This is a genomic window from Shewanella sp. SM23, assembly GCF_025654295.1.
In the GTDB taxonomy this organism is placed as follows: Bacteria; Pseudomonadota; Gammaproteobacteria; order Enterobacterales; family Shewanellaceae; genus Shewanella; species Shewanella oncorhynchi.
The window spans coordinates 57,672-288,357 of sequence record NZ_JAKKRM010000001.1 but is presented as its reverse complement, the minus strand read 5'-3'; the positions used below and the strand labels follow the sequence as shown (position 1 = coordinate 288,357).

Annotated in this window: 195 protein-coding genes, 3 tRNA genes, 1 other RNA gene and 2 pseudogenes (1 of these 201 running past the window's edge); 85 read left to right on the top strand and 116 right to left on the bottom strand. The window is 45.6% G+C overall.

Going from position 1 to position 230,686, the window contains the following annotated elements:
- A protein-coding gene (locus L5L98_RS01195; RefSeq protein WP_263138190.1) for a DNA polymerase II crosses the window boundary here: on the bottom strand, positions 1 to 831 show its beginning. It extends 1,599 nt beyond the left edge of the window; 831 of the gene's 2,430 nt are visible here — the first part of the coding sequence; it begins with the start codon at positions 829 to 831; the stop codon falls past the left edge of the window.
- 137 nt (positions 832 to 968) lie between these two features.
- On the opposite strand from L5L98_RS01195, the gene dinG reads away from it, so the two are divergent.
- Genes dinG through L5L98_RS01165 form a run of 6 tightly spaced genes read left to right on the top strand, consistent with a single transcriptional unit; the run spans position 969 to position 6,444 of the window.
- Positions 969 to 3,041 carry an ATP-dependent DNA helicase DinG gene (gene dinG, locus L5L98_RS01190; RefSeq protein WP_263138189.1) on the top strand — a complete coding sequence of 691 codons (2,073 nt, stop codon included), beginning with the start codon at positions 969 to 971 and terminating at the stop codon, positions 3,039 to 3,041.
- A gap of 9 nt (positions 3,042 to 3,050) precedes the next feature.
- Positions 3,051 to 3,824 (top strand): sulfite exporter TauE/SafE family protein, encoded by a 774-nt coding sequence (locus L5L98_RS01185; protein WP_028760448.1) that lies wholly within the window; start codon positions 3,051 to 3,053, stop codon positions 3,822 to 3,824.
- Complete coding sequence (locus tag L5L98_RS01180; protein ID WP_206765984.1) at positions 3,815 to 4,483, top strand: primosomal replication protein; 669 nt, start codon at positions 3,815 to 3,817, stop codon at positions 4,481 to 4,483. Before L5L98_RS01185 ends, L5L98_RS01180 begins: the two co-directional genes overlap by 10 nt.
- 9 nt (positions 4,484 to 4,492) lie before the next feature.
- Positions 4,493 to 5,182 (top strand): DUF2057 domain-containing protein, encoded by a 690-nt coding sequence (locus L5L98_RS01175; protein WP_263138188.1) that lies wholly within the window; start codon positions 4,493 to 4,495, stop codon positions 5,180 to 5,182.
- Between the two features lie 29 nt (positions 5,183 to 5,211).
- The gene (locus tag L5L98_RS01170; RefSeq protein ID WP_263138187.1) at positions 5,212 to 6,120 is read left to right on the top strand and encodes a histone deacetylase; all 909 of its coding nucleotides are present in this window, start codon (positions 5,212 to 5,214) and stop codon (positions 6,118 to 6,120) included.
- 33 nt (positions 6,121 to 6,153) lie between these two features.
- A complete protein-coding gene (locus L5L98_RS01165) occupies positions 6,154 to 6,444 on the top strand; it encodes a late competence development ComFB family protein (protein WP_028760452.1) in 291 nt (96 codons plus the stop codon).
- 218 nt (positions 6,445 to 6,662) lie between these two features.
- Here the strand turns inward: L5L98_RS01165 and ffs are convergent.
- The 8 genes from ffs to pspA form a co-directional block, all read right to left on the bottom strand.
- Positions 6,663 to 6,760: signal recognition particle sRNA small type (gene ffs, locus L5L98_RS01160), an RNA gene on the bottom strand.
- 259 nt (positions 6,761 to 7,019) lie between these two features.
- On the bottom strand, positions 7,020 to 7,382 hold the full coding sequence (locus tag L5L98_RS01155) for a ComEA family DNA-binding protein (protein WP_263138186.1): 363 nt from the start codon (positions 7,380 to 7,382) through the stop codon (positions 7,020 to 7,022).
- A 226-nt stretch (positions 7,383 to 7,608) separates the two neighbouring features.
- A complete protein-coding gene (gene megL / locus L5L98_RS01150) occupies positions 7,609 to 8,802 on the bottom strand; it encodes a methionine gamma-lyase (RefSeq protein ID WP_263138185.1) in 1,194 nt (397 codons plus the stop codon).
- Between the two features lie 341 nt (positions 8,803 to 9,143).
- Positions 9,144 to 10,352, bottom strand: coding sequence for a YcjF family protein (locus tag L5L98_RS01145; protein ID WP_263138184.1), 1,209 nt, complete (start codon positions 10,350 to 10,352; stop codon positions 9,144 to 9,146).
- A complete protein-coding gene (locus tag L5L98_RS01140) occupies positions 10,349 to 11,809 on the bottom strand; it encodes a YcjX family protein (RefSeq protein ID WP_173245612.1) in 1,461 nt (486 codons plus the stop codon). Before L5L98_RS01140 ends, L5L98_RS01145 begins: the two co-directional genes overlap by 4 nt.
- 113 nt (positions 11,810 to 11,922) lie before the next feature.
- The gene (gene pspC / locus L5L98_RS01135; protein WP_028760457.1) at positions 11,923 to 12,309 is read right to left on the bottom strand and encodes an envelope stress response membrane protein PspC; all 387 of its coding nucleotides are present in this window, start codon (positions 12,307 to 12,309) and stop codon (positions 11,923 to 11,925) included.
- Complete coding sequence (gene pspB, locus L5L98_RS01130; RefSeq protein WP_006081138.1) at positions 12,296 to 12,535, bottom strand: envelope stress response membrane protein PspB; 240 nt, start codon at positions 12,533 to 12,535, stop codon at positions 12,296 to 12,298. Before pspB ends, pspC begins: the two co-directional genes overlap by 14 nt.
- Before the next feature lie 17 nt (positions 12,536 to 12,552).
- Positions 12,553 to 13,236, bottom strand: a complete 684-nt coding sequence (gene pspA, locus L5L98_RS01125) for a phage shock protein PspA (protein WP_006081137.1) — start codon at positions 13,234 to 13,236, stop codon at positions 12,553 to 12,555.
- Between the two features lie 177 nt (positions 13,237 to 13,413).
- Between pspA and pspF the strand changes: the two genes are divergently transcribed.
- The 8 genes from pspF (at position 13,414) to L5L98_RS01085 (ending at position 21,544) form a co-directional block, all read left to right on the top strand.
- A complete protein-coding gene (pspF, locus tag L5L98_RS01120) occupies positions 13,414 to 14,505 on the top strand; it encodes a phage shock protein operon transcriptional activator (protein WP_263138183.1) in 1,092 nt (363 codons plus the stop codon).
- Positions 14,506 to 14,574: 69 nt separating this feature from the next.
- The gene (locus L5L98_RS01115) at positions 14,575 to 16,200 is read left to right on the top strand and encodes an ABC transporter substrate-binding protein (protein WP_028760460.1); all 1,626 of its coding nucleotides are present in this window, start codon (positions 14,575 to 14,577) and stop codon (positions 16,198 to 16,200) included.
- Positions 16,200 to 17,231, top strand: a complete 1,032-nt coding sequence (locus tag L5L98_RS01110) for an ABC transporter permease (RefSeq protein ID WP_028760461.1) — start codon at positions 16,200 to 16,202, stop codon at positions 17,229 to 17,231. The genes L5L98_RS01115 and L5L98_RS01110 overlap by 1 nt, the downstream gene beginning before the upstream one ends.
- Positions 17,218 to 18,108: an ABC transporter permease subunit gene (locus L5L98_RS01105; protein ID WP_105252931.1), complete on the top strand. Its 891-nt coding sequence runs from the start codon at positions 17,218 to 17,220 to the stop codon at positions 18,106 to 18,108. The genes L5L98_RS01110 and L5L98_RS01105 overlap by 14 nt, the downstream gene beginning before the upstream one ends.
- A gap of 3 nt (positions 18,109 to 18,111) precedes the next feature.
- Positions 18,112 to 19,119 carry an oligopeptide/dipeptide ABC transporter ATP-binding protein gene (locus L5L98_RS01100; protein WP_113938851.1) on the top strand — a complete coding sequence of 336 codons (1,008 nt, stop codon included), beginning with the start codon at positions 18,112 to 18,114 and terminating at the stop codon, positions 19,117 to 19,119.
- The gene (locus L5L98_RS01095) at positions 19,100 to 19,885 is read left to right on the top strand and encodes an ATP-binding cassette domain-containing protein (RefSeq protein WP_263138182.1); all 786 of its coding nucleotides are present in this window, start codon (positions 19,100 to 19,102) and stop codon (positions 19,883 to 19,885) included. Before L5L98_RS01100 ends, L5L98_RS01095 begins: the two co-directional genes overlap by 20 nt.
- Positions 19,886 to 19,990: 105 nt before the next feature.
- Positions 19,991 to 21,193: an enoyl-ACP reductase FabV gene (fabV, locus tag L5L98_RS01090; protein WP_105252933.1), complete on the top strand. Its 1,203-nt coding sequence runs from the start codon at positions 19,991 to 19,993 to the stop codon at positions 21,191 to 21,193.
- Between the two features lie 138 nt (positions 21,194 to 21,331).
- Positions 21,332 to 21,544 (top strand): molybdopterin-binding protein, encoded by a 213-nt coding sequence (locus L5L98_RS01085; RefSeq protein ID WP_006085368.1) that lies wholly within the window; start codon positions 21,332 to 21,334, stop codon positions 21,542 to 21,544.
- Between the two features lie 192 nt (positions 21,545 to 21,736).
- Here the strand turns inward: L5L98_RS01085 and L5L98_RS01080 are convergent, their stop codons facing one another.
- From L5L98_RS01080 to L5L98_RS01040, 9 genes are all read right to left on the bottom strand, one after another.
- Positions 21,737 to 23,602 carry a SurA N-terminal domain-containing protein gene (locus tag L5L98_RS01080; RefSeq protein ID WP_028760465.1) on the bottom strand — a complete coding sequence of 622 codons (1,866 nt, stop codon included), beginning with the start codon at positions 23,600 to 23,602 and terminating at the stop codon, positions 21,737 to 21,739.
- Positions 23,603 to 23,827: 225 nt separating this feature from the next.
- On the bottom strand, positions 23,828 to 24,100 hold the full coding sequence (gene hupB / locus L5L98_RS01075) for a nucleoid-associated protein HU-beta (protein WP_006081127.1): 273 nt from the start codon (positions 24,098 to 24,100) through the stop codon (positions 23,828 to 23,830).
- 259 nt (positions 24,101 to 24,359) lie between these two features.
- Positions 24,360 to 26,717, bottom strand: a complete 2,358-nt coding sequence (lon, locus tag L5L98_RS01070; RefSeq protein ID WP_105252934.1) for an endopeptidase La — start codon at positions 26,715 to 26,717, stop codon at positions 24,360 to 24,362.
- Positions 26,718 to 26,849: 132 nt separating this feature from the next.
- Positions 26,850 to 28,130: an ATP-dependent protease ATP-binding subunit ClpX gene (gene clpX, locus L5L98_RS01065; protein ID WP_028760467.1), complete on the bottom strand. Its 1,281-nt coding sequence runs from the start codon at positions 28,128 to 28,130 to the stop codon at positions 26,850 to 26,852.
- An 84-nt stretch (positions 28,131 to 28,214) separates the two neighbouring features.
- Entirely contained in the window at positions 28,215 to 28,823 is a 609-nt protein-coding gene (gene clpP, locus L5L98_RS01060; protein WP_063883148.1) for an ATP-dependent Clp endopeptidase proteolytic subunit ClpP, read from the bottom strand.
- Positions 28,824 to 28,912: 89 nt separating this feature from the next.
- On the bottom strand, positions 28,913 to 30,217 hold the full coding sequence (gene tig / locus L5L98_RS01055) for a trigger factor (RefSeq protein ID WP_028760469.1): 1,305 nt from the start codon (positions 30,215 to 30,217) through the stop codon (positions 28,913 to 28,915).
- Positions 30,218 to 30,478: 261 nt separating this feature from the next.
- Positions 30,479 to 30,554, bottom strand: a tRNA-His gene (locus tag L5L98_RS01050).
- A gap of 9 nt (positions 30,555 to 30,563) precedes the next feature.
- Positions 30,564 to 30,640: transfer RNA gene (locus tag L5L98_RS01045), tRNA-Arg, on the bottom strand.
- Between the two features lie 117 nt (positions 30,641 to 30,757).
- Positions 30,758 to 30,834, bottom strand: a tRNA-Pro gene (locus tag L5L98_RS01040).
- 364 nt (positions 30,835 to 31,198) lie between these two features.
- On the opposite strand from L5L98_RS01040, the gene folD reads away from it, so the two are divergent.
- Positions 31,199 to 32,053, top strand: coding sequence for a bifunctional methylenetetrahydrofolate dehydrogenase/methenyltetrahydrofolate cyclohydrolase FolD (gene folD / locus L5L98_RS01035; RefSeq protein WP_263138181.1), 855 nt, complete (start codon positions 31,199 to 31,201; stop codon positions 32,051 to 32,053).
- A gap of 141 nt (positions 32,054 to 32,194) precedes the next feature.
- Here the strand turns inward: folD and cysS are convergent, their stop codons facing one another.
- On the bottom strand, positions 32,195 to 33,574 hold the full coding sequence (gene cysS / locus L5L98_RS01030) for a cysteine--tRNA ligase (RefSeq protein WP_263138180.1): 1,380 nt from the start codon (positions 33,572 to 33,574) through the stop codon (positions 32,195 to 32,197).
- Between the two features lie 140 nt (positions 33,575 to 33,714).
- Here cysS and L5L98_RS01025 point away from each other — a divergent pair, with 140 nt between their 5' ends.
- Both L5L98_RS01025 and L5L98_RS01020 read left to right on the top strand, forming a co-directional pair.
- Positions 33,715 to 34,209 carry a peptidylprolyl isomerase gene (locus L5L98_RS01025; protein ID WP_198572192.1) on the top strand — a complete coding sequence of 165 codons (495 nt, stop codon included), beginning with the start codon at positions 33,715 to 33,717 and terminating at the stop codon, positions 34,207 to 34,209.
- Between the two features lie 8 nt (positions 34,210 to 34,217).
- Positions 34,218 to 34,943 (top strand): UDP-2,3-diacylglucosamine diphosphatase, encoded by a 726-nt coding sequence (locus tag L5L98_RS01020; RefSeq protein ID WP_263138179.1) that lies wholly within the window; start codon positions 34,218 to 34,220, stop codon positions 34,941 to 34,943.
- A gap of 167 nt (positions 34,944 to 35,110) precedes the next feature.
- Here the strand turns inward: L5L98_RS01020 and miaE are convergent, their stop codons facing one another.
- Positions 35,111 to 35,881 carry a tRNA isopentenyl-2-thiomethyl-A-37 hydroxylase MiaE gene (gene miaE, locus L5L98_RS01015; protein ID WP_028760473.1) on the bottom strand — a complete coding sequence of 257 codons (771 nt, stop codon included), beginning with the start codon at positions 35,879 to 35,881 and terminating at the stop codon, positions 35,111 to 35,113.
- 283 nt (positions 35,882 to 36,164) lie between these two features.
- Here miaE and L5L98_RS01010 point away from each other — a divergent pair, with 283 nt between their 5' ends.
- Positions 36,165 to 36,761 (top strand): Yip1 family protein, encoded by a 597-nt coding sequence (locus L5L98_RS01010; RefSeq protein ID WP_263138178.1) that lies wholly within the window; start codon positions 36,165 to 36,167, stop codon positions 36,759 to 36,761.
- A gap of 180 nt (positions 36,762 to 36,941) precedes the next feature.
- Here the strand turns inward: L5L98_RS01010 and glnS are convergent, their stop codons facing one another.
- The 3 genes from glnS to L5L98_RS00995 all read right to left on the bottom strand — a co-directional run bounded on the left by glnS (position 36,942) and on the right by L5L98_RS00995 (position 41,355).
- On the bottom strand, positions 36,942 to 38,612 hold the full coding sequence (glnS, locus tag L5L98_RS01005) for a glutamine--tRNA ligase (protein ID WP_173245638.1): 1,671 nt from the start codon (positions 38,610 to 38,612) through the stop codon (positions 36,942 to 36,944).
- A 216-nt stretch (positions 38,613 to 38,828) separates the two neighbouring features.
- Positions 38,829 to 41,123 carry a Fe(2+) transporter permease subunit FeoB gene (gene feoB / locus L5L98_RS01000; RefSeq protein ID WP_105252942.1) on the bottom strand — a complete coding sequence of 765 codons (2,295 nt, stop codon included), beginning with the start codon at positions 41,121 to 41,123 and terminating at the stop codon, positions 38,829 to 38,831.
- Positions 41,116 to 41,355, bottom strand: a complete 240-nt coding sequence (locus L5L98_RS00995) for a ferrous iron transport protein A (RefSeq protein WP_028760477.1) — start codon at positions 41,353 to 41,355, stop codon at positions 41,116 to 41,118. The genes feoB and L5L98_RS00995 overlap by 8 nt, the downstream gene beginning before the upstream one ends.
- Before the next feature lie 440 nt (positions 41,356 to 41,795).
- Here L5L98_RS00995 and L5L98_RS00990 point away from each other — a divergent pair, with 440 nt between their 5' ends.
- The 14 genes from L5L98_RS00990 to panP all read left to right on the top strand — a co-directional run bounded on the left by L5L98_RS00990 (position 41,796) and on the right by panP (position 64,356).
- Positions 41,796 to 42,755, top strand: a complete 960-nt coding sequence (locus L5L98_RS00990) for a DmsE family decaheme c-type cytochrome (protein WP_173913212.1) — start codon at positions 41,796 to 41,798, stop codon at positions 42,753 to 42,755.
- Between the two features lie 13 nt (positions 42,756 to 42,768).
- Entirely contained in the window at positions 42,769 to 44,919 is a 2,151-nt protein-coding gene (locus L5L98_RS00985; RefSeq protein ID WP_263138177.1) for an MtrB/PioB family decaheme-associated outer membrane protein, read from the top strand.
- Between the two features lie 35 nt (positions 44,920 to 44,954).
- A complete protein-coding gene (locus tag L5L98_RS00980; RefSeq protein ID WP_263138176.1) occupies positions 44,955 to 46,871 on the top strand; it encodes an OmcA/MtrC family decaheme c-type cytochrome in 1,917 nt (638 codons plus the stop codon).
- Between the two features lie 248 nt (positions 46,872 to 47,119).
- On the top strand, positions 47,120 to 49,651 hold the full coding sequence (locus tag L5L98_RS00975) for an OmcA/MtrC family decaheme c-type cytochrome (protein WP_263138175.1): 2,532 nt from the start codon (positions 47,120 to 47,122) through the stop codon (positions 49,649 to 49,651).
- A 402-nt stretch (positions 49,652 to 50,053) separates the two neighbouring features.
- Positions 50,054 to 52,006 carry an OmcA/MtrC family decaheme c-type cytochrome gene (locus tag L5L98_RS00970; RefSeq protein ID WP_173245653.1) on the top strand — a complete coding sequence of 651 codons (1,953 nt, stop codon included), beginning with the start codon at positions 50,054 to 50,056 and terminating at the stop codon, positions 52,004 to 52,006.
- Between the two features lie 68 nt (positions 52,007 to 52,074).
- Entirely contained in the window at positions 52,075 to 53,076 is a 1,002-nt protein-coding gene (gene mtrA / locus L5L98_RS00965; RefSeq protein ID WP_028760483.1) for a decaheme c-type cytochrome MtrA, read from the top strand.
- A 12-nt stretch (positions 53,077 to 53,088) separates the two neighbouring features.
- A complete protein-coding gene (locus L5L98_RS00960; RefSeq protein WP_263138174.1) occupies positions 53,089 to 55,194 on the top strand; it encodes an MtrB/PioB family decaheme-associated outer membrane protein in 2,106 nt (701 codons plus the stop codon).
- 216 nt (positions 55,195 to 55,410) lie between these two features.
- The gene (locus tag L5L98_RS00955) at positions 55,411 to 56,016 is read left to right on the top strand and encodes a hypothetical protein (RefSeq protein WP_263138173.1); all 606 of its coding nucleotides are present in this window, start codon (positions 55,411 to 55,413) and stop codon (positions 56,014 to 56,016) included.
- A gap of 110 nt (positions 56,017 to 56,126) precedes the next feature.
- Complete coding sequence (locus L5L98_RS00950) at positions 56,127 to 56,825, top strand: uracil-DNA glycosylase family protein (RefSeq protein WP_263138439.1); 699 nt, start codon at positions 56,127 to 56,129, stop codon at positions 56,823 to 56,825.
- An 8-nt stretch (positions 56,826 to 56,833) separates the two neighbouring features.
- Positions 56,834 to 58,072, top strand: coding sequence for a sugar diacid recognition domain-containing protein (locus L5L98_RS00945; RefSeq protein ID WP_173245665.1), 1,239 nt, complete (start codon positions 56,834 to 56,836; stop codon positions 58,070 to 58,072).
- A gap of 208 nt (positions 58,073 to 58,280) precedes the next feature.
- Positions 58,281 to 59,288, top strand: a complete 1,008-nt coding sequence (locus tag L5L98_RS00940) for a catalase family peroxidase (protein ID WP_263138172.1) — start codon at positions 58,281 to 58,283, stop codon at positions 59,286 to 59,288.
- Between the two features lie 325 nt (positions 59,289 to 59,613).
- Positions 59,614 to 60,972 (top strand): GntP family permease, encoded by a 1,359-nt coding sequence (locus L5L98_RS00935; RefSeq protein WP_263138171.1) that lies wholly within the window; start codon positions 59,614 to 59,616, stop codon positions 60,970 to 60,972.
- Positions 60,973 to 61,204: 232 nt separating this feature from the next.
- Positions 61,205 to 62,425, top strand: a complete 1,221-nt coding sequence (locus L5L98_RS00930) for a glycerate kinase (RefSeq protein WP_263138170.1) — start codon at positions 61,205 to 61,207, stop codon at positions 62,423 to 62,425.
- Positions 62,426 to 62,706: 281 nt separating this feature from the next.
- Complete coding sequence (gene panP / locus L5L98_RS00925) at positions 62,707 to 64,356, top strand: pyridoxal-dependent aspartate 1-decarboxylase PanP (RefSeq protein WP_263138169.1); 1,650 nt, start codon at positions 62,707 to 62,709, stop codon at positions 64,354 to 64,356.
- Between the two features lie 122 nt (positions 64,357 to 64,478).
- Here panP and L5L98_RS00920 read toward each other — a convergent pair whose 3' ends face one another.
- Positions 64,479 to 64,649, bottom strand: a complete 171-nt coding sequence (locus tag L5L98_RS00920) for a hypothetical protein (protein ID WP_263138168.1) — start codon at positions 64,647 to 64,649, stop codon at positions 64,479 to 64,481.
- 349 nt (positions 64,650 to 64,998) lie between these two features.
- Between L5L98_RS00920 and L5L98_RS00915 the strand changes: the two genes are divergently transcribed.
- On the top strand, positions 64,999 to 65,202 hold the full coding sequence (locus L5L98_RS00915; RefSeq protein ID WP_198572177.1) for a hypothetical protein: 204 nt from the start codon (positions 64,999 to 65,001) through the stop codon (positions 65,200 to 65,202).
- A gap of 582 nt (positions 65,203 to 65,784) precedes the next feature.
- Here the strand turns inward: L5L98_RS00915 and L5L98_RS00910 are convergent.
- Positions 65,785 to 65,958: a MerR family DNA-binding transcriptional regulator gene (locus L5L98_RS00910; RefSeq protein ID WP_263138167.1), complete on the bottom strand. Its 174-nt coding sequence runs from the start codon at positions 65,956 to 65,958 to the stop codon at positions 65,785 to 65,787.
- Positions 65,959 to 66,062: 104 nt separating this feature from the next.
- Between L5L98_RS00910 and L5L98_RS00905 the strand changes: the two genes are divergently transcribed.
- From L5L98_RS00905 to L5L98_RS00865, 9 genes are all read left to right on the top strand, one after another.
- Positions 66,063 to 66,539: a DUF2938 domain-containing protein gene (locus L5L98_RS00905; protein ID WP_263138166.1), complete on the top strand. Its 477-nt coding sequence runs from the start codon at positions 66,063 to 66,065 to the stop codon at positions 66,537 to 66,539.
- A 137-nt stretch (positions 66,540 to 66,676) separates the two neighbouring features.
- A complete protein-coding gene (locus L5L98_RS00900; protein ID WP_263138165.1) occupies positions 66,677 to 67,129 on the top strand; it encodes a hypothetical protein in 453 nt (150 codons plus the stop codon).
- Between the two features lie 354 nt (positions 67,130 to 67,483).
- Positions 67,484 to 67,792, top strand: a complete 309-nt coding sequence (locus tag L5L98_RS00895; RefSeq protein WP_263138164.1) for a hypothetical protein — start codon at positions 67,484 to 67,486, stop codon at positions 67,790 to 67,792.
- Positions 67,793 to 67,849: 57 nt separating this feature from the next.
- A complete protein-coding gene (locus L5L98_RS00890; protein ID WP_263138163.1) occupies positions 67,850 to 68,365 on the top strand; it encodes a ClbS/DfsB family four-helix bundle protein in 516 nt (171 codons plus the stop codon).
- Positions 68,366 to 68,395: 30 nt separating this feature from the next.
- Positions 68,396 to 69,052 (top strand): Vat family streptogramin A O-acetyltransferase, encoded by a 657-nt coding sequence (locus L5L98_RS00885; RefSeq protein WP_168823624.1) that lies wholly within the window; start codon positions 68,396 to 68,398, stop codon positions 69,050 to 69,052.
- 188 nt (positions 69,053 to 69,240) lie between these two features.
- Positions 69,241 to 70,077: an AraC family transcriptional regulator gene (locus L5L98_RS00880; RefSeq protein ID WP_263138162.1), complete on the top strand. Its 837-nt coding sequence runs from the start codon at positions 69,241 to 69,243 to the stop codon at positions 70,075 to 70,077.
- Between the two features lie 125 nt (positions 70,078 to 70,202).
- The gene (locus tag L5L98_RS00875; RefSeq protein WP_263138161.1) at positions 70,203 to 71,042 is read left to right on the top strand and encodes an AzlC family ABC transporter permease; all 840 of its coding nucleotides are present in this window, start codon (positions 70,203 to 70,205) and stop codon (positions 71,040 to 71,042) included.
- The gene (locus L5L98_RS00870) at positions 71,039 to 71,341 is read left to right on the top strand and encodes an AzlD domain-containing protein (protein WP_131525746.1); all 303 of its coding nucleotides are present in this window, start codon (positions 71,039 to 71,041) and stop codon (positions 71,339 to 71,341) included. Before L5L98_RS00875 ends, L5L98_RS00870 begins: the two co-directional genes overlap by 4 nt.
- Positions 71,342 to 72,079: 738 nt before the next feature.
- Positions 72,080 to 73,372, top strand: a complete 1,293-nt coding sequence (locus L5L98_RS00865; RefSeq protein WP_263138160.1) for an aerolysin family beta-barrel pore-forming toxin — start codon at positions 72,080 to 72,082, stop codon at positions 73,370 to 73,372.
- 116 nt (positions 73,373 to 73,488) lie between these two features.
- Here the strand turns inward: L5L98_RS00865 and L5L98_RS00860 are convergent, their stop codons facing one another.
- The 8 genes from L5L98_RS00860 to L5L98_RS00825 all read right to left on the bottom strand — a co-directional run bounded on the left by L5L98_RS00860 (position 73,489) and on the right by L5L98_RS00825 (position 84,732).
- On the bottom strand, positions 73,489 to 74,202 hold the full coding sequence (locus L5L98_RS00860; RefSeq protein WP_131525744.1) for a helix-turn-helix transcriptional regulator: 714 nt from the start codon (positions 74,200 to 74,202) through the stop codon (positions 73,489 to 73,491).
- Positions 74,203 to 74,311: 109 nt separating this feature from the next.
- Positions 74,312 to 74,761, bottom strand: a complete 450-nt coding sequence (locus tag L5L98_RS00855) for a GyrI-like domain-containing protein (RefSeq protein ID WP_168824100.1) — start codon at positions 74,759 to 74,761, stop codon at positions 74,312 to 74,314.
- Positions 74,762 to 74,862: 101 nt separating this feature from the next.
- Positions 74,863 to 75,246 (bottom strand): VOC family protein, encoded by a 384-nt coding sequence (locus L5L98_RS00850; protein ID WP_006081088.1) that lies wholly within the window; start codon positions 75,244 to 75,246, stop codon positions 74,863 to 74,865.
- 169 nt (positions 75,247 to 75,415) lie between these two features.
- Complete coding sequence (locus L5L98_RS00845; RefSeq protein WP_263138159.1) at positions 75,416 to 77,137, bottom strand: phospho-sugar mutase; 1,722 nt, start codon at positions 77,135 to 77,137, stop codon at positions 75,416 to 75,418.
- A gap of 172 nt (positions 77,138 to 77,309) precedes the next feature.
- Positions 77,310 to 80,867 carry an ABC transporter permease/M1 family aminopeptidase gene (locus tag L5L98_RS00840; RefSeq protein ID WP_263138158.1) on the bottom strand — a complete coding sequence of 1,186 codons (3,558 nt, stop codon included), beginning with the start codon at positions 80,865 to 80,867 and terminating at the stop codon, positions 77,310 to 77,312.
- A gap of 12 nt (positions 80,868 to 80,879) precedes the next feature.
- The gene (locus L5L98_RS00835) at positions 80,880 to 81,758 is read right to left on the bottom strand and encodes an ABC transporter ATP-binding protein (protein WP_263138157.1); all 879 of its coding nucleotides are present in this window, start codon (positions 81,756 to 81,758) and stop codon (positions 80,880 to 80,882) included.
- Between the two features lie 253 nt (positions 81,759 to 82,011).
- Positions 82,012 to 83,550, bottom strand: coding sequence for a hypothetical protein (locus L5L98_RS00830; protein WP_198572166.1), 1,539 nt, complete (start codon positions 83,548 to 83,550; stop codon positions 82,012 to 82,014).
- Positions 83,551 to 83,745: 195 nt separating this feature from the next.
- Positions 83,746 to 84,732, bottom strand: coding sequence for a TerC family protein (locus tag L5L98_RS00825; RefSeq protein ID WP_263138156.1), 987 nt, complete (start codon positions 84,730 to 84,732; stop codon positions 83,746 to 83,748).
- A gap of 690 nt (positions 84,733 to 85,422) precedes the next feature.
- Between L5L98_RS00825 and L5L98_RS00820 the strand changes: the two genes are divergently transcribed.
- Positions 85,423 to 87,048, top strand: a complete 1,626-nt coding sequence (locus tag L5L98_RS00820; protein WP_263138155.1) for a peptide MFS transporter — start codon at positions 85,423 to 85,425, stop codon at positions 87,046 to 87,048.
- Between the two features lie 25 nt (positions 87,049 to 87,073).
- Here the strand turns inward: L5L98_RS00820 and L5L98_RS00815 are convergent, their stop codons facing one another.
- Entirely contained in the window at positions 87,074 to 87,328 is a 255-nt protein-coding gene (locus L5L98_RS00815) for a DUF3624 domain-containing protein (RefSeq protein WP_263138154.1), read from the bottom strand.
- A gap of 330 nt (positions 87,329 to 87,658) precedes the next feature.
- On the opposite strand from L5L98_RS00815, the gene L5L98_RS00810 reads away from it, so the two are divergent.
- On the top strand, positions 87,659 to 89,410 hold the full coding sequence (locus L5L98_RS00810) for a GSCFA domain-containing protein (protein ID WP_263138153.1): 1,752 nt from the start codon (positions 87,659 to 87,661) through the stop codon (positions 89,408 to 89,410).
- A gap of 39 nt (positions 89,411 to 89,449) precedes the next feature.
- Here L5L98_RS00810 and oleD read toward each other — a convergent pair whose 3' ends face one another.
- The 5 genes from oleD to L5L98_RS00785 all read right to left on the bottom strand — a co-directional run bounded on the left by oleD (position 89,450) and on the right by L5L98_RS00785 (position 96,334).
- Positions 89,450 to 90,595, bottom strand: coding sequence for a 2-alkyl-3-oxoalkanoate reductase (gene oleD / locus L5L98_RS00805; protein WP_263138152.1), 1,146 nt, complete (start codon positions 90,593 to 90,595; stop codon positions 89,450 to 89,452).
- A 150-nt stretch (positions 90,596 to 90,745) separates the two neighbouring features.
- Positions 90,746 to 92,602 (bottom strand): olefin beta-lactone synthetase, encoded by a 1,857-nt coding sequence (gene oleC, locus L5L98_RS00800; protein ID WP_263138151.1) that lies wholly within the window; start codon positions 92,600 to 92,602, stop codon positions 90,746 to 90,748.
- On the bottom strand, positions 92,602 to 93,513 hold the full coding sequence (locus L5L98_RS00795) for an alpha/beta fold hydrolase (RefSeq protein WP_263138150.1): 912 nt from the start codon (positions 93,511 to 93,513) through the stop codon (positions 92,602 to 92,604). The genes oleC and L5L98_RS00795 overlap by 1 nt, the downstream gene beginning before the upstream one ends.
- Positions 93,514 to 93,681: 168 nt before the next feature.
- Positions 93,682 to 94,731 carry a 3-oxoacyl-ACP synthase III gene (locus L5L98_RS00790; protein ID WP_028760522.1) on the bottom strand — a complete coding sequence of 350 codons (1,050 nt, stop codon included), beginning with the start codon at positions 94,729 to 94,731 and terminating at the stop codon, positions 93,682 to 93,684.
- A gap of 253 nt (positions 94,732 to 94,984) precedes the next feature.
- A complete protein-coding gene (locus L5L98_RS00785) occupies positions 94,985 to 96,334 on the bottom strand; it encodes an SAM-dependent methyltransferase (protein ID WP_263138149.1) in 1,350 nt (449 codons plus the stop codon).
- Between the two features lie 177 nt (positions 96,335 to 96,511).
- On the opposite strand from L5L98_RS00785, the gene L5L98_RS00780 reads away from it, so the two are divergent.
- A complete protein-coding gene (locus tag L5L98_RS00780; RefSeq protein WP_263138148.1) occupies positions 96,512 to 96,745 on the top strand; it encodes a DUF1289 domain-containing protein in 234 nt (77 codons plus the stop codon).
- 44 nt (positions 96,746 to 96,789) lie between these two features.
- Here the strand turns inward: L5L98_RS00780 and L5L98_RS00775 are convergent, their stop codons facing one another.
- From L5L98_RS00775 to L5L98_RS00765, 3 genes are all read right to left on the bottom strand, one after another.
- The gene (locus L5L98_RS00775; protein ID WP_028760525.1) at positions 96,790 to 97,152 is read right to left on the bottom strand and encodes a YajD family HNH nuclease; all 363 of its coding nucleotides are present in this window, start codon (positions 97,150 to 97,152) and stop codon (positions 96,790 to 96,792) included.
- Positions 97,153 to 97,312: 160 nt separating this feature from the next.
- Entirely contained in the window at positions 97,313 to 99,289 is a 1,977-nt protein-coding gene (locus tag L5L98_RS00770) for a BCCT family transporter (RefSeq protein WP_105249669.1), read from the bottom strand.
- Between the two features lie 398 nt (positions 99,290 to 99,687).
- The gene (locus L5L98_RS00765; protein WP_028760527.1) at positions 99,688 to 100,269 is read right to left on the bottom strand and encodes a DUF502 domain-containing protein; all 582 of its coding nucleotides are present in this window, start codon (positions 100,267 to 100,269) and stop codon (positions 99,688 to 99,690) included.
- 185 nt (positions 100,270 to 100,454) lie between these two features.
- Between L5L98_RS00765 and L5L98_RS00760 the strand changes: the two genes are divergently transcribed.
- From L5L98_RS00760 to L5L98_RS00745, 4 genes are all read left to right on the top strand, one after another.
- The gene (locus L5L98_RS00760) at positions 100,455 to 100,850 is read left to right on the top strand and encodes a VOC family protein (RefSeq protein ID WP_219250221.1); all 396 of its coding nucleotides are present in this window, start codon (positions 100,455 to 100,457) and stop codon (positions 100,848 to 100,850) included.
- A gap of 496 nt (positions 100,851 to 101,346) precedes the next feature.
- Positions 101,347 to 103,077: an ATP-binding protein gene (locus L5L98_RS00755; RefSeq protein ID WP_263138147.1), complete on the top strand. Its 1,731-nt coding sequence runs from the start codon at positions 101,347 to 101,349 to the stop codon at positions 103,075 to 103,077.
- Positions 103,067 to 103,993, top strand: coding sequence for an HNH endonuclease (locus L5L98_RS00750; protein ID WP_263138146.1), 927 nt, complete (start codon positions 103,067 to 103,069; stop codon positions 103,991 to 103,993). The genes L5L98_RS00755 and L5L98_RS00750 overlap by 11 nt, the downstream gene beginning before the upstream one ends.
- Before the next feature lie 159 nt (positions 103,994 to 104,152).
- Positions 104,153 to 105,181 (top strand): IS110-like element ISSba8 family transposase, encoded by a 1,029-nt coding sequence (locus tag L5L98_RS00745; RefSeq protein WP_263138145.1) that lies wholly within the window; start codon positions 104,153 to 104,155, stop codon positions 105,179 to 105,181.
- 818 nt (positions 105,182 to 105,999) lie between these two features.
- Here L5L98_RS00745 and phoU read toward each other — a convergent pair.
- From phoU to L5L98_RS00725, 4 genes are all read right to left on the bottom strand, one after another.
- Positions 106,000 to 106,710 (bottom strand): phosphate signaling complex protein PhoU, encoded by a 711-nt coding sequence (gene phoU, locus L5L98_RS00740; protein ID WP_028760530.1) that lies wholly within the window; start codon positions 106,708 to 106,710, stop codon positions 106,000 to 106,002.
- A gap of 70 nt (positions 106,711 to 106,780) precedes the next feature.
- Positions 106,781 to 107,599 carry a phosphate ABC transporter ATP-binding protein PstB gene (gene pstB, locus L5L98_RS00735; protein WP_028760531.1) on the bottom strand — a complete coding sequence of 273 codons (819 nt, stop codon included), beginning with the start codon at positions 107,597 to 107,599 and terminating at the stop codon, positions 106,781 to 106,783.
- 33 nt (positions 107,600 to 107,632) lie between these two features.
- On the bottom strand, positions 107,633 to 109,291 hold the full coding sequence (gene pstA / locus L5L98_RS00730) for a phosphate ABC transporter permease PstA (RefSeq protein WP_028760532.1): 1,659 nt from the start codon (positions 109,289 to 109,291) through the stop codon (positions 107,633 to 107,635).
- Positions 109,292 to 109,350: 59 nt separating this feature from the next.
- A complete protein-coding gene (locus L5L98_RS00725) occupies positions 109,351 to 111,609 on the bottom strand; it encodes an ABC transporter permease subunit (protein ID WP_263138144.1) in 2,259 nt (752 codons plus the stop codon).
- Positions 111,610 to 111,809: 200 nt separating this feature from the next.
- Between L5L98_RS00725 and L5L98_RS00720 the strand changes: the two genes are divergently transcribed.
- The 3 genes and pseudogenes from L5L98_RS00720 to L5L98_RS00710 all read left to right on the top strand — a co-directional run.
- Entirely contained in the window at positions 111,810 to 112,310 is a 501-nt protein-coding gene (locus L5L98_RS00720) for a glycine cleavage system protein R (protein WP_028760534.1), read from the top strand.
- A gap of 459 nt (positions 112,311 to 112,769) precedes the next feature.
- Positions 112,770 to 113,423 (top strand): DedA family protein, encoded by a 654-nt coding sequence (locus L5L98_RS00715; RefSeq protein ID WP_168823092.1) that lies wholly within the window; start codon positions 112,770 to 112,772, stop codon positions 113,421 to 113,423.
- A gap of 100 nt (positions 113,424 to 113,523) precedes the next feature.
- Positions 113,524 to 113,691, top strand: a pseudogene (locus tag L5L98_RS00710) (DUF2797 domain-containing protein); the annotation flags it as partial.
- A 44-nt stretch (positions 113,692 to 113,735) separates the two neighbouring features.
- Here L5L98_RS00710 and L5L98_RS00705 read toward each other — a convergent pair.
- Positions 113,736 to 114,890 (bottom strand): alpha/beta hydrolase, encoded by a 1,155-nt coding sequence (locus tag L5L98_RS00705; protein ID WP_263138143.1) that lies wholly within the window; start codon positions 114,888 to 114,890, stop codon positions 113,736 to 113,738.
- Between the two features lie 257 nt (positions 114,891 to 115,147).
- Between L5L98_RS00705 and L5L98_RS00700 the strand changes: the two genes are divergently transcribed.
- Entirely contained in the window at positions 115,148 to 115,969 is an 822-nt protein-coding gene (locus L5L98_RS00700) for a DUF2797 domain-containing protein (RefSeq protein WP_105249677.1), read from the top strand.
- 249 nt (positions 115,970 to 116,218) lie between these two features.
- On the opposite strand, the gene L5L98_RS00695 is transcribed toward L5L98_RS00700, so the two are convergent.
- Positions 116,219 to 116,902: a DUF4136 domain-containing protein gene (locus L5L98_RS00695; RefSeq protein ID WP_317633944.1), complete on the bottom strand. Its 684-nt coding sequence runs from the start codon at positions 116,900 to 116,902 to the stop codon at positions 116,219 to 116,221.
- A 399-nt stretch (positions 116,903 to 117,301) separates the two neighbouring features.
- Between L5L98_RS00695 and L5L98_RS00690 the strand changes: the two genes are divergently transcribed.
- From L5L98_RS00690 to L5L98_RS00680, 3 genes are all read left to right on the top strand, one after another.
- Positions 117,302 to 117,895: a LysE family translocator gene (locus tag L5L98_RS00690; protein WP_113938904.1), complete on the top strand. Its 594-nt coding sequence runs from the start codon at positions 117,302 to 117,304 to the stop codon at positions 117,893 to 117,895.
- A 26-nt stretch (positions 117,896 to 117,921) separates the two neighbouring features.
- Complete coding sequence (locus L5L98_RS00685) at positions 117,922 to 118,476, top strand: DUF1415 domain-containing protein (protein WP_263138141.1); 555 nt, start codon at positions 117,922 to 117,924, stop codon at positions 118,474 to 118,476.
- Between the two features lie 76 nt (positions 118,477 to 118,552).
- Entirely contained in the window at positions 118,553 to 119,041 is a 489-nt protein-coding gene (locus L5L98_RS00680) for a hypothetical protein (protein WP_131525693.1), read from the top strand.
- Between the two features lie 121 nt (positions 119,042 to 119,162).
- Here the strand turns inward: L5L98_RS00680 and L5L98_RS00675 are convergent, their stop codons facing one another.
- The 11 genes from L5L98_RS00675 to L5L98_RS00625 form a co-directional block, all read right to left on the bottom strand.
- Positions 119,163 to 121,067, bottom strand: a complete 1,905-nt coding sequence (locus tag L5L98_RS00675; protein WP_131525692.1) for a methyl-accepting chemotaxis protein — start codon at positions 121,065 to 121,067, stop codon at positions 119,163 to 119,165.
- 322 nt (positions 121,068 to 121,389) lie between these two features.
- Positions 121,390 to 121,920 (bottom strand): DUF4303 domain-containing protein, encoded by a 531-nt coding sequence (locus L5L98_RS00670; RefSeq protein ID WP_263138140.1) that lies wholly within the window; start codon positions 121,918 to 121,920, stop codon positions 121,390 to 121,392.
- Between the two features lie 122 nt (positions 121,921 to 122,042).
- Entirely contained in the window at positions 122,043 to 122,516 is a 474-nt protein-coding gene (locus tag L5L98_RS00665) for an NTF2 fold immunity protein (RefSeq protein WP_105249681.1), read from the bottom strand.
- Between the two features lie 184 nt (positions 122,517 to 122,700).
- Positions 122,701 to 123,987, bottom strand: coding sequence for an acetyl-CoA hydrolase/transferase family protein (locus L5L98_RS00660; protein ID WP_263138139.1), 1,287 nt, complete (start codon positions 123,985 to 123,987; stop codon positions 122,701 to 122,703).
- A gap of 278 nt (positions 123,988 to 124,265) precedes the next feature.
- On the bottom strand, positions 124,266 to 125,225 hold the full coding sequence (gene lepB / locus L5L98_RS00655) for a signal peptidase I (protein WP_263138138.1): 960 nt from the start codon (positions 125,223 to 125,225) through the stop codon (positions 124,266 to 124,268).
- A 121-nt stretch (positions 125,226 to 125,346) separates the two neighbouring features.
- Positions 125,347 to 126,483, bottom strand: a complete 1,137-nt coding sequence (locus L5L98_RS00650; RefSeq protein WP_263138137.1) for an ABC transporter permease — start codon at positions 126,481 to 126,483, stop codon at positions 125,347 to 125,349.
- A complete protein-coding gene (locus tag L5L98_RS00645) occupies positions 126,473 to 127,429 on the bottom strand; it encodes an ATP-binding cassette domain-containing protein (RefSeq protein ID WP_168823108.1) in 957 nt (318 codons plus the stop codon). Before L5L98_RS00645 ends, L5L98_RS00650 begins: the two co-directional genes overlap by 11 nt.
- On the bottom strand, positions 127,426 to 128,412 hold the full coding sequence (locus tag L5L98_RS00640; RefSeq protein WP_411569198.1) for an HlyD family secretion protein: 987 nt from the start codon (positions 128,410 to 128,412) through the stop codon (positions 127,426 to 127,428). The genes L5L98_RS00645 and L5L98_RS00640 overlap by 4 nt, the downstream gene beginning before the upstream one ends.
- A gap of 23 nt (positions 128,413 to 128,435) precedes the next feature.
- Entirely contained in the window at positions 128,436 to 129,137 is a 702-nt protein-coding gene (locus L5L98_RS00635; protein WP_263138135.1) for a TetR/AcrR family transcriptional regulator, read from the bottom strand.
- Between the two features lie 185 nt (positions 129,138 to 129,322).
- Positions 129,323 to 129,670, bottom strand: a complete 348-nt coding sequence (locus L5L98_RS00630) for a hypothetical protein (protein ID WP_113938914.1) — start codon at positions 129,668 to 129,670, stop codon at positions 129,323 to 129,325.
- 594 nt (positions 129,671 to 130,264) lie between these two features.
- Complete coding sequence (locus tag L5L98_RS00625; protein WP_168823115.1) at positions 130,265 to 130,465, bottom strand: hypothetical protein; 201 nt, start codon at positions 130,463 to 130,465, stop codon at positions 130,265 to 130,267.
- On the opposite strand from L5L98_RS00625, the gene L5L98_RS00620 reads away from it, so the two are divergent.
- The 9 genes from L5L98_RS00620 (at position 130,464) to L5L98_RS00580 (ending at position 142,837) form a co-directional block, all read left to right on the top strand.
- A complete protein-coding gene (locus L5L98_RS00620; protein ID WP_028760548.1) occupies positions 130,464 to 131,321 on the top strand; it encodes a hypothetical protein in 858 nt (285 codons plus the stop codon). The two genes, L5L98_RS00625 and L5L98_RS00620, sit on opposite strands and share 2 nt — an antisense overlap.
- An 11-nt stretch (positions 131,322 to 131,332) precedes the next feature.
- Positions 131,333 to 132,661 carry a DUF4785 domain-containing protein gene (locus L5L98_RS00615; RefSeq protein ID WP_263138134.1) on the top strand — a complete coding sequence of 443 codons (1,329 nt, stop codon included), beginning with the start codon at positions 131,333 to 131,335 and terminating at the stop codon, positions 132,659 to 132,661.
- A gap of 434 nt (positions 132,662 to 133,095) precedes the next feature.
- On the top strand, positions 133,096 to 136,305 hold the full coding sequence (locus tag L5L98_RS00610) for a winged helix-turn-helix domain-containing protein (protein WP_263138133.1): 3,210 nt from the start codon (positions 133,096 to 133,098) through the stop codon (positions 136,303 to 136,305).
- A gap of 36 nt (positions 136,306 to 136,341) precedes the next feature.
- The gene (locus L5L98_RS00605; RefSeq protein ID WP_168823123.1) at positions 136,342 to 136,716 is read left to right on the top strand and encodes a DP-EP family protein; all 375 of its coding nucleotides are present in this window, start codon (positions 136,342 to 136,344) and stop codon (positions 136,714 to 136,716) included.
- 244 nt (positions 136,717 to 136,960) lie between these two features.
- Positions 136,961 to 137,146 (top strand): hypothetical protein, encoded by a 186-nt coding sequence (locus L5L98_RS00600; RefSeq protein WP_411569200.1) that lies wholly within the window; start codon positions 136,961 to 136,963, stop codon positions 137,144 to 137,146.
- Positions 137,147 to 137,401: 255 nt separating this feature from the next.
- Positions 137,402 to 138,430 carry a diguanylate cyclase gene (locus L5L98_RS00595; protein ID WP_263138132.1) on the top strand — a complete coding sequence of 343 codons (1,029 nt, stop codon included), beginning with the start codon at positions 137,402 to 137,404 and terminating at the stop codon, positions 138,428 to 138,430.
- Between the two features lie 191 nt (positions 138,431 to 138,621).
- Entirely contained in the window at positions 138,622 to 141,216 is a 2,595-nt protein-coding gene (locus L5L98_RS00590) for an FAD-binding protein (protein ID WP_263138131.1), read from the top strand.
- 98 nt (positions 141,217 to 141,314) lie between these two features.
- On the top strand, positions 141,315 to 142,193 hold the full coding sequence (locus L5L98_RS00585; protein ID WP_263138130.1) for a DMT family transporter: 879 nt from the start codon (positions 141,315 to 141,317) through the stop codon (positions 142,191 to 142,193).
- 119 nt (positions 142,194 to 142,312) lie between these two features.
- Complete coding sequence (locus tag L5L98_RS00580) at positions 142,313 to 142,837, top strand: lipocalin family protein (RefSeq protein WP_263138129.1); 525 nt, start codon at positions 142,313 to 142,315, stop codon at positions 142,835 to 142,837.
- 215 nt (positions 142,838 to 143,052) lie between these two features.
- Here the strand turns inward: L5L98_RS00580 and L5L98_RS00575 are convergent, their stop codons facing one another.
- Together L5L98_RS00575 and L5L98_RS00570 are read right to left on the bottom strand one after the other, a co-directional pair.
- Entirely contained in the window at positions 143,053 to 144,645 is a 1,593-nt protein-coding gene (locus tag L5L98_RS00575; protein WP_081729050.1) for an ABC-F family ATPase, read from the bottom strand.
- 382 nt (positions 144,646 to 145,027) lie between these two features.
- Entirely contained in the window at positions 145,028 to 147,262 is a 2,235-nt protein-coding gene (locus L5L98_RS00570) for a heavy metal translocating P-type ATPase (protein ID WP_263138128.1), read from the bottom strand.
- A gap of 155 nt (positions 147,263 to 147,417) precedes the next feature.
- On the opposite strand from L5L98_RS00570, the gene L5L98_RS00565 reads away from it, so the two are divergent.
- Positions 147,418 to 147,879, top strand: a complete 462-nt coding sequence (locus L5L98_RS00565; RefSeq protein WP_263138127.1) for a MerR family DNA-binding protein — start codon at positions 147,418 to 147,420, stop codon at positions 147,877 to 147,879.
- 33 nt (positions 147,880 to 147,912) lie between these two features.
- On the opposite strand, the gene L5L98_RS00560 is transcribed toward L5L98_RS00565, so the two are convergent.
- The 11 genes from L5L98_RS00560 to L5L98_RS00510 all read right to left on the bottom strand — a co-directional run bounded on the left by L5L98_RS00560 (position 147,913) and on the right by L5L98_RS00510 (position 160,133).
- Positions 147,913 to 149,961, bottom strand: coding sequence for an alpha/beta hydrolase family protein (locus L5L98_RS00560; RefSeq protein ID WP_263138126.1), 2,049 nt, complete (start codon positions 149,959 to 149,961; stop codon positions 147,913 to 147,915).
- Between the two features lie 78 nt (positions 149,962 to 150,039).
- Positions 150,040 to 150,282, bottom strand: a complete 243-nt coding sequence (locus tag L5L98_RS00555; protein ID WP_028760560.1) for a hypothetical protein — start codon at positions 150,280 to 150,282, stop codon at positions 150,040 to 150,042.
- A 215-nt stretch (positions 150,283 to 150,497) separates the two neighbouring features.
- The gene (locus L5L98_RS00550; protein WP_263138125.1) at positions 150,498 to 151,256 is read right to left on the bottom strand and encodes an SDR family oxidoreductase; all 759 of its coding nucleotides are present in this window, start codon (positions 151,254 to 151,256) and stop codon (positions 150,498 to 150,500) included.
- A 24-nt stretch (positions 151,257 to 151,280) separates the two neighbouring features.
- On the bottom strand, positions 151,281 to 152,183 hold the full coding sequence (gene mmsB, locus L5L98_RS00545; protein ID WP_263138124.1) for a 3-hydroxyisobutyrate dehydrogenase: 903 nt from the start codon (positions 152,181 to 152,183) through the stop codon (positions 151,281 to 151,283).
- Between the two features lie 134 nt (positions 152,184 to 152,317).
- Complete coding sequence (locus tag L5L98_RS00540) at positions 152,318 to 153,487, bottom strand: enoyl-CoA hydratase/isomerase family protein (protein WP_263138123.1); 1,170 nt, start codon at positions 153,485 to 153,487, stop codon at positions 152,318 to 152,320.
- Positions 153,487 to 154,260 carry an enoyl-CoA hydratase gene (locus L5L98_RS00535; protein WP_011789976.1) on the bottom strand — a complete coding sequence of 258 codons (774 nt, stop codon included), beginning with the start codon at positions 154,258 to 154,260 and terminating at the stop codon, positions 153,487 to 153,489. The genes L5L98_RS00540 and L5L98_RS00535 overlap by 1 nt, the downstream gene beginning before the upstream one ends.
- A gap of 59 nt (positions 154,261 to 154,319) precedes the next feature.
- Positions 154,320 to 155,477 (bottom strand): acyl-CoA dehydrogenase family protein, encoded by a 1,158-nt coding sequence (locus L5L98_RS00530; protein ID WP_113938930.1) that lies wholly within the window; start codon positions 155,475 to 155,477, stop codon positions 154,320 to 154,322.
- A 79-nt stretch (positions 155,478 to 155,556) separates the two neighbouring features.
- A complete protein-coding gene (locus tag L5L98_RS00525; RefSeq protein ID WP_263138122.1) occupies positions 155,557 to 157,056 on the bottom strand; it encodes a CoA-acylating methylmalonate-semialdehyde dehydrogenase in 1,500 nt (499 codons plus the stop codon).
- A 162-nt stretch (positions 157,057 to 157,218) separates the two neighbouring features.
- On the bottom strand, positions 157,219 to 158,409 hold the full coding sequence (locus L5L98_RS00520; protein WP_263138121.1) for a thiolase family protein: 1,191 nt from the start codon (positions 158,407 to 158,409) through the stop codon (positions 157,219 to 157,221).
- Between the two features lie 292 nt (positions 158,410 to 158,701).
- A complete protein-coding gene (gene metA / locus L5L98_RS00515; RefSeq protein ID WP_173245787.1) occupies positions 158,702 to 159,643 on the bottom strand; it encodes a homoserine O-acetyltransferase MetA in 942 nt (313 codons plus the stop codon).
- A gap of 70 nt (positions 159,644 to 159,713) precedes the next feature.
- Positions 159,714 to 160,133 (bottom strand): YbaY family lipoprotein, encoded by a 420-nt coding sequence (locus L5L98_RS00510; protein ID WP_173245790.1) that lies wholly within the window; start codon positions 160,131 to 160,133, stop codon positions 159,714 to 159,716.
- Positions 160,134 to 160,250: 117 nt separating this feature from the next.
- On the opposite strand from L5L98_RS00510, the gene L5L98_RS00505 reads away from it, so the two are divergent.
- Positions 160,251 to 160,994 (top strand): SDR family NAD(P)-dependent oxidoreductase, encoded by a 744-nt coding sequence (locus L5L98_RS00505; RefSeq protein ID WP_131523783.1) that lies wholly within the window; start codon positions 160,251 to 160,253, stop codon positions 160,992 to 160,994.
- Between the two features lie 94 nt (positions 160,995 to 161,088).
- Here the strand turns inward: L5L98_RS00505 and ompW are convergent, their stop codons facing one another.
- From ompW to phhA, 8 genes are all read right to left on the bottom strand, one after another.
- Positions 161,089 to 161,751 carry an outer membrane protein OmpW gene (gene ompW / locus L5L98_RS00500; protein WP_168823143.1) on the bottom strand — a complete coding sequence of 221 codons (663 nt, stop codon included), beginning with the start codon at positions 161,749 to 161,751 and terminating at the stop codon, positions 161,089 to 161,091.
- Positions 161,752 to 162,227: 476 nt separating this feature from the next.
- Complete coding sequence (locus tag L5L98_RS00495) at positions 162,228 to 162,884, bottom strand: nucleotidyltransferase family protein (RefSeq protein ID WP_263138436.1); 657 nt, start codon at positions 162,882 to 162,884, stop codon at positions 162,228 to 162,230.
- Between the two features lie 52 nt (positions 162,885 to 162,936).
- Complete coding sequence (locus L5L98_RS00490; RefSeq protein WP_263138120.1) at positions 162,937 to 163,227, bottom strand: hypothetical protein; 291 nt, start codon at positions 163,225 to 163,227, stop codon at positions 162,937 to 162,939.
- Positions 163,228 to 163,313: 86 nt separating this feature from the next.
- Positions 163,314 to 163,964, bottom strand: coding sequence for a maleylacetoacetate isomerase (maiA, locus tag L5L98_RS00485; protein WP_263138119.1), 651 nt, complete (start codon positions 163,962 to 163,964; stop codon positions 163,314 to 163,316).
- A gap of 87 nt (positions 163,965 to 164,051) precedes the next feature.
- Complete coding sequence (locus L5L98_RS00480; protein ID WP_028760574.1) at positions 164,052 to 165,038, bottom strand: fumarylacetoacetate hydrolase family protein; 987 nt, start codon at positions 165,036 to 165,038, stop codon at positions 164,052 to 164,054.
- Between the two features lie 384 nt (positions 165,039 to 165,422).
- Positions 165,423 to 166,961, bottom strand: a complete 1,539-nt coding sequence (tyrR, locus tag L5L98_RS00475; RefSeq protein WP_263138118.1) for a transcriptional regulator TyrR — start codon at positions 166,959 to 166,961, stop codon at positions 165,423 to 165,425.
- A 268-nt stretch (positions 166,962 to 167,229) separates the two neighbouring features.
- Positions 167,230 to 167,568, bottom strand: coding sequence for a 4a-hydroxytetrahydrobiopterin dehydratase (locus L5L98_RS00470; protein WP_028760576.1), 339 nt, complete (start codon positions 167,566 to 167,568; stop codon positions 167,230 to 167,232).
- Positions 167,569 to 167,737: 169 nt separating this feature from the next.
- Positions 167,738 to 168,538, bottom strand: coding sequence for a phenylalanine 4-monooxygenase (gene phhA, locus L5L98_RS00465; protein ID WP_168823149.1), 801 nt, complete (start codon positions 168,536 to 168,538; stop codon positions 167,738 to 167,740).
- 321 nt (positions 168,539 to 168,859) lie between these two features.
- Here phhA and galU point away from each other — a divergent pair, with 321 nt between their 5' ends.
- The 6 genes from galU to L5L98_RS00435 all read left to right on the top strand — a co-directional run bounded on the left by galU (position 168,860) and on the right by L5L98_RS00435 (position 175,986).
- Positions 168,860 to 169,768, top strand: coding sequence for a UTP--glucose-1-phosphate uridylyltransferase GalU (gene galU, locus L5L98_RS00460; protein WP_168823151.1), 909 nt, complete (start codon positions 168,860 to 168,862; stop codon positions 169,766 to 169,768).
- On the top strand, positions 169,768 to 170,781 hold the full coding sequence (galE, locus tag L5L98_RS00455; RefSeq protein WP_263138117.1) for a UDP-glucose 4-epimerase GalE: 1,014 nt from the start codon (positions 169,768 to 169,770) through the stop codon (positions 170,779 to 170,781). The genes galU and galE overlap by 1 nt, the downstream gene beginning before the upstream one ends.
- A 92-nt stretch (positions 170,782 to 170,873) precedes the next feature.
- On the top strand, positions 170,874 to 171,356 hold the full coding sequence (gene napF, locus L5L98_RS00450) for a ferredoxin-type protein NapF (RefSeq protein WP_263138116.1): 483 nt from the start codon (positions 170,874 to 170,876) through the stop codon (positions 171,354 to 171,356).
- Positions 171,357 to 171,468: 112 nt separating this feature from the next.
- Positions 171,469 to 171,918, top strand: a complete 450-nt coding sequence (locus L5L98_RS00445) for a polymer-forming cytoskeletal protein (protein ID WP_263138115.1) — start codon at positions 171,469 to 171,471, stop codon at positions 171,916 to 171,918.
- 318 nt (positions 171,919 to 172,236) lie between these two features.
- Entirely contained in the window at positions 172,237 to 173,211 is a 975-nt protein-coding gene (locus tag L5L98_RS00440) for a LysR family transcriptional regulator (RefSeq protein WP_113938944.1), read from the top strand.
- A gap of 477 nt (positions 173,212 to 173,688) precedes the next feature.
- Entirely contained in the window at positions 173,689 to 175,986 is a 2,298-nt protein-coding gene (locus L5L98_RS00435) for an OmcA/MtrC family decaheme c-type cytochrome (RefSeq protein WP_263138114.1), read from the top strand.
- A 107-nt stretch (positions 175,987 to 176,093) separates the two neighbouring features.
- Here the strand turns inward: L5L98_RS00435 and L5L98_RS00430 are convergent, their stop codons facing one another.
- From L5L98_RS00430 to L5L98_RS00395, 8 genes are all read right to left on the bottom strand, one after another.
- Positions 176,094 to 176,777, bottom strand: a complete 684-nt coding sequence (locus L5L98_RS00430) for a DUF2982 domain-containing protein (protein WP_212600041.1) — start codon at positions 176,775 to 176,777, stop codon at positions 176,094 to 176,096.
- Positions 176,778 to 176,848: 71 nt separating this feature from the next.
- Positions 176,849 to 177,550: a YdcF family protein gene (locus L5L98_RS00425; RefSeq protein WP_263138434.1), complete on the bottom strand. Its 702-nt coding sequence runs from the start codon at positions 177,548 to 177,550 to the stop codon at positions 176,849 to 176,851.
- 218 nt (positions 177,551 to 177,768) lie between these two features.
- Complete coding sequence (gene mak, locus L5L98_RS00420) at positions 177,769 to 178,686, bottom strand: fructokinase (RefSeq protein WP_219253527.1); 918 nt, start codon at positions 178,684 to 178,686, stop codon at positions 177,769 to 177,771.
- Between the two features lie 61 nt (positions 178,687 to 178,747).
- Positions 178,748 to 179,554 (bottom strand): 3'(2'),5'-bisphosphate nucleotidase CysQ, encoded by an 807-nt coding sequence (gene cysQ, locus L5L98_RS00415; protein WP_263138113.1) that lies wholly within the window; start codon positions 179,552 to 179,554, stop codon positions 178,748 to 178,750.
- Between the two features lie 352 nt (positions 179,555 to 179,906).
- Positions 179,907 to 181,076: an SDR family oxidoreductase gene (locus L5L98_RS00410; RefSeq protein WP_263138112.1), complete on the bottom strand. Its 1,170-nt coding sequence runs from the start codon at positions 181,074 to 181,076 to the stop codon at positions 179,907 to 179,909.
- 6 nt (positions 181,077 to 181,082) lie between these two features.
- Entirely contained in the window at positions 181,083 to 181,847 is a 765-nt protein-coding gene (locus L5L98_RS00405; RefSeq protein WP_028760589.1) for a phosphatase, read from the bottom strand.
- Positions 181,848 to 181,897: 50 nt separating this feature from the next.
- On the bottom strand, positions 181,898 to 185,119 hold the full coding sequence (locus tag L5L98_RS00400; RefSeq protein WP_263138111.1) for a DEAD/DEAH box helicase: 3,222 nt from the start codon (positions 185,117 to 185,119) through the stop codon (positions 181,898 to 181,900).
- Positions 185,120 to 185,382: 263 nt separating this feature from the next.
- On the bottom strand, positions 185,383 to 187,242 hold the full coding sequence (locus L5L98_RS00395; protein WP_263138110.1) for a DUF885 domain-containing protein: 1,860 nt from the start codon (positions 187,240 to 187,242) through the stop codon (positions 185,383 to 185,385).
- 567 nt (positions 187,243 to 187,809) lie between these two features.
- Here L5L98_RS00395 and L5L98_RS00390 point away from each other — a divergent pair.
- Positions 187,810 to 188,019, top strand: coding sequence for a cold-shock protein (locus L5L98_RS00390; protein ID WP_006080998.1), 210 nt, complete (start codon positions 187,810 to 187,812; stop codon positions 188,017 to 188,019).
- 110 nt (positions 188,020 to 188,129) lie between these two features.
- Here L5L98_RS00390 and L5L98_RS00385 read toward each other — a convergent pair.
- A pseudogene (locus L5L98_RS00385) lies at positions 188,130 to 190,066 on the bottom strand (monovalent cation:proton antiporter-2 (CPA2) family protein).
- A 170-nt stretch (positions 190,067 to 190,236) separates the two neighbouring features.
- Here L5L98_RS00385 and L5L98_RS00380 point away from each other — a divergent pair.
- Positions 190,237 to 191,127, top strand: coding sequence for a GGDEF domain-containing protein (locus tag L5L98_RS00380; protein WP_105249714.1), 891 nt, complete (start codon positions 190,237 to 190,239; stop codon positions 191,125 to 191,127).
- 140 nt (positions 191,128 to 191,267) lie between these two features.
- Here L5L98_RS00380 and tilS read toward each other — a convergent pair whose 3' ends face one another.
- From tilS to rpsB, 17 genes are all read right to left on the bottom strand, one after another.
- Entirely contained in the window at positions 191,268 to 192,707 is a 1,440-nt protein-coding gene (gene tilS / locus L5L98_RS00375; protein WP_263138109.1) for a tRNA lysidine(34) synthetase TilS, read from the bottom strand.
- Positions 192,708 to 192,748: 41 nt separating this feature from the next.
- Positions 192,749 to 196,222: a DNA polymerase III subunit alpha gene (gene dnaE, locus L5L98_RS00370; protein WP_028760595.1), complete on the bottom strand. Its 3,474-nt coding sequence runs from the start codon at positions 196,220 to 196,222 to the stop codon at positions 192,749 to 192,751.
- Positions 196,223 to 196,372: 150 nt separating this feature from the next.
- Positions 196,373 to 197,005 (bottom strand): ribonuclease HII, encoded by a 633-nt coding sequence (gene rnhB / locus L5L98_RS00365; RefSeq protein ID WP_263138108.1) that lies wholly within the window; start codon positions 197,003 to 197,005, stop codon positions 196,373 to 196,375.
- A complete protein-coding gene (gene lpxB / locus L5L98_RS00360) occupies positions 197,005 to 198,183 on the bottom strand; it encodes a lipid-A-disaccharide synthase (RefSeq protein WP_263138107.1) in 1,179 nt (392 codons plus the stop codon). The genes rnhB and lpxB overlap by 1 nt, the downstream gene beginning before the upstream one ends.
- Positions 198,184 to 198,424: 241 nt before the next feature.
- A complete protein-coding gene (lpxA, locus tag L5L98_RS00355; RefSeq protein ID WP_028760598.1) occupies positions 198,425 to 199,195 on the bottom strand; it encodes an acyl-ACP--UDP-N-acetylglucosamine O-acyltransferase in 771 nt (256 codons plus the stop codon).
- A complete protein-coding gene (fabZ, locus tag L5L98_RS00350) occupies positions 199,192 to 199,656 on the bottom strand; it encodes a 3-hydroxyacyl-ACP dehydratase FabZ (RefSeq protein WP_006080990.1) in 465 nt (154 codons plus the stop codon). The genes lpxA and fabZ overlap by 4 nt, the downstream gene beginning before the upstream one ends.
- Positions 199,657 to 199,687: 31 nt before the next feature.
- On the bottom strand, positions 199,688 to 200,713 hold the full coding sequence (gene lpxD, locus L5L98_RS00345; RefSeq protein WP_263138106.1) for a UDP-3-O-(3-hydroxymyristoyl)glucosamine N-acyltransferase: 1,026 nt from the start codon (positions 200,711 to 200,713) through the stop codon (positions 199,688 to 199,690).
- A gap of 3 nt (positions 200,714 to 200,716) precedes the next feature.
- Positions 200,717 to 201,214 carry an OmpH family outer membrane protein gene (locus L5L98_RS00340; protein WP_028760600.1) on the bottom strand — a complete coding sequence of 166 codons (498 nt, stop codon included), beginning with the start codon at positions 201,212 to 201,214 and terminating at the stop codon, positions 200,717 to 200,719.
- A gap of 64 nt (positions 201,215 to 201,278) precedes the next feature.
- On the bottom strand, positions 201,279 to 203,762 hold the full coding sequence (bamA, locus tag L5L98_RS00335) for an outer membrane protein assembly factor BamA (RefSeq protein ID WP_263138105.1): 2,484 nt from the start codon (positions 203,760 to 203,762) through the stop codon (positions 201,279 to 201,281).
- A gap of 31 nt (positions 203,763 to 203,793) precedes the next feature.
- On the bottom strand, positions 203,794 to 205,164 hold the full coding sequence (gene rseP / locus L5L98_RS00330; protein WP_263138104.1) for a sigma E protease regulator RseP: 1,371 nt from the start codon (positions 205,162 to 205,164) through the stop codon (positions 203,794 to 203,796).
- A gap of 39 nt (positions 205,165 to 205,203) precedes the next feature.
- Positions 205,204 to 206,394 (bottom strand): 1-deoxy-D-xylulose-5-phosphate reductoisomerase, encoded by a 1,191-nt coding sequence (gene ispC, locus L5L98_RS00325; RefSeq protein WP_263138103.1) that lies wholly within the window; start codon positions 206,392 to 206,394, stop codon positions 205,204 to 205,206.
- Between the two features lie 4 nt (positions 206,395 to 206,398).
- Positions 206,399 to 207,256: a phosphatidate cytidylyltransferase gene (locus L5L98_RS00320; protein ID WP_131523803.1), complete on the bottom strand. Its 858-nt coding sequence runs from the start codon at positions 207,254 to 207,256 to the stop codon at positions 206,399 to 206,401.
- 20 nt (positions 207,257 to 207,276) lie between these two features.
- Positions 207,277 to 208,104, bottom strand: coding sequence for an isoprenyl transferase (locus tag L5L98_RS00315; RefSeq protein ID WP_212600030.1), 828 nt, complete (start codon positions 208,102 to 208,104; stop codon positions 207,277 to 207,279).
- 81 nt (positions 208,105 to 208,185) lie between these two features.
- Positions 208,186 to 208,743 (bottom strand): ribosome recycling factor, encoded by a 558-nt coding sequence (gene frr, locus L5L98_RS00310; protein WP_012088724.1) that lies wholly within the window; start codon positions 208,741 to 208,743, stop codon positions 208,186 to 208,188.
- A 21-nt stretch (positions 208,744 to 208,764) separates the two neighbouring features.
- Complete coding sequence (gene pyrH / locus L5L98_RS00305) at positions 208,765 to 209,502, bottom strand: UMP kinase (protein ID WP_006080981.1); 738 nt, start codon at positions 209,500 to 209,502, stop codon at positions 208,765 to 208,767.
- Between the two features lie 68 nt (positions 209,503 to 209,570).
- Positions 209,571 to 210,422: a translation elongation factor Ts gene (gene tsf / locus L5L98_RS00300; protein WP_028760606.1), complete on the bottom strand. Its 852-nt coding sequence runs from the start codon at positions 210,420 to 210,422 to the stop codon at positions 209,571 to 209,573.
- Positions 210,423 to 210,542: 120 nt separating this feature from the next.
- Positions 210,543 to 211,271: a 30S ribosomal protein S2 gene (rpsB, locus tag L5L98_RS00295; protein ID WP_028760607.1), complete on the bottom strand. Its 729-nt coding sequence runs from the start codon at positions 211,269 to 211,271 to the stop codon at positions 210,543 to 210,545.
- 283 nt (positions 211,272 to 211,554) lie between these two features.
- Between rpsB and map the strand changes: the two genes are divergently transcribed.
- Genes map through dapD form a run of 3 tightly spaced genes read left to right on the top strand, consistent with a single transcriptional unit; the run spans position 211,555 to position 215,850 of the window.
- The gene (gene map, locus L5L98_RS00290; RefSeq protein ID WP_226058787.1) at positions 211,555 to 212,385 is read left to right on the top strand and encodes a type I methionyl aminopeptidase; all 831 of its coding nucleotides are present in this window, start codon (positions 211,555 to 211,557) and stop codon (positions 212,383 to 212,385) included.
- A gap of 33 nt (positions 212,386 to 212,418) precedes the next feature.
- Complete coding sequence (gene glnD, locus L5L98_RS00285) at positions 212,419 to 215,004, top strand: bifunctional uridylyltransferase/uridylyl-removing protein GlnD (RefSeq protein WP_263138102.1); 2,586 nt, start codon at positions 212,419 to 212,421, stop codon at positions 215,002 to 215,004.
- Positions 215,005 to 215,025: 21 nt separating this feature from the next.
- Positions 215,026 to 215,850, top strand: coding sequence for a 2,3,4,5-tetrahydropyridine-2,6-dicarboxylate N-succinyltransferase (dapD, locus tag L5L98_RS00280; protein ID WP_028760609.1), 825 nt, complete (start codon positions 215,026 to 215,028; stop codon positions 215,848 to 215,850).
- Between the two features lie 128 nt (positions 215,851 to 215,978).
- Here dapD and L5L98_RS00275 read toward each other — a convergent pair whose 3' ends face one another.
- From L5L98_RS00275 to L5L98_RS00260, 4 genes are all read right to left on the bottom strand, one after another.
- Entirely contained in the window at positions 215,979 to 217,910 is a 1,932-nt protein-coding gene (locus tag L5L98_RS00275; protein WP_168823188.1) for an HD domain-containing phosphohydrolase, read from the bottom strand.
- A gap of 172 nt (positions 217,911 to 218,082) precedes the next feature.
- A complete protein-coding gene (purU, locus tag L5L98_RS00270; protein ID WP_263138433.1) occupies positions 218,083 to 218,949 on the bottom strand; it encodes a formyltetrahydrofolate deformylase in 867 nt (288 codons plus the stop codon).
- Positions 218,950 to 219,114: 165 nt separating this feature from the next.
- A complete protein-coding gene (locus L5L98_RS00265; protein WP_113938960.1) occupies positions 219,115 to 220,596 on the bottom strand; it encodes a PTS transporter subunit EIIC in 1,482 nt (493 codons plus the stop codon).
- Positions 220,548 to 221,012: a flavodoxin gene (locus L5L98_RS00260; RefSeq protein WP_113938961.1), complete on the bottom strand. Its 465-nt coding sequence runs from the start codon at positions 221,010 to 221,012 to the stop codon at positions 220,548 to 220,550. The genes L5L98_RS00265 and L5L98_RS00260 overlap by 49 nt, the downstream gene beginning before the upstream one ends.
- Before the next feature lie 121 nt (positions 221,013 to 221,133).
- Between L5L98_RS00260 and L5L98_RS00255 the strand changes: the two genes are divergently transcribed.
- Positions 221,134 to 221,328 (top strand): hypothetical protein, encoded by a 195-nt coding sequence (locus L5L98_RS00255; RefSeq protein ID WP_105249725.1) that lies wholly within the window; start codon positions 221,134 to 221,136, stop codon positions 221,326 to 221,328.
- A 121-nt stretch (positions 221,329 to 221,449) separates the two neighbouring features.
- Here L5L98_RS00255 and truC read toward each other — a convergent pair whose 3' ends face one another.
- Together truC and L5L98_RS00245 are read right to left on the bottom strand one after the other, a co-directional pair.
- Positions 221,450 to 222,295, bottom strand: a complete 846-nt coding sequence (gene truC / locus L5L98_RS00250; protein ID WP_263138101.1) for a tRNA pseudouridine(65) synthase TruC — start codon at positions 222,293 to 222,295, stop codon at positions 221,450 to 221,452.
- Positions 222,282 to 222,602: a YqcC family protein gene (locus L5L98_RS00245; protein WP_028760615.1), complete on the bottom strand. Its 321-nt coding sequence runs from the start codon at positions 222,600 to 222,602 to the stop codon at positions 222,282 to 222,284. The genes truC and L5L98_RS00245 overlap by 14 nt, the downstream gene beginning before the upstream one ends.
- 162 nt (positions 222,603 to 222,764) lie before the next feature.
- On the opposite strand from L5L98_RS00245, the gene L5L98_RS00240 reads away from it, so the two are divergent.
- Positions 222,765 to 223,778, top strand: coding sequence for a DUF3549 family protein (locus tag L5L98_RS00240; RefSeq protein ID WP_263138100.1), 1,014 nt, complete (start codon positions 222,765 to 222,767; stop codon positions 223,776 to 223,778).
- On the top strand, positions 223,775 to 224,161 hold the full coding sequence (locus tag L5L98_RS00235; protein ID WP_105249728.1) for a DUF3301 domain-containing protein: 387 nt from the start codon (positions 223,775 to 223,777) through the stop codon (positions 224,159 to 224,161). The genes L5L98_RS00240 and L5L98_RS00235 overlap by 4 nt, the downstream gene beginning before the upstream one ends.
- A 1,751-nt stretch (positions 224,162 to 225,912) precedes the next feature.
- On the opposite strand, the gene L5L98_RS00230 is transcribed toward L5L98_RS00235, so the two are convergent.
- Together L5L98_RS00230 and L5L98_RS00225 are read right to left on the bottom strand one after the other, a co-directional pair.
- Positions 225,913 to 226,218, bottom strand: a complete 306-nt coding sequence (locus tag L5L98_RS00230; RefSeq protein WP_263138099.1) for a DUF962 domain-containing protein — start codon at positions 226,216 to 226,218, stop codon at positions 225,913 to 225,915.
- A complete protein-coding gene (locus tag L5L98_RS00225) occupies positions 226,211 to 226,849 on the bottom strand; it encodes a GNAT family N-acetyltransferase (protein ID WP_131523813.1) in 639 nt (212 codons plus the stop codon). The genes L5L98_RS00230 and L5L98_RS00225 overlap by 8 nt, the downstream gene beginning before the upstream one ends.
- A 150-nt stretch (positions 226,850 to 226,999) precedes the next feature.
- Between L5L98_RS00225 and L5L98_RS00220 the strand changes: the two genes are divergently transcribed.
- Positions 227,000 to 227,233, top strand: a complete 234-nt coding sequence (locus tag L5L98_RS00220; RefSeq protein ID WP_028760620.1) for a DUF2789 domain-containing protein — start codon at positions 227,000 to 227,002, stop codon at positions 227,231 to 227,233.
- 11 nt (positions 227,234 to 227,244) lie between these two features.
- Here L5L98_RS00220 and L5L98_RS00215 read toward each other — a convergent pair whose 3' ends face one another.
- A complete protein-coding gene (locus L5L98_RS00215; RefSeq protein WP_028760621.1) occupies positions 227,245 to 227,652 on the bottom strand; it encodes a DUF3192 domain-containing protein in 408 nt (135 codons plus the stop codon).
- Positions 227,653 to 227,816: 164 nt separating this feature from the next.
- On the opposite strand from L5L98_RS00215, the gene L5L98_RS00210 reads away from it, so the two are divergent.
- A complete protein-coding gene (locus tag L5L98_RS00210; RefSeq protein ID WP_131523814.1) occupies positions 227,817 to 228,200 on the top strand; it encodes a hypothetical protein in 384 nt (127 codons plus the stop codon).
- Positions 228,200 to 228,973, top strand: a complete 774-nt coding sequence (locus L5L98_RS00205) for a Zn-ribbon-containing protein (RefSeq protein ID WP_173497098.1) — start codon at positions 228,200 to 228,202, stop codon at positions 228,971 to 228,973. The genes L5L98_RS00210 and L5L98_RS00205 overlap by 1 nt, the downstream gene beginning before the upstream one ends.
- A 94-nt stretch (positions 228,974 to 229,067) precedes the next feature.
- Here L5L98_RS00205 and syd read toward each other — a convergent pair whose 3' ends face one another.
- A complete protein-coding gene (gene syd, locus L5L98_RS00200) occupies positions 229,068 to 229,718 on the bottom strand; it encodes a SecY-interacting protein (RefSeq protein WP_028760624.1) in 651 nt (216 codons plus the stop codon).
- Between the two features lie 59 nt (positions 229,719 to 229,777).
- Between syd and queF the strand changes: the two genes are divergently transcribed.
- Positions 229,778 to 230,635 carry an NADPH-dependent 7-cyano-7-deazaguanine reductase QueF gene (gene queF / locus L5L98_RS00195; protein ID WP_105249734.1) on the top strand — a complete coding sequence of 286 codons (858 nt, stop codon included), beginning with the start codon at positions 229,778 to 229,780 and terminating at the stop codon, positions 230,633 to 230,635.
- The last annotated feature ends 51 nt before the right edge of the window (positions 230,636 to 230,686 follow it).

Here is a 230,686-nt window from a genome sequence, read left to right as displayed (position 1 = left end):
GCGGCCAATGGTGAGCGGAATACGGTGTAATAATGCCCGGCGTGACAAGAGTGCGAGGTCAAAACTCACCACTGACCAACCTATGACAAAGTCAGGATCAAACTCATGGAACCACGCGATTAATCGATGAATGAGTGCAGCCTCATCGGCCACCCATTCAATATATTCGGGAGAGTTTGATTCAGCCTCACCCACCATAATCACTTTTTCATAAGTCTGCTTGAGACTGTCTTGCTCTTCGTCTCGGCCACTGTATTGACCATATAGTGCAACTGAATAGAGTAAACCTTCAAAACTACATTCAAAATCCAGTGAAATACAGCGCAAATGTACAGCCGTTAAAGGGGCAATACTCTTAGCCCGCTCGGCGATAAACACGGGCAGCGAGTTAGCCTCAAGACTGTCGCTAGTCGGCGCAGAGAAATGCCCTAAAAACGCCACATCCAGCGCCACAAACCGCTCGATTAAATAACGCTGTTCAGGGCGAATGTCGGCTTCAAATAAGGGGATGTCGGCATCTTTAGCGATGCGCTGTAAGGTACGTAAGCTGTTGCTCGATTTAGCATAAACACCACTGACTGCGCCGCCTTTAAAGCTTTTGAGCGCTAACGGTACAAACCGCAATGCTTGACCCGGCGTTTGCAACTGCAAAGCCGTGACATCAGTTTGATGACAAAAACAAATGTGTTCAGTGCCTTGCACTTCCACCAGCACAGGGCCTTGGGCGGTAGCCAGATAATACTGCAACACTAAACTCCCATGACGATGAATCGCATGGCGTGTTAAGACTCGACCTTGTACACTAACGGCCGCGGTAGCCTCTGACTTCATCGCATGGGTTCCCAAATCGCATAGCTAGTCAATTTAGATGGTTTCTCAATTAAAATGCCGCCAAATGGCAGAAAAGTTTCTTAGGCTATGCAATCACTGTTATTATGTACAGCATTAATTCGATAAAGTAGTGACGCATGTTACCTGACAATGTAAAAACCCAGATCCGCGCCATCTATAAGGATATTGCTACCGCCTTGCCTAATTTTAGGCCGCGCCGCGAACAAAACTATATGGTGGCGGAAATCTCCAAGACCCTCGCCGGCGACTACGATAAAGATAGGCGCATCATTGTGGTCGAAGCAGGCACTGGGATCGGTAAATCATTGTCTTACATCCTCGGTACCATTCCACTGGCATTAGCGAGCAAGAAAAAGGTCTGCATCGCTACCGCAACTGTCGCTTTGCAGGAGCAATTACTGCATAAAGATTTACCCTTTTTTCTTGAGCAATCTGGCTTAAATTTCCGCTTTGGCTTAGTTAAAGGTCGACAACGTTATGTATGTCTATCGAAACTGGCGATGCTCATCGGTGACGACAACAGTACACAAATGGCCATGTGGCAAACTAAACCTGACAATAGCCAAGTGGCTATGATGCATGGCCTGTTAAAAGACTATAACGAAGGTTGCTGGAACGGCGAAATCGACACCTTAGCCGTGCCGCTGCCCGATCACCTGTGGCAACAAATCGCCTGCGACAAACACAGCTGTCATCGCCAAGTCGCCAGCCACAGAAATTGCCCGTTCCATAAAGCCCGTGAAGATGTTGATACTTGGGATGTACTCATCGCCAACCACAGCTTGTTATTCGCCGATTTAGAGCTAGGTGGCGGCGTGATTTTGCCCGATCCCGAAGACGTATTTTATGTTATCGATGAGGCACATCACTTACCGATTGTGGCGCGGGATTTCTCCAGTGCACAGGCCACGCTGAGGGGCGCATGCGACTGGCTCGAAAAAATTGGTAAAACCTGCGCCAAGTTACAAAACCAAATAAAGAGCAACAATATCATTGCCCCCGCGCAGACGATGCAAGATCATTTAGGCGATCTTATCGCCCAGCTCAATCAAGTGGCCCACTATTGCGATACCCAGACCAAACACTTTGCCAATCCTGAAAACCGTCTGCGTTTTGAGCACGGCAAACTGCCGGACTCATTACTCATTCTGGCTGAAAACCTTGCAGTGACCTCTAATCTTGCCCTCAAGCAGTTTAATAAAATGCTGTCACTGCTGGCAGAGGCGATTAAAGATGGCGACATTCCTAAACATCAATCCGAAGCACTATTAGCCGAAACCGGATTTATGCTGCAAAGGCTCGAAAACCTGCAGAAATTGTGGAGGATGATGGCCAAGGAAGATAAGCACAAAGGCGCACCTATGGCGCGCTGGGTCGAACTCATCACAGGTAAACAAGTGGATTATCTGTTTAGCGCTTCACCTATCGAAGTCGGCTTTATGCTGGAATCCATGCTGTGGCAAAAGGCCGCGGGCGTGGTCTTATGTAGCGCCACGCTACGCGCACTCAATAACTTTGACCATTTCGTGCATCAAGTAGGTTTGTCACTAAACGATGGCAGTCGTTATTTAGCCTTACAATCGCCCTTCGATTACCCCAATAATGCGACACTTTATTTACCCAAAATGCGCACTGAGCCGACGGACGATGCCTATACGGCTGAACTTGCCGAACAAATCATCACCCTTATTGAAGGCGAAATGGCAACCTTAGTGCTATTCGCCTCCTACTGGCAGATGGAAAAAGTGGTTGAATTACTTGAAGGCAAACTCACCACTGAGCTACTTATCCAAGGCAATGCGCCACGGCAACAATTGTTAGAAAATCATAAAGCTAAATGCGATAAGGGCGAACCAAGCATCTTGTTTGGCACCGGCAGTTTCTCTGAAGGTCTCGACTTGCCCGGCGATTATCTGACGAACTTGATCGTCACTAAACTGCCCTTTGCCGTGCCAACCTCGCCCGTTGAGCAAGCGCACGCAGAATATGTCAAAGTCAAAGGCGGTAATCCCTTCTTACAACTGACGATCCCAGATGCTTCACGTAAGCTTATTCAAAGTTGTGGTAGATTACTGCGTAAAGAGCAAGATTATGGCCGAGTGACCATTTTAGATAGGCGGTTAGTCACTAAACGCTATGGCAAGTCCTTACTGGATGCCTTACCGCCCTTTAGACGTGTTATAGAGTAGGATTAAAATTTGGAGTTGTTACTCGAGCCCAGTCATTGGGCCCTGTTGGCAGTCATAGGTCTTATCGCTGGATTCATTGATGCCGTCGTGGGTGGCGGTGGCCTATTGTCGATCCCCGCACTGTTAACCTTAGGCATTGCGCCGCATACCGTATTAGGCACCAATAAGTTAGCCGCAAGCTTTGGCTCTTTTATGGCGGCTTGGACCTATTATCGCAAGCACCTCTTTAAACCCTCGTTTTGGTACATGGCTTTTATCGCCACCTTTATCGGCGCGGTATTGGGCAGTTTTTTAGTCTATTTAGTCGATACCCAATGGCTCGAAAAAGTCCTGCCGCTGCTGATCATTGGCATCGCCATTTACAGTTTAGTCAGCCCCAATGCGATGTCAGACGTTAACTGCCAAGCACCAACCAGCAAGCCGCCAGCCAAGCAACAATGGCTACAGGGACTGGCTTTAGGCACTTATGACGGTTTTGCTGGCCCAGGCATTGGTGCATTTTGGACTGTCACATCCGGCTCTTTGTATAAACTGCCTTTACTGCACAGTTGCGGCCTCGCCCGTGCGATGACCTTCACCAGCAACTTGACCGCATTGACTATCTTTGGCTGGCTTGGGCAGGTAGAGTGGCAAATAGGTTTGTGGATGGGATTGTGCATGATGTTAGGCTCATTTATCGGCGCCCGCTGTGCGATTAAATTTGGCATGCCCTTTATCCGTCCACTGTTTATTTTGATCGTGCTAATGATTGCAGCGAATTTGGCATGGAGCGCATGGTTGTGAACACCCAACAATTAATGGTGATGCTGAAGAATCAGCTTAAAGCCTTAGAACAAGAAGTGCTGCAACACGATAATCGACTCGCCCCGCCGCAGCGTAAACTTCTGCAAGAAACGGAGCGTTTTAATCACTCGCTGTTTGTCCAACACGGCGCCCAACTCGGCCCCTGTATTGAACAAATTCGTAGCAGTATTATGCAGCTCGAAAAACAAATTAAGCTTAAACTCGCCCCCCAGACCATTGCCCTGAGCTGTGAGCGGATCCAAGATAGATTTACCGCAGTCAAACGAGCCTTGCTGACCACTTCTATCGACATTAAGTCTAAAACTCAGCAGCGTGCCAGTAGCCGTGCCCGTTTTGCACAACGCCAGAATCAGTCTCACCAAGCCAGTGGTTTCGATTGGATCGCCAATAACGTGATGCAAAATAGTCATGAGATCTACGAAGAATTGAACAAACATCTGAATTGGGCGAAAAAATTTGAACAAAAAATTGAAGAAATGGAATCAAAACTTGAAAACTGTCATAGTGCTGACAAAATAAAATTGCAAAATGACATCCTTTTGATGCATCGTCGTCTAGGAAAATGCAGGCAAGCTATTAGTTATATAGAAGATCGCATTCAAATATTCGAACGCCCGTATCAGAGTAATAACCGTTAAGGAGTAACAATGAAATCACTTTTGCCAATTAGCAGCCTGCTAGTATTACTCGGATCTGCCTCAGCCTTCGCTGCAGATCTGAACATTCCTATGTCATTTGAGTACCTTGCTCTTGATGGTAAAAAAGTCGAGTCGAGCGTATTCAACCATAAAAGCAGCTTAGAATTGGCCCCCGGCACTCACAAAATCGCCATTCGTTATCATGAAATGGTAGAGGATGATTTTAGTGACAGCCAAACCTTTGTTAAGTCAGCACCTTTCATCGTTACTTTAGATGTTGATGGCGACCATCAATATTACCTGCAAGCGGCCGAAGGTGAAGTCGTTAAAAAGCCTAAAGTTTACGCGCAAAACCCACAAGTCAAATTAACCCGTAGTGACAAAGGCAGCGTCAATTACCAAGTGGTGAATACCAATTTAGAAGAAGAAAGCTTCGTCTCTCGCCTTTTCAGTGGTAATCAAGCCGTTGACGTATCCGGTACTGCCGCAGCAGCAACCGGTGCCGCTGGAGCAGTAGTAGCCGTTGCACCAGCACCCGTGACAACATCGGCGACCGTTAACGCAACATCACTCACAACCCCCGTAGACACCTCTAAAGCAGCAGGAGCCAACCCACAACAAATGTTGCAATACTGGTGGCTACAAGCGGATGAAAAAACCCGTAAAGAATTTATGAGCTGGGCAATTTCACAGCTATAACAACTTGCGATAACGAGGTTTAGTCAATATTGACTCTGATCCCACTGGTTTATCACGCCAGCTATTCCAAGCTGGCGCTTCCTCCCCATCACAGATTTCCCACCACTAAATACGCACATTTACGGCAGTACTTACTCGATAACCACATTGCCACGACTGCACAGTTCCACACGCCAACGGCCATGACTGCAGAAGATGTAATACAAGTGCATCAACGCGAATATGTAGAGCAATTTATCGCGGGTACCTTGCCAACAGCGGCGCTTAGACGGATTGGTTTCCCGTGGAGTGAAGCCTTAGTTGAGCGTACCTTGCATTCTGTGGCTGGCACCACACTCACAGCTTCATTAGCCATAAATCAAGGTATTGCCCTGCATCTCACGGGTGGCTACCATCACGCTCATTACGATTTTGGCAGCGGCTATTGTATTTTCAACGACCTTATCCTCGCGGCCAGAAATGCCATCGCGAGCCAGCAAGTACACAAGGTACTGATTTTTGATTGCGATGTGCATCAAGGTGATGGCAGTGCAACCCTTAGCCACCAATATCAAGGGATCATCAGTTACTCGATTCACTGCAAAGAGAATTTCCCGAGTCGTAAGCAGCATTCCCACCATGATATTGAGCTAACCAAAGACAGCGATGACAATCTGTATCTCGAAACCGTGGAGCAGACACTCGCCCTCCTTATCCGAATCCATCAACCAGATCTGATTCTTTATGATGCTGGGGTCGATATTCATCAAAATGACGATCTTGGCTTGCTCAATATCAGCCAAGAAGGACTGTTCAGACGGGATTTAACTGTGTTATCAATGGCAAAATCGGAAAATATTCCAATTGCAGCCGTGATAGGCGGCGGCTACAGCAGAGACGCACTACAATTAAGCCAAAGACACAGCCAACTTTTTATTGCGGCAAATCATTTGTGGTAGCAAACTCAATGAAAACCGTCATGGAGCATAACAATGCAACTCGAAATCCGTAATTACTACGAAGTTCTTTTAATGGAAATATTGTCAGATGAAGGACTTATGGACGAACTTCCTGAGGACTATCTCGCCGACTTATGTTGCGTGACCTTAAATCAACTGCCTGTGCGCTACATACGCCACCTCGTCGATACTTACTTCTTTGAAGACTATAACGAGCTACAGGAATTAAAACGTGAGATCCAAACCGCACTCGAAAAGTCCCGCGCTTTTCTTAAACAAAATCTGCAAAAAAGATTACAGGAAGAAGCCGAAGCCAATCGTTGATTTAGTTAAAGGTTACTGTTGAGAGCATTTTTAGCCGTTGTAGTGGCAAGAACAGAGGCAGGTAATGGATTATCTCATTGTGCAGAAATATTAACGCTATAAATGATTAACGGCAGAAAACGGAAATAGCCTGTAAGCTAAAATATTGAATAATATAAATTGAGTAGATATAGAGAAGTACAACGGAAATAAGCAGAGGGACTGTTGAATTGGAGGTTCCCCTAGAGCCGACACCCCGGCACACGAGTCGCTTGCTGCGGTTGCTCCCTTCCGGGCCTGGCCGAGTTCACAAGTTATCATTGCGGGGGGACCCTAGGGTCACCATAACTTCGAACATTACTTTGAATGACATAAACCAAAGCATTGCTTGAACGCGAAGGATTATCCCCCATGGCCCCTATGGGATCAAGCGCTAATCGATAAGATCTCTTAATATCCCACCTAACTGCACAATCTATAAGCAAATGGAGTGATTGAAATGATAAAAGCCTGCAAATGCAGACTTTTATATATGTTTTACTGAATCTCTTATCATAAAAATCAGTAGGCTACAGCGCAATCATCGCCAAAGGTGGTTACAACTTGATCAAATGGCGATTTTGCTCAATTATCTTAGCCCCAACACCAGAGACATTCGCTAAGTCATCTATGGCATTGAACTTACCATTTTTAGTGCGATAGTCGACAATCGCTTGAGCCTTTGCGGCACCAATCCCTTTGAGTACGAGTAACTGCTCGGCTGAAGCGGTATTGATGTTGACTTGAGCGGCATCTGGCATAGCTTTCTTCACATCCGATGCCATTTCACCCGCTTCAGTTTTAGCCTCTACTTTCACGGCGGCCTTGGTTGGGGTTTCTGTTGCGATTGCTGGGCTTGCCAAAAAAGCCGTTAATGCTATGGCACTCATAAAAGCAGGTATACGATTTGTGGTTTTCATAACAATTCCTCTATTCCATGATTTGCGGCCTTTCGTCCTACTTCCGTGGCCTCAAATCAAAAATAGTCTAAGCTGTCCCGAAATACCAAATCGGCGTCATAAATATTCACTATCGCTAAACTTCTGTCTTCGGCTCAATGAGCCAGTGCTTGACTATGATAAAAAGATGCAAAAAGCATCCTTTTATCATTCAAATAGCTAACGGTCTTTAAAATAACAACATTCATTAAGCTAATCGAGCTAGCGCTTGGTTCAAGTCGGCGATGATGTCGTCACAATCCTCTAAACCAATAGAGATCCGCAGCAGGTTATCACCAATGCCAGCCGCCGCTCTTGCCTCTGGCGTATAAGGTGAATGCGTCATCGATGCAGGATGTTGGATCAGGGATTCAGCGTCACCTAGACTCACCGCAATTGAGAACAACTTTAGATATCCGACAAAGGCCATGGCTTCTTCTAAATTTGCCGCCAGTTCAAACGCGATAACACCACCAGCACGTTTCATCTGCTGGCCAATGAATTTATGCCCTTGATGAGATTTAAGCCCGGGATAATACACATGTGTAATGCTTGGATGTTCCGCCAAAAACTCTGCAACGCGCTGGGCACTATCGCAATGGCGCTGCAAACGCACATCTAAGGTTTTAAGGCCGCGTAAGATCAGCCAAGCATCATGTGGCGATATCACAGCGCCAATATCCTTTAAAATTTCATACTTCACTTTATGGAGCTGTTCTTCACTGCCACACACTATCCCCGCAATCACATCACCATGACCATTGAGATATTTAGTCGCACTGTGGATCACCAAATCAATACCAAAATCCAGCGGTCTCTGCAGTAATGGGGTCATAAAGGTATTATCGACAATACTGACCAACTGATGACGTTTGGCAATATTCGCAATTGACGCTAAATCAAATACCTGCAAATGCGGATTGACAGGGGTTTCACAGAAAATGACCTTAGTATTGGATTTGATCGCCGCTTCTATTTCTGTTAACGATGAAAAGTCCACTAGGGACACTTCAATACCAAAGCGAGCAAACTGAGTCGTCATTAGCGCATAAGTACAACCGTATACGGCATTCGACGCCACTAAGTGATCGCCCATCTGCAAATTAGCCAGCAATGCGGCGGATACTGCGCCCATACCAGAAGCGGTTGCTGCTGCGGCCTCTGCCCCTTCTAAAATCGCCATTTTACGTTCAAGCTCGGCAGTTGTCGGATTACCTAAACGCGTGTAAATATACCCCAGCTCATTGCCCGCAAATCGCTCACCACCTTGCTGTGCAGACTCAAACACAAAAGTCGCACTTTGGTAAAGCGGCGTCACTAAGGCACCAAAAGCCTCTCGCTCATGGCCGCCATGAATAACCTGTGTTGCCGCCTTCCACATCTTGCCTGACTCATCTTGCATACCTAGCTCCTTGTCATTGGCATTGAGCAGTTCCCGTTCTTGATTGATTGTTGGTGTGGAGCGCTCAATGCCCGCATTATGGATAATCTAATAGATAAGTTAATGAAACATTAGCCCTATCGAATAAGCCCTACCATAACGCGGCCAAGCACTTAAGCCAGTAGCATGACGAAAATAGCAGAGATCAAAGGTGTAATTAACTTGTTACATAGCACTTTTACGTCACACTTAGTCATTCTCTTTATCTGCAAGAATCATAAAAAATGCGCTAAGGAACAAGTCCATTAGCGCATCTACTTTCGGCTATTTGAATCGTTTAATCATATGATATTCAATAGCATCTACTCTTTAGACTTATCTTTAGATGACCGCGATACCCTATCATCAACATCGGCGAACTGGCCTTTTAATGCGTCGCGACCTTCTTTGGTAAACAGCTTGCCTGAAAACTGCTTAAGTTCGATCAACAATTCCTGATGCACTTTAGACAATTTAGGCCTTTGATCTTCTCTAAACACAATCGGCCGACACAGCGCCATGGCTTGATATCCAAGGCGCGCCGTTAGCATACCGCCGCCTAAACCTTGGGCCAAGCGAGCAGATAATTTACCTGTCATTTCAACCGATAACAGCTGTGTCCCTAAATCAGTGACTAACTCACTAGTGCCCGCATAAATAATATTAATGATGATACTGCGGATAAGTTTAATCCGGCTCCAATAACCTAACTCAATGCCATAACAACGGGCCACATCGCGCAGCATACGTTGATTACGCCAGAGGATAATCGCCATATCGAGCACTGCTAACGGACTGGCCGCCAGTAGCACTGCCGACTCGGCAGCATATCTTCGCACCACTTTCTTTGCCAGTTCATCCCGCTCAGTCAGCACTAAGTCCTCGAATAACAATACTTTCTCGGCATCATTATGCTCATCTTTTAATGAACGGCGAAGTTGCTGCAACCCTTTGCTGTCGCCATAGTGGCAAACGATATTATCGATAAAGCTGTCTGCTTCACCCATTTGCATGCTCTGCGCTAGTCTTGCACCTGTTTCTTGAGTATCGGCAACCTGTTTGAGTCGCTTGAGCTTACGGTATTCACTGACTGCGCCCGCCAATGCCCACGCACTGACCACCCCAAGCACCGCACCATAAAAACTGAACAACCAAGGGCTCTCAAGCCAAGCATCCCTCAGTCCTAATCCTGTTTGAACGACTACAAGCAGCAATAAACTCACAGCTGCTAGACGGGCGAGCCAAGACCAACGCCGTGATTTTACAAGTTGAGGCGATACCGATTTAGCATCAATCATTTTGGGATGAGCTGACAGCGTTTCATCCATCAATTCCTCAATATCGGCAGCCACTTCTTGCACTGGCGTATGGGGATCAAAGGCCTTCGCCCCTTTAAGATCCTCTTTGCTGGGTTTGAGCTCCACGACTTGTGGGTCAAACAGCTGCTGCTTTTTCAGCGCCTTATGCTCAAATGAGTGTACAGAGGAATTAGAGGCCTGCTCATTAGCGTTATCCGATAGCTTTAGCGTCATTCCAACTTATCTCCCAGTAAGTACTGCAGCAGATGATCGAGACGAATATGGTCAAAATGCACTTGAGAAGGGTCAACATTGGCATTGCTCGGCGGTGCAAAGCCGACAAAGTTAAACCCTTGTTCACGCCAAAAATCGGGCTCAGGTAAGCGAGTGGGCACTTCGCCAGGAAACAAGGTCAGGGCTTTACCGTTGAGTCCCATCCCCTGCACGACTTCCACCTCGCCCTCTTGGGTCGTTACCATGCCATGGCGAGTCGCTTTAATGGCGCTAATCGCCATAGTCTCCACTTTACAACCATCGAAACTGGCAAAATGCTGACTGTGTTTCAGCATATCGGTCAGCAGGGACAAAACATGGCTCTGCTGATCGCGGGTCACATGGTCAACCTTGCTCGCGGCAAACAATAAACGGTCGATGCGGGGGGCAAATAACCGCCGTAAATAACTCGATTGGCCAAACTGAAAGCTTTCCATAATGGCATTGAGCGCCGTGCCCATATCCTCAAATTGCTTTTTACCGCGATTCAACGCACTAAAACAGTCAACAAGTACTAACTGCCGATCAAAACCGGCAAAGTGGTTTTTATAGAAAGGCTTAACCACTTTAGCCACATATTCTTGATAACGTTTTTCAAGTACATGGAATCCACTGTGTTTATCGCTTTGCGAAAGCTCAGCAAACTTTTCATCATTAACCAATAACAGGGGGAAAAAAGCCAATAAGGGAGCGCCCTGCCATTCACCCGGCAATAACATGCGTCCAGGTTGCGCTTGGTAATAACCTTGCACGTGCACTAAATCATTGAGTAATAGCTGATATTGATCGGCAATCTGCTTTAATTGCTGTTCATCGGTGCTCGCGGCTAAATCCAATGATGTCAAAGATTGCTCAAACTCGGCATACAAGGGAGAGCTTTTAAGATTCTCGATGCGAACTTGTTGAGCACGGCACCAAGTAACGAAGTCTTGGCGCAGCATAGGTAAATCGAGTAACCATTCGCCAGGATAATCGACTATATCCAAATACAAGGTGGCGGTATCAGAAAACTTGGCCAGTAAGCCCTTCTTAGGTTGGTATTTAATAGCCAATCGTAATTCAGAAATAGTACGGGTAGAGGCTGGCCAAGTCGCAGGTTCGGAAGTGAGCGCTAACATGGCGCCTTGATAATCAAAACTAGCGATTTCAAGATCCGGCTGCATGGCACGCTTAACACCGAGTAAACGCTGATCGCGGCTCACCTGCCACAGTGGCAAAGCGCTGTTGTTACGTGCGTGAGGTAACGTTGAGACAGGTCCAGAATTGAGTAACTGATTGACTAACCCCGTGATAAACGCCGTTTTTCCCGCACCAGAAAGCCCCGTCACGGCCAAACGTAAATGCCGGTCCGCGGTGCGATGTAACAGGGATTGGCCCTTTTGGGTTAATTTATGGAGCGAGGCATCAAGCATTCCCATAGAGACTTCCCTTATGTCGAATGATGTTAACTTATGTCAAGTGATGTTGACTATACACTGGAATGGAGCAGAGATTAAGCAACAAGGGCGGACATGGCCGCCCTTTAGAAGGGTTACAAACTATTGATTTGTCTTTTTAAATCAAAGTTGTCAGAGGTGACATGGCGTTCTAAATTTTGTAGCCTAACTTCTAGACTTCGAAATTGACGACTCACGTCGCTTAGCGCTTGCTTTGCGGGTTCTCCCGACTGCCACGGCTTCTTCTTCACCTCGATATCGTCTCTATCGTAATGCTTTTGCGGCTTGATGTCTAAAATCACCCACAAAGCGACATAGATGATAAATACCACACCTGAGCCGCCGAGTAAGAAGATAGACACAGTCAGCACTCGCACTAACCAAGTTTCAATCGCAAAGTACTCGGCAATCCCTGCACATACACCCGCTATTTTGCCTGACTGGGGAATGCGGTACAAAGTACGGCCATTAGATCCTCTCATGTTTCCCCCTCCATTCGGGCGATTCTGTATCCAGAATGGCCTCTAAGGTCTCGATACGCGCCGCCATTTTATCGGCCTTGGATATCAAATCATTGAGTTGTGAAAACTCTTCCTCAGTGAGTCCCTGGCTCACTTGTCGCTTACTGCGATAATGAAGAACTAACCATATTGGCGCGACTATCACCATGAAAATAATAATCGGCGCCATTAGCACGTCCATATCCATAACTCACCTCTGAATTGTTATTCTTTTGACTTAGTTGGCGCTTTACCTTTTACCTTGGCTTTGAGCGCTGCCAGTTCTGCATTCACAGAATCTTCCGCTTCTAGCGCAGCAAACTCATCGGCTAAGGTCTTCTTGCTGCCAAGATCGTAAGATTCAACTTGGGCTTCTAAGCCTTCGACACGGCGCTCATATTGCTCAAACTTAAGCATAGCATTGTCGATCTTGCTTGAATCTAGCTGCTTTTTCACTTCTAAGCGTGATGACGCTGTTTGAGTGCGCAAAATAATGGTCTTTTGACGCGCTTTTGCATCGAGCAGCTTTTCTTGCAACATGCCCACTTCATCTTTCAAGCGTGCGATATGTTCATCGATGACGGCTAACTCTTGGTTCAGCGTATCTGCTAAACCGGTCGCTTTTTGTTTTTCAACTAAAGCGGCTTTCGCTAAGTCTTCACGGTCTTTGGACAGTGCCAGTTCAGCCTTATCTTGCCAATCTTGCACTTGCTCTAACACGCGGTTGATACGACGTTGCAGCTCTTTCTTTTCAGCTAACACTTTAGCTGAGGTAGAACGCACTTCAACGAGTGTGTCTTCCATTTCTTGGATAATCAGTCGAACCATTTTTTCTGGGTCTTCGGCTTTATCCAGCAATGCGCTGATATTAGAGTTAATGATATCGGCGAAACGAGAGAAAATTCCCATAATCCTATCCTCAAATTGATGTTGGTCTCGTACAAGGTAATACACTAACCGTGCCAACTTTTACTTCTTATTTAAATACAGTAGCTTAAACAAAATATTAACTTTTACTTCCTTTTACGCTTCAAGCCACTTATTATCATTTTCACCAAATTTTAGCGCGAAAGACTAAAAAATATCGTGGATAATAAATTTCAGCAAGACAACCTCATCGGTCAATCCAACGCCCTACTCGAAGTGTTAGAACATGTGTCGCAAATAGCGCCTCTGTCTAAACCCGTACTGATTATTGGTGAACGTGGTACAGGTAAAGAGCTTATTGCCGAACGCTTACATTATCTGTCTAAGCGCTGGGATCAAAGTTTTATTAAGCTAAACTGTTCATCTTTGAGTGAAAATTTACTCGAGAGTGAATTATTTGGCCATGAGTCAGGAGCCTTTACTGGCGCCAAAGGCAAACACGAAGGCCGCTTTGAGCGCGCCGACGGCGGTACCTTATTCCTCGACGAATTAGCCAACACCTCAGGACTTATCCAAGAAAAGCTCCTGCGTGTCATTGAATATGGCGAATTTGAGCGGGTCGGCGGTAGCAAAACCGTGCAGGCTGATGTTCGTTTAATCTGCGCCGCCAACGAAGATTTACCATCACTTGCTGACGCAGGCGAATTTCGTGCCGATTTGCTCGATAGACTCGCCTTCGATGTAATTACTCTGCCACCGCTGCGTTGCCGCCCAGAAGACATCATGACGCTGGCGGAGTATTTCGCCGTTGGCATGGCACGCCAATTAAAGCTGCAGCTGTTCAGCGGTTTCAGCGCACATGCGGTCGAGCAATTAATGACCCACGACTGGCCGGGTAATATCCGTGAACTTAAAAACGTTGTAGAGCGCAGCGTTTACCGTAATGGCGGTGAAAATAGGCCCATCGATCATATTACCCTCGATCCCTTTGCTTCACCGTATCGGCCTAAAACGCGGATCAAGACCCGCGAACGTCAAATCACCTCAGTCGCGCCAACAACTATTGCCAGTACGCCACAATCTGCGCCGACATTTGAGGCTGAAGTGCAAGTCAATACTGAGTATTCAACGAATTGCTTTAATTTTCCGCTGGATTTTAAAGAGCAAACGGAGCAGTACGAAATGGATCTGATCCAGCAGGCACTTTCAAACAGCCAATATAACCAAAAGAAAACCGCCGACATGCTCGGATTAAGTTACCACCAACTGCGTGGCATCCTTAAAAAGTACAATTTACTTGATAAAGCATAAGCAGATTGCCCACGGGGGAGATGCACTGCTAAAATAGCCGTTCATAGTCGATAAAATAATGATTTATAAATGAGTGTGCTAATTAGACGCCTGTGCCTAACAACTGCAGTTTCTTGCATGAGTTGGTTGTTGGTCGCGTGTGGGCCCCAACGACTCCCTTCTGGTTTGGTGTATTGCTCCGAAGGGAACCCTGAGTCTTTTAATCCACAATTGGTGACATCTGGCACGACAATCGATGCCACCTCACATCAAATTTATAGTCGCCTAGTGGATTATGACACCCAATCAGGCAAGCTTGTCCCTGCCTTGGCGACGAGTTGGGCCATGTCTGATGATGGCTTAAGCTATCGTTTCACTCTCAGGGAAAACGTGCAGTTCCAGCATTCGAAGCGTTTTTACCCAACTCGCCCCTTTAATGCCGACGATGTGTTGTTCTCCTTTAATCGTATTATCGATACCCAGCATCCTTATCATTTTGTCTCCCGCACGGGTTATCCCTTCTTCCAAAGTATTGGCTTTTCTCAGCAAGTTAAAGGGATAGAGAAGATAAACGACCATGAAGTGGTCTTTTACTTAACCCGCAAAGACGCTTCTTTTTTGTCAAATTTAGCCACCGACTTTGCGGTGATCTTATCCAATGAATACGCGCAGCAGCAGTTAGCTTTAGGTCATCCTGAAAACGTCGACCACTTTGCCATTGGTACAGGACCGTTCACCTTAGTGCAATACGCTAAAAACGAATATATCCGCTATCGCCGTAATCCCGATTTTTGGGGAGAGCCAGCAAAAATCGATATGTTGGTATTTGATATCACGCCCAAAAGTACAGTTAGGCTCGCTAAGCTTATCGCGGGGGATTGCAGCGTTTCTGCGCTGCCCAAAGCAGGTGAACTGCCTGTTATCAAACAGCATCAAGAATTAAACATCGAATCACAACCAGGTCTTAACGTAGCATTTTGGGCCTTTAATACACAAAAGCCACCGTTAGATGATGTTCGCGTACGTCGTGCACTTGCCTATGCTGTTGATAAACAAAATATCCTGCGAGCGGTTTATCAAAATACTGCCATTGAAGCCACCGGCGTTCTGCCGCCAGCATCATGGGCCTACGAAAATAACAAAGGACTTGTCGATTACAATCCGCAAAAAGCACGCGACCTATTAAAAGAAGCGGGTATAAAAAATCTCAGCATCAATATTTGGGCCATACCGGTTGCCCGTGCTTATAACCCCAATTCGTTGAAAACGGCCGAATTAATTCAATCCGATTTAGCAAACATCGGCGTAAAAGTGAATATCGTCAGTTACGATTGGAGCGTATTTAATCAGAGACTGAGCCGCGACGACTATGATTCTGTGCTGATTGGCTGGAATGCTGATAACAGCGATCCCGATAACTTTTTTAATCCGCTGCTGAGCTGCGCAGCAATGCAATCAAACAACAATCGTTCTCGCTGGTGTAACCCTGAGTTTGATGCCATCTTAAACAGCGCAAGGGAAGTATCAGATCAAGCGGAACGTAAAGTGATTTATCAACAAGCAGAAGCCTTTTTAGCTGAACAAGTACCTATGCTTAGTCTGGCCCATGCCAAACGTGTAGCGTTAACTCGCAGTGATATCAAGGATATGCAGCTTACGCCTTTTGGTGGGATTTCCTTCACCCATACTAGCCAAGCACCACAGGAGGCGAATTAATGTTTACATACCTACTGCGTCGCCTCAATTTATTTCTTGCTACTTCGTTAGTCATGGTGGGTGTCTTATTTTACGCTACAGGCTTGTTTCCAGTTGAGCGCACCTATGCACTCACTGGCATACATACACCGACGGCGACCCAACTGGTTCAAATAGAACAAGACTACAAATTAGATAAAAACCAAGCGTGGCAATTTATCGCTTACCTACAACAAAGGCTTAGCGGTAATTTAGGGATTTCAGTCACGTCACATCAAGAAGTCGCCGAAGAACTCAGTGCCGTCCTGCCCGCCTCCTTCGAACTTGCTGTGATGGCGGGCATTATCGCAATTTGCTTGGGCGTGCCCTTAGGCGTGCTCGCCTCCCAGAGTCAACATAAGCTCACCCAAAATACCATTATGGCGATTACCCTAACGGGCTACTCTGTACCCGTATTCTGGTTAGGCCTTTATCTTTCGCTTTGGTTTGGAGTCGATCTTGGTTGGTTACCAATTTCGGGACAAATCAATTTGCTCTATGAAATCAAGCCCGTCACTGGCTTTATGCTAGTGGATACCTTGTTGTCAGAGTCAGAATACGGCATGTCGGCATTTAAAGATGCCCTGCTGCATATCATTTTGCCTGCCACAACACTGGCCGTATTACCTTTTACTGTAGTGGTTCGTAGCACCCGTTCGGCAATGGTGAATGTGATGAATCAAACCTTTATCCGCGCCGCCGAAGCCAGAGGCATGCATACTGGCACGATTATACTGCGCCACGCCCTGCCCAATGCGTTAATCCCCGTACTTAAACATTTAGGGCTAATGCTTGGCTCATTTGCCAGTTATGCCATAGTGGTTGAAATGATTTTCTCTTGGCCTGGTGTAGGATCTTGGCTAGTTTCAGGGATTTACCAACGGGACTATACTGTTATCCAAGGTGGGATTTTGGCCGTGGCCCTATTGATTATCTTCCTAAGTATCTTGATTGAAGTGCTGCACACAGCCTTTAATCCACTGAGCAGAAAAGACCTTTATGCCACCAGTTAAAATTTATCAAGAAGATCAAATTGCCTCTCCGACTATGCGGGTTTGGATTAACTTTTCGGCTAATCCTTTCGCCTTAGCGGGTCTATGGACGATTGCATTTCTGCTCTTGCTAACCCTGTTTGGCCCTATGATTGCGCCCTTTCCGCCAGAAGCACAAGATCCAAGAGCCTTGCTATTGCCACCCTCTTGGGACCCTTCAGGGACAGTGGCGCACTTTTTAGGGACTGACGATCTCGGCCGCGATATTTTCAGCCGATTATTACACGGCGCGCACTTGACCTTTGGCATGGCGCTGCTGATCGTCGTTACTGCATTATTCACAGGCTTTATCATAGGGTCGTTGTCGGGCATGATGCGGGGCTTAAAATCCAGTATTCTTGGTCATTTGCTCGATGCGCTGTTATCAATTCCTTCATTATTAATGGCCATTTTAGTAGTTGCTGTAATGGGACCAGGGCTTGAAAATGTGTTCTGGGCAGTCGGGATAGCGTTAACCCCGCAATTTGTGCGCTCCATACACCAGTCGGTACATGAAGAATTGCAAAAAGAATATGTCACAGCCGCGCGTTTAGACGGCGCGAACTCGATGCAAATTTTTTGGTATGTCATTATGCCAAACGTGTGGGAAGTGGTGATAATTCAAACCACACTTGCCATTTCAGCTGCTATTTTAGATATCGCTGCCCTGGGTTTTTTAAGCTTGGGCGCACAGGCGCCGAGTCCAGAATGGGGCGCAATGGTCGCCCAAGGGATGGATAATTTACTAACTGCACCTTGGGCCGTAACTATCCCAGGCTTAGCGATTCTTTTCAGTGTGCTTTCCATTAACTTGGTTGGCGATGGCCTACGGTCGGCGCTTGCGCCCATCAGAAACTAACTTATGCCCTTACTCGACGTACGAAATCTAACGATTGAACTCGATACGCCCCACGGTAGAGTGCGGGCGCTAGAAAAAGTCAGCTTAACACTCAATGCGGGCGAAATTCATGGGCTAGTGGGTGAATCTGGCTCAGGACGAAGTTTGTTAGCCAGAGCGATTTTAGGCATCCCCGGCCCCAACTGGACTATTACTGCAGACCGCATGATGTGGGATGGCAATAACTTGATGGCCATGAGCTCAAAAGAGCGCCGTAATCTGATGGGTTCAGACATGGCAATGATCTTCCAAGATCCGTCTGGCAGCTTAGATCCAGCACAAACCGTTGGCAGTCAGTTAATGCAAGCTATGCCTAAAAATCCCAACGCCTATTTTTGGCAACGGCGCAGGCATGCAAGACTTACAGCACAGAAATGGCTGCATAAAGTCGGGATCAAGAATCCGCGGCAGGTGATGTCTAGCTACGCATGGGAATTATCCGAAGGCGAATGCCAAAAGGTGATGATTGCGATGGCGGTTGCTAACCAGCCTCGCCTCTTGATTGCAGACGAACCCACAAGCTCGATGGAGCTCAGCACTCAGGCGCAAATTTTCAGATTATTATCCCAATTAAATCAATTACAAAACGTATCGATTCTATTGATCAGCCACGAGCTGGAAACCTTAGCCCAATGGTGCGATCACTTATCCGTGCTCTATTGCGGTCAAGTCATGGAATCTGGACCGACGGACGAAGTGATTAAGCAGCCTTATCATCCTTACACTAAGGCGTTACTCGAAAATATGCCCGACTATTCAGGCTCAGGTGGTCACAAGGCGATTATGCCTACCCTACCGGGTTCTGCGCCCGCCTTACAGCATTTGCCTATTGGTTGTCGTTTAGGGCCACGCTGCCCTGAAGCACAAAAAAAATGCGTTAATCAGCCAAATTTGAGTCATATCAAAGACCGCTATTTTGCCTGTCATTTCCCTTATCACGGCGAAACCCATAATGACGACCCCACTGCTTAAAGTTAATGACCTTTATAAAAGATATGATACTGGTTATAAGGGCTTTTCCCGCCAATATAACGATGCATTAGCGCCCGTATCCTTTGAACTCGAACGCGGTGAAACCTTAGCGATAGTGGGTGAGGCGGGTTCAGGTAAAAGTACCCTCGCCCGCATTTTAGTCGGCGCAGAGCCCCGCAGTGGCGGCGAGATTTTTTTCGAAGGTGAAGCCTTAGACAGTCGCGATATAAAACAAAGATGCCGCTTAATTCGGATGATTTTCCAAGATCCGAATACTTCACTGAACCCGCGCCTAACGATTGGTCAATTGCTCGATGAGCCGCTGCGTTTCAACACCCAAATGTCTGCGCAATCGCGGCACACCCAAGTGGTCGATACCTTACGAAAAGTAGGTTTATTACCCGAGCATGCGGAGTTTTATCCGCACATGATTTCCGAAGGGCAAAAACAACGAGTCGCAGTAGCACGAGCCTTAATGCTCAATCCTAAAATTATCATTGCCGATGAAGCCTTAACCGCTCTGGACCTTTCGGTGCGTTCGCAAATTCTTAATTTGCTGCTAAAACTGCAAAAAGATCTCGGCTTGTCTTATATCTTCGTGTCCCATAATCTCAATATTATTCGCCATGTCAGCGATAAAATTATGGTACTGCACAAAGGTGTAATGGTTGAAAAAGCTGATACAGAACAAATATTTAACTCACCAAAACATGAATACACCCAGAGGTTGGTCCAAGAGCAGAGTCTGTTTGTTCATAAACGCTAAACTGCTCCAACCACTTAAATAATCAGGTGAATTGGCTAAAAATAGGTGCCATTTACCCGCCGAAATATTTATCCTATTGGTCATTTTGATAGAAGAAGCTTAAATATGATTATCAAACCAAAAATTCGTGGATTCATTTGTACCACTACACATCCTGTCGGTTGTGAAGTAAACGTTCAAGAACAAATCACCTTAACTAAAGCAAAAGGCAAGATCGCTAACGGCCCGAAAAAGGTATTAGTAGTCGGTTCATCAAGTGGTTATGGTCTGTCTTCACGTATCGCAGCCGCTTTTGGTAGCGATGCCGCAACGATTGGCGTGTTCTTCGAAAAGCCTGGTACTGAAGCGAAACCAGGTACTGCAGGTTGGTACAACTCTGCCGCTTTCGACAAATTTGCTAAAGCGGAAGGTTTATATTCTAAAAGCATTAACGGCGATGCCTTTAGCCATGAAGCTAAACAAAAAGTCATCGAGCTTATCAAGCAAGATCTCGGTGAAATTGACATGGTTGTTTACTCACTGGCATCACCAGTGCGCAAACTCCCAGATTCAGGTGAGCTTATCCGATCAGCTTTAAAACCCATTGGCGAAACTTACACAGCAACTGCCGTTGATACCAATAAAGACTGCATCATTGAAGCCACCGTTGAGCCAGCAACTGAGCAAGAAATTGCCGATACTGTCACTGTTATGGGCGGCGAAGATTGGGAACTGTGGATCAAAGCCTTATCTGAAGCCGGTGTATTAGCCGATAACTGCAAAACCGTAGCCTATAGCTATATAGGTACAGAACTGACATGGCCAATTTACTGGCACGGCGCCCTTGGCAAGGCCAAGATGGATCTGGACCGCGCTGCAAAAGCGTTAAATGAACAACTGTCAGCCACTGGCGGCAGCGCAAATGTTGCAGTGCTAAAGAGCGTTGTGACTCAAGCGAGTTCGGCCATTCCTGTCATGCCTTTATATATCGCTATGGTATTCAAGAAAATGCGTCAGGAAGGTCTCCATGAAGGTTGTATGGAGCAAATCTATCGCTTATTCAGTGAGCGCCTATTCCGTGCCGATGGTGCAAAACCTGAGACCGACAGTGATAATCGCTTACGTTTAGATGACTGGGAACTGCGTGAAGATATTCAGCAACACTGCCGTAATTTGTGGCCACAAGTGACCACAGAAAACTTATCAGAATTGACTGATTACCGTGAATATAAAGCTGAATTTATTAAGTTATTTGGTTTTGGTATCGAAGGCATTGATTACGATGCCGACGTTAATCCATACGTTGAGTTTGACGTTATCGAACTCTAATCAACTCGATAGCGAATCACTGCTTATCACAAACGTTAAACGCCACTTTTTAGTGGCGTTTTTATTTATAACTCCCAGATTAAGATGCGCTACACTAGCTGCAGTTGACCCCTAATAATCCCTCAATAAGGAAAATCAATGAAAATTAGCGCAAGAAACACCCTCAGCGGTACAATCAAATCCATAGAAATGGGCGCTGTAAACAATGAAGTGACAATCGAACTTGCACCCGGTGTCGTACTGACCTCTGTGGTGACTAAAGCTTCCTGTGAGCGCCTAGGGCTCAAAGTGGGTGATTCGGCTTATGCCCTCATCAAAGCCAGCAGCGTAATGATTGGCGTTGATGATTAACCATTCAATTCAGTAACGTGGCGATTGAAGTAATGGAATATGGAGTCTGACAGTGTTGCTATAGCGGATATCCTTCGAACTTCATTGGTAAACTTTATCGAATTAAAAACAAAAAGGCCAAGTGAACTCACTTGGCCTTTTCTATTTAATCAGTCGGATAGTAAATTTAATAACTCGCTATCCTCACTGAAATTATTCTTCTACAGGGTAAAGCACCTTGGCATTAGCTTTAAGCGAATCGATCAAGCCACGGTAGTCTGCTTCACTGTATTGTGCGTTCAGACGTTGTTTAAGTGCATTAACTAGCTCATCACTCACGCCTTCTGCAGCATTGACTTTATCCAGTGCAACCACAGCATAACCGTTTGCTAAACCGACGGTATCGACAACAGGAGTTGTACTTGGTGTTGGCATTTGGAACGCTTTGCCTACAATCGCAGCATCAACGTCTTGCGCGCCACGGCCTAGTTTCGCTTTAGACACTAAACCAAGATCAGTTGCACCCGCTTTAACTTGTGCCATCAATTCCTGTGCTTTTGCACGGGCGGCTTCGTTTGCTTGATCTTGCTTCAAGCGCTCAGTGATGTTGGCTTTCACTTCAGCTAAGGCCAAAGTACCCGCATCGTGATGTTCTTTCACTCGGATAACAACCACATGGTTAGGTTCAAGCTCAATCACTTCACTGTTTAAACCTTTCAGCATTACAGTTTCAGAGAAGGCTGCTTTAACTAAGTCAGGCTTGTTTAGCTCAGCAGGTGCGTTATCGCGAGAAAACAGTGCTGTAGTCTTAACATCAACGCCAACAGCTTTTGCGGTTTCAGATAGTGTATCTGGCACTTCATAGCTGGTATCCGCTAATTTACTTTGTAAGCTATAGAACTGGTCAACCGCTTTCTTATCTTGCAATTGAGCCACTATCTTAGCTTTCACATCAGCAAACGGTACAGTCGCGCCAGATTGCACATCTAATAGCTTGATAATGTGGAAACCAAAGTCTGTTTTAACCACCGCAGAATGTTGGCCTTTATTTAATGCAAATAAAGCGGCATCAAATGCGGGGTCCATTACACCAGGTTCAAACCAATCCAGTTTACCGCCCTGCTCTGCACTCAAAGTATCATCAGAGTTAGCTTTAGCCAGATCAGCAAAATCGGCACCGCTATCTAATTGCTTAGCGAGATCTTCAGCCTTGGCTTTTGCTGCCGCTTCATCGTTACCTGGCATAACCAAAATATGCGCGGCAAGACGCTTCTCGTTAGAAACATATTGTGCTTTATGTTCTTCGTAATACGTTTGTGCTTCTTCATCAGAAACTGGATTATTTTTAGCAAAATCAGCAGCATTCAGTTCAACATATTCTAGGCTCACCATCTCAGGGCTCATAAACTGCCCTTGGTTTGCGTCGTAATAGTTTTTCACTTGCTCGTCAGTCACAACCGCTGTCGCTAAGAACGGTGCAGAATCGACAATAACATAGCGCACATCACGGGTTTGGCCTTGTAACTCAGCCAATTGCTTAGCTTCGCCAGGTAACACGAATTCAGTACCCACAAGGGCCGCAGTTAACTGACGACGGGTCATATCGACACGCATCATGTCTCTGAAAGTCTGTGGCTGATAACCTAACTGACGCAGAATCGCCTGATAACGATCGTTATCAAATTTACCATCAGTTTGAAATGCCGGTTCAGCTCTCATTGCAGCAACAATTTGCTCGTCAGATACACGTAGACCCATAGCCTTAGCAGCTTGATCTATCAACTTGTCAGCCACTAAGCGTTCTAATACGCTCTGCTTAATGCTTTGTAAGTATTTTTCGTCAGCAGATAACGCAGCAAACATTTCACCTAGCTGTTGCTCCATGCGAGAGCGCTCGCTCTGGTACGCCTGCTCTAGCTCGGCTTTAGTGATCTTGTCACCGTTCACTTCTGCCGCAGGCACATCAGTTGTTGAACCTAAGTAACTACTGACTCCTGCAAATGCAAAAGATAAAATCACAAGTACGAGAATGCCTTTAGCAATCACGCCTTGCGAACCATCGCGGATCTTTTCTAACATCAGATTTCTCGCTTGTTGCGATTAACAAAATAAAAAGGCGCATCAGGTTGAGATGCGCCTTTCTGTAATTTATGGGGAATATTCAGACGCTACCACTGGTAAATTCTAAAACCCCGAGTAATGGTAGAAATTAAGCTTCATATTCCATTACTTTCAATTCGTAAAAAGCACTGATAAACAGTGCTTGTCATTACGAACGCCTTACAAAGGCTACGATATTAATGATTAATTAACAGCGTCTTTCAGTGCTTTACCAGCTTTGAATGCAGGAATTTTAGCTGCTGCGATTTTGATTTCTTCACCCGTTTGTGGGTTGCGACCAGTACGCTCAGCGCGTTCACGCACTTCAAAAGTACCAAAACCAACAAGAGAAATTTTATCACCTTCTTTCAGACCTTCGGTCACAGCAGCGATAAAAGAATCCAGTGCTCGGCCAGCAGCGGCTTTAGAAATGTCAGCACCAGATGCGATTTTCTCGATTAGTTCAGATTTGTTCATGTCATCCCCTTGAATGTAATTTTTTTGCGCCGCAACCAAATCCGTCTCTAGAGCGGTCTGCGGAGGCTTTTATAACAAGCTTGAATTCAAAGTTCAAGCTGAGTTCGAAAACCAAAGAATTAAAACTGGATACAGCTCAAAGCCAGTTGCGCCAAGGGCTTGGAGCAGCTGGCTCTCCACAGACCTAGGCTACCACAGGTCTGCGCTTTGTTAAGCCCCTTTTTTCATTTTTTTTAACGTGATAGCGCAATTTCTTGCGTTATGCCAAGTTTTTAACCACTTCGAAGCCTTCCACCGGCCTTTCTAGTGCCAGTTTTAACACTTCATCGACCCAACGCACGGGACGAATTTCTAAATCGGCAATCACATTGGCAGGAATTTCTTCCAAATCACGCTCGTTTTCTTTTGGAATAAGCACCAATTTTATGCCGCCGCGGTGTGCTGCTAGCAGTTTTTCTTTCAAACCACCGATAGGTAACACTTCACCACGTAAGGTTATTTCACCTGTCATGGCCACATCAGCACGCACGGGGTTACCCGTTAAGCTTGATACTAACGCGGTACACATAGCCGCACCGGCAGATGGACCATCTTTGGGTGTCGCACCTTCTGGCACATGCACGTGGATATCACGCTTCTCGTAGAAATCCGCATTGATACCTAATTGTTCCGCACGGGCGCGAACAACTGTCATCGCTGCTTGAATCGACTCTTGCATCACGTCGCCAAGGGAACCGGTATAGGTTAACTTCCCTTTACCTGGCACTGAGGTTGCTTCAATCGTCAGTAAGTCACCGCCCACCTGAGTCCAAGCTAAGCCAGTCACTTGACCGATTTGGTTCTTAGACTCGGCTTTGCCGTAATCAAAGCGCTGCACGCCAAGGAAAGACTTAAGATTCTCTTGGTTGACAGTCACAGACTTTACCGACTTGTCGAGCAAAATCATTTTCACGACTTTACGGCAAATCTTAGACAATTCACGCTCGAGTGAACGCACACCCGCTTCACGGGTGTAATAACGGATAATGCCAACGATAGCACTATCATCTACTTTAATTTCAGTGGCTTTTAAACCATTGCGCTCGATTTGCTTATTCAGCAAATGTTGCTTAGCAATATTCAGCTTCTCGTCTTCGGTGTAACCCGATAAACGAATGACTTCCATACGGTCAAGTAGTGGCCCAGGAATATCCATAGAGTTTGACGTTGCAACAAACATCACATCGGATAGGTCGTAATCGACTTCGAGGTAATGATCGTTAAAGGTCGCATTTTGCTCAGGATCTAACACTTCTAATAAAGCAGAAGCCGGATCGCCGCGCATATCAGAACTCATCTTGTCGATTTCATCAAGCAAGAATAACGGGTTTTTCACGCCGACTTTAGCCATCTTTTGAATGACTTTACCTGGCATAGACCCAATGTAAGTACGGCGATGACCACGGATTTCCGCTTCATCACGCACGCCACCGAGGGCAACACGCACATACTTACGACCGGTCGCCTTAGCGATCGATTGACCTAGCGAGGTTTTACCCACACCTGGTGGCCCCACTAAACACAGGATTGGCCCTTTAAGCTGACGCACTCGGCTTTGGACTGCCAAATATTCCAAGATACGTTCTTTGACTTTTTCAAGGCCAAAATGATCGGTGTCGAGTACTTCTTGGGCTTTGGCTAAATCACGTTTGATTTTAGAGCGTTGGCTCCAAGGCACCGCTGTCATCCAATCGACATAACTGCGAACAACCGTCGCTTCAGCCGACATTGGTGACATCATGCGTAACTTGTTAAGCTCGGCGAGGGCTTTCTCTTTCGCCTCAGCGGGCATGTTAGCCTCTTCAATCTTACGATTTAAGGCTTCAAATTCGTCATGGCCTTCATCTAAGTCACCCAGTTCTTTCTGGATGGCTTTCATCTGTTCGTTCAGATAGTACTCACGCTGACTCTTTTCCATCTGTTTTTTAACGCGAGTCCGGATACGTTTCTCAACCTGTAATAGGTCGATCTCCGATTCCATCATCGCCATTAGATATTCCAGACGTTCGCCGACGTTGACCATCTCAAGCACAGATTGCTTATCTTCAAGCTTAAGTGGCATGTGTGCGGCCATAGTATCGGCCAGACGCGCCGCTTCATCGATACCCGATAAAGAGGTCAAGACTTCTGGCGGGATCTTTTTGTTCAGCTTGATATAACCTTCAAACTGACCAATAGCACTGCGCACTAACACTTCTTCTTCTTTGTCTTCCAGCGGTTCTGATTCCAGATACTCAGCCTTAGCCACAAAAAATTCTGTTTCTTGGGTATAACGGGTAATACGGGCGCGACGACCGCCTTCAACCAGCACTTTGACTGTACCGTCTGGCAGCTTAAGTAACTGTAAAATAGAGGCAACCGTACCCACTTCGAAGATGTCATCTTTTGATGGTTCATCGAGCTCGGCATCACGCTGCGCCACTAAAATAATTTGCTTATCCTGCGCCATTGCCGTTTCGAGACATCGAATAGATTTTTCTCGTCCGACAAATAACGGAATTACCATATGGGGATAGACCACCACATCTCGCAGTGGCAGCACGGGGAGTTCGATATGCGCTTCACGCTCTTGGGTCATAGTTCGATTCCGTTTTGGTGAAATGGATTAATACTGGAGTATATTGGGACGCTTTATGGAGTTTCAATGGTTAATACGAAAAAAGGAGTCCATTGGACTCCTTGTTTTTCAGTTTATTAGCGATCAGTACAATTATTGTTCGCCTGATGCCACTTGGGCCTCATTGTGCTCGTAAATCAAGATTGGGGCAGATTCCCCTTTCACTACTGATTCATCCACAACGGCCTTCACCACACCGTCAACGGATGGGATATCGTACATAGTATCCAGCAGAATACTTTCAACGATGGAGCGTAGGCCACGGGCACCTGTCTTGCGAGACATGGCTTTGTGAGCAATCGCTTTAAGCGCATCTTCGCGGAACTCAAGCTCAACCCCTTCCATCTCAAATAACGCACTGTATTGCTTAGTTAGGGCATTTTTAGGTTGAGATAGAATTTGTACTAAAGCTTCTTCATCCAGCTCAGTCAGAGTCGCAACCACTGGCAGACGACCAATAAACTCAGGGATTAAACCGTATTTGACTAAATCGCCAGGTTCTACTTGTGATAACGTTTCAGAGATCGTCGCTTTCTCTTTCTCGCCTTTCACCTGTGCACCAAAACCAATACCCGAGCCAACGTGCGCACGTTGCTCAATCACTTTCTCAAGCCCTGCAAACGCACCACCACAGATAAACAGGATCTTAGAAGTATCGACTTGTAAGAATTCTTGCTGTGGATGCTTACGGCCACCTTGTGGTGGAACCGCGGCAACAGTACCTTCAATCAGCTTAAGCAGTGCTTGCTGTACACCCTCACCCGATACGTCACGGGTGATTGATGGATTGTCTGACTTACGGCTAATTTTATCGATTTCATCGATATAAACGATACCACGCTGCGCCTTCTCAACATCGTAGTCGCACTTTTGCAGCAACTTTTGAATGATGTTTTCAACGTCTTCACCCACATAACCCGCTTCAGTCAGCGTAGTAGCATCTGCCATAGTGAAAGGCACATTGAGTGAGCGCGCAAGGGTTTCAGCCAGTAGGGTTTTACCGCTACCCGTTGGACCGATAAGCAAAATATTACTCTTGCCCAGCTCGATACCATCTTTAGGCGATGCATTTTTTAAACGCTTATAGTGGTTATACACTGCCACAGAAAGCACTTTTTTCGCTCTGTCTTGGCCAATAACATAATCGTCTAAATGTGCACGCAACTCATGTGGTGTCGGTAATTTATCGCTATCACGCTTTGGAGAGATTTCTTTAATCTCTTCACGAATGATGTCGTTACATAACTCAACACATTCGTCGCATACATACACTGATGGGCCAGCAATGAGTTTTCTGACTTCATGCTGGCTCTTTCCGCAAAAAGAGCAGTACAGCAATTTACCGCTGTCACCATTATTTTTGTTGTCGCCCATTAATTACCTCATTTGCAGTCTGCTCTACTGCCTGTCTTAAATTTGCTTAACTTTTACAAAGCATAGCTCAGTCAAAAGCAAAAATCAGCCGCGTTTCGTCATCACAGAGTCAACTAAGCCATATTCGACGGCTTGAGTTGCACTCATAAAGTTGTCACGATCAGTATCGCGTTCAATCACTTCGAGCGGTTGACCTGTGTGTTCAGCGAGCATTAGGTTAAGCTTATTTTTAATGCCTAAGATTTCTTTGGCATGAATAGCAATATCTGATGCTTGACCTTGGAAACCACCCAGCGGTTGATGGATCATCACGCGAGAGTTTGGTAAACAGTGACGCTTACCCTTCTCACCACCAGCTAACAAGAAAGCGCCCATACTAGCGGCTTGGCCGATACAGACAGTGCTAACATTCGGTTTGATAAACTGCATGGTATCATAAATCGCCATGCCTGCGGTGACAGAGCCACCAGGAGAGTTAATGTATAAAAAGATATCTTTATCTGGGCTTTCTGATTCTAAGAATAATAATTGCGCCACGATAAGGTTTGCCATGTGTTCTTCAACTTGACCTACCAAAAAGATAATCCGCTCTTTCAACAAACGAGAATAAATATCGTATGAGCGTTCACCCTTAGCAGTCTGTTCGATCACCATAGGCACTAAAGCACTTTGTATGTCTGACGCATTATGCATTATTCACTTCCCTAAATAAAAATGGCTCGCATGAGGAGCCTCATACGAGCCATTATAAATGGCGAACAGCTAATCAAGTCAAGCTTAGCTTATGCGCGACCGGTAGCCTTGTTCATAAATTCTTCAAAAGCGACTTGTTTTTCGGTCACTTTGGCAGATTTCAACAGTGCTTCAACCGCTTGCTCTTCTAAAGCAACGTTGCGCATGTTTTGCATCAGCTCTTTGTTGCTGTTGTAATAAGCAACTACTTCACTTGGATCTTCGTAGGCTGAAGCCATAGAAGCGATCAAGCCTTGTACGCGTTCATCTTCCGCTTTCAGTTCGTTAGTCTTGATGACTTCGCCTAATAGCAGACCGATTTTAACACGACGTGCAGCTTGTTCAGTGAACAATTCAGCTGGCAGTTCTGGCATGTTAGCCGATTGGCCGCCAAAACGTTGCATGGCTTGTTGACGCAAAACGTTAACTTCGCCATCGATCAATGCTTTTGGCAAAGTGATATCGTTGTTAGCTAACAGACCATTGATCACTTGCTCTTTCACGTTAGCTTTTAACGCTTGCTCAAGTTCACGGTTCATGTTTTTACGGATTTCAGTTTTAAGGGCTTCTAAGCCACCTTCGCTGATACCAAACAGAGCAGCAAACTCATCGTTTACTTCTGGCAGGTTAGCCGCTTGCACTTCTGTCAGCGTAATCGCAAACTTAGCCGCTTTACCTTTCAGGTTTTCAGCGTGATATTCTTCAGGGAAGTTCACGTCGATAACAAATTCTTCGCCCGCTTTGTGACCTAAGATACCTGCTTCAAAACCAGGGATCATACGGCCGCTACCTAATTGCAGTTCGAAATCATCAGCTTTGCCGCCTTCAAATTCTTCACCGTCAACTGAGCCAACAAAGTTCATTTTCACTTTGTCGCCATCGGCAGCTTCACGTTCAACAGCAGCGAAAGTTGCGTGTTGTTTACGTAAGGTTTCAATCATAGTGTCAACGTCAGCGTCAGTCACTTCAGCTTTTGGTTGTTCTACTTCGATTGCATCTAAGCCTTTCAGCTCAACTTCTGGATAGATTTCAAAGGTAGCGATAAATTCGAACTTTTCGCCATCAGTTGAACCAGGAACAAAAGTCGGTGCACCGGCTGGGTTTAACTTCTCAGCAATAATTGCTTCGATGAAGTTACGTTGCATCACTTCACCCATGATGTCTTGACGAATCGCTGCGCCGTAACGTTTGTTAATCACAGTAACAGGCACTTTACCAGGACGGAAACCTGGGATACGAGCACGCTTAGCTTCACGTTGTAAACTGTCTTTAACCAGCTTTTCAATTTGTTCAGCAGGAACAGAAATGGTCAGGCGACGCTCTAGGCCTTGGGTTGCTTCAACAGAAACTTGCATTGTTTTACCTCGAAATTTGTCTAACGTCCTTTGTAATAGCCGATTCATCAACTATTCAGGTATTCGTTTCTTGATCATTAAATTTGACTACAATGCCCACCACTACTGGCTTTAGGCACAGGTCGCTCATAGTTGATATCTATCAAGACGCGACATTATAGCCACCGTTTTCTGCAGAGTCGAGCCTCAACAGCCGAATCTGGGGTATAAAAAAAGCGACACAAGGTCGCTTTTTTTAATTTGTACTCAAAGTACTAAAAATGGGGTGACTGATGGGGCTCGAACCCACGACAACCGGAATCACAATCCGGGACTCTACCAACTGAGCTACAATCACCACTGAAACTGGTACGCCCGGCAGGATTCGAACCTGCGACCACCCGCTTAGAAGGCGGGTGCTCTATCCAACTGAGCTACGGGCGCATGGTTTACAGAATTTTCTGTATCCTAACCGATTTGGAAAGCATTTATGCTAACCCTATCACTCGCCTATTTGAGTCCAAATTATCTTTGAATTCATCGAAGCAAACGATAATAAAGTGGTCGGTGATAGAGGATTCGAACCTCTGACCCTCTGGTCCCAAACCAGATGCGCTACCGGACTGCGCTAATCACCGAAGGTCTTACATTTTACTTGGTATCAACTCAGAGGGTTCCCTCTGGTCGACTCTCATCCAAAATCTGGATGCACTATCGGACTGCGCTAATCACCTAAGCTCTTACATGACAGTTTCAGCGCAAGATGAACACATCTGCCTGAGAACGGAGCGCATCTTATCCCCTCACTTTACACCCGTCAACGATTTTTTTATCGTTCGACTCTAGGTGCTGAATTATCAGGCTAATCTGGTTTTTTTTATCCACTTGGCAACGGCTTTAACCATGACACAGTAGCTGTGCCCTGTTAAAATAGCCACGATTGCCAATCTCTGTGTTAACTACTGTTTTCACCATCGCCCATATAAAGGATATCCTACACCCATGACAGCCCAAATAATCGACGGCAAGGCGATTGCTCAATCCATCCGCACTAAGCTCAGCGAAAAAGTCACCGCCCGCAAAGAGGCTGGACAACGCGTACCGGGTTTAGCCGTAATATTAGTGGGAGCCGATCCGGCATCACAAGTTTATGTTGGCAGTAAACGTAAGGCTTGTGAAGAAGTTGGATTTATTTCTCGTTCATACGATTTAGAAACAAACTGCACTGAAGATGAATTACTCAACCTGATTGATAGTCTGAATGATGATCCGACCATCGATGGCATCTTAGTGCAACTGCCATTACCCACGCATATCGAAGACTCAAAAGTCATCGAGCGTATCCGCCCAGATAAAGATGTCGATGGATTTCACCCGTACAACGTCGGTCGTTTAGCCCAGCGTATTCCGGTGCTGCGCTCTTGTACCCCAATGGGAATAATGACACTCATCAAATCCACCGGCGTTGATACCTATGGTTTAGATGCTGTTGTGGTTGGCGCATCGAATATTGTCGGCCGCCCAATGACCTTAGAGTTGCTGCTGGCTGGCTGTACCACCACTACTTGCCACCGCTTCACTAAGAATCTCGAGCAAAAAATCCGTCAGGCAGATCTCGTGGTCGTTGCTGTGGGTAAACCTGGCTTTATTCCTGGCGAGTGGATCAAGCCCGGCGCTATCGTCATTGACGTAGGCATTAACCGTTTAGATAACGGCACCTTAGTCGGCGATGTGCAATATAACATTGCAGCGCAAAATGCCAGCTTTATCACTCCAGTCCCCGGCGGTGTTGGCCCGATGACGATTGCAAGCCTATTAGAAAACACCTTATATGCTGCCGAGCAGTATCATGACTAGGTTCTAGGTTCTAGGTTCTAGGTTCTAGGTTCTAGGTTCTAGGTTCTAGGTTCTAGGTTCTAGCAAGCATAAAAAAACCTGCATGATGCAGGTTTTTTATTTACTGAAGATTTTCTTGAATTAAAAATATAGCGAATAAGCTTATTTCTTACGCCAAGTGGTGCCACTTGGACCATCTTCAAGCACAACGCCCAAAATATCTAAACGATTACGCGCCACATCCGCAGCAGCCCAATCCTTTTCGGTACGAGCACGGTTACGCTCAACGATTAAGGCTTCGATTTCGGCCACTTCATCGTCACTACCGCCGCCTTGAAAGAAGGCCTCTGGCTCTTGGCTTAATAGACCTAACACATCCGCTAATTGCTTCAAGGTGACCGCTAACGCAGATGCCTGTGCCATATCGGTCAGTTTTAAACGATTGATCTCACGCACCATGTCAAAAAGGACTGAATAGGCTTCAGGTGTATTAAAGTCATCATCCATCGCCGCTTTAAACTTAGCGACAAACTCTTCTGCAGGCGCCGCAACGACAGTTAAGTCGACATCTTTAATCGCCGTATACAAACGCTCTAAGGCTGAACGCGCTTGTTTCAAGTTATCTTCTGAATAGTTCAGTTGGCTACGATAATGGCCCGATAATAAGAAATAACGCACAGTTTCAGCATCATAGTGACCAAGCACATCTCGAATGGTGAAGAAGTTGCCTAAGGACTTAGACATCTTTTCACGGTCAACCATCACCATGCCAGTGTGCATCCAATAGTTGACGTATGGTGTGTCATGGGCACAGCAAGACTGGGCGATTTCATTCTCATGATGTGGGAACTGTAAGTCAGAGCCGCCGCCATGGATATCAAAATGCAGACCTAAATGTTTGCTGTTCATGGCCGAACATTCGATATGCCAGCCAGGACGACCCGGTCCCCATGGGGATTCCCACGTTGGCTCGCCAGGTTTAGACATTTTCCACAACACAAAATCCATTGGATTTTGCTTGGTTTCGTCCACTTCAACCCGAGCACCAGCTTGCAGTTGATCTAAATTCTGGCCCGATAAACGGCCATAATCAGGATATGAGGCCACACTGAAAAGCACATCACCATCGCTCGCCACATAGGCATGGCCACGGGCGAGTAATAACTCAACCATGTCGATGATTTCAGCAATGTGAAGGGTCGCGCGCGGTTCAAAATCGGGGCGCAACATATTTAAGGCATCGAAGTCTTGGTGCATTTCACCAATAAGACGTTCGGTTAAGGCTTCACAGCTTTCGTTATTCTCGTTAGCGCGCTTGATGATTTTGTCATCAACATCAGTAATATTGCGCTGAAAATTCACTTCATAACCCGCGTAACGCAGGTAGCGCACTATCATGTCGAAGGAAACAAAAGTACGGCCATGACCAATATGACAGAGATCGTATATGGTCACACCACACACGTACATCCCAATTTTCCCGGGATTAATTGGCTTAAATTCCTGTTTTTGGCGGGTAATACTGTTGTAAATCTTCAACATCGATATTCTCTTCAATGATACATTCAGGTGTAAAATCAAGGAGTCAGTCTATCACGGCCTGACAGGTTTTGAATACTGCACTTTGCGCGCAATCCGAGATAAGTTAGAATCGCGCCACTATTTACACTGAGTATGAAAACATGATCACATTACACACTAATTTAGGCGACATTAAACTGCAACTGAACGCTGAAAAAGCACCGTTAACAGTAGCAAACTTCATGAAATATGTTGACGAAGGTTTCTTCGACGGCACTATCTTCCACCGTGTGATAGACGGTTTCATGATCCAAGGTGGTGGCTTCAACGAAGACATGAGCCAAAAGCGTTGTAACGAGCCAGTGAAGAACGAAGCCAATAACGGTTTATCAAACCGTACTGGTACTGTCGCTATGGCGCGTACTTCAGATCCACATTCAGCTACTGCGCAGTTCTTCATTAACGTGAACGACAACACTTTCCTCGATTTTAAATCAGAAACCTCACAGGGCTGGGGCTACTGCGTATTCGGCGAAATCGTTGAAGGCATGGACATTATCGAAAAAATCAAGGCCGTTAGCACTGGCAACCGTGGTATGCATCAAGATGTGCCATTAGAAGCCATTGTGATTGAAAAAGTCAGCGTCGCGGCATAATACGGCGAATGCGAACTCTATTTATAGGCGATCTGCACCTGAGTGCAGATCGCCTTGATATCACCCAAGCGTTCACTCACTTTCTCGACACTGAACTCGATGATGCTGACGCCCTTTATATCCTAGGCGATTTGTTTGAAGTCTGGGTTGGTGATGATATTGCCTTGCCTTTTGCCCTAGACATCGCCGAAAAACTCAAGCAAGTATCACAAAAGTTGCCCGTGTATTTTATCCATGGCAACCGTGACTTCATGCTAGGCAAACAATTTGCGCGCACCGCAGGCATGCAAATTTTACCCGAAGTCACTCGCCTCAATTTATACGGTGTCGACACTGTAATTTTGCACGGCGACAGCTTATGTACTTTAGATAAGGCCTACCAACGCTTTCGAAAACTACGCAGTTTATCGCTGTCTCGTTGGTTGTATGGTTGTTTATCCAAGAAAACCCGTCAGGGCATTGCTGATAAAATTCGCAGCAAGAGCAAGAACAGCAATAAGCAAAAGAGTTACACTATCATGGATGTAGAGCCCAATGCGGTCGATGTGTTATTTGCCAAGACACACACTAAGCATATGATCCACGGACATACCCACAGACCGGCCATTCATCAACTTGCCAATGGCTGTAAGCGTATAGTGGTTGGCGATTGGTATGAACAAGGCAGTGTGCTCAGTGTGAGCGCTGAAGGGATTAATTTACAGTCCTTACCCTTCGACCCGACGATGACCTAAAGGCATTGGCTTAAGTAAGCCTCATTTAGCGTTACTTAAGCTTAAATGGCTTAAATTTTTAGCTTTAATAGCTTGAAAATACTGTGATTAACGGTTTGTTAGAACCGTTAATCTTTTCAGCTGTATGAACTTAACTCTACTCGTTTGGGGAAGCAAAGCCGTTCAAATTAATTTAATAGAGGCGACCCACTGTGGAAACGAAACTCATCATCCTGCGCTAAAATCAACTCAGCTTCTAACTCGCCAAAGTACTTCACTCGCTCGCTAATATCCTCAGGTGAAACCAACTGAGCTAACGCAAGATAATCTTGATAATGTCGAGCTTCAGAACGCAGCAGTGACACATAAAACTTACTCAACTCACCATCTAAATAAGGCGCGAGTTTAGCGAAGCGCTCGCACGAGCGAGCCTCAATATATGCCCCTACAATCAACTTATCCCGCAAAATATCTTTCTCATGGGTTGTCACATGACTCATCATGCCCTTGGCATAACGCCCCGCGCGAATATTGCGGTAATCAATACTGCGCTTATGCATTAAATCCAATACTTGTTCAAAATGATGAAACTCTTCTTTAATCAAGCGGATTAAAGGTGAAACTAAATTCGCAGCAAACTTAAAGTTGGGCTTAGGTATAAGGTCAGTTACCAACTCATTCTTTTTCACATCACGGGCTAAAAAACTTTCCACATCATGTTCTTGCGAATAAATAAACTCTTCATAGGGTTTAGCCCACGCCAACAGAGCTCGACCACTGTCTTTATCTAACGCATATTTTCGTAGCAAAAAAATCGCTGTCTGAGCGGCTTTTAACTCACAGTTACAATGGTCGATCAGCAACTCATCCAAGGAATCTGATTTTATCGCAACATCAATCCAAGTTTGCGGTGTTTCACAGTGAAGAAATGCGTGGATGGGGGCAAGAAGTTGCAGCATGGACTCACTCAATATCATTCTGAATATCGCACTATTTTACGCATATTTACTCATAAGCTATAGCATTAGGCTTAAGTAAACTTGACGCGCTGAACTTTTTGTTCAATAAATAATCTACACTCTAAAGAACTGAGATCCTGATCACACAGCCTCTCACTTCTCTATGTGTAACCAATCGATGGATAAAGAGACAGGACACCATTTTAACCTCGATTGTAGAGCTGTTATCAGCTCGTCTGACGTTTGGCGAGCCATTCATCAATGCTGAACAAGGATAATTATAATGATACTGAATCACTTAATGGGGCTATACACTCATCCAAAACAAGAGTGGCAAACAATTGAAAAAAACCATGAGGCACTGAAAAATAGCTTAAGCCATGTAGTTCTTATCGCCTTAATTCCGGCGGTGTGCAGCTATATAGCTACGGCTTACATTGGCTGGAATCCTGGCGCTGGCGATCCTATTTACCTTACACCACAAAGTGCCCTGTTTATGTCCGCAGGCATGTATTTAGGCCTAATTGCAGGCGTATTCGCCCTTGCCTATTTAGCCTATTGGATGGCAAAAACCTTCGATGCTAACCCAACTTACACCCAAGCATTAGAGCTCGCGTCCTACACTGCAACCCCGTTGTTTATGGTCGGTTTAGCCGCATTATATCCAGTGCTATGGTTTATCATGATAGTGGGGTTGATTGGTTTAGCCTACTCAGTGTATTTACTGTACGCGGGGGTCCCTATCATTATGAATATCCCCGAAGAGAAAGGTTTTATCTACGCCAGCTCTATGGTGACTGCTGGCTTAGTACTCTTGGTGGGGCTAATGGCAACTAGTGTCATTTTATGGAGCTTAGGCTTTGGTCCTATGTACCAATAACCACTTTAATTCATCACAAATTTAATCAACAGCAACTCAAGCTCTGCGTAGCAATTGAATTTTTAGCAGAAAATAAAAAAGAAGGCCGTCAAGGCCTTCTTTTTTGGGTTTAATTAACGCTCTGAGCGATTTAGCAGATCTGTTTGACTCACTCAGTCAAACAGATCCACTTAAGCAAAATCACTCGAAAGAATCACGCAGCGCTACGGTTAAGTTAAACACTAAATTATCCGGCGATGAATCTTTACTGTCAGCGCAGAAATAGCCTTCACGCTCAAACTGATAGGCTTGTTCCGCAGGTGCATTCACTAGGCTTGCTTCTGCAAAACCTTGTACCACGATCAATGATTCAGGGTTCAACACTTCATCCACAGTCTCTGCCGCAGCAGGATTAGGATCGGTAAATAAACGCTGATAGAGACGGAATTCAGCAGGCTTAGCTGTAGATGCCTCAACCCAATGGATCACGCCTTTGACTTTACGGCCATCTGCAGGGTTTTTACCTAAAGTTTCAGGATCATAAGTACAGTAAACCGTCGTGATATTACCTTCGCTGTCTTTGTCACAACGTTCAGCTTTAATCACATAGGCATTACGTAAACGCACTTCTTTGCCTGTAACTAAGCGTTTGTATTGTTTGTTGGCTTCTTCTTTAAAGTCAGCCACATCGATCAATATTTCTCGGCCAAAGGCTAATTCACGCGTCCCCATGCTCTCATCATTTGGATGAGCGGCCGCTTGAATGTACTCAAGTTCACCTTCAGCATAGTTTTCAATGATGACTTTCAATGGACGCAATACGGCCATCGCACGCGGTGCATGTTCGTTCAATTCTTCACGAATACACGCATCTAACATGCCGACTTCAATCATATTCTCTTGCTTAGTCACGCCGATACGTTGACAGAACTCGCGAATTGACGCTGGTGTATAACCACGGCGACGTAAGCCTGCAATCGTTGGCATACGAGGGTCATCCCAACCTGACACGAGTTTACGGGTCACAAGGTCGTTCAGCTTACGTTTAGACATCAAGGTATATTCGAGATTTAAGCGAGAAAACTCGTATTGACGAGTACGATTCGGCGCTTGAAAATCGTTCAAATTATCCAACACCCAATCGTATAAACGACGGTTGTCTTGGAACTCTAATGTACATAAAGAGTGGGTAATATGTTCTAACGCATCAGAAATACAGTGCGTGAAGTCGTACATTGGGTAAATGCACCACTTGTCACCTGTTTGATGATGATGGGCAAAACGAATACGGTAGATGATAGGATCACGCATACACATGAATGGCGATGCCATATCAATTTTGGCACGCAATGCGCACTCGCCTTCTTTAAAACCACCGTCGCGCATCTTAGCGAATAAGGCGAGGTTTTCTTCGACTGATGTGTCGCGAAAAGGACTGTTTTTACCTGGCTCTTTTAACGTACCACGGTATTCGCGGGTTTCATCAGCATTTAAGAAACACACATAAGCCAAACCTTTATTGATCAGTTCAACCGCATATTGATGTAACTGATCAAAATAGTTTGATGAATAGCGAACATCGCCATCCCACTGGAATCCAAGCCAACGCACATCCGCCTGAATAGAATTAACATAATCAATGTCTTCTTTTTCAGGATTAGTATCGTCAAAACGTAAATTACACAGACCGTTATAGTCTCGCGCTATCCCAAAATTTAAGCAGATAGATTTAGCATGACCAATATGAAGATAGCCATTCGGTTCCGGCGGGAAACGAGTCTGTACACTCGTGTGCTTACCGCTTTGTAAATCTTCATCTATGATATTACGAATAAAGTTACTCGGACGTACTTCAGTGTCCACATGACTCATGGAATTCCTCTTTGCGAACAATGGCAATTTTAAGAAAACCAGCATGATCCTACAGATCACCACTAGTTACAATGCCTAGGGTTAAAAACTCTGGTTTTTGACTGTTTGGGGTTATAACCGCGATAGTAAAACAATAAAAGCAGCCATGAAAGCTGCTTTTATCTTTGACCTAACTAAGCTGACATTTATTATTCAGTCACGCCGACTCAGTAAATCTTACTCGGTGATAATGCGGATCCCAGGAATAATCTGCTGGCTTCTTTTGCCCTTACGTTTCAACCACAGATAAAAAGCGGCTAATGCAAACAAGAAGAAACCAATCCACAGACTTGATTGAACTGGGTGCTGCGTAAAGGTAGCTGCTTGATAAACTACCGTTGCAGAACCATAAGCCAGTGAGAAAGTCCACGTTGCCGCGAACGTCGCCCACCGAGAACCAAACTCATGCACTAAGGCGCCCATTGCCGCAACACAAGGAGTATAAAGTAAGATAAACAGCAAATAGGAGAAAGCAGCAACTTTACCACTAAAACCTGCTTGTAAAGCACCGAAAGTCGATGTCGCAACACCTTGTTCTTCAGCAACGGTTTCTTTATTGGTTAAATCACCGACCGACAATTTAAGCGGATCTTCAAGATCTAAACCAAACAAGTTAGCTGGAATCGTTGCCAGAGCCGCATTAAAGCTTTCGCTCAATGGTGCAAGCTCTTCATCTGTCGGCGCCGCGCTGCTGTATAGACTGTTTAAGGTACCAACAACCGCTTCTTTGGCGAAAATACCCGTGATAATACCGACGGTTGCAGGCCAGTTATCCTGCTCTATGCCCATAGGCGAGAAGATAGGCGTGATTTTTTGGCTCGCGACACTCAGCAAAGATGCTTGGCTGTCTTCATGGCCAAATGTGCCATCAACACCAATAGCATTAATGAAGTTCAATAAGGTCACGACCAGCACAATCGTTTTACCTGCGCCTAAAATAAAACTCTTAGTGCGTTTACCTGTACGAACCATAACAGCTTTCAGCTTAGGTAGTTCATAACTTGGTAGCTCCATCACCACTGCACTACTGCTGCCGGGTAATAAAGTGCTTCTGAGTAATAAACCCGTACCGATAGCGGCAAAGATACCAATAATATACAGCAAGAAGACTAAATTCTGACCTGAATCAGGGAAGAAAGCCGCCGCAAATAGTGCATAAACAGGAAGACGTGCACCACAGGACATAAATGGCGCCATCATCCCTGTCACAATACGCTCACGCTCACTGCCTAAGGTTCGCGTAGCCATAATTGCAGGCACTGAACAACCAAAACCGACAATCATAGGAACGAATGCTTTACCAGGCAGGCCAATACGACGCATTAAACCGTCAACCACAAATGCAGCGCGTGCCATGTAGCCAGAACTTTCGAGGATCGACAAACCGAGGAAAAGCGCCGCAATAACAGGAATAAAGGTTGATACGGTTTGAATGCCTTGGCCGACACCTCCCGCTAAGATAGTGACCAACCAAGCCGGAGAGCCCATGCTCGTCAAGAATGAACCGAAGTGATCGACAAACAGTGCGCCAGCAAAAACATCAAAGAAATCAATAAAAGCACTGCCAATATTAATGCTGAACATAAACATCAAATACATCACAAACAAGAACACAGGAATGCCAAGCACAGGATGTAAAACGAGTTTATCTAATTTGTCACTGAGGGTGAGGAACCCTGACTCTTTCACTGAACCTTGAAAAACTTGTTCAACGAAATTAAAGCGCGTGGTCGCCACCATCACTTCAATATCATGGCCTTGCTGAGCGATAATCTGAGTACAGGAATTCACTTCATCCTGCAGTTCAGCATTTTTACAGCTACCACAACCCGAACCATTACCTAGCATAGCCAAAGCGCGGCCGCGACTTAATTGGGCATCTTTGCTGCAAAGTAACTGCACGCCCGCTTCAATTTGTTCATCATAATGAAGCACTAATGGGGCTTCTGAGACTCGGCCTTGAAGTAAATCGAGTACCTGTGCCTGCACTTTAGCGACATCGGCAGGATCTCGCGAACACACGCCAATCACAGGGCAACCCAGCTCTTGGCTCATTTTCTTTAAATCGACTTTAATCCCACGTTTGACAGCCGAATCAATTTTATTCAGCACCACTACCATAGGGATAGCGAGTTCACGCAATTGGGCTGTGAGATATAAGTGACGTTCGATATTAGTGGCATCGACTAAATTGATAATGCCATCGACACGTTGCTCGGCAAGGTATTGCTGCGCAATTTGCTCATCAAGTGAACAATCGCAACTATTACCCGCAGGAAGAAGATCGTAAATACCCGGTAAGTCTGTCAGATAGACGTCAGCACCGTTTAAGGTGAAATGACCAGTCTTTTTTTCGACCGTAACACCAGACCAGTTACCCACTTGTTGATTTGCGCCTGTTAGCGCGTTAAAGAGTGTAGATTTACCCGCGTTAGGGTTTCCTACTGTGACGCAATGAAACTGCTTAGCCATTCGTCTTTTCCACCTCAATGATGTCTGCCAAATCTCTGCGCATACAAAGTTTACTACCACGAATATCCAGTTCGAGACCAGAACCCATAGGTGCGTATCGGATCAATAAAAAACGCGTATTTGGCGTGATCCCCATGGACAACAACTTGCGCTTCACGGTTTGTGGCAGCGCCAAACGCCCCACTTCAGAAATAAGACCGCGATCGCCGGGACTGAGTTCGCTTAACTTCATTACGTATTCCACCTTGCAACAGGTTCAGCTCGAAAAACTGCGCCCATTGTAACCGAGCGATGACACTAATAACTTTACCTAGATCATGATTTTTGATTGGTAACGATAATAGTTTTCAATTGTGTTGGGTATTATGTGATAAAAATTCCAATGAATAAACGACCAACCGAAAATAAAAATCCGCACCTTAGCATTAGTGACTATCAAGCGATGGACAGAAGTCAAAACGCTGTAAACAAATCCCACCCGAAGCAAGTGTGATCAAAATCACACTTAATCTATATCGCCTGTAAAATCATCCCTCTTTACAGTGAAAAGACCACGCAATGTTATGCAGGTGTCACACACTTGTTCTAATATTAACCGAGTTCAATAAGCTAAATTAGCAATGTCGAAAGCGTAAAAATAACAAATATAAATGCACTCGGGAAAACATAACCATGGAAATAGGGCTAAAGTTCAGAAGCATAGCTAAGGCTATGCTATGTATTTTGTTATCAATCGCAAGCGTTTCGGCCTCAGCGACCCCTTGGGATGACAAAAAACCAGAAGAAGTTGTTGCGACATTAGACAAAAAATTCGCCGAAGGTAAGTATTCCGCTAAAGGCGCTGATACTTGCCTGATGTGCCACAAAAAAAGTGCCGTGGTGATGGCAATATTTGAGGGGGTTCATGGCAACCCTAATGTGAAAGATTCACCCATGGCCGATTTGCAGTGCGAAGCCTGCCACGGCCCTTTAGGGAATCATAACAAAGGTGGAAAAGAGCCGATGATCACCTTTGGCGCAAACTCCCCTGTTCCCGCGCAAAAGCAAAACAGTGTCTGTATGAGTTGCCACAATGACAGTCAACGTACCGCATGGAAAGGCAATCACCACGATAACGCCGATGTCGCCTGTAGCAGCTGCCATCAAGTGCATACCGCAAAAGATCCTATCAGCGATAAAGCCAATGAAGTCACCATTTGTACCCAGTGCCATACCCAACAAAAAGCCGATATGCACAAGCGCTCGGCGCATCCATTACAGTGGCAACAAATGGTGTGCAGTGACTGCCATAATCCCCACGGCAGTTTAAACGATTCAAGCTTGAAGCAAATGAGTGTTAATGAAAATTGCTATAGCTGTCATGCCGAAAAACGCGGCCCTAAACTGTGGGAACATGCCCCCGTCACCGACAACTGCGCTAATTGCCATAATCCCCACGGCAGCGTGAACGAAGCCATGCTGATCAGCAAACCGCCACAACTGTGTCAGCAGTGCCACGCTTCGGATGGCCATAGCAGTAATGCCTATTTTGGCAATCAAACCAATGCCTTCACTTCTGGTAATTCCTGTATGAATTGTCACGGACAAGTGCATGGCTCTAACCATCCTTCTGGCAAATTACTGCAGAGATAACAAGGGAATGATCATGCGAACAGCTAAAATGTCTCACCCTAGCGCTTATTTCTCCCTCACTTTGCTGGCTTGGGCGATAAGCGGTGTTTTGACTCAAGCACACGCCGAAGGTTATGAGCTGCAAGAAGCGAATCGAAGTAGCATAAAGACAGAGGCATGGAGCTGTAAGCAATGCCAACCTAAGACAGGGCATATTGGCAATGTCAGTGCCAGCCTCGCTTACAACGATAGTGAGGACAGCCGTTTCGGTAACAGTAGTGGGACAGATAACTATGGTCTCGTTGGCGCCGTCGGTGCGGATATGATGTACAAAACGCAGACGGGTTATCAAACCGAGCTGGTCGCGGATAAGTTAGGTTTTGATGCGGGCTCAGCCAAGCTCACAACAGGAAGGCCGGGAAACTATCAAATCAACTTAGGTTATAGAGGCTTAGCAAACTATAACCATAATCAACTCAAAAGCCCCTATACCTCAGTGCAAGATAAAATGTTATTGCCCGATAACTGGATAACAGGCGGCACAACGCAATCTATGCCTATGTTACAGAGCAGCCTTGTTAGCCAAGATTTAAGTATTCAACGTGATCGCTTTAGTATCGGTGGTTACTACGCTGGCAAAATATCACCTGAAGGTGACAATAACAGTCACTACAAAGCCTCGCTAAACTATCAGCATGAAGACCGTAGCGGCGCCAAAAAGACCAGCGCCAATATACTCACCAATAGCGTTATGCTAGCCCAACCAATTGATGACAGTACTGATGAAGTCGATGCGAGAGTTTATTTTAACGGTTCAGGCTGGCAAGCAGGCATCAATAGCCAAATCAGCCAATATAAAAATGATCACCAAGCCATGCAGTGGCAATCAGCCTACACACCCACCTTTGGTGCAGCATACTTAGGCCAGAATGCGGTCGACCCCGACAATAAAGCCTACCGAGTTGCCGCAGAAGCCTCAGGGGGGGCAAATGGTCAAAATGTATTGATGCACGCAGGCTTTAGCCGCATGACCCAAGATGACACCTTTATTCCTGCCACCATCAATGGCCCATCGCCCGTCCTGCCTGCGGATACCTTAAATGGCCAAGTTGATATTGTAGAGATGGACCTTAAATATTCAGGACGGATCAACCAAGATTTAAGCATGCAGGCAAGCTACAACTATCAAGACAGAGATAATAAAACGGCTCAATTAGACTTTCCGCAGATCATCACCGACAGTATTAATCAAGGCACAGCCCAAAATAGCCTTTATGATAAGCGCACAAAAAAACTCGAACTTAAAAGCAAATACCGCTTTACCTCAGCGGCTTATGCCGAAGCGGGTTACAGCCATAATGAAAACGATTATGCCGAACTCGACCGCCAATCCATCGATGAATCTGGCGTGTTTGCTAAACTAAGTTATCGCTATTCACCCGCATGGTCAGCTTGGTTGAAAGGAGAAGCACTAGAGCGCGATGGCAGTGAATACGATCCCGTCACGACCACTCAAAGTCAAAGCAATCCTTGGCTACGTAAATCCTACCTTGCCGACAGAAAAAGACAAAAAGTCACCTTACACACTGATTATCAAACTGATATCGGCCTCTCGCTGGGCGCCAGCTTGCACAGTGTCGATGACGATTATCACCATACCCAAGTGGGTCTCACTCAAGTGTCCTACCTAGGTTATGACGTATCGGCCCAATATGCGCTGAGTAACGATCTTCATTTCACCGCTTTTGTTAACCAAGATTGGCGCGACTCAGATCAAGCGGGCAGTAACCGCTTTTCAACGCCCGATTGGTACAGCACTGCCGAAGAAAAATCGACTCTAATTGGGGCTGGTTTTAGTTATCAAAACCTGTTCGATAATCACCTCGACATTGGCTTGGACTACAGCTATTCCGATGGACAGAGTGATACCGACATCACCTACGGCATCAATAGCCCCTATGGCGACTATTACAGCCGCAAACACAATATTAATGCCTATGCCAAATATAAGTTTGCCGACAGCATGTCACTGAGAGTCGATTGGTTATTCGAAAAATATCAAGATGCAAATTGGCAGAACCAAGGCACAAGCTGGGACACTATCCCTAACGTGCTCAGTTTCGGTGATATGAGCCACGACTATAACGCCCACTACTTAGGCTTGACCTTAAGCTACCAAATGTAACTTAGGCACTGACAGCGCATTCCAAGGATAGAAATATGAACAAGTTTGCAAAAATTCGCACTCAATTCAGTCTTATGCTGGCCTTAGTCTCGCTATTAAGCGCCTGTGGCGGTGATAACGGCCAAGATGGTAATCCCGGTGAGCCTGCGAAACCGCCTGCATTAACGATAACTAGCCTTAACATCATGGTCGATAAAGTCGCGATGACAGATGGCATTGCTCAAGTGGATTTTCAAGTAAGCAATCAAGATGATGAAGCCGTGATTGGTATCCCATCGGCGACATTTATTGCTGCGCAGCTTCTCCCCCAAGGTTATACAGGCGCGGGGAATAGCAGTGAATGGCAGCACTTTACCGCTGAAACCTGCGCGGCAACTTGCCCTGGCAGTCTCACAGATCATAAAAACGGTCACTACAGTTACACCTTCAGCGCCGCATTTAATGGCATGAATGGAGTGACGTTTATGCCAGAAGCGACCCAAAGAATGGTAGTCAAAATTGGCGGCGATAAACTTGCCGATAACACGCCCTTACCTATAACCAATCAGCATTATGACTGGCAATCTTCAGGTAGTAATGTCGCTTACACCCGCAACTTAGTCACAATAGAGACCTGTAATAGTTGCCACAGTAATCTTGCTTTCCATGGCAGTAGATATGATCAAATCGAAACCTGCGTCACCTGCCATAACAGCAAAAAAGTCAGTAACCCTGATATTTTCCCACAAATGATCCACAGCAAACATTTAACCGGCTTCCCGCAACCCATTAGTGACTGCCAAACCTGTCACGTCGATAAGGCTGAGTTAACCGAACAGCAAAACTGGCGCAGAGTCCCGACCATGCAAGCCTGTGGTGCCTGTCATACACAGATCAATTTCCCCGCAGGCGAAGGACACCCAGTGCAAACAGATAACAGTAACTGCGTGGCGTGTCATAATGCCGACTGGACCGCAAGCGTACACAGTGATGAAGCTAAAGCCGCGGCACTGATGCAATTTAGCCCAAGCATCACCAGCGCCAGTATGGATGCCAATGGTACGGTCACTGTTGCGGTTAAGCTGATGAATCCAGCCACAGGAACTGTGTATAGCGAAAGTGCCGATAAACTAAAATTTATCAATGATTTAAGGGTATATGCCAACTGGGGAACCAGTTTTGATTATGCGACCCGTTCAGCTCGCTCGATTAAACTGCCGGAATCCACACCCATATCAGGCTCTAATGGCATTTATATCTATACGATAGCGGGCCTTACTGTGCCAGCAGGCACTGAAACGGATCATGGCGGACTTGCGATTCAAGGCAGAGTCTGTGCCAAAGATAAAGTACTGGTTGATTGCACGACTGAACTGGCGGAAGTGTTAGTGATTAAATCCAGCCACAGTTATTTTGATATGGCAGCATTGAGCAATGAAGGTCGCCGTAGCGTTGTGAGCAATGCAAGCTGCGGTAATTGCCATGGTGATCAAAAACTGAATATTCACGGCTCACGTAACGATCTCGATGGTCAATGCCAGCTATGCCATAACGCCAATATGCTGGCCGATGCGACGGCAGCCAATCCTTCAATCACGTCATTTGACTTTAAGCAGCTGATCCACGGTATTCACACCAGTCAATTCACGGGGTTTGAAAGCCTAAACTACCCAGGAAAAATCGGTAACTGTGCCCAATGTCACGTTAACGATACTGCGGGGATTTCTACCGTCGCCCTCCCCTTAAATTCAGCGGTACAACCCCTTGCCCTCGATAACGGCACTTTTACCAGCCCAATTGCCGCTGTGTGTAGCAACTGCCATTCAGATACCAGCACTCATAACCACATGGCTCAGCAAGGTGCTGTTTTTGCAGGTACAAAATCCGATGCAACCGCAGGAACTGAAACCTGTGCTTTCTGTCATGGACAGGGCGGAGTCGCGGACGTGTTGAAAGTGCATCCAATAAACTAACCCTATGATGCTGGCCTAAAAAGGCCAGCAACTGCAGATATAAAAGGAACTCATACGATGCAGTCATCTACTCCTAAAGAAATAGTCAGATCTCAGTCACATTACCCGCCTAAAGTGACTGATAAATACCAGTGACTTAGTTAGCCTTACAGATGGAAAACTAATTCCACACATCTTATGCGGGTAATGAGATTTATTCTTATTTGCCAGGCGTTTGATGATGATTACAACTATTGCAGGGAAATATCATGATGAAACGGTTCAATTTCAATACCGCAACAAAAGCGATGTTGGGTGCCGGTTTACTCTCTCTACTACTCGCCGGTTGCGGTGGTAGTGACGGTAAAGATGGTGAAGACGGAAAACCGGGTCCGGTAGGCTTAGACATAAGTCAAGCCACCACACTCAAAGCCACACTTGAAGATGTAAAAATTGACAACGGCACTGTCAGCGTAGACATAGTACTAACGAATGCGAATGGCGTTCCTGTGACGGGCCTAGAGCAATACGCTCAAATCAATGCTATCGGATTGGGTATTGCAAAACTTACCCCTGAAAGTGGCAAAGGTTACAAAACACCTCAATGGGTCAGCTATATCAACTCAGTGAAAGCAGCTGATCCTGCACGCAGTCTTGCAAATTATAGCTATACCGATGGTAAAGATAGCGCTGGCAATCCTATTACTAAAGAAATGAAATTTACACCTGGTGATGCTATTCAAGCGAACATCGAATCTAGTTGTAAAACCACTTGTTTAACAGTGGTTGATAGTGGCGTTTACCGCTATACCTTCCAAACCAATTTAAGTACTTTGCCCGCTATTGAAGGTCTCGATTTAACCTACGACCCAACATTAATACATCGCATTACTTTAGAACTTCAAACCGATGGCAGTAAAGATGCCAAGTTAGTCAACAGCCATATCGACTTCTTACCAAGCGATAACTTTAGAGTAGCTAAAGAGACGGAAACGCGTACGGTTGTCGATTTAGAAGCGAACTGTATCAAGTGTCACAGCACAAATTATAGCGATACATCTTCTACTGCTAAGCCATTAGCACTACATGGCGGAAGACGGATCGGAATAGCAAACTGTCAAGTTTGTCATACCAGCTACAGTAAAGATCCAGAAACAGGATCACCTTTGGATATGGGCGCCATGGTTCATGCCATTCACAAAGGTACTTACGCTATGGTGGGTTACAGCGGAACGGCTTATGACTTTAGCGGTACTATGGCTAAAGCTGCGGCTGAAAGTGACTACCCACAATACCGTGAAGGTAAAGACGTTTCTGAACGAGTCACTCTGCCTGTCTCTATCGGGAACTGCCAGTCTTGCCATAGCACAGATGACAAAGGACCCGTTGATGCCGCGAGCTTTAAACATCACAAAGGTTTAGCCTGCGCATCTTGTCACATGTCAGGTTTTAATCCAGTAGATAACAGTGAATGGTTAACGCCACCTGAAGGTCAAAAAGACCGTGGTTTCGTTGGTAACTATTTCCATTACTATGCAACACCTGAAATTGACGGTATTCCAGGTGCAAACCTAGTCAATGTATTCCAAAATGGAGGCTGCGCTTCTTGTCACGCCGAACAAGGTGAAGAAGGCAGCGCTAAATATCACTTAGCAAAAGCTAATGCCACTAAGTTACTGCGAACTGAATATGCCTATAAGTTAGAAAATGGCACATTTGATGTGGCTAAAGGAGAGTTAACATTCACAGTCGATTGGCACAGTGATGTTGCTCCACATCAAGATCCTAAAGTGAAAGAGTTTTGGGTCAGCTTAACGGCATTCAATGGCACTGAATACACCATGGGCCCACGTCCATCTAATGGTACTTTAGGTCGTAGCGAAAACCGTATTTCTGTAAATTTGGCCAAAGTTGAGACTAACGCTAACTTAACAGCGGTACCAAATGGCTCAAAAGTAACATACACATTAACAGGCATTAAAGCTGTTATTGGCACAAGTTCTGTTCCATACAAACAAATTGTTAGTATTGGTAAAGGCTTCATGGACGGCAAATTGCTGATCTGTGCAAACTCTGCAGAACTCGATCCAACGATGGATGCTGCGATTGATTGTAGTAACACTGAAGCACCAATCTACGAAGTGATTGTTGGCAGTAATAAAGCTTCATTCTCTGCCGATGCAAGTAATGTTACCGCACGTAGCATAGTCATCTCTGAAGCAAAATGTGCTAACTGTCATGGTGAGAAAGCTGACTTTTCAGCCTCTCATGCGCTGACCCATGCGGCAGACAAGCCTGATAACAGCTGTGGTACTTGTCACTCTGCTGTACCTAATACCGCGGTAGCTTTAGCCGATGGTAGTTGTGTGGCTTGTCACAATGGCGCTCCTGCTCACAGTAAAAAGCCATTTGAACGTGGTTTTGACTTTAAAGTCATGATCCACCAAATTCACGCTGATACTCGCAGTGTTCGCCGTTTAACAACAGATGCAGCAACCTTCCCTGAAAACCCAGCGAACTGCGCGGCTTGTCATGATAAAGGTCAACTTAGCTTAGCTACACTAGGCGATAAACCTGCGTTCTTAGCAAGTACTGGTGAATACTCACCAACCGTTGCAGCTTGTGCATCTTGCCATGCAACGACCGCAACTGACAGCGCAGTGATAGGTCACTTCGAAACCAATGGTGGTGTATATAACGCTGCTGCTGGCACTTATACTCCTGGTAGCGAAACCTGTGCGACCTGCCATGGTGAAGGTAAATCATTTGGTGTGGATAAAGTTCACCCAGTGAAATACTAATATGGAACCGAGTAACGAATCGCAAATCAGTCGTTACTCACATTAAATTCAGCAAAATCCCTCGCACTGCGGGGGATTTTATTTACATAACAGCAATCCCATTCAAACCTTGCTTTTATAGTATAAAGTCAACGCACATTACCCAGATAAAATCCGCTGTTTTTTTGTTCTAGAATCATTTTTACCTCTCGCTTTAAATACCTCTTTAGAAATAGAAAGATCCAAGTCACACATTAGCAAAGGCCTTGGAGATTTTAAGGTCATGTTAGGTTAGCCTTTCCTTGGGGAATTCTATTTCCAGCATCCACTTAAGTCGCTTCTAGTGACCAAAAACACAGACATAGAATCTGTTGGCTCTAGAACATAGCGTTTAAGCAATGCCAAACCTATGCAGGGAAAAAAATGATGAACGCACAAACAACTAAAATCGCACTGCTGTTAGCAGCAAGTGCAGTCACTATGGCCTTAGCGGGCTGTGGTGGCAGCGATGGTAATGATGGTAATCCCGGTGAACCTGGTGGCGAACCTGCTCCAGCGATTCAAACCCTTAATTTCGCCTTTGACAAATCTGTCGTCACTAACGGTATTCCGAGTGTTGAGTTTACCGTCACTAACGAAAATGATTTACCCGTTGTTGGCCTACAAAAAATGCGTTTTGCCGCAGCACAATTAATCCCACAAGGCGCAACTGGTGCAGGTAATGCGTCACAATGGCAATACTTTGGTGATGAAACCTGTGATGTAGCTGCAACATGCCCAGGGACTTTCGTTGACAAGAAAAACGGTCACTACAGTTATACTTTTAGTATGAACCTGACCGCTAACACTAAAGTCACTTATAACGAACAGTTAGCTCAACGAGTATTAATCCGCGCTTATAACACTCCGCTTCCCGATGGTACTCAAGTACCAAACAGTAACGCCTTTGTCGACTTCACTGCCGATACTGGTGCACTGCCAACATACAGTCGCAAAATTGTCGCCACAGAAAGCTGTAATACTTGTCACCAAGATTTAGCTAATGTTAAACATGGCGGCGCGTATTCCGACGTTAATTACTGTGCAACTTGCCACACGGCCGGAAAAGTCGGTGTAGGTAAAGAGTTCAATGTTCTCGTTCACGCTAAACACAAAGACCTCACCTTAGGCTCATTAGAAAGCTGTCAAAGCTGTCACGCAGCAAATGAGGCTACGCCTGATTGGAGTAATTGGTCACGTATCCCAACTGCTGCCTCATGTGGAAGCTGCCATAGCGCAGTGGACTTTGCTGCTGGTAAAGGCCACTCACAACAACTAGATAACTCCAACTGTATCGCCTGTCATAACAGCGATTGGACTGCAGAACTGCACACAGGTAAGACTGCAGACAAAAAAGCCGTTATCGCTCAGTTAGGTATGTCAGCAGCACTTGCTGGTCAAGCTGATGATACTGCAGTATTAACCGTGTCTATCTTAGACAAAGATGGTAACGCAATTGATGCGGCAACCGTTCAAGATAAGATTAAACGTTTAGAGTCTGTTACCAACGTTGGCCCTAACTTCCCGATCATGGGCTACAATCCAAGTCCAGGTAGCGGTAAAGCGAAAATAGCGAAAGACTTAGTCAAAGATGGCGCACTGCAAGAAGGTGTAACCTTAGTTGACGGTAAATTGGTCTTTACAACACCCGCTCTACCTTTCGGTGCAGGCGATACTGATACCGCCTTTACCATTATCGGTTTAGAAGTGTGTAGCACTGGTACAAGCTTAACCGCATGTACCGCAGACAGCGCAACAACGAGCATGAAAGCTGAACTAGCTTTTGGCACTAAGTCTGGTAAAGCACCGAGCATGCGTCATGTTAACTCAGTTGAGTTTGGTACCTGTCAAGGTTGTCACGGTGATAGCTTCGAAATTCACAAAGGCCACCATGCGGGTTTTGTGATGACAGAACAGCTATCACATGCAAAAGATGCCAGCGGTAAGCCAATCGTCGGTGTGGATGCGTGTGTCGCTTGTCATACCCCTGATGGTACCTATGCAAGTGGTGCTAACAAAGGTGCGTTGGAGATGAAATTACACGTTGTTCATGGTAAACAAGGTGTCATCAAAGAATGTACCCAATGTCATAACGACTTCAACCTAGATGCATTCAAGGTCAAAGGCGCTCTGGCAACAACTGCGGGTAAATACACCACGCCAATCACTGCCACTTGTACTTCATGCCACGCGCCAGAATCTATTGGCCACGGCTTAGAAAATATGGGCGCGATTGTGAACGGTGATTATGTTCAAGCCAATCAAGCGGCGCAGTCAGAAACCTGTTTCTACTGTCACAAACCCACACCAACAGATCACACTCAGGTGAAGATGTAATTTGCCCAAGCAGGGGGAGTTCGCTCCCCCTTTCTTGAATTTTGTTGGGACAAATTGGGAAGCCTATTATGAAGAACAGCCTAAAAATGAAAAACCTACTGCCGGCACTTGTCATCTCCATGGCAATGTCTGCAGTGATGTCTTTATGCATCACACCGAGTGCACACGCCTCAAAGTGGGATGACAAAATGACTCCAGAACAAGTCGAAGCCACCTTAGATAAGAAGTTTGCCGAAGGCAGCTACTCCCCTAAAGGTGCCGATTCTTGTTTGATGTGCCACAAAAAATCTGAAAAAGTGATGGACCTTTTCAAAGGTGTCCATGGCGCCATTGATTCATCAAAGAGCCCAATGGCTGGCCTGCAATGTGAAGCCTGTCATGGTCCTATGGGTCAACACAATAAAGGCGGCAACGAGCCGATGATCACTTTTGGTAAGCAATCGACCTTAAGTGCAGAAAAACAAAACAGTGTCTGTATGAGCTGTCACCAAGATGATAAACGCGTATCTTGGAACGGTAGTCACCATGACAATGCCGATGTCGCTTGTGCCTCATGCCACCAAGTGCATGTCGCAAAAGATCCTGTGTTATCAAAAAACACCGAAATGGAAGTCTGTACTAGCTGTCACACTAAGCAAAAAGCAGATATGAATAAACGCTCGAGTCACCCACTAAAATGGGCTCAAATGACCTGTAGCGATTGTCATAATCCCCATGGGAGCATGACAGATTCCGATCTAAACAAGCCTAGCATTAACGAAACCTGTTACTCCTGCCACGCCGAGAAACGCGGCCCAAAACTGTGGGAACATGCACCCGTCACTGAGAACTGTGTGACTTGCCACAATCCTCACGGCAGTGTGAATGATGCCATGTTGAAAACCCGCGCACCGCAGCTGTGTCAGCAATGTCACGCCAGCGATGGCCACGCCAGCAATGCTTACTTAGGTAACACTGGTTTAGGTTCAAACGTCGGCGACAATGCCTTTACGGGTGGAAGAAGCTGTTTAAATTGCCACAGTCAAGTCCATGGTTCAAACCATCCATCTGGCAAGCTATTACAGCGCTAAGGAGACGAGAAAATGAAATTTAAACTCAATTTGATCACTCTGGCGTTACTAGCAAACACAGGTTTTGCAATAGCAGCCGACGGGTATGGCTTAGCCAATGCCAATACAGAAAAAGTCAAAATGTCCGCTTGGAGCTGTAAAGGCTGCGTTGTTGAAACGGGTACGTCTGGCACTGTGGGTGTTGGCGTGGGTTACAACAGCGAAGAGGATATTCGCTCGGCGAATGCCTTTGGGACTTCAAACGAAGTTTCGGGTAAATTTGATGCCGATGTCACCTTCCGTGGTGAGAAAGGCTATCAAGCCAGCGTTGAAGCTTATCAACTGGGCATGGATGGTGGCCGTTTAGATGTCAATGCGGGCAAACAAGGCCAGTATAATGTCAATGTCAACTATCGCCAAATCGCCACTTACAACAGTAATAGTGCCTTAACGCCCTACTCTGGTGTCGGCAGCGATAATTTAACCTTGCCAGACAACTGGGTAACTGCGGGTTCAAGCAGCCAGATGCCGTTACTGATGGACAACCTAAATGCCTTAGAATTGTCGCTCAAACGTGAGCGCACAGGGTTAGGTTTTGCGTATCAAGGCGAATCGCTGTGGAGCACAAATGTGAACTACATGCGTGAAGAAAAAACTGGCTTGAAAACGGCTTCAGGAAGTTTCTTAGATCGTTCCATGATGTTAGCTGAGCCTGTGGACTACACCACTGACACGATTGAAGCTGGGGTTAAACTCAAGGGTGAGCGCTGGTTTACTGCACTTAACTACAATGGCTCAATTTTTAAAAATGAATACAACCAGTTAAGTTTTGACAGTGCATTCAATCCAAATTATGTCACTGCACAAAACAACACTGGTACTATGGCACTTGATCCAGATAACCAGTCACATACAGTGTCATTAATTGGTCAATATAATGACAATACCAATGTGTTAACAGGTCGTGTGCTTGCGGGACAAATGAGTCAAGACCAAGCGTTAGTCACCTCTGGTTACGGTTATCAGCTTCCAACTGAAGTCCTTGACGCCAAAGTTGATCTCATTGGTTTAAACTTAAAAGTCATCAGTAAAGTGACTAACTCACTGCGCTTAAGTGGTAGCTACGACTATAGCGATCGTGATAACAATACTCAGGTTGAAGAATGGACTCAAGTTAGGCTAAACAAGCTTACGGGTAAAATTGAACCTGTAACAGAGTCTAACACCCCTTACGATAACACTAGCCAACGCTTCAAAGTGGCGGCGGATTATCGTATTACCCATGGACTGAAGCTTGATGGCGGCTATGACTTCAAACGTGATGACCGTAATTATCAAGACCGTGAAACCACGGATGAAAATACCGTTTGGGCACGTTTGCGCGTTAACAGCTTTGAAACTTGGGATATGTGGGTTAAGGGCAGTTACGGTCAGCGTGATGGCTCGCAATATCAAGCTTCTGAATGGACATCTTCTGAAACCAACAGCCTGTTACGTAAGTACAATCTGGCTAACCGCGACAGAACCCAGATTGAAGCTCGAGTCACCCACTCGCCAATCGACAGCTTGACCATAGATTTCGGTGCCCGTTACGCATTAGATGACTACTCTGACACAGTTATTGGCTTAACTGAGTCAAAAGACACCAGTTATGATGCCAACATCAGCTACATGATCACCGATGATTTACTGGCGACAGCCTTCTACAACTATCAAATCATTGAGTCTGAACAAGCGGGAAGCAGTAATTACAGCACCCCAACATGGACAGGATTCATTGAAGACAATGTAGATGTGGTCGGGGCAGGCCTTAGCTACAACAACTTGCTTGAGAACAAGTTACGCATGGGATTGGATTACACTTATTCAAACTCCGACAGTAACACTCAAGTCAGACAAGGTATCACAGGCGACTATGGCGATTATTTTGCCAAAGTGCACAACATTAACTTATATGCTCAATATCAAGCCACCGAGAAAATGGCGCTGCGCTTGGATTATAAAATTGAGAATTATAAAGACAATGATGCCGCCAATGATATCGCCGTCGATGGTATCTGGAACGTCGTAGGCTTTGGCAGCAATAGCCATGACTACACAGCGCAAATGATCATGCTGAGCATGAGTTACAAACTCTAATCGATACTGTTCATAACACGAAAAGCCCGCATGTTGCGGGCTTTTGTTTAAGCGCAGCATTATCTTTTAAAGCGATAACATCATGGCAGATAACAGTAAAAATCTTGAATAAGATCAGACTCTGGCGCGAAAGTCCGCCCATAAAAACCTTAATCCTTGAGTTTTGGCTCACTTTAGCGGATCTTAATTCAATCTTTTAGTTAATCCTCTGAGCCCATGCGTATTTACTCTTCAATCTCCCAATCTCAGTGGCTGTTATCAATTCCCGTACTATTGGGGCTAAGCCTATTACCCTTACCCGCTATGGCGTTCGACCCTTCGGGTGGCACAGCGAGCCTATTTATCATTTTAGGCCTAGGTGGTTTTACCTTAATCAATCTGTTTCTACAGGGCTTATTCTTTTTTGCGGGTCAGTATCGCAGCGCCACTTTTGCTAAACGCCATGTATTAAGCGCACTAATAGTGCCATTAATTGCCATTGCGTTAGCCATTTATGATCATAGAGGTTGGAGTGATTTCGCCCTTAACTTAGGTATTATCTGTGTCGGTATTGGACTGATTTTATTGCCACTACAGCTTTGCCAAATCGATAAACCCACCAATCGCAATGCAGATTGGATCATCAGCCTAGGGGCATTATTCATCTTAGCTTTGAGCTATGTGATTGCGCCATTAGCCCTCTTTACGATTGTGCTGGCCCACATTTGTTTAGCTTCAAGCCCAAATCAAATTCCTAAGATATTAAGTTATATCGGTTTAATCCTTGGCTATTCTCTTTTGGGCTACTGGGTATATCAAACAGTGATGATGCTCCAATCCTGATTGAAAATGAATGAGCAACGATAAAATTAGCGATTAAATTGACTAAGACGAATCTCACTAAAGCGCCATCGCCACTGTGCGTAACTGTATCGCCATCATGCTCGGCATCAATGGCCAAACTGCTGTCCAAAATCAGCGCCTGTACTTTATGTCAGGCCCATTTACCCTTAGCGCCCAAGCCGATATTACAGGCCAGTACCCAAGCGCGAATTTTGATTGCAGGCCAAGCTCCGGGCGTGAAAACCCACCATAAAGGCATACCTTTTGACGATGCCAGCGGTGAACGGCTGCGCACTTGGTTAAATGTCACGCGGGAGCAATTCTACGACCCCAATCTTTTTGCCATTATCCCTATGGGATTTTGTTTTCCGGGCAGTATCGAAAAAAACGGTAAAAAGCAAGGTGATAAACCACCGCGCCCCGAATGTGCTGCCACTTGGCATCAGGCCTTGCTCGCCCTAATGCCGCAAATAGAGCTAATTGTGATCCTCGGCCAATATGCCATCGACTATCATCTACCGCGCGAATCGTCCGAAGCCGTAAACCCCACTTTGTCGATCACTGAGTCTCAAACAACCAGCAGTAAAATTTCGACCAACGCTAAAGTAAAAGCCATCCCCAAACTGAAACCAATAACAGTGACCCAAGCATGCGCGCAATGGCAGCAATATTGGCCTAAGTATCTTGTCTTGCCGCACCCAAGCCCGCGTAATAATCTTTGGCTTAAGCAGCATCCTGAGTTTGAACGCGATATGCTACCCAGATTAAGAATGCGTATTGCATCCCTATTAAACCTTCAACCCCACTAGGCGCCTGTATGTATCTACTTGATTCTGCCATCGCGAAGCAAATTGTGAGCCGCACAATGAAAATCATTGGCCACAATATCAATGTGATGAACGGCCAAGGGGTGATTTTAGGCTCAGGCGACCCTAAGCGTATAGGATCAACCCACGAAGGCGCGCTGCTGGCGATTGCCCAAAATCGCAATGTGGAGATCAGTCAAGAAGTCGCCTCAGGGCTGCATGGCGTTAAGCCAGGCATCAATTTACCCTTACATTATCAAGGACAAATCATAGGTGTTGTCGGCATTACCGGTGATCCACGTGAGCTCACCCATTATGGTGAGTTACTTAAAATGACCGCCGAAATGATTGTTGAACAAGCCAACCTGCAGGATAAATTGCAATGGGAGAATCGCCAGCGTGAAGAGTTTATTCTGCAACTGATCAAAGCTGAAACCGATGATGCACAGTTGCACCGCTGGGCAAAACAGCTCGACATTGATATCAGCCTGCCAAGAGTCGCGGCCATTATTGAGATCAGCGAGAAAAACATCCAGAAACACCATTTAAAAACCGACACCACCTCATCGGCCTTGTACTTAGCAGAGGCATCCACTCAGCCCGCCGATGAACGTAGCCCCAGAGTCAGTGAAACCCTCAAGCAAGTGCTGCATCTATTGCAATATCCTGACCGTGGTAACTTGATTGCCATGACCTCAATGTCGCAGTTGGTGATCCTAAAGCCTGCTTTTTTAGATGGAAAACAATGGGATCCTGAGCTTGAAAATCAGCGTATCGATAAGCTGTTGCAGCGCTTACCCGCCCAAATGGATTTAAACTTTAAGATTGCCCTAGGCCATTTCTTCCCCGAAAAAGGCGGGATAGCGCGCTCCTATCACACGGCTCAAGAAACTTTGGCACTCGGTAAGCAGCTCAATGCAGAAGGGAATAAATACCTGTTTGAAGATTATTCCCTACAAGTGTTACTTGCAGGGCTAAAACATGACTGGCGCGGTCAGGCGCTGGCAACGCCCTACCAGCAACTCGCCAAGGCGGATAAAAACGGCCAATTACGCAAAACCTTAGCGGCTTACATCACCCACTTTGGCGATGCACAGCAATGCGCGAATGCCCTGTTTATTCATCGCAATACACTGAGATATCGCCTTGATAAAATTCAGCAAATCACCCAAGCCGACATTCAATCCCTGCATGGATTATTGAGCCTGTATCTTGGGCAATTAATTGATACTTCGACTCGCTTAACTTAATACTCAAATAACTTAGCAACTCAACAGATTCGCCAGAAAAAGCCCGCAGATGACGGCGCAAACCTTATAACCAGATCAATTGAGTAAAACTTGGCCTGTACTAAAAAATTAATTGAAAGATTTATACCGTATCCCCTTTCCTATCCTTTCATATAGTATCGCGTCGATATGCTAGCGCTCTCGACTTAGTCCATTGAAAGGAATGATAATGACCTCAATCAAACTGACTTTACTCGCCAAAGCTTGTCTCATTAGCGGCATTGCGCTGACTTCACCTTCGTTAATCGCGGCCGAGAAAACCATTCCCGAACTGGTCGATGCCGTCAACGGCACACCCGATGCGGCAAGTCGCGAGGCGGGCAAAAATGTCAAACTGCGTAATCACACTAAGGGATTTTGTACCTCGGGCAGTTTTAAACCGAATCCACAATTACAACAAACGTTGGCAATTCCATTTTTTAATCAAGATAGTATCAAGGTCACAGCCCGCTTTTCCCTCGGCGGTACAAATCCGCAGATCTCAGATAAAACCGCTGGGCGCTTTATGTCACTCAAAATTGACGGCGATAAAGAAAACCTTAACTTTGTCACCACTAACGTTCCCGTTTTCTTTGCCAAAAATCTCGAAGAGTTTTTTAACTTTCAGACCAAAGTGAAACAAGGCCCTGAAGGCAAACAGTGGCTTATTGATAATCAACCCAGCGCTAAAGCTTTTTTCGACTATGTTAAACAGTTGCCTCCCAGCCCAAGTTTTGCCAACAGCCGCTACTTCGGTGTAAATAGTTTCCTGTTCAGCACGCAAAAAAACAGTGTTCAGCAAGGTGAAACGGTCGCGGGTAAATGGATTTTTGAACCTGTCGCTGGTACTGCCGGGCTGTCAGCCAGTGAACTTGCCAATCTCAGTGATGATTTTTTAAAGGCGGAATTACTCGAGCGCATTAAAACCCAGCCAGCACAATGGAACCTCTATATTCAACTCGCCGAAATGGGTGATGAGATTAATGACCCAACCGTGATCTGGCCTGAAACTCGCCAGCGTTTACTGGTAGGCCAAGTGATGATTAACGGTGAACGAGACAGCGATCCCCTAGTTCAGCAGTGTGATAAAGGCATATTTAACCCACTGTTATTACCTAAGGGCATTACTGCATCTGCCGATCCCATACTCAATGCCCGCACCGCAGCCTATGTAGAATCCTTTATTCGTCGTCAATAAAGATGTCGAGTTAAGTCCCTCCTGTTTAGGATTGGCAAATAGCCCTATTTGCCAATCCTTATCGACAAGCCTCCTCTTACCGACAAAACACCTCCTCCTGCATTCGAATTCACCTAAGCATTTTTGTGCATGAGCACAAAAATGGCGAAACATAACGCGGTAATTCCGTGGATTTAGCCAAAGCTATTCAAACATACCTGCACAATAATAGGATGACCTTAAAGCAGCCCTCATTTGGACTAAGGCCCAAATAAGCACTGCGCCCTACACTATAAGTCAAAAAACTTACTCAAAAACTTCAGCCAAGAACTGAACGGGACAAACTATGAACTTAGTGCTTATTCTCATCGGTGTGATTGCATTTATTGTTATCGCGACCTCAAAATTTAAACTCCACCCCTTTTTAACCTTAATTCTGGCCGCCTTTATCGCGGCCTTCGCCTATGGCCTGCCAAGCGGAGAAATCGCTAAAACCATTACCACAGGGTTTGGCAATATTTTAGGCTATATCGGCTTAGTGATCGTCTTAGGCACTATCATAGGGATTATTCTGGAAAAAAGTGGCGCCGCCATCACCATGGCCGATGTGGTGATCAAGATATTAGGTAAACGCTTCCCGACACTCACTATGTCAATTATCGGTTATCTCGTGTCTATTCCGGTCTTTTGTGACTCGGGTTTTGTGATCTTAAACTCACTGAAACAATCGATGGCGAACCGCATGAAGGTCTCTAGTGTCTCCATGAGCGTTGCCTTAGCCACAGGTCTGTACGCCACTCACACCTTTGTACCGCCAACGCCAGGCCCTATCGCCGCCGCAGGCAACTTAGGCTTAGAGTCCAACTTAGGTTTAGTGATCGGTGTGGGTCTCTTTGTGGCCGCTGTTGCGGCACTCGCGGGTATGTTATGGGCAAACCGCTTTGCCGATGTTGAGCCAGATGGTGAAGGCGCAGAAGAACTTAAAGCGCAGGCCAGTGACTATGAAACGCTGAAAAAAAGCTATGGCACGTTACCAAGCCCATTAAAAGCTTTCGCACCGATTTTTGTGCCTATCGTATTAATTTGTTTAGGTTCTATCGCTAACTTCCCTTCAGCGCCTTTGGGTAAAGAAGGTGTGTTTGATGCGCTCGTGTTCCTCGGTCAGCCCGTTAATGCCCTGATGATTGGCCTGTTTTTATCCCTGCTGCTGTTAAAGGGTGAGAATAAGATCAGCGAATTTAGCGAACGCATCAGCCAAGGGCTCGTCACTGCCGCGCCGATTATTTTAATCACAGGTGCAGGCGGTGCCTTTGGTGCGGTATTAAAAGCCACACCTATCGGTGACTTTCTGGGCACATCACTGTCGGCACTGGGTATCGGTATCTTCATGCCATTTATCGTCTCTGCAGCGCTTAAGTCAGCGCAGGGTTCATCGACGGTAGCGTTAGTCGCAACCTCTGCACTGGTTGCGCCTATGCTTGGCGATATTGGTCTTGGTAGTGATATGGGCCGAGTGTTAACAGTAATGGCAATTGGCGCAGGTGCGATGACCGTTTCCCACGCCAATGACAGCTTCTTTTGGGTCGTCACCCAATTTAGCCGCATGAGCGTCAAACAAGCCTATAAAGCCCAAACTATGGCAACCCTAATCCAAGGTGTAACGTCCATGGTAACTGTGTATGTGCTAAGCCTAGTGTTGCTCTAATATTAATGAGTTCTTGATTCAATATTGTCCCTTGGGCACATACCGTGCCCAAGATATATCCCTGTTATACGCCCTAATAATTGCAACAGATTAATGTGCCAGTGATGGATATAAATGCCTTTATATCACCTCAGTTTTAGCACAGGGATGTTGTTGCGCCCAACGTAAGTGGCCTTGGGTTTAGTGTTCAACATTGAGCCCTGTTTTATCCCATTTAGCTGTAGGATTTTTAATGAAAATAGTTATCGCCCCCGACTCATTTAAAGAAAGCTTAAGCGCGCTCGAAGTGGCCAACGCCATCGAGCAAGGCTTAAAACAAGTGATACCCGACTGCGACATAATCAAAATACCCGTTGCCGATGGTGGCGAAGGCACAGTGCAATCTATGGTGGACGCCACATGCGGCAGTATTGTCAGCTTAGAGGTCATGGGGCCACTGGGGCATAGAGTGCAAGCACACTATGGCATTCTTGGTGAAGGCATTCTCGGCGCTGCGATGAATACAAGTTCAGCTTCAGTTTCTCGTGCAGATCCAACGAACAAATCGCCACATCGAGGCGCGATTGCCGTGATTGAAATGGCCTCAGCCTCAGGTCTGCACCATGTGCCGAGGGAGCAACGTAATCCGCTGCTTACCACAAGTTATGGCACGGGCGAACTAATTTGTGATGCGCTTAATCGGGGGATAAAGCACATCATTTTGGGGCTAGGCGGCAGTGCCACCAACGATGGCGGCGCGGGTATGGCCCAAGCGCTGGATATTTTATTGCTCGATGGCCAAGGTAAAACCTTGCCTTCTGGCGGCGCAGCGCTGGCGAACCTTGCTCAAATCGATGTATCAAACGCTCATCCACTTTTACGTGAGTGCAGCTTCGAAGTTGCCTGCGATGTTGATAATCCACTGTGCGGCGAACGCGGTGCATCGGCAATTTTTGGTCCGCAAAAAGGTGCGACGCCCGAGATGGTTAAGCAGCTAGATGCCGCTCTTGCCCATTATGCCGATGTGATTGCCCGCAATGGCATTAGCGATCACCGCGATCATGCCGGGGCAGGCGCTGCTGGCGGTATGGGTCTTGGCGTGATGGCTTTTTTAAATGCCGAGCTTAAACCTGGGGTTGAGATTGTAATGCAAACCGTTGGCCTTGCGGACAAAATCCGTGGCGCCGATTTAGTGATCACAGGTGAAGGCCGCATCGATGGTCAAACCGTGTTTGGTAAAACCCCAATGGGCGTGTTAAAGCAAGCCAAACTGCAGGGCATTCCCACTATCGGTATCGCGGGCTGCCTCGGTGAAAACGCTAATGCCATATTGGATCACGGTATGGCGGCTATCTTCCCTATCATCCCGCACTTAAGTCCGCTTGATGATGTGCTGGCCAATGCCAAACTAAACCTTTGCAATACCGCCCGAAATATCGGCGCGGTACTCATGTTGGGCCAACGCAAATTTTAGGGCTAACATGAATTTTAGGGCTAATGCTCAGGCTTGATGAGTGGCTCGTCGAGTTAAACATAAAGGCGCCATAACGGCGCCTTTGCTTATTTAGGCCGCAACGCTTTGGTAATACCAAATTTTAGTGCTTGATGCCTAAAAGGCCTTGCAGTAAAGTGAGCTCCCTTTTTGGTATTCCGCTGATTGAACATTTGAGAGTCACAGATCGCGCATCACTGGTCCGTTATACTCTTCGAGCCAATTTGCGGTTTCACTATAAAAATTAATAGACGGCAAGCCCCATGACCCAGAAACTCCCTCGCCAAGCCACCGCATCCGAAGCAAGTTTGCTCCGCATTTTTACTGCACCGGAAGATGCAAGCTCAACGCTGAGTATTATTGAGCAAAAGCTCTCCGAGGACTTAGCAGGCTTTTTGGGTGACAGTATCGCCGCGCTCGAAAAACCCTTGTCTGAAATCGAAACCGATTTTCAAGCTTTTGAGATCCCAACTCAGCCGCGTTTTGTCTCCGATTACACCGACGAAATTATGCAAAATTTGGTGGCGCATTCGGTACACACAGCGGCGCCAAGTTTTATCGGCCACATGACTTCGGCACTGCCCTACTTTGTGTTGCCGCTGTCAAAAATGATGGTGGGACTCAATCAAAATCTGGTCAAAATAGAAACCTCTAAGGCATTTACGCCGCTTGAACGCCAAGTGCTCGGCATGATGCACCATTTGATTTATGCCCAAGATACAGATTTTTATCAAAGCTGGATGCACAGCGCCAATCATTCCCTCGGGGCATTTTGCTCCGGCGGCACGGTTGCCAACATCACGGCGCTGTGGATTGCCCGTAACCAATTATTAAAAGCCGATGGCGAGTTTAAAGGCGTCAGCCGCGAAGGCTTACTCAAGGCGCTGCGCCACTATGGCTATGACGATTTAGCGATTTTGGTCTCGGAGCGCGGTCACTATTCGCTAGGCAAAGCCGTCGATCTGCTTGGTATCGGCCGCGACAATATCATCAGCATTCCCACTGGCAGCAATAACAAGGTCGATGTCGCGAAAATGCGTCAAGCCGCCCTTGAACTTGCTAGCAAGAACATCAAAGTATTAGCGATTGTTGGCGTGGCTGGCACCACAGAAACCGGTAATGTTGACCCGTTGACAGAATTAGCTGCGCTGGCAAAAGAGTTAAACTGCCATTTCCATGTGGATGCAGCGTGGGGCGGCGCAAGTTTATTATCCAATAAATACCGCCACTTACTCGCAGGTATCGAACTTGCGGACTCAGTCACTATCGATGCCCACAAACAAATGTACGTGCCTATGGGCGCAGGCATGGTGTTATTTAAAGACCCAGAGTTTGCCCACGCCATTGCCCACCACGCCGAATATATTCTGCGCCGTGGTTCAAAGGACTTAGGCAGCCAAACGCTAGAAGGTTCACGCCCCGGCATGGCGATGTTAGTGCACGCTTGCTTACAGATCATCGGCCGCGATGGTTATGAAATCTTAATCAATAACAGCCTTGAAAAAGCCCGCTATTTTGCCGAACAAATCAAAACCCATGAGGATTTTGAGCTAATCACTGAGCCAGAACTTTGTCTGCTGACTTACCGTTATGTGCCCGCCAGCATCCAAGCCGCCATGCAACTTGCCTGTGAGCAAGCAGACACAGTAAAACTCGCCCGCTTTAACGAGCTGCTCGATGGCCTCACCCAGTTTATTCAAAAGCACCAACGCGAACAGGGTAAATCCTTCGTCTCCCGTACCCGCATTCAGCCCGCCCGCTATTTTAGACAAGCAACCGTAGTGTTTCGCGTAGTACTCGCCAACCCCCTCACCAGCCATGACATTCTCAATCAAGTGCTGGTTGAGCAAAGCGAAATCGCCGCATTAGATAACGAGTTTTTACCCGCACTCATGGCGATGATTGCGAAATAGCCTTTGGTGAATAGTGTGTTGCGGCTAGTCAGTTTTAAATAGAGAGTTTCAAATCGTAAAAACAGCCGCAAAAATCTTTGCGGCTGTTTTTATTTACAGCACAAAATTAGCGAAACCTTACGTTAAATAACAAAGAAAAAGCACTCTGCATCAGTAGCGGGTACGCCGAATTCCATTGCTTCCGTGACACGCCGTGAAGCCATCCATGGCGGCTCGTTGATGACATCCATGTCATCGAAGGTCACGTCAGTAATTGACTTCGCCGTGGCTAATTTCTGTGTAATCTGCTGCATATGGAAAAATACATACCACTATCATATAGGCAGTCTTGCTCCACACTAAGAGTGAAAACTAGCTTGAAAAAAACCAAGGGGGGTAGGTGTATCACTCTTTAGTGAGATTAGCTTTCGCGCCACTAAGGCTAAATGCCTATGGTCTTTCCCTTTAAACAAATCAAACCAAAGTTTGTTAGTTTTATTTTATTTTTATATATGTTACGTTGCTCCAGTGCTTGTTTGCGGCTTGACAGGAAGTTCAGACTTTAGTTTAACTAATCCACGAAAAACACGGAGGCAGACATTTGCACCGAGAATAGTAATGTCTATATGCCAGTAAATTTTTACCAAAAAAGGATTTTATAAAATGAACATTGGAACTAAGGTTGGTCTTTTACTTTCTGTAACTGGTTGTGTGATTGGGGGATACTTCGGTCTTTCACCTGTCTATTCACTGCTACAATCAGGTGCTATATATGGACAAGAAGCTGGCTTATTTTTTGGAATTACAGGTATTGTAATTGGGAGCATGATAGCTGTGATGGCTTATCTTTCTTCGAGAAAGAATTAACAATCTAATACTATATATGATGGACTAAGGCTAAAATTAACTAGCTTAGACCTAATATGAAACTTATCCATTTATTGGGTAGTATCTGGTTGGATTTGGGTTAAATATTTTTCAGAATAAATTTGTTTTCCATTACACAAGGTAGACATGGTGGGTGTTCGACGATAAGCACATCAGATCTTGTAGCACCCATTGTTTACAGCACTATCCATTTTAAATAAGTTTGATTAGCACAAAATAAGTTAAACGTTATTGCCAAGATTAAGTACTGATCATTCACTCCCTTGTGTGTCAAATTCAATTGCTAAATTTAGGTGACCACAATATTCCTTATACGCATAGCGAGTGATTGATTTCTATCACTGATTAAGATTCAAAAGACTTTACCGATTTTATTAGTTTTTGGAATGATGGACATTCTAAGTGATCTGATTGTGGGCAACTTGCTACATGGTTAAGACTATCTAGTATTGCTTTTAGCCGCTTAATGTTGAGATCAATATCAGATGCTTTTTGCGCTAGTAAATTACGATCAATGGTCAATTGATTCGATTCATTAAACATCGTAGTGATTTCGTTTAATTATAAACCTGCAATACGTCCAAGTGAGATAATATTCAATTTATTAATGATTTTAGGGGCATATTGGCGTCTAAGTCCTTTTCTGCCAATGGATTGGATAAGTCCAATTTTTTCATAATATCTCAATGTTGAAGGAGCTAATCCTGATTCGCGTGATACCTCTGCAATATCCATAACATTCACTCTTGACTTAAAGTCGACTTCAAGTTGTACCATGCCTGAACTATATCAATATCAGGAAAGAATACCAAGAGGGAAAACTGAATGGAGATTTCTATTTGGTTACAGTCAATATTAGTGGGTATTGGTGCCACATTAATAATGGATTCATGGTCATGGTGGCAAAAAACGTACTTCATAATCCAACTCTTGACTATGCATTTGTGGGACGTTGGTTTATTTACAGAGGTCAGCTGGTTCATCGGCCTATTATGGCAACCCCATCTGTTAAAGGAGAAACCTTTCTTGGTTGGTTTCTGCATTATTTTATCGGTATTATTATTGCTTTAATTCATGTATTAATCTTTGGGGAGATGTGGTTATTTGAGCCAACGTTGATACCTGCACTAATGACTGGTTTTGTTACCATAGTGTTTCCTTTCTATGTCATTCAACCTTGTCTTGGATTTGGGATTGCAGCAAATAAAACACCTTCACCATGGAAAGCTCGGTGGCTAAGTTTACTGACACATAGCGTCTATGGCCTAGGGCTATTTTTTGCTGCTTTAAGCCTGAAATATTTAGTTCATGTTTAAACTTAGCTATCCATTAAAAACTTTTGTCACAATAATTTAGTTTAGCCAAAGCAATCGCCACTTGTAAAAAACAATGCTAATGTAATGATTCGTATAAAAAGTATAGCTTTCTAAGCAGAATCTGTCGGAGAAAAAGGATGTTTATCAGATATATTTTAATGCTCACTGCCGTGCTGCTATGCCTTTACCCTGTTTGGGGATTAGTGAGCCCAGCAAGCTACTTGCAGGAGATATTAGAGGTTTATCCCGATGCGGAACAAGCCAGTCATACTCAAGTACGAATTACGGCGGCTATTTTATGGATAAGCAATCTGACGCTATCATTTGCGTTACTATTTATTGCAAAATTCATTAAACAACCTCAAACGTACAAATTCGCGAAAATATCGTCTATCGCATTAATTAGCTATCCATTTATTCTGACGATAACAGAGGCAATTTCTCACAGTATTCTATACCGCCACCTAGAACATACTACGTTGACAATCGAGTTTTCAGCGCAAAAAATGTTCTATTTCGTATTTGGCCTGATCATTCTGGGAATTTATCAATCCCAACAAGAGTACAAACGCGCCAAAGAGAATGGTTAATTTATCAACATATTTTAGGGAAAAACCATTGAAGTTCTTTATCTCTTTTATCTTTGCTTTTATTGGCTCAAAATTATTATTCAAATACTTCGATTTTCACTACGATATTTTTAGCGATCCTTTTGATCCATTGAAATTTATTATTGATACGGGGGTGTTCGTTGTTATTTTTATATCAACACAGATACTGTATGAAAAATATTGGGAAAAACGAATAAACAAGAACAGCCATAATTCCCCCAACTAATGCACATAAGGATAATGCGCAGAGGGACTATGAATAATATATGCTGTTAACACGCTCACAAGCGCTAAGCGACCAATCGAAACCACATAGGAACTAGAAAGCTTTATATGCGAAAAAACATTCTCCCACTGATCATGCTAAGTCTTGGCGCATTGCCTCTATATGCTCCAGCACAGGACACCAGCGCGTTATGGGGTAAAAAATACGCTGAGGTGAAATCGAGTTTATTGGCTGCTGGCTGGGTATTAGCACCCGTAGCAGAAGATGAAACGCCAATGACAGAAGATTACCCTGAAATAACCTGTGGTAACGGCGCGATGGCCATTTGCTCTGTCGGCTTTAAGCGAGAAAAAACTACGCTTGCCTTAGTAGTTGAGTCTATTGAACAAGTGCTTGTTGTGACAGGTGAATACTAAATAGCCCAATAGATGATGTTAAACTCAGCCTAAGCATCTAATGTAAACGAGGTAGTGATGTCATCTGTACCCCAATCAAAACAAGAACTTGAATTGGCTATTTACTCAGTTTTCCCCAAATTGATGGCAGACTATCGTTCAATCCCAGCCCAAATATCCCGTGTGTGCAGTATAGAAGGAAACATCAAAGGTACACAAATTAGTGTAAGTGATACCGTCGCTTACCTTATTGGTTGGGGTAAATTAGTGCTCAAATGGTACGAGTTAACATCGCAAGCACTCCCCGTTGATTTTCCCGATACGGGTTATAAATGGAATCAACTGGGATTATTAGCAGAGCGATTTCATCATGAATATAGCCAATGGCAATATACTGATTTACTTGATGAATATGAAATGACAATGGAAAAACTATCAACGCTGATTGCAAGTCTCAGTGATCAGCAACTGTACGGCATAAATTGGTACGATAAATGGACTCTGGGCCGTATGATCCAGTTCAACACTTACTCCCCGATGAAGAATATACGTACCAAAGTACGACGATTCAAAAAAGACAATGCATTACCCTAGTAAACAACTCTTTTAAGCACGGAGGTATTCATGCCAAGTACCCACACTCACCCGCAGTTAGGTCCAAATCCCAACGATAAAGCGCCGATGAAAGGCTTTCCCCAGGTTGGCTTTCTTAAAAATTTTATTTCCCGCGAGAACATTATCGTCGGTGATTACACTTATTATGACGATCCAGCAGGTCCTGAGAGGTTCGAGTCGAATGTACTTTATCACTTTGACTTTATTGGCGATAAACTGAATATCGGTAAATTCTGCGCCATTGCGAAAGACGTGAAATTCATTATGAATGGCGCTAATCATCAAGTATCTGGCTTCTCGACTTATCCTTTTTATATCTTCGGCAATGGCTGGGAGAAAGCGGCGCCCAAGCCCGAAGATTTACCTTTTAAGGGCGACACCTGTATCGGTAACGACGTATGGATTGGTTATAACGCCACTATCATGCCTGGGGTAAAAATTGGCCACGGCGCCATTGTTGCCAGTCAATCCGTAGTAACAAAAGATGTACCACCCTACGCTGTGGTTGGCGGTAATCCTGCCACAGTGATCAAGCTGAGATTCGAGCAAACTGTGATAGATGAGCTTGTTGCCATCGCTTGGTGGGATTGGCCGATAGAGAAAATCACTCAACACCTAGAGGCTATCGCAGGTGCAGAACTCACAACATTACAGCAGGCGACCTAAATAACACCTGTCGCGAGCAAGACTGAACGAAAAATCTCAAGCGACAAGCATTAAGCAACAAACATTAAGAAACCGCCATTAAACGCAAACAAAATCCTATATGCGCAATTTTGTACAAAAGCACTGAGGGTTTCTGGGTTACTATCAGGCACAACCCGCCATTAATACACTAAACTCGGAGGCCTAGTGTGAACACAGAACATGCGGCCTACCAGATTGCCGATGAATTAGGTGGCCTCGAGTTACTCAATGCCCACTACCATAAACAAAACTTTAGTCGGCACACCCACGAAGGTTACACAGTCGGCGTGATTGAAACGGGTGCGCAGCGTTTTTATCGCACCGGTGGCAACCATGTGGCGCCAAAGCACAGCATCATTCTCGTCAATGCTGATGAAGTCCATAATGGCTGTAGCGCGACTGAAGGCGGCTGGTCCTATCGTGCCATGTATCCAGTCCCTGTGCAGTTTGCCGGTATTAACAGTGAGCTAGCAACAAACAACGGTGCGCCCTATTTCCCTGAGCCCGTAGTGTACGATCCTGAATTAGCCGAACTGCTGCGCCTCACCTTTAATACCTTAGATACATCGGACAATCGCTTACTGCGCGAAAGCTTGGTCTATTCAAGCTTGACACAGTTGATGACACGCCATGGCAAGAATCACCCAAGCGATGACCTCGCTGTAATCGCTAAGCCTGCGTTAGCACTGGTGAAATCCTTTATCGACGATCATCCTGCGGCCGATATCTCCCTTGAAGAGCTGGCAACGCTTGCAGGATTAAGCTCCTATTATTTACTCAAACAATTTCAGCGTTATTACGGCTTACCGCCCCACGCTTACCAAATTCAGGCCAGAGTGAGACTCGCCAAAGGAAAAATCAAACAAGGCTCACGGCTGCTCGATGTCGCCCTCGATTGTGGTTTTCACGATCAAAGTCACTTGAATCGGCATTTTAAAAAGACCGTCGGCGTAACACCAGGGCAATTTGCCAAAGAAATAGGCTGCAATATTATCCAAGCCTAAACAACCACTTTAAGTTAATCTGCCATGCTCATTCTTGCTTTCTCCTCGATTGACTAAGCAAGCAACCTTATCCAAGCATTCATTGTTTAATAGCAACCCCATCACCGCTATTTTTAGGAGCCAAAGTGACCACCGACAAGCTTATAAAACCTGATGTTTATCCTGTGCATCCCACAAAATCCAAGGCATTTTTAAAAGGTACATTAGCCATGATGCCGTTGACGATAGCGGTTGTACCTTGGGGAATTTTAGCGGGCTCCTTCGCCATTGAGGTTGGGCTAACGCCCATTGAGAGCCAAGCTATGTCGGCGATTATCTTTGCGGGCGCGGCTCAATTAGTGGCACTCGGCATGGTGAAAGCTGGTATTGGTCTGTGGAGTATCTTAATTACGACGTTACTCATCACCTCACGCCATCTGTTATATGCAATGGCGATGCGCAGTCAAATCAGTCCGTTGCCGTTAAAGTGGCGCCTAACATTGGGCTTTTTGCTCACAGATGAACTGTTTGCCATCGCCAATCAAGGCAAGTTACATAAGTTCGACCCTTGGTACGCCCTTGGCGGCGGTTTGAGTTTCTATATCGGTTGGAACATAGCCACACTACTTGGCATAGTGGCGGGCAATGCGATCGAGAATTTAGATGAGATGGGATTAGATTTTGCCATCGCAGCCACCTTCATCGCTCTGGTCGTTCCTACCATAAAAAAACCATCGATTCTCGTCTGTGTATTAGTCTCGCTCACCCTAGCAGTGGTATGCGCCGTTTTTAAAATTCAAGCGGGACTGCTCATTGCCGCCATTGCGGGAATGACGGCAGGTGTACTTTACGCCAAAGCGACCAAGGAAGCGGAACGCGCAGAACAATCCGCCAGTCAGCTAGCAAGCGCACAGACCAAAACAGAAGTGGATACAGGAACAGGGACTGACATTAAGACAAAAACATTGTCAGGAGAAAAAGCATGATTTGGTTAATGATCTTTTCAATGGCGGCGGTTGTGTTTATCAGTCGTCATTTACTACTTGAGCCTAAACTACCGCTGCGATTAAGTAAGGGCACCCAAACCTTTTTAAGTTACTCGGCCCCTGCGGTACTCACTGCGATCTTTGCGCCCATAGTGTTTGTGCAGGAAGGTCAGCTCGATCTGAGCCTAGACAACAGCTATCTCATCTGCGCCGTAGTCGCTACTGTGTTGGCGCTCGTCACCCGTAATACCTTGCTAACCACAGTGCTGAGTATGGGACTGTTTTTCTTTATCCACTAAGTCAACAAAGAGTCAGTGCTCAGCAACGGCACTGACTCTTGCATCAATCACTGACACCGTTCCTACCACTCTTTTACACAGCCTAACCCCCCTCTGAGACATCGCCCCCTAGAAAATCACTTCCACGTTATCTTGATCTTCCACAATCTTCATGTATTTAGGCTCTTATGTCTGTGCAACTAATAGTATCGGCTTTAACGGTATTTCACACATCGACGATAATGGAAGAGTGATGATATTTATCAGCAATAACAAAGACTCAAACAATAAAAAAAATACTTAACCTAACCATATTCAAACTATTAGTCTCTAAAACGTCCATTCAGAAATGTTATTTACAGCATCTATTACGGCACTAATCTCAGTATAGTTATCGGTATAGTTATCGGTATAGTTCTCGGTATAGTTCTCGGTATAAAGAGTCCATTAAAAAAGTTTTACATAATAAAATGCCGCATAAATATTAATCCACACTCAAAAACCAACCCATTAAAAATTAAAGTAAATACACTATATTATAAAGTTTTAAATACCGTTTAAAAATAAATTAATTAACACTTTTAACCAAATTCAAACACGCCTTAAATTAATTCATTTTTATTTTGTTTAATAAAAATAAAAGTGCTAGTTTTTAGATGTGCCTAGCAGTAATGATTATTTATATGATTCAGGACTACATATAATTGCCATCGGCGCTCTCAATGAAAGGACGTATTTTATTAAAATAAAGGAACAATCATGAGAACAAAATCTAGCCTGGGTATATTAACGTTATCCTGTTTAACCGCACTTGGAACTGTTTCTTTGTTGGCCGAAGCTGCTATTCCGAATACTATTCCAAAACTGTCAATGGTAGAACACGCTGCCCCTGATCTTGATTCGCTTAAAAATGATGCGATTAACGATCCCTCGTTTATCAGCTCGTTATTCTCCTTAGGACACCATCTTGGATATGCATGGGCTGGCGGTACGGCATCCCAGTATGTTGGTGAAGACATCGAAGTCAGAAGGGAATCGAGCAACGAATACAGTCTTAAAGCCCGCTATAACGGCAATGATCCTTATGCAAACGGCTACAGAGCGAATGAACGTTTGAAGGTAAATTTACAAAATATTCATTTCGTCACTAATCCTCAAAGTCTAAAGTTAGGTTCACCTCAAGTTTATGATCGTGAGGCTATTTATACTGCTCCTGTGGTTATCTATAACTGGGGCGATACCGAAGATACCGGTGTGGCCACCCTAAACTATGATTACACCACTAGCTGGGCCAAAACCGATACTTTCTCCTTCTCCGAAAAAATTGGCGTAACCAATAAATATGAAGTGGGTATTCCAGGAATAGGTGGAGCAAGTTCTGAAATCAGCGCCGAATTTTCTGCCAGCCAAGGTTGGAGTGAAACCGACGGCAAAAGTACAACGATTTCGAGTCAGGCGCAGTACCGCGCAATTATGCCGCCTCGCAGCAAACGTTATATATCAATTACCCTATTTAAACAAAAGGCGGATGTCCCATACACCTCAAGTTTATATATGATGTACGATATAAAATATGAGAACTTCTTAAAATGGGGTGGAAATGCGCATATTAATCATCCGACAAATAGACCTAACTTCCCTTACACCTTTGGCGGAGCGAATGCGAATAATCTTAATGGACCAGAAGCCTTAGTCGATCAATATCTTCATCAAGATATAAACGGTTATGGTGTATGGGATTGGCCTGCTGCGATTAATTCTGCACAGTCAAAAAGTGGGTTTGAGTGGCAATTGGCGAATATTGTTAGACAACATGGCGCACCTATCAGCGGTAAATTTACCGCAATAGATTCGAGTCAATTTAATATCGATGCGAGTGAATCCTATCCACTAACGGATGAAGACATTGCTAATCGTCCTAAAAGCGCTCAAAAATTAGGACTGAGTCGCAATATTCAGGTTGCCGTCGGCGAGCTCCAAAACAATGATGAAGATGGTTTAATCAAAAAACTGAATATTTCGCAATCAAGTGAAGTCATGTTAAACAATTAAAAACGGTGAGCTTAGGCTCTCAATAACTACTATGACACCAGTATCAGAGAGAGCTCGATACAACTAGCGAATTACTAGAAAGTTACTAGCAAATTAAAAATGTAATACAAAGCCACTCATTCGAGTGGCTTTTCTTTCGCTTCTGCTCGCGCCTTCGATTGCTCATCCATCAGGCAAATATAATCTTCAAGCTCTTGCCCGAGAGTGAGATCAAAATGACGGTTTAACCGCACAAGACCTGTGATGCGATCGACCCTGAAATTACGAAAATCAGCACGTAGATCACACCATGTCAGTAAGGTCCAAGTACCACGCCAAAAATAGATGGCGAGCGGCCTAACTTCCCGCTCGGTAACATCCAGTTTGACATCTTGGTAGAAGAGTTTGACGTATTCGCGGCGCTGAGCCGCATTACGCAAGGGATCGAGGAATTGAAACTCATTGGAATCGAGGTAAAAATCCGGTGAAAACATTAAGGATTGATAGGCTTGTAATCGTTTAGGCAACACAGCTTCGACTTTAATCATCGCCTGCCTCGCGGCGCTACCAAGCTCCTTACCACCCCAAGTTTGTACCATTCGCATGCCAACTTGAATCGCTTCGAGTTCGGCTTCGTTAAACATCAAGGGAGGAACATTAACCTCGTGGCGCAACAAATAGCCGACACCCGCCTCCCCTTCAATAGGAATGCCACTTAAACACAGGTCCTGCACATCACGGTAAATCGTGCGTGTGGAAACCTCTAACCGTTCAGCCAACTCTTGGGCTGTGGTCAGGCGTTTATGTTTAAGAATTTGCACTATTTGAAATAGGCGATCAGCGCGGCGCATTGACTGTGATTCAATCCTTTAGTTGCCTATCCGTTGATTAAGCATTGTGAGTTTATATAAATCACTGACATATCCTGATACTCACTTGAGTGATAGTTTACGATTTAAATCATAAAATCCCGATATAAATCTCAACCTCAGTGGCGCTGAGATAGACTTCAAAATCCGTTTGATAGCGTCGCTGATGAGAGCAATCAGCCGCGCTAAAATAACCCCACACTTGCCCCCAAAGATCGATAACACACTGGGGCATATCACCCTGAGCTGTGAATTTAAGGTATTCGCCCGCGTTAAGCTCCAATGGCGTAAAATGACTTGCATCAACAGGGGCATCAATTGCCTTACCCACCAGCACAGAAAACTCGCCATTCATGTCTGACTCATAGTCATAATACACGCCATACATGGGCGAATTGAGCATAGCGGTGAGCTGGGATGATTCAAAAAAGGCTTGCCACAGACTACCTATTCTCGCGCTATCGACAGACATTTCTGCCCGATTATTCGTGCGGGTGCTTAGTCCAAGTAACGGTCGAGCATCAATATAAACCACATCCATCTTTGTTTCTTCCATAGAAATCTAAACCCATGCTTTAGTTAATTGCGTGATTTTAGCGTCGTGCCTTAAGGCCACGACGCTAATACATTAATCACTTACGACTACTTATCCTTAGACCACAGACCGACTTTGTTACCTTCGCTATCGGCAAATAAGGCGATATAACCACACTCACCGTCTTTTATCGGTGTGACTGGCAGGATAATCGTCACCTCTGCTGCGATCAGTTTATCCACTAAAGGTTGCAATTGTGCGCTGAAATGCAGATACACAGTGCTGCCTTGCATCGATGGTTGGCTCATGCTGCATTTGACTAGCCCTATGCTCGCCGCACTCGCATCTTCGGTGACTATGGTCGCATATTCCATGTCTTCCATATCGTCACGTTTAAACTCAACCCCAAAATGCTGCTGATAAAAGGCAACGGCACGGTTCATATCACTGACAGGAATTTCACCCCAAACTAACGGTGCAATAGATAACATTTTCACTTTCTCCTTGTTGAAAAATATCAATGATTCAAAATCTTATTTATAAAATTCAGAACTGAATCATTAACGGGCGACAACAAGAATAAAACAAGGCTACTGACAGCATGATGTCAGTAGCCTTTTAATAAAAGTGAATGTTGAGGGTTTTGGCCTAGTTAAAACGTTACTTTGGCAAACTGGCTTGATGTGCCTGAATAAAATCATCCATGGCTTTGCTCGCCCTCGCTTGGGCACTGGCTAAGGTATCTGTATCAACCATAGTTTCTACCACTTCGTAGTAGCACTTAATTTTAGGTTCTGTGCCAGATGGTCTGACGATCACCCGAGCCCCGCCCGCTAAGCAGTAAGTCAATACATCGCTCGGTGGTAAGTCGATTTTCTCAACATTTCCATCGGCAAAACGACGCTCAAGTGCCTTTAAATCATCGGTTGAGAGCACATCTAACTCACCAATCTTAACCGGTGGATGCTCGCGCAAATAGGCGCCAATATTGGGCGTGTCAGGTTTTAGCGCAATGCTCACCTGCGCATTGAGATGGAAGCCATGCTCACGGTAAATTTGCTCGAGTCTGTCCCAAATCGTTTGCCCCTTCGCCACCAGCTCGGCAGTTAATTGGGCAAATGCCACCAGCGCCGACAAGCCATCTTTATCCCACACCATACTGCCAACTGTGTAGCCAAGGGCTTCTTCATAGGCAAACAGGAATTGATCCTCAGGCGAAGTTTTTGCAATCCCCACATTCATCAGCCACTTAAAGCCGGTGAGCGTGGTAAAGCTTTGCGTGCCAAACCCTTGAGCAATTTTAGATAACAGGCTCGATGACACTATCGTTGTGCCCGTAAGTCGTTGATTATCTTTAGCGTGAGATAGCAAGTAATGTCCAAAGAGCACACCGACTTGATCGCCCGTCAGCATCTGATACTCGCCATCCTCTTTACGCACTGCAACCGCAAAACGGTCGGCATCGGGATCGTTAGCACAGGCGAGCATAGCGCCGTGTTTTTTCGCCTCGGCAATCACTAAATCCATCGCCCCCTTTTCTTCAGGGTTTGGGAAGTTCACCGTCGGGAAATCGCCATCGGGTTCACGCTGGGAGGCAACCGAATACACTTGGGTGAAACCTGCATCTTTCAATACCGTTTCAGCCATTTCGGCACCCACACCGTGCATGGCGGTATAGGCTAAACTGACCTTTTCTGGAGCGGTATGGTTTTGCAGCACCTCAGCTTGCTGCACGCCATGGCGATAGCTTTGGTAAAAATCGTCCTGCAGGAGTATCAACTTACCTTGTTTTACTGCGTCATCATGCTCTAAAAACGGAATCGCTTGATTCGCGGCGCGCTCAATTTGCGCGGCAATGCCAGAGTCGTGGGGCGGAATAATCTGCGCGCCATTCTCCCAATAGACTTTATAACCATTGTATTGCGGCGGGTTATGACTCGCGGTCACCACAATGCCCGCTGCCGCATTAAAATGTTTTACCCCAAAGGCCACCAGCGGCGTTGGCGCTACTTTGGACGTTAAGCGTACCTTAATCCCCATAGCGGTGAGCACACTCGCTGCATCATGGGCAAAATTAAATGAGTCGTGGCGACCATCATAACCAATCACTACGCCACGCTCGGCGGCATCTTTAATCTGATCAAGTAGATAAGCACCAAGACCAGCAGAGGTTTGGCGGATCACCAAACGGTTCATTCCCATAGGCCCAGCACCGACGACACCGCGTAATCCTGCGGTGCCAAACTCCAAGCGACCCGCAAAGCACGCCGCGAGTTCGGCTTCATTGCCGCTATCAATTAGGGTTTGTAACTGGGCTTGAGTGCGAGGGTCTGGATCATTTTCAAGCCAATGGTTTACCTGTAACTGCAGATGGGTATTCATATCACGCCTCATTGAAAATCATTTGCAATCACCTTAGAAAAAAGCACGTAGAAGAACAAGCTAATTTGCATTAATTTCAAAATGAGCCAAGGGTATTGCCATAAAAAACGCACTATCTAACAGGTAATGCCAGATAGTGCGTTGGTTTTAACAAACTGGTTTCAAAACGGATTTAGAGTTTAAAGATATTATCCTTCGTATCTCTGTCGATGAGCTTCACAAAGGGATCGACCCCCACATAACTGGGTTTTTCAGCCAAAGTGATCGTCAGCTTGTTTTCACCACTGACCAGCCTATGCTTCTCAATCAATAACACCTGTTTGTCATCCTTTAGCTTATCGGGATCGGCACTAAAGGCACCGATATCGATGATGGCATCTAAAGATTGTTCGGTTTCTTCACCTTTACCACTCGCGACTTTGCGGCTGGCATAGACGCTCAGCTCAACTTGCGTCTTACCATCAGGCAGAGTGGTCATTACCGCATTGGTTAACCTAAGATCGTAGAGTGTGATGTCATTAAAAGACTCATCGATAAAGCGAGCTTGCGCTTCATCTGTGCCTTGCTCAAGGTAACTCACTAAATCCAATGTGGTTGGGAAAGGATCGTTACGATACTGATAACGTGCTAAGAATGCCTTCAAATTAGCGTTGAGTTTCTCTTCACCCAACTCATCTTTAATGGCCATCATCACCACTGAGCCTTTCTGATAATGAATGTACTGCTGATTTTCACTACGCAGCAAAGGCATTTCTTTGATGGATTCAGATGAACGGCCACGTAAATATCTATCTAATTCATATTTCAAGAATTTACGGATCATTTTATCGCCGTACTTTTTCTCCAACACCATCAGCGCCGAATACTGCGACAAGCTTTCGGATATCACAGCACTGCCCTGCACATCCGCAGCGCCCACTTGGTGTCCCCACCATTGATGCGCCACTTCATGGGCTGTGACGTAATACACAGGATCGATATTATCCTCATTGCGTAAATCAGTAATAAAACCAATACGCTCTGAGTAAGGCACTGTATTAGCAAAACTTTGTGCAAAACTACGGTAACCCGGAAACTCCATAATTCGCATTTGCTTATGCTGATAAGGCCCAAATGCTTGTGTGTAGTAATCGATAGAATCTTTAACCGACTCTATCATGCGCGCAACGTTCCAAGGATGCTCCGCATGGTAGTAAACCTCAACCACAACACCATTGTGCTCAGTTTTTTCCACCTGATAACGACCCGAAATAATGGCGTAGAAATTCACCATAGGGCTGTCCATCGAATAATGGAAATACTGACGTCCATCCTGCTGCCACTGTTTTTGCAAATATCCTGGTGCTAATGCAATTTGATCAGCACTTGTCGAAATAGTGGCTTCAAATTGAATGAAATCACCATCGACACCAAAGAAGTTTTGCGTGTAGTAACGGCTGTCTTCAAGCTTGTTCGCTCGAGCTTTTTCGGCTAAATCGCGCTTTTCGCGCTCGTGGCGATCCATCAGCTCATAGCCGTCTTGATAACCAAAGAGGGGCAATAGTTCGAAATTGTTGATGAAGGTGCCATTTTCAACCACAGACATATCAAAGCCAGCTTCAGCAATACCCACAGACTGACGTACTAATTGAATGTCCCCTTGCACCACCTGCCCAGGCTGCACTGGCGTCGAAAAGGTCAACCAAGCATTGCGATAGCGGCTATCTAACTCACCTAAGTTTGTATTCGGGATATTGATTTTTACCGCTTCGGCCTGAGTGTGCTCTGGCCACTGCACTAACATCCTTTCGATTGGTTTATCTGACTTGTTTTGCCATTCGAATATCACCTTAGCAACAATTTTTCGCTCTTCAGGGAAAATATCAATATTCGCGTTGACCTTAGTGGCCACTAAAATCGGCATGCTTTGGTATTGTTTGAAGGCCTTCTCATAATCGGCTTGCAGATCTGTGGTTTCATCTTGGGTTAAATAATGATTCAACACTTTTGTTTGGTAGAACAAATAACTGCCCATACCCAAAAACACCACCAAAGCAACGCTTACAATAGCTTTGCCACTAAAACCAAGCTGATAACTCAGTAATCCCATACGGGTTTTAAGGCTCTGCTGCGGTCCGCGATGGTACAAGCCATAACCTAAAACAAACAGGATAAGGCTAAAAGCCCCCCAGTAAATCATATAGAGTGCATGACTTAATAAGCCCCAACCGTAGCCGTTCATATCCGAGTAAATTAAGGTCGGTGATTGACCAAAGTTATATAAGCTATGGCCAAATCCCCAACTTGCCATAACAAATGTCGTTAGATAATAAGCAACAAATAACCCCATACCTGCGTACTTATTTGGGCTAAGTACTTGTAGGAAAAACGCCAGCACAGCGGTCATCAACAGCGGCAGGAGGTAATAAAATCCCAGTCGAATAAGGTACTGAGCAATCTCAAGATTGGCTTGACCTTTTATCAGTTGAAAAGCAATTGTGGTACACATAGCGAGCACATACAGCAAGGTCATCACTATGACCACAGATACTAACTTTGAGCCCCAAAAGCTTAAGTTTGATACAGGAACGCTATCGACAATATCCCCCATTCCTGAACTACGTTCACGCCAGACGATTTCTGCGCTGTAATAAATCAGCACTATCACCATCAATAACCCCGTCGCGCCGGCAATGTTATTCACCATATCTTGGGTTAATGGCCAATTAGATGTGCCATACCAACCAAAATCATCGAACATGGGGCCGACTAAATTGAAAATAGTCAGCACACCTAACACCACAAATGGCGCGGTAAATAGTACTTGCCGTACTTCAAATTTAACCCGCGTCCAAAATTGCTGGCGACCATTAGGCTCAGTTGCCATAGCCAATTGTGCCAAAGGCACTAAGCTGGGAACTTTTCCTGCTTTATCGGATTTTTTCTCACGTTTCTTAGTCAAACTCGGCTGACGGAAAACCCCTGAAACGGCCAGTAATACACAGGCAATTCCAAACCATATCGCCCTGTTTTGCAGTACAAGTCCTGAGAATTCAATTAACTGGCTATTCTTCTCGCTAATGGTCCAGTAACGGGTCACTTCGGCAAAGGTGCGCAGCGCAAAGGGATCAAGCAAAGCAGCAATAGTACGATATTGTGGCTGACTCGCCATTTCGCCCGTCAAGGTATAAAGCACCAACATGGCTACTGCGGTCAGATAGAGCGCCATTAAGGAACGAAAATGACTTGCCATCGCATAGAATAGAGTCGAGATCAGCAGCAAAGTCGGCATGGCGAGTAAAAAATACGGCACAAGATAATTCGATAACGCAAAAGGCCCAAAACGGCTAGCATCGACCCATGGCATAAAAGAGCCAAGCATTAACCCTATGGGAATAAAGGCAAATACCATCATCACCACAACAAAACTGCCGAGAAACCGACCAAATTGGTATGCAAATGGTGATAGGGGTTTGCTATAAATCAGCTCTTCCATCAAATGCTGATGATTGCGGATAGCCGTACTACCCACAAAATTCACCACGGCAAACATGGAAATGAGTCCCATGATCAACATGGTTTGAGTAATACCAAATGGGCTATTTTTCATCACCTCACCGCCGCTACCAATTTGAATATTGTTAGAGACGACTGATAGAAAACTCATTAAAAACAATAGAAAAGAAACAACATAAAAGGATGGCTGACGCAAATAATAACGCCACTCAAACCTAAGCATTGATAACAACATATTGATATCTCCTTAGGCAGCCTGACGGCGGTGACTGAGTAAAGTAGAAAAATACAAATCTTCAAGCCCTGCTGTCGCAGGGATAAATCCCTCAGGACAAGTGTCAGCCATCACATTAAGGACAGTGCGTCCCGCTAATAAACGCTTAGAAATCACAGGTAATTGCGCTTCAAGCTCCTGTGCCAGTGCTTGACTCACAGTCTTAGTCCAAATTTTTTCCGTTAATTCACCCACCAATTGATGTGGATTGCCTTGAAGCAGAATTTTACCCGATGCCAAAACCGCCATATTAGCGCAGAGTTCAGACACATCTTCAACAATGTGAGTCGAGAGGATTACCACTTTTTCCTCGCCTAAACTCACCAGCAAGTTATGGAAACGGTTACGTTCTTCGGGATCGAGACCCGCGGTAGGCTCATCCACAATCAATAGCTTAGGATCACCAAGCAAGGCCTGCGCAATACCAAAGCGCTGACGCATACCGCCAGAGAAACCACTCACGGCTTTATTTTTATGCTGATAAAGATTGGTGTGTGCCAACAATCCTTCAACAGCTTCTTTACGCAGCTTGCTCTGATTAATGCCCTTAAGAATGGCTAAATGATCTAACAGGTCATAGGCGCTAATACGCGGATAAACATTAAAATCCTGGGGTAAATAGCCTAAGGTTTTACGCAGCGCTTGAGGATCGGCTAATACATCAATACCATCAAACACTATGCTGCCGCTGTCGGCACTTTGCAGCGCGGCAATGGTACGCATCAGTGATGACTTTCCCGCACCATTGGGTCCGAGTAAACCAAACATCCCTTTGGAAATCGTTAAATCAACACCATCGAGTGCTTTAACACCGTTATCATAGGTTTTAGTGAGATTAGAAATAGTCAGCATGCTTCCCTCTTGCGTCTGTGAGTTCAAAATACCAACAAACTATCACATAAAATTAACCTTTACAGTAGTTATCAAGATATTCATGTACTTACAGAATGATAGCCAGCAAAACAAACTACATATTCTTAATCCCTAAAATAGCAAAAGGGACTCTATTTGAGTCCCTTGCTATTGAAATACAATATAAAAGTAAAAATATGCTGCGAATTAAAATATGGCGTACTAAATACAATTAGTTACATAAACGCCAACATTAGCGCGAGGGTAAAGTGCCATCAAATACGCGTACTTTGATATTCTTTTTCAGGTTATCTTGGTCTTGTTGCCATTCTTGCCACTGGGTGAGACTGATACTGAGCTGCAATGAAAAATCAGTAGAAATCCACTGTTTTTGCCCTTGAGTATATTTAGGTGCAGGGACTATGTTACTGGGTCCAACGAAGGACGCAGAACACATAAAGGTTTTGAAATACACTTGGTCAATCGATAAATCGAGGGCGCTGGGCGATGTTAAACATTGACCACTGCCCGGCTCTTGATACGAGGCAAATTGGTACAGGATTGCCGGTGTATTATTGGTACTATCGGGAACTGAAGCAGTTTGATGACAAGATAAACAACTACTTAATGCATTATCCGCAGGGCCATTTAAACGCCCATTACACCCTAAGTGTCCCGCATTGGTGTGCTCATTCAAACGGCCAACGACCTCTTGAAATACCGCGCTATCCTTAAGCCCTGTGATTGGGTTTTGAGGGAATGCTGCCGCTCCCACTGTTGCTGGCGGCGTGTCATTCCCCCACATTAATCCCAGAGGTGAGATACGATCCCAAGGATTTTTCTCTTTCGCTTTAAACTGACCATCGGCGACAAAAGTGCCATAGGCCCAGCCCACGGGTGAACGGCTGTCGCGCACTGCAATATCAAACTGCAACAAGTACACATCGGCGACAGAGCGCGGGCATTGCTCTGTTTCCTGTTGGAAACTACAGGCACTGCCATCGGCGTTTTTACATACACAGAAATCACTGGCACTGATATTGGCTTGCCAAACAGGTACATTTTCAAGGAAAGGATAGTTATTAGGCGTTGCGGTAGTGAACAGTAACTTGCCAATCACACTGCCTTCATTAAATGCAAAATTTTGCTGGGGCATCACAGGTGATGGTGCCCCCGTCCATACTTTGCCAATGCTGTTTGCCGCCTGAGGATTATAAAAACCCACCGCCCACATAGTGGTTTTAAGGGAGCCTTGGCCTTTTATCTCCATAGTAACGGGGGCTTCTCGGGTCAAGCCATGGATAAATTCCCGCCCACTCATGGGATCATAGGTCTGATAGGGAATATGGTACCAAGAGCGCACCTTGTTGTTACACAGATCCCAGTCTTTACTGACATCGCCTTTGTCGATGTTTCCCTCTTGGATGTACTTCATCACAGCCCAGAGGTATTGCTCAGCTTGGGTATTTTTATCACTTTCACTCAGATTTTTATCGAAAGGATTGAATTTAAGCCAAGGTGCAGCGCTATCTGGTTTGGCACTCGAATAAGCATCACTGAGGCTAAAAATAGGCCCCTTCCAGCCAGAATAAGCTTGGTTGATAATGACTTGATTGTCCCACATGCCTGTTTTTGCAAAAGCAGGATCTTGGAAGTAACTTGGATAGGCTCCAGTACAGGTTGAGTTTGCATTAGATGTAATGTTCGTCGATTGTTTATCTGCAGCTTTTACGTTGACTGCTGTCAATGAACAAACGGTGAGCAGAAGTATGGCGGTAATGTTGAGTTTCATAATATCGTCCTTGAAGAGTATTAGTCCTAAAAACTCCCTTTGTGAGCCCAAAACTAACAACGGCTCGAATTAAGCATAGACTAATTTTTAACATCTTCTGTAAAGCTTAACGATTCACATATTAAGGATATAAAAAAGGCCGTTTAGTATGACTAAACGGCCGAAAAATATTGGTTATTGGACTAGCCGTCCAAGCTATTTCTCAACTTCTTGCCCGCGCGTCTTCCACAGCGAATACAGGACACCTAAGACTAACAGACCAAAAGTCACACCAAGGGACACAGCCGTAGGGATAGTAAAATCCACTAACCCTTCATGGTTGAAATACACTAAACCCACTTTCACCCCAATAAATACTAATACCACTGACAGCGCATATTTAAGGTATTCAAAACGGTGCACCATAGCAGCCAACGCAAAATACAAAGCACGTAGCCCCAGAATCGCGAAGATATTCGAGGTATAAACGATGAAAGGATCTTGGGTAATCGCAAAAATAGCTGGAATACTGTCGACTGCAAACACCAAATCCGCGGTTTCCACTAAGATCAACGCCAAGAATAACGGCGTCGCCCACCATCCTTTTATTAACTGATGATCTTCGCCACGTACCCAGAATTTTTCTTTATGCAGCGTTGGTGTAAAACGCATCTTAGTGCGTAACCATTTATAAAACTTATTGTCTTGGATATCACCGTGCTCATCGTTTGAGAAGAGCATTTTCACGCCAGTGAAAATCAAGAAGAGTCCAAATAACACAAGTACACCTTGATACTGGGCAACAAGCACAGCACCAAGACCGATCATAATGGCGCGCAACACTATTACGCCCATAATGCCCCAGAAGAGCACTCTGTGTTGGTATAAACGTGGGATACCTAAGCTACTGAAGATTAACGCGATAACAAATACGTTATCCATAGACAGTGATTTTTCAATCAGATAGCCCGTTAGGTATTCCATACCGGCGGTTGAACCCTTGTACCACCAGAGCCAGGCCCCAAACAATAAGCCCATACAGATATAAAAGGCTGAAAGCTTTAAACTTTCAGCCACGGTAATTTCATGCTGATCCTTGTGCAATACGCCAAGGTCAAAGGCTAATAACGCCAGCACAAAACCGAAAAACATTAACCAAACCCAAAGCGGGTAACCCACAAATAGGGTGGTAAAAAACTCCATAAGTCTCCTTAGTAACACATAACGACTGATCTAAATCAGTAAAGTTGAGCAGATAGACATTGACTCATTGTAGAAATATAAACTGTGAAATCTTATATGAAAAATGCAACTATCAAGATTAAAATTCTTTTACAATCAATATAATTATGGTGCTTATTTATACTTATGCCTCGAATAAGTTCACTTCTCAATCACAGCGCTTCCCTGAGAAAATCATCTAACCCACCCATTCGTGACATTCCTTTAGATAGCAGCCTCGAACAAGCGCGTAGATGCTCTACCAATAATGCAAAATTGCTATCAATCATAAAACTTACACTATCCATTAAACGACGAACTACAGCGAAATCAAGGCTAAAGCCGCTAGGATAAAACTGCCACAGTTGAATTATGGCCACTATTTAGCACTCATTTCTTAACTGAAAATGAATTAATTTAACCGCTTAGTATTGCTATAGCGAGCCTTAAAGAACGGCTAAAAATGTTAGTTATACAAAATATTCATCACTTTCAAGACCCTTGGCTGTTCCATATCATCCGAGTGTGATTAACTGCTGCAACAGCGCCGTTTTTTAGCGATCAAAAGCGCCGCGATAATCACAAATAATGAAAAATAATTAATAAAATTCATTACGATAAAATGAATCATTAGCTGCTCGGCGCATAAAGTGCCAGCAATGGGAGTCTTAAGTGTCAATAGAACAAAACCCGCCGCACACAATGCAGGGCCCACAAGGCTCGCCCCCAACTGAAATGCTATTTGGGCATCCTAAGGGCTTATTTGTCTGCTTTTTTACCGAAATGTGGGAACGCTTCTCTTTCTACGGTATGAAAGCATTACTGTTTCTTTATCTGATTAAATATCATCTATTTACCGATGAATTTGGTTACAACGTGATTGGTGCTTACGGTGCCTTAGTGTATGCCATGCCCGTAGTGGGTGGCTTATTGGCCGACCGCTATATCGGCATGCGTAAAGCAGTGATCTTTGGTGGTGTTTTATTGGTGCTCGGCCACTTAGGTATGGCCTTTGAAGGCCATCAAGCGGTTATCGTTGCAGGTGAAATTCAACGGGATGAACAAGCGCTGCAAGTATTCTATTTATCCCTCGCCTTAATCATTGTCGGTGTGGGCTTTTTAAAACCCAATATTTCCACCATAGTCGGTCAGCTTTATCCTAAATCATCCGCTAAGCGAGATTCTGGTTTTACCATTTTCTACGCGGGCATCAACTTAGGCGCCACCTTAGCCCCGCTAATTTGCGCTTATTTAGGTGAAACCTATGGCTGGAAGTACGGTTTTGGTTTGGCAGGTTTAGGGATGTTAGCAGGTTTGTTGGTGTTTATTCGTGGCAAGAAACATCTGCAAGGCTTCGCCGAACCCAGAGATCCTGCGCGGATTTTAAAGAAAACCGCTGGCATAACGACAGAACAATGGATTTACTTAAGCGCAATTGGCAGCGTAATCATAGTCTGGGGGTTGATTCAAACCCACTCCCTCGTACTTTCGATTAGCAGTTTATTACCCGCTGTGAGCCCAGTGATTTGGTTCTTGCACTCAGTATCACTAGTGCTCGCCCTTGGTATTGGCTGGTTCATGGTGAAACATTGTAATCCGATTGAACGTCAACAGATGTCGGCTTTGCTGCTTTTCATCGTTGCGGGTTTGGTCTTCTTTGGCTTATATGAGCAGACCTATGGCTCTTGGGTAGCATTTTCGGACCGTGTGATGGACCGTAACATGCTCGGCCTCGAATGGAGTGCCGGACAATTGACCTTCCTCGGCGCTTTCTTTGTGATCAGCTTGTCGCCTATCTTCGCTTGGCTGTGGCCTGCCCTCGCCCGTAGAAATTGCGACCTAAGTAAACCAGTCAAAACCGCACTCGGTATTTTGTTCGCAGGTTTATCCTTTATGGTGCTTGTGCTCGGGATCCAGATGCCGCTAAGCAGTGGCTTAGTGAGTATTTGGTTCTTAGTCGCGGCTTATTTTGTATTAGAAATCGGGGAGTTATTGTTGTCGCCCATAGGCTTATCTGCCGTGACTCAGCTTTCGGTAAAACGCGTAGTCAGCCTGATGATGGGTGCTTGGTTCCTCGGCACTTCATACTCTGAAATCTTAGCCGCCGAATTAAACAAACTCGCCGCGATTGATACCCAAGGCGGCGTGATAAGTGACGTACCGAGTGCGATGGCGCTATACGAGCAACTGTTTATATTCTCGGCGCAAATTGGCGTGGTGATGGCATTAGTCTTCTTTGCCCTTGCGCCATTAATGAAAAAAATGATGCACGAGAAAATGGCAACTAACTCAGTTTAAGCATACAAACAAAAAGTCAGTTGGCTTACTTTCGCCCTCTGAGGCGACGGTAAGCCAATACGATAAGGTGCAAAGCAAGTAACCCCGTAAAAGCCGCGCAGAAAAACAGTAATGCAATCGAGTTTACATCCCTAGGCGCATCATGATAAAGCCACCACCACAGCGGCCAGCCGATGGCCGATAAAGCCGTAAGCTGCCACATACAGCGTTTGCAGCGACCAATCTTTTGCCTGAAAAGCGCCCAGTTTAAATCTGTATCATTACAATCCCTACAGCCCATACGATACCTTTTTAAAATTAGATTTATTATTAAATACAGCTAATAAAATAGACTTGAACAAGTTCATTTTATATACACTAGCGTAAACCTAAAGTATGAATCTATAGAGTATTAAATAAATTTAAATCTATTGTGGTCAAGTATACATGTAATGAGTTAATAACTAGTTTAGAATCATTTATTTAGTAAATCAGTATTCAGGTTGAAAGCCATTGGCATACTAACCATTTCGTAACGCACCGATCATTTTTTAGCATCTTACTCATGCTTTTGTTTGCTTTTATCATTTCCAGTTATTTATATAATAACTCATTAAAATGGAATTTAATCATGAACACACAGTTTCTTACTCCTTACAGTGAACAAGCAGAACAATATTTTTGGAAAACTGGCGTTGCGAAAATTGATTTAGGCAAAGTGCCTTTTCAATCAATTCATAATTTGCTCATATCAAAAGACAATAGCAGCATTTCATCTGTTGGTTCATGCTTTGCTCAACATGTGGGTAAATGGATGATCGATAATAATTATCCATTTAATCGCAGCAAACTCGACAGTCGACAAATATCCAGCTTTGCCTTTGGCAATGTATATACCCCTAGATGCTTTCTTCAATGGTTAACCTTAGATCCTGCTCATTCCCACAGATTTGATATTTTTTATGACAAGAATGCAGAACGCTATATCGATCTATTGAGACCCAATGTACACCCTGATGGGTTTAGCTCTGAAGAAGCGTTACGAGAGGCACGGATATCTGCAAAAAACGAACTATTCAATACGCTAAGAGCAACGAATGTGCTTATTTTTACCCTAGGTTTAACAGAGGCCTGGAAAGATATTGATGATGTTTTCTACCCAAATTGTCCTGGGGTTATTGCCGGTGAGTTCAATGATGAAATATTTACTTTCCATCAGTTTAATTACAATGAAATTAAATCTGATTTATTGCTTATAAAAGACATCATTCAAGGTATCAACCCACAGATAAAAGTGATCTTAACCGTATCCCCAGTCCCTCTTACAGCAACCGCATCAAATAAACATATCCTTGTTGCAAGCCAATATTCGAAGTCTGTTCTACGCGCTGTCGCGGGTTATTTAGCGGATAATGATGAAGTATTTGACTATTTCCCATCATTTGAAATTATCACAGTCAATAATGTCAATGATTTTAGATTCAATGAGAATAGAAGAACGGTCTCAAATAAAGCTGTTGAGTATGTAATGAGTCACTTCAAATCGGCATTTTCTGACAAAAAAATCACCAAAGCACAAAATAACGGTGAGAAAAATCACCAAGAAACGGTTTGTGATGAAGAACGTTTAGACGCGTTGAACAAATTATTACATCATTCAAATGACACCACAGTGAACCAATTAACATTACTCGGTGATAGCCATATGGGTAAGTTAGCAAAAGCACTAAAGGAAATGGAAATCCCGTTTATGGGTGGCATGGTAATGAACGGCTCAGGATTTGCCCAAGGCAAATTTTCAATATGCGAAACAGAATATTTCGTACCACTTGAAAACGCCGCATCACGTCAACTTTTCGCACCAATATTGAAAAATTTACAGGCTCACGAGCAATCTAAGTTTGAAAAAAAATCTGTGATTATTTCCAATATTGGCCTACAAACACATCAGACTGTTGCTCGTTTTTTTACATGGCTACAAAAACAAAAAGATGCTGACATTAAAGATATTACCTTGAAGAATTATGTTGATTTCTTCCATGAGGACCAATCAAAACAACTGTCTATATTATTAACGATGAAAGAAAGAGGACATACTGTCATCGTTGTTTCTGATCCACCTTTCTGCCGTTACTTCAAAGAATCACAGTCAATGACGTGGCTTGTCTATTCTTATTTTGACGCGCTTGAATACATTTGCTCACAGCTGAATATTTTGTTTTTTAATGCTGCAAAAGCCTTCGATGAAGAAATTGACACTCCTATGGCATACGCCTCAGATATTTGTTATCCAGACGGCCAACATGATTGGATCCATGGAAACTCAATGTATTACACATGGCTAGCAAATAAATTATTGCCCATAGTATCTGAAAATACCTAAAAATTGCTTGGAATGAGGCCTCATTGAGTCCTCATTCCCTCAAAGAGAAGTTTTAAGCCTTGCCATCCCTTGATTAATAGAGACGAGCGCACGATAACCTAAATCTCGTTTAGCTGCGCTGATATCAAAATAATGGCTGCAGGATAACTGCCGTGCGACAAAACGCGTCATCATGGGCTCTTCTTGCTTCTTTAGGAGGTAATGTACACTTTCCAATACTGCGCCTGCTACATAGGCGACAGATTGAGGCACACGCTTAGTCACTGGCGGTAAAGCATCGCAGGCCAAAATCAGATTGATCATCTCGGCCATAGTGATGGGTTCATCATTACTCAGAAAATAAGCTTTCCCTTGACACTTAGGCTTTACTTGGCAAAGTTCCAGCGCCGCCAGCACATGGGCATAGGCAGCGTTATCTATGTAGATGGTATCGACTAGCTTATCTTCGCGGCCAACCAGTTTAAGCTTACCTAAACGCCCGCGCGACAATACCCGAGGCACTAGATGGGGATCGCCAGGACCCCATATCAGATGCGGCCTGAGTGCGACGGTTTTTAACGCATAGGGTGCAGTGGCTTGAGTCGTCACTTGGCTAGATACTTGGGTCACATCAGGATTTTCAAGTGGCATGTCACCCACTTGATTGGCATCGAGCATCATCTTTTCAGCGATGGCTTTAGAGTGGGCATAATGATTCAGGAATCTTGTAGCATAGGGAGTAGACTCATCAATACCCGATTCATCCTGCCCTGCAAAGGTCACACTCGGGGTACTGGTGTAGACTAACTTATCTATTTTTAATGCCTTACAAGCGGCAATTACATTAGCAGCGCCCTTTACATTCGGACAAAAATAGCTGTCTCTGTCACCCCAAACACCCGCTTTAGACGCCACATGAAATACAATATCGCAGCCTTGCATCGCCTGTTGCAGCAGATCTTTATTGACTAAATCCCCTTGCAGCATGACTACGCCCAGTGCTTCAAGTTCGGGATAATGCCCACGCGCAAAACCTGTGACCTTAATGCCCGCGGCTAACAATCTCAGGCAAATCGCTTTACCTAAAAATCCCCCCGCCCCCGTGACAAAGGCGTGTTGCACCTTAAGCGCGAGCTGCGCGAGTGCCGTTTGTTCAGCCGCATCAAATTGGGCAAGCGTCGTGCTCTTGATTGGGTCTTTCGTCATTAAGGGTATCCATTTCAGCACATTTACATGAACTTAAAGTCGGTGTAATAAGTTTAAAATAAGCACAAGGGCTTAAAAATAAGCGAGTTTGTTCAAATGAACACAGAATATAACGTAAAAAATGCAGGAGAAAAGCCGTGGAGTTTCAAATCAACCTTTCGTTTGCGATTGCGCCCAAACGGCTAATTTTTCTCTAAAAATCTTGGCATTATGCCGCACATCCACAGGGAAATCAGGATGGATAAGAAACCGCCTTATGCCCTGAGTCTGCGTAAATTGCTCAGCGATGGCGATCAAATCTTGGTACAACTGCTGACTCTTATTGCACACCAATGACTGGTCGAGTTCGATACAAATTAACGGCTCTATCTCGTTCGCCACTTTCACTCCCACTAAAGCGGAGCGCTTCACATTGGGATGCGTATTAAAAATGCGCTCGCAGGGAATGGAATAATAACGTTTAGCAAACAATCCGTTAAGGGTAGCGTCGACTCTGTGGGCCTTACGACCACACATCCACAGTCGGCCTTGATCATCGAGATACCCGAGATCGCCCATTCGATGTCTAAAACTATTGGTGGCGGAGTCCCACATCTTGGCTGCCGCAGTCGCGCTATTACCTTGGTTTTCGTTTTGGCTATCGTGCTGACTATTATTTAGATAATAGGACTGACTCACCATAGGCCCTTGCACCACGATTTCGCCGATTTCACCCTTATTCAGCACTAAGGCCTCATCCCACTCGGGGATAACCTCTTCGCTGATAGCAATAATGCGAATCGTCACGCCATCGATAGCGCGACCGACACAGATACCACCGCCGTTATCTGTGATGTCAGTCGTGGCAAATAACGCATCGCTGGCAATCATACTAATAGGCAAAGATTCGGTTGCGCCGTAGGAATTTAAAATCGGCACACCTTGGCTCAGCATCTTACTAAAACGGGCGATGGAGGCAATGGTGGCTGGCGCACCCGCGGAAATCACCCGCTGCACACTGGGCAATTTATGCTGTTTTTGTTCACCTGCGCGGCCTAAACGTTCAAGCAAGGCGGGATTAACAAAGATGTTGCTGCATTGATATTTCTCAATCGCGGCAAACAGGAATTCAGGATTGGCGGTAATAGGCTTGCTGGCATCCATTTCTGGAACGATCGACGCCATACCCAGCGCGGGGCCAAAGAGTGAAAACAGCGGAAACGTCGCTAAATCGCGCTCGCCATGGCAAATGCCATAATCGTTTTTTAACGCTTTAATTTGTGCCTCAAACATACCATGGCTATACACCACCCCCTTAGGCGTGCCAGTGCTGCCACTGGTAAATAAAATCGCCGCTATCTCATCAGATTTAAGCATCACCATGGGATATTCAGACTTTGGAGCAGAAGATTGCACTGAGGTGCTTTGCAGCAGAGTGGATAAACTTATCGCACCAGTACCGATACGGGTTAACTTTGCCGCTAAGCCTGTTTTGCCGTCATCGACATTGAGTAATGACTTAATACTGCCCTTACCCCAACCAAATAGACGTCTAGCAATATGAGCCTTGGGAATACCGATAAAAGCATCGGGCGCGGCTTCAGCAAAACACTGTTTAAGATTGCGGATCCCCATGCCGGGATCAACTAGGATAGGAATAACCCCCGCTTTAAACAGCGCAAAAGTAAGTGCAAAAAAATCCAAACTCGGCGTGACCATAAGCACAGCCTTCATGCCGCGCTCAATGCCATGGGCGTTAAGCGCAAAGGCGATTGCATCGCTTTGTCTATCCAGATTAAGGAAGTCCAGCTCGCTGTAACGCAAACTCGCCACAGAAGCGCCCTGAGCGCTTTGTACCGCTACCGCAAGATGATGGGGAATGGCATGGGCGGCTTGCTTGAGATGACGACAAATATTGGCATCATTGACCGTTGCTGACGCAGAAGTGCCACTTAAAAGTGACTTTTCCAACGGCGTCACTAAAGGAGCAACCAAAGGAGCCACTTCAGTCTCAAGCAAGGTCGACATTAACCTGCGGCCTGTTCGGACGGCGCCGCTTCTACGTGGTCGTCAGCCATAAATTCTTTGATATGGGCAATCACTTCATCGCTGGCATCTTCCAAAATGTAGTGACCACAATCGGCAAATTCATGCACGGTCACATGGGGCATGTGTTGGCGCCATTTCGCTAAAAAGTGCTTATCGAATACAAAGTCCTTGAGACCCCAGCAAATCAGGGTCGGCACTTTAGCAAATTTAGGTAAACTAGCAGCAATATCAGAGACTAATTGATAATTTCTATCGCCTTCACGCAGTGGAATATCCTGCACAAAACGCAGCGTCGAAATGCGATTGGCCCAAGAGTTAAACGGCGCGACATACGCCTCGCGAATGTATTTCGACATCGGCTGGCGCTTAACACCCACATAGGAAGCAATAGACGAAAAGGCATTGAAACCGCGTACCAACACTGTGCCTAACAGGGTATTACGACAGATCCACAACGGCCAAGGAAACGGTTTAGTCTCTGGCAGATGGAAAGCGCCTGTGTTCAAAATCACTAGGCGTTTAATGCGCTCAGGATAACGCGCCGCATAACCCATACCTATCATGCCACCCCAATCGTGTACAACTAAGGTAATGTTTTCTTTCACATTCAGGCTATCGAGCAGGGCTTCGAGATCGTCGATACGATTCTTAAGGGTATAATCATAACCGCTATCGTCTGGCTTATCCGACAGGCCACAGCCGATATGATCCGGCACTATGCATTGGTGAGTGTCTTTTAAGGCGCTAACAAGATTGCGGTAGTAAAACGACCAGCTAGGATTACCGTGAACCATCACCACAGGTTCGCCTTGACCCTCGTTGATATAATGTAGCTTGTTGCCATTACGGCTAAGAAAATGACGTTTAAAAGGCAACAGAGTGTCTAACATGACGCTTCCTATCTTGATTCTTTATGAGAGCGAATAACGGGTTATGTACAGCTGGCTTAGCTTATCGACAGAACTAAAGACTGAGCTATCAACTGAATCATGAACTTACTGGGTTGACTCGAATGTATGCCAGCCATCAAGCAAAGGCGTGAAAAGGTGCAATGCACCCTACCACTTAATGCCTAACATCATGCAATTCAATCCACTGCCTATGCCTAAAAAGCTCACTTGATCGCCCGCTTGTAAAAAGCCTTGATCGTGCGCCATCGCAGCGGTCACAGGTAACGACACTGTGCCCATATTGCCCAGTAGCTGATACGTTGGAAATTCTTTTTCGGGGGGAATATTGAGCGCACTCAGTACTTGCTTACGATTTGAAGCGCCTACTTGATGGCAAATCACTTTGTCCACTTGCTCCACCAGCCAATTACGCTGCTCAAGGAAATGCTCCCAAGTGTGCTTCGCCAATTCAACGCCTTCTTTAAGCAAGGTAACGGCATCGGTACGCATAAACTCGCGGTACAGATTGTGCCCCACTTCCTGCAGACCCCATTGACACAACTGGTGATGCTCAGGCGCCGATAAGTGCGATGCACCCAGCAATTGATGCTGACGCACATTTGTCAGCGGCAAGCTGCCATCGGTAAGGATCACCGCCACGGCACCAGAGCCACCGGTTAAGGTCGCCAGTGACTGGGCAAAATTCTGCATGGTCGGATCGGCCAACATGTTATCGATAGTGACATCGACAATATCCCGCGCCGACTCACAGGACACCACCATACCCGCCTTGATTTGACCCAACTCAATACGGTTCGCGATATCTAAAATACCCGATAACACCCCAAGACAAGCATTACTGATATCGTAAATCGCAGTGTCTTTTGACACACCCAATTCGGCAGCAATACGACACGCGGTCGCGGGCTCATGTTGATCGCGGCACACGCCGGTATAGACAACCGCACCTAAATCGGCGACATCAATCCCAGTTTCAACCATGGCTTTACGGGCAGCTTTAATCGCACCGTCGGACAATTGATGTCCTTTTGGCCACCAGCGGCGTTCGGTAATCCCAGTCAATGCGGCAAGCTGTCCCATAGGAATACGGAACTTTTGATACAAAGGAGCAAGACGAGACTCTAGCTCACTACTGGAAACCACAACAGGCGCCAGTTCATAGGCCAGGCTATTAATAAATACGCGGGAATATTTCATGAAACTGTTTTATTCGCTCACTAGAATGACTGACCAGCAGGTCAGCTTTCAGTTGTTATTCGTCATTAATGCGACATTTGAACAAGAAAAGCCCGATGATTCAATAAAAAACCATCTTGAGTGTAAGACTTGTCTCACAGCGCAGGTTCCAAACACGACGGCCCTGAATTCACTATCACTAAACTTAAATGCGCTAATATAGAAATAATTCATAAAAAACATCACAGTACAGTATGTTTTTAGACGCGCAAAATTATACCGCCATTTTTTGCGCTAAAATCAGCGTATTTCTTGGTGTGACGCTGTTTGCACAAAATTCACCCACGCAAACACCATATCCTTGTTCCTGCAAAAAACAAGCGCGATCTAAGATTAACCACTGCTCCAGTGCGCTGCGGAATAAATGCGCGACTAAATCAATACGGCGAGTTAATTGTTGTCTTTGTCGCCCAACGTCAAGCCAAGCTTCAAAATCCCTGTTTTTCGCTAAATTAACAGCCTTCGTCTCGGCCGCCCACAGGCAAAAATCCGTAAAACTGCCGCTCAATTGACTCTGTTTTAACGAGGGTAAAGGCAAATATTCGTCGATTTGTCGACATTCACGTTGCAGTGCATCAAAGCCTAAGCGCCACGCAATTTCTTGATGGCGTAGCGCCTGCTGTTTGGGATTAGCTATCACACTCTGCTGTAGCGGTAACTGTAAATCATGGCGACTGAGCTTTAGGCTGCTCTGCTGAGCAAGAATGGATAACGGCTGATAATGGCTCGCTTGAATTAAATGATAGCAACAGGGAGAAATCGCCAATGCCTGCGTGCCCGCCTCGGCCGCCAGCGTTAACAACCGAACATGCAAATCTCCGCAGGCATGCAAAGCAACCGCTTGCTGCTGTGCGGTTAAGGGGTTAGTTGTTAACGGATTCGCTGCTGAGGGATGTTCAACTGGTGTTTCGACAGTGGCTATAGCCCTGTGCTCAGCGCCAATAGCAAAGGCATCGGCGCAAATAAAAGTCTGCGATAACTGCCACTTATCAGCAAAGGCCTGCCCTGCTTCACACAGCGGCGCTTGCCATTCTAAACTCACCACTTCGGCGCCGCGAGCTTTAGCGATCAAGCGGCCCAAATGCCCTTTACCCGCACACCATTCCAGCACAGGTAAATTAAGCTGCGGTAAATGCTGCACAAAGGCGGTAATTTGCTGCCATTTTCGGCCTTTAATGTGAGCACTAAAGTGCGCCTCATCATCAAAGGACAAGCCGCGGTCCTGCGCTGTATCTACCTTTGTGGTATCGGTAATCGCAATATCAGCAATGGCAGTGGTGAGCAATGACAAGTCCCAATCTTGGCCTAATGCCATAAGATCGTGACTTAATGCCGGTGACAGCGCCTTAACCAGTAAAGATTGCTCGGCATCGAGTCCATCAAGCTCATCATCAGCCAGCGCCCACACAGCTTCGGCCAACTGCGGAAAATCCTGTGCCCAAGGTAAAGCGTTCACTTCAAATGCACGCACTTGCCACAGGGCTGCACTCTTTTCAAGCAACTGATTAAGCTTGCTAAATGGCTGTGAGTAAGTGAATTGTTGCTGCAGATTATCTTGGTTCACGTCATGCCCAGTGTAAAAAATACTTGTCTCGTATTAGGCTGAGCGAATCAGCCCTACGGATGACTTTATGCGAAAAAATGTTAGTATCGCGCCCATTAAAAGCACTCAACCTGACTGTTAACTGCAAACTGACTGTTAACTGCAAACCGCGGTCAGCAATACCTAAAGAGGACACCTATGCTTTCACCTTGCGTCGCACGCTGCGGTTTAAATGACGAAGACTACTGCATGGGCTGCTTTCGACATATCGATGAAATCGTCAGTTGGCGCACGAGCAGCGAAACGCAACAGGCGGCCATTTGTCAGCAACTTCCCGCCCGTAAAGCTTTATTTGAAGGCAGTGAAAACCAGCATATTTTAAGTCGTGATAAATGGTTAGCTGCCGAAGCGCGTTTAACCGACAAAGACTAAACGCCGCCCTCTGCGCAAGCTCATCCTGCTAAAAACCTGCAAGACTATTTTTTCAGCATTGATTTCAAGTCAGCAAAGGGATTGTAGGTCGCCGCCGCTTGCTTGGTTTCTGTAGTGCTACCGTAACGGATCAATTCTTCAAAGCGAGAATGTTCGTTGTCATGGCAATAAAGACATAATAATTCCCAGTTTGAACCGTCTGACGGGTTGTTATCGTGGTTATGATCCCTATGATGCACAGTCAGTTCACTTAAGTTTTTTGGGGTAAATTCGCGGGTACAGCGACCACACACCCAAGGATAGAGTTTTAACGCTTGCTCACGGTAACCGCTCTCACGCTTAGCTTTGTACTCCCGCGCATCGGCTAATACTTTATCTAACTTACTCTGGCCTGGCACTGATGACATAGTGTAATCCCTAAAACAAACCCTAAAAAAATTGCCCCAAGGATAATCCGAGTTATCACTTGGGGCAATATCTCCCGCACTTTGCGGGTTAATCGTGCGCGATTTGTAGACGTAAATGGCTAAGCCGACCTAGGTTACTGGCTTAGTTTACTTACGTTACTTAACTTACGTGGGCATGATCAGCATTCGACAGATGCAAATAGTGTAAGTATTTTTCATACTGAGTCACCACATCCGCGAGGATTTGCTCTTCGGTATAACCCATCACATCGTAATGCTGACCACCTTGTTCAAGGTACACTTCGGCGCGGTAATACAAGGTATTGCCCTGCTCGATTTCAGTCCCTATCGGGTTAGTGATGTCAAAACAACGCGTTCGTACACCGTAAACAAAGGGCAAGTTCACCTCATTGCTGATCACTAATCGCACGCGGCCATCTAAATATTCAAGATCGGCCACTATGCCTTTAGCCATAAAGTGTTGGCACACTTTAGACAAAGCTGGCGTAGCCACATTATTCAAGAACACTTGCGCTTCTTCATGGGTAGGATGCGAGACTAAAACCCCAATACGCTCTTCCCAGCTCATATTAGTTTTGGCGTATTGCACACTAGTATTGTGTAACTGCACGCTATTAATCTTCAGCCAATCATTTTTCAGGGCTTTAAATAGGCCCAGACACATGAATAGCATCACCACTAAGAACGGCATAGCACTGGCGATTGCCGCCGTTTGCAGCGCCTGTAACCCACCCGCTAACAACAATACCGAAGCAACGACCCCTTGCAACAGTGCCCAAAAGATCCTCTGCCATACGGGGGCATTGTTATCGCCGCCCGAGGTTAGATTATCAATCACTAAGGATCCCGAATCCGACGAGGTCACAAAGAAAGTGACGACTAAACAAATCGCAATCCCAGAAAGTAACGTAGGAAACGGCATGTGCTCGAAAAACACAAACAAGGCCACTGACACATCGGTATTCACCGCCTCGGCAAGATAGGTCGCGCCGTGATTCATAATTGAATCAATCGCCGTATTACCAAATACCGTCATCCACAGAAAGGTCAGCGCCGATGGCACAAATAACACACCAATCAAAAACTCACGGATGGTACGGCCGCGACTCACACGCGCAATAAAGGTACCGACAAAAGGAGACCATGAAATCCACCAGCCCCAATAGAGCAAGGTCCAGCCTCCTAGCCAATCTTCCTTATGTTCATAAGCGTACAAATTAAAGGTTTTGCCCACTAAATCACTTAAGTAACTACCGGTATTCTGCACAAAAGCCTGCAACAGCATAACCGTAGGGCCAAGGATCAAGACGATAAGCAATAAAATAATCGCGAGACCCAGATTGAGTTCGCTTAAGCGTTTCACGCCTTTATCGAGACCAGAAAATACCGATAATGTCGCCAATAAAGTAATGCCGATAATCAAACACACCTGCACCACAGCATTATTAGGTAAGCCTTCGAATAAATAACTCAACCCAGAATTGACCTGCAACACCCCAAAGCCCAGTGATGTCGCCACCCCAAACATAGTGCCAAGCACAGCAAATGTATCCACTGTATGGCCAATAGGACCATAGATGCGTTCACCAATTAAGGGATAAAGCGCACTTCGCGGCAATAACGGTAACTTATGTCGATAAGAGAAATAGGCCAGACTCAATGCCACCACCGCGTAAATAGCCCAAGCATGCAGTCCCCAATGGAAGAAAGTGATCTTCATTGCCTCTTTTGCGGCAATAAGACTCTCTGGAGTTGCATCCGGCGGCGCCAGATAGTGCATCACAGGTTCGGCTACCCCAAAAAACATCAAACCTATGCCCATACCCGCCGAAAACAACATGGCGATCCAGCTTTTATAGCTGTAGTCAGGCACTGAATGATCTGGTCCTAGTTTGATATCGCCGAAGCGACTGACCATGACAAATATGATAAAAATCAGGAAAAACGCCACACTTAGAATGTAAAGCCAACCGGCTTTCATTTCTATCCATGACTGCATTGATCTAAAAAAGGTGTTTGCCTCTGTGGGCCATACTGCGCAAATCATCACCATCAAGATGATGAAAAAGACCGACGAATAAAATACCGGCGGATTAATACTAGACTTGATTGACATTGACTCTCCCTAATTCTAGCGGGTTCACACTCCAAATATCTCAACATACCAACGGCGAGATAGGACAAAACTTATACTTAAAATTTGGTTAATACTGCGTGGCTCATCTATGACCAGTATGGGGGAAATCCCAAAGATCATGGCAACGACTCGCTATGGCTAAACGCGACAGGATCTGAACAACGGGATTAACAACACTCGACTTTTTTAAGCCAATGATTGATGGATAAACAGAATTAACACCACTAAGGCAGCTAACGCCCACCTTTAGCATAAAACAAATATATTACTAGAATATTCAGCATAAAAAATGGCGACCATATTGGTCGCCAAAAAATTATACCACAAAAATCATCAAATTTAATTTTAAACGCTAAAACGCACAAACCTTCATCTGATTACTTAGTCGGTGACTGCGAGATACCAGCAGTTAAATTGAAGCGCATCGCCTCCTCAAACGACCAATCAACCATAATTAAATCATCCCGCTTAACTAAGCTCGTCACGCCCGCCATTTGATAGCTCAATTGGAACAACACAGGCACCCAATCGCCCTCTGGTAGCGCATCTAACAAGGGCTGTGGCGGCGTATCCGTCATAATAAAGCCCACCACAAAACTGCCATTCGCCTGTTTCACTAACACTGTCTTTTGGCTTGTTGGCTTACCATCACGATTCATCAAAGAGGCGATATCACGGATACTGCCATAAACCGACTTAAACAGTGGGAAGCGCATCAACTGGCGCTCAAGCCAGCCATAAAGCCACACAATCGGGCTGACTGAAAACAACAGGCCCACGGCAAAAACTAATGCCACCACCAGCATAAATCCCGCGCCGACAAAGTGTTGGTTAATCCCTACCAACTCTAAAATTACAATTCCTAAACCATCTAACGATACAAACAACGACCAAAACAGCCACAAACTCAAGGCCATAGGTAATAGATTCATTAAGCCGCGGGCTAAGGTTTTTTTCATCACACTCTCATTCAGTCATAGGGATATAGAAGGCATAAAATATTTACGCAAAAAACGCCACAAATGCTACCACAGAGTCACTTTTGCACCAGCACATGATGTAAGGTATCTGGCAATAATAGTCTCAAGCATAGAGACAGCGTTCAAATTCAGAGCCCACTCTGAACAATTCTAAGGAAAGTAAAATGCGCGTAACCCGCTTAGATCATTTGGTCTTAACCGTAAAAGACATCGCCGTCAGTGTCGAATTTTATCAAACCGTGCTCGGGATGAAAAAAGTGGTATTTGGCAATCAGCGTATTGCGTTAAGTTTTGGCGACCAAAAGATTAACTTGCACCAAGCGGGCGCAGAATTTGAACCTAAAGCCGCAGCAGCCACACCCGGCAGTGCCGATCTGTGTTTTGTGGTCAGCCACAATATAGAAGAAGTGATCGCCCATTTAAACGCACTTCAGATTGAAATCATTGAAGGCCCAGTGCTACGAACCGGCGCCACAGGCCGGATAAACTCTGTCTATATCCGCGACCCAGATTATAACCTGCTTGAGTTATCAGAATATCTGCCCGCCTGCACGGGATAAGCGAATTGGGGCAATATCAGCAGCAGTTCTGCTAGCACGCGGCGAGCAGAACTGCTGCTGACGTTATACTGGTTCACTGTTGTTTGCGATAAGACTCTCGACAGTTGAGTGGCATTTATTGTCATTACTCCCCTGATTAACTCGCGATCCTTTTAGCTAATTAAGAAGTATCCCTATAGGCTCAGCTAAAAAGCGAGTGCTCAAAACAAGACGACTGGGTTTTGCAGCGTTAATTATCATTACTTCCCCAGTGACTCGCCGTAAACTCATCCTTGAGGGCTCTACTAAAACTCCCTGTTTTAGAAGGTCACTGGTGCAGCAATGACAATCTTAGGTAAGTTATCAATACCTATGTCTGCCCTAAAAAGCATTTGCCCCAAAGCTTTCAGCAATGTGAGATAGGATTTACTCTTTGATAGAGATGTTGACCAAATTCTAGTAATCATACAAAGTGCTGGCAGAACAAAGGTATTTCCACTTTATAGCAGTCAACTACATGAAAATAAAATATTCCCCTAATCAAAATTGGAAATCACCAGCTCCTAAATTAACAGGAGAAGATAGTTATCTCTCTTTAAGTGGCAACGATTGGGATGATTTTGGTATGCGGTCAACATTGAACTGCACTCTTGTTATTGATGGAGTCGTCCAGCCTGTCGATTTTAGATTAAAGATGCTGATTGCTGATTGTGATTACACTGCGAGTAGGTTAAATGAGCTATGCGCTGAAGGATGGAGTGGTGAGTTCCCTATACCAAATATAGATTACATTTCTGTGCCAACAGATATTAATTTTTACAAGATATTACACTCAAAATTTGATCATTCCTCTAGTCATCATGTACTGCATAATTTAAGAGATGCAGGTTATTTAATTTATGTTATTAAAGATGATGCTGCTAAAGAACTATCCCAATTATCAGCATTTTCGAATTCTTTACTTCGGGACAGTGGTAGCAATATGTCATTCCAAGATGGATGGCGTCTGTTTGTTGGTGAGGAAAGTCAAATCAGAGATTTTACCTTAAATATATTAACATCAGAATATGAGTCGAAACCAATACCTTTTAGATTCGAGTCAAGCCTACTGCCCTACGATGTAAATGTATTGATTGGTCCTAATGGCATTGGTAAATCTTATTGTCTGAGATCCTTAGTGGAATACTGGTTGAAAACTGGAATGGGGGATAAAAAAACACTCGATGGCCTAAGTCATGAACCATTTGATATCCGGCCTAATATTAACCGTTTGATTTTGGTCTCGTATAGTCCTTTTGAAGAGTTTAGCTTAGGCCTAACAGCCGAAGATGAGGTGGCTGATAGAAGCTCATATCGATATTTTGGGTTTAGACAAAAACGTGAAGATGACACAATAAATATTGAGCGCGAGAAATTGGAAGGTGACAGAATTCGTATTAATCGTAATTTACCAAAGTTTGAAGCAAGTCATTCACTGATTGATGCTATTTTTGAAGATGAAAAGTACAAAGGTGAAAGTTGGTGGGTTAACAAGTTTTCAGCAATAGAGTCAGCATTAAAAGTAGCGCTAGATTTTGACCACTTAGCAATTAAAGTGAACATGAGTAAAGCAGGTGGTATCTTGGCTGATTTTCCAAAGATTATCAATGGTGAAGATTATTTAGAGTTAAATGAATTTATTGGTGCTAAATATGAAAAACCAACATTTAAGAGCATATGTAATTTTACTGATGGTATTCAGTTTATTAAAGATAACAAAGTAAAAGGACTAAGTTCAGGCCAGCAACTATTTAGTTATATTGCAATTAATGTTGTCGGGGCGATAAGGGAACATAGCCTAATCGTAATAGATGAACCAGAGCTATTTTTACACCCAACACTTGAGATTGAGTTTATATCTTTACTTAAGGTCATCTTAAAACCATTTAAATCAAAAGCTATTTTAGCTACACACTCTTTGGCTGTCGTGCGAGAAGTGCCCTCTAAATGCGTTCATATATTTCGCAATGAAGGCTACGGACTCGAGATCGTCCCACCTCCGTTTGAAACTTTTGGTGGCAGTGTGCAACGGATTTCTTCTTATGTATTTGGTGACAAATCTGTATCTAAACCATTCGATGAGTGGGTAGAAATGCAGATGAATGAAAATCCAGATGCTGAGAAGCTGATCAGTGACCTTGGCGATGAAATTAATGAAGAGTTGACTATGAAGATTTTAAGCTTGGGGAGAAAACATAGTGGTCGCTAAGCTTAATCGCCCTGTTTATGATTCGGTTCAAGTTATTCGTGCTATTTTTGCAGAACGAGTACATAACAAAGAGTTCTATGAAGCTCTATTACCTGATTTAGTAGGAAAAATTGTCACTTATATTGAGTTTGGTGGTGACCCAAGTAAAGTAGACCCATTTGACTTATCTCCTTATATAACTCAGCAGAGAATTAATGAGGAAGCGCGGATAAAGGTCACCGTTAAAGAGAACCCTGAACCATTAGTTAGGCTCATCGATAAGCGGAAAACGTCGCTAATTGGTCTGTATTATCCTGCAAAAGATAAGCTGCCTTACGATATTTTGGAAAACATGAGAAGGAAACACGGACTATTGTTTTGCCCTAGTTGTGGTGAGCCTGGCAAACCAGGAACTCTAGATCATTATTTTCCTAAAGATGCTTACCCTGAGTTAGCTGTAGTTCTTGTTAACCTCACGCCTATGTGTAGCGAGTGCCAAGGGCGAAAAGGAACAGATTTTCAAGATGAACAAGGGAAAAAAATATTTATTCATCCATATTTTGACCCTGTTGACCAAGTTTTAATTTCTTTAGATATTCATGAACCCTATTCTTGTCCGGCTGCATTTAATGTATCTGTTCCTGCGAATGTTGATCTAGTATTAAGACGATTAGTTTGCGCCCATATACGCGGAGTGGATTTTGTCGAGAGATTTGAAGACTTTTGTAGATCACAATATATGACTCTATTGGGTATTTTTGCGAAGGAGAGATTAGATCCTGCTCCTGATACAGCAATTCGAATCGTAAGAAGGTTTTTGAGAAATACAGAAGACCAATCAGTGAACCGCTGGGAAACAATTTTTTACCGTGGTGTGTTGAATAATCCAAATTTACTTAATTATTTAGATAATGGTGAACTACCTGATTTCTTATAGGTTTAAAGATAAATAGTGTAATCAGATGGACTCCGAAATCTAGCTTATTCCTAACGAGGTTAGGTTCCAAAGTGTAGTGATGTGATGGACGCCTCAGCACCTAAGCTTGCAGTATTATGCCAAGCTTAAAGCTGACAAATAGTTCTGGAGGTTTCCATCATGGATATTAAAGTTATTGGTATCGATTTAGCCAAAAATGTTTTTCAAGTTTGTGTTTGTCTTATGGATAACTCTGTCATGAGTAACAAAAAGGTTAACAGAAACAAGCTGCTCGATAAAATTAGACAATTCCCCGAAGGTAGCCTTATTGCTATGGAGGCCTGTGGTACGGCGCATTACTGGGGAAGACAATTTCAAGCTCTTGGTTATCAAGTGCAATTGATCCCTGCTCAACATGTTAAGCCATTTGTTGCAAACCAAAAGAATGATGCCAACGATGCCCTCGCTATATGCGAAGCGGTTTTCAGACCTAATATCCACATGGTTCCAGTTAAAACTGTTGAGCAACAAGACATTAAAGCATTACGTTGTGTACGTAGTCGTCTCGTTCAAAATCGAACCGCCATGGTCAATCAAATTCGAAGCCTAGCGAGCGAGTCTGGTGTGATCTTCTCTGTCGGCAGGTTGCAATTACAAGCGTCACTTAGCCGTATTTTAGCAAATAATGAGCATGAACTGTCTCATACGCTTCATTACCTGTTAAAATTTTTATATGAAGATTTATGTGTTTTAAATGAGAGAATTAATCAAATCGAGCGCGACATTAAAGCGCTATGTCAAATCCAACCTCGCTACAATGCATTGCTGTCGATCCCTGGCTTTGGACCATTAGTCACAGCAAGCTTTATGAGTGAATTAGGTTCGGGTCATCAATTTAAAAATGGCCGGCAATTATCTGCATGGTGTGGCTTAGTGCCATCGCAATCGAGTTCTGGTGGAAAAGTTCGACTAGGATCGATCACGAAAAATGGCAGCTCAGAACTACGTGTTTTACTCATCCACGGCGCCAGAGCCGTTGGCCGATTTGCGAGCAAACATGATGATAGACTTGGGCGATGGTTTAATGCACTTGCGTTAAGGCAAGGTCGACACAAAGCCGTTGTCGCATTGGCCAATAAAATAGCGCGTATAGGATGGCGGATCCTCACGAGTAACGATAATTTCGACGTTAATAAAGCGTTTGCGTAAGACGTTAAGTATCACGTAACAGTTTACATGCACTGATGAATAAACGGTCAACCGTACCTATTAGAGCCTGACTGTGCCAAGGCATTAAATGCCGATGTAGTGATAAGGTAATAGGTTTCGGATTTACATCATGGCGCGGGTAAAAAAGCCTATTTAGACGCCGAATATATGGTAGTGAACCAATCATTCAACGGTGTTGTAAAAGCTGAGGCGTCCATATATGGCATAGTGAATTTGGTCACTGGTTTGTACTTGATAGTACTCTTGGCATAGAAAAGTGATCTGAAAAGTTCAGTATTGCACAAATTCGTAACTCGATAATGTCCAAAAGTGTGTTGCGTATGTCTTTTAAATCTACAGATTACACGAATGCACAAAAGGTGAGCCATGGTGATTAGCGAGACGACCGTCCGCCCCATGGACGGGGCGGTCGAGCATCCAAGGACGGACTTGAACAACATCCCTATTTAACAGCCAGTTCGCCGTCCATGGCTCTCGTTCATAAGCTCAGAAACCCTAGGTTTCTATTCACCGTGTCGGTGAGTAAGTACCATGGCAAGCCTGTATGTGTGGATACCAGCCAACGCCTAGCAACTAAAATGACAGTTCACTCAGCTATACTAGCCTGCAGAATTTCCCAATGCGTTTTTACCAAATCGAATTGACTCATCATTGCTATTAGTACTGTCAAATCAGTCTATAAAAGCAGTCGGCATTTATTAAGCCGCATTTAAAAGCCCTAAAAGCAAAACGCTCCACAGAGACTGCGGAGCGTTGTATTCAGCGAATGGCATTACAATAGCAGATTAATACTTGTGTTAGCCTTTCATGTCCTTTTCCATATCTTCGTAGGAAGTATGACGAACGTCTTTGCCTTTCACGTAGTAGATGATGTATTCACAGATATTTTTACAGCGGTCACCGACACGCTCAACTGCGCGTGCAGCCCATAATACGTCGAGTATGTCTGGGATTGAACGCGGATCTTCCATCATATAGGTCATTAACTGGCGAATGATGCCTTCATATTCACGGTCAAGCTTAGCATCTTCTTTATGCAGCTCTAACGCGGTATCGGCATCCATACGGGCCAAGGCATCTAAAGTCGCATGCAACATCCGAGTCGCATGACGCCCCATATTTTCAATGCTAACTAACAAAGGCTGCTGATTATTCAAACGTTTATCTAATGCCGCTTTTGCAATCCGCACACAGGCATCACCAATACGCTCAAGATCGGCGATGGTTTTTGAAATAGCGATAATCAAGCGTAAATCGCTGGCCGCAGGTTGACGCTTAGCAATAATACGCGTGCATTCTTCGTCAATGGAGACTTCCATCGCATTGACCTTATGATCGCCTGCAATCACCCGCTGGGCTAACTCGGCATCGAGGGCACTTAAGGCATCAATCGCTTGCTCTAGCTGACGTTCAACCAAGCCACCCATGGCGAGCACTCGATTACGGATATCATCCAGCTCAGCGGTGAACTGACCCGAAATGTGTTTACTTAAATTCATGTTTTCCATTGCGTTCCAACCTGTTACTTAACTGTTGACCCATACCAAGCCGTGGTGGCCTTATCCGATACTCAAGCGATTAACCGTAACGTCCTGTGATGTAATCTTCAGTCTTACGTTTTTTCGGCGTAGTGAAAATCGTATTAGTATCAGCATATTCAACTAATTCACCCATATACATAAAGGCCGTTTGATCCGATACCCGCGCCGCCTGTTGCATGTTGTGAGTCACGATAACCACAGTGTATTTCGTCTTAAGTTCAGTGATTAACTCTTCAATCGTCAGCGTCGAAATCGGATCGAGTGCCGATGTTGGTTCGTCGAGTAATAGCACTTCTGGCTCAATGGCTATCGCACGGGCAATCACCAGACGTTGCTGTTGACCGCCTGATAAACCAAAGGCGTTATCGTGCAATCTGTCTTTAACTTCGTCCCAAATCGCCGCGCCGCGCAATGAACGCTCAGCCGCTTCGTCGAGTTCACGACGGTTATTCAGCCCTTGCAATCTCAAGCCATAAACAACGTTTTCGTAAATCGACTTAGGGAAAGGATTTGGGCGTTGGAACACCATACCGACATTACGGCGCAGGGCCGCGACGTCGATTTTTTTGTCGTAGATATTCTGGCCGTGCAGCAATATCTCGCCGCCGATATGACAATTATCAACTAAGTCATTCATGCGGTTAATACAGCGCAATAGTGTCGATTTACCACAACCACTGGGGCCGATAAAGGCAGTGACTTGCTTCTTGGGGATCTTCATCGATACATTAAACAGCGCTTGCTTATCGCCATAGCGCAAATCTAAGTTACGGATCTCCAGCGCGGTGTCGTTCTGGCTTAAGTTAGCTAAATCAAAGTTATTGGTTTTCATTGCTGTCGAATCTATAGAAATCATATTTAGTCCTAATACTTTCAGGATAATCGCTGATTAGTGCTCAAGCGAACGATATTTTTCACGTAAGTGGTTACGCACGCTAATGGCCGTCAAGTTGAGTGCCACAATCACAGACACCAGCAAGAAAGAGGTCGCATACACCAGAGGACGTGCTGCTTCAACGTTAGGACTCTGGAAGCCCACATCATATATATGGAACCCTAAGTGCATGAACTTACGTTCTAAATGCACAAACGGGAAGTTAAAGTCCAGTGGTAAAGTTGGCGCTAATTTAACGACACCCACCAACATCAGCGGTGCCACTTCACCGGCAGCACGAGCGACCGCTAAAATCAAACCCGTCATGATCGCTGGACTCGCCATCGGGATCACAATCCGCCACAGGGTTTCAGCCTTAGTCGCGCCCAATGCCAAACTACCTTGACGCACCGCGCTTGGAATACGACTTAACCCTTCTTCAGTCGACACTATAACCACTGGCAGTGTCAAAATCGCGAGGGTTAATGCCGACCAAATCACCCCTGGTGAACCAAAGGTAGGAGCCGGCAAAGCTTCAGCGTAAAACAATTGGTCGATGGAACCGCCCATCATGTACACGAAGAAACCTAAACCGAATACACCATACACAATCGAGGGCACACCCGCTAAGTTGATTACCGCAATACGGATCATCTTAGTAATAGGGCCTTTCTTAGCATATTCATGTAGATAAACCGCCGCGACCACGCCAAATGGCGTCACGATCACCGCCATCAACATCACCATAAATACAGTGCCGAAAATCGCGGGGAACACGCCGCCCTCAGTGTTGGCTTCACGCGGATCGTCACTCATAAAGCGTCCAATACCGACAAACCACTTACCAATTTTGCCTATGAGTCCTAAGTGATTCACATAGGTCACATCCAGAACAGTATCGAGCTTCAGTTCAACTTCTTCGCCGCGCATATCTCGGACGATAACCGAGTCACGCGCCGCATCATCACGCAGGGCAAATAACGCTTTTTCAAGCACTAAGTAATCTTCTTGCAGTTGAGCTCTCTTGGCGACCAACTCAGCTTTAATACTGTCGGTCAGTTCCCCATCTAGCTCGAAACGACGCTCCTGCAAACGCAATTTTTCAATGGCGTAGTTAATCGAGCCAATATCTTGCTTCTGCAAATCAACCGCTTTGTCCGATAAGGCAACTGCGCGTTCGATATGCTCCATTAAGGAAGATTCAATCGCATCATTCACTAAATCAAGACGCTTGCCATTTTCAATCACGGCTATCGGATAACCGTAGAAGTTACCGTTTTTAGCCCGCTCGATCAGTGCGACCTCGCTTGGCACAGAACGACTAACAATGTCCGTACCTAATATCCAGCGGAAATCCAAACCCACAAATTCACGGTTACCGGTTTTCACTAAGTAACGGGTCACAAACTCGCCCGGATGTTGCTTAAACACATGGCCAGCAGCAATCAAACGCTCAGTCGGTACTTCTTCCCTATCGTAAACCTCACCAATTAAGGTCGAACGTACACCCGTGTTATCTTCAAGCTCCCACTGGTAAACGGTTGCAGGCCAAAAGTAACTTAAGCCACGCCATGCGATTAACAATAATAAGCCTAAGACGGCAATCAAACTGATGCTCACAGCACCGCCCGTCATCCATATCCATGGCGAGCCTGATTTTACCCACTTACCCATTGCACAAACCTCTCAAGGTCACTGGCGAAATAGTATTTAATGTCATTGTCTTATCCCCGTTACAGCGAGCTATAGCGTTCACGTAGACGCTGTCTCACCACTTCTGCAATGGTGTTAAAGAAGAATGTAAAGATGAATAGTACGAACGCAGCAAGGAAGAGCACACGATAATGCGAGCTACCGATAGCCGATTCAGGCATTTCAACCGCAATGTTTGCCGCCAAGGTTCGCATCCCTTCGAACACACTCCATTCCATGATGGCAGTGTTACCAGTGGCCATCAGTACGATCATGGTCTCGCCAACGGCGCGGCCAAGGCCCATCATAATGGCCGAGAAAATTCCCGGACTGGCGGTTAACAACACCACGCGTGTCAATGTCTGCCAAGGCGTCGCACCTAAGGCTAAGCTGCCGTTAGATAAATGACGCGGTACAGAGAAAATGGCATCTTCAGCGATGGAGAAAATCGTTGGGATCACCGCAAAGCCCATGGCAATACCGACCACCAGCGCGTTACGTTGGTCGAAGGTGATCCCCAGTTCGTTAGTGATGAATTGACGGGTATTACCATCAAACAGCGCCACTTCGATGATAGGGCTAACCGCAAAAGAGAACCACCCCACGAAACAGACCACAGGGATTAACATCAGCTCTTGGTACACTTCGGGTAAACGTTGTTTCCACTTACCCGGCAACCTACTCCAGCCATAGGCAGATGTGAGTATCGAGGTCGGCAATAAGATCAGTAGAATTAAAATGCCGGGGAGATGTTCTTCAATCAGTGGCGCTAACCACAGACCCGCCAAGAAGCCTAAAATCACCGTTGGTAATGCTTCCATGATTTCAATGGTCGGTTTCACGAAACCGCGCACCTTAGGCGACATAAAGTAAGCAGTGTAAATCGCACCAGCAACGGATAAAGGCACGGCAAATAACATGGCATAAAATGCCGCTTTCATTGTGCCGTAGGCCAATGGCATTAAGCTCAACTTAGCTTCGAAATCGTCAGAACCTGAGGTCGATTGCCATACATATTTAGGCTCTGGATAACCTTCATACCACACCTTGTCCCACATAGCGCTCCATGACACTTCTGGGTGGGAGTTTTCCACACTGAAGATATGCAGCTTTTTGTCCGCCTCAACGACTATGCCATTTGAGCGTGGGGTAAAGCCCATTTTACCGGGGTTTTTAAGGTCAAACTTTGCATCAAACAGTTCACGATGACTCGTGGTATAGAGTAGTGTTAGCTCACCCTCAGGGCTCACAGTCGCAAAACTCTTACGGTAGAATTCAGAGGTAATCGAGCTGATAGGCGGTAAGTCATCAAACTGACGAATCTCTTGATATAAACGCCCTTTTTCACCATTAACTTGGAAGTACTGCGCCACAATACCTGTGTCATAACTGACCAGTAATGAACTCGCACCCGCCAGCAAAGCCACGTTATTAACTTGTGCCTTAGCACGTTCAACATCAATCACCTGCAGCAGATCTAAGCTGTCAGTATCACGGATGTCGTACACGAAAATTTTATTGCCAGTTTGCAACATCAATTGACGTTGATCGGGCGTCATCAGCTCGTGGGAGACTTTCTTCGGCGCATCTTGAATTTGTGATGTCGTAGAAACCCACTCCACTTCTTCAGTCATCATGTTCTCTTGCCCTTCGAGACGAGTGAGGCGCCAAACACCACTCTCATCTTGATAAGCAAAACTCATTTTGTCTGAGCTATAAGTAAAGGTCAGCTTATGAATCGCGCTGCCTGTCTCATCGACTGTTATGGGGGTTTCACCTGCGGGATAACGCAGTTTAGGTGTGATTAAACGTTTGTTATTGGGGTACGTTAAACCAAACTCTAGGCCCGCCACTATGACCTGACCATTACTTAATCCCAGCGCAAAACGTTGTTCGCTCGGTACAGCAACGGCGGCGCTGGTGACTGTAACACCCGTTGGTAACGTCGGGGTAAAGCTAGAAAGTAGGCTACCGTCGGCAACAGTATAGAAGTCCACTTGACCATGAACGCTCACACGGTACATCACCTCATTTTGCTCTTCAGCACCCACCATTAAGGTCGGCACATCCGCATGTTGATAACTCACACTCTTAACGGGTGTGACATCAGCACTGTCGAAAATGGGTTTAATCACATACAACAGATAAAAGAAGATCAACAATAAGGCGACAAATACCATAGTGCCGCCGATAGTGACGCTGATTTGCGCCGCTTTATCCTTAAATGCCCTGCGATTCGAGCGTCCGCCTTTAAGCATACTGTGCGATGCAGAACCAGGTTGAGTGACCTGACTTTCCATTAAGAACCTCTATTATTAATAGCTAGCGAGTTTTTTCGCTAGGATTTGCCGAGTGCTATGCTTACACTGTTTGAACGTAAACTGAGCAATAACAACATCCTTTATTCTAAGTGCGTTGGATTATATGACGCAAAGATGACAGTTGTGTTACACCCCGTTTTAAAACAGGTGCCTTTTACAAAAAATAGGAGTCAGTCACTATGCTACGATACTTAATCACACTACAAGCACCTGATAGAAAAGGATTAGTAGAACAAATCGCCCATGCTGTGAGTCGTCATGGCGGCAACTGGCTCGACTCAGAATTACGCCATATTGACGGTGTCTTTGCCGCGATATTGTTACTCGAAGTGCCGTCACTGCGGATGGACGAGCTCATTGAGGCCCTAGAATGCATCGATAGCCTGTCCCTCACCTACTCCAAAACCTCGGTCGCTCTTAAGCCCATCAAACGCTTAAGTTACAACCTAGTGGCCTATGACAGACCCGGACTCGTGCTCGATATATCCAATAAAATCAATGCAATTGGCATCAATATCGAGCAGTTTAGTAGTCAATATGAAACCGCAGGCCACACAGGTATAGCTTTGTTTCGGGCAACCATTGGCCTTGGACTCACAGATCTCGCCCAAGAAGATCAATTAGTTGAATCCCTCTATGCTCTTGGGGATGATCTCGTGCTCGATAGATTAAGCCGTTAATCTTGTTACTTTTACGGCGAGCTAACACTTAGCACACCAATATATTTAGAGAGTGCACTCGCAATGGCACTTTCAAACAGCACTTTAAGAGCGCTTAAAACAATGCTTAAAAACCGATATTCGCGGCAAGGTGTTCAAATTAAGTTAAGCCAGTGCAATCAATACTGGATAGTTGGAATGCGCATAGGAATCTGGCAAGTGGGTTTGTAAGTTGATGCCATCATTCGAAATTTATTAACCCTATAATAATGCTTAATATTTTTACTATAAAAAGCCCACAAAACCCGATTACTGAATCATAAACACACTAACACCAACAAAATTTAATGTTGTAACTGCCTTTCGATTCATGCTCCCTTGGTAGAATAACCCACGAAACACCATAGCTCAGGTTCAAAATTGCCGCTTTCGAGCTTTTCCATCTTTATGTTTTATCAATTATTTTAGGGAGTAGTACGTATGGAGCAGTTATACGAACTGGCCCAAGCCATGATACACAATGATCTGGCGGTTTTAGCCAATCCTAAAATCGCCCTCATGGTCAGCGCATTAATTTGTGGCTTTTTAGTGTTAGAAAATGGCTTTATTCCCACCGCATTTTTACCCGGAGATAGCCTACTCTTTCTCACTGGAGTGCTGATTTATCAAGATATTCTTCATATCGGTATTATGCCGTTATTGGTTCTAGCAACCTTTACAGGTACAGCTATAGGTTATTTACAGGGTCGATTTTTAGGGCATACCCAAATTTACCAAAAACTGCTGTCGAATATTGATATCAAACATCAGGAAAAAGCGACCCACCTAATTGATAACTATGGAGTGATAACCCTGCTACTCGCACGTTATATTCCTTTTGTTCGTACCGTTTACCCCTATATTTTAGGTGCAACGGGTATTTCTTCCCGTCGTTTTTTACTCATTAACTTCATCAGCTCAATGGTGTGGATTTTTTCCGTTGTTGGTTTTGGGTATCTCATTAGCCATACCCAATTAGCAACAAAATACCAAACACAATTTATGAGCATAATCATTTACTTGCCAGTAGCCTTGCTAACTTTCGGTATTATTGCCTTAGTGTACAAATGGTTAAGTAAAACAAAAGAGGTTTAGGTGCACTCAGTCAATCGACTCACTTAGCAAAAATTCCTATCTAAACTGACTTGGATAATCTTGTATACTGACGGCCACGCAATGACGATATAACGAAAGCGTGCAGTTAGATGACGCGCAACAAGTGCAATATCAACTCGTTGTTGGTGATGAGTTACTCCCGCTCAATCCATTGATAGGCAAGCAATTAACCTTGACCCACACGGGCAATATCTTCTGCTGCAACTGCGGTAAAAAGAGCAATATTACCCAGCCGCGTGAGACTTGCCCAAACATGTTGCAACTATGTAGTTAAACCCTCTCTGAGAACGATTACTTTTTCCCTTGCAACTGCAAGCGCTTAGCTTGACTGAGGATCTCATTCAAAAACACTGAATCTGTTTGTTTTGCTAATAGCACGGCTTTGTCGGAGGCTCTTATCGCCTGTTCAAGTTGTCCATCCAGATCATAGGCGGTCGCTAAACTGTCCCATAACACCTCTGAATGAGGAAACGCACGCGTCCCCTCTGCGAGAATTTCAACGCCCCAAGCCGTTTTTTGTTCATAAGTGGCCTTGAGCCCATAAACATTATATTGCTGAGCAAAGAGTGGAAATTCATAGCCAAACTCAGCGCTCTTTTGCCGATAGAACTGTTTTATATCCTTAAGTGGCATAATGGCAATTTCAGGCACGGCATTCCAATCGGCAAAAAGTGTCTTTAACGCCTCAATATTGCCTACAAGCGGCGTACTGTCGTGAGTTTCATCGGGGAAATGCTTGTAAAACCAATGTAATTGCTTTGATGTGTTATCCGTGGGGCTTGTACCTAAGCCGTCTTGCAACTGCTTAATTTGTGCCGCAAACGCGCTCGCCATCTCATTGGGCTCACTTGCCATACTCAAAAACCAGCGCAGTGGTTTCGCACGCTTAGCTTGTAATAACTCGGCCGACTTAAGCACTAGCCAATCACTGTCCCACCATAAACTGGGACTGATTGAAATCACCGCATCAAATTGGCTATTTGGCGTCAAGGCGACATAACTGCTAAACAGCCCCGCGAAGGAGTGACCCGTGAGTATTTGGTAATCTGAGGTGCGGTATTTTTTGCCTAATTCACTGAGCAGCTCTTGCTCTAAAAACTGCCTGAACCTTTCAGCACCACCGGAGCTGTCTTTAAATTTATCGATTTGAGTCGGCGTGAAATACTTCATCCGTTGATCCGAACTCACGCCAACGGTAATCATTTCCGGAATAATGGCATAAGTACTTAAAAAACCGACATTCGCAGCCACATGCTCAAATTGGCTAGAGCCATCTAATACGATTAATACCGGATAGGTAAAATTGTTGGAATGCGCATAGGTATCTGGCAAATGGATTTGTAAGTTGATGTCATCATTCAAGATTTCTGAATGAATTACCGTCTTATCCATCTGTGCGAAGACACCCGTCGAAAAGAAAAATATCAGCACTAAAACCAACCGCATAAGTACACCTCCATTTGTAATGCAGGGTAACTTACTGGTTTTCATCATAAGACTCAAATCATTACCCTCAAAAAGTCCGTCTAAGCCTATGGGGTTAAGCGCAGTTTACAAAAACTCACTTAGCAAAAAATCCTATCTAAACTGACTTGGATAATCTTGTATACTGACGGCCACGCAATGACGATATAACGAAAGCGTGCACTAGAACGCATGATGAGCGACTAAGCTGCACCAGAACGCAACACATTAGGATGACCATGTTAGGAACGCTAAAAAAGATGCGCGTGCAGTTAGATGACGCGCAACAAGTGCAATATCAACTCGTTGTTGGTGATGAGTTACTCCCGCTCAATCCATTGATAGGCAAGCAATTAACCTTGACCCACACGGGCAATATCTTCTGCTGCAACTGCGGTAAAAAGAGCAAGAAGAGTTACTCGCAGGGCCATTGTTTTGTCTGTATGCAAAAGTTGGCGAGTTGCGATATGTGCATCATGAAGCCGGAAACTTGTCATTACGACCAAGGCACTTGCCGCGAACCAGAGTGGGCCCAGAGCCACTGTTTTGTGCCGCATTATGTATATCTGTCGAATACTTCGGGCGTTAAAGTCGGCATTACCCGCCACACTCAACTGCCCACCCGTTGGATTGACCAAGGTGCTACCCAAGGTTTACCGATTTTTAAAGTCTCAACAAGACAGCTCTCAGGCTTAGTCGAAGTAGAATTGGCAAAACTGGTTAATGATAAAACCCATTGGCAAGCCATGTTAAAAGGCCATGCCGACGATATCGATTTAAATGCTAAGGCTGCGGAACTGATCCCACAAATTGAGGCTAAGTTGCACGAAATCGGCATGCAAAAAGGCGATTACAGTATCGAGCGTTTGCACGAAACGATTCAGCCAATTCATTATCCAATTGACACCTTTCCGAAGAAGATCACTTCGCACAATTTCGATAAAGATGTGGTCGTCAGCGGAATTTTGCAGGGGATCAAGGGGCAGTATTTAATGTTTGATACGGGCGTGATTAACATTCGTAAGTTTTCATCCTACGAGATCACAGTCGAGCACGACTGAAACAGTCTGAAATCAAAATGGAACTTCCATCCATTAAAATGAAAAAGCGCGTCAGTTTTCACTGTCGCGCCCTTTATTGAGATGGCTGTCACTAAAGTACCATGTCCCACAGTTCAAAAATGGGAGCTAGCACCACAAACATGGGACCAAGACACCTCAATTAAGCACTAATCCCGTTTATCTGGCGAATGCTCCAACCAAAAATGCTGACTCAATTCACTTAGAACTGAACTAAAGCTCAAACGCTGGCTAAGGAGCCACATTAACCGACGGCATATTGGCCAACATACTGGCAATGAGACTGTCGAAATTTTCGGTTAGCTCATCCATCTTTTTAATGTTGCCAAAACCTTGGGCAAGCACTCGCCAAATTGGCTCATCAACGCCCTGTATTTTAGTGGGTTTAAAGAGCGCTATCACCACGGTACCTTTGTCATACTTTCGGATATTAACACCGTCGGTTGACAGCCCAGCGACTAACCCTGTCACTGCCAAAATTTGTTCATCACTCATTTCAGTTCCCATAGCGACGCCAAAGCCAACCTGAAAATCCGCCAGTAGTGGATCTTCGACCCAGCGATATCCCTTACTCTGCAAAGTTTGCTTTAATACGGCTTGCATGTGTTGCAACACTGGCTGCGGATCTAAGCGTTTATCTGTGATGATTTTTTGAAATTTAGGATGCCAAGTGAATGTCATTGCCGTTGACGGTAATTCACTGAGATCGCCAGACATCACGATTGTGGTTCGCAACGGCTGCGCCGCGTTATCCGTCACAGTTACGCACCCAGTAAGACCTAAAACGCTGCTAAAAAGCAGTATTAACACTCTCAAATACCGACTTAACACTCGGTCGGGAGCCCAGCAAGGAACTCGACTGAACTGTCGATTTAGCACTCCACTTAGCTCACTATTTAATGATGGATTCATCATGCCCTGTTACCTCAATCTATAAAATGCTGTCTAAGGATAGTTGCTATTACTAAAACTGAAAGCAGATATCCATCATAGTGTTAAATCAGCATATTCCAATATATCTTGATATTCGTACTAACACAGAGAACCATCAAACTCGCTAGCCTTATTCTCACACCATTAATCCCATCGAGGCATGTACATATTTTGTTATTCTTTTTAGTTTATAAACTCGCTATGTCGTATAGGCGCGGCAACATTTAATCGCTAGAATGCCTCGCCTGCGTTGCAATCAAATGTCGCAATTATAAATAATAGCAACACAGTATTGCGTACCGTCCGATGAGTAAATCGCAGACTCAATGCGGCAAATAATCACAATGCCATAAAACTAAAATAAAAGGTGTGGATCTATCTATGGAGTTAATACTCGCTATCGCGTTGTTTGCCTTTTCATCGGGGATCACCCCAGGGCCTAACAATATTATGCTGATGACCTCAGGGGTAAACTTTGGCGTAAAACGCAGTATTCCGCATCTTATGGGAATAAGCCTTGGCTTCCCGACCATGATCCTCGCGATAGGTTTGGGCTTGAGCGCCCTATTCCAAAGCTATCCTATCATCCATCAAGTGATTAAAGTCGTCGGCATAGGTTACCTTTTGTATCTGTCTTGGTTGATTGCCAACAGCAGTAGCAAGATGGAAGGTAAAGCCATTGCTAAACCCTTCAGTTTTATCCAAGCCGCGGCCTTTCAATGGGTCAACCCTAAGGGCTGGATCATGGCCGTGGGCGCGATTGCGACGTTCACGTCAGTACAGCAGGATTTGACCCCGCAGGTCATCACTATCGCAACGGTATTTTTGTGCGTCGCCTTTCCCTGCGCTATCGTCTGGCTCGGCTTTGGTGTAGCCCTTAAACGCATTTTAAAAAATGAGCGCCAACAGAAGATTTTTAATATCAGCATGGCGCTCTTGCTTGTGGCGTCTATCATCCCTATGATCGCCCCCTAATTTTTAAGCACGAGCAAACGACCGCCATGAACGAAATTGACATGATCACTCAACAAACCGACGACTGGGTGAAAAAAGTGATCATGAAATACAATATTTGCCCCTTCGCCAGACAAGAAGTCGAGCGCGGCAGTATTCGGTATCTGGTGGTGGAACAAACTAAAGTCAAACTCGTACTCAAGGTATTGATCGAAGAATGCCAATACCTCGACGCCCACCCCGAAGCAGAAACCACACTGTTTATTCTACCCCGTGGTTTTGAGGGGTTTTATGCTTATCTCGACCTCATCGACATGGCAACCGATACGCTTGTCGAACACGAGTACGAAGGCACTTACCAACTCGCCACCTTCCACCCAGACTATTGTTTCGATGGTCAACCACAGGACGGGGCAGCCAACTTCACCAACCGCGCGCCCTACCCAACCCTGCACATCATCCGCGAAGCCAGCATGGAGTTAGCCCTTGCTAACTACAACGATCCCGAAACCATCCCAGAACGTAACATCGCCTTTTGCGAACGCAAAGGCAGCGACTTTTTCGTCAAACTGTTAGCAGAGTGCATGGGGAAATCCTCATAACAACTCATACTAGGCAGTGAAATACCAGTTTCAGAAAACCAACTGAAAGCTTAAACAAACAAGGAATGTAACAGCGATGGATATAGTGTTGCCCGAAGAACTCTGCCACTTTTTAAGCACAGCAATTCCTGACTCGCGCCAACTTGATATAGGTTTTGCCTTATTTGAATTCCCACGAGTTGAAGAGCTGATAGACTTTCAACTGGGTTATCGCTGGCATGGTATCACCCGAGCGCAAGAATCGGCTTGGGATAACAATTGGTTAGTGCTTGCAAGTTCACATGGCGACCCCTTAATTTATCATTTAAAGGACGGGCACATTCTTTTCGCTCGCCATGGTGCAAGCCGTTGGGAGCCCTGTCTTCTTTTTACCGATTTAGCCAAAATGTCTCGCTGCTTTGATGAAATTGCGGCTCTTATCACTGAAACGGATGAAGCCCTTTTCGATGATAACGTCAATATCCAGCCAACCTATGTTGAGCTAATTAAAGCGATGATTGTTAACCATGTAGGGCTTGAGCAAGGCAACAAGATAATCGAGCAATTGGAAATCAGGGCCTACTAACACAAGTAGGCCACAACAAATAAAACATTACAAATCAACAAATTAAATGTAATATACCCGAAAGCATTCCGACGATATCTTTATCATGGTCGTTAATGCTCGCGAATAAGATCTGTCAAACCTATAACTGAAAACGTCTTAGTAATCCTTTTAGCGTAACACCAAGGCTAGCAAGATCGTCGGCGGAACGTGCAGTTTCTGCCGCGCCATCAGCGGTTTGTTCGGCAATATCCCTAACTCTCACAATACTTTTATTAATATCTTCTGCCACGGCGCTTTGTTCTTCCGAGGCGGCGGCGATTTGATGTGTCATATCCAGGATACGGCTAACCGCATCGGCAATATCCACTAACATTTCACCCGCTTCGCGGGATAATGACACTGCGCCATCACTTAATGTTCGGCTTTTGGTCATCATTTGTACCGACTCCAGTGTACCCTTTTGCAAATTAACAATCATATTTTCAATTTCTTCAGTAGAGGATTGTGTTCGACTCGCAAGGCTTCTCACCTCATCGGCCACCACTGCAAATCCCCGTCCTGCCTCACCTGCTCTTGCAGCTTCAATGGCCGCATTTAGCGCGAGTAAATTGGTCTGTTGTGCAACCGATTTGATCACATCAAGGACGGAACCGATACTGTCACTCTCAGATTGTAAGCGCTCCATCGCATGTGCCGTGGTCGCTATTTCCTTGGCTAACAGTTCGATTTGACTGACCGCTTCAATAACTTTTTTATTACCTATCGCAGTGGTGTGATCCGCCTCTTTAGCCGCTAGCGCGACATTTTCAGCACTGGTAGACACCTCTTGTACTGTCGCCGCCATTTCATTAATCGCGGTGGCAACTTGGTCAGTTTCACTACATTGATTTTGCATACCCGCACTATTTTGTTCTGTGACCGTAGAAAGTACTTCTGCCGATGAAGCCAACTGCACCACGCTATCACCTATTTGTGTCAACACTTGCTTAAGGGTGCTATTCATTTCACCCATGGCACGCAATAATTCCCCCATCTCGTCCTGACGCTCTGAGTGGATAGTGCTGCTTAAATCACCTGCGGCAATTTTTCTCGCTGTAAGGAGGGTTTGTTTAAGTGGCCCGACAATTTGTCCACTGATTAACCACGCAAGTAAGGGGCCGACAACCAAGGCGACAATTAATGTGCCAAGTACCACAGCCTTTGCTTGGGCATCAGCGTCAGCCCGTTTATGCTTTTGGATGTCAACTAATTCACGAATATTCACCATCAATGTTTGTGCTGCGCCGCCCATTGACTGCGCTAGGTTATTCATATCACGGTTAACATTGACCATAGCATCAATATCATGGTCGTAACGGTCCAATATCTGGATGGCTTGTGCGGTATCCTCTCCCTTTAGAGTGGCGATAGTCTGTGACAATCTGGCAATGGCATCTTTTGCCGTTTTTAAATTGAGATCACTAGCATCATAGACATAGCCTCGGATGTGATAACGTAACATGGTCATTTGCTGGCTAACACTTAAGGCATCTTTTAATAATTCAGTATTTTGCGTTGCTTGCGCCCTGTTGGTCATTCTATCGACCAGCTCCGCATAGGTGGCAACCAACTTGGCCCCCACTTGAGCACCCGTGACTTTCAATTCCTGTTTATGCTTAAACACATCACTAAACTGATTTATCGATTGATGATACCGATCCATTGCAACTAACGATTCTTGAAGATACTGCTGATCGTGGGCATCGCTAGACGCTGACAATTGTTGCTGTAAACCGCTTTTTGTATTTTCAATTAAGCTCTGGAGTTCATCCAATTTGGTTAAATCGCCATTTGCAATAAATTCTAATCTTGCGGCCTTGGCCGCAAGCAATGTTTTATCGACATTGGCAATAAACTCCAACCGACTACTGCTGATATCGATTGAGGTAAGTCCCCTGTATCCAGCCGCTGCCACAATAAATATCAGCAATAACAAGATCCCAAAACCAAGCCTTAACTTATTGGTTACCGTCATGTTTCCTAGCAGGCGGCGCAAACCTTCCATTTAAATACCCCATATCAAATTTAAAAATGAATATACAAATCCAATGCAATTGTAATGAGTTTTTCATGGCCGTTTATTGACCCAGTTAACCAATCTATAAAATACATTATATGTATAACATTTAAATTAAGGATGTATTGTGGAAGTCAGAAGCAAGAGAAAGCATTGCGGGAATGACGGCAAAAATGAAAGGGTGATGACATGTCATAGCAGAACCGCCACGGATGGACGGTCATTAAGGAGAGGATGATGCCAGTCACGTGAGTAACTGCATTAGATTTACAATAGACACACAACCAAATTAAAACAATAAAGTTGAGCACTACGACAAGACTGGTGACATCACAATATCCGATACATCTTCATCATGGTCGATACTAAAGGCCATAAAACCATCGGTTTTAGGAATCGCTTGATAGACTTCAGTTTGGGTAAACTGCACTAGGCATTCGTTAAACACTGCGCGTATTTGCCGCACTATCTCCTCCCACTCACTAAAGTCATCCTCGGGTAAGCTCTGTTGAATCGTCTGCAACTCATCCTCTGAAAGCAGGTAACATGTACTAAAACATTGATACTCCCAGTCACCTGTATTGAATTTAAGTTCTTGGATAGCCTCAGGGCTTTGGTATGACTCAGCCCATTTCCCAGACTGGTAATAGGCCAATCGCTGCTGAAAATCTGCCTCTGTATTAAAACAAAGATTTAATTCTGCGTATTCGGCATGGGTGTCAAAAGCAAAGGCATAAAAGGTTTTATCAGGATGAGCTAATAAAAATTGCTCAACCTCAACCGTTGTAAACCGCAATGTCTCGGCTTTGATTCGAGCAATAAGAGCATTATCTAATGGCATAAAGATGTTCCATTTACACAATATTTTTTGTGTCTCAGTGCATCACTTAAATTAAACCGACGTTACTAAACTCAATGCTTTAGTCATTTTTTACTGACGTCAAGCATTGAGATTAAGCTGAATTAAAGGATTTGTACGCTCCATTTCTCATTGCCATAGCGACGATTTTTATAGCTATCGATACGCCATTCATCGGCTTTTTTAAGAGCAATAAACAAATACTCATCTTCGAAGTTAGTGTTGGTTTTAATATAGATTTCGGCTCTGCTTTTACTTTTTAAAGTAATTTGCACTTCAAGAGGATGATCGCAACCATTAAATTTTGAAGGAAACCCGAAGGAATTACGCACTTTTCCGCCGTAAACACGGGGCTTATCGGTGCAAAAATCGTCAAATAACGGCGCTATTTGCTCACTCAGTAAAGCAAACCAATCGGTTTGCTTCGCATAATGGAATTCAGCCACTGGCAATTCCTGCCGTAGCTTATCTTCTTCGGCAGTTCTTTCGGTATAGAGGGTATTTTCGATACTGTTCCAGCGCGTACAAAAAGATAACACCCTCTCTGTTAAATATGCTTTTAATTCAATCTCATCCATTTAAATCATTGACTCCTTTCTTTATAAGTCTGTCGGTCAAACCCGCCAAGAGTTTATACCATATCGGGACAGACAAACGACTCTTTACCACGATTAAATGACGTATTAAAACCAACCCTTTACGCTCAACGAGCTTGCACCACTGCAAACTCGGCAGCAAGCCATAACACCAAGATTTACAATGCTATAGATTTAATCCCCACACATCAAAGGCATCACGACTTAATTGTTCCCTAAAATCTGGGTGAGCGATGGTGATCAGCGCTTGTGCCCGTTCGCGCAGTGAACGGCCGCGTAGATTAGCGGCGCCGTATTCGGTCACAATGTAATGCACATGGGCCCGAGTGGTGACAACCCCTGCGCCAGGTGATAACACGCTGGCAATGCGAGAAAGCGTTCCCCCCGCGGCAGTGCTGGGCAGCGCAATCACAGAACGACCACCTTCAGATAACCCTGCTCCGCGGATGAAATCCATCTGGCCCCCGACACCAGAATAGATTTTAGTGCCAATGGAATCGGCACACACTTGGCCTGAAAGGTCGACCTGCAGCGCCGAGTTAATCGCCATCACATTGGGATTTTTACGGATAATGGCCGTGTCGTTAACTTGCTCTATGTCCATAAAGATGACCGCAGGATTATCATCAACATAGTCGTATAATTTCTGGCTCCCCAAGGCGAAACCTGTGACGAGTTTTCCCGGATAAAAACACTTCTTGCTGTTGTTAATCACACCCTTTTCAACCAGTTGCAATATGCCGTCAGAAAATAGCTCTGTGTGGACGCCTAAGTCTTTATGTTCGGTTAAGCAAGACAGCACGGCATCGGGGATCGCACCTATACCCATTTGCAAACAATCGCCATTACGCACCAATTGGGCGACATTTTTGCCAATCGCCAGACTCACGGCATCGCCCGTCGCGAAGGAATGAATGGGCAACGCCGCGCTCTGCTCATACACAGCGGCAAAACGGTCGATATGGATAAAGCTGTCACCATGGGTGCGTGGCATTTGTGGATTAATATGAGCGATGATCTTACCCGCGACTTGGCAAGCTGCGAGCGTTGCTTCAACCGAAATGCCTAAGGAACACATGCCATGCTTATCGGGTGGCGACACTTGGATAATTGCGGTATCAATTTTTTGCTCGCCGGAACGAAATAACTTAGGCACTTCAGACAGGAAAATCGGCACATAATCCGCGTCACCACTTTGCAGTAATGCCCGCGTTGGCAGCCCACCGAAAAAACATCGATGGCGTAAATGCCCCTGTAAACTGGGATGGCTTAAGGATTCGGCGCCTTCAGTATGTAACTGTAACAGGGTGAGATTTTCTTTGGTGAGTGCATGCTGCGCCAACGCATCTAATAAAATGCGCGGAGTGGCGCCCATGGAATGAGTCCACAGCGTCTCGCCGCTTTGAATTAAAGCAACCGCATCGAGCGCGCTATGACAAATGATTGGAGGCATAATGAATTCCCTTCGCTAAGCATGATGGCGGCAATCGCCCTAGCGGCAGTGTAAGGGATATCCTAATTAAGCAACATCGATTTCAATGGCTTAGCGCGACTGTTTATCTATAGTTTGCGCTATATCAAACTCTAGATTATTAATTGGATCGCAAAATACACATTCAACCTGTTTTGGCACTAGAGGGTAATAAAGCCTCTGGCTAAAATGCTTTGCAGAAATTTGATTAGGGATAACACCAATAAGCCCGTATTGGTTATCCCCATCAGCGCTCAGCCTTACCAAATATATATTACTTTACCAATAATCAAGTCTTGAGGAATAAACCCAAAATATCGACTATCTAAGCTATTGTCTCTGTTATCACCTAAGACGAAATACTGACCAGCGGGAACTAACCATTCATCCCTTAATGTGTTTTCCTGCACATAATAGCGATCAACCAGTTCTTTCTGATGGCGGAGTAATAATACCTGATAGCGAATATCATCCAGCGACTCTTGGTAAACAGCTTGAGTCTCAGTACTCAACTCGGGTAATAAGATTTTATCGATAAGATCGTATTGAGAGTCCAATCCTGCACACGCTTCCCTCGATACATTGCAGGCTTTCTGCACAAAAATGGTTTTGTCGCGATAGATAATCCTATCGCCGGGTAGACCAATTACACGTTTTACATAGTCAATCGTCGGGTTTGCAGGGTATTGAAATACCAATATATCCCCTCTTGCGGGTGTTACCGATGGCGTCGACTTAGCCAGTTGAAAACCTAAATATCGATAGTTACCAAAACCATACTTGCTCACCAACACATGATTGCCAGGTGCTAACGTCGGCTTCATGGAAGAGGCCGGAATACTAAAAGGCTCAAAGAAAAAACCTCGTAACACAATCAGCGGTAACATCATCAAAGCGTAACTCGCTAACACTATCCACCAGCGAGCATACCAGCGGCGGGGTTGAGTAATATCGTAACGACGGGCGATCATAAACCCGTGAATGGGACAAATAACAATAAATAACCAAGAGAGGTAAATATTTTGAAGCCAAGCCATATTTCCCGATTTAAATGGGAAATAGTTTGAGTGTAAAAATACATCAACGGCCGCGATAATCAGCGCACCAATAAAATATCGAATAAAATATTTAAATTGATTAACGTATAAAAATACAAACGGCTGAAAAAATAGACCTAATAATATTGCGAGCCAAGCTTTTGGCTTCCATTGAATATCCAATTGAACTCCGTTTCACCCTAGATTTGGAAAACGGCATCATAATTCACTGCCTAACCTAGCACAACCTCATTCCCAGTTGCAGATAGCCTGCCATGCGACTATCAGCATACTGATGATAATATTAATCTAGACGCTTAGAGAATCTCATACTGGCGATAAATAGCCCGATACAGGTAAAACCTATCATCCACAGGGCATCAAATTGCAGATCCATCACTTGGGCATCGCGCAGCACTATCGCCCGTGACATGCGCATAAAATGGGTTGCGGGTAAGGCTTCGGCAATCCACTGCGCCGCGATAGGCATGGCTTCGTAGGGGAACATAAATCCCGACAAGAGAATCGATGGCAGGAGGATAAATACCGTCATCTGCATCGATTGCAACTGGGTTTTCGCTATGGTCGAAATCACTAATCCTAAGGTTAAACTGGCGCAAATGAACAACATAGCAGCAAGGGCGATGGAATCAAGCCCGCCGCGAATGGGCACATCGAACAACAGATGCCCTGCGCTCAGGATAATGGTCACTTGCACAAAGCCAACCATCACATAGGGCACGATTTTACCCAGCATCAACTCCAGTGGCCGCACAGGCGTAGTGATCAAAAACTCCATATTGCCCTGCTCGCGCTCACGCACTATGGCGGCGGAAGTAAACATCACCATGGTCATAGTCAAAATCACCCCCAACAGGCCAGGCACGATATTGACCACAGAACGTTGTTCTGGGTTGAAATATTGCACCACTTCAAAACTCGGTATCGCCGTTTTTAGTGCTCTTCCTGCGACTTCATCCAATGGCATTTGCCTTAGGCTACGAATAGTTGAAGCGACAACCGTATCTGAACCATCCACCAGCCATTGGCCAGCGGGTTGTGCGATATAGGACTGGGCTAAATATTGCTGACCCACAAAGCTTGGGTGACGCACTAAGCGCTCATCAAGATCGGCGGGCAAATACAGCACGGCTTTGACTTCGCCGCGAGTGATCGCCGCCTCAGCCTCGGCGGCACTTAAATATCGCTGCTTAAAATCCACAACCTGCGTTGCTTCCACCGCCTTAATCAGTGCGCGACTGTAGGCAGAATCACTCAAATTAACTAACCCAGCAGGCAGATGGCGAGCATCGGTATTGATCGCATAACCAAACAACATCAGTTGCACTAACGGGATCATGACTATCATGCCAAAGGTCATGCGATCCCGCGACAACTGCCGCAGCTCTTTGACCACAATCGCAAAAATCCTACGCCACATGGTCAGTCTCTCCCTTGGAAACCCCAGCCAAGCGCTCGCCAGTACAAGTGACAAACACATCTTCTAAGCTAGCGCGCACTTCTTCCATCGTCCGGCTGGCAACTCTTGGCTTAAGCCAAGCAAGCGGATCTTCAATATCGCTGCGCACTAACACCCGCAAACGACTGCCGATTTGCGCCGCTGACAATACCGCAGACTCGCTGATCAGTGATTGTTTTAAAGTGCGTAAGTCGTCCCCTGAGATCTCAACCACCCGAGCCCCCATCGCCGCCATCAGCTGCTGGGGTGAACCGTCGGCGCGTTTTATCCCCCGCTCTAAAATCGCCAGACCATGGCAACGCTCGGCCTCATCCATATAGTGAGTCGACACAAGTATCGTGGTGCCTTGGGCACAGAGATCGAATAAGCGTTCCCAAAACTCGCGTCGATTTTCAGGATCGACCGCCGATGTCGGCTCATCGAGAAACAATAATTCGGGGTGATGTAAGGTCGCTGCCGCTAAGGCCAAACGCTGTTTCTGGCCGCCACTCATGGAGCCCGCCATTTGTTTCTCGCGGCCGACTAAATCGTATAGCGTGACTAACTCGGCTATTCGCAGCTTTGATGCTCGGCGGTTAAGGCCATAAATTTGCGCGACAAACTCTAAGTTTTCCCGCACCGAAAGATTGTCGTACAGGGAGAATTTTTGCGTCATATAGCCAATGCGGCGACGCAGTTTTTCCTCGGCGCCGGGTAAGGTTTCACCCAATACGCGGATATTCCCCGATGTGGGACTCAGCAACCCAGTCAACATGCGAATTGAAGTCGATTTTCCGCAGCCATTGGGGCCGAGAAACCCATAAATGGTGCCCTTGGGAATGGCGAGGTCGAGGTTTTCTACCGCATTAACACCACCAAAGGCGCGGGTCATCCCTTGGGTCTCGATAGCAAAATCAGCGCTTTTCATGGCTGCTCCACTTTTTGCTGCACTCCTTGCAGCACATCGAGTTGCAGCACATCGAGTTCAACTTCTAATGCCATGCCAGTAGGTAAGTCCTGATCTGCGGCGGAAATGGTGATATCGGTCAAATACATTAAGCGCGCTCGATCACGTTCATTCAGCGCATAAAATGGCGTGTAAGCAGGTTGACTGCGGATATTGCGCACAGTGCCAGCAATCGGTATCTCGCGGCCATCCACAAGAATATTGACGCCATCGCCCGCCTTCACTCTGTCTAACCAAGTCGCGGGCAGGTAAACCCGCACATAGGGATTATCGCTCGCCAGCAAACCAATCAACTGAGTGCCTGCGGCAATGCGATCACCGACTCGCCAAGGCAACGTATCGACAACGGCATCACGCGCCGCCACTAAGCTCAAGTCTGCTAAGGCTTTTTGTTCGATGGCTACACTGGCGCGAGCTGCAGCCACCGCCGCTTTGGCCTGCTCTAGCTGCTCACTACGGGTGCCATTTTCTAGCAATCGCAGGCTTTGCTGCGCCTCAGCTTGCTTGGCTAAACTGGTATCCCGCGCCGCACGGGCCGTATCTAAATCCGCTTGGCTCAGCACTTTCGTGGCATACAAACGGTTGGTACGCTCAAAGGCTCGCTGAGCTTCATTCACACTAGCATTCGCCCCGTCGAGCACGGCCTTGGCGCGTTCTATATCCTCTAAACGCGCACCTGTGACCGCCTCAGAAAGTTTAGCTTTAGCCTGTTCAAGCTCGGCTTGGCGCAGGGCGAGGCGCGCATTGGCTGAGGTTGTATCGAGCTGAATTAACACCTCACCCGCCTTAACCTGTTGACCTTCAACCACATTCACTTGAGTAATCAACTCACCTACGGGCGCGGTAAGCGTCAGCCTGTCCCGCTCGACAGTGCCAAGCACTCTGGGCGGCGCTTCGGTGCAGCCGACTAATAGCAAGATCACACAACCCACACTCACGTGCATCAGAATTTTAAAATTCACTCTCATTACGACTTCCTCGGTTCACGCAGTACACCTTGGGTAAAAACCTGCATATTGTGCAGCGCTAGACGCTGTAAACCATCAGCATCGGCACTAAAAAAGCCGAACTGACGCATTAACACCGGGGGCGCAATAAGCGGAAAAACCATCAGACTCACGAAACTGAGGCGTACTAAATCGGGATCTAATCCCTCCTTCAATAGCCCCGCATTGACTAATGTGGATTCGAGCCATTGCCGCGAGAGGGATAAAATTTGCTCAAAAACAGACAACATAATGCGATAGGGTTCTGAGCCATCGCCTTCCTGTAACACCCGTATAATCAACCGTGGCAATCCCAGGTTAGGTGCCATAACACGATAATATGTCTGCATAAGTTCACCCAAGTTATTAGGGGCATCCGCAGCGGATATTTCACGAAAACGCGCTAATACGGGTTCAAGGGTTTCCCGCACCATTTGTTCGAACAGGCCCGCTTTTGAACCAAAATAATAACGAATAAGCGCGGCATCAACCTCGGCTTCGCGGGCAATTTCACGGGTAGAAACGCTGGGATAACTGCGATGACTGAAGAGATTTAGGGCTGCGATAATTAAGCGTTGGCGGGCATCGGAATCCCCTTTCGGACGACCAGGAGTCTGCTGCTGTGATTCAGTTTGGGCGGTAAATGGCACAACCCCCTTTGGGCGACCGGGAATAAGCGACATGGCAAGCTCCAGCAAAATTCATCTATTGATGAATATACTGAAAAGCCGCGTAAAAAGGCAGCAGTTAAATTCCTCATTTTCATTGATATTGAGGAATTTAACCCTAGGACTGCATGGTTAAAATTTAGATACCGTTCAATCGAAAAATTAAGCGGCCTTCTATTAAAGATTTATACAGTAAAAGCTTATGCGCCTTTCACTATCGCACTCAAACGGGTAATGAATTGCTGTACGGCTTCAACTGTGTCAAAACTAAAGGCAAGGCCATAGTGGGTTTCGGTCAAACTCTTATGTAAACGTTTGGGGAAACGTGTCATCTCGGCATTGTGGAAATAGTCGTATTTGGCATGCACGCCTGCAATAGTGGCAAGTTCGCCGGAAAAGACTTCGAATGCGGGACGAATAATCAAGTTTGGTGATTTACCGTCGAGGTGTAAATAGAAAGCCTCTTTGGTTTCTGGGAGCATGTATTCAGTAATGTTTTTTATGGTGAAATTAGTGCGACATTGCAGCCCACTTAAGCAACTCACCATCTTATTATGTTCTATCGCCAAACTTATTCTCCCGTGTTTGTTGTCTATTTAGATTAAACCTGCCCATATCGCGCTACTTTTTCTACTCCCAGTCAATCCATGGCTCAGATGACTGATTAAGATAAGAAGAATGTCATCTCGGCAATGTTGGTTTTTATCCCGTTTATCCCACTTTACCTCAGCTCAGCCTAATCGGTTTAGTCTTTAAATGCACTAAAGTGATACCCATATCCCAGAGTAAATGGGCGAGTTTGAATTATTTATCACAAAAAACCTTTATATACAGAATGATAAACTGATTAATTCAGACACTAAGCGGGTGTCACAGAAAATTCTTTTGTGTAAGCAAATCGCTATTTCAAACACGATAAAACAAAATTTAGTTTATTAGGCATTGCTTATCATCAGGTTACCAACCTTTAGTTTGACATTAAAACGAACCTTCCAAAATGCGCCCCTGCGATTCCATTTTATGATGATTGTTTTACTTGCCAGCTTAAAATGTTGCGTCTAGGTTAATAAGCTTGAGTTACGTCCTGTTGATAATGGCTAAGTTACGGCAATCACATTTGATGCCAACGTAAACTAGCGCATTCACGCTATCCCGTCGTATTCAGGCCTTAAGTCATGTTTTACCCAAAATGAGTAACCCGCGCTTGAGCGCCTATAAACCGAGCCATGCCAGCCGATTTCAAGCTTATTTACGGCAAATCCTGCATTAACTGACTTGCCCTGAACTGTCGCAACGGACTGGCGGCCACAATCAACAAGACCAACAACACGAGATATAGCCATGAAGATCAAAAAAGCCCTCATGCTCTTGGGTCTGTTCGCTGTCAGCCCAGTCACGTTAGCCGCAACCGGAGTCGCCTTTATCCATGGTACGGGTCACCAGACCAATGCCTTAGCCGATTACTGGACGCCCGAATTTGTTAACTCAGTGCGCCAAGGCATCCCAGTGCCAAACAATTACACAGTGATCAACTGCGACTTTGACCAATATATGTGGGAAGAAAGCGCCGCAGGTTGTCTGGCCACGCAGCTCAATAGCTTTATCCAAGCCAAAAATATCGACGACTTAATTCTGCTGACCCACTCCAATGGTGGCAACGTAGTGCGGTGGATTTTATCTAACCCAACGTGGGACAGCCGTTATCCTGCAGTGATCAACGCCACCTCAAAGGTTATCGCCATCGCGCCTTCCAGTGCTGGTACGCCGCTGGCCGATGCGGTGAACCAAGGTAATGTGTTCGAAACCAGCTTAGGCTGGCTCTTAGGCTATGGCAGCAATGCGGTGAAACAACAGCAAGTCGGTTGGATGGCAAACTACAACAACGCTTGGCTTAATGGCACAGCGGGTCGCCCATCGCTGGGTAAACCCTTCGAAGTCGTGGTGGGCTCAGATGTTGATTCCGCCATTTGGGACAGCGACAGTTACTGCGCGGGTTATCAATACCAAGTCGCGCTCGAAACCACCCAAAACTGGCTCGATAGCTGCTCCGACGGCTTCTTAAATTGCAGCTCACAAAAGGCGGCTGGCACTGTCTGGTTTACTGATAAACAAAAGACCCGTGGCCAAGAGCCCTTAAGCCATCAGCAGAGCCGTCGTACGTGTTTCAACTTAGACACGCTGATCCGCAACCACATTTAAGGAGCACTAAGATGCACACACTCAGCAAACTTGCCAGTGTCTTGGCGCTAAGCGGACTGCTTGCAGCCTGCCAAGATGAAGCCACACCCATAGATCCCAAAACCAATGCCAGCCCAATGTACGCCAAAGGGTTAACCCTAGCCGCGCCGAGCGATACCGATTTAGTCGATAGCAATATTGCCAGCCCAACACTCACGCCCATCAACACCAGTACGGATTACATTAGCTTTATCACCCCGCTGTACGGTGAGTATCAAGCGAGTATGCTTAAGCTGGAGCAAGCCAGCCAAAGTGACGAGTATTGGGTCAATGTAACAGGCGCACAGCTTAATGCGGGCGTGGGCCTCACCATGAGCCAAGCGTCTAGCTTAGTGCGCATTGCACCTCGGGGCGATACCCGCTCTGGCGCCTTAATGCATGCAGAGGCTATTGCCCCTGAGCGCGTACAAATTCAGCGCGTTACCCCTAATCAGTCACCCCAAGGCAAAGCAGCCAATAGCAGCGGGATAAACACCAATGAGTCACTGGTTAAATCAATGGTCAACGCCGATGCTTTGGCTAGCGCAGGGTTAACCGATGATTCCAGTGCATTGCAAATGTCGGCGAAAGCCACACCGGGCCAATATCGTCTGCAGGTCAGTCAGCCGTTAACGCCAAGCGCCAACTACTTAGTCAATGTGAAGGAAAAAGGCTCGCCCTATCAACTGAGCGTCAAAGCCCCCATAGCCATCGCGGCGGATGCGCAAACCCTTGGGCTTGAACTCGCACTCAGCCAAAGTGATAACGCCTTTGTGCCACAGGCAACACTCAAGCAAGCCGATGGCAATATGCAACCGCTGGCGATGGTAAAACAAGGGGAGGCATGGCAAGCGGAGATCCCCGCGGGCGTCGCACTTTCGAGCAGCAATGCAGGTTTCAGTGAAATTGAAATCACAGTGCAAACCCAAGTCGATGGCCGTCCAGTGCAGCGCACGGTCAAATCTGTCTTTAAGTCTTTTGTCAATTCGGCGAGCATCAAGCCCGAAGTACTCACGGTTTGGGATAAAGGCTTGCCTAACCAAATCAACTTTGAGTTATCGGTCGCCGAGGCGGGACGTTTTGGCTTAAGTGGCACGTTAACCGGCACCAATGCCGAAGGTCAAAAGGTAGCGATTCTACGCACCCAAGCGGCCAATTGGCTGACCCCAGAGTCGCCAAAGTTAAAGCTGATGTTAGATCCTAAGCTTATCCAAGCCTCGGGTTTACAGCCGCCCTTCGAACTCAATGAATTAGAACTGCAAGATCAAGGTCAAATGGCCAGATTAAGCTATCAAGCCAGAGCACTAACCTTAACGCGCTAATCCAAAGGGACCAATGTTAAGGGGCTAACGTTAAGATACTTAGCTTAACGTGCTGATAAGTCAGGCTTGTTATCCTTAAGTTCCTCTCTAATACAAAGTGCCCAATCACGGGCACTTTTTTATTGTTGATCTTTTGCAATCTACACCTAAAAGCCATCACCTTATTTAACATCTAGCGCAAAGCACAAACTGTTGACAGAAAAATGACAAGCTAAAGACTATTTACCACACCTCACCCTGATAAAATTTACATTGATTATCAAGGGTTATTCCTTTTAAATAACAATCATCAACGGCATAATGTCAACGTCTTGACGTCAGACCTTTGAATGACAAGCATACGGTTCTTTATAACAATACGTATAACAATAAGAGTGACTCACAGCGCAAGTTTTTACCGTGCCATGGTCAATACTCAATAAATGGACATCGTTATGAGTGACAGCACATTTTTCTTTGGTGAATGGCAAATCAATCCCAGCGCCAATAGTCTGCTCCTTGGCAAACAAGTCAAACAACTTGAGCCCAAGGCGATGGATGTGCTGCTGTTTCTCTGTCAACGGGCGGGCGAAGTCGTCAGCAGTGATGAAATAGTCAGCCACTGCTGGCCAGGTGTAGATACCGGCGACAATCCACTACACAAGATTATCAATCAGTTACGTCGAGCATTAGGCGATAGCGCCACAGAACCCACCTATATAGAAACCATACGCAAACGCGGCTATCGCACCTTAGCCGAAGTGCGTTTTCCTATCGGACACCAAGCCACCGCCAGCCCACAGAGTTGGCAAGGCGGCTCGCCCTTTCCGGGGCTGCAAGCCTATAGCGCTAACTATGCCGAGGTGTTTTTTGGCCGCAGTGAACAAATCAGCACTTTGCTTAACCGGATAAGCCAACAAATCCTGTTTGGCCGTGCCTTCTGCCTGATCTTAGGTCCAAGTGGCAGCGGTAAATCCTCTCTGATTAATGCGGGTGTTGTGCCCAATTTAATGAAGGGCGACGGCTATAACGGCATTGGTGTCGCGTCATTCAGCAGCTTAGATTTTGCCGATGTGAGTAAAGGGCAACTACTCACCGATCTTGCCAGTGCTATGCTCGACTGGGAAATCAACGACACCCCAGTATTCGAAGGCATGAGTGCTGAGACTCTGGCGATTCAACTCGTCGAAGATATCCAAAGCGTGATCGACCTGTGCACCCAAGCGCTCAAGGCTAAACCCTTTTCCAATCCGTTTTTTGCCTTGTTTATCGACCGATTAGAAGTGTTGCTCTCATCACCGCTATTTAGCGATCCCGAACGAACTCAGTTCATAGAATTATTGGAACAACTCGCCACCTCAAAAGCCGTGATTATCATCAGTGCCTGTCGCAACGATTTTTATCCTTTATTGGTCAATTACCCAAGCTTAATGGCGGGTAAAGCCCGCGGTGCCCACTTTGACTTAGCGCCGCCGACACGCACTGAGCTATTACAAATGATCCGCCTGCCCGCGGTGGCTGCCAACTTAAGCTGGGAAGTTGACAGCGACACCGCGATGCCGCTCGATGAAATGCTCTGCAGCGATGCCGCCAGTAACCCAGATGCGTTGCCCATGTTGCAATACACGCTGCAGGCCTTGTATTTACAACGCAGCGCCGACGATAAGTTATTAGTCTCGGTTTATCATGCACTTGGCGGTATTGAAGGGGCGATTGGCAAAAATGCCGAGCAGGCGATTTCCCATTTAAGCGATGCCGAAAAAGCCAGCCTACCACGGATTTTATCCCTGCTAGTGACCCTGCGCGAAGATGAAAAGTCCATCACCAGCCGCACAGCTCGCTGGTCGCAACTGCAAAGCACGGCCGAAACAGCCCTAGTGCAAGCCATGGTCGATAGCCGCTTATTCGTGTCGCATCTGCAAAATGGAGAACCCTGTTTTAGCATCGCCCACGAAGCACTTTTACGCCGTTGGCCTCGGGCGACGGCTTGGATTAGCGAACATAGCGACAGTTTGAGTATTAAGAGTCGCCTACAGCATTTATCTAAGCGTTGGCTCAGCGAAGCCAAACACAGCGCTTATCTGCTCGCCGAAGGCAAGCCGTTAAAAGAGGCCCAAAGCCTCAGCCAAAATCCGTTATTCGATTTAGACGATCCCGAAACCGCCTTTATCGCAGCCTCCAGCAAACGCGCCAATATGCTGCGCTGGACGAGGCGCCTAACCGTCGCCCTACTGTGCGTCCTCACCTTAACCTCCGTCATTATGAGCGTGCGCAGCATAGAGGCCGAAAAACTTGCCCTGCAAAAACGCCTCGCCGCCGAAGATTTGCTCGGCTTTATGGTGGGTGACTTCGCCGACAAGATGCGCGGCATCGGCCGTATGGACTTACTCGACGGGATCAGCAATAAAGCACTGGAATATTTCAGTGATTTTTCCAATAAAGAAGATGATACGCACTTAAGTTTTGATGCCCGTTTCCAACACGGCCAAACCTTAGAGGCCATGGGCGAAGTCGCTTATTCGCGCAATAAAATCGATGAAGCTCGCAGCGCATTACTCGCAGCGCAAGAAAAAATGCTGCCACTACTCGAATTACAGCCGGAAAACTTAGCCCTACTGAAAACCCTAGGTGCCAATGCGTTCTGGTTAGGACAGCTTAAGTATGATGTGAGTGATTGGGCGGCATCGCGCCCTTTTTTCGAGCAATACTTGGCCTATAGCCAAACCATGTACGCCCTTGCGCCAGAGGATAAAGATGCGCTGATGGAGCTGTCTTATGCCCATAACACTTTGGGCTCAGTTTCGATGAAACAGCAGGAATTTGCCAAAGCGCAGCAAGATTTTGAAGAGTCGCTAAGGCTTAAATTGCTGGCTTTGGCAAAAGCGCCTGAGGATAGTCAGTTGATTGCGGATGTGGCGGATACTCGTTCTTGGTTAGCCAGTGCATTAACCTCACTTGGCGATATAGATACGGCAATCAAATTTCAAGAAGAAACACAGGACCAATTATTAAACTCGCCAAATCAAAATGACGCTTATATGCGCGATAGACTAGCGAGCACTTTAGGCAGATTAGCAGAGCTACTGGAATATAAAGGTGATCTTGTTTCTGGGCTCGATAAGCTATTATTAGCACAAAATATTATAGAGAAATCGCTAGCCTTGGATTCTGAAAACGAAGTTTGGAAAAGAGACTTATTTCATGTCCGTACCAAAATATTTCATTTAAACAGTTTAGTTAATGACTTTAGAGTAAAAGAAACATCTCAATCTCTTTTAGACACTCTGGACACTGAATTTAATTCAACCAGTGAAGTTAAAAGAGAATATTTACGCGCCAATGCCCTTTTAGCAATCGCAAATAAAAATATAAGCAATCATGAAATTAGCCAAAATCATGAAGAAATAGCAGAGTCTAATGTTATTTTTATAAAACTAACCAATAAATTCCCAGATGAGAAAGATTATCTCATTGGACTTGTAAAAACTAATTTAACAATCGCTAAAATTAATTTTGCAATGGGGAATAAAAATGCTAACTTTGAGTTATGCAACACAGCAAATAAACTATTGCAACCTTTAATAGAGAAAGATAAAAATCCTCAAATAATAAAGCCATACTTAGAATCTGAAGACTGTCTTGAAAAAATAAAACCGAACAAATAACACAATCAATAACTGTACTTAAAAAAGGATAATCAAATGATAACACCACAAGGTACCGCTCAATTTATTAAAGTCAATGTTAATCTAGAAAATGGTGAACCTGTATTTATCTATACCGATGCCAACGGTCAACAATGCCAAGGTGATATCACCGTCACTCAAGCTGGTACTGTAACCTACCTGCTAAATGACCAAACAGGTAAAGGTTTAAAATTTGTCGGTGTAGGCTTTGTGACTCCATTTGATGAAATAGTCGATGCCGTTACCATTAGCAGCGATGGTATGTTAGTACAACTTGTTGACCTCGATAGAACTCCAGGTACCACTAAGTTCCAATTTGTATTAAGTAATACAACTAATACCTTACTAATACTAAGTCCTGATCCGCAGATTATTAACAAACCTAATTAATTTAAAAGATTAAATCGGGGACAGCTTACCCTGTCCCTTCTTTTATTGACCCAATAATTTTTTTTCACAATTCTTTCAGGACAGCCAATTCTTTCAGGACAGCCATATATTTTCTAGATAAACGCCTCCTGAAATGAGCTAAATGCAAAAGCGGGGACAAAAGCGGGGACAGCCATGTCTTTTTGTGCTTTATCCCCTCTTATACTAGCCTTTACATTATCTTGATTGCGTCTGTTTGGAGCGGATGATGACCTCGGCCAGAAGAATGCTTATCGATGCTAATACAACGCCCTTCTATCATGTGATAAATCGCTGTGTCAGAAGGGCTTTTCTGTGCGGTGAGGATAAACTCACAGGCCGCAGTTATGAGCATAGACGTGGCTGGATTGTCGATAAAATCAAAGCATTATCCACCATCTTTAGACACTAAAATCCTTTGCGTTTGCCGCTTAATACCCAAAAATCCACTCATGAGTGCCACTCTTTTAACTTAGCCATGCCCCAAAACCTCGCACGTTTCAGCTAAACCTGAGAATTTACCGTGAGAAAATTAAATTCAAAACCTTTATAAACAATAGATTAAATCGGAAGGTAAGCAGAAGGTATCTTTTCTTTGCGAAGAATAAAGTCATCATCAGAAAAGCGCTTAGCGCAGATGGCATTAGGTTCACGGAGAATGATAACAATGACAAGCTCACCTAAACTGACACGTTCACAACATCCATTATCACTTGTGGGTGAAGGCAATGGTTCACAGTGCACTGCGCAGCAAGGCTTGGTCGAGCCCGCATTGCCGTTAACCTTCTTCGAACATACCTCGATTGAAACGATTCAACAGTTTATTCAGCATCTGACTGAACCGGTGATTATCGTCAATGCCCAAGGTTACATTTACTTTAGCAATAGCAAAGGTGCTGACTTACTAACATGCCCGCAGGCCAGTTTGAAGGGACAAGATTGGCGCAACTTTTTGACTGAACACCACCAAGCTCGCTATGACAATCTGCTGAGCAATGATATTAAATTAGGCAAAAATTGCGGTATCCCAGTGCAGCACTCCGCCGAAGAAATCACCCTCATTACAGCCTCAGGCAAAGCAAAAGATGTTGAGCTTTCCATTTCCTACATCCCCAGCCATGAACCTCTGTTTGTGATGATGATGCACGATTTGACGCAGCACAAAGCGGAAAATCAAAAACTACGTAAATTGGCCGCCACAGATTCACTGACTGGGCTGGCGAACCGCCGATATTTTGATGAAATGCTGCATCACTATTGGGAAGAATGCACAGGTAAGCTGCGCCCGATCAGCGTGGTGATTATCGATGTGGATTACTTCAAAGTGTTCAACGACCAATTCGGCCATATCCAAGGGGACGAATGTCTACGAAAGATTGCCAAAGTGATTGCTGACATAGTGCCGATAGAAGTTGGCCTGGCAGCGCGTTACGGCGGCGAAGAATTCGCGCTAATTCTACCAAGCCACAATGCCAAAATGGCACTAACGATTGCCCAAAAAGTGCAGCAAGGGATTAATGACCTGCGCTTTACCGAGCAAGGGCTGCGCGATTATGTCTCTGTGAGTGCGAGCCAAGGGATTGCGAGCGAAATCAATGGCCAGTTCCGTACCTCACTCGCCATGCTGTGCGCCGCCGATACCGCATTGTATCGCGCCAAAGCCGATGGCCGTGACAGGATCAATACATCGCTTTAATACCTATTAATTGGCGACTTGTTTGCCCGCAACTGATTTACCCAAAACTGATTCACCCAAAACTGATTTACTCAAAACATAGTTACCCGCGGCTTAGTTACCCGCAATTGATTAACCACGGGATGAATTACCCCAGTAGCGCTTTAGCGCATTGAGGAAAACACATAAAGCACACGAAAGGACTCATGAATATGGACAAGCTTGAGGCATCAAGAAATATACGGGCAGTGATTGAAAAAAGCTTACCCGTGAGCACGTCACCCCTTGCCATATTTACTTACCAGTGTTGGGTAAAAACCAGCGCAGGTGGGCGTGTGTTCCATTATAAAACCGATCGAGAAGATACCTATTTCGCGGTGGACATTAATTCACTGGGGCATATTGAATGCGTGATTAATACCACCTTGCTGCGGGTTGAGGCAATATCAACCTTAGGTGGACTCAATGACGGCCAGTGGCACTTATTGTCTATCTGCCATGAATACCATGAAATCAGTTGTTATGTGGATGGTGAAATTACCCATACACAACTCAATAATCTGTCACTGGTTGCCGACAATGAGTTTTTAATTGAAAACGTGTCATTACCCAATCACCGCGACACACATTTCGATGGTGAAATATTTGGCATCACTTTACTTAATCGATTATTAACCCGAACTGAAATCGTTGACTATTACCGTAATCCAGCGCAACAAAGATCGATTAGCGAAAATAACCTTTACATTTACCAGCACCAAGATGCACATAATATTCGCGGTGAAAACTTTATCCCACTTAAAAGGCAAAAAGTGCTGCTGGTCATATTTAATGATACTGAACATCAATTCATAAAAACCACTACGGATAGCAACACCTATAATCAACAACTGCCTAAGATTATTCCGCCCCACGAACGCCGAGCCTATATTATTGAATGTAACTATAACACTTGGCCAAATTTTAGTTATTTAGTGAATTACACGGCGAGCAATCAAGCGGATATCACCCTCAATATCGAAGTATTTAAATCGCTGACGGCCTATCGTTCGAATATTAAAGTGACCGTCGCGAATGAACTCGAACGGGATTGTTTGATTATGCAATCGACCGAAGAAGAATTAAGTGCAGAAGTGCGTATTAGTGAAAACTTAGTGATCACTCAAGCCAAAAACTTTGTTAATTTCATCAATGAAGTTCGCGCACACATTCCGGCCGACAATATTATTACCGCTGGCCATTATTATAGTGAACAGCAATTCTCGGTCAGCACGGGTAAGCAAATGATTGCCTACCAACAAGCTTGCCAGCTGTTCAACCGCAGGTTGCAAAAAAAGCCTCTGGCGATCATCAAATGCACGTCCACTGAAGAAGTTAAAATCGCCTATAAAGCGGCTATCGATTATAACTTGCCGATCAGCGTGCGCTCGGGTGGGAATGATCACGAAGGTGAAAGCACTGAGACCAATACCATAGTGTTGGATCTGCTGAAGATGGATAGCCTCACTTTAGATCCCATCACAGGTATTGCGGCCATTGGCCCAGGCAATCGCTTTATCAATCTCACCACTGCCCTTGCAAAAAAAGGCGTGATGATCCCCCATGGCACCAGTGGCAACGTTGCCTTAGCGGGATTTATTATGGGCGGTGGCTCAGGACCTTGGACCCGCAAATACGGCATGTGCTGCGAATCCCTATTACAGGCAGAAATTGTCCTCGGCATTGGTGAAACCCAAGTCGTCTCGGTTGCCAATAAACCTGAGTTACTTTGGGCGCTCAAGGGTGGCGGCGGATTAAGTTACGGCATAGTGACCCGATTTTTTGTGCAAACCTTTCCACTACCGCCTTGCCTGCTCAAGTTTGAATTAGAGTGGAATTGCTATGATAAACAAACCCAAGAACTCATTGAGCACACCCCAACCAAAGACATTTTACAGCGCTGGGAAGCCATCATTAATGCCGACAGCACAGGCTGTTTGATTGGTACCAATCTCAAGATAAATGCCAAACATTTACCCGCAGAACAACACAAAACGACTGACATAGACACTGAGTCGATTAAGCATAACTGCTTGATGTATGGCTTTTGGGAAGGCAATTCCGCCAGTCTGAATCACTTTATCCAGACACAATTTAATGAGTTTGACCTAGTGCCCAATGAAATTCGCATCGAGGGGATGGGCGGACTCACCAAAGCCTACGGTGAAAACTTAATGGCCAATTGGGAAAGGGAATCTTTTCATCATCTGCAAGCGGACTTGCAAGGCATAAACCGCTCACCGACGCCACCCGATTTAGATGAGCCCGCGCCCCATAAAGTCACCTCGCGCTTAGTGAATCAAACGGGGCTAAGGGACGGTTATAAGCCACTGCTCGAAAGCTTAACTTCTCGCTATGTGCTTGAAGGTAATCGCCAATTGGGGCTATTTACCTATGTTACCCTTGGCGCCATTGCGGGCGATTATTATCGCACTATGGGCGAAGAGCAAAAGAGTCGCAGCGCCTTCCCCTACAAGGACAGACAATACACGATTCAATATCAAACTTGGTGGAATAACGCCCTGCAAGAGAAACAACAATTGCAGGATAGCCAAGTGTTTACCCGCATTAATCGTGCGCTCGATTGGATTGATGCCAGCCGAAACTATGACATCCCCAACACCTCGGGCGCTTTTATCGGTTTCAAAGATAAGGGCATCCCTACAGATGTGTACTTTGACCACAATTACGCCGCGTTAAAACGGATTAAGGCGGCCTACAGCCAAGATAGCTTTAACCATTTCCGTTCACGTAAAAGCATTATTTAAGTTAATACATCGGCATAGCCTAGGGTGAGTTTTTAAGGCAAAATCGACGCCGTCCACAGGACGGTGTCGCCCTTAAATTCTTCAGTTACAGGTTGCCTATGCCAAGCTCAGCTTTAGCTATCATTTTTGCCCTATTGGCGGCTATTCTTATGGGCACTATCGGTGTATTAGCGCGCTTTGCCGCCCTGCCCGCCGAACACATTACCTTCTACCGCTTACTGCTTGGTGCCCTATTTCTATTGGCTTATATGCTGCTTACAGGTAAAGGCCAGCAAATTCGCCATAGACCCAGTAAACGTACCTTAGTGAATGGCATTATGCTCGCGGGTTTTATGGCGTTTTACATTGAAGCCATTCAGTACACCCAAATGGCCAAAGTAATCATGATTATTTACTTAGCCCCTGTGGTGTCGGCTATTTTCGCCCATTATTTCTTTGCCGAAAAACTCACCCGCTTAAGCATGGCAAGCGTGGTCGTCGCACTAATGGGTTTTATGTTAATGATCCCAACAGGGCCACAGCAAGCGAGCAATCACACTGAATTATTAGGTTATTTTTATGCCCTACTCGCTTTATTAACCTACTGCGGTTTTATGTTAATCAACCGAAAACCTAGCCTGAGTTCGCCCTATCAAAGCACTTTAGTGCAGCTTAGTGTCGGCGCTTTGTGCCTACTGCCCTTAGTGATAAATGCACCGCTAACGCCAAGTTTGCCGCAAATGGGTTGGTTAATTGCGATTGGATTCTTCCCCGGATTTTTAGCCATTTTGCTGGCGGTAAAAGCCCTACGCCAATTGCCTGCAGTCACTTTTGGCACCCTCGCCTATGTGGAACCGGTTATCGTAGTGACGCTAGCATGGTGGATATTTGGTGAAACCTTGAGCCCAATGCAATTAAGCGGTGTCGGCTTAATTCTTCTGGCCGGCATTAGCCAAGGCTTTATCAGTCAGCGCAAAGTATTGATTACGAGCGGCTAACCAACAACACTTTGCCAAGTTGCTGAAATAATGTGAAGAAAATAGTGTAAGCTCGATAGCGGATTGATTGAACATTGCACCGAAGACGTGCGACTAAGACTTAAGATCAGGAGGTCAAATTGAGAAAGCTACTGTTAGTCATTAGTATATTTTTGCTCAGCGGTTGCTTAGGCATGCCTAAACTGGTTCAACCCGTGAATGATTTTGAGCTGAATAAATACTTAGGTAAATGGTACGAGATTGCGCGCTTAGATCATTCATTCGAAAGAGGCTTAAGCCAAGTTAGCGCAGAATACAGCCTGAAAGAGGATGGTGGTGTTAGGGTCATTAACCGTGGATTTTCAGCGGCTAAAAATGAATGGAAAGAAGCCGAAGGTAAGGCCTATTTTGTGAATGGGGACTCAGAAGGCTATTTGAAAGTCTCCTTCTTTGGGCCATTTTATGGATCGTATGTGGTCTTCGAATTAGATCATGAAAACTATCAATACGCTTTTATATCGGGCCCCGACACGGGTTATTTGTGGCTATTGGCTAAAACCCCGACTGTGCCAACGGAGGTGCTACAAAAGTTTGTTGAAATGTCTAAAGCCCGCGGCTTTGATACCGACAATTTGATTTATGTGCAGCAAGAGTCAGCACCCTAACGAGTGCCACCAATGCACTAAAATCGAGTGCGCGAAAGCTAATCGCTAGATAAAAAGACAGCAAATGGATACAAAAACGCCGCAATGCATTGCGGCGTTTTTATTTATGCTGTATTTAGCTGCACTGTATTTAAATGCATGTATTTAAATGCATGTATTTAAATGCATGTATTTAAATGCATGTATTTACACATGCAGCTAAATAACAAATAGCGTTAGACTTCAATGCCTTTGCTGGCAAGGAACTCATCGTAAGTGCCTCTGAAATCATTCACGCCTGAGTGAGTGACTTCAAGGATACGGTTTGCCAGCGATGATACAAATGCACGGTCATGACTCACGAAAATCAAGGTCCCTTCGTACATTTCCAGCGCGTTGTTCAGTGATTCAATCGATTCCATATCCATGTGGTTGGTCGGTTCGTCGAGCACTAAAATGTTGGCTTTTTGCATGATGAGCTTGCCGAATAACATACGACCTTTCTCACCACCAGACAGCACTTTGACTGACTTTTTAATGTCGTCAGAGCCAAATAACATACGGCCTAAGATACCACGTACCGATTGGTCGTCATCTTCTGGCTTGCGCCATTGGCTCATCCACTCGAACAGCGTCATTTCGTTAGCGAAATCAGACTCATGGTCCTGTGCATAGTAACCAATGTTAGCGTTTTCAGACCATTGGATAGTACCTGCATCCTGCGGAATATCGTGGATCAGGGTACGTAACAGGGTTGTTTTACCAACGCCGTTTTCACCCAATACCGCAATGCGCTCGCCCACTTCAACAATTAAGTTTAAGTCTTTGAATAACGGAGTGTCGTAGCCTTTAGTTAGGTTTTCAATCACTAAGGCATTACGGAACAATTTCTTCTCTTGCTCGAAACGAATGAAGGGGTTCACACGGCTAGATGCTTTTACTTCATCTAACTTAATCTTGTCGATTTGACGGGCACGAGAGGTGGCTTGTTTCGCCTTAGAGGCGTTAGCCGAGAAGCGTGCTACGAAGGTTTGCAGTTCAGAGATCTGGGCTTTTTTCTTCGCATTATCAGACAATAAACGCTCGCGAGCTTGGGTAGCTGCTTGCATGTATTCGTCGTAGTTACCTGGGTAAACACGCAGTTCGCCGTAGTCTAAGTCAGCCATGTGAGTACAGACTGAGTTTAAGAAATATCTATCGTGCGAAATGATAACCATAGTACTACTACGTTGGTTCAACATGTCTTGTAACCAACGGATTGTGTCGATGTCCAAGTTGTTGGTAGGTTCGTCAAGCAGCAGCACGTCTGGATCAGAGAACAGAGCTTGTGCTAACAATACACGCAGTTTTAAACCCGGTGCGATTTCAGACATCAAACCAAAATGGCTTTCAATACCGATACCTACACCTAACAGTAATTCGCCAGCACGAGATTCGGCGGTATAACCGTCCATCTCAGCAAAATCCATCTCTAGGTTGGCAACGGTAATGCCGTCTTCTTCACTCATTTCAGGCAAAGAATAAATACGGTCACGTTCTTGCTTTACCTTCCACAGTTCGCGGTGGCCCATGATCACGGTATCGATCAGGTTGAATTCTTCATAACCGAACTGGTTCTGGCTTAATTTACCCAGACGCTCATTCACATCTAACGAGACGTTACCGCTGCTAGGGTCTAGATCACCACACAGGATCTTCATGAAGGTCGATTTACCACAGCCATTCGCGCCGATAAGACCGTAACGGTTACCACCGCCAAATTTAACTGAGATGTTTTCAAACAGTGGCTTAGCGCCGAACTGCATGGTGATATTTGCTGTTGTGATCAAAATGAACTTCCAAATCGAGTAATGTTGGCCGAGCCCGCTGGCGCCGCTTTAAATAAGCATAAACCAAATAACGCTATGCCGAAGGGGTAAAAATAAACGTGGCACTATAGCAGTTTGGGCTAAATTATCAACTACCAAGGCGGATCAAAAGCCAGAGGGAATGCCGAAATCGCCGCACCATGCCTGTATGAGAAGCGTAATTAATTTTACCCTATTGGCTTAGCTTTCAATGTATTCGCGCCGAATGACAATCTGATGACCCTTAGCGTCGCAAACCTTGGCGATGCTAAGGGCTTATGTGGTAAGTGCTAATGTGGACAAAGCCCAGAGTTAGCTCAAGATACCCATTTCAGTATATTGAGCTTTTTTGGGCACTGGCAGCTTATAACTTCTGCCGTCTTAAGCGGTTGGCGTTCGTGACGACAGTCAGTGAAGACAAAGCCATGGCTGCACCCGCGATCACAGGGCTTAATAACATGCCCGTAAGTGGATAAAGCACGCCCGCCGCAACCGGAATACCCAAACTGTTATACACAAAGGCGCCGAACAGATTCTGCTTAATATTGGTAATCGTCGCCCGCGACAATGCCAATAAGTTAGCAATCACTATCAATTGCTGCGACAACAAGGTGATGTCCGCACTTTCAATCGCCACCTCAGTGCCCGATCCCATCGCGATCCCCACATCGGCACTCATCAGAGCTGGCGCATCATTAATACCATCCCCTACCATAGCCACCACATGCCCTTGCTTTTGTAAATCCAGCACATGCTGTTGTTTTTGCTCGGGTAGTACACCAGCAATCACTTCGGTGATGCCCACTTGGTCGGCCACCGCCTGCGCCGTTTGTGGGTTATCCCCCGTTAACAGCACCACGCGAATGCCCCTTTGCAGCATGGCCGCGATGGCTTCTTTGGCATCGGGTTTAATCGGATCAGCCAGCGCAATAGTGGCCACTAACTTGCCCGCTTTAGCGATATAAATCGGGGTTTTACCTTGGTGCGCAAAACTTAATGTCGCGTTAGGATCTAAGGCACTGCCATCGGAATTGACAATCTCCAATGCAGTCATCAAGGCAAGATTACCAATCGCCAGCGATACGCCATCGACCTTGCCCTCAATCCCCTTTCCTTGATGGTTCGTAAATGCCTGTGTGTCGGGTAATTGTGGGAGTGATTCCTTGACATAACTGACAATCGCCCCCGCTAACGGATGCTCAGAGTGCTGCTCAAGGCTTGCGATTTCGCCCAGCAAGGTTTCTTTATCGGCATCACTCAGTGTTTGTACTAATACAAAGTCAGTGACTTGCGGCTTACCTAAGGTGACCGTACCGGTTTTATCCAGCACCACACAATCAACTTTACTGGCGGTTTGCAGTGCCTCGCCATTTTTGACTAACACGCCCATTTGGGCTGCGCGGCCCACAGCCACCATGATAGACATAGGCGTAGCCAGCCCCAGCGCACAGGGACAAGCTATGATAAGCACACTCGTCAGCACCACTAACGCATGGCTTAAGGCGGGCGCTGGACCTGCAAAATACCAAATTGCCGCTGCCAACAGCGCTATCGCGACCACAGTCGGGACAAATACCGCTGAGATCTTATCGGCCAATCGACCTATGGGTAATTTCGAGGTTTGCGCTTGCTGCACCAGTGCGATGATTTTGGCGAGTTTGGTATCTTCTTGCCCCGCCGTTACTCGATAAACTAAGCTGCCGTTGCCATTGACTGTACCCGCACTCACACTGTCGCCGCGATTTTTAAGCACGGGAATGGGTTCACCTGTGAGCATGGCTTCATCTAATAGGGATTGCCCCGTTTCGACCTCACCATCGAGGGCAACTCGGTCACCGGGGCGCAAACGCAGCTTATCGCCCAGTTTCAACTGACTTATCTCAACCTTTTCATCACCCTTATCCGTGATACGAATCGCAGTAGTGGATTGCAACCCGAGCAGTCGCTGCACCGCTTCGCTGGTTTTGCCCCGCGCTTTAAGCTCGAGTCCATGACCTAAGTTAATTAAACCTAGAATCATCACACTTGCCTCAAAGTACACATGGCGGGTATCCATAGGGAATGCGCTGGGCATAATGACTACCAACATGGAATAGGCCCATGCGGTACTGGTGCCCAGCACAATCAGCGTATCCATGTTGGTAGTTTTGGCTTTGAGCGCCCGCCACATACCTTGATAAAAATGTCTGCCTGTGGTGATGAGTAAGACCAAAGTGACCAGTCCCATGATGCCCCAGCCTAGCTGCAGATTTGGGCTGTTGATCATCATTTCACCGCCCAGTAATCCCCACAGCATCATGGGCACACCCACAACGAGCGCGGCTATAGCTTGACGCATCCGCAGTCGATACTCGGCGGCATCTTCAAGGCGTTTTTCTTCGGCGGCGACTTTAGCATCAATAACAACCTGCGCCGGATAACCCGCATTCGCCATCACAGCCAAGGCGGTATCAGCGCTCATCTTGCCTTTTACCGTCACTTGCTTATCAGCGAGATTCACACGCGCTTCGACGCCATCTTGGGTGGCAAACGCCTTTTCAATTTTTGCGACGCAGCCAGCGCAATTCATATTGGCGACATAGAGTCTGGTCATAGACATAGGAGATCCCTCACTTGATGTTTCACACTATAGGTCTAAGATAAAGTCTCCCATCACTGGAGAGTCAAGGATGAATTTGCTCAATGTGATCACATCGACAATTAATTGCAGGGCGAAATGGGTGATACCATTCAGTTGGAAAAATAGAGGTCAAAATGAAGATAGGTGAAGTGGCGAAACAAACGGGCTTAAGTGTTAAGAGTATCCGTTATTACCATGATATTGGCTTAGTGTGCGGCGAGCGCAATGGGGCGGGTTATCGAGTTTATCGCCATCAAGATATTGAAGCGCTTAAGTTTGTGCATCAATGTCGCGACTTAGGTTTTAGCCTAGAGGATTGCAAATCCTTGCTTGGTCTTAAGGGCAATGAAAGCCGTAATGCCGAGGACGTTAAGCAGCTTACCCAAACTCACCTTGCCTATGTCGAGCAACAAATCAATAAGCTACAGCAGCTTAGGGTGCAATTACAGCACATGGTGACCCAATGCCAAGGCGGCGATCAGCCCCACTGCGCCATTATCGACAGCCTAAGTCACGAGACTCATGGCAGCCTCGAAAATCACAAGAGCCAGCAAAATGCTGGCTCTGAGTGTTGCGGTAATAGCCTATCGCAATAGCGATGGTCAAACTCAATAACGGTAAATACTGCGTTATTGGCTTCTCACTATGGTTGGCTTTAGCGCCGCGGCGTTATCCAGTACCAGTGTTGCAAGCTTACCCGCAGGGGTAAAGTTAAACACTTGCCCATAAAATGCCAGCTCAGTTTCTAATCCTGCGGCCTTGTGCTCAGGTTTCCAACCGCCGTGGGGTTCATCCTGATAAGCGATATAAGCCGTGGGTACGCCTCTCACTTTCAACGCCTCATAAATCTGCCGCGACTGCTGTGGTGGTACGATTTGGTCACGTAATCCTTGAAAAATTAATAAAGGCTCATTCAATCCTTCAAGGTGATGCAGGGGCGACAGTTCCCTATAGCGGGCTTGATTTTCACCATAGGGGCCGATGAGCAGATCTAAGTAGCCAGTCTCGAATTTATGGGTACTCTTGGCGAGCTGTTCAAAGTCACTGATCCCCGCATAGCTCACCCCCGCTTGAAATACATCATAAAATGCCAATGACGACATCACAGTTAACCCACCAGCGCTAACACCTCGAATCGCCAGTTTTTGTCCATCGACCCAACCCTTATCAACTAAATAACGGGCCGCATTGACCGCATCTTCCACATCAACTTGGCCCCATTTTCCGTAAATACTTTGACGGTAAGCACGGCCAAAACCACTGCTGCCACGGAAATTAACATCGAGAACCGCAAAACCTCGGCTGGTCCAAAATTGAATGTCACTGCGATAAGCCAGACTCGCCCGCGCCGTAGGACCGCCGTGTAACATTACAATCAAGGGCGGACGGGTATCATTAGGCGCAGTATAGTTGGGGTTAACCGGACCATAAAAATAACCGTAAGCTTGCTGGTTAGCACCTGTTTTAAAAGTAATATTTTTAGCACGGGAGATATAATTGGGATTAAGTTTTGGTAAGTTAGGGGTATACACCAACTCAGTACCACGACCGATCACTTTATAAATGCCCTTCTCTGGCGTCGCCTTAGCGCCGACAAAATAAACAGCATCTTCCCCTCGGATCACTTGGGTGATTTCACCAAAGTCGACGGCCAAAGATTCGGTCAGGCCTGAATCTAGATGCAGTCGAATTAAAACGGCCTGACTACCAAGCATATAACTGGCAATAATCGTTTTTTCGGATTCAAAGGCATAGTTATGATTGCCTAAATACCAATCAGCCACCGCAAACTCGGCCTTTTTCTTTAGCACTGGGTCTAAGGTATTTTGTGCCGTGACTCGATAGATATTCCACCAGTTACTGATATCCGATACGACATACAATTGTCCATCAGGACTAAATAATGGCTGCGACACCGAAGAGTCTGCGGGCGTGTTTACCTTACGAATATTGTGTAATTGCCCTTTACGGTCCAGATCCCCAAGCCAGAGCACGCTATTATCCCATGGCATATAGGGATGTTCCCACGTGATCCACGCCAGTTGGCTGTTATCGGGCGAGATGGCTGGCGAAGAAATAAAGTCATGGCCCGAAACAAAGGTATCGCCTTCACCGGCAAAATTAAGATTAATGGTAACAAGACTCGCCTTAGGCTCACCCGCTTGACGATGATCTTCGCGCACACAGATAATCCTCGACCCTTTGGGGTAAGCAATACAATCTGCATGACGAGTACCATTTGGCGTTAAAGACAAAGGCGGTTGATTAGGGGCAAAACGATAAAACAGTTGGTCCTGTGCCTTAGTGGCAAACAGACTCTGACCAATCCCCAAAAAGGCGGCGCCGCCGTATTCATGAACGGCGGATTTAACATTAAACGCAGGCGGCACTATGTCGGTAATTTTTCCCCGTTGATCGAGGCGTTTGATCCCGACTTGGCCTTGTTTTTCACCATCAGATTCAGAGAAATAAATGGCACCATCAACACTTTGTAACTCAGCCACATTATCGGCCTGCTCAAAAACTTCAGTCGCCGATAGCGGAGACTGCCAACTACCATAGGGCGCAACTATGCGCGCGCCATTATCACTAAGATGCGGCGTCTCTTTGTTCGAGCGCTCGCAAGCACCTAAACAAAATAAGCCCCCCAGCATCCATAAATATCCATGTAGCTTCATTGTTTCTCCCCAATGTTTGCCAACTGCACAAACCGAAACAAAATATGAACTTGCAGAAATGAGTTATGTGTAAATTAGTTATTTTTTAAATTTTTTTAAGAACCAATTTACCACTTGCACTTGTTGTACTTGCGTTAAACCAAAATAAATACACACCCAAGGTGAGATAAGAAAAAACCATGGGATCACGGCCACAGAGCGGCCACTAAAGAGCAGAAAAAAGAAACCGCAATAAATCACAACCAACCCTAAGATACCCACGATCAACATCATGCGCTTAGTGATTTTCTCAAGCCAGTGGGCTTTTTCCTGCCAAGACATCCGGATTTCAAGCTCCATTACATGTGATCAACATGTTTGTAAAGTTATGTAAAAAAACGGGAGAGCGATTGTTGAAGGTTAACAACTAAATGTCAACTCCAACAGTGAAATCTAAATAAATCCAAAAGCTAGAGCATAAGAACCATTATCTTTATTTACCCTATAAAAAAACCGAGCCTAAGCTCGGTTTTTATGCAAATCAATAAGATATCGCTCTAAAGACGGATACCACCATCGATTTCAAACACACGACCGTTAACATAATCGTTTTCAATAATAAAACGTACGGTAGAAGCTATCTCGTCGGTATGACCTAAGCGGCCAACAGGCACGAGTTTCTCTAAACGCTCCAACGCTTCTGGCTTCATTGCTGCCGTCATCTCGGTCGCGATCACGCCTGGTGCTACGGCTGCACTACGGATATTGTAGCGCGCTAACTCCTTCGCCCAACCGACAGACATAGCCGCAACACCCGCTTTTGAGGCCGCGTAATTTGATTGGCCCATATTACCCGCCTTAGCAAGGCTAGAGATGTTAACAATCACCCCCGCTTGACCCGATTCAATCATGGCCGCTGCGGCCTCACGGCCACAAAGGAAACTGCCGGTCAGGTTCACATTGATCACCGATTGGAATTGCTCGTAAGACATACGATCAGTGACCTTGCCGTCTTTGGCTTTGACTAACATGCCATCACGCAGAATACCGGCGTTGTTCACTAACACGTTCACTTGACCAAAATCTTCGAGAATATAGGCAAAACCCGCGACGACGTCTTCTTCGTCGGTAATGTCTAAGGCATAACCTTGGACTTCAGTGTCCGATCCAAGCTCAGCGCAGGCTCGCTCGAGTTTTTCTTGGTCCACATCGATAAGCGCTATCTTAGCACCCGCCTGCGCAAAATTTTGCGCCATTGCTAAGCCTAAGCCACCCGCGCCGCCAGTAATGACGACAACCTTATCTTTTAAATCCATCTGGTGATCCCTTGTTATCTGTGTCTATTTTTTAAGTGGTGCAAATTGTTCAAATATACTGGAAAAATCTCGGCGGCCATTGCCTTGTCTTGCATGATTGACATACAAGCTGCGGGCTAAAGCGCCCATTGGCGTGCTAGAGTTGCTCAATAATGCAGCGTCTTGTGACAGACCGAGATCTTTGACCATCAAATCTACCATAAAGCCACCCTGATAGCCCTTAGAAGAAGGCACTGTTTCCATCACGCCTGGGCAGGGATTGTACTTCTCTAGCGTCCAGTTTCCGCCACTGCTGACCTTCATAATGTCGGATAACACTTTGGGATCGAGACCATGATCGACGCCCATTTGCAGCGCTTCGGAAGTACCGACCATCAACACAGATAACAGCATGTTATTGCAGATTTTCGCGACTTGCCCCGCACCTGGACCGCCTGCGTGGAAGATATTCACACCCATAGCCTTAAGTACGGGCTGCGCACGTTCAAAAGCGTTATCCGAGCCACCACAAATAAAAGTTAACGTACCCGCTGCCGCACCTGCCGTGCCGCCAGAAACTGGTGCATCCATAAACTCGATGCCACTTTTAGCCGCTTCGGCCGCCACTAATTGTGCGCTTTGTGCATCGATGGTTGAACAATCGATGAGCAAGGTATCACCTGCAACTACTTCTAGGAGCCCTTTGTCTGTTCCATTGCCTAAATATAAACTTTTCACATGCTTGCCCGCAGGCAACATTGTAATCACCACAGTTGCACCCGCTGCAGCGCCGCAGGCGGTACTTGATACTAAGGCGCCTTTTTCGGCCAATTGCTGCATAGCCTCGGGGACTAAATCAAAGACGCGAACCGTCATGCCTGCTTTTAATAAATTGGCCGCCATTGGGCCGCCCATATTACCTAAACCGATAAAGGCTACTGTACTCATGCCATCACTCCTGTGTTGTTCTTTTTAGTGTTGTGATAATGCTATCAAATTGATTATGCTGTCATTATCACAGAGTAAAGCGAGCTTAGCTAAGCCGATAAATACAGCGCTTAGCCAACTCGGCCCTTAAACGCTTAACTCAGTTGGTTAAAGGGATGCGCCTCGCCCCATGGGGAAGCCAATATTTGCTCAAGTACCGCTGTGGGTACTGAGTTAACATCCTTAAAACGCCATTGAGGTTTCTTGTCTTTATCAATCAAGAGTGCACGAACGCCTTCGCAGAAATCACCGTGGGCACACACGTTAACACTTGCGGTTAACTCCCACTTGAAACATTGAGCTAAGCTAAGCTTAGTCCCTAACTGCCCTTGGATATAGACCAAGTGCCAGCTGATAGGGCTACCCGCAAGGAAGGTGTCCCGCGCTTTCATTAACCACTTTTCTTCCGATACCAAAGTTGACATGCGTGCTGCAATATCCTGCAGACTGCCCGCCATAAGCCTGTCGATTATGTCTTGGCTTTCGGCTAATACACTGTCGCCCTTAGGAATATCCACTTGATTAGACAGCTCGTTGATCATGCTATCTAAACGTTGATGATTAAGTGCTGGCGTATCACTCCAATCTAAGGTTGCCATGGCATCAAACATCAGCTCTTTGTCGTCGCGGTTCAGGTAATGATCCGCAAGGCCCACATAACAGGCATCGGCGGCATTGAGTTGATAGGCGGTCAATCCCAAAAACAATCCCATCTTGCCCTGCATACGATTAAGGAAATAACTGCCGCCCACATCGGGATACAGGCCGATAGTCACCTCAGGCATAGCGATACGCGAGGTTTCGGTAACGACTCTGTGGCTCGCGCCCGCCATCAAACCGAGGCCACCGCCCATGACAATGCCATCGCCCCAGACCAACACAGGTTTGCCAAAGGTATGCAGTAGATAATCGAGGCGATATTCCTCTTCGAAGAAAACCTTTGCTTCCTCAGTCACTTGCCCATTAGCGGCAATGGAAGCATGGTATAAAGCGCGCACATCACCACCAGCACAAAATGCCTTCTCACCGCTGCCATCTAATACGATGCAAGCGATAAGGGGATCTTTCTTCCACAGATTAAGCTGCGCCGTCATAGCGCGTACCATGCCTAAATCTAAGGCGTTGAGGGCTTTTTCCACATTGAGTGTGACTACTCCAACCAATTTGCCAGAAGCAGTGGCTAAGGTTTGAAACACCACATTTTGTGTGGTCGTGACCTGATTTGCGACATACTCGACCACGTCATTATCTACTACATTCGTCATTAGCGGTTTCTCCACTCAGCTTTACGTTTCCCTAAAAACGCATTCACGCCTTCGGCCTGATCTTCAGTATCAAATAATCCGACAAATAACTCACGCTCAATCGGTAGCGCTTGGCTACGCGCCATAGTGCGCCCCGCTTGAATAAGTGTCTTGCACGCTGTGACGCTGCTTGGGCTTTGGTTAGCGACTTTAACGGCCAAAGCGATTGCCGCATTAAGCGCTTCGCCAGTATCAACCACTTCTTCCACTAAACGTAGATTCAATGCTTGAGTCGCATCGATGCGCTCACCACATAAAATCATCCGCTTAGCCCAACCTTCACCGACGAGTGCGGTCAGATTTTGAGTGCCACCCGCACAGGGTAATAAACCGACCGTCGCTTCTGGCAATGCCATCACAGCTTGAATTTCGGCGATACGAATATCGCAGGCCAACGCGACTTCTAAGCCGCCGCCCATGGCATAACCGTTAATCGCGGCAATCGACACACCGCGGAATTGGCTTAAGGTTTCAAAGGCTTCACCAAAATGCTTTGCCATCGTTGCCGCATTACCTTTGTCACCATCGCTAAACAGTTTTAAATCGGCGCCAGCGGAGAAGAACTTTTGCCCTTGGCCCGTTAACACTAAGGCGTAAATCTCTTTATTGGCATTTAGCTCAAGCACTTTGGCTTTAAGCGCCTGCAAACTCTCGGCGGTCCAAGTATTGGCTGGCGGATTGTTCATGGTCAGAATCGCCGTATGGCCTTCGATACGTTCAACTAAATATTCCATCTTTATAGACTCCTTTTCAGTTATCGCCGACCTGTAAGTCACGCATATTGCGAGTCGAATTACAGGATTTGTCCTGCATTTTCATCGAGTAAACGACGGGCGATAATTAAGCGCATAATTTCGTTAGTGCCTTCTAAAATCTGGTGTACACGCACATCACGGAAATGACGTTCCAGCGGGTACTCCCTTATATAACCATATCCACCATGAATTTGCAGCGCCGCATCGCAGACTTGAAAACCCACATCGGTGGCAAAGCGTTTCGCCATAGCGCAATAAGCCGTGGCCTCAGGATCGCCACTATCGAGTTTAAAGGCCGCAAGGCGCACCATTTGGCGGGCTGCCACTAACTCGGTTGCCATATCGGCAAGTTTAAATTGCAGCGCTTGGAAAGCCGCTAAAGGTTTACCAAATTGCTGACGCTCATTCATATATTGAGTTGCGCGCTCTAAAGCCGACTGCGCCGTACCCACAGAACAGGTAGCGATATTGATGCGACCGCCGTCTAAGCCTTTCATCGCGAACGCAAAACCTTGGCCTTCTTCACCGAGCAAATTCGCTACTGGCACGCGCACGTTTTCAAAGGTGATTTGACGGGTCGGCTGGGCATTCCAGCCCATTTTATCTTCGGCTTTACCGTAGATAACACCAGCGGCATCCGCCGGAATGGCAATGGCCGAAATTCCCTTAGGCCCAGCTTGACCTGTACGGCACATCACGACTAAAAGCTCAGTGGCGCCCGCGCCTGAGATAAACATTTTCGAGCCTGAAATCACATATTCATCGCCGTCGCGCACCGCTTTGGTTTGCAAAGATGCAGCGTCAGAACCCGCGCCCGGCTCAGTCAAACAGTATGACGCTAACATCTGCCCAGTGGTTAACGGCTCAGACCAAGTCTGACGCAGGGTTTCAGTGCCCCAAGTCGTCACCATCCAAGTCGCCATATTGTGAATGGTCAGCATGGCCGTGGTCGCGGTGCAGCCCTTGGCAAGTTCTTCAAAAATAATCGAGGCATCGAGGCGCGATAAGCCCATGCCACCTTCGGATTCTGGCGAATACAGAGAGCAAAAACCTAGCTCACCGGCTTTTTGGATCACGTCTTTGGGGAAATGATGTTCTTCATCCCACTTGGCGGCGAACGGGGTTAATTCTTCCGCGGCAAACTGGCGCGCAAGATCGGCAAACTGACGTTGGTCATCGTTGAAATTAAAATCCATTGGGCTCTCCTATGACTCTATGGTCACTTTTTATTTAATAAATTGGGCGCCATAAAGACGCCGCGGTTTATAACCGAGCTTAGCGTAGGTTAATGCTCATATTTGGCGTTGAAGCTACGGCAATATCAGACTCAAACCAGCGGGAAGTGATGGTCTTGGTCTCGGTATAGAAACGCACCGCTTGCTTACCATAAGCATGTTGATCGCCGTAGAAACTGCCCTTCCAACCGGTAAATGAGAAGAAAGGTAATGGCACAGGAATAGGCACGTTAATCCCCACTTGGCCGACTTCGATTTCATGTTGATATTTACGGGCAGCAGCACCGCTAGCGGTAAAGATAGACGTGCCGTTGCCATAAGGGCTGGCGTTAACTAATTCGATGGCTGCTTCTAAGGAGTCTGATTCCATACAACACAGTACAGGGCCAAAGATTTCTTCCTTGTAAATGCTCATATCAGTAGTGACTTTATCGAACATGGTTGGGCCAATCCAATTACCGGATTCATAACCTTCCACGGTAAAATCGCTGCCATCGAGTAAACACTCGGCGCCTTCGGCTTTACCTTGGGCGATAAGTTTAAGCACCCGCGCCTTAGCGGCTGGGCTGATAACCGGACCATAACCCGCTTCTTTATCGTCCCATAAACCTGGGCGAACTTTGGCTAGGGCTTCTTTTAATTCTGGGATCCACTCTTTCGCGGCGCCAACAAACACGGCCACCGAAATCGCCATGCAGCGCTGACCCGCCGCGCCCACAGATGCGCCAACTAAGTTGTTGATCACTTGCTGTTTGTTCGCATCTGGCATGATAACGCAGTGGTTTTTCGCGCCCGCAAAGGCTTGCACGCGTTTTAAGTTATCGGTACCTGTTTTATAAATATATTGACCCACAGCCACAGAACCGACAAAGGAAATGGCTTTAATCGCAGGGTCTGCCAGCAGGATATCTACGGCTGTTTTATCACCGTGCACTAATTGCAATACGCCTTTAGGTGCGCCCGCCTCAACAAACAGCTCAACCAGGCGCTGCGGCGTCATAGGGTCTTGTTCAGAAGGCTTTAAAATGAAAGTGTTACCGCAGGCAATCGACAATGGGAACATCCATAACGGGATCATCGCAGGGAAGTTAAATGGCGTAATACCAGCACACACACCGAGCGGTTGAGTGTAGCTGTAAGTGTCAATTGAACGCGCGACGTTCTCGACGGTTTCACCCATCAATAATGACGCTACGTTACAAGCATGTTCAGCGACTTCGATACCGCGCCATACATCGCCCTTGGCATCTTCGAAGGTTTTACCGGTTTCCTTTGCAAGAATGGTCGCCAGTTCGTCGTGATGTTCTTTTAGCAGATGTTGATAACGCAACATGACGCGCGCGCGTTCAGACACTGGCACTTCTTTCCAGGTTTTAAAGGCCGCTTTGGCGCTAGCAATCGCAGCGTGAACTTCTTCGCTAGTGGCAGCATTAATCACAGCAATCGGCGAGTTATTCGCGGGATTGGTGACAATAATCTGTGATGTGCCCGTACCTTGGATAAACTCGCCGTCAATGTAATGCTTTACTTGTGTGGTCATGTTGCAATCCTTTCCTTGTTGAGTGATGGGCTGGCGGTGCGATATTATGATTATCCTCAAGGGAAGTGATTGCCCTTGCCAGCCCCGTCTTGTTGATTCAAATCTAAATGATCTAAGTCTTGTTAATCTCAGTCTTGTTGATTTAACTAAAATGTTAAGCGATTAGACCTCGATGGCCATCGCTGTTGCTTCACCACCGCCGATACACAGCGAGGCGACACCGCGTTTAAGGCCGCGGGCTTTTAATGCATGGATTAAGGTCACCAGCAAACGTGAACCCGAGCAGCCAATAGGATGACCTAAGGCGCAGGCGCCGCCATTGACGTTAACTTTAGCTACATCTAAACCCAGTTCAGACACGGCAAGCATAGTCACCATGGCGAAGGCTTCGTTGATTTCAAATAAATCGACTTCATCCGTTGACCAACCGACATTGGCCAGCAATTTCGCCATAGCGCCAACCGGTGCAGTGGTAAAGAGTGAAGGCTCTTGGGCGTGGGTCGTGTGGCCTTTAATGGTGGCTAATACAGTTAAACCTAAACGCTCAGCTTCGCCACGCGAGGTCAGCATCAATGCCGCTGCGCCATCGGAAATAGAGCTAGAGTTCGCCGCTGTGATAGTGCCATCTTTGGTAAAGGCTGGGCGCAGCGTAGGAATTTTTTCAGGGCGGGCATTACCGGGTTGCTCGTCGGTATCGACAGTCACATCACCGCGACGCTCACTAACTGTGACAGGCGTAATTTCGGCCTTAAAGGCCCCCGAGTTAATCGCGGCATTGGCTTTTTCGAGCGAGCTTAGGGCAAAAGCGTCCATCTGCTCGCGGGTGATCCCAAATTCATCGGCGGTTTTCTGGGCAAACGTTCCCATGGCGCCGCCAGTATAAGCATCCTCAAGACCATCTAAAAACATATGATCGAGCACTTTGCCGTGGCCCATGCGCATGCCGCCGCGGGCTTTATCTAATAGATACGGCGCTTGGCTCATACTTTCCATACCGCCAGCGATCACCACTTTTGCACTGCCCGCTTTAATCAAATCGTGGGCTAACATTACCGTCTTCATGCCTGAGCCACAGACCTTGTTCACAGTAGTCGCCCCCACTGAAAGTGGTAGCCCCGCACCTAAAGTTGCCTGACGCGCAGGCGCTTGACCTAAACCAGCGGGTAATACGCAGCCCATCAAGACTTCATCAACATGTTCACCCGCCAATTGTGTTTCCGCCAACAAGCCCTTAATGGCTGTCGCGGCTAGAGTCGGTGATGCAACAGATGACAAACTGCCTTGAAAACCACCCATAGGGGTGCGTTTAGCGGCAACAATAACAATATCTTGATTTAACGGTTCAGTACTCATGCAGGCTCCAACCCAAATTGACCACAAGGCCTAGTGCTAGCCTTGGGACGTTTAATAAAATCGACAATAAAACCACTCTGACGTTTACGCGAACGTAAAGCAAGTATTCCTTGGTCTAATGTGTCGATTTTATCGGGTAAAAATTGTCAGTAAGGATTTACAGCGAGGCAGGGATTAAGCGCAGTCAAGCGTGGACAACAGAATCTAAGGGAGAGATAAATTAAGAGCTTTTGGGTATCAGCTTAGGTCACATCCATGTGACCACATCACCATAAAAGGCTAAAAAAAAACCTTAGCGCGATTCCCACGGCGTCATCGCCGTCATATCACTTAAGTCATAAGGCGTTAACTGGTAAACGTAATAATTGAGCCAATTACTGACCAACAAACTACCGTGGCTGTGCCAGCGGGCAATGGCTTCGGCTTCTGGATTATTATTTCGATAATAGTTTTGTGGCACATTTGGCGTTAAGCCTTGAGCTAAATCCCTATGGTATTCATCGTTTAAAGTCGATTTTTGATATTCAGGGTGACCCATTACAAACAAGTTACGGTTATTGCGACTTAACACCAAATAGGCCCCAGCCTCATCAGATTCGGCTAACACTTGCAACTGCGGGTGTTGTCTAATTTCTTCCACATCCATCTCGGCAAAACGCGAATGGGGTGCAAAGAACTCATCATCAAAACCACGTAGCAGTGGGAAATGCTGACAAGTGCGCCTATGTACAAATACGCCAGAACGCTTCTGTTGCAATATTTTTCGATTTAAACCATAGAGATGATACAAGCCCGCATGGGCTGCCCAGCATAAAAACAACACTGAGGTGACATGCTCTTGGGACCAGTCGATGATTTCACGGATATGATCCCAATAAACCACATCTTCGAAATCGATTTGCCCAAGCGGCGCGCCTGTGATGATAAGACCGTCATAATTTTTATGGCGCACGGCTTCAAAGTCACGGTAAAAAGTATTCATGTGGTCGATGGAAGTATGCTTGGATTCTTTGTCGTGAATGCGCAGTAAATCCACATCGACTTGTAAAGGCGTGTTACCCAGTAAGCGCAATAACTGGGTTTCAGTCTCGATTTTGTTCGGCATCAAGTTCAAAATCAGCACCTTCATCGGCCTGATATCTTGATTCGCCGCCCGCGTCTCGGACATAACGAAAATATTTTCTGACTCTAACACCCCTGCTGCGGGCAGATGATCTGGAATTCTAACCGGCATACCGCGCCTCTTCTGTTCGTAAATACTAACGGATTCGGCGCGTATGTCAGCTCACTTTTGAGCGGGCTAACTAGCCACCGACTTTCTCTAGCAGTATCGTCATTGGCTCAGTGGAATTGAGATCAATATGATAGGCTTGAGTATTAATAAACAATAACTTATCACCCAACATAATCCGGGCACCTATGGCATAAGTGTGACCGGGTTGGAACTGATCGCTACCAATCGCAAAACTGAATGGCGCGGGTGTCGCAGCACCTTGTTGCACGCGCTCCGCCATCACTATGGCTGGCACATCCATTTTTGAGACATCAAGCAGTTGCACTATGACCTTAGCATCGGCAGGTAAGGCTATCCGTTCGCGATATAAGGTCTCGCCTTTTATCTCAACGATAGCATTCGGTGTCGCACAACCCGATAACACCCCCATTACGGCCATTAATGCTAAGGCTGTTAATCTCAACGCGCTTAAACGCAACCATTTGTTCATTTTGTTTCTCCTAATCATACATAAAGACTTCTAGATGTCCATACGCCCAAGCTATAAATCTTGTCTTGGTGAACATAACTTTCTATCATAAGCCACCATTTCGTTGCCGAAAAATCTATGACCCAAGCAACTGCAATCATTGTGGGAGCTAGCTCACAATTAAGTCGTGAACTTGCAAAGCAATTGGCAGATCAACAGGTTGAATTAGTCCTATTCGCCCAAGATCCAGAATCACTGCGCGATTTTGCCTTATCCTTGCCAACAAAAGTACAAGTTTTTGCACTTCAAATTGAACAACCTCAAGCCATCATCAACCAACTTGAATCAGTCTGGCAAAGTCTTGGCGGCGCACACTTAGTCTTAGTCAATACAGGCCTCAATAGCTATGACCCCGAGTTGCCTTGGCTACCGGAGCAAGACATTATCGATGTCAATGTGAGAGGTTTTGCTGCCATCTGCAATACGGCATTTAGACTATTTCGCGAGCAAGGTTATGGACAACTGGCGGCAATCAACTCGATTGCGGGCCTGCGCGGCGGGCCGAGTGTGGCCTATCACGCCTCAAAAGCCTTTGGGCAGAATTACCTTGAGGGCTTAAGTATGCATGCTCAGCGCCTTAAGCTACCGATTACGATTACCGATATCCAACTTGGTTTGCTCGATAAAGCCGCTATGCAGCAAAGTGCGATGTGGCTTGCACCATTGCCACAAGTCGCAGCGCAAATCATCAAGGCAATGAAACAAGGCAAACGCCGCGTCTATGTGACCAAACGCTGGCGCCTCGTCGCTTGGCTCACCGTATTATTACCCGAATTTATCTATAACACTCGCCACTGGAAAGCTAAAAAGCCAAAGCGCTAAATCGGCTTAGCCAAAGTAGAAAATATTACGATAAAAAGTGCAGAAACGAAAAAGGAGCCTAAGGCTCCTTTTTTACGCTTATCTAATCAGTGGATTAGAAAGTGTAACCCACGCTGACCATATAAACCCATGGATCAATATCGGTTTCGATGGTAACTGGGGTACCTTGGTATTTAAATTTAACGTCACTATCAATTTTGGCGTACCACACGGAAGCGTTCACTAACCAGTTTTTGTTAACTTGATAATCAACACCCGCTTGTGCCGCTAAGCCCCAGGAAGTGCTCATGCTTAAATCCGTTAACGCACCACCTAAATCATTAGTAAACTCATTGTCGAAGAAATTAGTATAGTTCACACCAACACCCACGTATGGGCGTAATTTAGACTGTGCATCACCAAAGTAGTACTGCGCCACTAAAGTGGGTGGTAAATGCTTAGTTTCAGCAATCTTACCTACGCCAGCCAAAGAGACATCGTGGCTAAAAGGCGTTGCTGCTAATAACTCAACCCCGAAGTTATCAGTCAACATATAACCGAAGTTCAAACCCACTTGAGTATTATTACTCACTTGGAATTCGCCAAGATTGCCTACACCAGGTATAACTACATCTTGGCTTGATTCATTTGGCGCAACAACAACAGCACCCGCACGAACAATAATGTCACCCGCTTGGTGGGCTGATACAGAGGCAGAAAAACCAGCGGCTAAAAGGGTGGCAGCGACCAGTGTAGAAACAGTGTTTTTATTCATCATCATACTCCATATGTACAACATAGGTTTTTGTTTTGTATTACATCCTTAACAATTGACACCTACACTGCCAGAGATATGCGGCTGATTTATTGACCCAAATCAAAGTGAGTGAGCAATACTCACTTATAGGTACTACACATGGGAGCTGAATCACGAAATTCAAACATTTATTGACAATACCCCTTTGTTTTCTGTGAGCTAAGTGTTGTATTAGCCATCACTAATGACTACCGCAAGAGGTAGTGATCAATAACACCATAAACATTTTAGTAACAATGAAAAGCACTTAACTAAGAGGTTATTTGAACATTAATTTCAAATTATAGAGATGGGTTAAATGAGGATAAAAACAAAAAATGGACAAATAAAAACGGCTTGAGGATGATACCTATCATGTTAGATAACTAGATTGCATGGAATGACAGTGTGAGGCGGTTAAGTCAGTTTTAGACTGAACGAATAAGAAAGTGAGAAGATTAGCTTGAGTAACAACACGTAAGCAAAGGATAGCGAGTTAGCCAGCCCTTAGTCGCGACTCTGTGATGAAACACTGGTAATGATCGCTTTGGATTGGCGCTCAATTTGAGGGCAAACAGAGAGTTCAGCCCAAAGGGAACCACCAGCTCAATACCGTAATGCGTGCAATGATGATCAGTCTCTGCATCTACCTGAGTATCTGTCTCAACATGAGATTTTAAACCCACCCCAACCGCGGTTTCTAACTCTGGCCAATGAGCCATAGCATCAATACAAGATGTGTAAGCCATGTCTTGATTGCGACTATGCATGCGCGCCTGATTCTTAACCGACCAAGGTAACTCAGGGGCAAGCTGATGAAGATAGGTTTCAATCGCCAGATCCCGCTCAGGGCTAATATCTAAAGGGCAAAAATAGATCTGATCGATATCGTTCAGTGGACTCAACTCAAATTCGTGCAAGCGATCCCAGACTAAATTACGGACAAATCCCGCCGCCAGACACCACTGCGGCATTGAGTGTACTTTGGCACATTGAAGCGCGAGTTCAAGCGCCCTCACCCGCTCGCAGTCTTGAGCTATCCATTCAAGTAATTGATGCTCTAGCGCTGCTTCACTCATTGCATCATTCATAACATTATTCGTAGCACCACTCATAACAGTATCGCCCGCTTCAATATCAGATAAAAACACGGGAAAGACATTAAGCTTACTCCACTTCGCCATCGGTTTCTGAGCACTTTACGACCTCATGACAGAGTAAATAAACGAGACTATAAATCGGTGCCATTACCGCAAAACAAATCCAAAACCCATAGACATCTTTGTCTAGCAGATTAATGCTAACAGTAAAGATGGGCATGAACAGTAGCATCCATTTTATTACATTGAGTTTGTACAGTATCGGCTTATCACAATGGCAGCAGCGTCCTTCCTTAATCGGCACATCCTTAGCGCCGAGTTTACCTTTGCAATACGGACATTTTTTACTGAAAAGCATTTAAACTCCATCGCTGAGATTAGACTCGCAAAGCAAGTCTCATCATCCATTCTTTCTATTCGTAAAAACCTTATCCGCGCAATTCGTTACACCGCATCCGCTTGGCGCTCTGGCGCAGCATTGGCAAAGGCTTCAAGCTGATTACACTCGGCCCACACGCGCATGATATTGGGATAAGGCGTTAAATCCACATTAAAACGCTGGGCGTTATACACCTGCGGTACTAAACATAAGTCGGCTAATGTCACGGCATTCCCAAAGCAATAACGACCGCAATGCCGTGTTAACAAGGTTTCTAAGGCCGTAAAACCACTTGCGACCCAATGGTGATACCAAGTATTTTTGGCGGTGTCATCAGCACCTAAGGTTTGCGTTAAATACTGCAATACCCGCAAGTTGTTTAATGGATGGATCTCACAGGCGACCGTAAGTGCCATAGCGCGCACGTGGGCACGTTCAAGAGCCGATGCAGGCAGTAATGGCGACTGTGGATGTATCTCATCAAGATATTCGATAATCGCTAAAGATTGCGACAAGGCATCCACATCCAGCTCATCATCCACCACTAAGGTTGGCACTAACTCTAAAGGATTAAGCGCAATGTAGGCAGCTTTATGTTGCTCGCCGCCATCACGTACGAGATGTACTGAAAACTGTTCGGCTGAAATCCCCTTGAGATTAAGGGCAATTCGAACCCGATAGGCTGCACTGGAACGCCAATAACCGTAAAGTTTCATATTTTCATGTCCTTATAAAAGTCAGTATAAAAACGGGGCAATTAAGCCCCGTTAGTTTGAGTCGGTGTCGCCCTTTAAGGGAAAGCCTTAGGCTTTGTATTCAACCACTTTTTGATCGATAGAACCAAAAATGGTTACATCATTATCATCGAGCATTTCGATACGCACTGTGTCACCAAAACGCATAAATGGCGTAGTGGCTTTGCCTTCGGCAATCACTTCTAACATACGTTTTTCCGCTAAACAGCTCGAACCTGCGCTACGGTCATAGTTAGAAATAGTACCAGAGCCAATAATCGCGCCTGCGCCCAATGGACGGGTTTTTGCAACATGCGAAACTAACTGACTGAAATTGAAGGTCATATCAACGCCTGCATTCGGACGACCAAATAATTCACCATTTAAATAGGTGATCAGCGGTAAATGCACTTTCGAATCTTCCCAACGGACACCCAATTCATCCGGTGTCACAGCCACAGGCGAAAAACTGCTCGATGGTTTAGATTGGAAAAAACCAAAGCCTTTCGCCAACTCACCAGGGATCAAGTTACGCAATGACACATCGTTGACTAGCATCAACAATTTAATGTGCTTAGCTGCATTGTCAGTGCTCACGCCCATAGGCACATCATCGGTAATAACCGCAATTTCAGATTCGAAATCGATACCCCAGTCTTCACTCGCCAATGGGATATCCGCTTTAGGGGCAATAAAGCTGTCTGAGCCACCTTGATAAAACAACGGATCTGTCCAAAAGGTTTCTGGCATTTCTGCGCCACGGGCTTTACGGACTAACTCAACGTGATTCACATAAGCGCTACCATCGGCCCATTGGTAAGCACGCGGTAATGGCGACAAGCACTTAGCTTCGTCGAACGCTTGCGCGTTATCTAACATGCCTTCATTTAACGCATCGTACAATTCTTGCAATTGCGGTCTCAGTAAATCCCAACCATCGAGTAATTGCTGCATAGTGTGGGCAATGGCAGGAACGGCAACCGTTTTAGTGAGATCGCGGCTGACTAACATCAACTGACCATCACGACGACCATTGTTATAACTTGCAAGTTTCATATTGGCTCCAGTGCTCTTCGGCTAGGTGTACAATTTTATTGTGCTGGAAAACACGCGACGTCACCCAGCTTATATTCGGCGATTTAAATCGAACTTTTTGACTCATTAAGGGCATACATGTTACGCAGTTCGCGCCAACGAGGCATGCGCTTTTACTTGCTTTAACGTATTTGTTGCGCGTAGAAATACCCGATGCAGCTCAAGATTCCTATAGCGTGACCAAAATCACATTTAGGTCAATTATTTCACATTTTGTAAACTAATCATTACGTTTATAACCTAGTTACCGCTTATCAATATCTCGGTAAGCAATATGCCTGAAAAGTCGGCAACTAAGTGGAACGATACTGTTACATTGACTGTGTCAACCCAACGAGACTCTGGCTAACGGCGCTTGGCTATCTTGTATTCACGCAGTTTATTAGCAATAGCTGTGTGTGATACACCTAGCTTTTTCGCCAACTGGCGAGTGCTCGGATAGGCCGGATATAATCGACGCAACAGACTCGCTTCAAACTGCTTCATTGCATCGTCGAGATTGCCCTCAAACTCATTATCAAAGTAACCAAAACCTTCGGCGTATGACGGCAATTTCAGCTGTTCTACCGTCAACTCGGCCGACCCATCCCACATAGACACGGCTCTAAATACCGCGTTCTTTAATTGGCGTACGTTACCTGGCCAAGCGTAGGTGAGCAAATGATCGCGGCACTGGGCCGAAATCCGTCGCACTGGGCTAGACAACTGTTGACTGTAATGTTCGAGGAACATTTCCGTCAGTGGAATGATATCGACTTTACGCTCGCGTAAAGACGGGATGTGATAACTCAACACATGGATGCGATAGTACAAATCTTCCCTAAACTCACCGGTTTGGCATAGTTCAGCTAAATTTTTCTGGGTCGAGCAGATAATTCGCACATCAGCACGTACTTCTTCATCGCCCCCTATGCGTCTAAAAGTGCCATCTTGCAATAGCCGTAGCAGCTTAACTTGAGCCGCCCTAGACATTTCCGCCACTTCATCGAGAAATACAGTGCCCCCCTTAGCTTCTTCAAAAAAGCCTCGTTTGACGACTTTACCCTGACTGACGTAACCGAATAATTCTTCTTCGGCAGCGCTGTCGGGCAGAGCGGCGCAGTTGATGGCGATAAAAGGTTTTTCACGGCGCATCCCCGCATCATGGCTAGCTCTGGCCATTAATTCTTTGCCAGTACCCGTTTCACCCGTGATCAACAAAGGTGCATCGAGCTGGGCCATACGCCGTGCTTGCTTAAGCACTTCCTTCATCTTGTCACTGCTGGCTAATACATTTTCAAAGCCAGTGGTTTGGTTCTGCAGCGCGTTAAACTGTTTTCCAACGCGCGCAGGGGATTTCAGCGACACCACAGCACCAACCAAGATGGTTTTTTCATCCTCATCGGGTAGGTAAATCGGCAGCATTTCGGCAAGATACTCATTCGGACCAATTTGCACCCGCGCCGCTTGGGCCAATACTTGTGCTTCACTCAACCAACGGCTGAAGTTAAAACCTTGCACCCAATGATTAAGCGACTCTTCGAGCACTTCGTGCTCACCCATGCCGATATTGAGCAAGGCGGACTCATTAACGATACGGATACGTGCCTTGGCATCGATAGAAAAAACGGAGTCGGGTAAGGTTTTGAGCAGGGTTTTAAGGGCGTAATGTTCTTGCTCTGAGGGCATAAATGACACCGTACGCACATCGTGCACGCTTTCCACTTTGCGGATCTGCGGCATCAAGGCACTCAAAGTTTCAAAACTAATTTCGGCAAATTGTAAGTACAGGAATCCTTGGTTACTGGCATCTATGGCAATTAAATTAATACCATAACGCTCTAACACGACTAAGATATCTTTGGCTAAACCAACACGATCCTGACAGCTGACTTCCAAGCGCATAATGACTGATATTCCCTTTTTTGATTTGAATTTTGGGGATAAACCGTGCAGAGCTATTTTTCGCCTTAGGCTTTACAACAAAAATAACGCTTGCTAGGCAAATCATTACCTTTGACGAAAACGTCAGCGATGAGGGGAAATAGCAGAGCCCGTATACGTTAGAAGGTTAAATTGAAAGTGGCAAGCCTAGTTTACAGTTGAATTGTAACAGGAAGAAAAAATCAGCATCATAAAACACATTAAGATGCTGATTAAATTGATTAAATAATTAACCTAGCAACTGGTCTGTCTTGGCGGCCATGATGAAGTCATTCTTATGTAGCCCCTTAATGGAGTGCGACCACCAAGTGACAGTCACTTTGCCCCATTCAGTGAAAATGCCTGGATGGTGGAATTCTTCTTCCGCTAAATCCGCCAGCTTATTCGTGAATACCATCGCCAGTTTAAAGTTTTTAAACTTGTAGACGCGCTCAAGCTGCATTACGCCGTCACGCACTTGCACGCCCCAGTCAGGGATCATACGAATAAGTTCTGCCAATTCTTCATCGGTCACTTTTGGTGCATCGGCTTGGCACGCTTCACATTTCATATTCGATAACGCAGTCATACATACTCCTGTTGGCAACATTGATAGGGATATTCAGTTGCACTTTACTCATTAATCATTAATCATTAATCATTACTTATTACTTATTACTTATTACTTATTACTTAAATCACATAACTAAATTAGATGGCGACTCAAATGACACATCAAACTATCCATCGAATCGAGACTAGCTCGCCTTGGCTTTGGGAAGATATTTAGGAGCAAATAAACCTAACTGACGTGCCTTAGTGACATAACTCATGATGTCCATTTTGGCAATTTCATCAAGCATATCAATGTGCTCAATCACATAATAAATCGGCTGCATAATATCAATGCGATATGGGGTTCGTAGCACATTCAATAAATCAAAGGGCTGACGTTCTGGCACGTCACTTTCCATTGCATATAAAGTTTCACCAGGTGAGCTTAAAATACCGCCACCATAGATACACAAGGGGCCATCTTTAGGCTGTAGCAAGCCAAACTCGACCGTAAACCAGTATAAACGCGCTAAAAATACCCTTTCTTCTTTGCTGGCATTTAAACCTAATTGGCCATACATATGTGAAAAATTGGCAAATGAAGGGTTGGTGAGCAAAGGGCAGTGACCAAAAATTTCATGAAAAATATCAGGCTCTTGAAGGTAATCAAACTCTTCCTTACGGCGAATGAATGTCGCCACAGGAAACTCTTTATTGGCCAGTAGTTCAAAGAAACGGCCGAAGGAAATAAGCGCAGGTACGGCTGCCGTTTTCCAGCCGGTGGTCGCTTGCAATACAGTATCAATTTCAGTAAGTTGCGGAATACGATCCTTTGGCATAGCCAAGGCATCTAGCCCTTGCAAATACTCCTTACAGGCACGGCCAGGCAGGTTTATCGCTTGACGGGCATAAAGCTGGCTCCAAATCTCATGTTCTTCTTGCGGGTAGTTGATAAACCCTGTGTCATCAGCTCTGTGAGCGATGTACTCTGTTCCTTTCGTCATAGTCTTCACTTAATGGCTAGCGCTCATGGAACCATAGTGATCTAAGCCTTTAAATTTGTTAACTCCCTCACACTTTATTCTTGCACCACTACTGTGACGTAAACGTAAAGCAAATATTACAAGGGTATTAAAAACGCCATGCAAGTGCACATCACCCATGCTGGATTAGATGCACTGTGCTACCTTTGCTAAAACTTACGTCGACTTCGCTGTAAAAATACTTAAATATCCTAAGTTTTCAGCGTTTCTAAATAGCTTTTCTGTGCAGGTCATTTACAATATTGGCCATTAACCGCATCTCCTTGACCTAAAAGGTTCGCAATGAAACAACATCAAATTCGTAAAGCCGTTATTCCTGTCGCAGGCCTAGGCACTCGTATGCTTCCCGCGACCAAAGCAATTCCAAAGGAAATGTTACCTGTTGTCGATAAGCCATTGATTCAATATGTAGTCAGTGAAGCTATCGCGGCTGGGATCAAAGAAATTGTACTCGTGACCCACGCCAGTAAAAACTCTATCGAAAACCATTTCGATACCAGTTTCGAATTAGAAGCCCAATTAGAACGCCGCGTTAAACGTCAGTTACTTGAAGCCGTACAATCTATTTGTCCTAAAGATGTAACAGTGATCAGCGTGCGCCAATCTCAAGCTAAAGGCTTAGGTCATGCGATTTTGTGTGCTAAATCTGTCGTCGGCGATGCACCATTTGCCGTATTGCTACCGGATGTGATCATAGATGAAGCCAGCTGTGACCTTCGTAGCGATAACTTAGCCGCTATGGTTGCCCTGTTTGATGAAACCCAAGTCGGTCAAATCATGGTGGAAGGCGTGCCACATAACGTCGTCAACCAATACGGTATTGCCGATGTGAATGGTCATGATTTACAACCGGGTGAATCTGAGCCATTAGTCGAACTAGTTGAAAAACCCTCTGTAGATGAAGCTCCTTCTAATTTAGCCGTTGTAGGCCGTTATGTGTTACCTGCCAGCATTTGGCCACTACTGGCTAAAACCCCTGCGGGCGCAGGCGATGAAATTCAATTAACGGATGCGATTGCGATGTTAATGAAGCAAGAAACCGTAAATGCTTACTACATGGAAGGTAAGAGCCATGACTGTGGTAACAAGCAAGGTTATATGCGTGCTAACGTTGAATATGCCCTGCGCCACAGCGAAATCGGTGAAGATTTTGCGCACTATTTAAAAACCGTTGTAAAAGGAATTAAGTAATGACGATTTTAGTGACCGGTGGTGCTGGCTATATTGGCACCCACACAGTAGTAGAACTGCTCAATGCTGGTAATGATTTGATTGTATTGGACAACTTGTCTAATTCAAGCATAGAAGCCTTAAACCGAGTCGAGCGGATCACTGGTAAATCGGTTACTTTCTATCAAGGCGATATTCTCAATAAAGCGTTATTGCAGAAAGTGTTTAACGATCATGCTATTAATTCAGTTATCCACTTTGCAGGATTAAAAGCGGTGGGAGAATCCGTCGCAAAACCCCTGAAGTATTATGAGAATAACGTTACGGGTACGCTTATCCTTTGCCAAGTCATGGCAGAATTTAAGGTAAAAAATCTCGTGTTCAGCTCATCGGCAACAGTGTATGGCGATCCCGCAAGTTTACCGATCACCGAAGACTTTCCCACAGGGGCAACAAACCCTTATGGTCAGTCTAAGTTGATGGTTGAACATATACTGGCAGATGTACACAATGCCGATCCGAGCTGGAATATCGCCCGTCTGCGCTATTTTAATCCGGTTGGCGCCCATGCCAGTGGTTTAATCGGCGAAGATCCTAACGATATCCCTAACAACTTGATGCCCTTTATTGCGCAGGTTGCCGTGGGTAAACGCACCGCCTTGAGCGTGTTTGGTAATGATTATCCGACTCACGACGGTACCGGCGTGCGTGACTATATCCATGTCGTGGATTTAGCCAATGGCCATTTAAAAGCGCTTGCAAAATTGGCCACTAAACCTGGTCTAGTGACCTATAACTTAGGCACAGGCCAAGGATATAGTGTATTAGACATGGTTAAGGCCTTTGAAAAAGCCTGTGGTAACACCATTGCCTACCAAATTGCGCCACGTCGCCCAGGGGATATTGCCGCCTGCTACGCCGATCCAACCCACGCAAGGGAAGATCTTGGCTGGCAAGCGACTCATACCCTAGAAGATATGGCCAACAGTAGCTGGCATTGGCAATCAACCAATCCCAATGGTTATAACGGCTAATAACTTGAATGGCTTGTGGAAATCTCCCAAGCCATTTTTCTTTATCCCTCTAAATACCGTCGCTTTACATCATTAACCACCCGAGGAGCAACATGACTCAAAGTATTAATCACAGCCGTCGCAGCCTCTTTCGCCGGCGTAAAGATAATGCGATAAGGCCGCCTTGGGTACGTGATGATATCGAGTTCACCGATGTGTGTACCCGTTGTTCCGCCTGTCTTGAGGTTTGTGAAACTCACATTATCATCAAAGGTGATGGCGGATTTCCTGAAGTCTCCTTTAAGGACAATGAGTGCACATTTTGTACCCTGTGTGCTAAGGCTTGCCCTGAAAATATTTTCGATTTGACTCAAGCACCTTGGCAATACCAAGCCCATGTTCAAGAAAGCTGCTTAACCTTTCAAGGGATCTGGTGCCAAAGTTGTAAGGATGCCTGCGAACCAAGAGCCATCAGCTTTGTGCTCAGTATTGGTCAGGCTCCGAGCCCCAAAATAGACCTTGATCTTTGTACTGGATGCGGTGCCTGCGTAGCTCCTTGCCCTAGCAAAGCCATTGAGATAAAACGACCAACTTGATAGAAACACTGTAATTGCATTAACACATGCCGAGCTGTGCTTCTCCTGGATTTTAAGCTAGTATCGCGCCTCTGTTGAACTCAGTTAATCCCTTCTCGAATTAAGTTAATTTATGATGATGTTTGTAAAAAAACTGTTTTTCCCGCCTAAAAAAAGTACCTCTTTTAGCTTTATTGCTCGAGGCACTAAACTCACGGGAAATATCGAATTAACAGGCGACGTGCTTGTTGGCGGTGATATCCAAGGTCAGCTGCTTTCTGAGGCCAATATCACCATAGAACAAGGCGGTATAATTCAAGGTGAAGTAAAGTGCCATGAATTTATCGTCGATGGGCACTTCAAAGGCAGACTCATTTGTGAGCGTTTAGTGATCCAACGTAATGGTGTTGTCGACGGCGAAGTGGCAAGTACCTCAATGCAAATCCTTGAGGGTGGCCAATTTATCGGGATGCGGATTAAAGAAGATGCACCAACCATTTATTCCTATACAATAGGCCATACACCAACAGCAGATCCACTCAACTTACCGTCCGTGCAAAACGACGTCATAGAATCTCGCTAATCCTAAATGCATCACTATCGTTTGCTCGCCGCCTTAGGTGAGCAGACTTTGACTCACTCTTTTAGCTCAATCATTCCTTTCCGCCTGATGTTAAACATAGCGCCTACTCATCTAACTCTCCCCAACTCTCCCCTTTACAATGGTTAAATAATTGTTATTTTGCCGAGAGGGATCACAGTTAATCCGCATGCTGAATGTTAATCTTGGCAGTTAGTATCCATGATATTTGATCGCGGTGGTTCGGGTAATCGCAAGGACACAGAACTCCCCTAATAGCGCCGCAAAAACATTTAAGACTCATACAGGGCAAAATACAAAATGAGCAACTTATTACTAAAACAGATCTGTGAACTCGATGTTTTTACCTTGCTTGTATTTAAAAGTATTTTCGACACTGGACACGCAAATAGCGCGGCCAAAGCGCTAGATGTTTCTGCACCCAAAATAAGCCGCTGCCTCAATGCATTACGCCTAACCTTTAACGATGAACTATTTTATCGTCGTCAACAGGGGCTTAAACCGACGCCTTTAGCAGAAAGTCTCTACGTTGCTATTTGCCAGTTTACTGAATCGGTTTATCACCTCGAACAATCTGCGATCCAGATACAAAATGCGGCCATCAATACCGACTTACCGCTGCATATCGCTGCTTGTAATGGCCTGCTAAGCTTTTTAGCGCCTCAGTTAAGTACTCCTGAACTTGCCCAAAAGCTAGGACAAATACGCTTACATAAATGGCAGGAAAATAGCGCTGAGTTGATCCACGCAGGTGCGCTTGATTTTGGGATTACGTTTGAAAGTGCTGAAAATAAAGAATTAAGTTACACCAAACTTGGCTCAATCAATGGCATTTATATCGTTGCAGCCAAGCAACACCCACTTTGGGACGTTGAGACGAATATTACCTTAGAGCAAATTTGTCGCCATCCGTTTCTATTTCAAGAACTCAAGGGCTTTAACAGTAAAATCGATCCCTTAGAATTATTTTGCCAGCGCCAAGGTATCTTACTGCCTACAGTAGAGAAAGTGATAGACAGGGAGGAATGGTATGCCCATCTATTAACCATGAAGAGTGTGGCTTTTTGTTCCAGCATTGATATGCACACAGTTAAACATATGCCCGGATTACATCTCGAGCGCCTTAGCGACACAGAGCTTAATAGACTCCACGAAACTATGATGGCGCCACATTATTATCTGATTGAGAAACCTGCAGTTCATCGGCGTTACAGCCAAAGCCAGTGTGATCTCGTCGTGCGCTCCTTACTTGCCGCACTCGAACCAGCACACTAATACAAAAATAGATTACACACTAAGTTCATCAACCTAGCTTACGTCATGGATGTTAAGTGGGTTAAGTGGGTTTACTGGGCTATGGCTTCTATTTATCAAAGGCACAATTCAATCACTTTAAAATGCCATATCGTCCCCCTATCCTCGCTCTCTTATCCCATTGCTTTTGTGCTCAAAACCTTAAGATAACGACTTAAGATTTAGGCTCTTTTAACATCGTTCATTTTGCTTAACCGAAAATGAATTCATCATTTCGACCTAAGTTTAAAGATTGAAATTGTGATACACATCATAGGCTAGCAGCTTAATTTCACTATTTAAAATATCAAAATGCAAAGTTTAGAATTACCATTCACGGGTGTTAAATCATCGTTCACATATCAGATACAAATTTGCAAATACCACTTTATAAGTAGATGAATCCTCCTATATTAGAGGCACTGCACACGCAGTCTTATAGATAGAAAAAGGGACGCGATGATGAAAAACTACAATAAATCTCTACTGGCACTGGCTCTCGTCAGTACCTTAAGTCTTACCGCCTGCGGGGACGGAAGCGATGGTCAAGATGGGGCACCTGGCACACCAGGTACACCCGGAACACCAGGCACTCCCGGAACACCAGGTACACCCGGAGCCCCTGCGGGTTCCTTCGCAACGACAGCTCAATCCATTACAGATCTGGCATTCACGTTAAGTCCTGCTGACATTAAAGTGACCAGCAGTGAAGGCTTCAGTGTTAAATTTACTGTTACGGGTAAAAATGCAGGCAAAGTAGTCCCTTTCAAAGGACTGGATAAAATTGCAATTTATTCTTTAACAGCAAATGAAAACACCTCAGGTACTGGCGCGCCGATTGAGTGGCAAAATAATGCCACGGCAAATGCCGCTGGCACTTCGTTAACTTGTACTCTAAACGGCCTGAACGGAACTAAAAACGCTTGTACTTTAACCGAAGATACAGCGACGCCAGGCACTTACACAGCAACTTGGACTTATGGTGGCGCAGCGCCAATCATTAATCCAAATGATAATCCAAACGCAGTACACAGAGTCTTTTTACGTGCTTACAACATCGCCGATAGTACTGGTGTTGTCCTATCTGACAAGATTTTGTCTGTACCCGTTGATTTTATCCCTGCAACAGATGAATTAGGTGTATCGGGTAAAGACACAGTATCTAGTGCGGCATGTAAAAACTGTCACGGTGAAGTAGACGGCCATATCGCGAAGATTGAAGCCCATCATAACTACCAAGATGTTAAAAACTGCGTAACTTGTCATAACCCTGATCTCGTTCCAAGTGACGCACAACTGGCCGAAGGTTGGGTATTTGATTTTGCTCCCATGATCCATAGGATCCACGCAGGTCATCACATCAGTGACAGCTTAAGTGGCGAAGCAAAAGAATATTTCGGTGAAGTTGGTTTCCCATCTGATTTGAAAGAATGTAAATCTTGTCATGATGGTGCACCAAGTTATAACACCAATATTTATGCGCAAGCTTGTGTGGGTTGTCATATCAATGTGAACTTCACCACTGGCGAAAACCATTCAGAATTTGGTTTAGCCCAAGCTGATGATACTCAATGTAAATCTTGCCATGGCAGCGGTAGCTTAACACCTGAAGCTGTACACAGTGTCGGTAAACGCGCTGAGTATGCAAGCCTATTCAAAGTTGACTTTACCAGTGCAGCAGTAGTGACTTCAGCAACACCTGGAATGAAAACATTGACATTAAAAGCCAATGTGACCATGAATGGCGCTGCAATTCCTAACGGAACCGATTTAAAAGTGTATAACGCGACAACTAACCCTACTGGTATGTTTGTGGCTAACGGCTTATTACTGGGTAACGTAACCACTGATGGTACTGTTTATGCTTGGAGAGATGTCAAACCAACAGCAATAGCTCTTAAGCTTGAAAATGGTACGCTGGCCGATGGTGTATTAACCTTCGTAAAAGATATTCCCGATGCCCAAGCTGTTGGTACTATCTACGTCAGTTCAGAAGCCAACGTCTGTATCAAAGCAGGTAAAGTGAGTAGCTGTAATGCCACAGGACTTGAATTTGGCCCAACAAATCCAATTGGTAACACTGCTCCTGTTAAATTCTATAGCTTAGATGCTTCTGCAGTAGTTAAAGCTCGAATGACAGATCCTGCTCGAATTACCGTAGAAGAAGCAAAATGTAACGCCTGTCACGGCACCTTAGATTATATCAAGGGCACCAGACACGGAACTTACACTTTTGATCAATGTATGAACTGTCACAACGATACAACAGGTGCATCAGGCCATAAAACAGTGGTTTCTAAAGGTGAAGACGGTAGCAAAGTCATTAATCCAGAAGTCACTTTCAATAACAAAGACTTATTCACCGTCGCCCACCGCTTCCACAGTGGTAACTTTGATGTTATCGCAGGGATCTTCCGCGATGCCAATGGTGAATTAGTCGGTTATCCATCACCAGAAACTGCATGTTCTGCATGTCACAAAGATGATGCAAAACTGTTTGCGACTGACGGTGGTTTAGCCTCTGAGAAACGTTCAATCAAAGTGGGTAGCAACTACATTAGCCCAGTAGCTGAATCATGCCGTAGCTGTCACGCTCACTCTGATGCAGCGGCTGTCGCTCACTTTAGAAGCAACGGTGCTGTGGTTGAAGCTGATGCAATGACAGATCCTAACTTACCAGTAGAATCTTGCGCAACTTGTCATGCTGAAGGTAAAACCTACGGTGTAGATAAGGTACACGCAGAGGTAGCACACTAGTACCTTTGGGTTGCCCCTGCACAACCCAAACTTTAATCTCTGCAACTCATTGGGGACCCTAGGGTCCCCTTTTTTATTGCTGATGATCTTCAATTGAGATTGTAGATTTAACCAGCTGAGCGGCTACATTGTGCAATACGTTGTCTAAGTAACTTAATAAAGTCCTTAGGTTCCCTATCTAAACTGTCATGGGGAATATACAAGTGATACCCTAAACGCGTATCTAACATCACGCAGCGATGCCCAAACATAGCCAATACGCCACGATAACGATCCCCTTCTATCACTAAAGGGCCAAACTCAGCGCCGAGATAAGTTTCTAAAGTCGCTAAATCTGCATCTTGAGAGGCAGCCGTCACCAGCAAAGGTCGCTGTTCAGTTAATAATCCTGTTGCTAGACGCAGGGAAATATTATCGAGAATGGGATTTAAATGTTTCAGTTTAATGCCTAAATAAGATAACTCTATAGTATCTAAACCATTAGTCACCCGCGGAATATCGACCCGCTGAATATTATCCCAATCGATAGCCACTTTGCCGCGGCGATGAAAATAGGTCAGCCCCTTGTCATCTAGTGCTAGAGTCGTTTCCGGCTCATACACCTTGGCTAAACCGAGAATGAGTGAAATAGCGCCCAAACTAAAAAACATCAAACCGACAGCAAACAAGGCCGGCCACGTCAGAAACAGTCCCAAACCCAGCACCAGACTTAAGCCTCCCAGCCAAGTTAAGGTTAACCCATTTCGTTTCGATAAAGGACGCACAGATACTATTTCTGACTCAATTGTCATTGTTCATCTTCCTGTTAAAACTCACTATCTTTAGACTGAACTTGGCAAACCACACCCTTAACTTGCCATCTTTAACTTACGGCCTTTATCCATAACCACAAACGGCCAATGTATTCGTGAATCGCCCGTTGAGAAGCCACTAAATTATCGGCGGTTAACCGCCACCAAAAATCATCTCGGCCAATAAAATCCGTTGGGGCAGCATCGGGGTGTAAGCCTTTAGCGGCGAAAATAGCCATCGCCCTTGGCATATGAGTGGCCGATGTGACTAAGCGAAAGGGCTCCTCCCCTAACTCCCACTTTAAGTATTGCGCTTCTTCTATCGTATCGCGCGCCAGTGGAAATTGAATAATTCGGCTTTTATCAACACCTAGCTCTACCGCGGCTTTAGCCATCATTTCAGCATGGGAAAATTGAGTGAGTTCACCGCCCCAGCCGCTGACGTTCAACATACACTCTTGACCCAACTTAAGTTGCCGAATTCCTTCAGTTAACCTTGTAAGGGCGACATCCGATAAGGATTGCACCGCAGTCGCTCCTGCTATATCAGCATGCCCTGAACCTAATACCATCACAAAACAAGCGCCTGCGATGGGCGTGGAATTAATAGGGTAAGCTGATTCTAACGGCCGCACTAAGGTATTCACACTCAGTTGACTGCTTAAAAACAGTAAGAGAAAAAAAGCGCAGGATACTAAGTATTTCGCCATACTGCGACGGCGCCATACTAGAAAAGAAATCAGTAATAACAATAGGATAAAGGGAATCGGCATCATCCCCTGTGAAACAACTTTCTTAACCCAAAACATGATGTCCATGCCAAGCAATCCAAAGGAGCGCAATCATAGCATCAAAATACGGGGGGAACACATCGCACATAAAACTAGCCCAGCGTTTTACTGGGCTATTGTTTACAAGACTCTGATATCACTAGACGTTGATTTCATAGCGTAATGAGTTCACTGGTGGAGTTTATATCCTCAATAATGGATCACTTTTCCCACAACCAAGCGGCACCGCGCACTCCCGATGAACAACCGTATAGATTCTGCACCACAGGCGTATGACACTCACGCCCCACCACATAATGGGCCAGCAATGCCGGTAATCTTGGGTAAATCGCCGCGACATTCGACATTCCGCCGCCCAACACTATGGCATCGGGATCGAGCATATTGATCACATGGGCGAGTGAACGAGCGAGTCTATCCATATAACGATCAAATGCAGCAACCGCAATGGCGTCACCTTTATCGACTAACAACATAATATCGGCACCTGATTTGGCAGGAGCACGCACTGTACCCGCTGCCGTCAAAGCCACATTATAATCACGCACAAAGCCAGTACCTGAAATAAAGGTCTCGATACAATCGGGATTGCCACAGAAACATCGGGTGGTATTGAACTCTTCCTTGGTCATCCAAGGCAAAGGATTATGACCCCATTCACCGCCGATACCATTACCACCACCGTGAACTTTGCCGTTAATTGCCACACCCGCGCCACAACCAGTACCAATAATCACGCCAAACACCACAGAAGCGCCAGCGGCTGCCCCATCGACCGCCTCTGATACCGCAAAACAGTTTGCATCATTGGCAACCCGTACTTCACGCTGCAACAATTCCCCTAAATGTACATCGAGGGGCTGACCATTGATCCACGTCGAGTTAGCATTTTTGACTAAACCTGAATAGGGCGATACCACACCTGGAATACCCACGCCGACAGTGCCTTTCTCGCCAAGAGTCGCTTCCGCTTCCTTAACTAAATCAACCACCGCAGCAAGCGTGCCCTGATAGTCACGTGGCGTCGTCACACGTTTGCGAAATAGCTCATTGCCCTCATCACTCAGTGCGACTAATTCTATTTTTGTTCCGCCTAAATCGACGCCCATGCGCATCATGAATTACTACTCCAGTGTTTAGCTTGCCCTTTCATCAAGTGAGATTGATGCAAGGCAATCGTTATTTTACCCAGCCAGGAGCTGTGGCAATAAAGTAAGGGTTTAAAATGTCAGGTTTTTGATTATAAGTTAATGGTTCACCTGAGTCATAACAGACAACTGTGCCGCCTGCACTTTCGAGCACAGCTTGCGCCGCCGCAGTATCCCACTCACTGGTAGGGCCAAGTCTGGGATACAGATCGGCACAGCCTTCAGCCAACATACAAAACTTAAGCGAGCTACCCACGCTTAAGATGTCATGCTCACCAAACTGTTGTAAATATTGCGCTAAGCCTGGGCTCAAGTGCGAGCGACTGCCGACAATCATCGGCATTTCGCGTGGCGTGTTGGCGCCCAATAAGGGACTCTCTTGACCCGCTCGTTGGCGCCACGCACCTAAATGTTTAGCGCCGTAATAATACGTATCGAGCACAGGCGCATATACTACACCTGCGATAGCAACACCTTGATGGATAAGCGCAATATTGACGGTAAACTCGCCATTGCGTTTAATAAATTCCTTAGTGCCATCTAAAGGATCAATCAACCAATAGGTTTGCCATTGACGACGCACGTCCCACGCGATATCCGCCGCTTCCTCAGACATAATAGGAATACCGACAAACTGCTTTGCCAATGCCGCCACTATCACGTGGTGCGCGGCTAAATCAGCCGCCGTCACAGGGCTATCGTCCCCCTTATGGCTCACCAAAAAGTCATCTTGACCATAAACCGTCATAATGGCATCGCCTGCGCCTTTGGCAATCGCGACCACTTGCAGTAGATCTTGTTTGGTCAATGTCTGCGCTATTGTCGTCTTGTCTGTCACTGAAACTTCCTTAATGCATTAAATATCTTGGCATTATGCCATTGTCATCCAAGGGGAATTTAGAACAAATTCATCATACATCAAGCAAAATAGACTAAGACTCGCAGCTTAAACCGCGGCGCACAAAACCACAGATACACAAAGTGATTACGATACTAAGGCAAGCCATTGGCGCTGAGAAGAGGCTTAAGTCCAGCTGCATTCGTATTCACAGCCTATGTTTTCATATTGATAGTCTAAAGCCGTCGCTTAAATCTGATTATTGGCGGGCTTTTTGTTTTCGAAAGCGTTAATCACTGCGATGATGTAAACGCTTAACGCCTGATTAAACCTGCCTAAACCCAAATGTGAGTCACGTTAATCGTCGCAACATGCAATTCAGTTGCTGACGCCAATCTTGCCATACGACGTTATCAGGCATAAACAGTGCGGTATTGACAGCCAAAGCGGACTGCACTTTGGCACTATTCAACACGCTATAACTCGGTCTTTTTACCAAACTCACGCCGCGATTTAATGCTTGTTTAGCATAGTGAGCGCTGGTAATCGGCTGGATAACTACTGGCAGACTTAACAGATTGAGCGCTAGGGCTTGTCGCTGGATTTCACAGGCAAATTCATACCAACTGCATTGGCCTTGAGCGCTGTAATGAAATACGCCCGAGCACTGTTGCATGACTAATTGCCAAATCACCTTAGCGAGTGCATCACTCCACGTCGGACAGCCGATTTGATCGACTATCACCTGCAATCTTGGTTGAGTGCGCATCAAGTTCAGCATGGTTTGGACAAAATTATGCCCATCTTGACCGTAGAGCCATGAGGTACGCACAATCGTTGCATCCTCGCCCAGAATCGCCAATACCTTCTGCTCGCCGAGCAACTTACTCGTACCGTAAGCAGACAACGGCTCGGGAGCATCAAGTTCAACAAATGGCCTTGGTACATGAACTTGGTTTGGATTTGGGTTTGGGTTTGGGTTTGAATTTGAAGCTGAGTCAGGGTTTTGATGCTGTTTAACGCCACTTTCTCTAGCATCACCCACTGCACGTTCAGCTGCATGAGCAATCTCGCAAACAGCATGACCACCAAACACATAATCGCTCGACACATGCAGTAAGCGGGCGCCCGACAGCCAACATTGCTGCGCCAATAACTCAGGGCCGAGTGCATTCACACGATTCGCTTCGATTGCATCATGCTCAGCTGCGTCGACCGCATTATAGGCCGCACAATTGATCACCCAGCTTGGTCGATATTGATCAAATACGGCGGCAATATTAGCGGCATCGGTAATGTCTAACTGACTGCGACTTAGCGCATAAAGCTTAATTGGTGCGACTGAGTTTGTACTTGTGCTGCTATTTAGGGCTAGCTCGCCAATATCGGCAGCGACTCTCAGCAAGGCCTGAGCGAGCTGACTCTTCGCACCAGTGATTAACACCACTTGAGGAATGTTAGCATCTGTGGCACTCGCCGCCCCGCATTGAAGTGGCGTCACTTTAGTTGCCACTATTTTCATCACTAATCAACAGCATGGCTCATCGTCACTGAATAAGGGGATCAAATCAGCAACGGTTTCATGGCCACGGGCGGCTAAAAAGGCCAAGAGTGCTGAAGGGCTACGATTGAGTAATCGTGATGGCGGATAAGCCACTTCATCGATAATCGCTTGCGCCCGCGCAAAACCACCTAAGCTAAAAGCCACATGGGAATCAGAGCCCATAACTAAAATCGTGCCAAATTCCTTGGCCGCTTTGGCAATCGCAGTGCAATTGGCTTCACTGCCCTTACGGGACACTTCAAAGGAGGAATTGTTAATTTCGAGCGCCACACCGTATTCGGCTGCGGCGCGGGCAACGGCTTCAATATCAATCGGATAGGCAGGATTACCTGGATGAGTAATGATATCAACCTTGCCGCTCTTAATCGCATTAATCATGGCCTCTGTGTGAGTCGCTTTATCTGACGGAGGATAGACGGGCTCATGAAATCCTGCGAGCACAATATCGAGCTGCTTTAAATAATCGCCAAAGAAATCAATCTCGCCGTCGATATTTTTGATATTGGCTTCGATACCCCGCAAAATCCCGACGCCATCAACCATACGTGGCAAAACTCTTAAATTCACAAAGTGCCAAAAATGCGGCGCATCGGCCATCGCAGGCCCATGATCTGTGGTGGCAAATAGGCGAATCCCCTTCTGCTTTGCCACCGCTAAGTAGTCATGAATCGTGCTATAAGCATGGCTCGAAGCCACAGTATGGGTATGAGTGTCGACTTGGTACTGCATGGTTCACCTCAGTCAAATGATTCAATCAATTTAGAAAAACTGGCCACGATTTAGCTAAAGAGCGATAACAGTTCATCGGCGCTTCCTTGCCATGTGCCCTTGCCTTTACCTTCGAGAATACTGTCCGCCAGACTTTGCTTATGCTGCTGCATTTCTTGGATTTTCTCTTCTACTGTACCTTCTGCAATCAGCTTATAGACAAACACAGGCTTATCTTGGCCGATACGATGGGCTCTATCCGTAGCCTGTTTTTCCGCCGCCGGATTCCACCAGGGATCATAGTGGATCACAGTATCCGCCGCGGTGAGATTGAGCCCAGTGCCGCCCGCTTTTAAGCTAATTAAGAACACAGGCGTGTCGCCCTCTTGGAACTTATCTATCTGCGCTTGGCGCAGGCGAGTTTGCCCAGTGAGCTTACTGTAATCGAGCCCCAAGTCCACCAGCTCAGCTTCAATCAAGCTGAGCATGCTAGTGAACTGGCTGAAAATCAATATCTTACGTCCCTCTTGCACCATCTCGGGCAAGTTCTGCTTCAGCCAGTCTAACTTAGCATTATTCTTCACTTTCTGCGCTTGCTCTAACTTCACCAAGCGCGGATCGCAGCAGGCTTGGCGTAGCTTAAGTAAGGCATCGAGAAACTCGATATGACTGCTACCAACGCCTTGAGTGGCAAATAAATCCCGCAGTTTTTTCTCCATCACCAGTCGAATACTCTCGTAGAGATTACGCTGATCTTTTTCTAACTCTAAGCTCTGGGAGATTTCGGTTTTAGGGGGTAATTCACCGACCACTTCATCTTTGGTTCGGCGCAGCACAAAAGGCGCAATCCGCTGACTCAAGATTTGCGCTTGCTCCATATCGCCATAACGTTCTATTTTGTGCCTAAAGGATTTGTTAAAGAAGGCATTAGTACCAAGTAGTCCGGGCAAACTAAAATCCATCAAGGACTTAAGTTCACCTAAGTGATTTTCAAGCGGTGTTCCCGACAGGCACAATCTAAACGGCGCTTTAAGATCTTTAATCACTTGAGTCACTTTCGCCTGCGCATTTTTTATCTGCTGCGCTTCATCCAGCACGATATGTTCAAACATCTGCCGTTGATAATAGTCACTGTCGCGCACGATCAGCGGATAGGTCGTCACCACAATATCAAACTCATTTAAGCGTTCGAGTAAAGGCTTGCGTAAAGCACCATGAATAACGACTAGCTTTAACGAAGGCGCAAATTTCGCGGCTTCTTTCGCCCAATTACCCACCAAGCTCGTTGGGCAAATAATTAAACTCGGTGAACAACTTGCCACTGTGGATTTTAGTTCTTGCTGCTTAAGTAAAAAAGCCAAGGTTTGAATGGTTTTACCCAGCCCCATATCATCGGCCAAAATACCGCCAAGCTGATATTCCTTTAAGAAACAGAGCCAATTTAAGCCTTGCTGTTGATACTGGCGTAACTCAGCATTTAAGTTGTCTGGGACTGTGACCTCTAACACACCGTTAAAATTTTCGAGCTTAGTCGCTAAACTGCGCACTCGTTCACCATTAAGCAAACGAATATCACTGTCGGCAAAATCATTTAATAAGTGGGCACGGTATTTAGGCAAAGACACGCTGTTGCCTTTGTGGCTATCGAACAGTTCTAAAATAATGCTGATCAGCGGCTTAATCACGCTGGCTTTGACTTTTAACCAATCACCATTTGGGCTGGGTAACAGCAGCTCTGCATCATCGGCGGGCTCACCGTACTGCTTAAGCCAAGTGGCAATTAAGGGCAGCATAGGCACTATTTGACCATCGATGTCAGCATTCAGTGACAGAGAAAACCAACCCTCTTGCGTATCATCCAGCTCAATCGCCAGCGGAGTATCAATGACATTTAAGCTGAAATTGTCGGCAAAATGTACTTGGTAACCTAAAGCCTCTAGCGCCGGGATTTCCTGTTGAATAAAGTGCAACCAAGCATCAATCGTTTCAGGCAGTGAACCTAACCCCCAAATACTGACATAGCTGCCACTGTTAGGGATAAAAGAAGGCGCAAGCTCCACCAGTTCCAATGCCATCAAACGATTAATCGCATCCATTTCCGCATCGAGTTGACGCGCGACTTGATAGGTTTTGCCTTGATGAGTGACTAAGGACAAGGGCTCGTCGGGATACTGACCGCCGAGCACCACATCTTGATAGATAAACTCCAGCAGCACTAATGGCTGCGCCATAGCAAACTCAGGTAAATCCTGCGATGTTAAGGTCAACCTAACTTGAAGCGGCACTTGCAGCTCGACAAAATCAATCAAAGCAGGTGTAGGTACCGTTTTCGCCGAAAAATGCTTAATCAATTTGTGGCTCACCAGTTCAATCTGTGAGCTAGGCACCGGCGGCATCTGGCTGAGTAATAACAGCTTTTCAACACTGATCTCGGTATCCAATGCGCCAACTTTAAAATAATCTAAATCGATATAAGTCGGTGGCTCACAGGGGATCAGCTCCCAATTGTCCTTATTGGGCAGTATTAACTGCATTTGTTTATGCTCGGCATCCTTATCTAGCCAAATGAATTCGGGCTTGCTCGCTTCACCTCGGGTGAGCGGTAAACGACTCTCTTCCCAAAAACACCGCCCAGTGACGAGCATTTTTTCCAGTGCCATGGCACCTAACTGAGCTTTAAGATACAGACGCGAGGCACCATGGCGACGGGTTGACATGATGAGATTGATGATGAGCACGTCTTCTGCGCCAATCCAAGCGGGCATGTAATATTGCACGTCGGATAAAGCGATTTTCGAGCCTTTGTTATAGCCACCATTCTTCGCCAACTTGCCTTTTCTTAGCTCAAGAAAGACACCGTTATCATCTTTAGATAACACGTACAGCACGCGATCGTCGTAGAGTAAATCAACATTTGAAACCGTGAGATCATCACTTTCGTCTAGCAGATGTAACCACTGAGCAATACGTTGATCTTCAACGGTTCTATCACTCAGTAAACTGTAAAGTACGGCAGCAATATGTTTGCAATGCCCAGTGGCGGGACATGAACAGAAGCCATTCATGATCAACTTATGGTTCATGCTGACAAGGCGAATATCCTGCCGATAGGGCTGGGATTCCGTCCCCATGACACGACCTTCAATATGACGAAAATCGGCGTTCGCTTTGGCGCTCAACACCCGTCCCTTCATCACATAATCACGGGCGCGCATTAAGGTTGGCGGCGTGAATAATGACTCAATCGTGGTTCGAGTCAATTGGATAGGATCTTGGGGGGACAAGCGATTCATGTAAAAACCTTGAAACTAAAAACATCAACGCCGAGCAATAGCAAGCCATTGCCGCGCGACATTTATCAATAAGTTGTGTGGGATTGTATTGAAAGCCTTGGCCGAAAGCCAGAATGATAGCCACGATAGACAGTACCACCATGCCCGCAGGATAAAAATAACAAACTTATCCGCAGACATGGAACTGGCCTTACTTAGATGTAAACAATTGATAAACAATGCTTTACTATTAATAGCCAAGCATTAACTGTTACCGCCAAACGCTAAATTTTCGCTTTAGCGTCAGTGGCTTTAGCCCCAGCACTTTTTTTATCAGCAATGTAGCGGTCGACCAGTGTTTCTAAGATATCCAAAGGAACTGCACCATTCTTCAGAACTACATCGTGGAAATCCCTGAGATCGAACTTATCACCTAAGGCCAACTTGGCTTTTTCGCGCAGTTCGAGAATTTTCATCATGCCGACTTTATAAGCCGTCGCTTGACCTGGCATAACGATATAACGCTCAATCTCTGCCGTGACATCACGATCGGACATGCCAGTATTTTTCTTCATATAGTCAATCGCTTGCTCGCGAGTCCAACGACTATGATGAATACCCGTATCCACCACTAGACGCACAGCGCGGAACAACTCAGCCTGCAGACGACCGATATTATCAAAGGGATCCTTTTGAAAACCGAGCTCCCAAGCCAAACGTTCGCTATATAAAGCCCAACCTTCAATGTACGCCGTAAAAGGCGCCATCTTACGAATAAGTGGCATACCTTCTAACTCCATCGCCACCGCAATTTGGAAATGATGCCCAGGGATCCCCTCGTGGTAGGCTAAAGTGCGCATACCGTATTTAGGCGTGGCCTTGATGTCATATAAATTGGCATAGAAACGCCCTGGACGACTACCGTCAATCGCGGGCTGCTGATAATAGGCACCCGGTGCCGTTTTCTCTTTAAACTCAGGAATACGCACCACTTCCATGCCCGCTTCGGGTCGAATACGAAAGGCATCACCGAGTCCCGCATTCACTTCATCAAGAATCGCTTGATAATCGACGAGGATTTGCGCCCTACCCGCATCGCTATCCTCGTAGTAAAACTTAGGATCGGCGGCTAATGCTTCAATCGCGACCGAGAAACCTTGGCCCACATCGTAACCTTCAGCGGCTAATATAGTCATGATTTCATTTTGAATGCGATCTACCTCAGCGAGCCCTTTGGCATGGATTTCGTCCGCAGTGTAATTAGTGGTCGTAAAGAACTTCAGCAATTGCTCATAGGCAAGGTTACCATTTGGCAGCGCCCAATAACCATCATCCGTCCCAGCTTTGGCTTGTAGCTGGGTAAGGTAGTCGATAAATAATTGATACGCTGGATGCACGTAACCTTTAATGTCCGCTTCCACCGCTGCCAATAACCGTGCTTGCTCATCGGCACTGATATCCGTGTCAGCCAATTTAGTTTTGAAGGAACTGTAGAGAATATTGTCTTGAATCGGCGTCGCGACAAAATCATTCATCTCGGTGAGCACCCGCTCAATCACGAACTTAGGCGGAATAATCCCTTTAGCCTCACGAATTTTTAAACCTTCGAGAGTTTGCGCAAACTTAAGTTTCACCTTTTGTAAACGCGACAGATAGTTTTCTGCATCGCCCACAGAATGCACTTGGTGCTGCGCCTGCATAAAGCTTGGATACCCGTTTTGCACGCCAAATAACTGATTCAGCGGATAGTTATGGTAACGATACGGCTCAGAGACCAATGCGAAATCGGCAAGATATAGGGCAATATCCTTGGAGATACGTTGATTTTCATCTAAATCCGCATCGGAATAGCTCAATAGGGTTTCACGCAGATCTCGCACTTGCGCGAAAGTCTTATCCATCGCCTCTGGACTATCGTCATCCAACTCGGCGTTATGGCCTGTAATCCCTACCGATTCTAAGAAACCCAATGAGGTTAAGGTCTCAGGGCTTTCGAAAGCCATCTTGACCACACTGCGGTCTAGAAATGCGCGAAAGAAAAACGGCTTTTTCGCAAACCATTCATGGGCGGCCAGCGCCACTAATAACAGCACTAAGACTAAGCTGCCGAGTCCAATCCGTTTTAGTACTGTTTTCAACGTCATTCTCCATTCTTATTATATTCAATCTAAAGTTATCGCCCTGAATCCATAGCTCAAGCACGTTTTTATTGGATGACGAGAATACCATTAACCACAAATAAGCAACAATTCAATAACGTAACGAATCATGACAGAATCCTTACCTAAGCATACAAGCCGCATTTAAGCCTAATGGAACGGATTAAAAGGTTAATCGCAAGTCAGTCGTGGCAAACATAAAAAATATTTTCACACTAGACAACAATCAAAAATACAATATAAATGATTGAATATTAATAGTTATATCTAATTTCGCACTCAATAAGTCGCAAAAAAGCAGTTTCAATATGAGAGGTATTTAAAAATAAAACTATACAAACCCCTAGAGTATGTTAATCTGCACTCCGGCCTGTGATTCAGACCTATTTATAAGCAATATTATGTATTTGAAAACCTTCGCTACGCCTGTAATATTTTTTTTGCTGTCATGAAGCTTTCCACTCATAACTTATCATCAATGTAAATAATTCTATTTCTGGCTAACATACCGCATAATTGCGAATTATTTGTTTGAAAATTTTGGAGACATTCATGTCTAAAACTACTGGTGTAGTTAAATGGTTTAACGAAGATAAAGGTTTTGGTTTTATTTCTCCTGACAATGGTGGCGCTGACGCATTCGTTCATTTCCGCGCAATCGTTTCAGAAGGCTTTAAAACTCTTGCTGAAGGTCAAAAGGTTTCTTTTGACATCGAACAAGGCCAAAAAGGTCCTCAAGCTGCGAACGTAGTTATTCTGTAATTAGACTTTGTCTAATTTAAGTTAACAAGTTCCAGACAAAAATGCCGACACTATGTCGGCATTTTTATATCTGCATTTTCATCCATCTCAAAAGAGTGAACCTCAGGCCTTTAGCCATGTAAGAGCTTAGCCTCAGCTTTCTCAAGTCGTCGTGGTTTACCCACTATCAGTAAGATATCCCCTGCACGAAAAACCCAGTCCTGCTCAGGATGTTCCACTTCAGCGCCATTGCGACGAATCGCCCTTAGCTCTACTTTCAGTGTTTCCCACAGGATATCGGCAACGGTTTTACCAATCGCATCAGCCCCACGCGGTAATGCCACCGCATGCAATGACTCTAAAGTAAAATCAGTTTCTGTGCCGGAAAAGAAGCCGTGTAAAAATTGATAATGATTGCGCCGCTCAGATTCTAGCCGTTTTAGGATCCGTGCCAATGGCACACCACATTGGTGTAGTACCTGCGATACTAACATCAAGCTCCCCTCTAAAGACTCAGGGATCACTTGATTAGCTCCCGCCTTTTTAAGCAAGTCTAGATCGCTGTCGTCTTTGGTTCTAACTAAAATTTTAACCTCCGGTGCCAATAACTTACATAAAGGTAAGACTTCTTCTAAACTACGTGACTCACAAAAAGTGATAACGATCATCTTGGCCTGTTTAACGCCCATTTGTTTTAAAATTGCCCGTTTACACACATCACCGAAATAAATAGGTTCGCCCGCACGACGCGCTTCAGTGACGCGCGTTGGATCGAGATCCAATACCAGATAAGGTACAGCTTCAGTTTTTAAAAAACGGGCAATGGTTTGTCCTACTCGGCCGTAACCAAAAATCATCACCAGCTCATGATCATCCATCATCAATGGCACAGCTTCATCCACATGCTTTGCCTGACGGATCCCCAGCGCCCACTTAGCAATATCCACACTATGACGAACTAACCAAGGAGCTATTGCCATGGAAAGCACGGCGACCATGACTAATACGGTACTGATCTCATTATTTAAAAGTTGATAGTTGACCGCTAAAGCCAATACCACAAAACTGAACTCCCCCACTTGAGCTAAGCTCATTGCCGTACTCATCGCAATTCGAAAAGGCTCGCCTACTAATCTTAAAATGCCATGAATGATCAGCGCCTTACCTAGTACAACGGCGACTAAGATCAGCAATATCTGCCACCAGAAACGCATCACTAAGGTAAAGTCCAGCATCATGCCAATGGAGATGAAAAACAGCCCCATCAATAGATCGCGAAAAGGCCGTATATCCGCCTCAAGCTGGCGACGGTACTGGCTTTCTCCCAGCAGCATACCCGCCATAAATGCCCCCAGTGCCATGGATAATCCTAGCCACTGAGTAAAAGCCCCTGTGACAAGCGCAACGACTAAGGTCGATAATACAAACAGCTCATTGGAGCGAGAACGCGCAACCTCATCAAATATCCGTGGCAGTGCCCACTTACCAAACGCCATTAAGAGGAAAAAGGCCAAAATGCCTTTGAGCAAGGCAAAGGCGATGTCCGCGACCATCAAAGGTTCGCCGCCATTGGCCAGTAATGGCAATAGGATCAAACCGCTAAATCTTGGAATAAAAGCACGCTGACGGAGAGTTCGCCGTGGCGGCGCCTCAGCCATCCCTGTTCATTGAGCAATTTAAGGACAATAGCAGTAGATGACAACGCGATGGCAGCACCGATAACCAAGGCTTCAACCCAATTCAGGCCGCACAATAGGGCCACGCCCATGGTCAACAGGGTCGTGATCACCATCTGCGCACTGCCTAAGCCAAATACAGTCCGGCGCATGGCCCACAGCCGCGGCACAGAGAACTCTAAGCCTAAGGTAAACATCAGCAGCACAACGCCAAGCTCGGCAACAGATTGCATTTGATGCTGGGTAAACCAGTGAAAACCACTTGGGCCACTCACTACCCCTGTGAGTAAATAAGCCAGAATTGCGGGTAGGCCCAAACGGCGCAGCACAGCAATGGCCACAATGGCAATCACGAGCATAAGTAATACTTGGATTAAAAAGCTATGTTCCATTGGGGCTATGACTCCTGTCAAAATGCTGACGTGTCAAAAAATCTAACGCTGAGTTTTAAGCTTAACTGAATGACTAACAAAGACAAATTTTATTAACAAATATTGCGGCACGGTATTTGCTTAGACTAGGTTAGAGATGTATCGCACTAACATTTGCTGGAGTGATGATTATGGACTTTGGCCTAGCGACCGAGCTGTATCCCGACGAATATCGCTATCAAACAGAACATTATAGTCCCAATGATAATCCATTGGACTTGATACAAGTGATCCAACAACTGCACGCCAGTTTAGATCCTAGGACAGTCTTTGCCTGCTATGGCAAAGTGCTGGGACAACACTTGCCGATCCAAGGCGTGCGCTTAACCTATGGCGAGCACAAATTCAGCTGGGGCAAACGTTATGGTATCAGCGTCAAACGACAGCTCATGTGTGCAGGAATGCCATTAACGATTCAGTACCAACTGGTGACGCCATTTACGCCATCACAAACCTCAAACTTACAGGATATTGAACCGCTGTTATTGCAACCTTTATTAAATGCGTTGCAATATCAAGAAATGTCGATGCAAGCTATGTTTGACTCGCTCACTGGCTTAGGCAATCGCCATTATTACAGTCAGAGTCTCAGTAATGCGACCGCAAGAGCCCATCGAAAACAAGGAGCAGTCGCTCTCATAGTGCTCGATCTTGATAACTTTAAACAACTTAATGATAAATTCGGCCATAAATGTGGTGACTATATTCTGAAGGAATTTGGTGACATCATTCGTGCAACCATACGCAACACAGATCAAGCCTTCCGGATTGGTGGTGATGAATTCGTCATTATTGTCCAAGGCAATATTCATGCGGCTGGCTTGTTATGTGAACGGATTGTCTCGGTAATCAATCAGCACAGTAGTTTCAATCAATTTGGGGTGAGCTGTAGTTTAGGGGCGGCAGAATCACACGATACCATTGAAGCCGAACAACTTTATGAACTTGCCGATAAGGCGCTTTATCAAGCCAAAGCCGCCGGACGTAACTGCTATAAACTCAGCCAAAATCAATTGGTTTAACACGCGCAGGGATGCCAAATGAAATGCGATAACTCACTCGCAGCGCGTACCCCATAAAGGTCTAAATCAAACTGACGCGCTGCGTTCCACTCTCCTCTCGCTTTCCTAGAACACACCAATATTCCAAGATTGACTCTCGACTAGAATTCCTTTGCTTCCTCAACAAACACCTGTAAACCAAGTCCATTCGACTCAACAATAAAGCCCTTTTCAACCCACAGTCCAATTGCCATCACCAGTTGCTCGCCATAAAACACAAACCCCACCTTTTCGCGTACCCAAGGCGGAATGGCAAACTCTTGCCACAGTTTCTTTAATTCTCGCCCCTTACCCCGAGAATGCGGGTGGCAGCGAAATTGCCCCGCAAGTTGATAACGCACACTAACGACTTCATCAGGCCAAGGTAAACGGACTCTGGGACCTTGTTTTGTCACTATCAGCCTAATCTGCTCACCATTCGCTAAGCCCGCAGGCGACACGACTAATTCGGTACTATCTCCCTGTAATAAAGAAATAAAGTCATGCTGTGGCAAGGTCCAACTCACAGGCTGAGTGTGACGTTTGTGAGTTTGATACTTGAATAAATAGACTTGATTAGCAAAGCGACGGATTTCACACTCACCCACTCGAATATGCACTTTAGCATCGTCTTTCGCGTTAAGAAGCTGAGTGATGATTTGCTTAAGCTGCACCTTTGAGGGCAAAGCAAAACCTTGGGATTCAATAAAGCCCCGTAAGAGTAACGCTTGCCAGTCGGCTGACTGTTCGGCAAAACCATCAAGCTTGAATACACTTTGAGTATGGTAAGGCGCTTGGGTTAACCATAAAGGTAAACGTTCACTCACCTGTAAATCCAGCGTCGCCTGTTGTTCGGCGCACAATGCCGCACTGCGACTCGCAGTTGTCGCAATACTCGGCCAACGCGCTTTTAAGCGGGGAATGATTTCTAAACGTAAAAAATTTCGATCGTACTTATCGTCTTGATTACTTTCATCTTCGATATGCACTAAGCCTTGATGTTTCGCGTAGGCTTCAATTTGCTCACGGCTGATATCCAATAACGGCCGCAGTTGTTTGCCTTGTGCTAATGCTTGAACTTGTCCCATGGCCGCCAGCCCTTTCGGCCCCTGACCACGTTTGAGCGCCAGCAGAATAGTTTCGAGCTGATCGTCTTCATGGTGAGCTGTCAACAACACATCATTGGCACTTAAATGCCGCTCAATCGCCAGATAACGCACTTTGCGCGCTTCGGCTTCAAGGCTCAATCTTGGCCCGCGATTAACCGTGACTCGCTCAACCGTCACGGGCAGATCGTAATACAGGCCCCGCTCAAGGCAATGCTGTGCCCAAGCCTCAGCGTTATCGCTTAGGCCATGGTGTACATACACTAGCTGATAATTAAACTCCGGATGTTGCCGTGCAAACTGGCTTAAACCAAAGGCCAAGACTTCGGAATCAACCCCACCACTGTAAGCCAGCACTAACTTGCTGTCAGGCGCTAAGGATTGCGCAGCCAAAAAATCACAGATATGCGCGCTGAGATCGCCAGCAGTCAATGCTTCGTCAAACTTAGCCGACATAAGTTAACTTCATCTGTTTACACCTAAGACATTCGCCAACATTAGAATAAAATTCTCACCTTGTTTGGCCCGAGCAACGATTCGAGCGAGAGCATTAAATCATCGGTCGGATTCACTCGCCAAGCATCGGCTAACCTAAACTGACCTTTGGCTTGAGCTTGAGTGTAATTGATCACCACAGGCACAGCGCCGTTACGCCACGGGCTTAGGGCTTGCTCGAAAGTGTCTAACGCCGATGGCGTTAACTCGCTGCCATCCATATCAATTTCCAGCGCTTTGGCAAAGTGGCTGCGCGCCTCACTGATATCTATGATGTTACGCGCCGTCATACGGTTGCCGCCGGCAAAATCATCGTAACTCACCTCACCTTCACAAATGAGGATGCGGTCTTTCTCCAGCAGATGATTAAACTTTTCAAAGGCTTCGGTAAACAACATGATTTCAAGACGTGCGCTCTTATCATCGAGCGTCAACAGGCCCATTTTCGAGCCGCGTTTGGTCAGCATCACTCGCGTTGCCACCACTAAACCCGCAGCCTTAGCGGTTTTACCCCGTTCGGTGGGATGCACATCTTTCAAACGACCGGACGTGTAATGCTTAAGCTCTTTTAAATATTGATTGATCGGATGACCAGTCAAATACAAGCCTAAGGTTTCGCGCTCGCCTTCGAGCCAAATTTTATCTGGCCATGGGGTACATTCGACAAACTGCTGCTTACTGTCTTCGGGTTCACTGTTGAGCAAACCAAACATATCGTGTTGGCCAATCGCCTCGGCTTTGGCATGTTGATCGGCGGCGCGAATCGCTTCGGGCAAGGTTGCCATCATAGACGCACGATGCGGCCCAAGAGTATCGAGTGCACCCGCGCAGATCAGCTTTTCAATCACGCGCTTATTGAGCTTTTTCAAATCGATACGGGCACAGAAATCGAATAAATCCACGAAGGGGCCATCTTTACGCGCCTCTAAAATCGATTCAACTGGACCTTCACCCACGCCTTTAATGGCGCCAATGCCATAAACAATGCGCAAATCATCATCGACGGTAAATTTGAACAAGCCTTTGTTCACATCCGGAGGAATGAGCGGTAATCCCATACGCTCGCATTCATCGACCAAAGTCACAATTTTATCTGTGTTGTCCATATCGGCCGACATTACCGCCGCCATAAACTGCGAAGGATAATGGGTTTTTAGCCATAAGGTCTGATAAGACACAAGCGCATAGGCGGCTGAGTGAGATTTGTTAAAACCGTAGCCGGCGAACTTTTCCACTAAGTCGAAGATCTTCATCGACAAGTCGCCGTCGACGCCGTTATTGATTGCGCCCTCTTTAAAGATACTGCGCTGCTTGGCCATCTCTTCGGGCTTTTTCTTACCCATAGCACGGCGCAACATGTCGGCGCCGCCAAGGGTGTAACCCGATAACACCTGTGCAATCTGCATCACTTGCTCTTGATACAGAATAATGCCGTAGGTCGGCGATAGCAGTTCTTTTAGGGATTCATGCTGGTACTGAGAATCGGGATAAGACACTTCTTCGCGCCCATGCTTACGCTCGATGAAGTTATCTACCATGCCCGATTGCAAAGGCCCAGGACGGAACAATGCCACCAGTGCGATCATGTCTTCAAAACAGTCGGGCTGCAGACGCTTAATCAAATCCTTCATACCGCGGGATTCCAACTGGAATACCGCCGTGGTTTCATATTTTTGCAACAAGCGGAAAGATGCCGCATCCGTTAACGGAATCGCTTCGATACGCACAGGTGGGCGACCGTTTTTGACCTCGACCTTGTTCACCATTTCCAGTGCCCAGTCGATGATTGTCAAAGTGCGTAAACCCAAAAAGTCGAATTTAACTAAACCTGCGGTTTCAACGTCGTTTTTATCGAATTGTGTTACTGGGTTTTTACCTTCAGCATCGCAATAGAGCGGCGCAAAATCGGTAATTTTTGTCGGTGCAATCACCACACCACCCGCGTGTTTACCGGCGTTACGCGTCACACCTTCGAGCTTGCGACACATGTCGATCAGATCTTTTACGTCTTCATCGGCATCATAGGATTCTTGCAGGGCTGGCTCGACCTCAAACGCTTTCGCCAGCGTCATCCCAGGTTCTGGTGGAATGAGTTTAGAAATTCGGTCAACGAAGCCATAGGGATGACCCAGCACACGGCCAACGTCACGAATAACCGCTTTTGCCGCCATAGTTCCGAAGGTGATGATTTGCGATACCGCTTCGCGGCCGTACAATTCGGCCACATGGTCGATCACTTCATCACGTCTATCCATGCAAAAGTCGACATCAAAGTCGGGCATAGAAACCCGCTCTGGATTGAGGAATCGCTCGAACAGTAAGTCAAATTCTAATGGGTCTAAGTCGGTAATCTTAAGCGCATAGGCCACGAGTGAACCCGCGCCCGAGCCCCGACCAGGCCCTACTGGAATACCGTTATCTTTACCCCATTGGATGAACTCCATCACGATCAAGAAGTAACCGGGGAACCCCATCTGGTTGATCACTTTAAGTTCAATGTCGAGGCGCTCATCGTATTCGCCGCGTTTCTCGGCGCGCACCTCAGGATCAGGGAACAAAAACTCGAGCCGCTCTTCAAGACCCTTCTTCGAACAGTCGACCAGAAAGTCTTCGATGGACATATCGCCCGTCGGGAAGTTGGGCAGGAAATATTCGTATAAACGGATCGTTACATTACAGCGTTTAGCGATTTCGACACTGTTCGACAACGCCGCAGGAATGTCGGCGAATAGTTCACACATTTCCTCTTCGCTACGCAAATACTGCTGTTCACTGTATTTTTTAGGTCGACGAGGATCGGCAAGGGTAAAGCCATCGTGAATTGCCACCCGAATTTCATGGGCATCAAAATCTTCGGGTTTAAGAAACACCACCTGATTGGTCGCCACAACAGGGATGCCCTTCTCCTGCGCTAAGGCCACCGCCATATGCAGATAACGCTCTTCATCGGGGCGACCTGTGCGGATAAGTTCGAGGAAATAACGGTCAGTGAAATGGGTCTGATAAAAGTCGCATAAAGATTCGACTTGTGTGCCATTGCCCTTGAGCAGTGCCTTACCCAGATCGCCTTCTTTGGCGCCCGATAACAGCAAAATGCCTTCGTTATAAGTGAGTAACCACTCTTGGTCGATCACCACACGCCCAGCCACTTGGCCACGCAAATAGGCCTGACTGATAATTTGGGTTAGATTCTGATAACCAACATTGTTCATCGCAATAATGGTTAAGGCGCACAATTCGCCTTCAAATCCGGGCACTTGCATCCAAAAATCGGCGCCGATAATCGGTTTGATCCCCGCACCATGGCAACCACTGTAAAACTTAACCAAACCACAAAAGTTGTTTTGGTCAGTCAGGGCGACAGCCGCCATTCCCTGCGCTTCTACCTGCGCCAAAATCGGCTTGACCTTGGCAACGCCATCGGTCATTGAGAAGTCACTGTGGACACGAAGATGCACAAAACGAGGATCGGACATAATTAGGATTATCTTTGAATAGCAGGTTAACAATAACTAGAAAGCAGACTAACAAAGTCACGCAGCCAGAGCCAGTGACTTTGCTGGATAACGGGAACTTATAGCCAAACAACCTGAAACTCGTATCTTCAGGTGGCTTGGGAGCACAACTTACAGTCCCAGTAATGCCTTGACGGGTTTAAAACTTTTACGATATTGGTCAAACACCCCATGTTCGGCGATGGCCTCAAAATGCGCCTTAGTCGGATAGCCCTTATGCTTAGCAAAACCGTATTGCGGATAAGCAGCATCGAGCACATCCATCTCACGATCACGCGTCACTTTGGCGATAATCGATGCGGCACTAATACTGGCAATTAAACCATCACCTTTAATGATGCTGTGACTGGTAAGCGAGACGCCATTATGGGCAACAAATGCCGGACTGCGATTGCCATCGACTAACACCAACGCAGGCGCAATCTTAAGCCCTGCAACCGCGCGCTGCATTGCCAACATAGTGGCATGCAAGATATTAAGCGCATCGATTTCAGCAGGACTGGCGCGGCCCACGTGATAACACAAAGCTTTATCACAAATCTCATCAAACAAAGCTTCGCGACGCTTCTCACTGAGTTTCTTGGAATCATTCAGACCACTGATGGGCTTGTTTGGATCTAAAATCACAGCCGCAGTCACCACATCACCAACTAAAGGCCCACGGCCGACTTCATCCACACCAGCAATTAATCCCGTCGAAAAGGCCAGAAAATCGGCGTCGGTTAAACTTTTAAAAGTTGCCACTAGTTAGCCTCCAGCGATTTAGCATGACTTGGTTTAGGCTCAACCAGTGCCATTACCGCTTCAGCAGCTTTTAAGCTCGCATCACGGCGTAACACTTGGTGCAGGGCATCAAACTCAGCTTTGAGCGGCGTAAAATCTCGATTTAACTCGACTGTGACCGCCGCAGCTATTTTCTCTGGCGTGCAATCTTCTTGAATGAGCTCAGGGACGAGATCTTTTCCAGCCAGTAGATTCGGTAACGAGAAACGCTCGACCTGCATCATGCGCTTAGCAATCCAATAGGTCATAGGGCTAACACGATAAGCCACCACCATTGGACGCTTAACCAACATGGCTTCTAACGTCGCGGTGCCAGAAGCTAATAAAATGCCATCGGCAGCCGCCATGACTTCGCGCGACTGACCTTCGACCATATGAATTTCGAGATCGGGTGCAAAATCCTTCAACGCTTGCTCAAATTGCTCACGGCGCTTTTGATTGACCAGTGGCGTCACAAAACGTATATCAGGGAAGTTCTGTTTAATCAGTAAAGCCGCCTTCACGAAAGGCTCAGCCAGTTGCTTTAACTCGCCACCACGGGATCCCGGTAGAATCGCTAAATATTCTGCATCGGCATCGAGTTCGAGTAACTGGCGCGCCGCCGCTTTATCGCTTCGCAACGGAATATCATCCGCTAAGGTATGACCCACAAAGGTACAAGGTACTTGATGCTTATCATAAAAAGCTTTCTCAAATGGCAATAGCGACAACACCATATGGGTCGCCTTCGCGATTTTGAATATACGTTTTGGGCGCCATGCCCACACGGATGGGCTCACATAATGGACGGTTTTAATACCGCGCGCTTTAAGTTTAAGCTCGAGGCCTATATTAAAATCCGGTGCATCTATGCCAATAAAACAATCGGGCTTAAGCGCGGTGATCTCTTTAATCAAGGATGACCGCACTTTTAATAAGCGAGGTAGACGGGATAACACTTCAACGATTCCCATCACTGCGAGTTCTTCCATCGCAAACAGGGATTTGAAGCCTAGGGCCTCCATGCGGGGTCCACCGATACCGACAAAGCGCGCATCGGGATGGGTATTTTGCAGCGCAGCCATTAAACCTGCACCTAAAATATCGCCTGAGAGTTCTCCGGCAACCATGGCAAACACTAATGGAGTTTTATTGCTCATAAACCAATCACGTCTCATGAATTAATGGCATTGGATGAAGAGGTAAACCGCACCTAAAATGCATCGTTCCAAGCCTACACTTATGTTAAGTTAATGATTCAATTAATGACTAAGCTCATTTATGGTCGAATGCATTGATGAATAAACGCATTTTTAACGGCTACGTCTACCACAAAAAAGGCTTAAACCAATAATACAAAAGGGCATAAAAATGCCCTTTTGTTGTCATGTGGTCATCAAGTTAGCGAATAATGCCGCGACTCGATGACTTTACAAACTCAAGCAGTAATTTGACTTGCTCATCATTCTGCGCATCTTCAGCTAATGCTTCAATCGCTTCTTCTACCGTTAAACTGCTACGGTATAAGGTTTTATAAGCACGACGCACGGCTAACTGGCTTTCTTTAGAAAAACCGCGACGCTTCATACCTTCGCTGTTTAAGCCGCGAGGCACCGTCGGTTGACCTGCTGCCATCACAAAGGGAGGCACATCCTGCAGTACTAAAGAACAACCAGCAGTAAATGCATGGGCACCAATATGCACAAACTGATGCACACCTGTCATACCGCCTAAAATCGCCCAATCACCAACGTGCACGTGACCTGCAATAGATGCGTTATTCGCCATGATGACATTATCGCCGACCACACAGTCATGGGCGATATGCACATAGTTCATAAACAGGTTATTCGACCCAATACGGGTTTCACTGTTATCTTGAACTGTACCACGGTGAATGGTCACGTTTTCACGGATGACGTTATTGTCGCCAATGATCAGTCGTGTCGGCTCGCCAGCGTACTTTTTGTCTTGGCATTCTTCACCAACGGAGGCGAATTGAAAAATACGATTCCCTTTGCCGATAATCGTTGGACCTTTGACCACCACATGGGAACTCAACCAACAATCATCACCAATTTCGACGCCCGCACCGATATAGGTCCAAGGGCCAATAGTGACGTTATTGCCAATTTTTGCATCGGGATGCACAAACGCTAATGTATCTATCACTGACTAATCTCTCTGCGGGCACACATGATTTCAGCGGAACAAACCACTTCACCATCCACTTTGGCCTCACCGTAGAAAACGCCAATCCCGCGGCGCTCTTTAATCATTTTGACATCAAAATGAATTTGATCTCCTGGCTCAACCACACGTCTAAAACGCGCATTATCGATACCAGCAAAGTAATACAACACACCTGGTGGTGGTACATCACTACTCATCGTTTTAAAGGCTAACAGGCCAGTTGCCTGTGCCATCGCTTCTAAAATAAGCACACCTGGCATCACAGGTTGTATCGGGAAATGTCCCTGAAAAAATGGCTCATTTATTGAAACGTTTTTGATCGCCTGCAGACTAACACCAGGAGTGTAATCAAGCACACGATCGATCAATAGGAATGGATATCTATGGGGTAGATATTTAAGTATTTCTTTAATATCCATAGTGTTCATTTGATTAGACACGAACCGAGTTCCTCAAATTGCCTTGGGGCAATTAATCTGGTGTTTTTAAATTTTTTTCCAACGTTTTAACACGCTGGAACAGTTCATCTAACTGACGGAAACGAACTGTATTTTTACGCCAAAGTTTATTGTCCATTGCCACGGTGGCAGAAGAGTATAAGCCAGGCTCACGCATGTTAGTGGTGATATTGGTAGCACCAGACACATGCACACCATCGGCTATGCTCAAATGACCTGCGATGGCACAGCTACCGCCAATAATACAATATTTACCAATAGTGACACTGCCAGCAACAGTAGTACTGCCTGCAATAGCAGTATTTTCGCCGATTATATCGTTATGGGCAATTTGTACTTGGTTATCAATAATCACACCGTCGTGGATCTCTGTATGGCCTAATGCACCGCGATCTACCGTTGAATTAGCCCCAATCTCAACCCGATCGCCAATACGCACGCCACCTGTCTGCGGAATTTTAATCCACTGACCACGTTCGTTAGCATAACCAAAACCATCTGAGCCTAATACGGCACCCGAATGGATAATACAATCCTGTCCTAAATGCACATCGTGATAGACGGTGACATTAGCCCACAAACGTGTTTTTGAGCCAATAACCACATCTTGTCCCAGCACAACACCGGCACCAATCTGCACATTTTCACCTAAAATGACGTTCGCACCAATCACAGCATTCGCGCCAATAGCGACACCTTCCCCTAAATGGGCTGAAGAATCAATTTGTGCCGAAGGATGGATACCTACCGCCGCTTTGGGTGTCGTGTCCAAATACTGAGCAACACGAGCAAAACCGACATATGGATCTTTTACAATTAACGCAGTACCTTGATAATCCTGCGCATCTTTAGCTGACAATAACACCGCACTCGCTTGAGTTGCCTCAAGCTGAGAGCGGTATTTACTGTTGGCTAAAAAAGAGATCTGACCCGCCTTGGCATTTTCTAAGGTCGCCACACTATTAATAATTAGCGTTTCGTCGCCTTGGATATCACCGTCTAATAACAGGCATAGCTCTTTTAAAGTCACACTATTCATCTATTACTTGCCTTTGCTTAAGGCTTCAACCACTTTGCCACTGATGTCAGCGTTAGGCTTAACATAAATGACAGCACCACGTTGTAATACCAAATCATATTGGTCTTTTTCAGCGATAGTGTTGATGGCTTTTTGCACTTTAACTAACAGTTTATTTTGCTCTTCACCTTGGCGACGACGTAGGTCTTCATCCAATGCTTTGCCTTTTAACTGATATTCAGATTTTAGCGATTCCATTTTACGAACCAGCTCAGTTTTTTGTGCATCGTTCATTAATGCACCATCACGTTGCTGTTTCTCCATCAGAGAACGCATTTCTTCTTGCATTTTTTGGACATCAGCTACGCGATCACCAAACTCTTTCTTCAGAGATTGAGAGATCTGTTCACGTTGTGGGAGCTGTTCAAACACAGCGCCCATATCCACTACGGCAATTTTCTCAGCATGTGCCACTAACGGCGCGCCTAACAAAACTAACGTCATCAGCGCACAATTTACCATCTTGTTCAAAATAAACTCCTTGTTACCTTGTTATTGTCAGCAAAACTTGCCGAGTGTATGCCTTTTAAAAAGTTTTGCCAATATTGAAAGAGAAGATCTCCGTTTGGTCACCTTCATATTCTTTAAGCGGCCACGCCAAGCTGAACACCATAGGTCCCATAGGTGATAACCATTGCACACTCAGGCCCCAAGAGGCGCGCAGGCGTGCTGGATCACTAAAGTCCTGTAACTTAGCAAACTCTTCCGCAGGCAAACTATTTCGATAAAAATCATAGTCAAACTCAGTATCCCAGACGTTACCCGCATCGACGAAGAAGCTAGTACGAACTGAGTTAGTGTAAGCCTCATCCAAGAATGGGGTTGGTACAATCAACTCCATACTTGCCGTTGCAAGAGCATTACCACCGATAGAGCGGCCAGAACTGACTTGAATGCTATCAGGATCCGGTTGAGGGAAGTTACAACCATCACCCGATGGATCCAAGCAAGGTTCGCTACCACTATACATATAGAAGGAGCGAGGACCGACCGAGTTTGACTTAAAGCCACGTAGTGAGCTACTACCACCTGAGTAATAGTTTTCCCAGAAAGGCAAAATTTGGTCATTATCATTAAATTGACCATAACCGTTACCATAACCTAATCGACCACGGGCCAAGAGCACAACGCTCTGACTGCGGTTAACAGGAAAATAGAAGTTAGTGTCAAAGTCTGTCTTAAAATACTGTAAATCAGACCCTGGCGAAGTCATTTTGCCATTCAGACGCTGGGACGAGCCATCTGTTGGGAAAGTGCCACGGTTCAAGGTACTACGATACCAGCCTAGGCTGAGTTCGAAGTTATCAAAACTTAAGTCGGCATTCGGATCATCATCACGATAGATGTTATAGAAACGACGTGCCTGCTCATAGGCAGAAATTTCAGAAATCGTGTTGTGACGATAGCCAATACCACCATTGATACGGTTGTATTCGTTAATCGGGAAACCCGAGTTAAGCGCCACACCATACGAACTGTTTTTATAGCGTTCTAAGTTAGCTTCATTGGCGTCAAACTCACTCCAATAAACGCTCCCGCCTAAACTCACTCCGTCTTTTGTCCAGTACGGATCGGTATAGGATAAGTTAACGTTTTTAGAGTACTTATTTGTACTCAAGCTAATACCCGCTTGATTACCTGTACCTAAGAAGTTGTTTTGCTGTACGCCAAACTGCAAGCTCAGACCTGATTCAGTACCATAACCGACACCCGCGTTAAATGAGCCCGATGGCTGCTCTTTCACTTTAACCGCAACATCAACTAAGTCATCAGTACCTGGCACTTGAATGGTTTCAGTGTCAACGGTTTCAAAGAAGCCCAAACGGTTAAGACGGGCTTTAGATTGCTCAACTTGCGCTGAGTTTAACCAAGCGCCTTCCATCTGACGCAGCTCACGGCGCATCACTTCATCTTTAGTCACTGTATTACCAGTGAAGTTAATCGCCCGTACGTAAACACGTTTACCCGGTTTAACATTGATGTTTAAGGTGACTTCTTTAGTCTTATCATCAATTTCAGGGTAGGTTTTCACTTCAGGGTAAGCATAACCGAAGCGGCCTAAATACTTGCTGTACATTTCTTCGGTGAAAGTCACATCACCGCCGTTGTACATATCACCTGCTTTGATTGGCAGAATTGATTTCATCAACTCTTCACGGCCCATCAAATCACCCGTCAGGTTTACTTCTTTAACTTTATACTTCTCACCTTCATCTACGTTGATGGTGATATATAAACCTTTACGGTCAGGCGTCATGGCCACTTGAGTCGAGGTGACTTCGAAGCGGATATAACCTTTATTGTGATAATAGGTTTTGATGGTCTCGAGATCGGCCTGCAGCTTTTGCTTCTGATAACGGCGTTCGCCGAACAGATCCCACCAAGCCACATAATCTTTAAGTTCCAGCATGCCAATCAACTCAGCATCGGTGAACTCATGATTACCGACCACGTTAATTTGGCGGATTTCGGCCGCTAAACCTTCGGTAAACTTAAATTTCAGCTCAACCCGATTACGGGGTAAGTTAATCACTTGAGCTTCCACTTTCGCGCCGTATTTACCCACGCCGTAGTAGAAATCCTGCAGACCCTTTTCAATACCGGTCAACATAGTGCGATCGAGCGACTCACCGACTTTAACGCCAGAACCGTCCAGACTTTCCTGTAACTGTTCGTCTTTAATGTCTTTGTTGCCATCGAATGTCACGGCACTGATGGTAGGACGTTCAGTGACTTTCACCACTAATACGCCGCCATCTCGGCTCACGGAGACATTTTCAAAGTTAGTCGATGCATACAAGCTTTTAATCGCTTGCTGGATTCTTAACTGGTCAACAGTGTCACCTACTTTTACTGGTAAGCTTAACAAGGCAGCACCGAGTGCAACTCGTTGCAAACCTTCAACTTGGATGTCGGTCACTTCAAACGGTTGGAAAGTATCAGCCAACACAGTCCCTGAAAACGACGCACCGACGAATAACATCGAGGCAAAAAGTTTATTCAATCTCATAGAGCACTTCTAATTATTAGTCTGTCCTTGCTCAGAGTCGGGCAAAATCATTGAAAAGCGCAACGCTCATCAACATCAGCAGTATTGCTGCCCCAAATCTGAATCCTATTTCCTGCACCTTTTCAGGTACAGGTTTACCAGTTATTACTTCAATAAAGTAATACAGCAGGTGTCCCCCATCGAGCACAGGTAAAGGCAGCAAGTTAATGATGCCTAAATTGACGCTGATGAGCGCGAGGAACCCGAGAAAATAGACCAAGCCATAGTTTGCACTACTGCCCGCACCCTGTGCGATCGAAATGGGTCCACTCAGGTTTTTCACCGACACATCGCCGGTAAATAATTTGCCAATCATCTTAAAGCTCACAGCAACAAGTTGCCATGTTTTATCCGCTGCTATACCGAAAGAATCGATTGGTCCATATTCAAGTTGTAAACGCATATTGTCTGGCCATTGTGCTTGGGTTGGGCTCACCCCGAGCATACCTATCTCTTGGCCATCGGCATTTTTACTGCTTAAGGGTGTCACTGCCACATTAATCTGTTCGCCATTGCGACGCACAGTTAAACTCACAGGCACATTGGCAGAATGTTGAATAATGTCAACAAAAGCCTGCCAATCGGTATAATTTTTACCATTTATTGCGACTAAGGTGTCACCGACTTTTAGCTCACTATTCGCAGCGGCACTGTCAGGACTAATCGCAGCAATGGTGGGGACGATTTCGGGACGATAAATCCCTAACCCTAATGCCGTAATCGGGGATTCTTTTTCAGGATCAAAACGCCAATTACGCGTATCTAAGGTATAAGACCGCGCACTAGAGTCTAAACCTTGCAAACCATTCAATGGCGTTAGCGATACACTCAGACTTTCATCACCTATGTGGCCGACTAAAGCTAAATTCACCTCTTCCCAGTTACGCACAGCCTGACCGGAAATGGCCGTTATTTGCATTGGCTCTGTGATTTGAATTTGCGCAGCAGCAGTCCCGGGGGTCGTCGAGATGATCACAGGCTTAAGTGATGGCACACCAATCAGATACATAAAATACAGGGCAACGATGGCAAAAATAAAGTTAGCAATTGGACCTGCGGCCACAATCGCAATACGTTGCCATACGGTTTTACGATTGAACGCTTGATCTTTTAATTCATCGGGAACGTCTTCAACACGCTCATCGAGCATTTTGACATAGCCGCCAAGGGGGATCATGGCTAACACATATTCAGTGCCGTCTTTACCAACACGGCGCCAAATAGCCTTACCAAAACCAATGGAGAAACGTTCGACTTTCACGCCACAACGTCGCGCGATATAGAAATGGCCGTATTCGTGGGCAGTAATTAACAGACCCAGTGCAACGATGAAAGAACCTAAGTTCCATAAAAAATCTAACATCCCACTCCTTACGTTATAAATTTAATCACTCAGCTATTGCTAAGCGATGCTTGCTAATGTCTCACGCGCATAGACGCGGGTTTGCGCATCTAAGGCTAAAATATCTTCTATGCTGCCCATAGGACGTTTAGGCACAGTGACTAAACAAGCCTCATTCACTTTTGCAATTTGTGTAAAACCAATTTGCCCCTGCAAGAATGCTTCAACAGCGACCTCATTGGCAGCGTTTAATACGGTTGTAGCCTCTTGGCCTTGGGCACACGCCTCCATAGCCAAAGCCAAACAGGGGAAACGTTCAAAATCAGGTTCATAAAAGCTTAACTGTCCGACTTTGAAAAAATCTAAAGGTTCAACGCCCGAATGAATTCTTTGCGGATAAGCCATGCAATGGGCAATCGGTGTGCGCATATCTGGGTTACCCATTTGGGCGATAACCGAACCATCACGGTACTGCACCATAGAGTGGATCACGCTTTGCGGATGAATAACCACTTTAAGTTGCTCAGCCTGAGTATTAAACAACCACCGCGCCTCAATGAACTCTAAACCCTTATTCATCATAGTGGCGGAGTCAACAGAGATTTTAGGTCCCATGGACCAATTAGGGTGTTTACAGGCTTGGGCAGGCGTCATGGCCGCAAGTGTCGCAAGATCCGACCGCAGGAAAGGTCCGCCAGAACCGGTTAACAAAATATGGGATATACCCGACGCAGCTAAATCGCAACGGCCGAGGTTAGCCTGCACTTCTAGGGGTAAACATTGAAAGATAGCATTATGCTCACTGTCCACGGGCAATAGCACAGCACCAGAGCGCTTAGTCGCCTCAATAAACAACTCACCCGACATGACTAAAGCTTCTTTATTGGCCAGTAATACTCGCTTTCCCGCCTTCACGGCTTCAAGGGTTGGTACTAGCCCTGCCGCCCCGACAATCGCTGCCATTACGGTATCCACTTCGGCAGCCGTCACTAAACCGAGTAAATCGTTTATGCCAGTAGTGACTTGGATATTGAGCGCAGCGGGTAAAACGGCGCGTAACTGTTTCGCAGCCTCTTCATCCACCATATGTGCGACTTTCGGTTTATGGGCTACACACAAAGCCAGCATCTTATCAACGCTCGCATTGGCCACCAATCCATAGATGCTATAAGCCAATGGATTAGCCGAAATCACGCTTAAGGTACTAGCACCAATTGAACCGGTAGCACCCAAAATCACCATATTTTGCATAGCGTTACATCCAGAATGCAATGTAGATCAGGGTAAACACCGGCAAGGCTGCAGTCAGGCTGTCGATGCGGTCGAGCACGCCGCCGTGACCGGGCAAAATAGTGCCAGAATCTTTAATACAGGCCGCACGCTTAAACATACTCTCAGATAAATCGCCCAGCGCTGACACTAAAGCAACAAATAAGGTCACTGCCACAACTAAACCCAGTTCTTGCTCTGGTGAATAATACATAACACCTGCAACCACGAGCATAGTCGTCACTAAACCACCAAGTAGGCCTTCCAAGGTTTTAGCAGGGCTCACTGCAGGCATCAGTTTCGTTTTACCTATCGCTTTACCGACGAAGTAAGCCCCAGAATCAGCGGCCCACACAATCAACATCACTAACAGTACTAATACTGGGCCGTAATAGGGTGAAGTTTGTGAGCTAATGGATTTGAGTGCGATAAGAGCAACAAAGCAAGGCACTAAGGTTAACTGTCCAAACATGGACTTAAACATAGGATTCTTTTGCCAGAACTTAGCGCTTTTAGGATAAGTTACCACTAATAATAGTGATGCTAACCACCAGAATGCACCAATATAGAGAATGGCCAAATAGATAGGATGTAACTGATGGCTTAACCAAACTGCATCGATTGGCACAATAAGATTAATTGCCACCAATAAGATACCAACTGTGAAGGTAAAGCTCCACTGAGTGACATCACACTGATTATCGATAATTCTTCCCCATTCCTTTGCTGCAATAAGGAAGACGGCAACTAAGGCCCAGGCGAAGTAGCTGGCAGGGAGCAAAAATATCGCCCCTAAAACTAATGGAACTAACCAAGTTGCTGTTATTATTCGTTGTTTTAGCAAAAAAAATCCCTCATGAGGTTTTACAATGCACGCATCTCATCAATCTGACTTCCAGTCAGACCAAAACGGCGCTGGCGACTTGCAAAAATGGCTATCGCTTCATGAAAAGCCTGTTCATCGAAATCAGGCCAAAGGGTGTCGGTAAACACCAATTCTGCATAGGCCGCCTGCCACAGCACAAAATTACTGATGCGACAGTCCCCGCCCGTGCGGATCATTAAATCAACTTCACTCTGATTTTGCATGCACAAATGTGCACTTAAGGCTTCTTCGGTGAACTGACTGCTGGTCATTTCGCCAGTTTCGACCTTTTCCGCTAATTTTTGTGCTGCTTGAAGTATGTCCCAACGGCCACCATAGTTAGCCGCAACATTTAGAATCAAGCCAGTATTGCGAGATGTCTTCTCTTGAGCAGCAGCAATTTGCTTCTGTAATCGCGCCGAAAAGCGGCTGATATCGCCAATAATGTTGAGCTTAACCTGATTCTTATCCAGCAATTTAATTTCGCGCTGTAATACGGTAAAAAACAACTCCATCAGCAAGCTGACTTCTTTATCGGGTCTACGCCAATTCTCGCTAGAAAATGCGAATAAGGTTAGCGATTCAATGCCTAATTGGCTTGCCGTGCTTACGGCTCTTCTAACGGCCTTAACACCAGCCTTATGTCCCATCACTCGTGGTTTACCTTGGGTTTGTGCCCAACGCCCATTGCCATCCATGATAATAGCAACATGCTTAGGTAACGACTGTTTCACGAGTTCGGGTAATTGTCCCGGCAAGGTCGTTTGAGTGTATAAATCACTCTCACTCGTCCTAGGGTGCGGATCAAGTTCCACTGTGGATGACATCTAATACAGCCCTTTAAAATAGACAAACGCCGTGTAGTATACCCCTACACGGCGCATCAACTCTAGCTTATCGAACTGAGATTAGACTTCCATCAACTCAATTTCTTTGGCCGCTAAAATCTCATCGACCTTTTTAATGTGAGCATCGGTGAACTTTTGCACTTCTTCTTCACTGCGACGCACATCATCTTCAGTACAAGCTTTAGCTTTTTCAAGCTTTTTCACTTCAGAAATCGCATCACGACGCACGTTACGGATAGCAATACGACCGTTTTCAGCTTCGTTACGCACCACTTTGATGAAGTCTTTACGACGTTCTTCAGTCAACGCGGGTAATGGAATACGTAATGTCGCGCCAGCTGACATAGGATTCAGACCTAAATCAGAGCTCATAATAGCCTTTTCAACGGCTTGGATAGCACTACGGTCAAACACAGTCACAGACAAAGTGCGTGAATCTTCAACGCCCACGTTAGCCACTTGGTTTAGTGGCGTCATAGTGCCGTAGTAAGAGACTTGAATGGAATCCAGCAGGCTTGGGTGGGCACGACCGGTACGCACTTTTGCCATTTGGTTTTTAGTCGCGTCAACGCATTTACCCATACGCTCTTGCGCATCTTTCTTAATGTTCTCAATCACGTTAAATGTCCTTCTTGGTCATTAAATAACTTTTTTCGCTCTGATCAGCGTGCCTTCTTCTTCACCCATGATAACGCGGCGTAGAGCGCCAGGCTTATTCATGTTGAAGACTAAAATAGGCATGTCGTGATCACGCGCCATAGTAAAGGCGGCTAAGTCCATTACTTTTAATTCTTTTTCCAGAATTTCCGCATAAGTCACTTCATCATACTTAACGGCGTCTGGGTTCTTCATTGGGTCTTCGGAGTATACACCGTCGACTTTAGTGCCTTTCAATACGACTTCAGCTTCGATTTCAATGCCGCGTAAACAGGCCGCAGAATCGGTCGTGCAGAAAGGATTACCTGTACCGGCAGCAAAAATAACCACTCGGCCAGATTTTAGCAAGCTGATCGCTTCAGCCCAATTGTAATCATCACACACACCCTTTAACGGGATAGCTGACATCAGACGAGCATTAACATAGGCACGGTGCAGGGCGTCTCGCATTGCCAAGCCGTTCATAACCGTTGCCAGCATACCCATGTGATCGCCCACCACACGGTTCATGCCTGCTTTTGCTAGGCCTTCACCGCGAAACAGATTACCACCACCAATAACCACACCCACCTGAATACCCAGCTCAACCAGCTCTTTCACTTCCTGAGCCATGCGATCTAATACTTTAGGGTCGATGCCGAAGCCTTCGTCGCCCATCAGTGCTTCGCCACTTAATTTAAGAAGAATGCGTCTAAATGCGGGTTTTGGATTGGTGCTCATAATTTTTATCCTGGTCATAACAAGACCGCAGCTATTGCCGCGGTCTTGGGGGTATTTAGCGTTGGCGATTAAGCCTTTTTAGAAGCAGCGATTTGAGCAGCAACTTCAGCCGCGAAATCTTCTTCTTTCTTCTCAATACCTTCACCCACTTCTAAACGAATGAAGTTAGTGACTTTAGCGCCTTTCTCTTTCAGAATTTCGCCAACAGTTTTCTTTGGTTCCATGATGTAAGCTTGACCAGTCAGAGAAATCTCACCGGTGAACTTCTTCATACGACCAAGAACCATCTTCTCAGCGATCTCTGCCGATTTGCCTTCGTTCATTGACATTTCGATTTGCAGAGCTTGTTCTCTTGCAACGATTTCTGCAGGAACATCTTCTGGGTTCACGTATTCAGGCTTAGAAGCAGCAACGTGCATTGCGATGTGCTTTAAGGTTTCTTCGTCAGCTTCACCGGCAACAACAACGCCAATGCGCTCACCGTGACGGTATGAAGATAGGTTTGCACCATCGATGTACTCAACACGACGAATGTTGATGTTTTCACCGATTTTAGTTACCAATGCAACGCGTGCATCTTCGAACTGTGCTTTTAAATCTTCAAGAGTCACTTTAGATGCAGCAGCGGCATCTAATACTGCGTTCGCGAATGCTAAGAAGTTTGAATCTTTAGCAACGAAGTCAGTTTGACAGTTAACTTCTAATAGCGCAGCGAAACCTTCGCCATTCTTGATCAGAATTGTACCGTCAGCAGCGATGTTACCCGCTTTTTTAGCCGCTTTAGCAGCGCCAGACTTACGCATGTTGTCAATTGCTAACTCCATGTCGCCGTTAGCTTCTGTCAGAGCGTTTTTACAATCCATCATGCCTGCGCCAGTACGGTCGCGCAGTTCTTTAACTTGGGCAGCAGTAATTGCCATTGTTAAATCCTCTATAAAAAATCGACTAATTTGCAGATATAAAACAGGGGCCGAATGGCCCCTGTTAACCAATCAAAAATCTTGGTTAATAAGGGTGATGATAATCATCCCGCCTTATTATTATTCGGCTTCTACGAAACCGTCTTGCTCAGCTTGAACAGCCAAATCTTGACCACGGCCAGCTTTTGCAGCAGCAGCAACAGAAGAAGTGTACAGGCGAATAGCACGCATAGCGTCGTCGTTACCAGGAACGATGTAGTTAACACCATCTGGCGCAGAGTTAGTATCAACAACTGCAACAACAGGGATACCCAGGTTGTTAGCTTCTTTAATAGCGATATGCTCATGGTCAGCACCAATGACGAATAATACGTCTGGCAGGCCGCCCATGTTTTTAATACCACCTAAAGATTTTTCCAGCTTTTCAAGCTCACGAGTACGCATCAGCGCTTCTTTCTTGGTCAGCTTGTCGAAAGTACCGTCTACTGATTGGCTTTCCAGTTCTTTCAGACGTTTGATTGACTGACGAACGGTTTTCCAGTTAGTCAGCATACCGCCTAACCAGCGGTGATCAACATAGTACTGGTCACAAGACAGAGCAGCTTCTTTGATCGCTTCGCCAGCAGCACGTTTAGTACCAACGAATAATACTTTACCTTTCTTTGAAGCTACGTTGCTGATGAAAGCTAGCGCTTCATTGAACATTGGCACAGTATGCTCAAGGTTGATGATGTGAACACCGTTGCGAGCACCGAAAATGAATGGCTTCATTTTTGGGTTCCAGTAACGGGTTTGGTGACCGAAGTGGACACCGGCCTGAAGCATATCGCGCATTGAAACTGTAGTCATTTCTATTACCTTAAAATTTAGGGGGTTAGACCTCCACGTATCCCATGTCTTCGACCCCTTATATAACAACTGAGGGCACCCCGAAGAATGTGTCGACACGTGTGTGATTTAGTATTTAGACAAATAGCCATGTATAATGGCCGCCATCTTTAGTCTTGCAAGTATCAAAGCAGCGCAAAAGCTGGCTTAGACAATTCATCAAGACTTAAACATAACGGCGCGCTTTATACCATAAATAGCCCTAAAGCACAAATTTTTGCATTAGGTTGCGTGGCCAACAGACATTAAAGACACAAGAGAAAACGCAATGAGTATAGTCATCAAGACCGCTGAAGAAATTGAAAAAATGCGTGCTGCGGGCAAACTAGCCGCACAGGTATTAGAAATGATCGCGCCGCATGTTAAACCGGGCGTGACCACCAATGAGCTCAATGACCTCTGCGCCAAATATACCGAAGAGCAAGGTGCGATTTCGGCGCCGCTTAACTACCATGGTTTTCCTAAATCCATTTGTACTTCTGTAAACCATGTGATTTGCCACGGCATTCCAAACGACAACCCACCATTGAAAGAAGGCGATATCCTCAATATCGACATCACAGTGATTAAAGACGGTTATCACGGCGATACCTCGATGATGTTTTTAATCGGTGAAGTGAGCGCGAAGGACAAACGTCTGTGCCGCATCGCGCAAGAAAGCTTGTATTTAGCTATTCGTAAGGTTCGTCCAGGTTTAAAACTGGGTGAAATCGGCAATACTATCGAAAAATTCATCAAAGCAAGCAAAACAGGCCTTGAGAAATATTCCATCGTGCAAGATTATTGTGGCCACGGTATTGGCTCGGGTTTCCATGAAGAACCTCAGGTCATGCACTACCGTAACGGCGATAACACAGTATTACGCCCAGGCATGTGTTTCACCATTGAACCTATGATCAATGCCGGTCGCCACACGACCATACTCGATCGCGATGATAAGTGGACGGTAACGACCTCCGATGGTAAAAATTCAGCCCAGTGGGAACATACCTTACTGGTGACTGAAAAAGGGGTTGAAGTACTTACCCTGCGTGAGGATGAGGATTTCCCACGTATTATCAATCACGAGCGATAGGCCACACTAACAAACATAAAAACAAGGGACTCGATGAATATAGCTCTGCTCGCTAAACAATCATTAATCGAACAGAATCAGATTCTTTTGGCCAGTTTTAAGGCTAAAACCCCGATTGAAGAGCTCGTCACGCAGCGCTGTCAATTTGTCGATGCCCTTGTCAAGCAAGCTTGGGAACAGCACGGTCTAAGGGAATATGATATTGCCCTGATTGCCGTGGGCGGCTATGGCCGTGGGGAGCTGCATCCCCACTCGGATGTCGATTTACTGTTCCTGTTTAATGATATCTTGTCACCCGCCGCCGAAGCGGCACTCAGTCAGTTTATTGCCTTTCTGTGGGATGCCAATCTGGAAATCGGCCACAGTGTCCGTACGTTAAACGACACGATTATCCTCGGCCGTGAAGACATCACCATAGCCACCAACCTGTTAGAGGCACGATTGCTCGAAGGGCCCGAATTTTTATTCGATCAACTTTATGATGCGATTCGTCAGAGTGACTTTTGGACTTCAAGCGATTTTTTTATCGCAAAACGGGATGAGCAAAATGCCCGCCATGCCAGAGCCAGCGCCTTCGATTTAGAACCCAATATCAAAAGTTGTCCCGGTGGCCTTAGGGATATTCAAACCATTGCTTGGGTAGCCATGCGTCACTTTGGCGCCGCTCGCCTCGAAGAATTAGTCCAATACGACTTTTTAGAGCCAGGTGAATTAGAAGAGCTGCTCGAATGTCAGCACTTTTTATGGAAGCTACGCTTTGCCCTGCACATGGTGGTCGGTCGCGATGAAAATCGCTTACTCTTTGATGTGCAGCGCCAAGTTGCCGAACTTATGGGTTATGAAGACGCCACCCAGCTTGCCGTTGAGCAAATGATGAAACGTTACTATCGCACGGTACGCCGAGTGATGGAGCTAAACGAAATGTTGCTGCAGCTGTTTAAACGGGCAACACTGGGGCACACAAAAGCTTTAGAAATTCAATCGATAGATAAACACTACCAGCGCCGCGGCACTTTTATTGAAGCGCTAAGCGATGATCTTTTCGATAGCGGCGAAGAAATTGTCCGGCTGTTTTTGTTAGTCGCTAAAAACTCCAACATCAAAGGCATTTACGCACCAACGCTGCGTTCGCTGCGCCGAGCAAGACGCGCCCAGCCGCAAGCCTTACAAGAAAACCCGCTTTGTCGCCAAGCCTTTATGGAAATTCTGCGCCACCCTCGCGGCATTGTTGCTTTGTCTTTAATGCATAAACACGGCGTGTTATCGGCCTATTTACCCGCATGGCGAAATATTGAAGGCCAGATGCAATTCGACCTATTCCACGCCTATACGGTCGATGAACACACCCACAGATTACTGCTCAATATCGAGCGTTTTTCCCAAGCAGAACAAAAGGAAGAATTTCCCTTAGGCTCGATTCTGATCAACCAATTACCTAAAAAAGGTTTACTCGTATTGGGCGCTATCTTCCACGATATCGCCAAAGGCCGCGGTGGCGATCACAGTAAACTGGGCTCAAGCGATGCCCTCGCCTTTTGTAAGCTGCACGGGTTAAACGATCACGATGGCCGTCTAGTCGCTTGGCTGGTTGAAAATCATCTGGTGATGTCTGTCACCGCCCAGCGCCGCGATATTTCCGATCCCGATGTGGTGGCCGACTTTGCCAATAAAGTCCGCGATGCCGTGCATTTAAGTTATCTGTACTGCTTAACCGTCGCCGATATCTGTGCCACCAACGAAAAAACCTGGAACAACTGGAAAGGCTCACTGCTGCGCGATTTGTACTTTTCGACCCAAAGAGTGCTCGCCCGCGGTAAAGAAAAACCCGTCGATATTCGTGCCAGAGTGCGTGAATACCAAGCCAAGGCAAAAAAAGAGCTGCTGCGCCGCGGATTGAAAGAGAAAGATCTCGATGCCCTGTGGCAACGTTTTAAGGCAGATTACTTTTTACGCCACCAGCCAAATCAAGTCGCGTGGCACGCCGAAGCGATTTTAAAGCACAAACAACAGGATGAGCCCTTAGTCTTAGTGTCCAAACACACCACCCGTGGTGGTACTGAGCTATTTGTCTATTGCCAAGACAGACCTAAATTGTTCGCAACTGTGATGGCGGTACTCGACAATAAAAATATCAACGTCCATGATGCCAACATCATGACGTCAAAAGACAATTATGCCCTCGATACCTTTGTGATCTTAGAGCAAGATGGTGAGCCCGTTAGCCAGCTTTCACGCATTCAAAGTATCCGTAAAGCGCTTGAGAAAGCCCTGTCGAGCGACAGCCCAAAACTGCCGCGCTTTAGAAAACTATCGCGCAAGATGAAACCTTTTAATGTGCCGACACAAGTGAGTTTCCTCGAAAGCAGTCGTCATGGTACAAGTATGATGGAGCTTATCGCCTTAGATTCGCCAGGATTACTGGCAAAAGTTGGGGATATCTTTTACCGTTGCAACACAACATTACTCGCGGCCAAAATCACCACCATTGGTGAGCGAGCCGAAGACTTTTTTATGCTGCAGACTAATGATGGCTTGCAACTTAACGAAAACCAAGAGAATACCCTCAGGGACGCTTTAATCAGTGCCCTGAGTGCAAAGAATATCGAATCAGTTAATTAACAAGACCAGTGGGAGAAGTAAATGGAGGCTTTACGCCAACGTATTGAGGCGGCTTTTGAAGCGCGCGCCGACATCACACCAAGCACAGTTGACGCAGGTGTGCGCAGCGATGTGCAAAATGTCATCAATATGCTCGATAAAGGTGAAGTCCGTGTCGCCGAGAAAATCGACGGACAATGGCATGTGCACCAATGGCTGAAAAAGGCGGTATTACTGTCCTTCCGTATTTTCGATAACGTGGTTATCGATGGCGCCGAAACCAAATACTTCGACAAAGTGCCGTTAAAATTTGCCGAATATGATGAAGCCCGCTTTAAAGCGGAAGCCATTCGTGTAGTGCCTTCGGCGACAGTACGTAAAGGCTCATTCATAGGTAAAAATACCGTGTTGATGCCATCCTATGTGAACTTAGGTGCCTATGTTGATGAAGGCACTATGGTTGACACTTGGGCAACGGTTGGCTCATGCGCACAAATCGGTAAAAACGTGCATTTATCTGGCGGCGTAGGTATTGGTGGCGTACTTGAGCCATTGCAAGCGGGCCCAACCATCATCGAAGATAACTGCTTTATCGGTGCACGTTCTGAGATTGTTGAAGGCGTGGTGGTTGAAGAAGGCTCAGTGATTTCTATGGGCGTGTATATCGGCCAAAGCACTCGAATTTACGATCGCGAAACTGGCGAAGTGCATTACGGTCGTGTACCAGCAGGCTCTGTGGTTGTTTCTGGCAACCTACCATCTGCCTGTGGCAAGTACAGCCTCTATGCCGCTATTATCGTTAAGAAAGTCGATGCAAAAACCCGCAGTAAAGTGGGTATCAACGAATTACTGCGTATTGTTGATTAACAGTATTCGTTCGATAACATGAGTTTCATAAAAAGATGCCCGAGGGCATCTTTTTTATTGTCGGCACCATTTAGCCTACAGTTGCGCTGTCATTATCAGGCTTAAAAATAAAGTGTTTAATAAGGCACTTAAATCAAGCGCTCTACTTCACGGAATGCATTTCTCGTCATTGCAATGGCCCGCCAGCCGATAATCCCCAATGGCTGCTGCGCTTTGTTCACTACCACAAGATATTCTGAGTCTAGTAAATTCAACTGCAGTAATGCATCTTCCGATGTGGCCACCTCACTGATAATAGGCACTGAATGCTCCATGATCTGATGGGCTTTTTTATGTAAAGATGCCCTATCCAGTTCACGCTCAGCCGCAGTGCCAAGTAATGGGCTAAACCAATGTTCCAGTAAGCGACTCGTGATCACCCCAAGTATCTTATGTTGCTCATCCAATACCACTGCCACCTTAGCATGGGCAGTCGTAAGTAAACGCTTAATATCAACTAACTCATGGTCGAGTGAAATCGTGACTAAAGGTTCAAGCGGCGCAGCACCAATATGATCGCTAATACTCAACTCTCGATTAATCAAAATCGCTAAACAAGTTTCGACTATCTCAGGGTCAAAAAGTGTACCTTTACCCGCACGCAGCACTTCAGTCATTTTCTCCAGCCCTAACGATGGGCGATAAGGCCTGTGGGACAATATCGAATCGGCAACATCGGCGACGGCAATAATTTTCGCCTCATATAAAATAGCCTTATCCTTTAAGCCCGCTGGATAACCTGAGCCATCAAGCCGCTCATGATGCTGTAAAATCATCTCTTTAATGGGCCAAGGAAACTCCACATCCTCAATAATTTCAGCACCATGTAATGGGTGAGTCTGAATTAATGCGTATTCTTCTTTTGAAAGTTTTGACGGTTTTGTCAAGATCTGCGATGGAATCGCTAACTTGCCGATATCATGGACTAAGGCACCAATCTTCAGTCCTTCTAAACGCAGCGGGTCTAAGCCTAATTTCTCACCAATCAAATAACTTAATTGCGCCACCGACTTTTGATGCCCTGCGGTATAGGCATCTTTCAGTTCTAATGCCTCAGAAATGGCACTAATAAGCTGGGTTAACGATTGAGATAATTGCTCTTTTTGCGCTTTAATGATTTTGGACTGCCTGGATACCGCGCGCAATGTGCGTGGTAGTTCAATGCTATGCCATAAAATGCTGGCGAAAGTCAGTAATGATCTCGCATCATTACGACTATAGGGCTCGTTACGGTCAACCACACACAGCATGCCCACTAAGCGACTGCGAAATAAAATCGGCACCGCCAAGTAACGCCCTCCAAGTAGCAGTTTATCTAAGGGCAAATCCCCTAAGCGCCTTTGAGAGTCGGTTTGATTTTGGATGATCGGCTTATAATCTCGCACACATTCGAGCCATACGCGGCTTTCAAGTTCTGACACTTGGGTATTATCTTCAACAAAATCGGCTTGATTAGCCTCTGCGTGGGGATACTCAGAACGCGCAGCGAGTGTGAGTGTTTTTAACTTTTCGTTATGCAACAGAATAAAGCCATATCGACTGCCAGTGAGCGACATCGCCTTAGAAACTGCGACTTTAAATACTTCTTCTTGGGAGGATTTAATCACATCTTCTATGTGTTGCAACCAAGCATCGCTGGCTTGAATCGCTCGACGATAATCCGAGTGCAACTCCTTCATCTGCGGATCTTCAAAATTGATGTCGGATAGAATCAAGTACCATCCCATTTCAGGTAAAGAATGCAGCGCGAGATGCACACGTATGCCGCGATGATCTTGTAATTGAAAACCTATTTCTTGGCCGCGTCGCCTCACGATATCGGCGCATAGTTCAGCATTAAAAGCACTAAACAATTGGCTAATGGGTTGATTAATGATTTGCGCCGCAGAGCGTTTGCAACGGCTGTAAAAGGCTTGGCTCATCCGTAGCACACAAAACTGCTCATCTAGCTGTGCCCAAGATAAATTCAAACTATCGGGCAAGTCTTTCATTCCAACAATAAGGCTTTGACGAGTTGACATCCAGCACTCCGACCTGTAATTCGAGCATGGGTAATACACTATACCGCTATGTTCACCCCAATGTGAGCACTATAAAATCTCCAATAAACATAATGATAGCTGATTTCATGACAAACGCGGGTTAAAATAAACGCCGCTGAATGTCATGCCATTGCCACGACTCACCTACATCTTAGAAAACGATCGTTTTATTGCCGTACACGACCACTTGTTCGTTGAGCACTAATTGCAGCGCTTTACTCAATACACTCTTTTCAACATCGCGCCCAGCACGTGCCATTTCTAAGGCGCTATAACTGTGGTCGACGGGAATGACGTCTTGTTTAATGATCGGCCCTTCATCGAGGCAATTATTCACAAAATGCGCCGTCGCACCGATAATTTTCACCCCGCGCTCCCAGGCTTGGCGATAGGGTGCAGCACCGATAAAAGCAGGTAAAAAAGAATGATGGATGTTGATGATGCGATTAGGATATTGCGCCACAAAATCAGGCGTTAATACCCGCATATACTTAGCCAAGACTAAATAATCGGGTTCGTATTGAGATACCGCAGCCAACAGTGCTTGCTCGTGTTGAATTCGGTCTAAGCCTTCGTGACTCACCAGATGAAAAGGGATGTTAAACTTCTCTGCCAATTCACGTAGTGCATCATGGTTACCCACCACAGCGGCAATCTCGACACTTAAACCACCGTAATAGGCTTTCATTAACAAATCGCCTAAACAGTGTGCTTCCTTTGTGACTAACACCACAATGCGTTTTTTACCCGCGCTAACTAACGTCATATGATTTTGCGTAGGCAGTACGTCACGCAGATCCTGCAATAACTGTTCGCTGTTAAAAATGCCCTCTAACTCAGTTCGCATAAAGAAACGCCCTTGGGCATTATCCACAAACTCACTGTTTTTAATGATATTCAATTTATGGGTAAAACAAACACTGGTGATTTTGGCGATAAGGCCTTGGGCATCGGCGCAATCCGTCAGTAAGATTTTACGTTCCATGGATGGCGAAGTATTACTGCGAGTTTCAGTCATTTGTTGCAAAGTTGGCTCTCCTATATTGTCCCTACATCGAGTTTGCCATAGCAAATCATGCTGAACAGTATGAAAACCCTATAATGCGAAAATAAAAATGATATTTCAGAGGCTTGAATCAATAAAATGTAAAAATTAAGCAGTTAATTTTGTAAAAACACAATCCTAGCGGCGAGTATCTAAGTAACGCTGCAATACTTTACGCAAGGTTTCGGCCTTAGTGCCGTAAACCACCTGCACACCTTTGCCCATAACGATCACGCCCTTAGCGCCCAACTGACTCAAACGCACCTTATTGACTAACTCGGGCTTGTGTACGCTCAAGCGTAACCGTGTCAAACAAGCATTAAGTTCAACGATATTTTCACGCCCGCCGAGCGCCGCAATAATCGCCCGTAAACTTTCTTTGGGTCCTTTACTGTCGTTATGCTCAAGCCTACCGGGAGTTTTCAAATTAAAGGCTAAAATACTCAGTCTAAACAACAGGTAATATATTATGGCGGTTAAAGGCCCAAGGAAAATAAACCAGCTGGCATTACGGGACAATGGAAATAGCAGCGTAAAGTCCACCAGCCCTTGGGAGAATACTATGCTGTGGTGAATATCCAGCATAATACAGACAAAATAAGCGAGCCCAGTGAGTAAGGCGTGAATAATAAATAGAATCGGCGCCACAAACATAAAAGCAAATTCGATAGGTTCAGTCACCCCAGTTAACCAACTTGCCGCCCCCGCCGAGAGCATAATACCCGCCACGCGATTCCGCTCTGAGGGATCAGCACAGCGCCACATTGCCAGTGCAGCCGCCGGTAATCCCCACATTTTAATCAGATAACCACCGGCAAGGTTTCCCGCCTGCGGATCGCCCGCTAAATAGCGCGCCACCTCACCACGAACGACTTCATGCCCCAATAACTGATATTGGCCCACCTCTAAGTAAAAAGGCGCATTCCAAATATGATGTAAGCCAAGGGGAATAAGTAACCGCTCTAATGCGCCATACACGCCAAAAGCAATGGCTGGTTTTTGATAAACCGCCCAGTCGGATACGCGCTCAATCAATAAAGCTAAGGGTGGCCACACATGGGCGAGTACATAACCTAGGCTCATCGCTAGGGGAATAATAAGTAAAGATGCACTGCGACGTCCCTCGAAGAAAGAGAAAATCGCAGGCAAGCGAATATATTGACTCCAACGGACTGCGAGGCAAGTAATACCACCAAGCATCATACCACCTGCAATTCCAGTATCTAAGGTATCCATTCCTAATAAAGGTTGGGTTGGAAGTCGATACAAATCGGCCAGTGCGGCTAACGTCGCTGTCATCACCCCATAACCAAACACTGCCGAAAAGGCGGCAATACCTTGATCGCGACAAAAACCAATAGCAACAGCCACGGCAAATAACATCGGCATAATGGCGAAAATGAGTTTGCCTACCGCCAGCATCAGCACTGTCAGCTCTTCGGGCATAAAAGGAATCGGACTAACAGTTAAGCCGAGCATAACCCCAGCTGCGGGTAAAATGGCAATAGGAATAAGCAGCGCTTGGCTTAAGCGCTGGGCAAATTTAAACCACTGTAGATTGACGAAACTACCTAAGCGACGAGCTCGGTTTTGACGACTTGATTCCAGCGTTCTAGCCATTTTATCGCTTCAACCTCAGGTTCCATGGTTTCACAGGCATCAATTTCGAGTAATTCCACCAGCGGCTTAGCGCCAAGTTCACTCAAGAGTGCATCTACAGACTTACCTGCACCGCAGAAAGTCTCATAACTTGAATCACCTAGAGCTATCACACTGTATCTAAGCTCAGGTAAGTAGGGTGCTAGATGTTTAAGATTATGGTACCAAGACTGAATATCATCGGGTAAGTCCCCTTGTCCGGTCGTCGAAGTCACCACCACTAACAATTCATCCTGAGGAGGAATAAAGCTTGCTACCTCATTAGGTTGCCACAATGTGACATCATAACCTAAAACTTGCATTTCTTTCTCTAGGGTTTCAGCGGCAAATTGTGCACTACCATATACAGTGCCAAACACCAGATTCACCTTTTTCATGATACACTCCACATCGCGTTGCAAACCTTATTAGGCTGACCTTACTTTATTGTTCAGCGTATGAGCAAGCTAAGGCGCAAATTTTTTATAAATCAAGCCATTGAGCGTGAGAAAATATCTAATGCGACAGTCCACCCGCCAAAAACACCTCAAGCAGCACCACAAAACAACCCATATTCGGCGTAAAAACTATTTCCACTCCGCCCAGCAAAATCTCATATCGCCACTTGCACTCACGTCTGGATTCTCAACCTTAGCCGTCATGATGCAAGAGCTGCGGCCACAAACAGCACAAACGCCACAACTCCTCGATTAAGCAATCCACCTCGTTTTAAATTCGATGACTTTAGTTTCAATAACAAAGCAAAGTGAATGCACTTAATTTTATTCACGCGGCTAAGTTGATATCACCATATCAAGCATTGGCCGCTTGCTGTTCACGCCTCTTGGGCGATGAATAACTCTGCTTGCTGACTCAAGGTCGCCTCATCCCAACCTAGCTCGGCAAACACGGTTTCCCACTCAGGCTCGAGCTCGGTTTCTATGCTGAGCCGAGTTTGAGTTATAGGGTGTGTAAAGGTGAGTTTTTTTGCGATAAGCCACAGGCGATTAATACCGAAATGCTCACGAAAAAATGCATTTTGCTTACCATCGCCATGGGTGGTATCACCGACGATGGGGTGGCGTAAATGCGCCATGTGTCTTCTGAGCTGATGCTTACGCCCCGTTTTAGGACTCAAGCGTACCAGTGCGAATCGGCTAGTGGGATATCGACCTGACGGATACGGAATTTCAGTATTGAGTAACGGCTCATACGCCGTCACAGCCTCCTGCGCCGCTTTATTAGGATCGGCATTCTTATCGCCTAATTCATCCAACTCAACCTTAAGCGCATAGTCTAAAATACCGCTCTCATGCATATTACCGCGCACTAAAGCCAGATATTGTTTTTCAACCGTATGGGAGGCAAATTGCTCACACAGAGCATTGGCCACTTCACTACTCTTGGCAAACAAGAGCACGCCGGATGTCGGCCTGTCGAGACGATGTACAGGAAACACATGACAGCCCACTAAGTCACGGGTCAGCTGCATGGCAAAAAATCGCTCCCGACGCGCTAAATAACTGCGGTGGACCAATAAGCCTGCGGGTTTATGAATTGCCACTAAATGCTCATCTTCATAAAGAATTTCAATCTCAGGCGCCTGCTCTTCTGAATCATCCTCTTGGGATACATTCACTGCATTTTCAGGCGTTTCAAGCCAGATATCATCTTGATTCATTTAACAACATATCCAATTCATTCAATAGGCTAATTAAAGTTTGGCGCGGGGGCATATCCAGCCAAACATGTTCAGCCATAGGGGCAATCGCAATTTGAGTCGGCAATGGCGCCCCCGTTTCGATTAAAGTCTGCATTCTAGGCAGCAAAATAAACTGCAGCCACTGCTCAAGGGGCATAAGATCACAGGCAAAAGGTGCTGTGCTTGCCATTGCAGCGGCAGAAGGCGCTTGCTCAGACCACAACTCGGCCGCTTGCAGCGCGTGGGTAATCTGAGCCAATTTAGCTTGGGTTTGACTGTATAACATAGCTTTCAGATCCATTCTCATGTTAGCCATTGCGATTCAAGAACTCACCACAATTCACTGGCCGAATAGGTCGATTAAAGTGCCGCAATCATACCATCCAGACGCACTTCCCCCTATAATGGCGCCAATTTATTGAGCCTCTTTGATTGATATGGCAGCCAAATGACTGAAATTACAACTTTAAGCCAGTTTTTAACCACAGCCAAAACCCAGTTCCAAGTCTATGATCTTGGCCGTAGGGTGCAACATATTGATATGCTCGCGTTTCACCAAATAGAATCTCTGTCAGCCCCTTATCCTTATCCCATTCAAGGGCATGCACAATTTGCTATTGTCTTTTGGGATGCGAGCCAGCAGCACTTTATTTGGTTTCTAAAACTGGCGTTAGATGAGCAAGGATTACTGTCGCCCGCGCCTCGCTCACAATTTATCGAAATGATATTAGCGGCACTAGGGCAAGATCCCACTCAGCCGCTCAGTGATGAGCAGCAAGAACGACTCGCGAATAATCCGTTTAATTTCAAGCCAAGCCAGGAAAAACTGGCCGTATTTAACGCACTCGTTCGTAAACAACTTGGCCAGCGCGCTTCATCACAATACGAGTTTGCCGTGCAATATCTGTCAGGCCAAATTGCCCCATCACAATGGCAACATATTGGAATGCAAGGCATAGCTGATGTGTGTGTACGCGCAAAAGAATTTGATCATGAGCAGCACTTGGTATCGAGTTTTGATACAGCCGCTATCGAAGTGCAAATCGCCCTATGCCAATGCCTTGAACACTTACAGCTTAGCGACACACTCGCCGATAAGATTCTCGCGAAACTTCAAGACGCAGCGCCAGAGCACCAAGCCTATTTCCTTCGCGCTTTGGCTTCTAGCGCCAAACACAGCCAAAAAGCGTTTGCGCATCTACACGGCCAATCCTCTTTAGATACCAATGCCCTCATCAGCATTGCCGGACGTAACTGGTCGGTATTAAAACAAGATTCAAGTCGCAGTCTTTACTTAGAAGCTCTGGCACTGCAGCCCCAAGCCTTTTTTAATCAGGTCTTTGCTGATATTGTGGCAATTCCTAGTTTGCGCAATCAACTACTAGGCGAATTAAGAAATCCCAATCGAAGTGTTCAACTATCACAAGCCATAGGTGGTTTGTTTAAGGCAGCTAGCAAATGATGTCAGATTTACTGTTAATTATTGGCCTCGTCGTGATTGCCGCATTCTTTTGGCAACTACGCCAAATGGCAGAGTTGAGCCGTATTTTTGCCGAAAAAGAATGTTGGCGACAAAAAGTTCAACTGTTAGCCATTGCCATGGAAACTGCCCGCCCTAGCATTGGCGGCACGACGGGGATCTGCTGGAAGGCGAAATATTTATTTGAATTCAGCACCGACGGCATTAACCAATACCGTGGCCATATTTGGATGCAAGGCAAGAAAATTCAAAAGATTGAATGGCCTATCTTCCCTGAGCCTGAATGGCATGAAGCCCCAACGTCACAGGGTAAGTTTGGCGGGTGTGGTACGCAAAGTGGTTGTAACTCAGGCAAATGCCATTAAGCTTTTATCGACAATGTTGGCTCAAATAAAATGTGAGCCAACATAGAGAGCAAGACATCATTCTTTTTTTATCGTAAATACGGCTAAAAAATAACTCACTGTAAAAGTTATAAAAGAAAGGGCGCGGCCCTAAAGCCACGCCCTCCTATTCTCTGTTAAGCTATCCCGCTATTTTTGTGCTCCCTGCACCATCCATGCGTCAATCTGCGTCCTGCTTCATCCCTGCTCAATCCTTGAGGTCCTTGTACTCATGTACTTCCCTATCTCTTGGTCATCCAGTCCCAAGCTTGCTCTTTCCTGAGCGGTTCCATCATCATCCATGAAACGGGTATTGCATCCATTCAATTGCACTCCCTGTGCCATTGCCATCCTATGCAATGAGTCTATCAATCCTTGATAGTCTCCCTTCCTTGGTATTGGCTCTCTTTCATCCTGAAAGGCCTATATCCCTATCTTTCCTTAAGTCACATTCCTTAGTCACTGTTCGATCATCCTGATCGCCAACATCCTGTTGCCCGCAATTCCTTCTACAAGATGAATTCTACGCCAACCAACGAAAGTACTCATTGTGGATTATTTAAAATGTTAACAAAAATGGTGAGCCCAACTGATAACAAACAGGTTAACCTACTGATATAAATTAAAATAATAACTAACCCAGAGACATAACCACCCTTTAGAATTACAAATTACTTACATACTTGTGAGAGACCTCTTACACGGAGGATGGCAATTCAAATCAAAAGTAAGCAAGTGCTAGATGTTCTCCCCTGAAGGACTTATGCATAAACCGCTATCGCTCAAAATTCGACAAGCATTCGGCGAATGACCAGAACACAGAGAGTAAATCATTGGCAATAAGAGAAGTAAGACTGGTAAACATGTTTTACGGCAAGATGTCTTTAAGCAGCGTTAAGATAAAGTCTGTGTGAATAGCGTTATAGCTTGGCAAAGCCAGATTAATGCTGAAAATGAACCAAAGAAAAGGGCGCAACTAAAGTGCGCCCCATTTATCCTTTGTAAGCCGTCCTGCTCGATTTGTGCTCCCTGCACCATCCATGCGTCTGCTTGCGTCCTGCGTCGTCCCTGTAATCCCTTTTCGTCCCTGTGTATCAAACTTACGTGAGATAACACTCAGTCCCTTGACCTGTAAATCCTTTTTACAGAGCCTGTCACTTCCTATGACTTATTCCTATTGCATCCTGCAAAATTTATTTTCCATAGATTAGTACAAGCTGTTCACCCTTATACTTTATCCTTATCTCGACACATCCTGTTTCGAGTTCATGCTTAATCCTTAAGCGTGTCCTGTATTCTTCCTGAAATTCATCATCCTGACGATACAACTCACTGTCCCTAATCATCCTTGAAAAGCAATCCTGCTTTTCCAGCAATCCTGCTTTTCCTTAGCCTATCCGAGGCGAATGACAGTTTTCCTACCGTCAGCGATTTCAACCTTGAAATCTTAATTCGTTGCTTCTTGCGTCCCTTTGGCCTGTTTTGCTTTCCTTGCTATCCATTTGCTTTGGCCATGAGTGAATTCTACGTTAACCCTAACGTTTTTGTTCGGCTCAAAGAACGGACTACAAGATTAATTACGGACCAACCAAAGAAAAACAAATACAACCCAATGATTCTATTTAAAATTAAACATTGCAGGACAAAAAACAATCAAAAAGAAAACATTATGTCCTACAACGTTTGTAAGCGATCTCTCACACTGGCATGGGCATCTCACTCGGGCAATTTTTTTAATGTTTAAAAAAGCGGCGAATCATCTGCGCAAACATCACCCAATCTGCCATCAAACTGTAAAAAGGATACTGAAATGTCGCGGGTCGATTCTTCTCAAATACGAAGTGTCCCACCCATGCAAAACCATAACCAACAATAGGAATAAACCAGCATAGCCACCAGGCTTGTGAAACCAAGGCAATGCCAATCAGCAGCAGAACTAAACAACTGCCAACAAAGTGTAATTGCCGACAAGTCGGGTGCTGGTGTTGGGATAAATAGAAAGGATAAAAATCGGCGAAACGTTTATAAGAGTTAGTCATCTTGTTGAACCGAATAGAATAAAAGCTGGCCATGGATACTGCCGATACTCAGCTCGCCTATGGATACAAAGTCATGCTGAGTAAACAGTTGCAAGTGGTTCTCCTGAGCGATAAACACACCAATGCCATCCAAATCAGGCTGCTCATCACACCAACTCACCACAGCTTGCACTAACTTATGTCCAAGTCCTTTGTGCTGTTCATTTGGTGCAAGAGCAATAAACTGCAAAATACCGCAGTGCTTACTGGGTAAAAGTTCAATAATACTGGACTCTTTGTTCATTAGTGCTTGAGTCGATTGCCAACCTGTACCTAACAACATCTTTAAGCGCCAATGCCAATAACGCCCTTCCCCTAAAGGCACTTCTTGAGTAACTACACAGGCTAACCCAAAGAGTCTTTCATGGTCGAATAAACCTATGAGGGCTTGTTTTTGTTGCCATAACGTATTGAGTTCTTCCCTGATTGCGGCGCGCAATTTTTGCTCATAAGCGGCTTTGTCTGAGGTAAAGAGTGAATCGACAAAAAAAGGATCATCATGGTAAGCGTTATAGAGAATAGAAGCGGCAATGCGTAAGTCTTCCGCGGTCAAATAGACTGCGCGGCAGTCCTCCAGAATTTCATTGTCCATCGTTAGCATTCCTTGACTTAGCTCACACTTTTTTATGCGTAACTGTTAATCTACCAAGGAAACTAAAAAGTGCAAATTTTAATCATAGATTGCATTTTTCAATCAGGCGCTTACTCTAAACGAAGGCACTATACTGAAAAGGAAATAATGATGGATACAACTCCAGTAGACTTAAGCCACTTGTTTGAGCAACTCGGTTTAGACAGTAGCGACGAGGCCATAGCGCAGTTTATTGCAACCCATGATATCGACCATCACATCCATTTAAGCCAAGCGCCCTTTTGGACCCCAGCCCAAAAGAGCTTTATCATTGAAGGTTTAGAAGCCGATGCCCTCTGGACTGAGCCCATTGAGCAATTAGACACTCAGCTACGTAAACGATAAGACTCGTTGGTTCAGATTTTACCGTAAGCCGTTTCACCCCAACCCACTAAGGCATTGTTGCTCAGCACGATAGGCGTGCATTCATCCTTAGTGGTTTTTCCATCGCCATTATTACGCTGGGTACGATAAAACAACACTAAGACTTCTTTATTGGCTTCACCTTGTTGAGCACTTTGTTGAATATAGGCTTCACTAAAATCAGCGGTGCCCATTAAGATCATCACTTGGTCTTTAGGCATACCTAAGCTCAGCTTGGTTAAGTTAGTGCGATTTTTATCCTGCACTTTCTCCCAAGATTCGCTGCTATCCCAGCCCGATTCTCCATCACCGACATTGACCACGCAGCCGCTAAGACCTAAGCTTGCGAGCCCTAAAAAAGTGATGGCGATAAGTTTGTTATTCAATTTATGGTTCATCATGTGACATCCTGTGTAATTATTATTGAAGCTTAAAAAATGGTATTTCGGCTGGACAATAAGCAAAATAAATGCCACAAGACAACACACTGTTTTTAAATGAAAAAATTAATTATTATTTTAAAATTGGTTTAAACAATTCAACAAATTAAGGAATTTTGCTAATTATGAGTCCCCTTGACCAAGTATTAGCGGCCGCACGTTCGCTCGAAGCCTGCGGTAAAGTACCGAGCCTTGCCTTAATTAAAACCCGTTTAGGTAGTAGCCTACCTTTACCTATATTGATCCAAGGCTTACAGCAATTTAAATCTATGCCTAAGGCGGATCGCGAGCGTTTAGCTGAGTTGCAAACTATCAGCCCTACAACTGACACTCCCGCAACTAACGATACCTTAACCCTTGCAGTGCTCGCCGAGCGCCTGCAGATGCAACAGGCGTATTTTGAACGTCATGCTGAGCAGCAAAAAACAGAAATAATGCAATTAAAAAACGAACTGCTTGAACTTAAACAACGCATCAACTTATTAGAAATCCAAGGAAAAACAGCTTAATGTTTGTCACTGAACTGCGCTTCGAATGCTTCGCCGACACCACGATATCTGCCGCCGAGAAGGCCATCAATCAGCTCCTTGAAGCCTATCGAGCTAATGGCCAAATCTTAGGACGAGAATTTGCGGTCGCCTTTAATGACGGTGAGTTTAGAGTGCGTTTATTGATGCCAGAGAAAAACAGTTTAGCGCACAAATATCACAGCCCTTGGGTCAAAAAAGCCTTAGTAGAATTAACCGACGCTAAACTACTCGCGCCGCGGGAAAAGTTTATTGGTCAGGATATCAATTCTGAAGTAAGTAATACCGAAACACCCAGCTGGCAACTGCTATATACCAGTTTTGTGCATATGTGCTCGCCCCTACGCAGCGGCGACAATTTATTGCCCATTCCCCTGTACCGTATACCCGCAACCTTTAATGGCGATCATAAACGTATTATCCGTTGGCAGAGCGAATGGCAAGCCTGCGACGAGCTGCAAATGGCAGCGGCCACCAAGGCAGAATTTGCCGCGCTAGAGGAATTATCGAGTTCTGACAGTGATTTATTTCGCAGAGGTTGGGATTTGCGCGGTCGTATCGAATATCTCACTCAGATCCCGACCTATTACTACTTATATCGCGTTGGCGGCCAAGATTTGGCCTCAGAAAAAACGCGACCTTGCCCACGTTGTGGCAGTCATGATTGGAAACTCGATGAACCTTTATTGGATATGTTTCATTTTCGCTGCGAGCCTTGCCGCATAGTGTCGAATCTGTCTTGGGATCATCAATAACATCTGTTTATCCCTTGCAAAACTCAACCTAAGATAAGCCACGCTTAGGTTGAGTTAATACTTAGGTTGATAATAAAAATGTCGCTCACAGAAGTTAACGTTTACCGAAAAGGTTTTGCCACATACGTTTAAAACTGGCGAAAATACCAGGATGTTCTAATGCGGGCATAGGTAGTTCTTCATGTTTAACGGGTGGTGCTATCCGTGGCGATAATGCTTCAATAAACGCAGTCAAACTCGAGGACAATTGCTCAGATTGCACTTCACCAGGGATTTCAATCCATACGCTACCATCACTGTTATTGATGGTGAGCATTTTATCTCCCTCATCTAACAGACCGATAAACCAAGTCGGTGACTGTTTCAGTTTTTTCTTCATCATCAGATGACCAATCAAGTTTTGTTGCAGGCAGTTAAAATCGTCATCATTCCAGACTTGCAGTAACTCCCCCGTGCCCCACTTAGAGTCAAATAATACTGGTGCGGAGAAATAATGACCGTAAAAATCATTGATCTCTGGCCATAAAGTTAACTCCAGTGCATGCTCTACATTGGCGAAACTGCCTTCAACTTTGCGTTTCACTGGCTGCCAAGAAACAGCCTGTTCAAGATCCGGTTGAAATTCGCCTTGAATACACACAGAAGGCTCACCCTGTGGGTAATAACGCGGTAGTTCACCTAAACTCGTTAAGTAAGCTTGATGATAGTTTTGCAAAAATTTATCGAGTGCGGGCAGACAAGACACTTAAGCACAATCCAATTTCAGGTATAATGTGCGCCTATTTTGACATGGAAACAGTATTGATGACACAGAATCACGATCCCTATAGTGATGCGCAAGCGCTTGTTGGCCTGACTTTAGGTAAAGCCACCGACTACCAAGCCGAGTATGATGCGTCGCTGCTGCAAGGGGTTCCACGCTCACTAAACCGTAATGCTATTGCACTCACTGGGACGTTACCGTTTCATGGTGCCGATATCTGGACGGGTTATGAGCTGTCTTGGTTAAATGCCAAAGGTAAGCCTATGGTGGCCATAGCTGAATTTCATTTAAGTTATGAAAGCCTGAATCTGATTGAGTCGAAATCGTTCAAACTGTATCTCAATAGCTTTAATCAAACCAAGTTTGATAGCCTAGATTCACTGCAAAAAACCTTAGTGCAAGACTTAAGTCAGTGTGCTCAAGGTGATGTTAGCGTTAAGATTATCGAGCCCAAAAGCTTTGGTATTCAGCGTATTATTGAGTTACCAGGCACTTGTATTGACGATCTCGATATTGAAGTCAGCGATTATAGTTTTAATCCTGATTACTTAGTTAACAGTACAGACGATAAGCAAACGGTCGCGGAAACACTTAATTCAAACCTGCTGAAATCCAACTGTTTGATCACTTCGCAACCCGATTGGGGCAGCGTGATGATCCGTTATCAAGGCCCTAAAATCGATCGCGAGAAACTGCTGCGCTATTTGATTTCTTTCCGCCAACATAACGAATTCCACGAGCAATGTGTCGAGCGAATTTTCGTCGATTTAAAACGTTTTTGCCATTGCACTAAATTGACAGTTTACGCCCGCTACACGCGTCGCGGTGGTTTAGATATCAACCCTTATCGCAGTGACTTCGAGCAACCTGGTGAAAGCCACAGACTCGCAAGACAGTAATGACCTTCTTAGGCGATTAGATTAACAATCTGAGATAGAAAATAAAATTTA

Bases quoted from the DNA above. Each gene is read 5' to 3' on its own strand.
- L5L98_RS01020 (WP_263138179.1), top strand. From the start codon at position 34,218: ATGCGAACTCTATTTATAGGCGATCTGCACCTGAGTGCAGATCGCCTT.
- L5L98_RS00495 (WP_263138436.1), bottom strand. From the start codon at position 162,884: ATGAGTGGTGCTACGAATAATGTTATGAATGATGCAATGAGTGAAGCA.
- L5L98_RS01080 (WP_028760465.1), bottom strand. From the start codon at position 23,602: ATGTTAGAAAAGATCCGCGATGGTTCGCAAGGCGTGATTGCTAAAGGC.
- cysS (WP_263138180.1), bottom strand. From the start codon at position 33,574: ATGTTGAAGATTTACAACAGTATTACCCGCCAAAAACAGGAATTTAAG.
- dnaE (WP_028760595.1), bottom strand. From the start codon at position 196,222: ATGTCCGATCCTCGTTTTGTGCATCTTCGTGTCCACAGTGACTTCTCA.
- rpsB (WP_028760607.1), bottom strand. From the start codon at position 211,271: ATGACTACAGTTTCAATGCGCGATATGCTTCAGGCCGGTGTCCACTTC.
- L5L98_RS00840 (WP_263138158.1), bottom strand. From the start codon at position 80,867: ATGTTGTTATCAATGCTTAGGTTTGAGTGGCGTTATTATTTGCGTCAG.
- tilS (WP_263138109.1), bottom strand. From the start codon at position 192,707: ATGTCGGCTAAGTTTGACGAAGCATTGACTGCTGGCGATCTCAGCGCG.
- glnS (WP_173245638.1), bottom strand. From the start codon at position 38,612: ATGAGTCATGTGGACACTGAAGTACGTCCGAGTAACTTTATTCGTAAT.
- L5L98_RS00445 (WP_263138115.1), top strand. From the start codon at position 171,469: ATGATGATGTTTGTAAAAAAACTGTTTTTCCCGCCTAAAAAAAGTACC.
- L5L98_RS00535 (WP_011789976.1), bottom strand. From the start codon at position 154,260: ATGGAATATTTAGTTGAACGTATCGAAGGCCATACGGCGATTCTGACC.
- L5L98_RS00825 (WP_263138156.1), bottom strand. From the start codon at position 84,732: ATGGAGTTTTTTACCACCCTATTTGTGGGTTACCCGCTTTGGGTTTGG.
- L5L98_RS00520 (WP_263138121.1), bottom strand. From the start codon at position 158,409: ATGAGTACTGAACCGTTAAATCAAGATATTGTTATTGTTGCCGCTAAA.
- L5L98_RS01180 (WP_206765984.1), top strand. From the start codon at position 3,815: ATGGTTGTGAACACCCAACAATTAATGGTGATGCTGAAGAATCAGCTT.
- clpP (WP_063883148.1), bottom strand. From the start codon at position 28,823: ATGCATAATGCGTCAGACATACAAAGTGCTTTAGTGCCTATGGTGATC.
- L5L98_RS00995 (WP_028760477.1), bottom strand. From the start codon at position 41,355: ATGAAGTTAAGCGAACTCAGTCCCGGCGATCGCGGTCTTATTTCTGAA.
- L5L98_RS00525 (WP_263138122.1), bottom strand. From the start codon at position 157,056: ATGACCACACAAGTAAAGCATTACATTGACGGCGAGTTTATCCAAGGT.
- L5L98_RS01095 (WP_263138182.1), top strand. From the start codon at position 19,100: ATGACGACCCCACTGCTTAAAGTTAATGACCTTTATAAAAGATATGAT.
- L5L98_RS00715 (WP_168823092.1), top strand. From the start codon at position 112,770: ATGGAGCAGTTATACGAACTGGCCCAAGCCATGATACACAATGATCTG.
- L5L98_RS00380 (WP_105249714.1), top strand. From the start codon at position 190,237: ATGGACTTTGGCCTAGCGACCGAGCTGTATCCCGACGAATATCGCTAT.
- miaE (WP_028760473.1), bottom strand. From the start codon at position 35,881: ATGCTGCAACTTCTTGCCCCCATCCACGCATTTCTTCACTGTGAAACA.
- pspA (WP_006081137.1), bottom strand. From the start codon at position 13,236: ATGGGAATTTTCTCTCGTTTCGCCGATATCATTAACTCTAATATCAGC.
- hupB (WP_006081127.1), bottom strand. From the start codon at position 24,100: ATGAACAAATCTGAACTAATCGAGAAAATCGCATCTGGTGCTGACATT.
- L5L98_RS00230 (WP_263138099.1), bottom strand. From the start codon at position 226,218: ATGACTAACTCTTATAAACGTTTCGCCGATTTTTATCCTTTCTATTTA.
- L5L98_RS01100 (WP_113938851.1), top strand. From the start codon at position 18,112: ATGCCCTTACTCGACGTACGAAATCTAACGATTGAACTCGATACGCCC.
- L5L98_RS00480 (WP_028760574.1), bottom strand. From the start codon at position 165,038: ATGAAACTTGCAAGTTATAACAATGGTCGTCGTGATGGTCAGTTGATG.
- tig (WP_028760469.1), bottom strand. From the start codon at position 30,217: ATGCAAGTTTCTGTTGAAGCAACCCAAGGCCTAGAGCGTCGCCTGACC.
- L5L98_RS00530 (WP_113938930.1), bottom strand. From the start codon at position 155,477: ATGGATTTTAATTTCAACGATGACCAACGTCAGTTTGCCGATCTTGCG.
- glnD (WP_263138102.1), top strand. From the start codon at position 212,419: ATGAATATAGCTCTGCTCGCTAAACAATCATTAATCGAACAGAATCAG.
- L5L98_RS00615 (WP_263138134.1), top strand. From the start codon at position 131,333: ATGCACACACTCAGCAAACTTGCCAGTGTCTTGGCGCTAAGCGGACTG.
- L5L98_RS00760 (WP_219250221.1), top strand. From the start codon at position 100,455: ATGCGCGTAACCCGCTTAGATCATTTGGTCTTAACCGTAAAAGACATC.
- L5L98_RS01110 (WP_028760461.1), top strand. From the start codon at position 16,200: ATGTTTACATACCTACTGCGTCGCCTCAATTTATTTCTTGCTACTTCG.
- L5L98_RS00770 (WP_105249669.1), bottom strand. From the start codon at position 99,289: ATGTCAATCAAGTCTAGTATTAATCCGCCGGTATTTTATTCGTCGGTC.
- L5L98_RS00390 (WP_006080998.1), top strand. From the start codon at position 187,810: ATGTCTAAAACTACTGGTGTAGTTAAATGGTTTAACGAAGATAAAGGT.
- L5L98_RS00505 (WP_131523783.1), top strand. From the start codon at position 160,251: ATGACCCAAGCAACTGCAATCATTGTGGGAGCTAGCTCACAATTAAGT.
- L5L98_RS00970 (WP_173245653.1), top strand. From the start codon at position 50,054: ATGATGAACGCACAAACAACTAAAATCGCACTGCTGTTAGCAGCAAGT.
- L5L98_RS00670 (WP_263138140.1), bottom strand. From the start codon at position 121,920: ATGCCATTAGATAATGCTCTTATTGCTCGAATCAAAGCCGAGACATTG.
- L5L98_RS01140 (WP_173245612.1), bottom strand. From the start codon at position 11,809: ATGGGAATGCTTGATGCCTCGCTCCATAAATTAACCCAAAAGGGCCAA.
- fabV (WP_105252933.1), top strand. From the start codon at position 19,991: ATGATTATCAAACCAAAAATTCGTGGATTCATTTGTACCACTACACAT.
- L5L98_RS01105 (WP_105252931.1), top strand. From the start codon at position 17,218: ATGCCACCAGTTAAAATTTATCAAGAAGATCAAATTGCCTCTCCGACT.
- L5L98_RS00660 (WP_263138139.1), bottom strand. From the start codon at position 123,987: ATGCCTCCAATCATTTGTCATAGCGCGCTCGATGCGGTTGCTTTAATT.
- L5L98_RS00240 (WP_263138100.1), top strand. From the start codon at position 222,765: ATGACTGAAATTACAACTTTAAGCCAGTTTTTAACCACAGCCAAAACC.
- L5L98_RS00810 (WP_263138153.1), top strand. From the start codon at position 87,659: ATGAACACACAGTTTCTTACTCCTTACAGTGAACAAGCAGAACAATAT.
- L5L98_RS00980 (WP_263138176.1), top strand. From the start codon at position 44,955: ATGAACAAGTTTGCAAAAATTCGCACTCAATTCAGTCTTATGCTGGCC.
- L5L98_RS00940 (WP_263138172.1), top strand. From the start codon at position 58,281: ATGACCTCAATCAAACTGACTTTACTCGCCAAAGCTTGTCTCATTAGC.
- mtrA (WP_028760483.1), top strand. From the start codon at position 52,075: ATGAAGAACAGCCTAAAAATGAAAAACCTACTGCCGGCACTTGTCATC.
- ispC (WP_263138103.1), bottom strand. From the start codon at position 206,394: ATGCAAAATATGGTGATTTTGGGTGCTACCGGTTCAATTGGTGCTAGT.
- rseP (WP_263138104.1), bottom strand. From the start codon at position 205,164: ATGTTAGATTTTTTATGGAACTTAGGTTCTTTCATCGTTGCACTGGGT.
- L5L98_RS00690 (WP_113938904.1), top strand. From the start codon at position 117,302: ATGGAGTTAATACTCGCTATCGCGTTGTTTGCCTTTTCATCGGGGATC.
- L5L98_RS00765 (WP_028760527.1), bottom strand. From the start codon at position 100,269: ATGAAAAAAACCTTAGCCCGCGGCTTAATGAATCTATTACCTATGGCC.
- bamA (WP_263138105.1), bottom strand. From the start codon at position 203,762: ATGAGATTGAATAAACTTTTTGCCTCGATGTTATTCGTCGGTGCGTCG.
- queF (WP_105249734.1), top strand. From the start codon at position 229,778: ATGACACAGAATCACGATCCCTATAGTGATGCGCAAGCGCTTGTTGGC.
- lpxB (WP_263138107.1), bottom strand. From the start codon at position 198,183: ATGAGCAATAAAACTCCATTAGTGTTTGCCATGGTTGCCGGAGAACTC.
- oleD (WP_263138152.1), bottom strand. From the start codon at position 90,595: ATGACGAAAGACCCAATCAAGAGCACGACGCTTGCCCAATTTGATGCG.
- L5L98_RS01175 (WP_263138188.1), top strand. From the start codon at position 4,493: ATGAAATCACTTTTGCCAATTAGCAGCCTGCTAGTATTACTCGGATCT.
- pstB (WP_028760531.1), bottom strand. From the start codon at position 107,599: ATGATTTCTATAGATTCGACAGCAATGAAAACCAATAACTTTGATTTA.
- L5L98_RS00275 (WP_168823188.1), bottom strand. From the start codon at position 217,910: ATGTCAACTCGTCAAAGCCTTATTGTTGGAATGAAAGACTTGCCCGAT.
- L5L98_RS01115 (WP_028760460.1), top strand. From the start codon at position 14,575: ATGAGTGTGCTAATTAGACGCCTGTGCCTAACAACTGCAGTTTCTTGC.
- pspB (WP_006081138.1), bottom strand. From the start codon at position 12,535: ATGGATATGGACGTGCTAATGGCGCCGATTATTATTTTCATGGTGATA.
- L5L98_RS00205 (WP_173497098.1), top strand. From the start codon at position 228,200: ATGTTTGTCACTGAACTGCGCTTCGAATGCTTCGCCGACACCACGATA.
- L5L98_RS00555 (WP_028760560.1), bottom strand. From the start codon at position 150,282: ATGTCTTGGCAGGAAAAAGCCCACTGGCTTGAGAAAATCACTAAGCGC.
- L5L98_RS00890 (WP_263138163.1), top strand. From the start codon at position 67,850: ATGTCATCTGTACCCCAATCAAAACAAGAACTTGAATTGGCTATTTAC.
- L5L98_RS00405 (WP_028760589.1), bottom strand. From the start codon at position 181,847: ATGCAGTACCAAGTCGACACTCATACCCATACTGTGGCTTCGAGCCAT.
- L5L98_RS00650 (WP_263138137.1), bottom strand. From the start codon at position 126,483: ATGTGGCGTAGGATTTTTGCGATTGTGGTCAAAGAGCTGCGGCAGTTG.
- L5L98_RS00220 (WP_028760620.1), top strand. From the start codon at position 227,000: ATGGATACAACTCCAGTAGACTTAAGCCACTTGTTTGAGCAACTCGGT.
- L5L98_RS00395 (WP_263138110.1), bottom strand. From the start codon at position 187,242: ATGACGTTGAAAACAGTACTAAAACGGATTGGACTCGGCAGCTTAGTC.
- L5L98_RS00870 (WP_131525746.1), top strand. From the start codon at position 71,039: ATGATTTGGTTAATGATCTTTTCAATGGCGGCGGTTGTGTTTATCAGT.
- L5L98_RS00685 (WP_263138141.1), top strand. From the start codon at position 117,922: ATGAACGAAATTGACATGATCACTCAACAAACCGACGACTGGGTGAAA.
- purU (WP_263138433.1), bottom strand. From the start codon at position 218,949: ATGACTGAAACTCGCAGTAATACTTCGCCATCCATGGAACGTAAAATC.
- L5L98_RS01025 (WP_198572192.1), top strand. From the start codon at position 33,715: ATGATCACATTACACACTAATTTAGGCGACATTAAACTGCAACTGAAC.
- L5L98_RS00975 (WP_263138175.1), top strand. From the start codon at position 47,120: ATGATGAAACGGTTCAATTTCAATACCGCAACAAAAGCGATGTTGGGT.
- L5L98_RS00945 (WP_173245665.1), top strand. From the start codon at position 56,834: ATGTATCTACTTGATTCTGCCATCGCGAAGCAAATTGTGAGCCGCACA.
- L5L98_RS01085 (WP_006085368.1), top strand. From the start codon at position 21,332: ATGAAAATTAGCGCAAGAAACACCCTCAGCGGTACAATCAAATCCATA.
- L5L98_RS00850 (WP_006081088.1), bottom strand. From the start codon at position 75,246: ATGTTATCTATTGCACCGTTAGTTTGGGGTGAAATTCCTGTCAGTGAT.
- L5L98_RS00435 (WP_263138114.1), top strand. From the start codon at position 173,689: ATGATGAAAAACTACAATAAATCTCTACTGGCACTGGCTCTCGTCAGT.
- dapD (WP_028760609.1), top strand. From the start codon at position 215,026: ATGGAGGCTTTACGCCAACGTATTGAGGCGGCTTTTGAAGCGCGCGCC.
- L5L98_RS00620 (WP_028760548.1), top strand. From the start codon at position 130,464: ATGAAGATCAAAAAAGCCCTCATGCTCTTGGGTCTGTTCGCTGTCAGC.
- L5L98_RS00490 (WP_263138120.1), bottom strand. From the start codon at position 163,227: ATGCTTTTCAGTAAAAAATGTCCGTATTGCAAAGGTAAACTCGGCGCT.
- phhA (WP_168823149.1), bottom strand. From the start codon at position 168,538: ATGACGAAAGGAACAGAGTACATCGCTCACAGAGCTGATGACACAGGG.
- L5L98_RS00560 (WP_263138126.1), bottom strand. From the start codon at position 149,961: ATGAAGCTACATGGATATTTATGGATGCTGGGGGGCTTATTTTGTTTA.
- tyrR (WP_263138118.1), bottom strand. From the start codon at position 166,961: ATGCGCTTGGAAGTCAGCTGTCAGGATCGTGTTGGTTTAGCCAAAGAT.
- lon (WP_105252934.1), bottom strand. From the start codon at position 26,717: ATGACCCAAGAGCGTGAAGCGCATATCGAACTCCCCGTGCTGCCACTG.
- L5L98_RS00210 (WP_131523814.1), top strand. From the start codon at position 227,817: ATGAGTCCCCTTGACCAAGTATTAGCGGCCGCACGTTCGCTCGAAGCC.
- pyrH (WP_006080981.1), bottom strand. From the start codon at position 209,502: ATGAGCACCAATCCAAAACCCGCATTTAGACGCATTCTTCTTAAATTA.
- L5L98_RS00510 (WP_173245790.1), bottom strand. From the start codon at position 160,133: ATGAACAAATGGTTGCGTTTAAGCGCGTTGAGATTAACAGCCTTAGCA.
- L5L98_RS00725 (WP_263138144.1), bottom strand. From the start codon at position 111,609: ATGGAAAGTCAGGTCACTCAACCTGGTTCTGCATCGCACAGTATGCTT.
- L5L98_RS00235 (WP_105249728.1), top strand. From the start codon at position 223,775: ATGATGTCAGATTTACTGTTAATTATTGGCCTCGTCGTGATTGCCGCA.
- L5L98_RS00915 (WP_198572177.1), top strand. From the start codon at position 64,999: ATGAACATTGGAACTAAGGTTGGTCTTTTACTTTCTGTAACTGGTTGT.
- L5L98_RS00830 (WP_198572166.1), bottom strand. From the start codon at position 83,550: ATGAAACTCAACATTACCGCCATACTTCTGCTCACCGTTTGTTCATTG.
- L5L98_RS00630 (WP_113938914.1), bottom strand. From the start codon at position 129,670: ATGGTGAGTTGCTTAAGTGGGCTGCAATGTCGCACTAATTTCACCATA.
- oleC (WP_263138151.1), bottom strand. From the start codon at position 92,602: ATGTCGACCTTGCTTGAGACTGAAGTGGCTCCTTTGGTTGCTCCTTTA.
- L5L98_RS00430 (WP_212600041.1), bottom strand. From the start codon at position 176,777: ATGACAATTGAGTCAGAAATAGTATCTGTGCGTCCTTTATCGAAACGA.
- lpxD (WP_263138106.1), bottom strand. From the start codon at position 200,713: ATGAATAGTGTGACTTTAAAAGAGCTATGCCTGTTATTAGACGGTGAT.
- folD (WP_263138181.1), top strand. From the start codon at position 31,199: ATGACAGCCCAAATAATCGACGGCAAGGCGATTGCTCAATCCATCCGC.
- mmsB (WP_263138124.1), bottom strand. From the start codon at position 152,183: ATGAGTACAGTAGCCTTTATCGGTTTAGGTAATATGGGCGGCCCAATG.
- tsf (WP_028760606.1), bottom strand. From the start codon at position 210,422: ATGGCAATTACTGCTGCCCAAGTTAAAGAACTGCGCGACCGTACTGGC.
- L5L98_RS00855 (WP_168824100.1), bottom strand. From the start codon at position 74,761: ATGGATGTGGTTTATATTGATGCTCGACCGTTACTTGGACTAAGCACC.
- feoB (WP_105252942.1), bottom strand. From the start codon at position 41,123: ATGGCTAAGCAGTTTCATTGCGTCACAGTAGGAAACCCTAACGCGGGT.
- L5L98_RS00635 (WP_263138135.1), bottom strand. From the start codon at position 129,137: ATGTCGCTTATTCCCGGTCGCCCAAAGGGGGTTGTGCCATTTACCGCC.
- L5L98_RS01165 (WP_028760452.1), top strand. From the start codon at position 6,154: ATGCAACTCGAAATCCGTAATTACTACGAAGTTCTTTTAATGGAAATA.
- maiA (WP_263138119.1), bottom strand. From the start codon at position 163,964: ATGAAACTTTACGGTTATTGGCGTTCCAGTGCAGCCTATCGGGTTCGA.
- L5L98_RS00795 (WP_263138150.1), bottom strand. From the start codon at position 93,513: ATGTTAGACACTCTGTTGCCTTTTAAACGTCATTTTCTTAGCCGTAAT.
- L5L98_RS00815 (WP_263138154.1), bottom strand. From the start codon at position 87,328: ATGGGCTGTAGGGATTGTAATGATACAGATTTAAACTGGGCGCTTTTC.
- L5L98_RS00245 (WP_028760615.1), bottom strand. From the start codon at position 222,602: ATGTTATACAGTCAAACCCAAGCTAAATTGGCTCAGATTACCCACGCG.
- L5L98_RS00755 (WP_263138147.1), top strand. From the start codon at position 101,347: ATGAAAATAAAATATTCCCCTAATCAAAATTGGAAATCACCAGCTCCT.
- L5L98_RS00845 (WP_263138159.1), bottom strand. From the start codon at position 77,137: ATGAATACCCATCTGCAGTTACAGGTAAACCATTGGCTTGAAAATGAT.
- L5L98_RS00790 (WP_028760522.1), bottom strand. From the start codon at position 94,731: ATGAAATATTCCCGCGTATTTATTAATAGCCTGGCCTATGAACTGGCG.
- L5L98_RS00665 (WP_105249681.1), bottom strand. From the start codon at position 122,516: ATGGATGAGATTGAATTAAAAGCATATTTAACAGAGAGGGTGTTATCT.
- L5L98_RS00625 (WP_168823115.1), bottom strand. From the start codon at position 130,465: ATGGCTATATCTCGTGTTGTTGGTCTTGTTGATTGTGGCCGCCAGTCC.
- L5L98_RS00610 (WP_263138133.1), top strand. From the start codon at position 133,096: ATGAGTGACAGCACATTTTTCTTTGGTGAATGGCAAATCAATCCCAGC.
- L5L98_RS00900 (WP_263138165.1), top strand. From the start codon at position 66,677: ATGTTTATCAGATATATTTTAATGCTCACTGCCGTGCTGCTATGCCTT.
- L5L98_RS00260 (WP_113938961.1), bottom strand. From the start codon at position 221,012: ATGAAAAAGGTGAATCTGGTGTTTGGCACTGTATATGGTAGTGCACAA.
- L5L98_RS00960 (WP_263138174.1), top strand. From the start codon at position 53,089: ATGAAATTTAAACTCAATTTGATCACTCTGGCGTTACTAGCAAACACA.
- L5L98_RS00640 (WP_411569198.1), bottom strand. From the start codon at position 128,412: ATGCACGTGAGTGTGGGTTGTGTGATCTTGCTATTAGTCGGCTGCACC.
- truC (WP_263138101.1), bottom strand. From the start codon at position 222,295: ATGAATCAAGATGATATCTGGCTTGAAACGCCTGAAAATGCAGTGAAT.
- L5L98_RS00835 (WP_263138157.1), bottom strand. From the start codon at position 81,758: ATGCTGACTATTTCTAATCTCACTAAAACCTATGATAACGGTGTTAAA.
- L5L98_RS00470 (WP_028760576.1), bottom strand. From the start codon at position 167,568: ATGACTGCGTTATCGAATATGAAATGTGAAGCGTGCCAAGCCGATGCA.
- L5L98_RS00895 (WP_263138164.1), top strand. From the start codon at position 67,484: ATGCGAAAAAACATTCTCCCACTGATCATGCTAAGTCTTGGCGCATTG.
- L5L98_RS00440 (WP_113938944.1), top strand. From the start codon at position 172,237: ATGAGCAACTTATTACTAAAACAGATCTGTGAACTCGATGTTTTTACC.
- L5L98_RS00425 (WP_263138434.1), bottom strand. From the start codon at position 177,550: ATGCCGATTCCCTTTATCCTATTGTTATTACTGATTTCTTTTCTAGTA.
- L5L98_RS00860 (WP_131525744.1), bottom strand. From the start codon at position 74,202: ATGCGCCGCGCTGATCGCCTATTTCAAATAGTGCAAATTCTTAAACAT.
- L5L98_RS00745 (WP_263138145.1), top strand. From the start codon at position 104,153: ATGGATATTAAAGTTATTGGTATCGATTTAGCCAAAAATGTTTTTCAA.
- L5L98_RS00955 (WP_263138173.1), top strand. From the start codon at position 55,411: ATGCGTATTTACTCTTCAATCTCCCAATCTCAGTGGCTGTTATCAATT.
- L5L98_RS00550 (WP_263138125.1), bottom strand. From the start codon at position 151,256: ATGGATTTAAAAGATAAGGTTGTCGTCATTACTGGCGGCGCGGGTGGC.
- L5L98_RS00700 (WP_105249677.1), top strand. From the start codon at position 115,148: ATGTTAGGAACGCTAAAAAAGATGCGCGTGCAGTTAGATGACGCGCAA.
- L5L98_RS00410 (WP_263138112.1), bottom strand. From the start codon at position 181,076: ATGAAAATAGTGGCAACTAAAGTGACGCCACTTCAATGCGGGGCGGCG.
- phoU (WP_028760530.1), bottom strand. From the start codon at position 106,710: ATGGAAAACATGAATTTAAGTAAACACATTTCGGGTCAGTTCACCGCT.
- L5L98_RS00950 (WP_263138439.1), top strand. From the start codon at position 56,127: ATGGCCAAACTGCTGTCCAAAATCAGCGCCTGTACTTTATGTCAGGCC.
- L5L98_RS01145 (WP_263138184.1), bottom strand. From the start codon at position 10,352: ATGACGCTAAAGCTATCGGATAACGCTAATGAGCAGGCCTCTAATTCC.
- pstA (WP_028760532.1), bottom strand. From the start codon at position 109,291: ATGGGTAAGTGGGTAAAATCAGGCTCGCCATGGATATGGATGACGGGC.
- L5L98_RS00255 (WP_105249725.1), top strand. From the start codon at position 221,134: ATGCGACAGTCCACCCGCCAAAAACACCTCAAGCAGCACCACAAAACA.
- L5L98_RS00865 (WP_263138160.1), top strand. From the start codon at position 72,080: ATGAGAACAAAATCTAGCCTGGGTATATTAACGTTATCCTGTTTAACC.
- L5L98_RS00590 (WP_263138131.1), top strand. From the start codon at position 138,622: ATGGACAAGCTTGAGGCATCAAGAAATATACGGGCAGTGATTGAAAAA.
- L5L98_RS00935 (WP_263138171.1), top strand. From the start codon at position 59,614: ATGAACTTAGTGCTTATTCTCATCGGTGTGATTGCATTTATTGTTATC.
- L5L98_RS00340 (WP_028760600.1), bottom strand. From the start codon at position 201,214: ATGGTAAATTGTGCGCTGATGACGTTAGTTTTGTTAGGCGCGCCGTTA.
- mak (WP_219253527.1), bottom strand. From the start codon at position 178,686: ATGATGCGCATGGGCGTCGATTTAGGCGGAACAAAAATAGAATTAGTC.
- L5L98_RS00780 (WP_263138148.1), top strand. From the start codon at position 96,512: ATGCTTTCACCTTGCGTCGCACGCTGCGGTTTAAATGACGAAGACTAC.
- L5L98_RS00775 (WP_028760525.1), bottom strand. From the start codon at position 97,152: ATGTCATCAGTGCCAGGCCAGAGTAAGTTAGATAAAGTATTAGCCGAT.
- panP (WP_263138169.1), top strand. From the start codon at position 62,707: ATGACCCAGAAACTCCCTCGCCAAGCCACCGCATCCGAAGCAAGTTTG.
- L5L98_RS00570 (WP_263138128.1), bottom strand. From the start codon at position 147,262: ATGTCTATGACCAGACTCTATGTCGCCAATATGAATTGCGCTGGCTGC.
- L5L98_RS00675 (WP_131525692.1), bottom strand. From the start codon at position 121,067: ATGGAAGGTTTGCGCCGCCTGCTAGGAAACATGACGGTAACCAATAAG.
- clpX (WP_028760467.1), bottom strand. From the start codon at position 28,130: ATGGGCGACAACAAAAATAATGGTGACAGCGGTAAATTGCTGTACTGC.
- L5L98_RS00215 (WP_028760621.1), bottom strand. From the start codon at position 227,652: ATGATGAACCATAAATTGAATAACAAACTTATCGCCATCACTTTTTTA.
- galU (WP_168823151.1), top strand. From the start codon at position 168,860: ATGAAACAACATCAAATTCGTAAAGCCGTTATTCCTGTCGCAGGCCTA.
- galE (WP_263138117.1), top strand. From the start codon at position 169,768: ATGACGATTTTAGTGACCGGTGGTGCTGGCTATATTGGCACCCACACA.
- L5L98_RS01155 (WP_263138186.1), bottom strand. From the start codon at position 7,382: ATGAAAACCACAAATCGTATACCTGCTTTTATGAGTGCCATAGCATTA.
- L5L98_RS00585 (WP_263138130.1), top strand. From the start codon at position 141,315: ATGCCAAGCTCAGCTTTAGCTATCATTTTTGCCCTATTGGCGGCTATT.
- megL (WP_263138185.1), bottom strand. From the start codon at position 8,802: ATGCAAGATGAGTCAGGCAAGATGTGGAAGGCGGCAACACAGGTTATT.
- L5L98_RS00720 (WP_028760534.1), top strand. From the start codon at position 111,810: ATGCTACGATACTTAATCACACTACAAGCACCTGATAGAAAAGGATTA.
- L5L98_RS00985 (WP_263138177.1), top strand. From the start codon at position 42,769: ATGCGAACAGCTAAAATGTCTCACCCTAGCGCTTATTTCTCCCTCACT.
- L5L98_RS01010 (WP_263138178.1), top strand. From the start codon at position 36,165: ATGATACTGAATCACTTAATGGGGCTATACACTCATCCAAAACAAGAG.
- L5L98_RS00680 (WP_131525693.1), top strand. From the start codon at position 118,553: ATGGATATAGTGTTGCCCGAAGAACTCTGCCACTTTTTAAGCACAGCA.
- L5L98_RS00595 (WP_263138132.1), top strand. From the start codon at position 137,402: ATGACAAGCTCACCTAAACTGACACGTTCACAACATCCATTATCACTT.
- L5L98_RS00605 (WP_168823123.1), top strand. From the start codon at position 136,342: ATGATAACACCACAAGGTACCGCTCAATTTATTAAAGTCAATGTTAAT.
- L5L98_RS00930 (WP_263138170.1), top strand. From the start codon at position 61,205: ATGAAAATAGTTATCGCCCCCGACTCATTTAAAGAAAGCTTAAGCGCG.
- L5L98_RS00315 (WP_212600030.1), bottom strand. From the start codon at position 208,104: ATGTCATCCACAGTGGAACTTGATCCGCACCCTAGGACGAGTGAGAGT.
- pspC (WP_028760457.1), bottom strand. From the start codon at position 12,309: ATGAGAGGATCTAATGGCCGTACTTTGTACCGCATTCCCCAGTCAGGC.
- ompW (WP_168823143.1), bottom strand. From the start codon at position 161,751: ATGATGAATAAAAACACTGTTTCTACACTGGTCGCTGCCACCCTTTTA.
- dinG (WP_263138189.1), top strand. From the start codon at position 969: ATGTTACCTGACAATGTAAAAACCCAGATCCGCGCCATCTATAAGGAT.
- L5L98_RS00265 (WP_113938960.1), bottom strand. From the start codon at position 220,596: ATGGCTAGAACGCTGGAATCAAGTCGTCAAAACCGAGCTCGTCGCTTA.
- L5L98_RS00400 (WP_263138111.1), bottom strand. From the start codon at position 185,119: ATGAATCGCTTGTCCCCCCAAGATCCTATCCAATTGACTCGAACCACG.
- L5L98_RS00540 (WP_263138123.1), bottom strand. From the start codon at position 153,487: ATGACGAATGTAGTAGATAATGACGTGGTCGAGTATGTCGCAAATCAG.
- L5L98_RS00225 (WP_131523813.1), bottom strand. From the start codon at position 226,849: ATGGACAATGAAATTCTGGAGGACTGCCGCGCAGTCTATTTGACCGCG.
- L5L98_RS00885 (WP_168823624.1), top strand. From the start codon at position 68,396: ATGCCAAGTACCCACACTCACCCGCAGTTAGGTCCAAATCCCAACGAT.
- L5L98_RS00920 (WP_263138168.1), bottom strand. From the start codon at position 64,649: ATGCAGCAGATTACACAGAAATTAGCCACGGCGAAGTCAATTACTGAC.
- L5L98_RS00695 (WP_317633944.1), bottom strand. From the start codon at position 116,902: ATGATGAATCCATCATTAAATAGTGAGCTAAGTGGAGTGCTAAATCGA.
- metA (WP_173245787.1), bottom strand. From the start codon at position 159,643: ATGCCGGTTAGAATTCCAGATCATCTGCCCGCAGCAGGGGTGTTAGAG.
- L5L98_RS00705 (WP_263138143.1), bottom strand. From the start codon at position 114,890: ATGCGGTTGGTTTTAGTGCTGATATTTTTCTTTTCGACGGGTGTCTTC.
- L5L98_RS00600 (WP_411569200.1), top strand. From the start codon at position 136,961: ATGATGACCTCGGCCAGAAGAATGCTTATCGATGCTAATACAACGCCC.
- L5L98_RS00645 (WP_168823108.1), bottom strand. From the start codon at position 127,429: ATGAAAAGCGCTGATTTTGCTATCGAGACCCAAGGGATGACCCGCGCC.
- L5L98_RS00990 (WP_173913212.1), top strand. From the start codon at position 41,796: ATGGAAATAGGGCTAAAGTTCAGAAGCATAGCTAAGGCTATGCTATGT.
- L5L98_RS00910 (WP_263138167.1), bottom strand. From the start codon at position 65,958: ATGGATATTGCAGAGGTATCACGCGAATCAGGATTAGCTCCTTCAACA.
- napF (WP_263138116.1), top strand. From the start codon at position 170,874: ATGACTCAAAGTATTAATCACAGCCGTCGCAGCCTCTTTCGCCGGCGT.
- L5L98_RS00565 (WP_263138127.1), top strand. From the start codon at position 147,418: ATGAAGATAGGTGAAGTGGCGAAACAAACGGGCTTAAGTGTTAAGAGT.